This window comes from Shinella sp. 1A1 (assembly GCF_055379515.1).
Genome location: NZ_AP039672.1, coordinates 338999 through 568655, shown reverse-complemented (window position 1 = coordinate 568655; position 229657 = coordinate 338999). Strand labels below are relative to the sequence as shown.

The window sequence follows — 229657 nt, the reverse complement described above, 5'->3', positions numbered from 1 at the left end:
CAACTTCATCGATGGAGCAGCTTTGCTCAATCGATGAAGCAAGAATTGCCACCAATCCCCATTGGTGTCAAGGTGGCCCGCGAAACGGAGATGAAATGTGACTCGGACGAGCCCGCCGAAAAGGACCACGATCTACGATCTCGCGGAACTGGCGGGGACCTCCGCAAGTGCCGTCAGCGCCGTCTTGAACGGTAACTGGAAGAAGCGGCGCATCAGCGCGAAACTCGCCGAGAAGATCACCAAGCTCGCCGAGGAGCAGGGCTATGCGCTCAACATGCAGGCGAGCGTGCTGCGCCGGGAACGCTCCAAGATCATCGGTATGATCGTGCCCAAATACGACAACCGCTATTTCGGCTCCATCGTCGAGCAGTTCGAGGCGCTGGCGCGGGAGAGGGGGCTTTTCCCGATCGTCACCTGCACAAGGCGCGATCCGGCGCTCGAGGTCGAGGCGGCGCGCGCCATGCTCTCCTACCAGGTGGATTGCCTGATCGCGACCGGCGCGACGGATCCCGACCGCATCGTCGACCTCTGCGCCGCCTCCGGTGTGCGCACCGTCAATCTCGACCTGCCGGGCTCGCGCGCGCCTTCCGTCATCTCCGACAATTATGGCGGGGCGCTGGAACTGACGCGCCGCGTGCTTGCGAATTGCGAAAGGGAATATGGCGAGAAGGCGCCGCTTCTCTTCGTCGGCGGGCGCGGCACGGACCATAATACGATCGAGCGCGTCCGCGGTTTCCGCGATGCCCATGCGCAGGCAGGCGTGACGGTCGACGAAAGCCTCATCATGACCTGCGGCTATGCGCCCGACAAGGCGGAGAAGGCGATGCGGCAGATGGCTGAAAACGCCAGCGTGCTGCCGCGTGGCATGTTCGTCAATTCGACGATCTCGCTGGAAGGCGTCATGCGCTGGATCCGCCGGTCCGGCCGCTATGCCGACGGCGTGCCGCATCTCGGCTGCTTCGACTGGGATCCCTTCGTCGCCATGCTCGGCGACCATATCGAGATGGTCCGGCAGGACGTGCCGAAAATGCTCGAAGCCGTCTTCGGCATCATCGACGCCGGCACGACCGATCCCGCCGTCATCCAGATCCCGCCGATCGTCGAGAAGATCGGCTGATCTTCGAGGGGCCAGGGGGCCACAGCGAAGCGTCCGACGTCGAGGGCGAAACCATCCGCCGATCGCATAATCAACATTATGGAACTTGAAGGCGTCAGCCCAGGAGGCCGAAGACCACGGCGCTGACGAAGAGGAAGGCGCCGGCTACGACGATGTTGTTGACGAGAATCTGCCGTTCGGCGCGACGGGACCGCCGAGTGCCGGCAGGACCGAGAGAGCCGGAAGCGGAACGGCCGCCGAGGTTTACATTGCTCATCGCCATCATCCCTTGCTTGGGAGGCCGCGTTGCGGTCTCCTCCGGGTGCGGACATTGTCATCCTGTCCGTTTCCGGGTTCCAATATAGAGTATCCCTATAAGATTGGTAGGGTATTTTTTCTCAATTTTGCCGCAATTGTAAACGGGCGTTTCATCTTTTCTCCGAGAGGCCGCCGGGCGGACAACATGACCGCCTCGCGGGTTGCGGCCGGGGTTTTTCTGGGCCATAAAACGCCTCCCACCTGTCGAGGCCAGCCGTCATTGCGAGCGTTGCGGGCCGTGCGTGATCAACCACGCCACGGTCGTTTCTTCCGCGCTCCGGCAAGCGCCCGGCATCGAACACGACAATGCGGACCGATCAAAAAGGAGAACGCATCATGGGCGCAACGGGACATCTCGGCACGGCTTGGCGCGAACGCGACTATCACCGGCAATGGCTCTGGCGGGAAGCGAACCGCCTGTTCGATTTCTTCCAGAACCGCGCCTTCAATCCGCTCGGCGGCTTCCATGAGCTCGACGTCGAGGGCCGGCCGATCAATGCCGGCAATCCGGTGCGCGGCATCCATTCCACCGCGCGCATGGTGCATTGCTTCGCCATCGGCAGCCTGCTCGGCCGTCCCGGTTCGGACGACATCGTCGACCACGGCATGAAATATCTCTGGGAGAAACATCGCGACCACGAGCGCGGCGGCTATCACTGGTCGCTCGACAATGCCGGGCTGCTCGATGCCACCAAGCAGGGCTATGGCCATGCCTTCGTACTGCTGGCCGCGTCCAGCGCGAAGGTCGCGGGCCATCCCGACGCCGACCGCATGATCGCGGATGTCACCGAGGTGCTGGAAAAGCGCTTCTGGGAGAACAGCCACGGCGCGATCGCGGAGGAATTCGAGGCGGACTGGACGCCCGTTCCCGGCTATCGCGGCCAGAATTCCAACATGCATCTCACCGAAGCCCTGATGGCCGCCTACGAGGCGACCGGCCAGAAGAGCTATCTCGACAAGGCCGAAAGCATCGCCGATCTCGTCATCCGCCGCCGCGCCGGGGAGAACGGTTTCCGCGTGCCCGAGCATTTCGACGAGAACTGGGTGCTGGACAAGGATTACCGCGGCAACGAGATGTTTCGCCCCTCCGGCACCACGCCCGGCCACTGGCTGGAATGGGCCCGCCTCGTGCTCCAGCTCCACGCCCTCGGCGGCCGCAGGCACGCCTGGATGCCGGATGCGGCCAAGGCGCTCTTCGCCCAGTCGGTCGCGCTCGGCTGGGATAAGGAAAAGAGCGGTTTCTTCTATACGCTCGACTGGAACGACGAGCCGGCCAAGCGCAACAAGCTGTGGTGGCCGATGGCCGAGGGCGTCGGCGCGGCCGCCTTCCTCTGCGAACATCTGCCGAGCGACTTCCACGAGACCTGGTATCGCAAGATCTGGGACGGGATCGCCCGCCATTTCCTCGATCAGGATCGCGGCGGCTGGCATGAGGAGCTTACGGAGGATCTCGTGCCGAGCTACACCCTGTTCGCCGGCAAGGGTGACATCTATCATGCGCTCCAGGCCTGCCTCATTCCGCTCTATCCGGCGACGGGCAGCCTGACCAAAGGCATCGTCGAGGCGGGCAGCCGCTAAGGCTTGCCGAAACATCTGTGCAATCCGGCGGGAACGGAATGCTCCTGCCGGATTGCCCAGCCATCGGGTGCGGGCGTGCCATGATCGAGATACCGGACCAGATTTCGACCCTGTGGATCGCCGCTGCGCTGGCGGCATTCCTGGCCAAACACTATCTGGCGGATTTCCTGCTTCAGACGGACTGGATGGCGGCGGGCAAGGAGCGGCCGAACGGCTGGCTGACGCCGCTTGCGGCCCATGCCGGTGTCCATGGCGCGATGACGGCGCTGCTCTTCCTCATGGTCTCCCCGCCCCTCGCCTGGCTCGGAATTGCCGATGCGCTCATTCATGGCGCCATCGACCGGCTGAAGAGCCTCGCCGCGCGGCGCCTGCAGGTGACGCCGCGGCAGGCCGGTTTCTGGTGGCTTTTCGGCGCGGACCAGAGCCTGCATCACCTCACCCATATCGGCCTTGCGATTCTCCTTGCCGCAGCGGGATCGGCCGCCTGAGCGAGAACTAGAGCATTTCCGCTTTTCTCCGAATCGCGAAAACGCTCTATCCTTTTGTTTCTACGCAATTCCGGACGCAAAACCACTGTGCACTTTTGCTGGAATTGCTCTAGGCGAGCGCTTCGCGCAGGAGAAGATCGGTCAGGGCGAAATTGTCGGCGAACCAGCGGTCGGCGGCCTGCCACATCGACGGAGTGAGCCTGATATCGTGACCGCCCCGGGCAGCGGTTGTCAGGAGGCCGGCATTGCGCGCCGCCTCCACGACCCGGCGGACATGCGTTCGCGAGACGCCGGTCTGCGTCGCAAGCCGCTGATACCCCGTCGGAAGCGTGCCATCGGCACTATGCCGCGCGCCGCGCAGCAGAAGCAGGAGGATCATGTAGCCGCAGTCGTGCTCGAAGAAGGGCGCAAGCGGCAGGTGGCGGCGGATGAGACGGCTGAGACCGGACAGATGCGGCAAGGTCGCCCGCCGCATGGCACGATGCAGCTCGCCTGAAAGCGGGCTCTCGCACCCTTCCGTCGGCGACAGGCCGAGCATGCGGAGCCCTTCGACCAGATGGCCGAGAATGGCCGTATCGCGCTCCGTGAGCGCCGTGCCCGGTATGAGCAGGCGAACCCTCCGGTCCGAGGCATGCGGTTGTTGTGTGAGGAAGCCGTATTTGCGCAGGCAGGAAACCTGCGCCTCGACGCGGTTGCGGCTGGCGACGCCCAGCTCCGTCACCTCGCGCTGGAGACGGCCGAGTGTGAGCCAGGTGGACGGCCGTTCCATATCCTGCGCAGCATGAAGGGAAAGGGCGGCGAGATAACAGAGGAACCGCCCTTCCTCCAGGATGAGCCGGTTGAAGAGATGGTTGCCCTCGTAGACGGCCAGCTTGCCGGCGATCAGCCGGTCCCTCGCCGCGGCGAAGGCCGGCGCACGCAGGAATTCGTGGGGCGGCACCCGGAAGGCCACGGCGCCGTCGTCGAAGGAAATCTGGTCCACCTCAATAATCCCGTTCCGGAACGGTGCGCCCATTCTCGTTCTTGTCGCGCCACCGGGGCCTCGAATTGACCCATTATGTTCCATGGGGTTTCAGCGGACACGGACTGTCAATTGTCATACCAGCCGCGCTAAGCATTATGAGACGGGGGGCCAAAAGAATGAGACACCGTGCCAACTCTGCGGACCGGCATGGGATCATCCAGGGAACCTTCCTCCATCGCATTCGCTTGATCAGGCAACGACGTCCATGAATCGTGAGGCGCAATGAGCCCTGCCGACAAACTGCCCTCCTACTCCGTGGTCGCGGAAGCCGGTGCGGACTGCCGCCGCAAGAGCCATCTTTTCGCCGAAACGCTCGCCCCGGTGTTCCGTACGACAGTGGAGACGCCGGAGCGGCTCGCCGATTTCCGGGCGAGCCTTTCGACCTACTTCCTGGGCCCTGCCCTACTGTTCGCCGCAGACTTGCGGGGCACGACCTATACGTTCTCGCGTGATCCCGCCCGCATCGCGCGCAGCGGCCTCGACCTCATCCACGTGCAACTGACGCTCGACGGGGGTGACCTGCGCACGACGAACGGCGAAACCGTGCCGGTCGAGGCCGGCGACATATCCATCCTCGACCTCTCGCGGCCGATGCATTCCGTCACGCGGCATTGCCGCAACCTCACCCTCGCCCTGCCGCGCCACCTGCTGTTCGCAAGGGAAGCGCAGAACGATGCGTTGCACGGCCTTCTGCTGAAGGGCACGACCAGCACGGCACGCCTGATCGCAAGCCATCTGCGCACTCTCTTCGAGAGCCTGCCGGACATCGACGAGGCGGAAGCGCCGGCGTTCGTCACGGCGACGGCGAACCTCGTCGCCAATCTGGTCGGGCCGCAGATCGCGGCGCGCAGCCAGCCGTCGCCCACCGTGCGCGGCGCGGTCATCATGGAAATCCGCCGCTATATCGAGCAGAATATCGCTCTCGCCGACCTCGGCCCCGATCACCTTTGCCGGGCGTTCGCGCTCTCGCGGGCGTCGCTCTACCGGCTGTTCGCGCCGATCGGCGGCGTCACGGACTATATCCGCGCCCGCCGCCTGCGCGCCGCCTTCGACATGCTGGCCAATGACGGCAAGCGCACCGTCGGCGAGGTCGCCTATGCCTGCGGCTTTGCCGATATCTCCGCCTTTTCCCGCGCCTTCCGCAACCAGTTCGGCATGAGCCCGAGCGAGGTGCGGGAGATGGACGGCAAGAGCCCCCTTGCCCGCGGTTCGCTGGACAAGCAGGCGGCCGCCTCGGTGCACGATTGGCTGCGCATCGTCGGTTCGCTGTAACCATCTTGCCGTTTGACACTTGGAATCACATCAACCAATATGTGATCACATTTCAGCAATACCTGCGGGAGAACGGGATGGAGAGGGCGAACCTGGAGGCGCGCGCCCGCGCGCTCATCGAGGCGGAGGAAGAGGTCTTTCGCGCAAGGCGGCCGCGCTCGGCCGCGGCGCATGACGAGGCGGCATCGGGCTTCTTCGACGGCGTGCCGCAGCACTGGATGCTCGACTGGCCGGCCCCCTTCCCCGTTATCGTCGACCGCGCAAGCGGCGCCGAACTCGTGGATATCGACGGCAACCGCATCGTCGACGTCTGCCTCGGCGATACCGGCGCCATGTTCGGCCACGGCCCCGCCCCGGTGCTGGAAGCGCTGAAGAATGCCGGAACGCGGGGTCTGACGACCATGCTGCCCTCCTCGGACGCCGGGATCGTCGGCCGGCTGCTGGTGGAGCGTTTCGGCCTGCCGCGCTGGCAGCTCGGCGCCACCGCCAGCGACGCCAACCGCTTTGCGATCCGTGTCGCGCGCGCCGTGACCGGCCGGGCGAAGCTGCTGGTCTTCGACGGCTGCTATCACGGCGCCGTGGACGAGACGCTGGTCGACCTCGTCGACGGCCGGACCGTTTCGCGCCGCAACCTCCTCGGCCAGGTCCGCGATCTCGGCGAACTCACCGTCTCCATTCCCTTCAACGACGAGGCGGCGCTCGAAAAGGCGCTTGCCGGGCATGACATCGCCTGTGTCCTCGCCGAGCCGGTCATGACGAATTGCGGCATGATCCCCCCTGCCCCCGGTTTTCACGATGCCCTGCGCCGCCTTACGCGCGAGGCCGGAACGCTGCTCCTCATCGACGAGACGCACACCATCTCCACCGGGCTTGGCGGCTATAGCCGCGTGCATGGCCTCGAACCCGACCTGATGGTCATGGGCAAGCCCATCGGCGGCGGCGTTCCCGTCAGCGTCTGGGGCATGACCGAGGCGATCTCCGACAGGCTGCACGTCATCCGCCGCGAGCAGAGCGGCCACGGCCATTCCGGCATCGGCACCACGCTTTCCGGCAGCGCCCTGCAACTCGCCTGCCTGCGCGCCTGCCTCGAACATGTCATGACGGAAGATGCCTACCGCATCATGCAGGCCCGCGCCGACCGCATCGAGGCCGGCTTCAAGGCCGCGATCGCCGATGCCGGCCTCGGCTGGACGGTTTCGCGCGTCGGTGCGCGGCTGGAGGTCGTGTTCTCGCCCGTACCGGTGCGCAACGCTGCCGAGGCCCGCGCCGCCGCTTCCGACACGATCGAGGCCGCGCTGCATCTTTCGATGCTCAATCTCGGTTACCTGCTGACGCCGTTCCACAACATGGTGCTCGTCAGCCCCGCCCTTTCGGAACAGCAGGCGGACGGTCTGGTCGAGGCCTTCGCGATCGTTCTCGGCCGCCTTGCCGAGCGGAGGGCCGCCGCGTGAGCCGCGACCTTGCCGCCCGCCCGCCGGAAGCCGCGGATATCGCCGAAGCCGAGGCCTTCCTTGCCGCGCACCCGGAAATCACCGCCTTCGATCTAGTGCTGATCGACCTCAACGGCATTGCCCGCGGCAAGATCATAAGGCGGCACGAGCTGCTGCCGATCTTCCGTTCCGGCCGGCACCTGCCCGGCTCGATTCTCGGCCTCGACGTCACGGGCGAGGATGTGGAGGAAACCGGCCTCGTCTGGTCGGACGGCGATGCGGACCGGCGTGCCTGGCCAGTCGCGGGCTCGCTCGTGCCCCTGCCCTGGACCTCCCCGCCGCGCGGGGAAGTACGCCTCGCCCTCTTCGAGCTGGACGGCACCCCGATGGCGGCCGACCCGCGCCATGCGCTCGCCCGCCAGGTGAAGCTGCTCGAAGCGGACGGCTTCCATCCGGTCCTCGCCTATGAGCTGGAATTCTACCTGCTCGACCGTGAGCGGACGGCCGGCGGCGATTTTCAGCCGCTCCGCCTGCCGCTTTCCGGGGAGCGGCCGGAGGGCATCCAGGTCTACGGCGTCACCGAGCTCGACCGTCTGGAACCCTTCATCGATGCGGTCTATCGCGGCGCGGAAGCGCAGGGTCTGCCCGTCGAGACCATGATCTCGGAATATGCGCAGGGCCAGTTCGAGCTGACGCTGCGCCATGGCAGCGCGCTGCGCGCCGCCGATGACCTCGCCATGCTGAAGCGTCTCCTGCGCGGCCTTGCCGTGCGCCATGGCATGATGGCCTGTTTCATGGCCAAGCCCTTTTCCGGCCGCGCCGGCTCCGGCATGCACGTCCATGCGAGCCTTGCGGATGCGGGCAGTAACAACCTCTTCGCCGACCGGAACGAGGCGCTTTCACCCCTCCTGAAGCAGGCCGTCGCGGGGCTTCTGGAGACGATGCAGGAATCCATGCTCGTCTTCGCGCCGCATCTCAACTCCTGGCGACGTTTCTCCGCCCAGAGCTATGCGCCGACGACGCCGACCTGGGGCACCAACAACCGCAGCGTCGCCGTCCGCATTCCCGCAGGCGCGCCCGCCGGCCGTCATCTCGAACAGCGCGCCGCGGGCATCGACTCCAATCCCTATCTCGTCGGCGCGACGGTGCTCGCCGGCATGCGCCGTGGCATTCTCGCAAAGGCCGATCCCGGCCCCGAAACCACCGCCTATGCAGAAGCGGGAGGCGACGAGCTGCCGCCCGACTGGCGCAGCGCCATCGAGACAGCCACCCGCTCGGCCTTCCTCAAGGAAGCGCTCGGCGAGCGGCTGCACCACGTCTTCCTCGCCCTCAAGCGCGCCGAATACCGCCGCTTCGCGGCGGAAATCACCGCGCTCGAACGCACGCTCTACGGCGAGGTCGTCTGACCATGAAAACCTTCTACACCGCCGACCATCACCTGCATCACAGCGGCATGGAGGTATCCTTCGGCCGCATCGTGGAAACCTTCGAAAAGCCGGAGCGCGCCGAAATCGTGCTTCGGCGCGTCAGGGAAGTCGGGCTCGGCCCGGTTCTGGAGCCAGCCGCCTACGACCGGGCGGCCATCGAGCGCATCCATACACCGGACTATCTCGATTTCCTGCAGAACGTCTTTGCCGAATGGCGGGCGGCGGGCCGCGACGGCGAGGTCTGGCCCTATAGCTGGCGTCATCGGTCCATGCCGATGACCGACGCTCCACCGTCGGGCCTCGATGCCCGGCTTTCCTACTATTCCTTCGACATGGCCGGCTCGATCACCGAGACGACCTGGCAGGCGGCAAAGCGCGCCGCCGATACGGCGCTCGCCGGGGCCGATGCCGTGCTTGCCGGCGAGCGGACCGCCTTTTCGCTCTGCCGTCCGCCCGGCCATCATGCGGGCCGGGATTTCTTCGGCGGCTACTGCTACCTCAACAACGCCGCCATCGCCGCCCAGCGCTTCCTCGACAACGGCCATGCCCGCGTCGCGATCTTCGATGTCGATTACCATCACGGCAACGGCACGCAGGAAATCTTCTACGACCGCGACGACGTGCTGCTCGCGAGCCTGCACGGCGATCCGGATTTCGAATTCCCCTTCCACCTCGGCTACGCCCGCGAGCGCGGCGCCGGAAAGGGCGAAGGCCATAACCTCAACTATCCCCTGCCCGCCGGTACGGCCTGGCCGGAATGGCTGGCCGCCTTCGAGGACGCGCATGCAAGGATCCGCACCTACGCCCCGATCGCCCTCGTCATCTCGCTCGGCGTCGATACGTTCAAGGATGACCCGATCTCGCAGTTCAGGCTGGAGAGCGAACACTTTTCCACCATCGGCCGCCGCATCGCCGATTTCGGCCTGCCGACGCTTTTCGTGATGGAAGGCGGCTATGCGGTGGAGGCGCTGGGCGTGAACGCGGTGAACGTGCTGCAGGGCTTCGAGGAGGTGTGAGGCTCCTTACACGTCCCTGAGCAGGTTCTCCCGCGAGAGGTTCCTGATATCGCGTTCGCCGCACAGGGCCATCGTGACGTCGAGTTCCTTGTGGATGATCTCCAGCGCCCGACGCACGCCGGCCTTGCCGCCGGCGCCGAGGCCGTAGAGGAAGGGGCGGCCGATATAGGTGCCCCTGGCGCCGTAGCAAACGGCCTTGAGGACATCCTGGCCTGAGCGGATGCCGCCGTCGAGATGGACTTCCATCCTGTCGCCGACGGCATCGACGATGCGCGGCAGCATGCTGATCGAGGAAGCCGCGCCGTCGAGCTGGCGGCCGCCATGGTTGGAGACGATGATCGCATCCGCGCCGCTGCCGAGCGACATGCGGGCGTCCTCCTCGTCAAGGATGCCCTTGAGGATGAGCTTGCCGCCCCAGCGTTCGCGGATCCATTCGATGTCCTTCCACGAGAGCTGCGGATCGAACTGTTCCGTGGTCCAGGAGGAAAGCGAGGAAAGGTCCGTGACGCCCTTGGCGTGACCGAGGATGTTGCCGAAGGTGCGGCGCTTCGTGCCGAGCATGTCGAGGCACCAGAAGGGCCGCGTCGCCATCTGCCAGAGATGCTTCGGCGTGAAACGCGGCGGGGCGGAAAGGCCGTTGCGTACATCCTTGTGGCGCTGGCCGAGAATCTGGAGGTCGAGCGTCAGCACGAGGGCCGAGCAGCCCGCCGCCTTCGCACGGTCGATGAGATTATGGACGAAATCCTTGTCCTGCATCACGTAGAGCTGGAACCAGAAGGGCTTCGTGGTGACGGAGCGCACGTCCTCGATCGAGCAGATGCTCATGGTGGAGAGCGTGAAGGGAACGCCGAATTCCTCGGCAGCCTGGGCGGCGAGCATCTCGCCGTCGGCATGCTGCATGCCGGTAAGGCCGGTCGGCGCGAGGGCGACGGGCATGGAGACCTTCTCGCCGATCATCTCGCTTGCCAGCGAGCGGTCGCTCATGTCGACCAGCACGCGCTGGCGCAGCTTCACCTTGTGGAAGTCGTCCTCGTTGGCGCGGTAGGTACCCTCCGTCCAGGCTCCGGAATCGGCATAGTCGAAGAACATCTTCGGCACGCGGCGGCGCGCCCGTTCCTTGAGGTCTGCGATCGTCAGGGCCTGTTCCACGCTCATATCGTCCTCGCTCGCGCTTGCGGTCCGCAACCTTTTACGGGCAGGCACTGTGGCTCGCAATGGATTCCTGCGGGTTTGCCGTGCAAAGAAAAAACCCTCCCGGCCGCAACCGGGAGGGTGGAAAGACAGGCCGAAGGCGGCTTATTTCGCGGCGTAGAACTTCGCCATGTCAGGAAGGCGCTTGACGCGAATGCTGGAAGCCTTGCCGGCGGTGCGGAAGGCCTCGAAGCGCTCCTTGCAGACGTCCGTCATGCGGGCGGTCGCCGGCTTCAGATAGGTGCGCGGGTCGAAATTGTCGGGCTTTTCCTTGAAGTTCTTGCGGATCGTGCCGGTCATGGCGAGGCGCAGGTCCGTATCGATATTGACCTTGCGCACGCCGAGCGGGATCGCCTTCTGGATTTCGGCGACGGGAACGCCCCAGGTCTGCTTCATCTCGCCGCCATAGGCGGTGAAAAGGTCCTGCAGGTCCTGCGGAACCGAGGACGAGCCGTGCATGACGAGATGCGTGTTCGGCAGCTTCGCATGAATCTTCGCGATCGTCTCGATGGAGAGGATGTCGCCGTCCGGCGCGCGGGTGAACTTGTAGGCGCCGTGGCTGGTGCCGATGGCGACGGCGAGCGCGTCGACGCCGGTCCTGGAAACGAAGTCGAGCGCCTGGTCCGGGTCGGTCAGCAGCTCCTCGCGGGACAGCTTGCCCTCGAAGCCGTGGCCGTCCTCCTTGTCGCCGGCGCCCGTTTCAAGGTTGCCGAGACATCCAAGCTCGCCCTCGACCGAGACGCCGGCCGCATGGGCGATCTTCACCACTTCCGCCGTCACGTCGATATTGTATTCGTAGCTGGCGACGGTCTTGCCGTCGGCGAGCAGCGAGCCGTCCATCATGACGGAGGTGAAGCCGTTGGTGATGGCCGAGATGCAGGTCGACGGCTGGTCGCCGTGGTCGAGATGCAGACATACCGGGATATGCGGATATTCCTCGGCGGCGCCGAGGATGAGGTGACGCAGGAAGGCATCGCCCGCATAGGCGCGCGCACCGCGGCTCGCCTGCAGGATCACCGGGGAGTCCGTAGCATCCGCCGCGCGCATGACCGCCTGGATATATTCCAGGTTGTTGACGTTGAATGCGGGCAGTGCGTAGTCGTTCTCCGCTGCGTGATCGAGCAGTTGCCGCATGGTGATCAATGCCATTCCTGTCCTCCTTGGATGCAGATTTCGTCGGTCGGGCGGCACTATTCACAGATCGTCCGCCATATGCAACAGGCCCCGCGAACCCCGTCATGGGCCAAATCGATTAAATGCGATGGCGGAATAAGATTTCCCGTGGACACGGTAAAAATCCGGCCCGCGTAAGCGGACCGGACCCGGAAAATCCATCCATTTCAAATAAGTAGGACAATTGCCCGGCAGCCGGGCAATCGCCACGTGGCGGAAAGTTATTCGTCGTCGCCGCTTTCCGGCTGCTGGAAGCCGTTGCGCTCGCCGGTGACGATCTCGCGCTTTCCGACATGGTTGGCGGGGCCGACGAGGCCTTCCTTCTCCATGCGCTCGACGAGGGACGCGGCACGGTTGTAGCCGACGGCAAGACGGCGCTGGATGTAGGAGGTCGAGCACTTGCGGTCGCGCATGACGACCTTGACGGCCTTCTCGTAGAGGTCGTCGCCGTCCTCGGCCGCGATGTCGCCCTTGTCGAAGACGGCGCCGCCGGCAGCCGGCTTCTCGTCCTCTTCTTCCTCTTCATCCGCCGTCACCGTCTCCAGATATTCCGGACGGCCCTGGGCCTTCAGGTGCAGCACGACCTTCTCGACCTCCTCGTCGGAGACGAAGGGACCGTGGACGCGGGAAATGCGCCCGCCGCCGGCCATGTGCAGCATGTCGCCCTGGCCGAGGAGCTGTTCGGCCCCCTGCTCGCCGAGGATGGTGCGGCTGTCGATCTTCGAGGTCACCTGGAAGGAAATGCGCGTCGGGAAGTTCGCCTTGATCGTACCGGTAATGACGTCGACCGAGGGGCGCTGCGTCGCCATGATCAGGTGGATGCCGGCGGCGCGCGCCATCTGGGCGAGCCGCTGGATCGCGCCTTCGATCTCCTTGCCGGCGACCATCATCAGGTCGGCCATCTCGTCGACGATGACGACGATATAGGGCATCGGCTCGAGCGAGAGTTCCTGATCCTCGTTGATCGCCTCGCCGGTTCCCTTGTCGAAGCCGGTCTGGACGCTGATCGTGATCGTCTCACCCTTGTCGCGGGCGGCGGCGACGCGGTTGTTGTAGCCGTCGATATTGCGCACGCCGAGGCGCGACATCTTGCGATAACGGTCCTCCATCTCGCGCACCGCCCATTTCAGCGCCATGACGGCCTTCTTGGGATCGGTGACGACGGGGGTCAGGAGGTGCGGGATGCCGTCATAGATCGACAGTTCCAGCATCTTCGGGTCGACCATGATCAGGCGGCATTCTTCCGGGCGGAACCGGTAGAGCAGCGAGAGGATCATCGTGTTGATGGCGACCGACTTGCCCGAGCCGGTGGTGCCGGCGACGAGCAGGTGCGGCATCTTCGCAAGCTCGGCGATGACGGGTTCGCCGCCGATGGTCTTGCCGAGGCAGATCGGCAGCTTGAAGCCGGTCTTGGCGAAGTCCGCGGAATCGATCATTTCGCGGAAATAGACGGTCTCGCGCGTGGCGTTCGGCAATTCGATGCCGATGACGTTGCGGCCGGGCACCACGGCGACACGGGCCGAGAGCGCCGACATGGAACGGGCGATGTCGTCGGCAAGGCCGATGACGCGCGAGGACTTGACGCCCGGGGCCGGCTCGAATTCGTAGAGCGTGACGACCGGGCCGGGGCGGACATGGATGATCTCGCCGCGCACGCCGAAGTCTTCCAACACGCTTTCGAGAAGGCCGGCATTCTGCTCCAGTTGCTCCTGCGTCAGCACGAAGCCGACGGTACGCGGCGGTTCCTGCAGGAGGTCGCGCGGCGGGTATTCATAGGTATCGGCGGTCGGCGTCGCGAGCGTGACCTGGAACGGCCGGGCGCGCGAAAGCACCGACGAGGGCGTTTCGCGAACGGGTTCGACGACCGCGGCGGGCGTAACGGCCACGGGGGCCGGCCTTGCCTCGACGAGGGCCGGAACGGCTTCCACCGTCTCGATGACCGGCGCGGCTTCGGCGACCACCGGCTCGGCCTTGATTTCGGGAACGGCAACGGTCTCGACGGCCATCTGACGCGTCACGGCCGGCCGGCAATCGACGACGCGGTAGAGGGAGGCGACGGAGACCGGCTCCTCACGCGGCGTTTCGACCGGGCGGGCCGGCATCGTGGCGACAGGCGCCGGCGTCGGCAACGTCATGCGCACGACGGACACCGCCGGACGCGCCGGGGCGATGGAAACGCTCTCCTCGGGAACCATGGTTTCCCAGAAGGCATGGTCGGAAAGATGGGCGAAACGGCTGATCGCCTCCTGCACGCTCGCCTTCGCGGCCGGCCGGGCGGACGTGAATGCGGGGGCCTGTGCCGGCACGGCGGGCTTGTAGACGACGGCGGCATCGGCCGGAACGGCATTCTGGCGGGCCGCGATGACGGCCTGGACAAACTGCGGAACGGGATCGGCCGCGGCGGCGGTTGCCGGGGCCTGCTGCTCCTCGAAGCGGCGGCGGCGTTCTTCCAGCGCTTCGCGCAGGCGCAGCAGGAGCTCGGCCTGCGTCAGCTGCGGCTGGGTCTGCGGAGCCGGAGCGGCTTCGGGCTGCGGGTTCTGGGACTGAGAAACCGGGAACTGGGGAACTGGGGACTGCTGCACCTGGGACGTCTCTGCTTGCATTTCTGTGGGAGCCGGCTGGACGGGCTCTTCGATGATCGGCTCGGCTTTGGTGACCTCCTCGGCGGCCGCCTCCTCGATCCGGACGGCGACCTTGTCGGGCGTGCGCGTGAAGCGGACATTCGGCGCCAGATAGAAGTGGCTCTCCCATGTCCCGTCGGCATATTGGCCGGGATCGTAGCTGCGCAGGGCCGGCGAGCGGAAGCGCGGCCGGTAGTGGTCGTCGTTGGCGACCGGCTCGCTTTCGCCATGCCACGCCTCCTCTTCCGGAGGCGTCTCGGTCACGGCGTTGTTTTCATATGGATAATGCGACGACGCATCGTCGTTTTCCCCTTCGGTCTCGAGGACGGGATAGAAGTTTGTTCTGGAAATACGCATGAACCTGAAATCTCGACGATCATTGCCGATGGGGATGCGTAGATGGTTAGGAAATGAAGGTTAACAATGTCTTTGGAGAGCGGCAGAATCTGTTTGCATTCCCGCGCCGAGGCACCTTCCGCCATTGCTCCGGAGGGCCGAAAGCCCCCCCGCGTCCGGTCGCTACGGGCGTTTGCGCCGGCCGGAAAAATTTCTCCGGCCTGCACGACGATATGGGATGCGGCTTGGGTCACTCCCCGGTGGCGGGCTGTCCTTCGGCCGCCTCCGGCTCGCCCGGCGCCTCGGGGGGCACGTCCGGATTGCCTTCCGCCCGGTCGCGGTGGAGCGCCGCACGGGCGAGCAGCATCAGCGTGACCGGCGTCGTGACCGTGACGAAGATGCCGATGAGGATCTCGTGCACGACGGGTCGTGTCGCGAGCACCGTGAAGAAGATCATCGAGGCCATGACGATGCCGCCCGTGCCCCAGCTCGTGCCGAGGGTCGGCGCATGGATGCGCTCGTAGAACGTCTTGAGGCGCAGGAAGCCGATCGTGCCGATCAGCGTCAGCCCCGAGCCGATGACGAGGAAGAGGGAAACGAGGAGCGCCGCCCAGTCCGGCAGGTCGCCCGCATGCTCGATGGCGCTCATTCGATCACCTCCCCACGCATCAGGAACTTGGCGAGCGCGACCGTCGCGACGAAGCCGAGCATGCCGATGACCAGCGAGGCCTCGAAATAGATGACCTTGCCGGTGCGCATGCCGAACACCATCAGGAGCAGCATGGAATTGACATAGAGCGTGTCGAGCGCGAGTACGCGGTCCTGCGCGCGCGGGCCGCGGGACATGCGCAGCGCCGCCAGCGCCATGGCGAGCGCCAGGCAGATCTGCGCGAAGGTGACGGACCAGGCGAGGATCGTTTGGCTCATGCGAAAATCTCCAGCAGCAAGGCCTCGTAGCGGCCCTTGATCAGGGCCTGCCATTCCGCCTCGTCGACGAGGTCGAGCACATGGATCAGCACCGTCCGGTTCAGCGAATTGTATTCGAGCCAGGCCGTGCCCGGCGTGCTCGTCACCACCACGGCGAGCACGGCCAGCGCCGTCGGGTTTTCCAGCTCGAGCGGAACGGTGATGAAGCCGGCCTTGTGATGCGGCTTCCTGCCGCTGACGAGGATCGAGGCGACGGCGATGTTCGAGCGCACGATGTCGTAGAGCACGATGCCGATCAGCTTGGGCAGCAGGTACCATTTCGGCAGGCGCGGCTTGACCGGACGCAGCGCCGCCATGCCCCAGGAGGCGAAGACCGAGACGATGCAGCCGAGGATGAGGTGGCCGAGCGTGAAGCCGTTGAGGGCCAGCCACATAACGACGAGCGAGGCGGAAAGGAGCGGATAGGGCAGCATGTCAGATCCCTCCCCCGCCGTCCGGCCCGCCCGGTTCGGCAATCCCGGCGCGGCGGGCATTGATCACCGCGTCGATATAGGTGGCGGGCTGCTGCAGGTTGCGGACGGTCTCCTCCATGTAGCTCATGGCCGGGCCGGCCTTGACGGTGAGCGCCAATGTGAGCGCGATCAGCAGCATGACCGGCGCCATCTCCATGACGAGCACGCGCGGCACGGTGCCTTCCATCGATGCCCAGAAGGTGCGGATGCCGGCGCGGGTCATGGAGATCAGCGCGGCAAGGCCGGAAAGGATCAGCAGGCCGACGATCCACCACACCGAGGCGGGGATCGGCCCCTCCCCCGCGACATTGGTGCCGATCATACCGGTCAGCATGGCGAACTTCGCCACGAAGCCGGACAGCGGCGGCAGGCCGGACAGGAGGATGCCGCAGGCGGCAAAGCAGATGCCGAGCACCGCGATGGTCCCCGGCATGGTGACGCCGACCTCGACCTCCTGATCCTCCTCGTCCGCATCGCCATAGGCTTCCATGGTGACGGCGAGAACCGAGGCGCCCGCGTCCTGGCCGCGCTCGACGAGCTCGATGAGCAGGAAGAAGGCGCCGATCGTCAGCGTCGAGCTGACCATGTAGAACAGCGCGCCGGCCGTCACCACGCCGTTGTTGAGGCCGAGCACCGCCAGCAGCGTGCCGGAGGAGACGAGCACGGAATAGCTCGCCAGTCGCCCGAGCGCCTGCGAGGCGAGCACGCCGATGGTGCCGAAGGCGATGGTCGCCATGCCGCCATAGAGCAGTACATTGAGGCCGAGCCCGGCGGACGCCCCCTGCCCGAAGACGAGCAGCGACAGGCGCAGGATGACATAGATGCCGACCTTGCTCATGATGGCGAAGATGCCGGCGACCGGGGCCGTGGCGGCGCTGTAGGCTCCCGGCAACCAGAAGTTCAGCGGCCACATGCCGGCCTTGATGAGGAAGACGACGCCGAGGATGGCGGCGCCCGCCTCCAGCAGCATGCGCCGCTCGCCCTCGATCTCGCCGATGCGCACGGCAAGGTCCGCCATGTTGAGCGTTCCCGCCGAGCCGTAGATGGCGCTGACGCCGATGAGGAAGCAGAGCGCGGCGGCGAGATTGACGGCGATATAGTGCATGCCGGCCTTGACGCGCATGGAGCCGGAGCCGTGCATCAGGAGGCCGTAGGACGCGGCGAGCATCACCTCGAAGAAGACGAAGAGGTTGAAGAGGTCGCCCGTCAGGAATGCGCCGTTCAGCCCCATCAGCAGGAACTGGAACAGCGAGTGGAAATGCGCGCCCGCCGTATGCCAGCGCGCAAGCGCATAGACAAGCGTCGGGATCGCCAGAATCGAGGCCAGGACGAGCATCAGGGCGGAAAGCCGGTCGGCGACGAGCACGATGCCGAAGGGCGCCGGCCAGTTGCCGAGGAGATAGACGCCCTCGAAACTGTCCGCGCCGCTGCCATTGCCCGCAAGCCGGAAGAGGCTGAAGGCGACGGCGGCGAGCGCAAGGCACGAGACGACGCTGATCATCGCCTTCACGACACGCTCGCGCTCGTCGAAGAAGAGCAGGAGCGCGCCCGCGACGAGCGGGATGAGGATCGGCGCGATGATGAGGTGTTGCTGCCAGCCGCTCATTTCGGCTGCTCCCTGCCGTCGACATGGTCCGTGCCGGTGAGGCCCCGGGCCGCGAGCAGCACGACGAGGAAGAGCGCGGTGGTGGCGAAGCCGATGACGATGGCGGTCAAAACGAGCGCATGCGGCACGGGGTCCGTCATCGTCGAGATCGGCACGCCCTCCTCCAGCAGCGGCGCCGCATTGGACTTCACGCCGCCGACGCCGAAGATGAAGAGATTGACCGCATAGGACAGCAGCGAGAGGCCGATGATGACCTGATAGGTGCGCGGGCGCAGGATGAGCCAGACGCCCGAGCCCGTCATGATGCCGATACCGAGGGAAAGGATGAGTTCCATCAGGCGTCCTCCGCCTTGGGGGCTTCGAGACTGCGGACCCGATGCGTTCGTATGGACTGGTGGGCGAGCGCGATGAGGATCAGCACCGTCGCGCCGACGACGAGGGAGAAGACGCCGAGATCGAACAGCAGGGCGCTGGCGGCCGGCACCTTGCCGATGAACGGCACCTCCATGTATTGCGAATGGGTGGTCAGGAACGGATAGCCGAAGAGCCAGGAGCCGAGCCCGGTCGCGGCGGCGATCACCAGGCCGAAGCCCATCCAGCGCAGCGGCAGGATGCGCAGCCGGTCCTCCGCCCAGCGCACGCCGCCGGCGAGGTATTGCAGCAGGAAGGCGATGGCCATCGTCACGCCGCCCGCGAAGCCGCCGCCCGGCAGGTCATGCCCGCGCAGGAAGAGGTAGATCGCGAAGGTGATGACGACCGGGAACATCCACTGCATGATCACCGAAGGCACCAGCAGGTAGTCGCGTACCGTGTCGCCGGCCGAGCGCTCGGGGCGTTCGGCGTCGAAGGCAGCCTGGATGCGCTGCTGTTCCGGCTTTTCCACGCTGTCGGGTGCGGGACGGAAGCGGCGCAGTAGCGCGAAGACCGTCAGCGCCACGATGGCCAGCACTGCAATCTCACCCATCGTGTCGAAGCCGCGGAAGTCGACGAGGATGACGTTGACGACATTGCGCCCGCCGCCTTCCGTATAGGCCTTTTCGAGGAAATAGCTGGCGATCGCGTCGGGAACCGGCTGCTTCATGATGGCATAGGAGAAGAGGAACATGCCGAAGCCGCAGGAAATGGCGAGCACGAAATCGCGGAAGCGGCGGCTGCGCGCGGCGAGCGAGACGGCATTGTCGATCTTTTCCCAGCGCTTGGGCAGCCAGCGCAGGCCGAGCAGCAGGAGGACCGTCGTGACGATCTCCACGACAAGTTGGGTGATGGCAAGGTCGGGCGCCGAAAGCCACACGAAGGTGATGCAGGTGGTGATGCCCGCCCCGCCGAGAAGAACGAGCGCCGCGAGGCGATGATGCTTCGCCTGATAGGCCGCGCCGAGCGCGCAGAAGGCGCCGATGCACCAGACCGCCGCGAAGATGGGGTCGGCATCGCCGAAGACCGGGGCCTTGGGCGAAAAGCCCGCCAGGTAGAGCGGAACGACACCGGCGAGCAGCCCGGCGGCTGCGACGAGGCGAAGCTGCGGCTGGAGGTTGCGCGTACCCAGATGACTTTCGAGGTAGCGTGCCCATTTCCACGAGACCGTGACCAGCACGCGCTCGAAGATGCGCTGGCCGCCGAGGTGCCTGAAGAGCGGCGGGCCGTCGTCGCATCTGGCGAGATAATCCTTCAGCACCGCATAGAGCGCCGCGCCGCCGACCAGCGCGATCAGGCTCATGATGAGCGGCGTGTTGATGCCGTGCCAGATGGCGAGGCTGTATTCCGGCGTGCGATCGCCGAGGACGGACACCACCGCGGAATGCAGGAAAGGCCCGATCGACAGGCTCGGGATGATGCCGACGACGAGGCAGGCGAGCACGAGGAACTCGATGGGGAAGCGCATCCAGTGCGGCGGCTCGTGTGGCTTCGGCTTCGGCAGGTCCGTCGGCGCGGGGCCGAAGAAGACCATGTGGATGAAGCGGATCGAATAGGCGACGGAGAAGGCGCCGGCGAGCGTGGCGACATAGGGCAGGATGCGGTCGAGCACGGAATCGGCATGGGTCTCCACCGCCTCGGCGAAGAACATCTCCTTCGAAAGGAAGCCGTTGAGCAGCGGCACGCCCGCCATCGCCGCGCTCGCCACCATGGCGAGCGTCCCGGTGATCGGCAGGTATCTGAAGAGGCCGCTCAATCGCCGCATGTCGCGCGTGCCGGTCTCGTGGTCGATGATGCCCGCGGCCATGAAGAGCGAGGCCTTGAAGGTGGCATGGTTCATCATGTGGAAGATCGCCGCGACGGCCGCGACCGGGCTGCCGAGGCTGAGCAGCGTGGTGATGAGGCCGAGATGGCTGATCGTCGAATAGGCGAGCAGGCCCTTGAGGTCCTGCTGGAACATCGCGAAATAGGCGCCGAGAAGCAGCGTGCTGATGCCGGCGATGCCGACCAGCATGAACCATTCATAGGTGCCGGAAAGCGCGGGCCACAGCCGCACCAGCAGGAAGACGCCCGCCTTCACCATGGTTGCCGAGTGAAGATAGGCCGAGACCGGCGTCGGCGCGGCCATGGCGTTCGGCAGCCAGAAATGGAACGGCACCTGCGCGCTCTTGGTCAGCGCGCCGATCAGGATCAACAGCAGCGCGGTGAGGTAGAGCGGGTGCGCCTTGATCTTGTCGCCCGCCGCCAGCACCGCGTCGAGATCGTAGCTGCCGACGATATGGCCGAGCACCAGCAGCCCGGCGAGCAGGCAGAAGCCGCCGATGCCGGTGATCGTCAGCGCCATGCGCGCGCCGTCGCGGGCTGCGGCGTTGTGGTGCCAGTAGCTGATCAGGAGGAAGGAGAAGATGCTCGTCAGTTCCCAGAACACCGAGAGCAGGATGATATTGCCCGACACGACGATGCCGAGCATCGAGCCCATGAAGGCGAGGAGGAAGGAGAAGAAGCGCGGAACGGGGTCCTCTTCCGACATGTAGTAGCGCGCATAGAGCACGACGAGGCAGCCGATGCCGGTGATGAGCATGGCGAAAAGCCAGGCGAAACCGTCCATGCGCAGGGTGACGTTCAGGCCGAGCTGGGGAAGCCATTCGAGGTCGAGCCGCACCTTTCCGCCGTTGCGCACCGCGGGGTAGAGCATCGCGGTCATGACAAAGCCCGCAAGGGTCACGGCACCCGACATGCGGGCCGCCAGCACGCGGGAATCCGTCCGCAGCAGAATGGTCGCGGCAAGGCTTCCCAGGAAGGGAAGGCAGACCAGCAGGACCAGTATGGTTTCACCTGTCATCGTTTGATCGATCGCTTTCGAACGTCAGAGCTTCTCTCGGCCGCGGACCGGCCGCATCGGAAGACCGCGCGATCGAGGGTCGATCTGGCGGCCGTCAGGCGAATTCCGTCGGAGGGGCACGAGCCCCTCGCGCTTCAAGACCGCCATTGCGCGGCCGGAACGGCGCAAGCACGGCTAGCACGGCGCGAGAGCCTGCAAACCGGTGCGCCGTTTCCGCGGGAATGCAGGCATGGTCGAGGCCGACGCCGTCGAACGACGCGACCTTGCCTGCGACCGCACGCTTGCGGCAGTCTTTCTCGACAGGAACGGATGACTGGCCCACAGTCTTCAGCGTGCCGGTGCGAAACAGTATCGAGGCGGCGCTGGCGGCAGGCGGAATCGAAAGGGCGGACACCAGCAGCAGAAGACAGGTTAGCGCGGTGCAGAGAAGGCGGAAAGCCCGACGAAATGGTCGATGCTGTTGCCCTGTTGCTGCCAAACGCCTTGCCTCTCGATATCGCCGTCCGTCTTGAAGATTCCTTCATGCGGACAATACGTTGGCGGGATTGACGCTGTCCACCCGAAAGCGTGAAAGTTTTCCAAAATTGTGCCGTTTTTCTGCGTCGGTTGGATGATTTTTCTCTCTGCGACACAATGGCCGGCCCGCGGCGCGGCCTTCGGCTTGAAGGCACGCCTCTTTGGGCGCATCCTGTTTTTGCGAATCGCATGAGGCAGACCTGCTCCGCACGAGCTCTTCGCCCGGAGACATGGCGCGCCGAATATCCGGGCCTGCCGTACCATCCCGGCCGCCCGGCGAGTACCGTGCCGGGCTCCTGCCTGCCGGCACGGCGTCAGTTCACTCTTGAAGGGGATCAGCGATGACGGATGCGCGAAGGGAATGGATCAGCAAAAGGGCCTACTCCATCTGGGAAGAGACCGGCCGGTCGCATGGACATGACGGGGAGCACTGGGCGCAAGCCGTGCGTGAACGCGAGGAATTCGAACGCCTGGCACCGGAGGCAAGGCCCCCGACCACGAAGAAACCGCTGATCGAAATCTCGGCGAAGGCAAAGAAAACCGAGACCGCCAAGCCGAAGAAGAAGGCGGATTCCACCGCAGAAAAGCCGGTCCCCGCCAAGCCGGCAAAGGCAAAGGCGCTCAAGACGGCGGCGAACAGCAAGCCGATCTGAACCCGGCTGCGGCACTTGGCCTCTTGGAGGCGGGCGCAAAGCACTCTATCTGAGCGGCAAGACGTTCTTTCACGAGGTGCCCGTGCGCTCGCTCTATATGGCCGCCGGCCTGCTGATGACGGCGCTCGGCATTGTCGGCGCCTTTCTGCCGCTGTTGCCGACGACGCCCTTCCTGCTGGTCGCCGTCTGGTGCTTCTCGCGCTCCTCGCCGCGCCTCGAGCAATGGCTGCTCGACCACCCCACGCTCGGCCCGCCTTTGACGAACTGGCGGCGGGAGGGTGCGATCGCGGGCCGCGCCAAGGCCATTGCCATCTGTCTCATCGTCGCAAGCTACGGCTTCTTCTGGTATCGCACGGACCCCTCGCCCGTGCTCGCGGTCAGTGTCGGGCTCATCCTCTCGGCAAGCGCGCTCTTCATTCTCACCCGTCCCCTTCCGAAGAAGGGCTGAGGGCATGACGGGAAAGGACGACGCGCCCGTCATCGTCTGGTTCCGCAAGGACCTGCGCACCGATGACAATGCCGCCCTCTCGGCCGCAGCCGAAACGGGCCGCCCCGTGATCGCGCTCTATATCCGCGAGCCTGCGGAACTTGGGACGGGGCCGCTCGGTGCGGCACAGGCCTGGTGGCTTCACCATGCGCTGGCCTCCCTTGCCGCGACGCTGGAGGGACTCGGCACGCCGCTTGTCCTCCGCAGCGGCGATGCACATGCGGTGCTCGACCACGTCATCGAAGAGACGGGGGCGGACACCGTCCACTGGAACCGCCGGCACGATCCGGCGGGCATCACCGTGGATACGCCCATCAAGGCGGTCCTGAAGGCGCGCGGCCTTGCCGTCAGGAGCTTTGCGGGCCAGTTGCTGCACGATCCGACGCGCCTCATGACGGGCGAGAAGAAGCCGTACCGCGTCTACACCCCCTTCTGGAAGGCGCTGGAGCGCGAGGGCGAGCCGCACGAGCCCGTCGACGCACCGGAAAGGCTCCACGCTCCGAAGCGGCTCCCGCAATCCGAAGCCCTGGACGACTGGGCGCTACTGCCCGCAAAGCCGGACTGGGCCGCCGCCTTCGGGGAGGTCTGGACGCCCGGCGAGAAGGCGGCGCGCGAGCGGCTCGACACCTTCGTCGACGGCCCGATCGAGGACTACAAGACCGACCGCGACCGTCCCGCCATCGACGCGACATCCCTGCTGTCGCCGCATCTCGCATCGGGCGAGATCTCCCCTGCCCGCATCTGGCACGCGACACGCGGCCTCGGAGCGCCGCGGGAGGATGTGATCCATTTCCGCAAGGAGCTCGCCTGGCGGGAATTCTGCCATCACCTGCATTTCCATTTCCCGGCCCTTGCGGAAAGGAACTGGAACGACCGCTTCGACGATTTTCCGTGGGAGGGGAGCGACAGGGACTTCGATCTCTGGACGAAGGGCATGACGGGCTATCCCATCGTCGACGCCGGCATGCGGCAGCTCTGGCGGCACGGCTGGATGCACAACCGCGTGCGCATGATCACCGCCTCCTTCCTCATCAAGCATCTCATGATCGACTGGCGGCGCGGCGAGAAATGGTTCCGCGACACGCTGGTGGATGCCGATGCCGCATCGAACCCGGCGAACTGGCAATGGGTGGCGGGCTCCGGCGCGGATGCCTCGCCCTTCTTCCGCATCTTCAACCCGATCCTGCAGGGCGAGAAATTCGATCCGGACGGCACCTATGTCCGCACCTTCGTGCCGGAGCTGCGGGAACTGGCCTCCGCCTGGATCCACAAGCCCTTCGACGCGCCGGAAAGCGCGCTCGCCGAGGCGGGCGTGGAACTCGGAAGGACCTATCCGAAGCCCATCGTCGACCATGCAAGCGCGCGCCAGCGGGCGCTCGCCGCCTACAAGACGCTGAAAAGCGATTGACCTAGTCGCGGCCGTCGAGCACCGACGCGATGAAGGAGACGAAGGCCTCCCCCGCTGCCGCCAACGGCCCGCTATTGTCGATCACGACCGTATCGGCCGCCACCACGATCTCCGGCGCGGCCCGTTCCAGCCGCCTGGCGACCGCTTCGGCGCTCTCCCGCCCGCGGGCGGCGAGCCTTGCGGCAAGAACGTCCGGCCGCGCCGTGATCAGCACGACCTTCAGGCGCGGATAGGCATCGGCAAAAGCCGGCAGCGCGGAGCGGCTGCCATTGGCGACCAGCGTCACGCCGCTTGCAAGCCGCGCATGCGTTTCGCCGGGAATGCCGTAGGAGAGGCCATGCGCATCCCACGAGACCGCGAAGCCGCCCTCGGCCTCAAGGCGACGGAAACTGTCGGCGTCGATGGCCTGATGCGCCTCGCCGCCGGCATCCGCCGGGCGGGTGATCGCCCGCCGCACGAAACCGAGGCGGGTCTCACCGGAGAAATGGCGTGCGGCATAGGCCATGACACTGTCCTTGCCGGCCCCGCTCGGACCGACGACGACGACCATGGTGCCGGCTGCAGCCGTCACGCTCATGCCACCCGCCTGCCCTGGCGCCATACCGAGCGGACGACGGGAACGCCGGACGGCCGGCAGACGCGCACGATGTCGGCGCGAAGGCCTTTCGCGATGGCCCCGCGGTCGTCGAGGCCGACGGTGCGGGCCGGCGTCGTCGAGACCATGGCGATCGCCTTCGACAGGTCCATGCCCTCGTCGGCGAGGATGAAGGGCGCGTGCATCAAGCTGAACGGCACGTAATCCGACGAGAGCACGTCGAGCACGCCGAGGCCGGCAAGGTCTCGGGCGGCGATATTGCCGGAATGCGACCTGCCGCGCACGACGTTGGGCGCGCCCATCAGGACGCTCATGCCCGCCCCGTGCGAGGCCTTCGCCGCCGCGATGCTGGTCGGGAATTCGGCAAGGCGGATGCCGTAGCCGATGGCCTCCTCGACATGGTCCAGCGTCGCGTCGTCATGGCTGGCGATGGAGATGCCGCGCGCGGCGCAGGAAGCGGCGATGGCGTCGCGATGCGGCTTGGCATAGCGGGCGGAAAGGCCCTGCTGGCGCTTGCAGAAGGCGTCGAATTCCTCGTCCGTGAGGCCGCGCTTCTTCTTGTGGTAGAGGATGTATTGGTCCAGCGTCTGGAATTGCCGCTGGCCGGGCGCGTGATCCATCAGCGAGACGAGGCGCACGAGCGGGTCGTCCTCGAACTCCTCGTAATGATCGAGCACATTGTCGGTCGAGACCTCGCAGCGCAGGTGGATCAGGTGCTCGGCGCGCAGGCGGTCCTCGTTCTGCGCCCCGGCGATCGCATCGGCCATGGCACGCATCTCACCCTTCTCGAAGCCGCTCTCCCCGTCCGATCCCATGCGCAGACAGTCGAAGACCGTGGTGATGCCGGAGGTGACGACCTGTGCGTCATGCGACTGGATCGCGGCCGTCTTCTCCCAGCGCACGCCGGGACGCGGCGAGTAATGGGCTTCGAGGTGGTCGGTATGGAGCTCGACGAGGCCGGGAAGAAGGTAGTCGCCTTCCATGTCCTCGCCGGCGGTGGTGGGACCTTCGGAAATGTCGGCGACGAGGCCGTCCCGCAGCACCAGCGTGCCGTCGAGGATCCGGTCCTCCAGCACGATGCGGGCATTGGAAAGAACGGTTTCGCGGGTCATGTCATGCGGTCTTTCTGCTGACGGCTCCACCGAGCGGGAAGAGCGAATGGACGGTGAAATCGGCGCCGCGCGCGGCCTCCCGGAAGAGCGCGAGGCCGGTGACCGGCAACGGACGGCCGTGGAATTCGGCGAAATGATCGAGCAGCACGCTTGCGACGGCCTCCCGGCGCTCGGCAGGAACACGCCCCGTCAGCGTCATGTGGAAACGGAACTCGTCGAAGACGTAGGGATAGCCCCACTGGACGAGGTTCTGGCGCTCGGCGGCATTCAGCTCGTCGGGCTTGCGGCGGGCGATGTCGGCGGAGGTGAGCGGCGCACGGAACCGCTCGAAGCGTCGCACCACCTCGCCGGCAAAAGCTTGCAGCTCATCGCAATGATCGCCGGGCACCAGCGCGAAGAAGGAGCCGAGCCGGCCGACGACGACTTCGGGAATATCGAAGGGGTCGGCTTCGGAAACGAAACGGCCGATCTCGGCCACGAGCTCGGCCTCGCTGCGGCCCTCGGCCAGCGTGAAGGGCGCCTTCAGCGTCGCGTGGAAGCCGTAGCGCCGCGGATCGGCGGTCAAGCCCGCTAGAGAAGCCGCATCGAAACCTGCCGCCGCCGGCTGATCGAGCGCCGAGCCGGTAAAGGCATTGCGCCCGAGCCAGCGCTGGGCGGCGAGGGTGAGCGGGTCGCTTGCAGGGGGCGTGAAGTAGAGGGCGTAACGCAAGAGCTCGTTCCTGTAATGATCCTTCGGTGCCGCCCGGAGACGGTTCCGAATCTGAAAGGTCATCCGTGGCAGCATCATGCCGCCACGCATTCAATGCGCCGGCGTGCCGTCAGTCGGTGGCGCAAGACATTCGGAATGCCGCCGAGGAGCCGGGACTCGAAGCACCGTGGAGTAACCGTCTCCCTGTTCGCACTGGCGCGCACCGGTCCAAAGTTTGAGTCCTGCCCCGATGATCGTTGCAGAATGGGCATTCGATTCCCAGCAATAATGTGTCCGGGAGACAACGAAGGACATGATCCGATCGGCACAATAGCGTCGCATGGCGACGGGTGCCGCACTGCTGTGGAAGCAGTATGGCCATCGCCCCCCGGATCGAAAGGCCGTCATTCCGCGCCCATACGACCGCATCCGACTTGCCTTCGAAGGCAGACACATCGCTTTCCGCAACTATCCGCGGCTCGTTTTAAGCGGCCGGAATGACGTGGGTGTGACGGGGAGTCATCGCGGGGACGAAGAGGGATGAACGGCAATAGGCATGGTGCATTGGCGACCTCAACAACACCTCTTCGGTTCATATGGATCAGATCGCCTCGCGCACGCGCCTCGCCCAACCCTATCCGGTTGAAGCAAGGCGAAATCGGGTAGCATTGCCGTCAGTTGGCCGTACCGTCCGGCGTCACGCTCTGGCTGTCGCCGCCGGTACCGGATTGCGGGGTGGGGTCACGGTCCGTCGGCACGGTCTGGCCGTTGCCGGTGCTGTTGTCCGTCGTTCCGCCGGCCGGCGTCTGGTTGCCATCGGTCGTCGAGGAGGTTTGCGACGCGTCGTTCGGCGCGGCGGGATCGGTCTTCTGGCCCCAGAACTCGACCGCGCCCCAGACGAGGAAAACGAGCACGAGGCTGACGCCGAGCACCTTCAGCACGGGCCAGCCGGGGCCGCCCTGCCGGACCTCCCGCGCGGCATATTCCTTGCGCTCGGGGTCGTGGGTGCGGGTCAGCGGATCGCCGCGCTCATCCTGCTGGTGGGTCATGGCTTGCACTCCCTGATCGTTCGGTCGGGGAGGAAACTGGCCGTGGAGCAGAAAAGTTCCCGTTTTCAGGCCTCCGCCGGACCGTCCAGCCCCAGGCCTTCGAGCAGCCGGCGCTGGCGCAGAAGGAGCTGGGCGAGCGCGGCAACGTCACCCTTGGCCGGCTGGTGCGTCATGCCTTCAGCCACCGCTTCCACGATAGCCTCCAGCGTATCGGTGATTTCGCGGGAGACATCGTGCAGTTCGACAAAGCGCGGGTCGCTCGCCGCGGCGGTCAGCGTCGCCGCCGTGACCCGGCCTATGCCCTGCGGCACCTTCGCTCCGGCATCGACATAGCCATCCGGCAGGTCGCCCTTGAGATTGCATATCCGCCGGTAGCGGATGGCATCGATAATCTGGTCGACCGCCTGGCAGGCGCCGGCGACGCGGGAGGGATGGTCGGTATCGGCCGCGGCATGCGGCAGGAGTTCCAGCTTGCCGGGATGACGCTCGGCAAGCTTCAGATAGGGCAGCATCGGCCCGCCGAGCGCGCCGCTCATCGCATTCCGGAAGAGGTCCGCATCTACGGCGGCGTAGCGTATCTGCCCTGCGGCCAGCGCCCGGTCGAGTGCCGCCGTATCCACCACCTCACCGCGGTCGTAGTTGACGAGCACGGCGCCGCGGTTCATCGCCGAGAGCACGGTCTCGCCGATCATGCCGGCATTGGCGTAAAGGCGCGTTTCCTCGTCGAGCCGGCCGAGGCCGACATGGACGGAGAGCACGTCCGCGCCCTTCGCCGCCGCAACGGGCGTCTCGGCATAATCGAAGCCCTCCGCCTCGATCCATTGCCGGTGCCGGGCGCGGGCATGGACGACCACATGCATGCCGAAGGCGCGGGCGAGCTTCGCCACCTCGCGGCCGATATTACCGTAGCCGAGCACCGCCATCCGCTGTCCCTCCAGCTTGGCGGTGGGATAGGACTTGAGGTCGCGGCCGGTATCGAAATCGCCGGCGGCAACGCGCTGGTGCAGCAGCTCCACCGGCAGGTCCGGCGTCACCTTGAGGATCGCCTTCATCACCATCTGCGCCGTGGCGCGGCTGTTGATGCCGGGCGTGTTCATCAGGGCGGCCATGCCGCCCTCGCCGTTGCCGCCGCCCCAGGAGGCAGAGCCCATATTGCCCGTGCCCGCGCCGATGCGCACGCCGCCGAGCGCAAAGACTGCCTGCCGCGGAATGAAGGTCGCCGCCGCGATCAGCGCGTCATAGCGGCCGTCCGCGGTCTGGGCGATGATCTCGGCCTCGCCGCTGAGGTCGGGCTGGTAGAAGAAGTGGATGCCGGGTGGCAATTCCTCACGCTGGTAGGCGGCTTCGTGGAACGCGCCGCCCTTCGCCTCGATATGCGCGCGGACCTCGCCCGGATCGGGCTTGCCTTCCGCATCGAAGCGCAGGCCGATCAGGTCGGCGATCAGGACCTTGTAGGCGCGCCGCGGATCGTCCAGCCGTCCTTCGTCCGCAAAAGCTGCTTGCTGATCCTGCATGGCGCCCCTCCCTGCCCTTTCCGCCTTCGTAGGCGAGATTTCGAAGGGGGGCAAGCCGCCGGGCGGCAGGGCGAAAGCACCGTGGACGGCCAGAACCGCCCTATTGCCCGGCCGTCATACGACCGTCATAAAGACCGGCGGAAAAGGATTTCTCATGACGCCTCGCGCCTTCACCACCATCGAAAACGAATGGATCACGCTCGCCGACGGCACGCGGCTCGCCGCGCGCATCTGGATGCCGGAGGGCGCGCAGGCCAATCCCGTTCCCGCCGTCTTCGAGTTCCTGCCCTATCGCAAGGGCGACGGAACCAGCCCGCGCGACGAATCGACCTATCCCGTCTTCGCCGCGGCCGGCATTGCCGGGGTGCGCGTCGATATCCGCGGCTCGGGCGAATCCGATGGCGTCATCGACGGCGAATATACGCCGCTGGAGCTTGCCAATGCCTGCGAGCTGATCGCCTGGATCGCCGCGCAGCCCTGGTCGAACGGTTCCGTCGGCATGATGGGCATCTCCTGGGGCGGCTTCAACTGCCTGCAGGTCGCGGCCTTGAAGCCGCCGGCATTGAAGGCGGTCATCTCCATCGCCTCCACCGTCGACCGCTACAACGACGACATCCATTACAAGAACGGCACGCATCTTTCTGCCCAGCTTTCCTGGGCCGCGACCATGCTGGCCTACCAGTCGCGCTCGCCCGATCCCGAGATCGTCGGCGCGCGCTGGCGGGACATGTGGATGGAGCGGCTGGAGAACGAGCCCTTCTTCCTGGAGGAATGGCTGCAGCACCAGCGCCGCGACGCCTTCTGGGAGCACGGCTCCATCTGCGAGGACTTCGCCGGCTTTCCCGTTCCCGCCCTCGTCATCGCCGGCTGGGCGGACGGCTACCGCAGCACGCCGCTGAAGGCGGTCGAGGGGATCGGCGGGAAGGCCAAGGCGCTGATCGGCCCGTGGGTCCACAAATATCCGCACTTCGCCTGGCCGAAGCCCCGCATGGATTTCCACGCCGAGGCCATCGCGTGGTGGAATCGCTGGCTGCGCGGCGAGCAGAACGGCGCGGAAGACATCCCGCAGGTGCGCGCCTATATCCAGGACGCTCCCCGCCCGGCGCTGCGCCGCGACTTCGATCCCGGCTTCTGGATCGCCAAGGATCGCTGGGAGGCGCCGGACATGGCTGAATTCCATGTCGGCTCACACGGCGCGCTCATGCCCGGCCAGCCGGTTGCCGACACCCCGGCCGACGACCGCTTCCTGAAATCGCCGCTCGACACCGGCATCATGGCCGGCGAGTGGTTCACGCTGAAGCCCGATGCCGAAATGGCGCTCGACCAGCGCCTCGACGATGCGGGCTCCCTCGTCGTCGAGACAGCGCCGCTTGCCGAGGCACAGGATTTCCTCGGCCAGCCGGTGCTGGAGCTGGAGGTGGCGACGCAGGTCGAGGTCGCCAATCTCTGCGCCCGCCTCGTCGATATCCACCCGGACGGGACGGCGACGCGTGTCACCTTCGGCGTCATCAACCTCGCCCACCGCAACGGCAATGCGGAACCCTATGCCATGCCCAAGGGCAGGAAGGTGCGCATCCGCCTCGTGCTCGACGCGATGGGCTACCGCTTCCGCGCGGGGCACCGCATCCGCCTGTCGCTCTCGACCTCCTACTGGCCGATGGTCTTGCCGCCGCCGGTCGATGCCGGCGTGACGCTCGACCTCGCCTCGCTCGGCCTTGCCCTGCCGAAGCTTGGCGAGCACCGGGCCGTTTCCCTTCCCGAGCCGGAAAATCCTAATCCCCTGCCGGCCTATATCGAACTCTCCCCGCCGGAGACCGCGCGGGGCGTCGAGCGGGACCTGACGAACGGTCTCACGGAATATTCGATCTACGAGGATACCGGCCTCTACGAGCATCCCGGCACGGGACTGGCGACGCGCCAGGTGCGCGACGAGCTTTGGTCGATTGCCGGGAACGATCCGCTCTCGATGACCGGGACCGCGGTCTGGACCTGCGACATGCAGCGTCCCGGCTGGTTCGTGCGCACCGTCTCGACCGCCACCATCGCCTGCACCGCGCGCGACTGGGTGATCTCGGCCCATGTCCGCGCCTTCGAGGGCGAGGCGCAGATTTTCGAGAAGACATTCGGGACGGCGATCCCGCGCGACTTCATGTGATGCTTTAACCGATCAATGGAAGTCGCGGGATTTGACGCGGATCGTTTCCCGCCGATCTGCCTCCTCCACCTTCTGGTCGATGCCGCGGCGGCCAACGGTGGAAAAGTCGGCGGACAGGTCGATGAGCTGCTGCGCGACGATGTGCACCACTTCGCCCTCCCGCTGGACATAGCCCCTGACGCCGATCATCGGCGCGCCCATCACGATGGGCCTGTAGGCGAGGAAAATCTTGCGCCAGACGACGAGGTTGGCGATGCCCGTCTCGTCCTCGATGGTCACGAAGATGACGCCCTTGGCCGAGCCCGGCCGCTGCCGCACCAGCACGATGCCGGCGGTCTCGACCTTCTGGCGGTCCTTGAGATTCACCGCCTGCGCGCAGGTGAGGAAACGGCGGCGCGAGAGGCTTTCGCGCAGGAAGCTCACCGGATGGGCGCGGAGCGTCAGGCCGACATGGCCGTAGTCCTGCACGACTTCTCCCCCCGCCGCCATCGGGCGGAGCGCCACGGCCGGTTCCTCGATCTCGGCAACGAGTGCCGCCTCGCGCTCGGCCGCCGCGGTGAAGAGCGGCAGCGGCTCGTCCCTGAGGCTGCGGATCGCCCAGAGCGCTTCGCGGCGCGAAAGGCCGAGTGACGGCCGGAAGGCATCCGCCTCGGCAAGTCGGACCAGCACATCGGTGGCAAGCCCCGCGCGGCGCCAGAAATCGTCGACCGAGGCGAAGGGCTCGTCCTGCCGGCCGTTGATCAGGTCGCCCGCCTCCTTGTTCTTCAGCCCCTTCACCATCCGCAGCCCGAGACGCACGGCAAAGCGGCCCGCCTCCTCCGTCGGCTCCAGCGTGCAGTCCCACCGGCTTTCATTGATGCAGACCGGCCGTACCTCCACCCCATGGTCGCGCGCATCGCGCACGATCTGCGCGGGCGCGTAGAACCCCATCGGCTGGGAATTGAGCAGCGCCGCGCAGAAGACATCCGGGTGATGGCACTTCACCCAGGCGGAGGCATAGGCGACGATGGCGAAGCTGTAGGCATGGCTTTCCGGGAAGCCATAGGAACCGAAGCCTTCGAGCTGGCGGCACATGCGCTCGGCGAATTCGCGCGTGTAATCGTTCCTGACCATGCCCGAGATCAGTTCCTCGCGGAATTTATCCACGCCGCCCGTCTGCTTGAACGTGGCCATCGCCCGGCGCAACTGGTCGGCACGGCCGGGCTCGAAGCCGGCGCATTCGATGGCGACCTGCATGGCCTGCTCCTGAAAAAGGGGCACGCCGAGCGTTCGCTTCAGGACCTTTTCGAAAGCGGGCTGGGGATATTCGACCTCTTCCAGCCCCTGCCGCCGGCGCAGATAGGGATGCACCATGTCGCCCTGGATCGGCCCCGGCCGCACGATGGCCACCTGAATGACGATGTCGTAGAACTCCTTCGGCCGGAGGCGCGGCAGCATGGACATCTGCGCCCGGCTTTCGATCTGGAAAGTGCCGATCGTGTCGGCCTTCGAGATCATCTCATAGGTCGCCGCATCCTCTTGCGGGATGGTCTTGAGGTCATGGGCCTCGCCCTTGTGCTCCTTCAGGAAGTCGAAGGCGCGGCGCATGCAGGTGAGCATGCCGAGCGCCAGCACGTCGACCTTCATGAAATTCAAATATTCGATATCGTCCTTGTCCCATTCGATCACCTGCCGGTCGTCCATCGCCGCCGGTTCGATGGGCACGAGGTCGTCCAGCCGGTCGCGCGTCAGGACGAAGCCGCCCGGATGCTGCGAGAGATGGCGGGGCCGGTCGATCAGTTGCCGGGCGAGTTCGAACAGCAGCTTCATGCGGCGGTCGTCCACATTGAGGCCGGCCGAACCCGCATGGGTTTGCGGAATGTCGTTGGACCAGCCCCAGACCTGCGAGGACAGCGACTTCAGCACATCCTCGGGCAGGCCCAGCGCCCGCCCCACATCGCGCATGGCCGCCCGCGAGCGGTAGCGGATGACGGTAGCGCAGAGGGCGGAACGGTCCTTTCCATAGGTCTCGTAGATCCACTGGATCACCTCCTCCCGGCGCTCGTGCTCGAAATCCACGTCGATGTCGGGCGGCTCGCCGCGCTGCTCGGAAACGAACCGCTCGAAGAGCAAGCCGTTCACCGTCGGCTCGATGGAGGTGATGCCGAGAACGAAGCAGACGGCGCTGTTGGCAGCCGAGCCGCGCCCCTGGCAGAGGATGCCGATCGAGCGGGCATGCCGGACAATGGCATTCACCGTAAGGAAATAGGGCGCATAGTTCATCTTCTGGATCAAGCCGAGCTCCTTCAGAAGCTTTTTACGAACTATTTCCGGTATCTCATTGTTATAAAAGGAATTCGCACCTTCCAATGTATATTTTTCCAGCGCCTCCTGCGGCGTGAGATCCGCATATTCCTTCTCGTCGGGATATTGGTATTTCAACTCGTCCAGCGAGAAGCGACAGCGTTCCACGATCTCCAGCGAGCGCCGAAGCGCCTCCGGGTAGCGGACGAAGAGGCGGTGCATTTCCTGCGGCGGCTTCAGGTAGCGGTCGGCATGGCGCTCGCGCAGGAAGCCGGCATTGTCGATGACGACGTTGTGGCGGATGCAGGTCATGATGTCCTGCAGCATGCGGCGGCCGGGCTCGTGATAGAGCACGTCGTTGGTGACGACGGTGGGCACGCGGTACCGCGCGGCGAGGTTGGACAATTCGAAGAGGCGGAGCTGGTCGTTCGGTCGGCGGCGCAGCGTCAGGGCGAGATAACATCGGTCGCGGAAGATCTCGGCAAGACGGCGAAGCTGGAAGGCAGCGGTCTCGTCCGCCTCGTCCGGCACCAGCACGGCAAGAAGCCCTTCGTTCCATTCCACGACATCGGCCCAGTCGATATGGCACTTGCCCTTGGCCGCCCGCTTCTTGCCGAGGGTGAGCAGGCGGCAGAGACGGGCATAGGCATCGCGGTCGGTGGGATAGACCAGCAAGGACATGCCGTCGGCAAGGTCCAGCCGGCAGCCGACGACGAGGCGCATGCCCGTTTCCTTCGCCGCCCTGTGTGCCTGCACGACGCCGGCAAGGCTGTTGCGGTCCACCACGGCGAGGGCATCGATGCCGAGGGCGCTTGCCTGCGCGAAGAGTTCGGCCGCGCTGCTCGCCCCGCGCAGGAACGAGAAATGGGAGGTGACCTGAAGCTCGGCATAGCGCGGTTTCATGCGAAGATCCCGTGCAGGAACCAGCAGCCTGCGCCATTCGCAGCCTCGGCCTCGTCGCCCGAGCGGAAGAGCCAGAAGCGCTCGCCGGCCTCATCCTCCACCTGGAAATAATCGCGCACGGCGGCAAGCTCGGCGTCGCGCTTCCACCATTCGCCGAAGATGCGCTCCGGCCCGTCGGCGCGCTTCACGCGCCGGCGCATGCCGCGCCAGGTGAAGAAGGCGGGCGGGTGGTCGGGCAGGAGCGCCACGACCTCGACAGGCTCCGGCCGTGCCAGAAGACGGGCGGGGCGCGGCCAGTCCCCCTGCCATGTGGCCCCGTCATCGGGAGCAAGCGGGGCGATGCGCTGGACGGAGCGTTCCGGCACGTCGCTTTCGACCGGCGCGATGCGGTAGAGGCGGCGCGCGCCGATGCGGTTGGCGATCACGTCGACGAGCCCGGCAAGGTCCGCCCTCTCCTCCTCGACCAGAGAGGAAACGGCCTGTTGCAGGACGAGCGGTTCGGCGAGCGTGGCGGTCAGGTCCATGATCTCGATGCCGAAGCCCGGATCGATCGTCTCGATCCGGTCGCAGAGGAGCCGGACGAGCCGCTTCTCCTCCCGCACCGCCCGGGCCGTGCCGACGCGGATCGCCTGCAGAGAGGCATCGACGCGATGGAGGACGAGATCAAGCCGCCGCGCGCCGAGCCCGCGCTTTTCCAGCGCAAGGCAGAGATCCTGCACGAGGGCGGCCGTATAGCGCGCGATGGTCTCCGGCGCGCCGATCGGCTCGCCGAAGACCTTGCGGACGGTCACGAGTTCCGGGTAGCGCAGCGGATCGACAGGCTCAGAGACGATGCCCTGCAGCTGGTCGAGCCGGCGGCCGAGGAGCACCCCGAAACGCAGGACGAGCGGCGCGCGCGGCACGGCCAGCACATCGCCGATGCCGGCAAAACCGAGGACATGCAGGCCCGTCACCGTTTCCGGCGGAATACGCAGGCCCTGTAGCGGCAGCGGCGACACGGCCTTACTCGCCGCGCCGGGTGGCACGACGCGAACCGGATCGGCCAAAAAGCGCGCCACGGCATAGGCCGCGCCCCAACTGTCGGCCACCGCGGCGCGGGCGGCGATGCCGGAGGCGGCAAGGCGGTTGACGATGCCCGTCAGCATGCGCTCCTCGCCGCCATGCAGGTGGTCGGCGCCGGTCGTGTCGATGACGAGGCCATCCGGCGGGTCCGGCGCGACGATGGGCGCGTAGTGCTGCAAGGCCCAGAGGGAAAGGCGGGCGAGCGCCGCGGCATCGGCCGCGGGATCGGCCGGCATGGTCAGGATGTCGGGCAGCAGGGCATGCGCCTTGGTCAGCGGCATGCCGACGCGCAGGCCCGCCTCTTCCGCCGGGCGGCTCACCGCCGTCACGATGCGGCGCGGGCCATCCCGCCCGACGAGAACGAGCCGCCGGTCAGGCGGAGGCGCCGAGGCGCCAAGCGCCCGTCTCAGGCGATCGATCGGCCAGCCGGGAAGAAAAAGCGATACGACCCTCGGCATCGGATGCCTCCACTTCGAACTTAGCCGCCTCGCCGGCCCGGCAACGGGTCAGCTCCAGCAGCCATCGGGCCCGGCCGATGCCGGGCACGGCAAGCGGCACGGACGGCCGCATGGAAACCCGCCAGCGCGTCACGGCGGCGGAAGGCAGCGCGAAGGCATCGGTGCCCCCTCCCTGCCGGAAGCGGCGCAGGGCGATGCCGAGCGTGCCGCCGGCTTCCGCGGCAAGCTGCAGGCGGCGCGAGGCGGTCATCGACAGGCGCGCGACTTCCGCCACCACCGCGCCGAGCCCGCCATGGCGCAGCCCCTCCTCGAAACAGAGGAGCAGGCTCTTCTCGTCGCCGGCCTCCACATAGAGGACGCGGCCGGGGGCAAGCCCCGCCTGCGCCAGCGCCGGGGCGAAGAGATCCGGCCGCGTCAGGCACCAGAGCACCTGCCCCTTGGTGCGCGCGGCGATACCGGCGGCAAAGAGCATGGCGGCCGCCCCTTCCACGGCGTCGTTGCCGCCGCCACAGACCTCGTGCAGGCTGGCGAGCGCCAATCCGCCGCCGGGCAGCCGGTCGTCGATCTCCGGCACGCCGAACGGCAGAACCACCCGGTCGCGCAAGGCACGGCCGTCGAACTGCCGGATGCGGTCGCGCAGGTCTGCGACAACGGCATGGACGGAGGCGGACATGGCTTTTCGGCTCCTGCTGACGGATAATTGTTCTCTATTTGTTCTCAATTTCCAAAAGAGTCAATCGGTCTTGCCGGTCGGCGAGATCACAGATTGAATCATCGGCGGGAACCAACTGGCACGGCGGAAGTTTCTCCTCCCGCCATTCCCACCAATGCAGGAGACATGCCCATGGCTGACGAAAAGAGCACCGGCAAGCGCACGCTCGGCGTCGTTGAAGGTCGCGACACCATTTCGGAGGAAGCGAAGACCGCCGCCGCGGAGGCCGCGGTCAGCGAGCAGATCGAGGCGCTGAAGGCGGAGATCAGCCGGCTGAAGGAATCCGCGGGCCTGATCGCCGAAGGCACGGGGCAGCTTGCGGTCGCCAAGGCGGAATCGCTGCGCGAGGACCTGCGCCAGACCATTCAGGCCAATCCGATCGCCGCCCTCGCCGGCGCTGCCCTCATCGGCTATCTCTGCGGCCTGCGCCACCGGTAGGCGATCTTTCCCGATGCCATGAAAAAAGCCCGGCAATGCCGGGCTTTCTTATACGTTCAGAACCAGCGCTGGCGGCGCGGCGGTTCGCTTTCGAGAGACCCGAGCAGATAGCCGAGCACGATGCCGGCCAGCCCCGCGCCCAGCACGAGCGTGGAAAGGGCGGCGGGATGCTCCCGCGCGGTCTGCGCGACGGCCGCGCCCTCGTTGCGCACGTATTTCGTCGCGGAGCGGACGGCGGGACGGGCCGCCTCCATGGCGCTGCCGGCGCGCTCGCGCACGGTTTCATAGGCCTCGGCACTCCGCTCGCCGAGATCCTTCTGAAGCTGGGCGATCTCGTCACGCAGGGCGGAAATCTGGGATTGGACGTCGTTGCTTGCCATTGCGGTCTCCTTGTCAGCAATCCAGACCGAACGAATGGCGCGCGGCTTGGTTCCCAGCCGCAAGGAGAATTGCGCTCAGCCCGCCTGACGCCGCCCGTCGCGGCGGATCTGCGACGGCGTGTCGCCGAAGGCGGCGCGGAAGCGCCGGGTGAAGTGCGACAGGCTCTCGAAACCGGTCTCCAGCGCGATCTCGATCAGCGGCTTGTTGGTGCGCACCACCATGGTGAAGGCGGCCGCCATGCGGATCTTCATGTAGATCGCGCTCGGCGAGGCGCCCATGTCGCTCTCGAACAGCCGCTCGAGCTGGCGGCGCGAGACATTCGTCATCGTGGCGATGCTGTCGATGGACAGGAGGTCCTCGGTGTGCTGCTCCATCATCATGATGGCGAGATGCACGCGCCGGTCGCGGGCCTCCAGGCCCAGCGGATTGCGCGGCTGGATGTCCGTGGCGTCGCGCCGGTGGCGGATCTGCAGGATCTCCAGCGCATTGCGCTCGGCCGCCTCGCCGACATGATGGCGCACAAGCGTTGCCGCAAGATCCGCGACGCTGCTGCCGCCGGCGCAGGTCGCCACCTTGCCGTCGAAGCGGAAGATCTGCTCCGACGTCGCATCGATATCGGGATAGCGGGCGCGGAAATCGCGGTGGTGGAGCCAGCTCACACAGGCCGTATGCCCCTTGAGCAGGCCCGCCTCGGCAAGGATGAAGCTGCCCGTACAGAGGCCGATCAGGCCGACGCCGGCATTGACCGCCTTGCGCAGATAGGTCGTCGCATAGCTGTCGATCGGCTCCTCAACGCTGAGGAGGCCGCCGACGACGGCGATGTAGTCAAAACAGGACGGGTCGGCGAAGGGCGCAGTCGGCGCGACCTGGATGCCGCTCGAGGAGGAAATGAAATTGCGCGTGCTGCTGAGCACTTCCCAGTCGCAGTTGACACGGCGGGAGCGGTCCTCGCTGTCGCTGGCAAGCCGCAGCGTATCGACGAACAAGGCAAAGGCAGAGAGCGTGAAGCTCTTAGACAGGATGAAGCCGACGCGCAACGCCTTAGGGGCCGACGCGGCATTCATCTCCTTCGACGTCCGAACCTCAACCGCCATCCAGTCCTCCCAAACCGTTTCGCCGGAGAATATCGTCACCGGCAAGGCCCTCGCAAGAGCCATAGCAGATTTCCCGGGCCCTCTCCATTCCCTGCCTTCGCTTTGTGGAAGGATCAGGGCCGGCGGGCGCCCCGCACGGCCAGCGACACGGCATAGAGCGAGGTAGTCGCGGTGATGAAGAGGCGGTGGCCGCCCCGCCCGCCGAAGCAGATGTTGGACACGGTCTCCGGCACGAGGATCCTGCCGAGGCGCTGGCCGTCCGGCGCGATGCAGTGCACGCCGTCGCCGGCCGAGGACCAGAGATTGCCGTTCTCGTCCACGCGCATGCCATCCGCGCAGCCGGGCGAGATAGTGTGGAAGACATCGCCGCCCGTCAGGCTCCAGTTGCCGGCGACATCGAAGGCGCGGATATGGCGCGGATCGTCCGTGTGAATACGCCCGGTATCGGCGACATAGAGGCGCCTTTCATCCGGGCTGAAGGCAAGGCCGTTCGGGCAGTTGAAATCCGTAAGCATCGCCCGGACATGGCCGGAATGCGGATCGACACGGTAGACGTGGCAGGCAAGCTCCTGCTCGCTGCGCGTGCCCTCGTAATCCGAAACGATGCCGTAATGCGGATCGGTGAACCAGATCGCCCCATCCGAGGTCACGACCACATCGTTCGGCGAATTTAAGGGCTTGCCCTCATAGCTGTCGGCGATCACGGTGATGGCGCCGTCGTGCTCGGTGCGGGTCACGCGGCGGGTGCCGTGCTCGCAGGTCACGAGCCGGCCTTCCCGATCACGCGTGTTGCCGTTGGAGAAATTCGACGGCTCGCGGAACGTCGTGATGCCGAGCGCCGGACTCCAGCGCAGCATGCGGTTGTTGGGAATGTCCGAGAACAGCAGGCAATCGTGATCGCCGAACCAGACGGGACCCTCCGTCCAGTCGAACCCTCCGGCGAGCTTCTTCAGCGGGGCATTGCCCAGCACGAAACTCGAAAACACTGCCTCTTCCGCCTCGAAAAACGACATCCATCCCTCCTCTGCCATGAGGAAGCTTTCTAACGGCTATGGCGGCGCCCGCCTAGCCTGCCGTCAGGAAGCCGTCCCGCCGCCGCCGTCGAGTGCCCGCTCCATCCACGCTTCGAGCGCGCCGCGGATCGCCTCTTCCGCCGGCCGTTCGCGCGTGAAAGCCCACCAGATATGCGCGCCCTGCCAGACGCTCGCCATCTGCCAGCCGAGACGTTTGCCTTCCTCCACCTCGACTGAAAGGCGGCGGCCAAGAGCGGCCGCGATCCGGTGCCCCCAAACCGCGCCGCGGCTGCGAAGCACGGGATTGCGGACATCTTCCCGCAACAGGAGCAGCCCGTCGGTGGCCGCTTCTTCCGCGCTCGCGGCAGGCATCAGGCGCATGAGGAAGGCGACCGCACCCGCGGGCGTCGGCGGCGTCTCCCTGTCCGCCGCTTCGGTTTCCTCGTCCAGCCGGTCCCAGGCGCGCAATAGCGTCGCCTCAAGCAAGGCTTCGCGGTCGCCGTAGCGCTGCACGAGCGTTGCCGGCGAAAGGCCGCACGCCTTCGCCGCACGGGCGAAGGTGAGGCCGGCCGGTCCCGTCTCCCGCAAGGTTTCGAGAATCGTGTCGAGCACCGCTTCGTCGGGGATTGTCTTGTGTCTTGCCATGGCTATATATAAATGTTCGTTCATTTATTAATCAAGAGGATTTCCAATGGCCCGTATTCTCGGATACATCGCCGCAAGCCTCGACGGCATGATCGCCACGGCTGACGACAGTCTCGACTGGCTGTTTGAATATGACGGCATGGACCTCGGCGAACACGACTACCGCACCTTCATCAAGCGCATCCGCACGGTCGTGATGGGGCGCGGTACCTACGATTTCATCGCAAGGGACCCCTCCCCCTGGGCCTATGGAGACCAGCGGACCTTCGTCGTCACATCCACGCCCATCGACAATCCGAAAGGTCCTCTGGAAATCCGCAGCGACATCGACGCACTGATTGCCGAGCTGCGCGCGCTCGACGATGGCGATGTCTGGATGCTCGGCGGCGGGCAGTTGCAGATGGCCTTTCTGGAACGGGGCGCACTGGACGAGATCGAGATCTATGTCATCCCGGAAATGCTCGGCGGCGGGCGGCCGCTCTTTCCGCCGACCGGCTTTCGCGCCAGCCCCGAGCTGATCGGCGTACAGGCGCTGGACCGGGGCTGCGTGCGCCTGCACTACCGCTTTTCTCAGCCGGCATAATACGCGGCGACGGCCGCCGCTGCCGCCGCGATATCCGCCGGAAGACCGAGATTGCGGAGGGCGATCCCATAGGCTGCGACATTGCCGAGCACGGCCTCGAAGCGGGCGCGCTGGCCGGTATGATTGAGCCGCACGAGATTTTCCGCGCCCGGGCCGACGCCCGGCGACATGTCCGTTTCGAGATGTGCCGCGGCGGCGAGGAAAGCGTCCATATTGACGCCATCGGGCAACCTTGCCGTCGTGACAAGATGGGAGGCGCGGCCGGCCGGGGCCGAGGGCGCCGCGCCGAGCGCGACCAGACCGTCGCGTGCCGCCTTCGCCGCCCGGGCATGGCGGGCGAGGACGGCATCGGGGCCTTCCGCCTCGAAACGGTCGAGCGCCGCCTCCAGCGCGAAGAATTCCAGCGAGGCAGAGGTGCCGGGCAGCGCACCGCGTCCGGCATCGAGCCAGGCCTTGCGGTCGAGCAGCGACAGCGACGATTCGCTTGGGGCGCCTTCGGCCATCACCAGCCGCCACGCGACGGGGCTGACCGAAACCGCCGAGACGCCCGCCGGCCCGGCCAGCGATTTCTGCGGACCGATCACCGCGATATCGACGCCGAGCGCATCGACGTCCAGCGCATGGCCGCCGACCGAGGCGACGGCATCCACCACCGTCACGATGCCGCGGACGCGGGCGGCCGCGACGATCTCCTCCAGCGGGTTGAGCACGCCATTGGCCGATTCCGCATGGCAGAAGATGACGACCTTCGTATCCGGATGGGCCTTGAAGGCCGCTGTCACGGTTTCCGCATCGATGGGCCGGGCGGGCTCGGCCATAAGCGTCACGACCTCCGCGCCGCCCCGCCGCAGCCAGCCGCCGAACCATGCACCGAAGGGGCTGGTGACGATATTGATCGCCTTCAGGCCCGGCCGGGCAAGGCTTGCCGTCACCGCCTCCAGCGCCACCACGGCCTCGGTCTGGAAGAGGAGGATATCGTTCCGCGTCTTCAGGATCCGGCCCAGCCGGTCGGCGACGAGGCCGAAGCGTTCGGGCGGGAAGACGGGGGCGTCGTTCAGGGCATTCCAGCGGTCAAACGGCATTTCGGTCTTCCTGCGTAATGAGGCGCGGCACGGCGCCGATGAGTGCGCGGGCGGCGGGCGATTGTGGATTGCCGATCACCTCGGCCGCCGGGCCGCTCTCCACGATCTGGCCGGCATCCATGATGGCGATGCGATGGGAAACGGCGGCGAGCACCGCAAGGTCATGCGAGACGAAGAGATAGGCGATGCCGCGCTCTTCCTGCAGGGCGACGAGGAGTTCGAGCACCTTTTCGCGCAGCGAGACGTCGAGGGCCGAGACCGCCTCGTCGAGCACGATCATGGTCGGCCGCGAGGCGATGGCCCGGGCGATGGCGATGCGCTGGCGCTGGCCGCCAGAGACGTCGCGGATCGAGCGGGCGGCATAGGCGGCCGGCAGGCCGACGCGGTCGAGCAGCGCCGCCACTTCCCGCCCCCGCCCGGCCTTCGGCACGATATCGTGGATGCGCAGCGGGTCCTCGATCACCGAACCCACCGTGGCACGCGGATTGAAGGCGCCGAGCACGTCCTGGAAGACCATCTGCATCCGCGCCCGCCGCCGGCGCAGTTCGCCGCCGGGCAGTGCCAGCCAGTCCTCGCCGCCGAAACGGACCGTGCCGCCATCGGCCGGAACGAGGCGCGTGAGGACGCGCGCCAGCGTCGATTTCCCGCTTCCCGATGCGCCGGCAAGGCCGAGCGTCTCACCGGCCGAAAGGGTCAGCGAGACGCCGTCGAGCGCCGTCACGACCCGGCCGCCGGAAGCGTAGCGCTTGTCGAGGTTCTTCACGTCGAGCAAGGTCATCGGCCCGCCTCGTGGATCAGCGGCGGTGTTGCGAGATCGCGGTGGCTGGCGATCAGGGCGGCGGTGTAGGCGGCTTGCGGCTTCGCGAGAACCGTGCCCGTCGCGCCCGTCTCGACCAGCATGCCGTCGCGGAAGATCGCCACGCGGTCGGCGAAGCCGGAGGCGAGCGCGATATCATGGGTGACGAAGACCAGCGTCATGCCGCCCTGGCGCACGAGTTCGTCGAGCAGCGCGACGATCTCCGCCTGCACGACCATGTCGAGCGCGCTGGTCGGCTCGTCGGCGATCAGGAGGCCCGGCCTTGCCGCAAGCGCCGCGGCGATCGCCACGCGCTGGCGCTGGCCGCCGGAAAGCTGGTGCGGGAAGGCGTGCAGCGCCTTTGCGGGATCGGGGATATGCACCCGCTCCAGCATTTCCAGCGCGCGGGCCTCTCCTTGCCGGCGCGAAAGGCCGAGATGCCGGCGCGCGCCTTCGGCGACCTGTTCGCCGATGGTCAGCACCGGGTTGAGGCTGGCGGACGGGTCCTGGAAGACGAAGCCGATATCGCGGCCGGCGCGCGGCTGGCCCGTCGACCAGCGGAGGCTCCCGGCAACAGCTGCCCCATCCGGCAGCAGGCCGGCCAGCGCCCGCGCGAAGGTGCTCTTGCCCGATCCGCTTTCGCCGATGATCGCCAGCCGCGCACCGCCGAGGATATCGAGGTCGATGCCCTGCAGGGCGGGCGCGGTCTCGCCGCGATAGGTGACGGCGAGTTGCCGTATCTCGCACAGCGCCGTCATGCCACCCCTCCCCGGCTGGAGAGCGCCTTGCCGAGCCCTTCGCTGAGGAGATAGACGCCGACGACCGTCACGACCAGCGCGAGGCCGGGGAAGATGGAGAGGAAGGGCGAGGAGCGCAGGACGTTGCGCCCCTCGGCGATCATCGATCCCCAGGTGACGATGTTCGGGTCGCCGAGGCCGAGGAAGGAGAGCGCGGCTTCCGTCAGGATCGCGGCGGCGACGATGATGGCCGCAAGCGCCAGCACGGGCGGCAGGACGTTCGGCAGGATTTCCCGGAAGGCGATCTCCACCGGATGCATGCCGACGACGCGCGCCGAGGCGACATAGTCGCGCTCGCGCACGGACAGCACCTGCGCCCGCGTCAGCCGCGCCGGATCGGCCCAGGCGCCGAGCGCGATGGCGAGCACCACGACCGGCACGGACGCGCCGATCACGCTGACGAAGGCGAGCGCCAGAAGGAAGCTCGGCACGATCTGGAAGGCGTCGACCACGCGCATCAGCGCCTCGTCGACGATGCCGCCGGCAAAGCCCGCGGCAAGGCCGACGCAAAGACCGATGGCAAGGGCGGCACACGCCGCCGCGAGCCCGACGAGGAGCGAAGTGCGCGCGCCATGCACGATCCCCGCCAGCACGTCGCGCCCCAGCCGGTCCGTGCCGAGCGGAAAGGCGGGATCGGTGAAGGGCGCGGTCAGCGCGCGGCCGGCGATGCGCAGCGGATCGCCGGGGGCAAGCACCGGCGCGAACAGCGCGACGAGGGCGAGCGCGGCGAGAAGGCCGAGCCCGATGGCGCCCTCCGGCGTGCGCAGGAGCTTCCGCAACAACCTCATGCGCTGCGCTCCGAGGCCCCGACGCGCGGGTCGAGCGCGGCATAGACGATGTCGATGACAAGATTGACGAGGATGACCAGCACCGCGCTGGTAACGATGATGCCGGTGAGGAGCGCCGTATCGCGCCCGCTCACCGCCTCCTGCGCGAGCCGCCCGAAGCCGGGAATGGCGAAGATGCTCTCGATGACGACGCTGCCGCCGAGCATCGCGGCCGATTGCAGGCCGAGCATGGTGACGAGCGGCAGCAGTGCATTGCGCGCCACATGCCGGAGCACGATCCGCGCCCGCGACAGGCCCTTCGATTGCGCGAAGAGCACGAAATCCAGCCCCCAGACCTCCGCCATCCCCGCCCGCATGACGCGCAGGAAGAGCGCCATGTAGACCAGCGTGAGCGTCGCGACCGGCAGCGCCAGATGGGCGGCAATGTCGGCGGCGCGGGAAAGGCCCGTGCGCCCGGAGGCAATGGTCTCGATGCCCGATGTCGGCAGCCAGCGCAGTTGCACGGCGAAGACGATGCTGAGCACGAGACCGAGCCAGAAGCTGGGGATGGCGTAAAGGACGAGCGAAAGGGTCGAGAGCACCCGGTCGCGGCCGCTGCCCGGCCTCGCGCCGGCTACGATGCCGAGCGCCGAGCCGATGGCGAAGGACAGCGCCGTGGCGCTGCCCATCAGAAGCAGCGTGTTGGGCAGGCGCTCGAGGATGAGGTCGCGCACCGGCCGGTCGAAGGCGACGGACCAGCCGAGATCGAGCCTTGCGAGCGAGGAGAGGTACAGCCAGAGCCGCGCCGCCATAGACTGGTCGAGGCCGTAGGAGGCCCGGAGCGACTGCGCGATGGCCGCATCCCCGCCGCCGATGGAGAGGAGATAGGCGTCCACGGCATCGCCCGCCGCCGCCTCCAGCAGCAGGAATGTCAGGACGACGACGATCAGCAGCACGGGAATGCTGCCGACCGCGCGGCGTCTCAGCAATCGAAGGGCTCGGTTCACGCTGCGCCAGACCTTGCGATGTTTTCGGCCGACCCTATCACGACTGGAGCGCGGTATCTGCCCAGTTGGAGACCGCCCAGCGCGGATTGCTGGCGACGTTCAGCACCGTGTCGCGCGCGACCGTGATGAAGCCCCATTCGGCAACGTTGATCAGCGGCAGGTCGGAGACGACCAGCTTCTGGAACTGCCGGTAGAGTTCAGTGCGCGCAGCAGTGTCGATGGTCTCCGCCGCCTTGGCGATGACGGCGTCGAGCTCCGCATTGGCATAGCCGCCCTGGTTGGAGAAGCCGACGCCGGCGGGAATGCCGGATTGCACGAGGATGGTGGTCGAGATCGCCGGATCGCCGCGGAAGACCGGAGGGGCGACGGCGAGGTCGAAATCGTGGTCGGTATACACCGCCTGCTGGTGCGCGGCGGCATCGGCATTGACCAGTTCCGCGTCGATGCCGATCTCGGCGAGCGCCTGGCGCAGGTAATCGCCGAACTGGCGCGTCTCATTGAAATAGGGCGCGGGGCGCAGCTTCAGCGAGAAGCGCTTGCCGTCGGCGCCTTTCGCATAGCCGGCCTCGTCGAGCAGCGCATTGGCCCTGGCGACATCGAAATCGTAGGCCGGCACGTCGGCATCGTAGAATTCCGGCGCGTTCTTCGGCACGGGGCCGGTGGAGGCGGCGGCATAGCCGAGGAAGATCGTGTCGACCACGAATTTTTTGTCGATGGCATGGGCGATGGCCTGGCGCACCTTGAGGTCGGCCAGCTCCTTGCGGCGGTGGTTGATCTCCACGACGAGCTGGTAGGTCAGCGCCTCGTAGCCCTTGGTAATGACCTCGATGCCGGGCACCTTGGAGATGCGGTCGAGATCGGTGAGCGGCACGGCGGAGAAGGCCGCGAGCTGGATCTCCTCGGCCTCCAGCGCCGCGCCCGCGCCGGCGCGGTCCGGCAGCACGCGGAAGATGATCTCGTCGAGCTTCGGCTGGCCCTTGTCCCAATAGGCCTCGTTGCGGGTCAGGCGGTAATATTCGCCGGGCTTGTATTCGGCAAAGCGGAACGGGCCGGTGCCGACGAGCTGGATATTCGCCGGGTTGGCGGCGATGTCCGTGCCCTCGTAGAGATGCTTCGGAATGACGCTGCTGACGACGGGTAGCGCGTTGCGGATGAGCTGGAGCGGTGTCGGCCTGGAGAAGCGGAAGATCGCGGTCGCCTCGTCCGGCGTCTCGACGGCCTCCAGATTGGCGAAGACGATACGGCCGAGATTCTGCAAGGCTTTCCAGACGTTGAGCGCCGAGAAGGCGACGTCGGCGGAGGTGAAGGGCTTGCCGTCGTGCCAGGTCACGCCCTCGCGCAGGCGGAACGTGACCGAAAGCCCGTCCTCCGAGCCCTCCCAGGCGGTGGCAAGGCGCGGCGCGAGCCCGTCCTTGCCGTCGAAGGACGCTTCTGCCAGCGGCTCCACCACCTTGCTCGCGACGAAGAACACGCCGTTGGAGGCGACGATGGCGGGATTGAGGTTCTTCGGCTCGGAATCGGCCGCCACGATCAGCCTGCCGCCGGACGGCGCATCCTGAGCGAAAGCAAGCGTCGGCAGGGCCGTGGAGGCCAGCAGCGCCGCCGCGGCTTGCAAGAAGGTACGCCGGGTTGGGGTCGCGGTCAGCATCTCTCTCTCCTGCTTCGACATGTCGTTCGCGATAGTGGTGACGAATCGCCCTCGATGACAGAGAGGAAATTCTCTCGACCCGCCTTGCAAGAACAAATTGTTGCGGGTCGGCCTTCGAGGCTTCCCGCCTCTCCATTGCAGCCTTGCCGCGGGCGGAGTATGCCGCGCTTTACGAGTGCAATACGGTTGGTGTGCCGAGCCGCCGGGCTCGCGCGAAACGCCCTTGGCAGCCGTATCGTCATTCCCGCCACCTGAACGAGGAAAAGACCATGAACGAACAGACCGCCGCCCGCCTCAAGGCCCTGCGCCAGCGCATGGCCGAGACCGGTACCGGCCTCGTCGCCGTCGCGCCCGGCTCCCACATGGACTGGATGCTGGGCTTTCATCCGCATCCCGACGAGCGCCCCTGCCTGCTGCTCATCGGCCCGCAGAAGGAGGCCTTCCTGATGCCGGCGCTGAATGCCGAGGGCACCCGCGAATTCACCGACATCGCCTTCCACAACTGGGCGGATGAGGAAGGCCCGGACTCGGCCCTGCGCGCGGCGTTGTCGGCCATCGGCGCTGAAGCGCCGGGCCTCGTCGCGCTGGACGAGACGATGCGGGCGGACTTCGCCCTGCTGCTCCTCGACGCGCTACCCGCCGACACGCGCCGCGACTTCACGCCGGCAACGCTCGGCGGCCTTCGCATGCGCAAGGAGGGCAGCGAATATGCCAAGCTGAAGATGAATGCCGGCATCGCCGACCGCGCCATGGAAGCGGCCTTCGCGGCGATCAGGCCGGACATGACCGAGAAGGAGCTTGCCGCCGAAATCCGCGCGCACTTTTCCTCGGAAGGCGCTTCGCCGCAATTCTGGATCGTCGGCGCAGGCGGCAACGGCGCCTTCCCGCACCATTCGGCCAGCGACCGGGTCATCCGGGAGGGCGATGCGGTGGTGATCGACATCGGCGGGCGCAAGCAAGGCTTCCCCTCCGATATCACCCGCATGGCCGTCGTCGGCATGCCGCCGGAAGGCTATGGCGAGATCCACACCATCGTCGAGAAGGCCGTGCAGGCCGCGCTCAAGGCCGCCCGTCCGGGCGTCGTGGCGCGCGAGGTGGATGCCGCGGCCCGCAAGGTCATCGCCGATGCGGGCTATGGTGACTATTTCGTGCACCGCACGGGCCACGGCATGGGCATCGACGGCCATGAACCGCCCTACATCACCGCGACCTCCGAAACGGTGCTGGAGGAAGGCATGGTCTTCTCCATCGAGCCCGGCATCTATCTGCCCGGCCGTTTCGGCATCCGCCTGGAGGACATCGTGATCCTGCGCGAGAACGGGCCGGAAGTCCTTTCCTCCCTCCCGCGCACGGTTCACATCGCGCGAATCTGACATCGTCAGGGGCGGCGCTGCCTCGCAACGCCGCCCCTGAAGAAGCCTCTCAGTTCAGCGCGAGTCCTGCGCCGGCGACGGCGCGGGTGAAAAGCCGATTATCTCCGACGGGAGCAAGGGCGGACCGCTCCTTCAGCAGTTCGAGGAAGTCGTGGCCGGCGGCCCAGCGGCCGAAGCCGCTCGCGACATTGATATGGCCGGCCGCGCCGATATCGATCAGGTCGCTGCCCCAGGCCCGGGCGGTCCGACGCAGCCGGTCGAGCGGCATATAGGGGTCGTTGAGGCTGCCGACCACGAGCGTCGGGAACGGCAGGCGGCGGAGCGGCATCGTACCGAAGCGGACGATACAGGGATGGAGCGTCTCGGTGGCGTCGAGGTCGCAGGGCGCGACGAGCAGCGCGCCGCGGATGCGCGCGGCGAGCGGGCTTTCGGCGAAATGCGCCGCCAGCACGCAGCCGAGGCTGTGCCCGACGAGCCAGACGTCCCGGCCAATCATCTCGACCTGCCGGGCCAGTTCCTCCAGCCAGCGCCCGCGATCCGGGCAGGCCCAGTCATACTGCTCGACGACGCGGCTCTCCGGATTGTCGCGCGCCCAGTGGCGCTGCCAGTGCCCCTCCGGCGAGCCGTTGAGGCCGGGAAGGATGAGCGTATCGACGGGATGATCGAGCGACGGCATGGCAGGCCTCCTTTGCGGGACGGGATCTGCCGGAATGATGCGCGCGACCGTCACCGCGCGTAAGGAAGGCGCTGCTCCAGTCTGCAAAATCCATAAAAATTCTTTGCAATTCACCCCGGGCGCGGACGGTTGCCGGCCTAAGCGCTCCTGCCGCGCGCGGCGACCCGCTCGAAATGCCCCCGGCCGAGATGGCCCGCGCCGTCGCGGATATCGGCGGCGATCGCCGCCTTGAGCGCGGCGGCGTCGCGGTTGACGATGGCGGCGAGCGCCTCGGCATGCCGGTCGACCTGATAGGTTTCCGACAGGGTCTCGCCGGCCCGGCGCATGAAGGGGCCGAGACGCAGCCAGAGGGATTCGATGAGCGGCAGCATGACGGTGCCCGGCCGCGCCTCGTAGAGACAGCGGTGAAAGTCGAAATTGGCCTCCACCAGCCGCCCGAAATCGGCGGCGGCCAGCGCCTCGTCGGCAAGCCGGTCCAAAGCCCGCAGGCGCGAAAGCCGCGCCTCGTCGACGAAGGGCATGGCCCGCTCGGCGGCCCGCGTTTCCAGCGCGAGGCGGGCTTCCAGCACCTCCTCGAAGCTCTGGCGGTCGAGATCGGGGACGCGGACGCGGCGATTGTCGAGCAGTTCCAGCGCCCCGTCCGCCACGAGGCGGTGGAGCGCTTCGCGCACCGGCATGGCGCTGACGCCCAGCGCCTCCGCCAGGCCGTTGATCGTCACGGGATCGCCGGGCTCGAACTGGCCCGTCATGATGCCGCGCCGCAGGACGCGATACACCCATTGCTTGGCGGATTCGGACACCTCCCGGCCGCGTGCAACCAGCATGCTGAAACCCTCCCTCCGCACGACGCCGCTCTCCCGGCGGTCATCGTCTCAGGGCTGAATTTCCGGGCTTTTGCACGCAGGGCGGATAAATCTGCAAAGCCCAAAATCGCCCTTTACAGATTTGATCAAATTATGATTTGTTGTGATCATAAGCAAGTCAAGCCTATCACATAAGAGCCGTGATCAGCGGTCGGACAGAAACAGCCGGCGGTTTGGGCAGAGGAAGCTCGGGCGCCGGTCGAAAAACGGGGAACCGATGACTGAGACCCGAACGACCGCCGCCCATGGCGGTGCCATCGGCATGCATGGCATCAAGAAGTGGTTCGGCAGCTTCCAGGCAGTCAATGACGTGACGCTGGATATCCGCCCGAACGAGTTCTTCACCCTTCTGGGGCCTTCGGGCTGCGGCAAGACCACGCTCCTTCGGATGATCGCCGGCTTCGAGCTGCCCACCGAGGGACAGGTCCTGCTCGACGGCACGGACATTTCACGGCTCCTGCCGAACCAGCGCCCGGTCAACACCGTCTTCCAGAACTACGCCCTCTTCCCGCACCTGACCGTCGCCGAGAACATCGGCTTCGGCCTCAAGATGCTCGGCAAGCCGAAGGCGGAGATCAACGGCGTCGTCGCCGACATGCTGAAGCTCGTGCATCTCGAAGGGCGCGGCGACAATCCGGTGACGCAGCTTTCCGGCGGCCAGCAGCAGCGCGTGGCCCTCGCCCGCGCGCTTGCACCAAGGCCCAAGGTGCTGCTCCTCGACGAGCCGCTTTCGGCCCTCGACCTCAAGCTGCGCAAGTCCATGCAGATGGAACTGAAGCGCCTGCAGCTCGAAACGGGAATCACCTTCGTCTTCGTCACGCACGACCAGGAGGAAGCCCTCACCATGTCCGACCGCATCGCCGTCATGTCGACGGGTACGGTGCGGCAGGTCGGCTCGCCCTGGGAGATCTACGACCGTCCGGCCGAGCGCTTCGTGGCCGACTTCATCGGCGAGACGAATTTCCTCGAGGCCGACGTTGTCTTCGTCGCCGACAGCAAGGCGCGCGTGCGCCTCTCCTCCGGCGCGGAAATCTCCGCCACCTTCCCGGCCAGCCTAACGCCGGCGGGCAAGGTCACCATCGTCGTCCGCCCGGAACACGCGCAGGCCGGCGCCCCCTCGCCCGCCGTGCTGCTACGCGGCATCGTCCACGAGATCGTCTATCTCGGCACGGACACGCATCTTCACGTCCACCTCGACGACGGCAAGAGCTTCATGGTGCGCCAGCAGAATGCCCGCAGCGGCCATTGCGGTTTCTCCAAGGGCGACCCGATCGGCATCGGCTTCAGCGACGACGTCGCCCAGATCCTGAGGGACTGACGATGAACGGCGCACAGGAAGCCGCCGTCGCGGCCAGGAAAAAGGACATCCGCTCCCGCTGGCTGCTCAGCGCGCCGGCCCTCATCATCATCTTCGTCGCGGCCGTCGGGCCGCTCTTGGTCATGCTGCTCTATTCCTTCATGGCCAAGGGCGACTATGGCGACGTCCGGTTCGGCGAATTCTCGCTGGACGGCTGGACCTCGGTCTTCTTCGAGCGCGACATCTTCGACGACACGCTCGGGCTTGCCGATGCGCATCTCTCCATCATCTGGCGCTCGCTGCAACTCTCCTTCTTCACGACCATCCTGACGCTGGTCCTCGGCTTCCCGACGGCCTATTTCATCGCGACGCGGCCGCCGCATACCCGCGAGATCTGGGTCTTCCTCGTCACCATTCCGTTCTGGACGAACCTCCTGATCCGCACCTTCGCGATGCAGCAGGTCATCCGCAACGAGGGGCTCCTGAACAACGCCCTCATCTGGCTCGGCATCATCAAGCAGCCATTGCAGATCATGTACACGGACACGGCCAACCTCCTCGGCATGACCTATGTCTACCTGCCACTGATGGTGCTGCCGCTCTATGCGTCGATCGAGAAGCTCGATTTCCGGCTGGTGGAAGCCGGATACGATCTCTATGCCACGCGCTTCCAGGTGCTCCGCCGGATCGTCATTCCGCTGGTCAAGCCCGGCCTCATCGCCGGCTCGATCCTCGTCTTCATCCCCTCGCTCGGCGCATACGTCATTCCGCGCGTGCTGGGCGGCGGCAAGAACATGATGCTGGGCAACCTGATCGAGATGCAGTTCGGCTCGGGCCGCAACTGGCCGCTCGGCGCGGCGATGTCCATCACGCTGATGGCTCTCGTGATGGTGGCGCTCATCGTCTATGTCCGCAACGCCTCGCGCGGAGGAGCCGGTCATGCTTAGATCGCGTTTCGACGTCCGTGCCCAGCCCGGCTTCGGGCTCATCACCCTCTTCACCTTCTTCGCGCTCTACCTGCCGATCGCCGCGCTGGTCATCTACTCCTTCAACGGGGCGGAATCGCTTTCCCGCTGGGACGGGTTTTCGACGCGCTGGTTCGTGGCGGCATGGCGGAACGCCGCCGTGCAGGACGCTGCCATCCGCTCGATGGTCATCGCCGTGTGGGCCGCGCTCCTTGCGACGGTCGCCGCGACCATGGCCGCGCTCGCGACGACGCGAACGCAGCCCTATCGCGGCCTCACCTTCAAATATGCGCTCATCAACCAGCCGCTCATGGTGCCGGAGATCGTCACGGCGGTCGCGCTGCTGATCGTCTTCTCGCGCATCAAGGTGTGGACCGGCTATTCCGGCCTCGGTTACCTGATCGCGGCTCACACCGCCTTCTGCATTCCCTTCGCCTATCTGCCGATCCGCGCCCGCCTCGAAAGCATGGACCTGACGCTGGAGCGGGCGGCGGCCGATCTCTACGCGACGCCGTGGAAGACGTTCCGCTACGTCACCCTGCCGCTGCTGCGGCCGGCGATCATCGCGGGCTTCATGCTGGCCTTCGTCATCTCGCTCGACGACGTCGTCATCACCGAATTCGTCAAGTCCGGTGGCCAGGACACATTGCCGACCTACATGCTTGGCCAGCTCCGGCGCGAGACCTCGCCCGAGATCAACGCGATCGCCACGGTCTTCCTTGCGCTCTCCACGGCGCTGGTCGTGGTCTTCTTCTTCATCAACAGAAAAAAGCAATAAGCATCGGACAAACCACAGAGAGGAACGGAAATGAAAACGAAATGGATGACGACGACGGCGATGGCGGCAGTCGGCCTGCTTGCCCTTGCGAACGCCGCCTCGGCTGCCGGCGAGCTCAACATCTACAACTGGGGTGATTACACCAACCCGGAACTCGTCAAGAAGTTCGAAGCCAAGTACGACGTGAAGGTCACGGTCACCGACTACGATTCCAACGACACGGCGCTCGCCAAGGTCCGCGCCGGCGGCCATGGCTTCGACCTCGTCGTACCCTCGGCCAACTACGTGCAGATCTGGGTGAAGGAAGGCCTCCTGCAGGAAGCCCGCCCGGACCAGATGGAGAACTTCAAGAATGTCGACGAGCGCTGGGTCGACGTTCCGTGGGATCCGGGCCGCCATTACACCGTTCCGTGGCAGTGGGGCCTGACGGGCATCGGCGTCAACACCTCCGTCTACAAGGGCGACATCAACACCTCGGCGATCTTCCTCGATCCGCCGCCGGAACTGGTCGGCAAGCTCAATGTCGCGCCGGAAATGAACGACGTGCTCTTCGCCACGATCAAGTATTTCGGCGGCGACTGGTGCACCATGGACAAGGAGGTCCTGCGCAAGGTCCGCGACAAGCTGGTCGAGGCGAAGGCCAAGTGGCTCGCCATGGACTACAGCGTGACGGAGAAGCTACCGGCCGGCGACTATGCCGGGGTCTATTACTGGAACGGCGCCATCATGCGCTCGCGCCTGAAGAACCCGGACATCAAGTTCGGCTATCCGAAGGAAGGCTTCCCCTATTTCATGGACAGCGTCGCGCTGCTGAAGGACGCGAAGAACACCGAAAACGCCAAACTCTTCATGAACTTCATCATGGAGCCGGAGAACGCGGCGCTGATCTCGGCCTTCGCCAAATATGCCAACGGCATTAAGGGCTCGGAAAAGTTCCTGCCGGCGGAAATGCAATCGGCGCCCGAACTGGTCGTGCCGCCTGAATTCGAGAAGGCCGGCGAATTCCTCGCGACCTGCGAGCCGGAGACGCAGCAGCTTTACACGAAGATCTGGACCGAACTGCAGAAGTAAGCGGCAAAGCCGCGCAATATACGAGGACAGCCCCGGGCGGGAAGGCTTCGGCCTTCCCGCGCTTCGGCTGAATTTTTCATGATCAGGACCTTCAAGGACAGGCACGGCTTTGCCCGCGCCGATGTGACCCTCGCCAACTGGCGCACCGCCCCCTACAGCCGCTGGACCTTCCAGAACGTGCGCGACTTCGTGCCGACCGCGGTGATCGCCGCGGAGAATGCGGCGGCCGAAGTGCCGCTTGCCAGCGGTTTCTTCCTCGATGCGGCGATGGAGACCGGCCTTGCCGGGGCCTCGACGGCGCGCGCCTTCCTCGAATTCGCGCAGACCGACGCCTTCGTCATGATGCGCCGGGGCGAGATCGTCGCGGAATATTACGCGCCGCATGCCGATCCCAACGCGCCGCATCTCGTCTTCTCCATTTCCAAATCGCTGACCGCCGTCCTCTCGGGCATCCTGGAAGCGCAGGGCCTCATCGATCCCGACCGGCCGGTGACGGACTATCTGCCGGAAGCCAAGGGCAGCGTCTACGGCGACTGCACCTATCGCGACGTGCTCGACATGCGCGTCAGCCTCGATTTCGAAGAGGCCTATCTCGATCCCTACGGCGCCTTTGCGCGCTACCGCCGCGCCATGCTGTGGAATCCGCCGATGAAGGACGCCGAGCCGGAAACGCTCGCCTCCTTCCTGCTGACGCTGCAGAAGGCCGAGCGGCCGCATAGCGGCCCCTTCTACTATGCCTCCCCGAACGCCGACCTGCTCGGCGTCGTCATCGAGCGCGCGACGGGCGCCCGCTTCGCCGACCTCACGTCCGACCTCCTGTGGAAGCCGATGGGCGCCAGGGGCAATGCCGATATCACGGTGGACGCCATCGGCACGCCGCGCACGGCCGGCGGCGTTTCCATGACGGCGCGCGACCTCGCGCGTCTCGGCGAGCTCCTGCGCAATCACGGTGTCCGCAACGGCCGGCAGGTCGTTCCGGAAGGATGGATCCGCGACATGCAGGAAAACGGCGACCGGGAGGCCTGGCAGCAGGGCCGCAATGTCGACCTGCCGAACGGGCGCTACCGCAGCCAGTGGTACCAGTCCGGCGAGGCGGACGGGGCCTTCTGCGCCATCGGCATCCATGGCCAGTGGCTCTATGTCGATCCCAGCACGGAAACCGTCATCGTCAAGCTCTCCTCCCAGCCGGAACCGCTCGGCGACGAGGAGAACCAGGACATCTTCACCTTCTTCCGCGCGCTCTGCCGCCGGGCTGTCTGAGGAACGCACATGCAGACCGAAGCAAGCTTCATTATCCGCAATGCGCGGGTGCTGACGATGGACGAGGCGAACCCGCGCGCCGCTGCTGTCGCCGTCTCGGGAAACCGCATCCTGGCCGTTGGGTCCGAGGCCGAGATCGACGCCTATTCCGGCCCCGATACCCATGTGATCGACGCCAAGGGCGCGACCGTTCTGCCGGGCTTCAACGAAGCGCATATGCACATTTTCGGCGGCTCGGCCGAGCTGCGCGAACTGTCGCTGATGGGCGTCAAGGGCTTCGACGCCCTCGACAAGGCGCTGAAGGCCTATGCGGCGGACTATCCGCAGCGCGACCTGCTGATCGCCCAGCATGCCGACTACACGATCCTGTCCAACGACGAGCGCGTGACGCGCCACCATCTCGACCGCATCCTGCCGGACCGGGCCGTGCTGATCTTCGCGCCGGACCATCACACCGCCTGGGCGAACACGCTGGCGCTGAAGATGGGCGGCATCCTCGAAGGGCGCGACGTCGGCATCGGCAACGAGATCGTCATGGGCAAGGACGGGCTTGCCAATGGCGAGCTGCGCGAAAGCAACGCCATCCGCCCGGTCTCCGCGCTCGGCGAAACCGGCGCGCGCGAGATGCTCGGCGTCGGTACCGGCGGCGATCCCGACCATGTAACGGCGGAGGAACGGGCGGCCGACATCGAGATCATCAGGGAAGGTCTCGCCTATGTCGCCTCGCTCGGCATTACCTCGCTGCAGAACATGGACGGCAGCCTCTACCAGCTCGAAATGCTGGACGAGATCGAGAAGACGGCGGGCCTACCCGTGCGGGTGCGCATGCCCTTCCACATGAAGAACTTCATGCCGCTCTCGGACCTCGAAGCCAAGGCGGCCGCGTGGCGCGAGCGCTTCAATACGGACCGCCTGCGCTCGGATTTCGTCAAGCTCTTCATGGACGGCGTGACGGAATCGGGCACCGCCGTCTTCGTCGACGACTACAGCCACCAGCCCGGCTGGAAGGGCGAGCCGCTGTTCTCGCAGGCGCATTTCGACGAGATCGCCATCGCCGCCGACAGGCTCGGCCTGCCGGTCGCCGTCCACGCTATCGGCGACGGCGCGGTGCGCATGGTGCTGAACGGCTACGAGGCCGCCATCGAGGCCAATGGCAGGCGCGACAGCCGCAACCGCATCGAGCATATCGAGGTCGTGCATCCGGACGACGTTCCGCGCTTCAAGGAACTCGGCACCATCGCCTCCATGCAGCCGACGCACCCGCCGGGCAGCGCCGGCCTGCCGCTGGAGCCTTACCTGTCCTATATCGGCGAGGAACGCTGGCCCCATGCTTTCGCCTGGCGCACGCTCACCGATGCCGGCGCGCCCATCGTCTTCGCCACCGACTGGCCGGTCTCGCCACTCGATCCGATGCACTGCATCCAGTGCGCCATGACGCGCACCATCTGGAAGGAGGGCATGCAGGATCAGCGGCTTTCGCTGCACGAGACGCTCGCCGCCTATACGCGGACCAGCGCCTGGGTGGAGTTCATGGAGGATCGCAAGGGCGTACTGAAGCCCGGCTATCTCGCCGACATCGTGGTGCTTTCGGCCGATGTGGAGGCCGCCGATTTCGCGGACCTCGCCGCCATCCGCCCGGTCACCACCATGTGCGACGGGCGCATCACCTACCAGGCCTGACCGAACCGGGCCCGGGCGGGGCGGCTTATCATCCCGTCCGGCCGAGATCGACCAGATAGGTGTTTTCCGCCCGCGACACCGCGTAGTCCTCCGGGCGGATTTCCGCGAAGAGCAGGGTCTCGCCTTCGGCCGGAGCTTCGGCGAGCAGCATGCCGTCCGGGGCGGCGATGCGCGAGAGGCCGGCATAGCTGAAGCGGTCGTCGGCGCCGCAATGGTTGATATAGGCGACGAAGACCTGGTTCTCGAAGGCGCGGACCTGGATCATGTGGCCCGCAATGAAGGTGCCGGCAGCGCCCTTCGGCAGGGCGGTCGGCACGATGACGAGCTCGGCGCCGGCAAGCGCCAGGCGGCGGACGTTCTCGGGGAATTCCACGTCGTAGCAGATCAGCATGCCGAGCCGGACGCCGCCGAGCTCCACCATGACGGAGGCCGGCACGCCGGGGCGGAAGGCATGCCGCTCGTAATCGCCGTAAAGATGGGACTTGCGGTAGACGGCATTGGTGCCGATGCCGTCGGTGAAGAGCGCGCTGTTATAGACATGCGAGCCTTCCCGCTCGGCGAAGCCCGCCACGATGGCAAGCCTGTTCTCCTGCGCGATGGCGCTCAGCTGCGCCGCGACATCGCCCGTCGCCGGCGAAGCGAGCCGCGCGAAGGCCGCATCGCCCGCGCCGTAGCCGGTGACGGCAAGCTCCGGCACGATCAATAGCTTGGCGCCGGCGGAGGCCGCATCGGCGGCCGCGGCCGCGATGCGCTGGATGTTGGCTTCGTCATCGCCGGCGATGGCATGCATCTGGAGGGCGGCAATCCGCATGGGTTTCGTCCTAATCCCGCGACGACATGGCGCCGAGCAGCTTGGGCAGATCGCCGAAGCGCGCGACGAGACCGAAAATGGCGGCGGCGATCGCCACGAAGAGGATCGTGACCGAGGCCATCGTCGGCGTGTAGCCATAGCGCAGCGCGTTGAAGATCTTGATCGGCAGCGTCTCCATCGTGAAGCCGATCGTCATGTAGGCCACGATATACTCGTTGAGCGACAGGACGAAGGCGAAGGCATAGCCGGAGATGAGATAGGGCAGGATCAGCGGCAGGACCACCGTGCGGAAGATCGTGCGGTCGTCCGCCCCCATCGTCGCGGCCGCTTCCACCAGCGAGCGGTCGATGGAGGAGAAGCCGAGCGAGAGCGTCACCAGCGGCAGCGTCACGAAGAAGATGGAATGGCTGATGACGGCGGTCGCCGGCTGGCCGTAGAAGCCCGTCGTCGCCCAGAAGGTGAGGAGGCCGAGCGCGGTGATGACCGGCGGCAGCGTGAAGGGCGCGATGCCGAGAAGCTGGAAGATATTCGCCCAGGGCGCATCGCGCCGCCACAGGAACCAGGCGAGCGGCAGCGCGATCATCAGCGCCACGGCCGCCGAAAGCGCGGCGAGCGTGATGGAGGCGAAAAGGGCGTTGCGCCATTCGACATTGGCGAAGATCTCGCCGTACCAGCCGAGCGAAAAGCCCTGCGGCGGGAAGGCGAGCGTCTGCTTCTCGTTCACCGAGACGCCGGCGACGACGATGATCGGCAACGAAAGGAACAGGCCGATCAGGCCGAAATAGAGCCGTTGCAGCAGCGTGTTCATGCGGCTTCCCCCTTGCGGCCGGCATAGACGGTAAGCGCGACGAGGCCGAGCGTGACGAGCACGAGGAAAACGGCCATGGCGGCGGCGAAGGGCATGTTCGACTGGTAGATCGCCTGGTCGGTGATGAGCACCGAGAGCGTCCAGTGCTGCGGCCGGCCGAGAATCTGCGGCAGCAGGTAAGAGCCGAGCGCGAAGATGAAGACCATGATCAAGGTCGCGACGATGGTGTTGCGCAGCGCCGGCACGACGACGGTGAAGAAAGCCTTGACCGGCGAGGCACCGAGCGTGCGCGCCGCCTCCGTCAGCGTCGGATCAAGCCGCACGAGGGCGGGATAGAGCACCAGCACCGTATAGGGCAGCGCCTGGTAGACCATGGCGGTCAGCACCGCGCCGAAGCTCGGGTTCAGCGCCACCGCCTCCTTCAGGATGCCGAGCGCGACGAGGATGTTGGTGATGCCGGCGGTGCGCGAGAAGAGCGTCGACCAGGCAAAGCCGATAATGACCTCCGACAGCGACAGCACCGAGAGCAGCGCCACCAGCCAGAGCACCTGCGCGCGCCGCCCGGCGCGCGAGAGGAGATAGGTGAAGGGCACCGCGAGCACGACGCAGCAGATGGCGACGGCGATCGCCAGGAACAGCGAGAAGCCGAGCACCTTGCCGAAGAACAGGCTGAGGAAGCGGGCGTAATTGTCGAAGACGAAATCAGCCGAATAGAAGCCGGCCGGATCGCGCTTGAAGAAGGAGACCGCGATCATCGTCGCGAAAGGCACGACGAAGAAGACGATCAGCATGCCCGCCGGAAAGACCAGCGGCGCATAGTCCGAGAGTTTCTGCGGGGGCTCGCGTCTCATGACTTCAGCACCACGCAATCGGCTGGGTCGAGCCCGATGCCGACCTCCTGCCCGATGGCGACCTCAGGCCGGGCATTCGGCATGGAGACGGCGACGATCTGCTTGCCGCCGGCCTCCACGAAAGTCTCGATCGTGCCGCCGAGATCGCGAATGAAGGTGACCTTGCCGGTGATCGCACCGTTGCCGGGAGCAGTCAGGCGCACGTCCTCGGGCCTAACCGAAAGGATGCCGGAAGAAAGGCCGGCCGGGAGGGCAAGGCCGGCGACCGGGCTGCCGAGAACCGAGGCGCCGGAGGCATCCGCGGAAAAATCGATGAGGTTCGTCATGCCGATGAAATCGGCGACGAAGGTATCGGCCGGGCGGCGGTAGATCTCGACCGGCGGGGCGGCCTGGCGGATCTCGCCGCCGTTCATCACCACCACGGTGTCGGCCATGGTCATGGCCTCGCGCTGGTCGTGGGTGACGACGATGGTGGTGATGCCGAGGCGCTGCTGGAGCTGGCGCAGTTCCACCTGCATGGCCTCCCGCAGCTTGGCGTCGAGCGCGGAGAGCGGTTCGTCGAGCAGGAAGAGCTTCGGTGAGATGGCGAGCGCGCGGGCGATGGCGACGCGCTGGCGCTGGCCGCCGGAGAGCTTCGCGACGGGGCGGTCGGCGTAGCCCGTGAGGTGGATCATCGACAGAAGCTCGTCGACACGCTTCTTCTGTTCCTCCTTGCCGACGCCGCGGATGCGCAGCGAATAGGCGATGTTCTCGCCGACCGTCAGGTGCGGGAAGAGCGCCAGCGACTGGAAGACCATGCCGAGGTCGCGCTTGTGCGTCGGGACATGGGTGATCTCCGCGCCGTCGAGCCGGATCTCGCCGCTCGTCGGCAGGTCGAGGCCGGCGACCATGCGCATCAGCGTGGTCTTGCCGCAGCCGGACGGGCCGAGAAGGCAGACGAAGGTGCCGTGCGGCACGGTGAGCTGCACGTTCTTGACGGCCGTAAACGTGCCGAATTGCTTGGTGACGTTCTGAAGGGTCAGCCCGGACATTGGTTCTCCGCTCGGCGCGTTCGTTGTGATGACGCCCGGCCGCCGGCATATCGCATGCGGGCGGCCGGGCGGGCATTCTTCGATCGCAGGCTTTTATCAGCCGGCGATCATCTCCGTCCACTTCTGGTTCAGCCAGTCGGCCTTGGTCGTGTAGAGATCGTAGCGCGGGATGATCGGCTCGATATCGGACGACACGGCGGCGAATTCCTCGGCCGAAAGGTCGAGCAGGTCACGCTTGACGGTCGGCGCGGTACCGACCTTGCGCGACAGGATCGCCTGGATCTGCGGCTGGCACATATAGTTGATGAAGGTGTGGGCTTCCTCGGTCTTCTGCGAGGCGCGCGACAGCGCCCAGCAGCCCGAATCCATGATGCCGCCTTCCTTCGGGAAGGTGGAGCGGACCGGCTGGCCGTCCTTGGCGGCAAGGCCCGTCACGTCATGGTAATACTGGCCCATCGGAATTTCGCCCGATTTCAGCGACTGCTCGAACTGCGCCTCGTCGCGGTACCAGAGACGGACGTTCGGCTTCACCTCGGCGAGCTTCTCGAAGGCCTTGATCTGGCCCTCCTCGGTGTCGAGCGCGTTCGTGCCGCCGAAATGGGTCTTGGCCGTCACTTCCAGCAGGAAGGAGTTGGAGACGAGCGCGAGAAGACCGAGCTTGTCGGCATTCGCCGGATCCCAGAGCGCGGCCCAGGAGGTCGGCGCTTCCGGGTAGACGTTGGTGTTGGTGACGAGCGTGATATACCAGGCGACCGCCCCGATGCCGGCGACGCGGCCGTCCGGATACTTGTTGACGAAATGGTCGATGAGGTTCGATCCGTTCGGGATCTTCGCCATGTCGAGCGGCGACCAGAGCTCGGTCGACTGGCCCTTGAGCATGGCGACCTGCGACATCATCGAGACGTCGGCGGGGGCCTGACCGGCGCGGGCGGCCTGCTCGAGCTGGACGAGCCAGGCCTCGCCGGTCGGCTCGGCGACCGATTCCACGGCGATGCCCGTTTCCTTGGTGAAGTCCGCGAAGATGTTCTTGTCGAAGGAATCCTTGAAGTAGCCGCCGTAGACGCCGACCTTCAGCGACTTGTCCTGCGCGCGAAGGACTGCCGGCATGGCGAGCAGCGAGGCGCCGGCAACGCCCGCACCCAGTACGGCGCGGCGGCTGACATTGGTCTTGAGGATGTCACGCATGGTCGTCTTTCTCCTTATAGGCCGGCCGGTCGATCCGGCCGGGAGTGTTCCCGTTGTCGTCATTCTATGTCAGGCCGTCGGCGCCACGGAAGGGCCGAAAGCCGTCAGGGTCGGATTTTCGTGAAGAAACCTGCATGCGGCCGGCGCGGAGCGTCGCCGCGCATTCCCAATCCGGCCGGAGCCTCCCGATCGTTCCCCAGGGCTTCGCCCTCGTTTTTGCCAGTATCGTAATAAAACGCCTGGAAAAGCAATTGGCATTGTTATAGCGTTTGCCGTGAGAAAAACTCACGAAACAGGTTTCAAGCTTTCATGGCCTCGCGCCTGCCGCCGCTCAATCCCCTGCGCGCCTTCGAGGCCACCGTCCGCCGGGGTTCCGTCTCCGCCGCGGCGCGCGAGCTGAGCGTCACGCATGGCGCGATCAGCCATCAGATCCGCGCGCTGGAGGAAGCGCTCGGAACGGCGCTGTTCGAGCGCGGCGGCAAGCGGCTGAAGCTGACGCCGCAGGGCGCGCTGCTGCTGCCGGCCGTCACCAACGCCTTCGGCGAGATCGCGGCGGCGACCGCACTGATGAAGCAGCCGGAAACGCGCGGCGACATTTCCATCGCCTGCGTGCCCGCCCTCCTCTCGCTCTGGCTGCTCCCGCGCCTTCCCTCCTTCACCGAGCATTATCCCGGCGTACGCCTCAAGCTGGTCGCCTCCAATGATCCCGAGCACCTGCGCTCGCTCGACACGGATGTCTGCGTGCTCTACGGCGACGGCAACTGGACGGACTGCTGGACGCGGCTTTGGTCGAACCTGCAGCTCTTCCCCGTTGCCAGCCCCACGCTGCTCAACAGCCGGCCGCTGCGCTCGGTGCGCGACCTTGCCGACCATACGCTGTTCCACGGCGACGACGGGCGCGAATGGAACACCTGGCTGGCGGCGGCGGACGCTATCGACATGCCGCGCGGCCCGCAGCATTTCATGAGCGATGCGCGCCTTTCCACCGAGGCGGCGCTGCATGGCCAGGGCATCGCGCTCGGCGACACGATCACCGCCAGCAGCCTGATCGCCCGCGGCGATCTCGTCGTGCCCTTTGGCCTCACCGTGCCGGCGAACCATGCCTTCTACGTCGCCTGCCGGCAGGCGGCGCGCCAGACGCCCATCGTCAAGGTCTTCATCGACTGGCTGTTCGCCACGCTCGAGGAGACCCTTCCCGAGCCACAGGCCTCCGCCCGCATGCCGATGCGCGGGCGCGGCGGCCGTGCGGCCGATGCTCATCGCCCCCTTTCGGCCCCGGCCCCGCGCCGGCCCGCTTCCAGCCAACCGCGCAAGACCCGCGCCTGAACGTCAGAGAAGACCATGCCCCGTTTCAATCCGCTCGTCGCAAACCTTTCCGCCCCGCCGATCCCCTCGGTCTTCGCCTGGGCCGCCGCCTATGACGGCCGCAGCGGGCCGATGATCGACCTGTCGCAGGCCGTGCCCGGCTATCCGCCGCATCCCGAGATGCTGCGCCTCCTCGGCGAGAATGCCGCCTCGCGCGCCTATACCGGCTACGGCCCCATCGAGGGCGAGGAGAGCCTGCGCAAGGCCTATGCCGCGCATCTGTCCGAGACCTACGGCACCACTCTTGCCGCCGGCAACGTCCATGTCACCGCCGGCTGCAACCAGGCCTTCATCTGCGCCGCCATGGCGATTGCCGGGGCGGGCGACGCCGTGCTGATGACCGATCCCTATTACTTCAACCAGGAGACCACGCTCGCCATGCTCGGCGTGAGGACGCGTTTTGCGCCGTGCGACCCGGCGAACGGTTTCCTGCCCGACGTCGAGACGCTTGCCGCCGCCATCACGCCGGATGTCAGGGCCATCGCGCTCGTCTCGCCGAACAACCCGACGGGCGCGGTCTATCCGCCGGAACTGATCGCGGCGATCTACGACCTCTGCATGGCGCGCGGCATCTGGCTCATCCTCGACGAGACCTATCGCGATTTCCTACCGGTCGGCGCCGGCCGGCCGCACGATCTCTTCGCCCGCAAGGGCTGGGAGGAGACGCTGATCGGCCTCTACAGCTTCTCGAAATCCTTCTGCATTCCCGGCCACCGCCTCGGCGCCATCACTGCCGGCCCCGCCGTGGTGGAACAGGTGGCGAAGATCATGGACAATCTCCAGATCTGCCCGCCCCGCTCCGCCCAGGCCGCCGTCGCCACCGCCCTGCCGCTGCTGGCCGACTGGCGCGAGGAGAACCGCCGCGAGATCGCCCGGCGCGTCGAGGCGCTACGGACGACCATGGCGGGCGTTCCGGCCTGGCGCGTCGGCGCGGTCGGTGCTTATTTCGCCTTCATCGGCCATCCGTTCGAGGGCACGCCCTCCGCGCGCGTCGCGGAAAGGCTCGCCAAGGAGGCGGGCATTCTCTGCCTTCCGGGCAGCTATTTCGGCGAGAGGCAGGAAGGCTACCTGCGCTTCGCCTTCGCCAATGCGGATGTCGAGACCATTTCGCGACTAAGGGAACGCCTCTCCAATTTCGGTTAAGCGGCGTTGTGAGTACATCGGCCTTGACCTTCCCACGGGGGAAGGGTTCAGCATGGCGCAAACATCAGGAGATTGCCCATGAGCGACGACAAGACCCTCACCTTCACCGTTGAAGACATGACCTGCGGGCACTGCGCGAGGACGATCACCGGCGCGGTGCTTGCCGCCTACCCTGCCGCCAGGGTCGATATCGATTTTGCCGCAAAGCGCGTCTCCGTCGAGAATGCCGGCGACCGCGCCGCCGTCGCTTCCGTCATCGCGGCGGAGGGCTATTCGCCGGTTGACGCCTGATGCGTCAAGTTGGCACTTGACCTTGACACGATGGGAAGGTGCACGATCTATCCGACTTAGGATGAAAGGTGCACCATGCTCACCGCGAACGACCGGCAGACCATCAAGCTTTCAATCTCCGACATGACTTGCGCCTCCTGCGTGCGCCGGGTGGAGAAGGCCATAGAGAAGGTGCCGGGCGTTGCCGGCGCCGCCGTCAATCTCGCGACGGAAAAGGCCGAGGTGACCTTTGCCGGCACGCCCGATATCGCGGCCGTCACCGATGCCGTGCGCAAGGCGGGTTATGGCGTTGCGGAGGAGGTGCTGGAGTTTCCCGTCGAAGGCATGACCTGCGCCTCCTGCATCGGCCGCGTCGAGAAGGCGCTCAAGGCCGTGCCCGGCGTGCTGGAGGCTACCGCGAACCTTGCGCAGGAGCGTGCCCGCGTGCGCTTCCCCAAGGGGGCCACATCCTTCGAAGAGCTGGCCGCTGCCATCGAGCGCAGCGGCTACAAGGCCATTCGCGAAACAGCAGCCGCGCCAGAAGAGGATCGGCGCGCCGCCGAGGCGAAGACACTGCGGCGCGATCTTCTGATCGCCGCCGTGCTCACGGCGCCGCTCTTCGTCATGGAGATGGGCGCGCATGCCTTCCCCTCCTTCGGCCATTACATCCATGAAACGCTCGGCATGCAGACGAGCCGGGTGATCCAGTTCGTGCTGGCGACGCTGGTGCTTCTCGGCCCGGGGCTGCGCTTCTTCCACAAGGGCATTCCGAGTTTGTTGCGCCTTGCGCCGGACATGAATTCTCTCGTCGTCATCGGCACCTTCGCCGCCTGGAGCTTTTCCACCGTCGCGACCTTCGCGCCGGGCCTGCTGCCGGGCGGCGCGGCCAATGTCTATTTCGAGGCGGCCGCGGTCATCGTGACGCTCATCCTTGCCGGACGTTATCTGGAGGCGCGCGCCAAGGGGCGCACCGGCGAGGCGATCCGGCATCTTGCCGGCCTGCGCGCCAAATCCGCCCGCGTGCTGCGCGACGGCAAGGCCGAGGACGTGCCGCTGGAAAGCGTCGTGCCCGGCGATATCGTGCTGGTGCGGCCGGGCGAAAAGGTGCCGGTCGACGGCGAGGTGACGGACGGCAGCTCGTATGTCGACGAATCCATGATCACCGGCGAGCCGATGCCGGTGGCGCGCACGGCGGGCGACATGGTGACGGGCGGCACGGTGAACACGACCGGCTCCCTCACCTTCCGCGCGACCCGCGTCGGCGCCGACACCGTGCTTTCGCAGATCATCCGCATGGTGGAGGATGCGCAGGCGGCGAAGTTGCCGATCCAGGCGCTGGTCGACCGCGTGACGCAATGGTTCGTGCCGGCGGTCATCGCCGTCGCACTTGTCACCTTCGGCCTCTGGCTGGCGCTCGGGCCGAGCCCGGCGCTCGCCCATGCGCTGGTCAATGCCGTCGCCGTGCTCATCATCGCCTGCCCCTGCGCCATGGGTCTTGCAACGCCGACCTCCATCATTACAGGCACGGGACGGGCCGCCGAGCTTGGCGTGCTCTTCCGCCAAGGCACCGCGCTCCAGACGCTTGAAGGCACCGAGATCGTCGCCGTCGACAAGACCGGCACGCTGACGCTCGGCCACCCGACACTGACGGAAATCGTGCCGGCAGAAGGCTTTTCGCGGGCGGACGTCCTCACGCTGGTCGCCGCCGCCGAGGTGCATTCGGAGCATCCGATCGCGATCGCCATCCATGAGGCGGCCGTGGCGGAGGGCATCGACCTTCCGGCGGCATCCGGCTTCGTGACGACCTCGGGACAGGGAATTTCCGCAGACGTCTCCGGCCGCAGGGTGGAGGCCGGCTCGGTCGGCTTCATGCAGGCGCGCGGCCTCGATGTCGCTCCCTTTGCAGGGGATGCCGAGCGACTGGCCGCCGAGGGCGCCTCGCCGCTCTATGCCGCCATCGACGGCAAGCTCGCCGCGCTCTTCGCCGTCACCGACCCGGTAAAGCCCACGACGAAGGCGGCGGTCGCGGCCCTGAAGGCACTCGGCATCGAAGTGGCGATGATCACCGGCGACAACCGCCGTACCGCCGAGGCCGTCGCGGCAAAGCTTGGCATTACCAGGGTGATGGCGGAGGTGCTGCCGGACGGAAAGGTCGCGGCGGTGCGCGAGCTTTCGGCCAATGGCGCAAAGAAGGTCGCCTTCGTCGGCGACGGCATCAACGATGCGCCGGCGCTGGCCGCCGCCGATACGGGCATTGCCATCGGCACCGGTACGGACGTCGCCATCGAGAGCGCCGACGTGGTGCTGATGGCCGGCGACATGCGAGGGGTTGCGACCGGCATCGCCCTGTCGCGGGCGACCATGCGCAACATCCGCCAGAACCTCTTCTGGGCCTTCGGCTACAATGTCGCGCTCATTCCGCTCGCCGCCGGCCTGTTCTACCCGGCCTTCGGCATCCAGCTTTCGCCGGCACTGGCGGCAGGCGCCATGGCGCTCTCCAGCGTCTTCGTGGTTACGAACGCGCTGCGGCTGAAGCGCTTCAAGGGAGGTGCGGCATGAATATCGGCGAAGCAGCGGAGGCGACGGGCGTCACCGCCAAGATGATCCGGCATTACGAGCAGATCGGCCTCATCCGCGCGGCCGGCCGCACGGGTTCCGGCTACCGTGTCTACGGCCCCAAGGACCTCTCCACGCTCTCCTTCATCCGCCGCGCGCGCGACCTCGGCTTCTCCATCGCCCAGATCCGCGATCTCCTCACCCTCTGGCAGGACCGCGCCCGCGCCTCCTCCGACGTCAAGCGCATCGCCAGCGAGCATATCGACGAGATGCGGGCCAAGATGCAGCTGCTGCAGGAGATGGTCCACACGCTGGAACACCTCTCCGCCCACTGCCACGGCGACGACCGGCCGGACTGCCCGATCCTGGAGCAGCTGGCGAGCGGGAACAGCGAAGAGGCGTGCTGCTAGCGCCTAGCCGTCGAGCCAATTCTCGAGGCGGAGGCCGGGATAGGCCGCGAAGTCGCGAAGGTTGTTGGTGACAAGCACGACATCGGCGGCGATGGCGTGGGCGGCGATGAGCTTGTCGAGATGATCGGACTTCCTCTCGCGCGTCGCCATGCGCACCGGCCCGTAGGCGTCTCCCGCCAATCGGTCGAACGGCAGGACGGGAATGAGCTCGACCAGATCGCTCAGATTCCGCCCTTCCCGCGCTGGATCGCTGGAGGCGGCTACGCCGTATTGCAGCTCGGCATAGGTGATGGCGGACATTGCGACATCGCCGACCTGGCATGCCGCGAAGCGGCGCGCCACCTGCTCCGGCTGGTTCTTCATGAGATAGATACACATGTTGGTGTCCAGCATGTAGCGCGGCATCAGAGCGTATCCCGCTCAGCCTGCTCCTGGTCGCCGCGTCCTTCGGCCATGAAATCCGGCGAGAAGCGCGCGAAACGGTCGAGAACACCGGCGAGCGAACGCCGTGCCGGGCGGATACGCAGTTCGTCGCCGACGCGCTCGATCTCCATCTCGACTTCGGTATTCTCATAGGCGAGGTCCGATGGGATGCGGACCGCCTGGGAATTGCCGTTCCTGAAAACGCGGGTTCTGTGCATCGCTTGCTCCTTCGACAGAGGAATAGCACAAAAGCCGCGCGACGTACACACTTGTGTATGTACTCAGGCCGCCGCCGAAAGGTGTTCGTGTACGGCGAGCCAGTGGCCGGTGGGATCGCGGAAAAAGACGATGGTTTCGCGTTCGTTGTTGGTCAGCCTTTCGCCGCCCACCGAAAGCTCGGTTTCGACGGCGTGGGTGAAGATGGCGACGTCGCCAAGGAGTTGGACGCGGCGGTCGGTGGAGCGGCAGGCGTGGATGCGGAAGCCGTCGCGTTCCTCCCAGAGCGCCCATTCGGCCTCGTAAGCGGCACGGCCGTCCAAGGGGCGGTCGAGATTGTAGAAGAGGAAGGTCGCCTGCGGGGCGAAGGCGGCGAAATAGGCGTCGCGGTCGTGGCGGGCGAAGGCGGCGACGAGGGCGTCGGCGGCGGAGAGGACGGCGGCTTGCGTGTCGGTCATGCTTTTTCCGAGGTCAGACGATCTTGACGGTGCTGATGAGGGCGGCGATGGGCGCGTGCTGGGCTTCGACACGCGCCTTCAGCTCTTCGAGCGGCATGGTATCGACCTTGCAGAACTCGATGAACATCATGTTGAGGTTGTTGAAGAAGACCTCGCCCATGGCCTTGGCGTCGACGGCCGCATGGACGACGCCGCGCGCCTGCAGCGTCTCGACGAGCCGCACGACCTGGGCGGAAAGCTGGCCGTCGAGCTCGGTATAGCGGCGGGAAAGCGGGGTTTCGGGTTGCTGGATGGAGATCGCCATCGCCGTGCGCCACATCTCCTTGGAGAGATAGACGAGGGAGTGGTCGTAATATTGCGCGATCAGCGTGCGCAGCGCCTCGGCGACGTTGAGCGGGGGGCTCGCGACGATGCGCGCGCCGCCTTCCAGTACCTCGCTCACTTCCATCGCGACGGTGGCGACGAGGATGTCGCCCTTGTTCTGGTAGTAGTTGTAGAGCGTGCCGACGGAGACCTCGGCCATCTCCGCGATGACCTCGATGCGGGCATTGTCATAGCCCTCGCGGCGAAACAGCGTGGCCGCGGCATCGAGGATGCGGCGCGTCTTGTCCGCCTTCTGTTTTGCCCGCAATCCGGCCATCGGCCCCTCCGCTGAATCTCTTCAAAAATGAGATTGACTTAAAAAATGAACTCGTTCAATCTTTTTCTCAAGGCGCCATGACGAGCGCCATCCGCAAGGCCACGCGCCTTCAGCCAGAGGGAAAGACGATGACGAAAACCGTTTCCGGCGGCCTTGCCCGCCGCATGCTTCTTGCCACCGCCGCCACCATTGCACTTTCGCCCGCCGGCGCGATGGCGCAGGACGAGCTGAACGCCCTCGTCTGGTGCGACCATACGGACCCGGCGCTGGTCGAGCCCTTCGAGAAGGCCAACAACGTCAAGGTGAACCTCAAGGAATACGAGGGCACGGGCGCGGCGATCTCGATCATCGAACAATCCCGCCCGGGCGACTGGGACGTGCTGGTCATCGACGCCGTCGACGTGCCGCGCGCCATCGACATGGACATTCTCGGCGAAATGCCGGCCGACAAGCTGCCGCTCGGCGACCTCTTCCCCGAGGTTCGCATGGACGCGACGACGACCCGCGACGGCAAGGTCTACGCCGTCACGGAGAAGTTCGGTTACAACACGATTTCCTACGACAAGACGAAGGTCGACCCGGCCGATATGGAAGATCTCTCGGTCATGTGGTCGGACAAGTACAAGGGCCGCATCGCGCTCTATGACTACTATCTGCCCATGGTCGGCCTGACGGGCGTCGCCATCGGCAAGAAGACGGCGGACCTCAAGCAGGACGACCTGCCGGCGATCAAGGAAAAGCTCTTCGAGATGAAGAAGGTCTCCCGTCAGGTGAGCGACGTCGTCGCCTCGCAGACGGCGCTGGCGACCGGCGAAGTCGATATCGTCGTCGGTGGCGGCGAATGGCTGACGGCCGGGCTCTCGGCGGAAAAGCCGAACCTCGACTGGACGATCCCCAAGCAGGGTGCGCTGCGCTGGGCGCAGTCGATCGGCGTGTTCAAGAACTCCGAAAAGCAGGATCTGGCGCTGAAATTCGTGCAGTATATCGTGAGCCCCGAAGGGCAGGCACGGCTTGCCACGTCCTCGTGCTACTGGGCGATGCCTTCCAATGCCAAGGCCGGCGAGCACCTGACCGACCAGCAGAAGACGGCGCTGCGCTGGGACAAGCAGCCGGAATACCTGAAGAATTCGCAGCTCTATCCGGTGGCGGATGCCGACATGGATGCGGCGATGCAGGATGTCTGGACGGAAATGCTGCAGCAGTAAGGTTTGTGGCGTGACGCCACGCCCGCGTATTGTTTCATAAGGCCGCCCCTCACCCTAACCCTCTCCCCGCAAGCGGGGAGAGGGGACTTGCCCTGCGAACTGTCAAAGGGTGGGATACAGCACGGCATATGCCTTCTCCCCGCCTGCGGGGAGAAGGTGCCGGCAGGCGGATGAGGGGCGAAGCCGCACGGCACGCCCACGAAGCGGGAACGGAGAACCACCCCATGACCGCCACAGCCCTCGAACGCGCGGAGCGCCGCAAGGCATGGGCCTTTGCCCTGCCGGGGCTGCTCTGGACCGCACTGTTCTTCCTCGTGCCCTTCGCCTACATGGTGGCGATCAGCTTCTGGACGCGGCAGGGGCGCGAGATCGTCGCGACCTGGACGCTCGACAATTACGTCGCCTTCTTCGGGAAGGCGCATTTCTTCAAGGGGCTGGTTGTCTCGCTGGAGATCACCGCGACCGTCACCGTCATCTCGGTGCTGCTCGCCTATCCGCTTGCCTGGATCATCGCCGAGCGGGTGCCGAAGAAATGGCAGCGCTTCGCCCTCGTCATGGCGATCCTGCCCTTCTGGACCTCCTATGTGGTGCGCTCCTATTCCTGGCTGCTGGTGCTCTCCAAGGGCGGTGTCGTCAACCAGGCGCTGCTCTCAATCGGCATCATCGCCGAACCGCTGGAGCTTTCGGCCAACCGCACCGGTACCGTGATCGGCTTCGTGCATTTCTTCGTCATGCTGCTGACGCTGACGATCTACGCCAACCTCATCCAGCTTTCGCCGAACTACCGCCGCGCGGCGGCGGACCTCGGGGCGAACGCCTTCCAGACCTTCTGGCATGTCGTGCTGCCGCTGACGCTGCCGGGCATCATGGTCGGCGCGTTCCTGACCTTCGTGCTGTGCATCGGCGACTACATCACGCCGCAGATCCTCGGCGGCAACAACGAGCTGGTGCTGCCGCAGGTCATCATGCTGCAGCTCGGGCGACGAGCGGACTTCCCGATGGCCGCGGCGCTTTCGCTGGTGCTGATGGTAGTCATCACGCTCGCCTATATCGCCTGCGCGCGCTGGCTGAAGATGGAAAGGACCTGATCCATGCGGCACCTTTCCACTACGCTCGCCGCGCTCTATGCCGGCCTCATCTATCTCTTCATCTTCCTGCCCGTCGTTGTGCTGGTGCTCTTCTCCTTCCAGGACGGCACCTTGCCCGTGCCGCCGCTGAACGGGCTGACGCTGCGCTGGTACGAGGCGGTCTTCTCCGACGGCAAGCTGATGGCCGCGCTCGGCAATTCGCTGCTGGTGGCGGTGATCTCCTCGGCCGTCGCCTGCATCCTCGGCTTCCTCGCCGCCTATGCCTTCGCGCGCTATACGCTGCCGGCATCCGCGCTTCTGCGCGGCCTCATCGTCGCGCCGATGACGGTCAGCACGCTGATCATCGGCCTTGGCCTCCTCTCCATGCTGAACGTGACGGGCATGCGGCTTTCGCTCGTGACGGTCGGCATCGGCCATGTGGTGATCAACCTGCCGCTCTGCTTCGCCATCATCTATGCCTCGATGGGCGGGCATCAGGTGAATATCGAGCGGGCGGCGCGCGACCTCGGGGCGAAGGACTGGCAGGTCATGCTGCTCGTCACCGCGCCCATGCTGCTGCCGTCGATCCTTGCCGCCTTCTTCCTCTCCGTCACCTTCAGCTGGGACGAATTCATCGTCGCCTTCCTGCTGTCGCGCTTCGACGTGACGCTGCCGGTCGAGATCTGGAGCATGCTGCGCTCCGGCCTCGACCCCAAGACCAACGCCATTGGCAGCGTCGTCTTCCTCATCTCCGTCGTGTTCCTCATCCTCATGGAACTGACGGTCTTCAGAAAAACCGGGAAATCCTCATGACCGCCGACGTTTCCATCAAGAACGCCACCAAGGACTTCGGCGCGTTCCGGGCGCTCGACGACGTCTCGCTCGATATCGCGGCCGGCGAGTTCATCGTGCTGCTCGGCCCGTCGGGCTGCGGCAAGACCACGCTGCTCTCCATCCTCGGCGGCTTCATCGAGCCGACGTCCGGCACGATCTCCATCGGCGGGCGCGAGATGACATATGTCTCGCCAGCCAAGCGGCCGACCACCACCATGTTCCAGGACTATGCGCTCTTCCCGCATATGTGCCTGCGCGACAATGTCGGCTTCGGCCTGCGCATGCGCGGCATGGGCAAGGCGGAGCGCTACGAAAAGGCCTTCTCCTATCTCGATCTCGTCGGCCTGAGGGCATCCTCGGCCAAGAAGCCGCATGAGCTTTCGGGCGGCCAGCGCCAGCGCGTGGCGCTCGCCCGCGCTCTGGCGGTCGATCCCGACGTGCTGCTGCTCGACGAGCCGCTCGGCGCGCTGGACCTGAAGCTGCGCCGGCAGATGCAGGACGAATTGAAGGCGATCCAGAAGCGCGTCGGCACGACCTTCGTTCACGTCACCCACGACCAGGAGGAGGCGATGGCGATCGCCGACCGCATCGTCGTGATGAACAAGGGCCGCATCGAGGATGTCGGCACGCCAGCCTCCATCTACATGCGCCCGCGCTCACTGTTTTCCGCCGGCTTCATGGGCGAGGCCAATTTCCTGCCGGCGAAGGTCGTACGCACCGCCGCCGGCGAAGCCGAGTTGGAGACCACGCTTGGCCGTGCCGTGCTGCCGGCCTCCACCTTCGTTTCCGGCTTCCCGACTACCGGAAGCGATGTCACGCTCTGCATTCGCCCGGAGCACTTCCGCTCGGCCAATGCCGATGTGCCCACCCTCTCGCTCGGCCACGGCCGCATCACCGGCAGTGCCTTCTTCGGCACGCATCATCGCTGCCATGTCGCGGCCAATGGCGCGACGCTCACCGCCCATCTGCCGCAGACCGAGACGCCGGAAGTCGGCGCCGAGCTTGACCTACGGCTGAAGGCGGATAGCATCGTCGTGCTTCAGGACGGGGCGGGAGTTTAGGATCGATGCGGCGCATCCGGCCGGAGGATTGGTACAGCGTTCGTCGCCTCGATGACGACGTGACCTATATCTGTGAGCCCTATATCCAGGAATTCTATCGCTGCAATGTCTGGCACATCCGCGGGCGCGACCGCGACATGCTGGTCGATAGCGGCATGGGCGTCGTCTCGCTCAGGGAATGGGTGCCGCTCGTCACGGAGCGCGACCTGATCGCGGTGGCCAGCCATACGCATTTCGACCATATCGGCTGCCACCACGAATTCGAGTGCCGCGCGGTGCACTCGGCAGAGGCCGACCTTCTCGCCAATCCGACGCGGGAGAACACGCTGGCCGACCCTTACGTCACCGACGAGATCTTCGACGCGCTGCCGCCAGAGCCCTATTGCTCGAAATGCTACGCCGTGAAGAAGGCGCCCGCGACGCGCATCCTCGAGGACGGCGACATGATCGATCTCGGCGACCGCCAGTTCGAGGTCATCCACACGCCGGGCCACTCCCCAGGGGGTATTGCACTCTACGAGAAGGCAACCGAAATTCTCTTCTCGGGCGACATCGTCTACGATGGCCCGCTGATCGAGGACACCTACCATTCCGACCTGACGGACTATATCGCCTCGATGGAACGGCTCCTGACCCTGCCGGTGCGGCTGGTGCATGGCGGCCATTTTCCAAGCTTCGGCGGGGAACGCTATCGCCAGCTCATAAGGGGCTGGCTCGACGAAAAACAGAAGTGACGGGAGAAAAGCATGCTCGACAAGCGCAAATTCTACATCGACGGCCAGTGGGTCGATCCGCTGAAGCCCAATGACCTCCAGGTCATCAACCCGGCGACGGAAAAGCCGGTCGCGGTCATCACCATGGGCACCGCCGCCGATATCGACCGCGCCGTCGCCGCTGCCAGGAAGGCTTTTGCGACCTACAGCCAGACCAGCGTGGACGAGCGCCTCGCTCTGCTCGAAAAGCTACTGGAGATCTACAAGCGCCGCTATGACGAGATGGCCCGCACCATCACGCTCGAACTCGGCGCGCCGATCAGCATGAGCACCGAGCAGCAGGCGGATGTCGGCGTCGGCCACCTCCAGGGCTTCATCGATGCGCTGAAGCGCCTCAAGAGCCGCGAAGTGCTGCCGAACGGCGACGTCGTGCGCCGCGAGCCCATCGGCGTCTGCGGTCTCATCACGCCCTGGAACTGGCCGATCAACCAGATCGCGCTGAAGGTGGTTCCGGCGCTGGCGACGGGCTCAACCTGCGTGCTGAAGCCCTCCGAATTCACGCCGCTCAACGCCATGCTCTATGCCGAGATGGTGCATGAGGCGGGCTTCCCCGCGGGCACGTTCAACCTCGTCAACGGCGACGGCATCGAATGCGGCGCGGCGCTTTCCAAGCACAAGGACGTCGACATGATGTCGTTTACCGGCTCCACCCGCGCCGGCATCGCCGTCAGCAAGGATGCGGCAGACACGGTCAAGCGCGTGACGCTGGAACTCGGCGGCAAGTCGCCGAACATCGTCTTCGCCGACGCCGACCTGGAAGACCGCGTCGCTGGCAGCGTGCTGGAATGCTTCAACAATTCCGGCCAGTCCTGCGACGCGCCGACCCGCATGCTCGTCGAGCGCTCGGTCTATGACAAGGTGGTCGAGATCGCCGAGCGCACCGGCAAGGAAGCGACCGTCGGCAACCCGGAAGAGGAAGGCGGCCATATCGGCCCGCTCGTCTCGCACATCCAGTTCGGCCGCGTGCAGGCGCTGATCGAGGCGGGCGTTGCCGAAGGCGCGCGGCTTCTCGTCGGCGGCCCGGGCAAGCCCGATGGCTTCGAGACCGGCTATTTCGTCAAGCCGACGATCTTCGCGGACGTCAACAACAACATGCGCATCGCGCGTGAAGAAGTGTTCGGCCCGGTTCTCGCGATCATTCCCTTCGACACGGAAGAGGAAGCCATCGCGATCGCCAACGACACCGCCTATGGCCTTGCCGCCTATGTGCAGACGGGCAATCCGGACCGCGCCGAGCGCGTCGCCGCCCGCCTTCGCGCCGGCATGGTGCACATCAATGGCGGCCCGCACCGCTACGGCAGCCCGTTCGGCGGCTTCAAGCAGTCCGGCAACGGCCGCGAAGGCGGCATGTTCGGCCTTGAGGACTTCCTCGAAGTGAAGACGGTGCACCGGCCGGACGCGGCCTGACCGGCACTCGATACGAACGGCCCGGAGATATCTCCGGGCCGTTTTCCTTTGCACATCCGGCGGATGAAGCGGCCTGCGGCTTGCAATCGGGGCGTCGATCAACGAGGTTGGCGCGAACCCGCCGGTCCCTCCCAGCCGGCAAGCCCAGTCCCATCGCCAGGAGCCGGCATGGCCGTCAACGATATCGCGACCCGCACCTACGATCACAATTTCCGCCTCGACCCGATCGTCCGCAGCCTGCTCGATACGGACTTTTACAAGCTGCTGATGCTCCAGATGATCCGGCAGCTCCATCCGGACGTGAATGCCACCTTCTCGCTGATCAACCGCACGACGAGCGTGCGGCTTGCCGACATCATCGACGAAGGCGAGCTTCGCGCCCAGCTCGACCATGCCCGCGGCATACGCTTCACCAAGAAGGAGCTGATCTGGCTCGCCGGCAACAGCTTCTACGGCAAGGCGCGCATGTTCGGGCCGGATTTCATCGCCTGGCTCTCGACCTTCCAACTGCCGGAATACGAGCTGCGCAAGGTCGACGGCCAGTACGAGCTGCATTTCGACGGGCCGTGGACGCACACGACCATGTGGGAAATCCCCGCCCTTGCCATCATCAACGAGTTGAAGTCGCGCGCGGCGATGCGCGATCGCGGCCGCTTCGCGCTCGACGTGCTCTATGCCCGCGCCAAGGCGCGGCTATGGGAAAAGGTGGAACGGCTGCGCCAGTTGCCGGACCTCGTCATCTCCGACTTCGGCACTCGCCGCCGGCACGGCTTCCTGTGGCAGCGCTGGTGCGTGGACGCCCTCAAGGAAGGGCTCGGCGACCGCTTCATCGGCACGTCGAACGTACTCCTCGCCATGGATGCCGATCTCGAGGCCATCGGCACCAATGCGCATGAGCTGCCGATGGTCGCCGCCGCGCTCGCCGAAGGCGACGACGCGCTCGCCCACGCGCCATACCGGGTGCTGGAGGAGTGGCAACAGCATTATAACGGCAACCTCCTCATCGCCCTGCCCGACGCCTTCGGCACCACCGCCTTCCTCGCCAATGCGCCGGACTGGGTGGCGGACTGGACGGGCTTCCGCCCGGACAGCGCGCCGCCGATCGAGGGCGGCGAGCAGATCATCGACTGGTGGCGCGCCAAGGGACGCGATCCGCGCGAAAAGCTGCTGATCTTCTCCGACGGCATGGATGTCGACACCATCGAGGAAACCTACCGGCACTTCCACGGCCGCGTGCGCATGAGCTTCGGCTGGGGCACCAATCTCACCAACGACTTCCGCGGTTGCGATCCCGATGGCGGCCACGGGCTCGATCCGATCTCGCTGGTCTGCAAGGTGACGAGCGCCAACGGCCGCCCCGCGGTCAAGCTCTCCGACAATCCGGTCAAGGCGACCGGCGATCCGGCGGAAATCGCCCGCTACCGCCGCGTCTTCGGCGTGACCGAGCAGACGGCACGGCCGGTCGAGGTCTGAGGCGACAAGGTGGAACCGAAAGCTCGCTGCCGCATTTCTGCGCCATGACCTACGAACTCTACTACTGGACCGGCATCCAGGGCCGCGGCGAATATGTCCGCCTGGCGCTGGAAGCGGCCGGGGCGCCCTACCGCGACGTGGCGCGGGAGGAAGGCGACCATGTGATCGCGGAGGTCGGCAGGACGCTTGCGACGCCGTCCTTCGCCCCGCCCTTCCTGAAAGACGGTTCGCTGGTCGTCGGACAGGTGGCGGCGATCCTTCTCTATCTCGGGGACAGGCTGGACCTCGCGCCGAAGGACGAACGCCTTCGGCTCTGGACGCATCAGATCCAGCTCACCATCGCCGATTTCGTGCTCGAGGGGCATGACGTGCACCACCCCATCGGCGCGGGACGATATTACGAGGAACAGAAGCCGGAATCGCTTCGGCGGGCGGAGGAATTCCGCAAGGAGCGCGTTCCCAAATTCCTCGACTGGTTCGAGACGATCCTCGCGCGCAACACCGAAGGGCCGGCGCATCTGGTCGGCAACCATCTCACCTATGCGGATCTTTCGCTTTTCCAGGCGATGAGCGGCCTGACCTATGCCTTTCCGAACCTCATGAAGCGGCTCGGACCGAAATACGGCAAGATCGACGCGGTCTGCAAAAGGGTGGAGAAATTGCCGAGGATCGCGGCCTATCTTGCCAGCGACAGGCGCCTTGCGCCCAACGAAAGCGACCTCTTCCGCCACTATCCCGAACTGGATCCGTAGGGCAGCGGATCAGCCGACCCGCTTTTCCAGTTCCTCTTCTTCAATCATCGCGGCCGCACCCGGCACGGCGACGAACTGTTCGAGCGTCATCGTATCGAGGATGGAAGCGATGGCGTCGCGCACCTCGGTCATGGCGCGGCGGACCTGACAGCCTTCCGGATCGGCGCAGTCCTCGCAGGCCTCATAGGCCGTGCGGCTTGCGCAGCGGATCGGCGCCAGCGGCCCGTCGAGGACGCGGATGGCGTGGCCGATGCGGATTTCCGAGGCAGGATGGGAAAGGGAATAGCCGCCGCCCGGCCCCTTCTTCGAACGCAGCATGCCGGCATTGCGCAGTTCGAGAAGGATGGTGTCGAGAAACTTCTTCGGAATGTTGTTGCGCAGCGCGATCTCGCTGACGAAAGCCGTTTCGCCCGGGGCGAGGCGCGCCAGGTCGACCAGCGCCTTCAACCCGTATTTTCCCTTTTTCGTCAGCATTTCGGCCTGCTTTCCATCGGCATGTGCGGCAGCGTGGACGCACGCTGGCGCCCGGCGATTTCATCCGTCGTCTTCGGGAAGATCGATCGGCTCACCCATGACGGGTGATTCCGGCTCATTCTAGGCACCGAAGTGCGAAAAACATATAAAAACGGTATAATTTATCAGAGCGGCAAATACCAAGGAATTTCAGCCCCCAGACCGCCGTTTTCCGGCCGTTTTGGCCTTGAACGTGCCCAATAGGCATCATTTTCGATGCCTTCCGGCGGCAAATGGCTTTCATCTGCGGCGTAGCGCCGCTTTTCGCATCGATTCGCACCGGGTTTGGCACATAGGCGTCAAAAGGCCCGCCACCTTGCGGCGGCGGACCCTCTGGAGTTGAAAGGTTAGTGCTTGCCGCCCTTGCGGCCGGCTTCCGAGGACCGTTCGCGGTCTTCCGCGAAGTTGCCCTTGCCGCCGCGCTGACCGTCGTTCTGGTCGTGCTTGCCGGAGGCCTCGACCTTGCGATCCTCGTTCTTGTGGCTCTGCTGGCCAGCCTTCACATGCTGTTCATGGGTTCCGCCTTGGTTCGGCATAATGCTTCTCCTGGGTTTCAAATGCAGGCGTTCATTCGCTTGCGCGGAGTCAACCGAAACGGCGAGCGGTCGTTCCCCGCTGAAACATATCGTGATGGAGATCCGGCCGATCTCACCGGCACGCATAGAGCAGCCCGGGGAGTCGTCATTTCGATCCTTCCGCCAGAAGCGCAAAAGCAATTGCCGCGCGCCCGGTAAATTGAGGCGAAAATTTCTCTACTAAATTTATTGATTATATAGCTTTGAGAAACCGGCCCGCAGAGATTTCGGGCGACGGCAACTTGAGGAGAGGACCATGACCATTACCCGCAGAGCCCTGCTCGCCGCGACCGCCGCCCTTGCCATGGCGGCTTCCCTCGGCGCGGCGCATGCCGCGGACGTGACGCTCAACATCGGCTACCAGCCGATCGTCGAGCCGTCCCGCGTTCCGCAGGCCGACGGCACCTATGAGAAGGCGACCGGCGCGAAGATCAACTGGCAGAAATTCGACGGCGGCGCGGACGTGATCGCCGCCATCGCCTCCGGCTCGCTCGATATCGGCTATGTCGGCTCCTCGCCGCTTGCCGCCGCCGCCAGCCGTGAGCTGCCCATCGAGACGATCTTCGTCGTCGGCCTCATCAGCGAGGCGGAAGCGCTCGCGGTGAAATCCATCGACAAGCCGGAGGATCTTGCCGGCAAGAAGATCGCGACGCCCTTCGTCTCGACCGCCCATTACAGCCTGCTGACCGCGCTGAAGCACTGGAACGTCGATCCGAAATCGGTCGAGATTCTCAACCTGCGCCCGCCGGAAATCGCGGCGGCCTGGGAACGCGGCGACATCGACGGCGCCTATGTCTGGGATCCGGTGCTAGCCCAGCTGAAGAAGGGCGGCAAGGTCCTCGCGACCTCTGCCGACGTCGCGGACTGGGGCGGGCCGACCTTCGACGCCTGGATCGTCAGCAAGAAATTCGCCGAGGAACACCCGGACGTCGTGACTGCCTTCGTCAAGGTGACGGGCGATGCGACCGCCGCCTATCGCGCCGATCCCGATGCCTGGAACGCCACCTCGCCGGAAGCCGGGAAGATCGCTCGCCTCACCGGCGCCAAGCAGGACGAGGTGCCGGCGCTGCTCAAGGGTTACATCTTCCCGACGCTCGAGGAACAGGCCGGCGAAAAGCTGCTCGGCGGCGGCACGGTGAAGGCGGTCGCCGACACCTCGGCCTTCCTGCTGGAACAGGGCAAGATCCCCGCGGCCCTTTCCGACTACTCGCCGTACGTCTCCACCCGCTGGGTGACGGACGCGACGAAGCTCGCCTACTGACGCCTGAACCTTTGCGGCGGACGGGCCCGGTGGCGCGAAGGCGCTGCCGGGCCATCGACTGCCACCACGGCATTAATCTTGGAGGGCCCATGAGCATCCTGACATTCCGCAACGTCGCGCTGCGCTACCCGGCAAGGCCGGGCCGGGGCGGCGCGGGCGCAAAGCTGGTCCTCGACGGCATCAACCTGCAGGTCGCTTCGGACGAGCTGGTCGCCATCATCGGGCGCTCCGGCTCGGGCAAGACGAGCCTGCTCAACCTTGCGGCCGGCTTCATCGCGCCGAGCACCGGCACCATCGCGCTCGACGGCGAGCCGGTGCGCGGCCCCGGCGCCGACCGCGCAGTCGTCTTCCAGGACGATGCGCTCTATCCCTGGCTCGACGCGCGCGACAACATTGCCTTCCCGCTCAAGCTGAGGGGCATTCCGCTTGCCGAGCGCCGGGCGCGGGCCGATGCGCTTCTTGCCCGCGTCGGGCTTGCGGAGGCCGGCGAACGGCGCATCTGGGAGCTTTCCGGCGGCATGCGCCAGCGCGTCGGCATCGCGCGGGCGCTGGCGGCGGAGCCGCGCTTCCTCCTGCTCGACGAACCGCTCGGCGCGCTGGACGCGCTGACCCGAACGCGCATGCAGGAATTCCTCCTGCGCATAAAGGCCGAAAGCGGCGCGGGCGCCATCCTCATCACGCACAGCATCGAGGAGGCCCTGCTGCTCGGCACGCGCATCGTCGTGCTCTCGCCCAATCCGGGACGCCTGACGGCCGAGATCGAGGCGGGCTTCAATGCGGAGGTGCTGAACGGCGCCTCGGTATCCGCCGTAAAGGCATCGCCCCTCTTCAAACGCATGCATGCCGGCCTCACTGGTCTCATCCATTCCGGCGCAGACGAGGAGCTTGCCGCATGACCCTCTCCACCGACGTCACGTCCCTGCCCGAGGTTCCGGCGAAGGACCCGCCCTGCGAGCGCGCCGAGCGGCGGCCGCTGCCCGTCGCGGTCATCTCCGCGATCACCGTCGCCGTGCTCGTCGCGCTCTGGGCGCTGGCCGCCGCCTATGCGCTGGTCTCGCCGGTCTTCCTGCCCTCGCCCCGGCAGGTGGTGGTCGCGATCTACAATCTCGTCGTCACCGGTTTCGTCGATGCGACCCTCGCCGAGCATCTCGGCGCCAGCCTCACCCGCATCTTCGGCGCGCTCGCCGCCTCCATCGCGATCGGCATTCCTGCCGGCCTTGCCATCGGCACGAGCCGGATCGGCCGCGGCATCCTCGACCCGGTGGTGGAGTTTTTGCGCCCGCTGCCGCCGCTGGCCTATCTGCCGCTCATCATCATCTGGGTCGGCATCGGCGAGGCCTCGAAGATCACCGTCATCGCGCTTTCCATGCTGCCCTCGATCATCCTGTCGACATCAGCCGGCGTGCGCGGCGTCTCGAAGGACCATGTCAACGCCGCCCGTTCCCTCGGCGCGAGCCGGCGGCAGGTTTTGTCCGACGTGGTGCTGCCGAGCGCGGTCCCGTCGATCCTCACCGGCATCCGCATCGCGCTCGGCGCGGGCTGGACGACGCTGGTGGCGGCCGAACTCGTGGCGGCGACGAGCGGCATCGGCTTCATGATCCAGTCGGCCGCGCAGTTCCTCGTCACCGACGTCGTGATAGCCGGCATCGTCGTCATCGCGCTGGTGGCGATCCTGCTGGAAGCCATCGCGCGCCAGATCGAGCGGCGGCTCGTGCCCTGGGCCTCGCACCGCTGAGATTTTAGAGCATTTCCGCTTTTCTTCGAATCGCAAAAACGCTTCACACTTTTGCTGGAATTGCTCTAATCGCCGAGCGGCTGGCGGTCGTCGCCATCGCGGTGGCTGACGAGGTCTTCCTTGATGGCGCGCAGGGTCTTCAGCGCCTTCGGCCTGTCGGCATAAGCGACGAGGTTCGCCAGCATGTCGACGACGGCGAGATAGGCATAGCGCGTCGAGGTCGGCCGGAAGACGTTGGTCCCTTCCGGCAGGTCGACCGCGATCACCACGTCCGCCGCTTCGGCGACCGGCGAACGGCTCTGGGTGACGACGACGGTAGGAATGCCGCGCTGCCTCGCCAGGTCGAGGCAGTGGACGAGGGCCGTATCGCGCCCCGTGAAGGACGAGGCGAAGACCACCGTGCCCGGCCGGGCGGCGGCGGAAAGCATCGCGTTCATGTTGTGGTCGTTCGAGGCGCAGATGCGGCAGCCGAGCCGGAACAGCCGGTTGTGCAGCTCGTTGACCACCATCGACGAATTGCCGCTCGCCCCGAAGGCGAGGATGAAATCCGCGCCGCGCAACAGGCCCGCCGCCTTTTCGAGCGCGGCAAGGTCGATCTGGCGGTGCAACTGGTAAAGCGCGGCCTGCGCATTCGCCAGCACGTCGTCGGCGACCTCCTGCGGCGTTTCGGTCAGGACTTCCGGCCGGACATAACGCAGGCCGACGGAGGCCAACCGCGCGAGCTGCACCTTGAAATCCGGAAAGCCCTTGCATCCGAGCCGCCGGCAGAACCGCGTCACGGTCGGCGGCGAGACGCCGGCCCGCCCGGCAAGCTCGCCGATGGAGGCATGCATGACGAAATCGACATTCTCCAGCACGAAATCCGCAAGCGTGCGGTCCAGCCCCGAAAGGCCGCCCTCCTCGTCCGTCAATGCATGAAAGAGGTCCATCCGCGCTCCGCCGGCAAGGCCGCCCTCGCCTTCCTGAAAATGAATTTCACGTGCCAAACGGTCATAGCACAGGCAGAAACCGCATCAATACGACGCTATGTGTGAAATTTAATTTCCTATCTCGGCATTTTCGCCATCCATTCTTACAGAAATCTCTTGCAAAGAGTCGCATGAGTGAAAATAAATAACAAGAAGAAGCTGGCGGAGGCCGGCCATTCATCGGGACCTGTCACCATGCGCATCTTCACGGCCTCGCTTGCCACCGAGACCAACACCTTCTCCCCCGTGCCGACGGACATGAATGCCTTCAAGGCCGCCTTCTATGCCGGCCCGGGCGAGCATCCGGATACGCCGACGCTCTGCTCTTCCGTCGTGCCGATCCTGCGCCGGCGCGGGCGGGCGGAGGGTTTCACCGTCATAGAGGGCACGTCCTGCTGGGCCGAGCCCGCCGGTCTCATCCAGCGCCAGACCTACGAGACGCTGCGCGACCGGATCGTCGGCGAGCTCGAAGCCGCGCTGCCGGTCGATGCCGTCGTGCTCGGCCTGCACGGCGCGATGGTGGCGCAGGGTTATGACGATCCGGAAGGAGACTTCCTGTCGCGCATCCGCGCGCTTGTCGGGCCGGACGTGCTGATCGCCGTGGAATTCGACCCGCACAGCCACCTGACCGCAAAGCGTGTCGCCAATCTCGACATCATGGCGGCCTTCCTCGAATTTCCGCACACGGATTTCGAGGAGCGCGGCGAGCATGTCGTGGAACTTGCGCTGCGCACCCTGAAGGGCGAGATCAGGCCCGTCATCTCCACCTTCGACTGCCGCATGATCACCATCTATCCGACGAGCCGCGAGCCGATGCGCTCCTTCGTCGATCGCCTGAAGGCCATGGAGGGCAAGGATGGCGTGTTGTCGATTTCCGTCATCCACGGCTTCATGGCGGGCGACGTGCCGGAAATGGGCACGCGCATCGTCGTCGTCACTGACGATGACAAGGTGAAGGGCGATGCGCTGGCGGAAAGGCTCGGCCATGACCTCTACCGCCTGCGCCGGGAGACGGCCATGCCGATGCTGGACACGGAGGCCGGCCTCGACCGCGCGCTCGCGGTTCGTACCGCCCAGCCGGACCGCCCCGTCGTCATCGCCGATGTCTGGGACAATCCCGGCGGCGGGGTGGCGGGTGACGCGACCTTCATCCTGCGCCGGATGATCGAGCGCGGCTTCGAGAATGTCGCGGTGGCGACGATCTGGGACCCGATCGCCGTTTCCTTCTGCCACGCGGCTGGGCAAGGGGCAGAACTGGCGCTGCGCTTCGGCGGCAAGTCGGGGCCGGAGGGCGGCGAGCCGCTCGACCTTCGCGTCACGGTGGAGGGCGTCTTCGAGGCGGGCTGGCAGAGCTTCCGCAACAGCCGCGCGACGCTCGGCAGCACGGCGGTGGTGCGCCCGGTCGGCACGACCATCGACATCGTGCTGATCACCAGTCGCACCCAGACCTACGAGCCCGACATCTTCTCCAACCAGGGCGTGGATTTCACCAGCAAGGCCTTCCTGCTGGTAAAGTCGACCAACCATTTCCACGCCGGCTTCCAGCCGGTCTCTTCCGAGATCGTCTATATTGCCGCGCCGACCTCCTACCCGACGGACCCGGCGACCACGCCTTACCGCAAGGCCCGGCTCGACATCTGGCCGCGCGCCTCCGATCCGCTGGGCCTGGAGAGCTAGCCTGCGGGTTATCCGGTCGTTCGGCGCCGAAGGTCATTCCGGTCGGTCGGCCATGGTGGGCGCGATGTTCTGGTTCAGCGAGAACAGGTTCGAAGGGTCGTACTTGTCCTTCAGTTCGACGAGCCTCCGGTAGTTGGGCCCATAGGCAGCCTTGACGCGTTCCGGTCCTTCGTCTCCGAGGTTGTTGACGTAAACCGCACCCGTCGAGAATGGACGAACGGCGGTCCATACGTCGCGCACCCAGGCGAGGTTTTCGCCATCCGCAGCCGGGTCGTCCCATATCGCGATGGGGAAGCAGTCGAACTCGGCATCCCGGCCGGCATAGGCGGTCGCGGCAACGGGAACGCGGGAGATTGCGCCTCCTACCTGCTGCAGGACAAGGAGAGCATTGTCGCCCGGCGCCTTCCTGTAGGCATCGAGGAGCGCGTCGATCATGTCCGCGGTAAGCTCGCGCATGAACTGGGCCTTCCACGAATAGCGGCGGCCACGCGGAAACACCGCGTCGCCTGCCGACTGCACGGCGAGATAGGGCGTCGGCTCGACATGCGCGCTGACGGATTTTCCCTGCGCATAGGCGAAAAGCGGTGCGATGTCTCTCGCCGCCTGTGCCGGGACGCCGGAATGGAAGACGGAGATCGAGAACAGCCGTTCGCCCGCCGACGTGAACAGCGCGGCATCGAGGCTGAGTTCGTCCGGCGCATTCCGGGCGAATTCGTCATAGATTTTCAAGGCTTCCCGCGCCCTTGCCTCCGGGAAGACGACACTGCCGGCAAGGACCGTGGTGCCGATGGCATGAAGGCGATAGTCGAAGCGGGTGACGATCCCGAAATTGCCGCCACCGCCCCGCAGCCCCCAGAAGAGATCGGGATTCTCGTCGGCGCTCGCATGGAGCACCCTGCCGTCGGCTGTCACGACCTGCGCCGAAAGGAGATTGTCGCAGGCGAGTCCGAAGCGCCGGCCGAGCTTGCCGAAGCCACCGCCCAATGTGAGGCCCGCAATGCCGGTATCGCCGTTGACACCCATGGTCGTCGCGAGGCCGCAGGCTTGCGTGGCCCTATCGAATTCGGCGAGCGTCAGTCCCGCTTCGGCCGAAGCAAAGAGGCGGCTATCCTCCACCAGCCTGTTCTTCATCCGCGAAAGGTCGATGACGAGCCCACCCTCGCAGACCGACTTTCCCGCAACATTGTGTCCGCCGCTGCGCACGGAAATCGACAGGCCACCCTCCCGTGCCGCGGCAAGCGCCGCGACCACGTCCTCCGTGCAGGCGCAATAGGCAATGGCAGCCGGCCGCTTGTCGACAAGACCGTTCCAGACTTGCCGTGCGCGTTCGTAGACAGGATCTACCCGGAGAACCAGCTCGCCGCGAAGTGCGCGGCGCAGCCGGGTTTCCTCTCGCAGGCTCATTTCCACAGTTGCGGCAGGCTCCAGGGCGTCGGCTTTCATCTCGGCTCTCCCATCCTTGGCTCGATGGACGCTCTCACGGGAGGCGAACATTAGCAAAATCAAAGAAATCAGGTGATGGATGAAATGAATTCATCTATGATCGCGCCATGAGGAAACTGCCGCCCCTCAACGCATTGCGAGCCTTCGAAAGCGCCGCCCGGCACCTGAGCTTCCGGCTGGCGGCGGTCGAACTCGGCGTCACGCCCACCGCCATCAGCCATCAGATCCGTCTGCTGGAGGATATCTGCGCCCAGCCGCTTTTTTTCCGACGGCCGCGTCCCCTTCGCCTGACCGAAGCAGGGAACATGCTGTTTCCCGTGCTACGCGGCGGCTTCGACTCCTTCACCGCGGCGTTTGCGGCGCTCTGCGAGATGCCGCACCAGGTCCTGCGCGTCACCACGCCGAATGCCTTCGCAAGCCGGTGGCTCGTACCGCGTCTTCCCCTGTGGCAGGAGGCCCAGCCCGAGATCGCGCTCGAAATCATCGGTACGGACCGAACCCTGAGCCTCGAAAGCGGCGAGGCGGACGTCGCGATCCGCTATTCGCGGAGCATGCCGGATGGTTGCGCCGGGCAGGAGCTGTTTCGCGACACCTATTTTCCGGTCTGCCGGCCCCATCTGCTTGCCGCTGGAAAACCGCTCGCGACGCCGCGCGACATCTATCGCCTGCCGCGCATCCACTATGACTGGATGAAAATCGATCCCGAGACTCCGACCTGGCGCCACTGGTGGAGCAAGGCGCGCGCGCTGGAACCGGGGCTGCCGCATGACGCGGAGACCTGCCGGCTCAGCTTCCGCGAGGAGGCACACGCCATCGCCGCGGTGCTGGCCGGTCAGGGCGTAGCGATCTGCAGCGATGTCGTCCTCGCGCCGGAGCTCGAGGCGGGCGAGCTGGTGAAGGCGCACGAACTCTCGCTGCCGGGTCTCGGTTACTATCTCCTGCACCGGCCTGACCATCCCCGCAAACGCGTGATCGCGCTGTTTGCCGAGTGGCTGCGCAGCGTCGTCTGAAGCGCTACCGCGGGGCGGGCCTTCAGCCGCGCCGGGCGGCTGCAATCGCGGCGACGTCGATCTTCTTCATCGTCATCATGGCACTGAAGGCGCGCTTCGCCTCGCCGCCCCCCGCCGCCATCGCCTCCATCAGGACACGCGGTGTGATCTGCCAGGAGATACCCCACCTGTCCTTGCACCAGCCGCATTCGCTTTCCTGCCCGCCATTGCCGACGATGGCATTCCAGTAGCGGTCCGTCTCTTCCTGGTCTTCAGTGGAAATCTGGAAGGAAAATGCCTCCGAATGCTTGAAGATCGGCCCGCCGTTGAGCCCGAGGCAGGGGATGCCGGCAACCGTGAATTCGACCATCAGCACATCGCCCTCCTTGCCGGAGGGATAGTCACCCGGCGCACGGTAGACACCGGTGACCGCACTGTCGGGAAAGACCTGCGCATAGAAGCGTGCGGCGTCTTCCGCGTCCTTGTCGTACCAGATGCAAACAGCGTTCTTTGGCATTGTCGGTTCCTTTCGCTCGGTTCGTTGCCAGCGGCCTCCGGCACGGGTTGAAGCCTTCCCCCATTGCCGGATCCACTCGGTCAGAGGACGAACAAGGTCGCCACGTTCCGACAGCCCCAAGAAAAAATCCCGACCCGGATCGTCCCACTCAAAGCGACCACCGGCTCATTCGCCATCCATCAGCCGGATTATGGGCGTCTGCGTTAAGTTAGGGCTGGCCTCGTGGTTGAACAGCCCCGGATCCGCCTCCGCCACCATGCGGAACCGCAGAAATTCGTTGAAAGTCCCCGCACATCCGGCCCTGATTTCGAGCCTCACCACCTCATTTATAGTCTCCATCGATAAGTTCAAACGAAATAAAACGGCTAATCAACCCAATCGCCTGCTGCTACCTAAGATGCATCACAAGCCGCCCGATCCGCATTCATGCAGGAAAAACCGCATCCATGAAGATTCGCATCGCCTTTGCCGGCCGGACGATGACCGCCGCGCTGGAGGACAATTCCTCCGTCCGCGACTTCGCATCCATGCTCCCGCTCCATGATCTCCAGATCGACGATTATGCCCATAACGAGAAGATCGCCTACCTGCCGCGCAAGCTCACCGAAGCGGGCGGCGGCCGCTTTTCCGGCGAGCGCCCCGGCGACGTCTGCTACTATGCCCCCTGGGGCAACCTCGCCCTCTTCTACGGCGAATACCAATGGTCGCGCGGCCTGATCCGGCTCGGCCGTATCGACGGCAGCTTCGAACCCTTGCTGGCGCGGGGAAAATTCCCGCTTCAGATCGACGTCATCCGATAACAGACAGGAGAATGACCATGGATATCTCACGCGCAGGATCGCGCTCATCCGCCAAGGGGCCGGAAGCATGGTTCACCGGCACGGTCCGCATCGACCCGCTCTTCAATCCCTTCGACGCCGAACGGGTGCAGGGCGCGCAGGTGACGTTCGAGCCGGGGGCAAGGACGGCGTGGCACACCCATCCGCTCGGTCAGACCTTGCTCGTCGTTTCCGGCCTCGGCCGGGTGCAGCGCGAAGGCGGCCCGGTGGAGGAGATCCGGCCCGGCGACGTGGTCTGGTTCGCCCCCGGCGAACGGCACTGGCACGGCGCGGCGCCGGATGTCGCCATGACCCATATCGCGCTCCAGGAGGTCAAGGACGGCAAGGTCGTCGACTGGCTGGAACATGTCACGGACACCGAATACGGCGCCTGAGACAGGCGCGACGCGAAAGGAATACCCCATGCTTGGAACAGTGCTTTACAGCCCCGGCGACATCCGCTGCGAAGAGGTGGCGGAGCCGGAAATCCTCCAGCCCACCGACGCCATCCTGAAACTTGCCGCCACCTGCATCTGCGGCTCGGACCTATGGCCCTATCGCGGCCTCCAGCCGCTGAACGGCCCCATGCATATGGGCCATGAATATTGCGGCGTGGTGGTCGAAGTCGGCAGCGCGGTGAAGACCGTCAAGCCCGGCCAGTTCGTCGTCGGCTCTTTCTGCTGCTCGGACAATACCTGCCCGCATTGCCGCTTCGGCTTCCCGTCCTCCTGCGAGAACCGTGAATTCATGACGCGGGCACAGGCGCCGCTGCTGCGCGTGCCGCTTGCCGACGGAACCCTCGTCGCGACGCCCTATATGCCGGACGAAGACCTGATCCCGAGCCTGCTTGCGGTCTCCGACGTGCTCGGCACAGGCTGGTACGCGGCGGATGCCGCGCGCGTGCGGCCGGGCGGCACGGTCGTCGTCGTCGGCGACGGCGCGGTCGGCCTGATGGGCGTTCTGGCCGCAAGGCAAATGGGCGCCGAAAAGATCATCGCGATGAGCCGCCACAAGAGCCGGCAGGACCTCGCCCTCGAGTTCGGCGCGACGCACATCGTATCCGAGCGCGGCGACGAGGGCGTCGCCCGCATCAGGGACCTGACGGACGGTGTCGGCGCGGAATCGGTGCTGGAATGCGTCGGCACGCAGGAATCGATGTCGCAGGCAATCGCCTCCGCCCGCCCCGGCGGCTCGGTCGGCTTCGTCGGTGTGCCGCATGGCGTGGAGATCGACGGCCAGCAACTGTTCTTCGCCCAGAAGAACCTGCTCGGCGGCCCGGCCCCCGTGCGCCGCTTCCTGCCGGACCTGATCGACCTGGTCATGACCCGCAAGATCAATCCCGGCAAGGTTTTCGACCTGGAATTACCTCTGCAGGACGTCGCCGAAGGCTACCGCGCCATGGACGAACGGCGCGCGATCAAGACCCTGCTGCGCCTCTCGTGAACCGCGACCGGGAGCCCTGCTGCTGCAAGGGCTCCCATCCGCGGCGTCCCTCGCAAGACGCCGTCATCCGCAGAGCAGGAGGCGGTGCTCCGACATCGGGCGGGGCCGGCCGTAAAGGAAACCCTGCGCCTCGCGGCATCCTTCCGCCCGCAGGAAATCCGCCTGTTCCTGCCGCTCGACGCCTTCCGCCACCACCGACATGCCGAGACTGTCGGCAAGCAGGATCGTCGCCTTGACGATGGCCGCGGAGACGGCGTTGGTCGTCACGTTCTCGATGAAGGAGCGGTCCATCTTGACCTTGTCGAAGGGGAAAACCTGCAATGTCGACAGCGACGAATAACCGGTTCCGAAGTCGTCCATGGCGATAGTGACGCCGAGCGCCTTCAGCCGTCGAATGACGTGGAGCGTGCGCGCCTGGTCCTCGATAAGGCTCGCTTCGGTGATCTCCAGTTCGAGACGAGCGGCGGAAAGCCCGCAGGACAGCAGGATTTCGTGAATGTCCCCGGCGATATCCGTCTGCGCGAGCTGGGCGGCCGCTATATTGACGGCCACCCGGTGGGTGACGTTCCAGCCAGCCGCGTCCGCACAGGCTGTCCGCAGGACCCATTCGCCAATCGGCACGATCAGCCCCGTCTCCTCGGCGATCGGAATGAATTCGGATGGCGATACCAGGCCCCGTTCGCGGTGCCGCCAGCGCAGCAAGGCCTCATAGCCTGTCACTGCGCCGGTGCGCAGGTCCAGCTGGGGCTGGTAATGAAGCTCCAGTTCTTCCCGCTCGACGGCGTGGCGCAGCTCCATGGCAAGCGCGCTGCGCGCGCGACGGCCCTCGTCCATCGACGGTTCGTAATAGCGGACCGCATTTCCCGCCGCGCGCTTGGCACGATACATCGCGTGATCCGCCCGGCAGATCAGGTCTTCCTCGCTCGCCGCATCGGCCGGGCAGAGGCTGATCCCCACGCTCACCCCGACGGACAGGGCGTCCGCACCGCGTATGACGGGTTGGAGGACGCAATCGACGAGGCGCTGGACGAACGCGTCGATGTCGCTCCGGCCCTGGACGGGATGCTTGACCGCGATGAACTCGTCTCCGCCGACGCGCGCGACGAATTCACCATTGCCCATCCGCAATGCGAAGCGTCGGGCGAGCGTCTGCAACAGGTAATCCCCCGCATGATGGCCGTGGACGTCGTTGATTTCCTTGAAGCGGTCGAGATCGATGACGACGACGGCAGCCTGCCCGCCCTGCTCAGCGATCCGTTTCACGACGAGGGGCAGATGTTCCGACAGGTAGGCGCGGTTCGGCAGGCCCGTCAACGGGTCGTGCCGGGCCGCATGGCGGAAGTTTTCGATGAGGTCGCGCTGATAACGCGTGTCCATGACATAGAAAATCAGCCCCGCGACCATCGCCATCGTCAAAAGGACGAGCACGGCTAGAAGCTCATTGGAAATGGTATGCGACGCGGAGGGGGCAAGCGGATCGGGTACGATCGTCGCCGCACCCATGCCCGTGAAATGCATGGCGCAGATCGCAAGCACCAGCGTGAACACTGCCGTCACGCGGCTCGCACGCGAACGTTTCCGCGCCAGGAGATGGGCCGTCAGGGTTCCGAAGCCGAGGGCAAAGAAAGCCGAGGCCGCGACAAGCCCGCCGTCCCACACGATACGGGCGGAACCTTCCAGCCCCGCCATCCCGGTGAAATGCATGGCAAGGATGCCGATGCCCGCGACGATGCCGCCGGCCTCGGCGGGCAGCCAGCGGGGCGGTTCGACCGTCAGGCAGAAGCCGCCGGCGGTGAAGGCGATGGCGATCAGCAGGGATCCGACCGTCATCAGGGGATCGAATGTATGCGCCATGGGAATCTGGAAGCCCAGCATGGCGATGAAATGCGTCGTCCAGATCGCCGCACCGCCGGCAATGCCGGAAAGAACGATCCACCAGAGCCGCCGCCCGGCGGGCAGGCGGCCGGCGCGGTCGAACAATCGCACGGTCATTACGGAGGCGATGATGCAAATGACGGCTGCCGCGACGACGAAGGTGTAGTCGTGCTCATAGGCCAGGCAGGAAACGACTCTCAACATGGACAGGTCTCAGACTGCATATGCAATCTATGGTAAGGGGAAGAATCGTAATAAATCCTGAAGTTCATCCCTGAAATTCAACCGATGCCCTGATATATCGGGATGCAGCGGCGGCACTCGATGCCGAGCGGACACGGCACCCTCCGCCGGAGGGAACTTCGTGCAGGTTCAATGGTTGTATTGCCTTGAAACCGGTTCGGAGAAAGGCGATGCGTCACGTCAATGCGGGATGTCTCATCTGCTGCGCCGCGGCGCTACTTTTCACGCCGACCCAGGCCAGCGAGGCGCAGTTCCTCGGTGGGCTGGAAGGTCAGTATGTCGGCAAGGGGCAGGTGAGGCTCCGCACCAACCGGCAGCCGATCAATATAAGCTGCACCTTCACCTCCACCACGTCGCCGAGTTCCCTCTCGCTCAAGGGGCGCTGCCGTGGCCTGCTCGTCGTATCGCGCGCGGTAGGTGTCGACCTCAAGGCCTCGGGCGGAACCTATCGCGGCTCCTATATCGGCGCGGGCTCCGGCCCCGCCTCGCTTTCCGGCCGGCGAAAGGGCAACAGCCTCGCCCTCACCATCCAGTGGGCAAAGCCGATAAACGGCGACCGCCGCGCCAGCCTCACCGTCGCGCAGACCGGCGCGCGGGGGTTGAAGCTCACCACCTCCGACCGCGACCCCGCCTCGGGAAAGACCGTCGTCACCAGCCAGATAATGCTTCAACGCCAATGACCGCCGGGAGCAGGCACGCGATACCCGCTCCCGACCAGGCCGCGCTCAAACCTTCACGACGCTCGCGGCGTAGATCTCGTCGATCGTCCCGGCAAGGCTGGCGTTGAATTCCGCATCGCTCATCGTCACCCGCAGGTCTTCCGTCAGGGCCCGGGAGAAGCTGGCGATCATGTTGCGGTTGCGGCTGAGCTTCTCGCAGGCGACCGCGCGGCTGTAGCCGCCGGAAAGCGCGACGACGCGGACGACCGAATTGTGGGCGGCCAGCGGCTCGTAGAGGCCGGCGACACTCGGCAGGGTCAGCTTGAGCATCACCCGTTCGCCCGCAGGCAGGGCATCGAGTTCCCTTGCGATCTCGTCGCGCAGGATGGCCTCGGCCTCCTCCTTGCTCGGGCTCTTGATCGAAACCTCCGGCTCGATGATCGGCACGAGGCCGTGGCGAAGGATCTGCCGGCCGATTTCGAACTGCTGCCGGACGACGGCCGCGATACCGGCCTTGTCGGCATGGCCGATCACCGAGCGCATCTTGGTGCCGAAGATGCCCTTCTTCACCGCGCGGGCGAGCAACGCGTCGAGCTCGGGCATCGGCTTCAGCACCTGGACGCCGTTCTCCTCGGCGGCAAGGCCCTTGTCGACCTTGAGGAAGGGCACGACGCCGCGATCCTGCCAGAGATAGGCGGGAACCGGCTTGCCTCCGGCCTCCCCGTCCATGGTCTTCTCGAAGAGGATGGCGCCGATCACCTTGTCCCCCGAAAAGGCGGGCGCCGTCATGATGCGCACGCGCATCTCGTGCATGAGGCGGAACATCGCCTCCTCGCCGTCATAGTCGGAATCGGCGATGCCGTAGAGCCGCAAGGCGCCGGGCGTCGAGCCGCCGCTCTGGTCGAGGGCCGCGATAAAGCCCTCCTTGCCGGTCATCTGCGCCATCATCCTTGCATCGGTCATGCTCGCCTCCCTGTTGTATGCTAGCGACCCCGGACGCGTTCCACCGCGCCCGACCCGCCTGCCGATCCCCAACCTATCATCGAGACAGGCGGATGTCCCATCTTCCGAACGGCGACAAGCACCGGCGTCGTGTCAGCGGCGGTCGTCCTCTTTCGTATCGACCTCGTCGAGGCGGCGGAAGGCATAGCCCTTCGCCTTGAGCGCCAGGACACCCCTGGCGACACCCGCCCCCGAGGCCCGGCCCGGCTGGTTGATATGCGCGATGATGACATCGCCATCCCGCGCGTTGCCGATGATCCTCTCCGCCTTGGCGGCCGGCACCGTGGCGCCGTAATCGCCGCTCAGCGAGTAGCCGCCGATGCGAAAGCCCATGGATTTGATCAGGTCCAGCGCATCGGAGCTGTAGCGCGCGGTCGCGTCCCGATACCAGCCGGCCTGCACGCCGAAGTCCGCCGTGATGGCGCTGGCGCCGCCCTCGACCTCCGCCCTGACATTCGCGAGGGTTCCCGCGGGCTTGATGCCGAAGACCGGCTTGTCGCCCACCACCGCCGGAACGTGGTTGCTGCCGTGGTTCTCGATTTCGAAGAGGTCCGGATGGGCGGCCAGCAGCTTGACGGTCGGGCCGTTGCGGACGAGCCAGCGCCGCGTCACGAAAAGCGTGGCCGGGATGCGGTGGTCGACAAGCGTTTTCAGGATGCGCTCGTCGACGCCGCCGCTGCAGGCGTCGAATGTCAGGGCGACCTGCGGGTGGCCCGAACCGCCCTTCGCGATCGTCAGCCGCGGCTCGCGCAGATCCTTGGCGACGGCGGGGGATGCCAGCGCCAGCAGAACGAGAATGAACCAGAGCCGCATCGCGCCTTCTCCCGAAATTTTCTCCGCCGGAAACCATCTTCCGGCGGGAACACGCGCCGCACTACGGCCGAGGCGGCGCGAAATTATGTCCATGCGCGCTATAGCCATCCGCGCGGCTTCCGTCATCCGCGCAGGTGTCGCATCTTCGATTGCGCGCCGAATCCTGATAGGCGGCAGGAAGCCATCGAGGGAGGGGACATGGTTTTCGATTATTGCGTCGTGGGCGGCGGGATCGTCGGGCTGGCGACGGCGATGCGGCTTCTGGAGCGGCGGCCGGGCAGCAGCCTCCTGCTTCTGGAAAAGGAGGCGGCGCTCGGCCTGCACCAGACAGGGCACAACAGCGGCGTCATCCATGCGGGCATCTATTATCCGCCGGGCAGCCTGAAGGCCGAGCTCTGCCGCAAGGGCGCGGAGGCGACGAAGGCCTTCTGCGCGGAAAACGGCATCCGCTTCGATGTCTGCGGCAAGCTGCTCGTCGCCACCTCCGATCTCGAGGTGGAGCGCATGGAAGCGCTGCATGCGCGCTCGAAGGAAAACACCATCGAGGTGCATCGTATCAGTGAAGGCGAGCTGAAGGAGCGCGAGCCGAACATCAGCGGTCGCGGCGCGCTGTTCGTGCCCTCCACCGGCATCGTCAGCTATGCCGAGATCTGCTTTGCCATGGGACGGCGCATCGCCGCGCTCGGCGGCGAGGTCAGGCTCTCGACGCGGGTCATCGGCATTTCCGAAGCGGTCGACGCGGTCGAGATCGCCGCGGAGGGCGAAAGCTGGCAGGCGAGGAAGCTCGTCGCCTGCGCCGGCCTCCAGTCGGACCGGCTCGCCGTCCTTGCAGGCCTTTCCATCGAACATCGCATCGTGCCGTTCCGCGGCGAATATTATCGCCTTCCGGCCGAAAAGAACGATATCGTCCGCCACCTCATCTACCCGGTCCCCGATCCCGCCCTGCCCTTCCTCGGCGTCCACCTGACGCGCATGATCGACGGCAGCGTCACGGTCGGCCCCAATGCGGTGATCGGCTTTGCCCGCGAAGGCTATCCGAAGCTCTCGCTCAATCTTGCGGACATGGCCGACTATGCCCTCTTCCCCGGCTTCTGGAAGACCGTCGTCGCCAACCGCGCCTCCGCGATGACCGAGCTGAAGAACTCGCTGTGGAAGCCCGGCTATCTGGAAGAGTGCCGGAAATATTGCCCGGGCCTCACGCTCTCCGACCTTCTGCCGCACGAAGCGGGTATCCGCGCCCAGGCGGTACGTCGCGACGGCGCCCTCATCCACGACTTTCTCTTCGCCGGAACGGACCGGATGCTGCATGTCTGCAACGCCCCTTCCCCGGCCGCCACCTCGGCAATCCCCATCGCCGACATGATCGTCGACCGGCTGGCGGCGACCTGACCGGTATCATCGGAATGGGCTCACATTCAGCCTGCGCGGCCACCTCTGCCGTTCGATTATAAATTTGACTTAATTACTCAAGTTAATATGCTCCGACCTCAACGCAAGGCGGACCCTATTCGCATGACGCTGGAAAACCTGATCCCGCCGGGTGGCATGACGCCGAACGACCTCGTTCGGCTCGGCGCCGAATTTGCGCTCGGAGTGGAGCCTGTCGAAATGGCGCCACAGGTTCTGGACACCCCCATCTATACGGGACGCCTTTTGGCGCATGAAGTACAGCCGGGCCTGATGCTCAGCGCCGGCGACGTGACCTATATCTGCGACCAGGGCTTCGCCGTCGAGATGGCGCCGGCCCTCGTCTGCGGCATCATGCTTTCCGGCCAGCCCGTGCGGACCGAGGTCGAGGGCCACGGCAGCTTCGTCCGCCTCCCGCACCAGGTCAATCTCATGGGTTTCGACCGTCCCATCCGCTACACGACGCCGCTGGAGCGCGGGCGCAACTTCCGCACCGCCGGCTTCGTGCTCCAGCCCGCCTTCTTCGAACGCTTCGCGGAAGACATCGACGACGACGGCGTGAGCGCATTGCGCGAACTCACGACGGGCGGTTTCCGCACGGCGACCATCACCCATTCGCCGCGTATCGGCGAGATCGCGCGGCTCTGCCTCGAACATCCCTATGGCGGCCAGCTCGGCAGGCTGTTCCTCGAAAGCAATGCGCTGGCCTATGTGATCGAGGTTGCGCAGGCGCTGAAGGACGAGCGGCGCCTCGTCGCGCTTCTCGGCAGGCGCGAATACGACCGGGTGGTCCATGCCCGCGAAATCCTCGACGGCGACCTCGTCAACACACCGACCACGCTGGAACTCGCCCGGCGCGTCGGCATCAACGTCACCACCCTGCAGGCCAATTTCAAGGCAGTGTTCGGCCGGACCATCTTCGCCCATGTGCGCGAGCAGCGGCTGATGATGGCGAAGATCCTGCTGCAGGAATACCGGCTTTCGGTGGCCGAGGCCGGACGCCGCGTCGGCTTTTCCCGCCCCTCCGCCTTCAGCGCCGCCTATCGCAGGCATTACGGCCACCCGCCGCGCTCGGAACGCCGCCAGTCCACGGGAATACGGCCCGGCTGACGGCGCCGCGAACTATTGCGTTTCGCGAATGTTTGCCTGCGTCGCGCGAAAGTCGAGTTATATCCTCAAGAATACCTGACCCGCTATTTGTGACGCTCATCATGACCAGGGGGCAAGGCATATGAACACCATCTCGCGCGCACGGCTGATCTCCACCACGGCGCTTGCGGCTCTTGGCATCGCGGTGGCGGCGGGCGAACCGGCCGCCGCCCAGGAGGCTGAGGGAACGACGACGCTCGAAGCGGTCGTCGTCACGGGCACCAAGCGCCCGCAGGACGACGCCTCCCTGCCCGTCGCAACGACGATCCTCGGCCCGGAAAACGTGAAACCCTCTTCGCTCGATCCGGTCGGCGACGTCGCCCGCCAAACGCCGGGCACGAATTTCATGGATTTCGGCCGCTTCGGCGAAAGCTACATGACCATGCGCGGTCTCTCGACGCTCGGCTCGGCGATGAACTCGCTCGACAGCGTGATCGGCCTTTCCGTCGATGGCGTCCCGACGACGCTCTCGGCGATCGGCGCGCCCTTCCTCGATGTCGAGCAGGTCGAGGTGCTGCGCGGCCCGCAGGGCACGACCTTCGGCCGCAACGCCTTCGCCGGCGCGATCAATGTGGTGAGCAAGCCCGCCGACGGGACGAAGGAGACCATCGTCAGCACCGAGATCGGTTCCGATGGCCATGCCTTCATCGAGGGCACGACGGGCGGCTGGCTGATCGACGACCTCGTTGCCGGCCGCGCGACGCTGCGTTTCCAGAAGTTCGATGGCGACATTCCGAACCCGATCACCGGCAAGGACGAGGGCGGCGCGAAGCTCGGCGCGGCGCGCGGCACGCTGCGCATCACGCCGGACGATTCGTTCACCATCGACATCACCGGCGGCTTTTCCAAGGACACCCGGCACAACTCCGCCTTCCTCCTGCTGGAATCGCCCGACTTCCCGATCAGCGGCGCGGACACCACGCCGGTCAACCGCCAGCAGATCGCGCACGGTTCGATCAAGCTCACCAAGGAATTCGAGCCCTTCATCCTGACCGCGACGACGAGCTACCAGGACATCAAGCTGCACAATACCGGCGACTTCACCGACGCCTTCATCTTCTCCAACGCCACCGGCCTGCCGCCGTCCTTCTTCAACGACCCCAACGCGCAGAAGGTGGTCTTCGACGACCACGAGCGCATCTTCAACCAGGAGGTCCGCCTCAACTCGCATGAAGACGCGGCCGTGCAATGGGTCGTCGGCGCGAACTATTTCAAATCGGACTTCACGACCCATCGCGTGCAGGATGTCGGCAGCTACTCGCCGACGCTGAACGGCACCTTCGACAACGCCATCGACAGCGAGACGATCGCGGCCTTCGCCGACGCGGCGGTGCCGCTCGACGAGCGCTTCACCCTTTCGGGCGGCCTGCGCCTTGCCCACGACAGGCAGACGCTCGACGCCAACTATGTCTCCAACGGCTTTCCCGGCACCATCCCGGCCTTCGCGCAGGACAATTCATTCAGCGACACCTACCTGACCGGCCGCATGGCGCTCTCCTACAAATGGAACGACCGCGCCATGAGCTATGCCTCCGTGGCGCGCGGCTATTCTTCCGGCGGCTTCGAGAAGACGACGGCCTATGCCGGCTTCGGCCTGCCCTCGACCCCCTTCCTGCCGGCAACGTCATGGACCTACGAGATCGGCACCAAGGCCGAACTGACCGATGCCATCCGCGTCAGCGGCGCGATCTTCTACAACGATGTGAAGGACGGCCAGCTCACGGGCTTCGATCCGGGAACCTTGCTGCCCTTCATGACGAACCAGGCCTTCCAGAGCTACGGCGTGGAAGCGAACGTGACCACCACGGTCGCCGACGGGCTGGATTTCACGGTGGGCGGCGCGCTCATCAATTCCCGCCTCGTCGACGTCACGCCGCAATCGGCGCTCGCGGGGGCGTTGGAGGGCAACAAGGTGCCGCAGGTGCCCGGCTTCTCCGCCAATCTCGGCGTCACCTACCGCACGGAGGCCGATGCGCTCGGCTTTGCCGGCGAATTCTTCGTCGGCGCCAACTACCAGTATGTCGGCACCCGCTATTCGGACATCCAGAACAGCGCGAAGATGGCGGCCTACCACATCGTCAATGCGGAACTCGGCTGGGAGAAGGACAATCTGAAGGTCTACGCCTTCGGACGAAACCTGCTCGACGAGCGCCCGCTCTCCTACGCCTTCACCTACGCGCCGGGAACGACGGCCGCCTATATCGGCCGCGGCCGCGTCATCGGCCTGGGGGCGACGATCAAGTGGTAGGCAGCGCCGCAGCATTCTCGCGCAGCCCGGTCTTGCCGGCCGGGCCGCATCTTTCCGTTCTCTTGCGGGGCCGCTGATGGGTGCGCGTTTCCAGCGGACGATGATGAAGGCTCTTGGAGCCACCGATCACGTTATGACGGTGGTTTCGGCCACGAACCTCACGCCCGGCTTCCGCCGCATCCGCTTTTCCGCCCCGACCATGATCGACGGGCGCGAGACGCCGACGGCAAGCTATGTCCGCCTCTGGGCGCCCGATCCCGACGATCCGGCCAAGGTGCATCAGCGTGGCTATACGCTGGTCGACCCGGACCCGGCGCGTGGCGAGGTCAGCTTCGATTTCGTGCTGCACGAGCCGATGGGGCCGGCCTCCGCCTGGGCGGCGGCGGCAAGGCCCGGCGACACGATCAACGCGTCCTACTACATGTTCCACAAGTTCGAGCCGCCGGAAGACCCGGAAGGCTACCTGCTGATGGGCGATCCCGCGGCCATTCCCGCCATCAACGGCATTCTCGCCGTGCTGCCGCCGGACGCCGCCGTCGTCGTCATCCTGCAGGCCCATCTGCCGGCCGACAGGGACATTCCCGTCACCTTCCATCCGGGCGCCGAGGTGATCTGGACCGGCGAAGGCACCGGCGCGCTCGCCGCCGCCGTGCCCGCCCGCGACTGGTCGAACTGGTATGCCTGGATTGCCGCGGAAAACGCCGCGATCAAGGAGCTGCGCGCGAACCTCAACCGCGTGCACGGCTTCCCGCTCGCCGACATCAAGCACGCCGCCTACTGGATCCGCGGCAAGGCGATGCGCCTGCGCAAGGAAGCGGGCGAAGAGGCGGCGGCACCCGCTCCGCCACCGCCCGCCGCGCCCCCTCGGAAGGCCGCGCCGCGCTGGCGCTCGCAGCGCGGACAGGAACTGCTCGCCTCGCTGCGCTGGAAGCTGCGCGCCGCCGGTGCCCTGCAGGCCGTCATCTCGCTGATGCAGCTCGCCCCGCTGGTGCTGCTGGCGGAGCTCGGCCGCCGGCTGCTGGCGGGCGATGCCGGCCGGGAAACGCTGACGCCGCTGATCCTGTGGGCGCTCGGCCTTTTCGGCGGTGCCGCCCTGCTCTCGACCGTGCTGATGTTCTGGCTACATGCCGTGGATGCCCGCTTCGGCCATGAGCTGCGCCGCTCGATCGTCGCCAAGCTCGCCCGCCTGCCTCTCGGCTGGTTCACCGACCGCAATGCCGCCAGCGTGCACCAGGCGGTGCAGGAGGATGCCGGGCGGTTGCATTACATGGTCACCCATGCCGTGCCCGACGTCGTTGCCGGCATCGTCACGCCGCTCGCGGTCATCGTCTATCTCTTCACCGTGGATGCGGCGCTCGCCGGCCTGCTCTTCCTGCCGCTCATCGCCTTCGTCGCCCTCTTCGCCCACATGATGCGCGGCGTCGCCGACAAGCTGGTGGAACATGCCGACTGGACCAGGCGCGCCAATGCCGCGGCCAGCGCCTTCATCGAAGCCTTGCCCGTCGTGCGCGTCTTCGGCGGCGACGGCAGGGCGTTGCGCACGGTGCTGAACGGCCAGGCGGCCTTTCTCAACGGCTGGCAGCGCCCGATGGCCGGCCGCAAGGTCGCCTCGCAGCTTGCGATCCAGCCGCCGGCCTTCCTACTGCTCATCACGGCGGCCGGCTGCTGGCGCATCCTCTCCGGCGCCATGGCGCCCGCCGATCTCCTGCCCTTCCTCTTCCTCGGCACCGCCTTCGGCACGCAGATCACCGCCGTCATGTACGGCTTCGTGCCGATGCGCGAGGCGAAGCAGGCGGCAAGCCGCATCGGCACGCTGCTGGAGGAGCCGGAACTCGACAGAAGCCGCTCGCTGCGCGCCCTCTCGCCGGGTCCCCTCGGCCTGCGCTTCAAGAATGTCAGCTTCAGCTACCGGCCGCGCAAGCCGGTGCTCGAAGGCATCGACCTCGTGCTCGCGCCCGGCACGTTGACGGCGCTGGTGGGTCCGAGCGGCGCGGGCAAGTCCACCCTTGCCGGCCTGCCGGGCCGTTTCCACGATGTGACGGGCGGCGCGATCCGGCTGATCGCGGGCGAGACGGAAATCGACATTCGCGACGTCAACCCGCAGGTTCTCCAACGCACCGTCGGCTTCGTCTTCCAGGATGTACGCCTGATCAGGGGAACGCTCCGGGACAACATCGCGCTCGCCCGCCCCGAGGCAAGCCAGGGCGAAATCGAGACGGCCGCCCGCGCCGCCCATATCCACGAGCGCATCGCGGAGGCGCCGAAAGGCTATGACAGCATTCTCAGCGAGGATATCCAGCTCTCTGGCGGCGAGGCGCAGCGCCTTTCCATCGCCCGCGCGCTGATCGCCGATCCGCCGGTCCTCGTGCTCGACGAGGCCACCGCCTTCGCCGATCCGGAATCCGAACATCTGGTGCAGCAGGCGCTGGGCTCGCTCATCGGCAGGCGCACGGTCCTCGTCGTCGCACACCGGCTGCACACCGTGGTGCATGCCGACCGTATCGTCGTCATGGATCGCGGCCGCATCGTGCAGCAGGGCCGCCATGCGGCGCTGATCGCCGAGCCCGGCCTCTACCGCGACCTCTGGCAGGCCGGCGAAAGGAAAGCCTCGTGATCATCTCTGCCCTTCTGCCGCCGCAAACCCGCCCGCGCCTCGCGCCCTTTGCCGTTCTCGTCGTCGTCGCGGCCGCATTGCGCGCGACATCCGCCCTCGCGCTCGTGCCGCTGCTCGGCGCGCTGTTCTCGCCGGTTCCGCAGGATGCGCTTGCCTGGCTCGGCCTGCTTGCCGCAAGCGTCGCGGCCGGCTGGGCGCTCGAGCGCTTTCTGGTGATCCGCACCTTCGATCTCGGCTTTGCCATGATGACGTCGATGAACGCCCGTCTCGTCGATCATCTCCTCGCCGTGCCGATCGGCTGGTTCGGCGCCACGCAGCGATCGCAGGCCAAACGCGCGCTCGCCGGCGCCGTGCCGGAGCTCTTCGCAAGCTCGGTCAACCTGGCGACACAGGCCTCCATCGCCGCCACCCTGCCCTTCGCCATCGCCATCGGCCTTTTCTTCGTCGCCTGGCCGCTCGGCCTTGCGGCGCTTGCCGCGGCACCGCTGCTGCTCGGCGCCCTCCTTCTCGGCGGGCGGCTGATGCGCCGCGCCGAGGCCGATTTCGCCGCCGCCTCCAGCGAGGCCGCCGAGCGCACGGAGGAATTCGCCCGCGCCCAGATCGTGCTGCGCGCCGCCGGCCGCACCGGCATGGAGGGAACGCCACTCGGAGCAGCCATCGACGCGCAGAAATCCAAAGGACTGCGCGTCCTGTGGTTCGCCCTGCCCGGCATGCTCCTCTTCTCGCTCGCCATGCAGGCGACGCTCATCGCGATGGTGGCCGTCCTGGCGTTCCTCTATATGGACGGCGCCGTCGATGCCGCCCGCACGGTGGCGCTGATCGTCGTGGTCCTCCGCTTTCTTGAGCCGCTGAATACCCTCTCGGAGCTTTTTCCCGCGCTCGAATCCACGCATGCCGCCGCCGGGCGAACCCTCGCCGTGCTCCACGTTCCGGCCCAGCCGGTCCCCGCGCAGGACAGCACGCCCGGCACCCCGGACATCGAATTCCGCGACGTGCATTTCAACATCGACGGCACGCCGATCCTCGACGGGGTTACCTTCACGGTCCCGGCCGGCAGGATGACCGCGCTGGTCGGCCCGTCCGGCTCCGGCAAGAGCACGATCCTCACGTTGATCGCCCGCCTGCACGACGTTTCCGCCGGAGAAATCCGCGTCGCAGGCCACGACGTGCGCGCCTATGAGCCCGCGACCCTGATGGACCAGCTCTCCGTCGTCTTCCAGAATGTGCAGCTCTTTGAGGGCGGCATTGCCGAAAACATCCGCCTCGCCCGCCCCGAGGCCGATGAAGCGGCGCTGCGCGCGGCGGCAGCGGCAGCCTGCGTCGACGAGATCGTCGAGCGTCTTGGCGGCTGGGACGCGCCGGTCGGCGAAGGCGGCAATAACCTTTCCGGCGGCGAGCGCCAGCGCGTCAGCATCGCCCGTGCGCTGCTCAAGAACGCGCCGATCCTGCTGCTCGACGAGGCGACGAGCGGCCTCGACACGCTGAACGAAGTCGCCGTCGCCACCGCCCTCACCCGCTTCGGCCACCACACCGCCCTCGTCGTCGCACATCGCATCGAGACCATCGCGAAGGCCGACCACATCCTCTTCGTGGAACACGGCCGCATCGTCGAGGCAGGCAGCCGCGACGACCTGATCGCCGCCGGAGGCCGCTTCGCTACCTACTGGAACAGCCGCCGCCAGGCGAGAGACTGGGCGTTCGCATAGGCCGGGCAATGTCTGCGAACGGCACGGCCGGACCGAACCGGTTTAGACAGGATACCCCGCGAAGGCCCTTAAAGCCGAATGCGCTTGCCTTCGGGATCGTAGGCGCAACGGTCCACCGCCGTTGCCCTGCTGCGGCGACCGAACGCCTCGACCTCGATCTCCCGCAATGCCATATCCTCCCCCTTGAGATAGCCGAAGACGAGCGGGGCGCCGATGGTGTGGCCGAAGTCGCCGCTGGTGGTCATTCCCAGGATACGGCCGTTCGCCAGCATCGCCTCGCCGCCATAGACCGGCAGGGGATCGTCGAGCCTGAAACAGGCGAGCTTTCGCGCGAGACCACGCTCCTTCTGCGCCGCGATGGCATCGCGGCCCTGGAAATCCCCCTTCTTCATCGATAGCGCAAAGCCCAACCCGGCCTCCAGCGGCGTGTCGTCGGGCGTGATGTCGGCGCCCCAGTAAAGGTAGCGTTTCTCCATGCGCAGGCTGGAAATCGCCTTGTACCCCACATTGGCGATACCCAGCGGCGTTCCCGCTTCGCGCAGGACCTCATAGACATAGGCAAGATACTCGCTCGGCACATGCAGTTCCCAGCCAAGCTCGCCGACATAGGTCACGCGGGCAGCGAAGACCGGCGCCCATCCGATCCGGATCTCACGGCATGTCATGTAGGCAAAGGCAGCATCCGATACATCGTGCTCGGTGACGGCGGCTAGGACATCGCGCGCCAGCGGCCCGCAGAGATTGATGACCCCATAGGCGCCCGTCACGTCCTGCATGGTCACGGATCCGTCGCGGGGCATGTGGCGGCGGATCCAGTCTCCGTCACGCGTGCCGAAGGCGGAGCCCGTGACGACATGGAAGCGGCTTTCCCCCCGCCGCATGATGGTCAGGTCGGCTTCGATGCCGCCACGCGTGTTGAGCATCTGCGTATAGACGACGGCGTCCTCGCGACGATCGACATTCGCGGCCGCCAGCCATTGCAGGAAAGCAAGGGCTCCCGGCCCCGAAATCTCGAACTTGGAGAAGGATGACTGATCGATCAGCGCGACGCGCTCGCGGACCGCCCGGTGCTCCCGGCCGATCACCTCGGCGTGGGGCGCCCGCTCGAAAGTCTCCAGCGGCGGCCTGTTCTCGCCGGGCGCCAGGAAATAGTTGGGCCGCTCCCAGCCGAACTTGGCGCCATTGACGGCGCCTTCGGCTGTCAGTGCCTGATAGAGGGGCGAACGCCGCAATGGCCGGCAGGCCGAGCGCTCCTCCTCCGGCCACGCAATCGCATAATATTTGGAATAGGCCTCGATGGCGCTGTCGCGCAGATAGGCGAGCCCGCCATGCGGGTGGCCGAAGCGACGCAGGTCGAAGGCCCACAGATCCATGCCCGGATCGCCCTCCAGAATCCAGTTCGCCATGGCGCGGCCGGCTCCGCCCGAGGCGGCAATCCCGGATGTAAAGCCGCAGGCCACAAAGAAGTTCTCGAAGCCGCCGGCAAGGCCCATGACCGGTTCGCCATCCGCCGAAATGGGGATGGGGCCATTGACCACGGAGCGCACACCAAGCTCGCCGAGCAGCGGGATACGGTTCGAAGCGCCTTCGATCACCTCGGCGATGCGCTCCAGATCGTCCGCAAACAGTTCCTGGCCGAAATCCAGCGGCAGCTTGCCGAGCCCGTAGGCGGCCCGCGTCTGTTTCTCCCAGCCGCCGATCGCCATCGCGCCCGGCTCCGGCTTGACGTAGAAATTGGCGTCCGGGTCCCGCAAGGTCGGCAGGTCATCCGGCACCTTCGGCGACTTCTCGGTCACGAAATATTCATGCTCGACCACGGTGACCGGCAGATCGATGCCCGCCAGTTCGCCGAGCTGCCGCGCCCAGAGCCCGGCGGCGTTGACGACGATCTCGCAGCCGACATCGCCTTCGGCCGTTTTTACCGCCGTGATACGCCGGTCCCGGATCGTGAAGCCGGTGACGGCGACGCCCTCGACGATGCGCAAGCCGCCTGCCCGGGCTCCCTTCGCATAGGCATGGGTCAGCGAATAGGGATCCACATGGCCATCGGAGGCGATCCAGGTCGCGCCGCGCAAGCCTTTCGTATCGACCAGGGGAAAGAGGCGCTTGACCTCGTCCGGACCGACGAGCTCCATGTCGAAACCATAACTTCTTGCGGCCGTATGCGCCCGCTTCAACTCCTCCCAGCGGGCATCGGATGCGGCAAGCCGAAGGCTGCCGACATTCTTCCAGCCGACATCCTGCCCGGTCTCCGCACCGATCCTGGCGCACAGGTCGGCGCTGTATTGCATCAGCCGCGTCAGGTTCACCTTGCTGCGCAACTGCCCCATGAGACCGGCGGCATGCCAGGTGGAGCCCGCCGTCAGCGCACGCTTTTCCAGGAGCAGGACGTCCTTCTCGCCCGCCTTGGCGAGGTGATAGGCGATGCTGGTGCCGATGGCGCCGCCGCCGACGATGACGATACGGGCGTGAGATGGAAGCTTTGACATATCCGTCTTTCCGAAGCCGACCCGCACTGCGCGTGGTCCCGTTGAATTCCCGGCAGCGGGCAAGCCGCCACCTTGTTGTCGATGATCGAGAGCGCGGGCGGGAGCGTCAGGCGCTCATCCGCCCGACATACCAGCGCACATAGCGGTCGACATTCGCCTCCTTGTCCGGCGCATAGGGGCCCGGCTCGAAGCTGGGCGAGGTGACGCCGCGCCACTGGCGGCGGCAGATATCCCAGTCCTCGGACATGACCTGATGATGGAAGGCGGCAATCGCCTCGGGATCGTAATCGCGCCCTTCCACGGCGTTTTCATCCACCAGCCAATATGCCCGCACGATGGTCCGGGTTGGCGATACCGGCGTGATGCGCACGGTATGCGCATAGTCGGAATTGGCATGGCACCAGAAATTGATGTTGGTGTTGGCGCGGGCCGTTCCCATGTCGGGGTCGGTGAAACCGGCCATCAACACCTTGCAGACGAGCTGGCCGTCCGGGCTTTCCGTCACCATGCCCTTGCGGACCGGGGTCCGGTTGGCGCGGAACCATTCCGCCGTGTTGTTGGACGAGGTGTTGACGCGCGCGACGTCGAGGCCGGCCCTTTCCCAGCGCCGGCGACACTCGCCCAGGCGCTCGGCGATCTCCCCCTTCAGAGCGGGATTGTCGTTCTCCGTATCATACTGCACGGAGACATAGCCGTGATGGTTGCCCTCGCAATGGTAACATTCGCGGTTGTTCTCCACGACGATCTTCCAGTTCACATCCAGATCGTAGTCGCGGATCAGGGCGACCTTCGCCCGCGTCATGCCCTGGGATGCGAGAACCGGCGAAAGATGGTCGCGCAGTTCATGAAACGGGGACGGCGTCTCGTACAGGTTGACGAAGATCAGCCCGTCGAATTCCCCCACATGCGCCGGCTTCAGGCCATGCGCTTCCTTGTCGAACCCTTCTCCCATCATCGGCGCGCCGATCAGCCGGCCATCGTGCCCGTAAGTCCAGGCATGATAGGGACAAACCAGGCGGGCAGCTCTGCCCTTTTCCTTCGTGCAGACGAGGGAGCCGCGGTGACGGCAGATATTGTGGTGGGCGTGCAGCCCGCCGTCCTGATCGCGGACGACGACGACCGGCACACCTCCAACGTCCAGCGTCAGGTAATCGCCCCGCCCGGCAACCTCGATGGAGTGACCGGCAAAGAACCAGCTGTTGCGGAAAATGCGGCGCTGCTCCTCGGCGAATATCTCCGGATCGGTATAGAACGAGCCCGGAAGGCCGTGGCCCGGTCGATACGTATTCAGACAGTGAACGTTCATGGCGATTTCTCCAAAGGCCGGATTGAAGCCATTGGAGACATTGTTGCCTGCGCGCGCAAACGCGATTACCTTGGGGAAAGCTTAAGTATTTCTAATGGTGTCATGTCTCCCCTGCGCCCCTCGCTGAACTGGCTTCGCGCGTTCGAGGCCGCCGCCCGTCTCGGCAGTTTCGCCGCCGCCGCCGCGGCATTGAATGTCACGCCCTCGGCCGTCTCGCAGCACATTCGGGCGCTTGAACTGAGGCTCGGCAAGCCCCTCTTCGAGCGCCACGCCAATGGCGTGCGGCTCACCGACCGGGGCCGGCGATATGCCGAGGATCTGGGCCAGGCCTTCGACATGATCGACGAGGCGACCAGCAGGTTCGCCGGACGGAACGCGCGCGACCTGCTGGTCGTGCACGTGCCGACATCCTTCGCCAGCCAGTGGATCGCGCCCCGCCTCGACCTCTTCCGCGCAAGGCATCCCGACATAGACCTCAGGCTGACGGCGCTCGACCAGGGCGAGGACAAGGTCGATGCGACGATTGCCTTCGGCGCGGGCCAATGGCCGAAATGCGAAGCCACCCGGTTGCTTGCGGACGAGGCCTTCCCCGTCTGCAGCCCGGCCTATGCCGAGGCGCTGGCCGTTCCCGAGGACCTCAGGGGCCGTGACCTGCTGCATGTTCCCGGTTATGCCGAGGAATGGGACACCTGGCTTGCGCATGCCGGGGTCAGAGGCGTCGACACCTCGTCGGGTTCGTTCTTCGACCAGTCGATCATGGCGATCCGCGCGGCCGTCGAGGGCAAGGGTGTCCTGCTTGGCCGCGCCGCGCTGGTGGAGCGGGAACTGGCCAGCGGGCTGCTGGTGGAGCCGTTTCGCGCCCGGCTTCCGGCCGCCGGTTCCTATTGGCTGCTCGTTTCGCAGCGCAAGGCGAAGCTGCCGAAAGTAGCGGCCTTTCGCGATTGGCTCATCGACGTCACCACTACAACTGCTTGAAACCAGGACCTATTCCTGTGCCAGTCTCCGGGCCGTCGCGAAGAAGGCCTGGATCGCCTTGCCGTTGCGGCGGTCCTTCAGGCAGATCAGCTTCTCGTGCATCGTCAGCGGCTGGCCTTCGAGCGCGATCTTGACCAGCCTCGGATCGTTGTCGAACTCGGCTTGCGAGACCATGCCGACACCGACGCCGGCGGCGACGATACGCCGGACGGCTTCGCGCCCCTCGGCCTCTATGGCGCAGCGAAGGGCGATGCCTTCCGCTGCGGCGAGCTTTTCCACCATCAGCCGGGTCCGCGACCCCTCTTCCCGCATGACCAGCGGCCACACACTCAACGCCTGCAGCGACAGGCTCGCATGCCCCGCCAGCGGATGGGACCGCGCGACGAACAGCACGACCGGCGAGACATTGAGCGACAGAACCTCGAAGGGCCGCTCGTCGGTAAGTTCCCCGAGGACACCGATGTCCACGTCATAAGCGAGCAGGTCCTCGACGATGCTGCTGGAATTGCCGCCGACGATCCTGATCTGGATGCCGGGAAACCGCTGCCGGTAGACCGTGAGCACATCCAATATGTGATCTACCGAATCGGCGGCGATGCGCAGCACGCCCGCGCGCAGCGAGCGTTCCTCCTGCAACACGTCGAGCGCCTCGCCTTCCGCGTCGAACAGGCGGCGCGTCGCCGCCAGCAGCCGCGTGCCCGCCGGGGTCAGCGTGAGCTGCCGGCGTTTGCGCACGAAAAGCGGAACGTCGTATTCCTCCTCGAGCCAGCGCACCTGGTCGGAAATGGCGGGCTGGGTGAGGGAGAGGTCGCGCGCCGCCTGGGAAAAGCTCCCGGCAAGGGCGACATGGTGGAAAGCCCGAAGCTGGACATAGCGCATGGCGGATGAAGGCCTTTCGTGGAGGCCGCAGTATCGATGAATTCTTCATTGCTGTCGAGAATATCGATTTTATCTGCAAACCGAACGATGCGATAGCTCTCCTGTCGCAGGCAGACGGATCGGAGATAGCGATGAAGACTACGGCATCCACGCTGGTTCACACGGAAGGCGAGGCCAATACATCCGCCGCACGCGGGGCCTGGAATGCGCGCCTCGGGGACGGGCGGACGCAGGACCTCGTCTCGCGCGACGCCGCCGCCTTCCTGCACCAGAGCCTTTCCAGCCCCTGCCTCAGCGCCATCGCAAAGGCGGAAGGCATCTGGATCGAAGACACCGCCGGCCGGCGCTACATGGATTTCCATGGCAACAGCGTGCACCATATCGGCTACGGCCATCCGCGGCTGAGGCAGGCGATCAAGGAGCAGATCGACACACTCAGCTTCGCACCGCGCCGCTTCACCTGCGAGCCGGCGGTCGAGCTGGCGGAAACGCTTGGCCGGCTGGCGCCCGGCGATCTCGGCAAGGTGCTGTTCACGACGGGCGGCTCCGATGCGATCGAGGTCGCGCTGCGGCTCGCCCGCGCCGCGACCGGGCGCTTCAAGACCCTTTCCTTCTGGGACGCCTTCCACGGCGCGGGCTTCGGTGCGTCGAGCGTCGGCGGCGAGGCGACCTTCCGCTCGGGCATCGCCGGGCCGCTCCTGCCGGGGGCCGAGCATGTCGCGCCCTGGGCAAGCCGCCGCTGCGCCTACGGCCAGGACGATCTCGAACGCTCCGCCAAGGCCTGCGCCAGCATGATCTCCTATGTGCTTGGCCGTGAGGGCGATTTCGCCGCGCTGGTCGCCGAGCCGATGCGCGCGACGCCCAATCCGCCGGCGCCGGGCTTCTGGAAGGCGGTGCGCGAGGCCTGCGACCGGCACGGGACCTTGCTGATCTTCGACGAGATTCCGACGGGCCTCGGCAAGACCGGCCGTTTCTTCGCCTGCGAGCATGACGAGGTCGTGCCCGACATCCTCGTGCTCGGCAAGGCGCTCGGCGGCGGCGTGCTGCCGATTGCCGGCATCGTCGCCCGGCGGGACCTCGACGTGGCGGGTGACTATGCCATCGGCCACTACACCCATGAAAAGAACCCGGTGACGACCCGCGCGGCGCTCACGACGATCTCCATCATCCGCGAGGAAGGGCTTGCCGAGCGGGCCGCCGAACTCGGCGCCTATGCGATGGAGCGGCTTCGCACCTTCGCGGAGCGCTGCCCCGCCATCGGCGACGTGCGCGGGCGCGGCCTGCTCTTCGGCGTCGAGCTCGTATCCGACCGCGCGGATTTCACGCCGGACAACGGGCTCGCCGAACGGGCCTATTACCGCTGCCTGGAGGCGGGGCTGAGCCTGAAGATCAGCCAGGGCAACGTCATGACGCTCTCCCCGCCCATGGTGATCGGGCGCGAGGATCTCGACCGGGCGCTCACCATCGTCGAAGCGGCAATCCACGCGGGATGAGGAGGACGGAATGCAACGAAGCACGGGAGAATACCCTATGAAAGCCGTCCGTACGGACCGGGAACTCGAATGCCCCGACATCGACGCCGGCCTGCGGGCACGGGGCGTCGACCTCGTCACCCTGCCGGCCGACATCCCGCAGGAGGAACTGATGCGGGAGGTGGCGGAGGCCGATCTCCTCCTGATGTGCTATACGCCGATCACCGCGCCCGTCATCGCCGCGGCGCGGCGGCTGAAGGGCATCGTCAAATATGGCGTCGGCATCGACGCCATCGACATACCGGCGGCCATGGCGCGGGGCATTCCCGTCGTCAACGTGCCGGATTATGCGCAGGAGACCGTGGCCGAGGCGGCCTTCGCCCTGATGATCGCCCTTGCCAGGCGCCTGCCCGAGATCGGCCGGGCGATGGAGCGCGACGGCTGGCTCTGGCCGGAACCCCGCTGGCTCGGCCGCGATATCGCGGGCGCGACGGTGGGGCTGATCGGCATGGGCAAGATCGGCCGCAGCATGGCGCGCATGGCATCTGCCGGCTTCCGGGCACGGGTCCTCGGCTTCGATCCGCATGTCGAGGCGTCCGTCATGGCCGGCCATGGCGTGGAGAAGGCGGACGACCTGCATGCCATGCTGCGGCAATGCGATTTCGTCTCGCTGCACATGGCGCTCAGCCCGTCGACGCGCCATATGATCGACCGCGCGGCGCTTGCCTGCATGAAGCCGTCGGCAGTGCTGGTCAACGTCTCGCGCGGGGCCCTGGTCGACGAGACGGCACTGGTCGAGGCCATGCTGGCCGGCCGTCTCGGCGGCGTCGGGCTGGACGTCTACGAGGAGGAGCCGCTGGCGAAGACAGGGCATACGCTGAGCCCGCTCTTCGGTCGCCCGGACGCGATCCTCCTTCCGCATCTGGCGTTCTTCACCGCTGAGGCGATGCAGCGCCTCAGCGGTGATACGCTGGCGCGATGTTTCGAGATCCTGGACGGAAGGCCCGTCGAGATCCGCTCACACGATCCGCGCCTGCGGGCGCAGGAAAGCAATGTGCGGTTCGCCTGAAGGAAAGGCGGGGTGGCGCGCACCCCGCCCGAAGCCTATGCCTTGACCCGCAGACCCTTCGGATCGTAGGCGGCCGCCAGATGGGCGGTGACGGCGAAGCGCTCACCGGCAAGCTCGACCTCGAACCGGCCACCCTCCAGGAATGCCCTATCCACGCCATCGGCATGCTCGATGAGGGCAAGCGCGACCGAGCGGCCGAGCGTATGCCCGTAGGCCGCCGAGCGGACCTCCCCGACGGGCCTGCCGTCGCGCAGGATCAGCTCGCCACCCCATAGCATCGGCCCGGCATCGTCCACCGTGAACTGCACGATGCGGCGCGAGGGCGTTCCCCTCGCCTTTGCGGCGGCGACGGCATCGCGGCCGATGAAGCCGCCGGGCTTGTCCAGCGCGACCGCGAAGGCAAGGCCAGCCTGACAGGGGTCGATATCCGGTGTCAACTCGCGGCTCCAGGCGCGGTAGCCTTTCTCCAGGCGCAGCGCCTCCAGCGCATAGTAGCCGCAATCGACGAGTCCGAGGTCCCGGCCGGCTTCCTGCAGCGCCTCGTAGACACCGACCGCGAATTCCGTCGGCACGATCAGCTCCCAGCCGAGCTCGCCGACATAGGTCATGCGGTTGGCATAGGCCGTGGCATAGCCGATATCGATCTCGCGGATGGTGGCGAAGGGGAAACCCTCACCGGAAAGATCGGCGGAGGTGAGCCAGCCGAGGATGTCGCGCGACTTCGGCCCCATCAGCGCCAGCACCGCATAGGCCGAGGTGACGTCGGTGAGCGTGACATGGGCGTCGGCCGGGATGTTCCGGCGGATCCAGTCGGCATCGTGCACGGCCTGCGCCGAGCCGGTGACGATGAGGAAGCGGTCGGCGGCAAGGCGCATCACCGTCAGGTCGCTTTCATAGCCGCCGCGTTCGTTCAACATGCCTGTATAGACGGAGCGGCCGATCTCGACATCGATCTCAGCGGCGCAGATGCGGTTGAGCGCCGTCGCGGCGTCGCGGCCCTGCACGAGCAGCTTGGCGAAGGAAGTCTGGTCGAAGAGGCCGGCGGCCTCACGCGTCGCCTTCATCTCGCGCCGCACCGCCTCATGCCAGTTCTGCCGGCCGAAGGCATAGTCCGTCACCGGCGCTTCGCCCTCGGCGGCGAACCAGTTGGCGCGCTCCCAGCCCATCTTCGAGCCGAAGCAGGCGCCCCTGGCGGCCAGCCGGTCATAGAGCGGCGAGCGGCGGAAGGGACGCGCCGTGTCCAGTTCGCGGTTCGGCCAGGGCATGGCATAGTGCAGGCCGAGCGTTTCCTTGACGCGATCATGCAGCCAGCGCGGATTGTTGTTGAAGTTCGCGAAGCGGCGGATGTCGACCGGCCAGAGGTCCATGGTCGGCGCGCCGTTGACGATCCATTCTGCCAACGCCCGCCCTGCCCCGCCGGCGCTCGCGATGCCCATGGAATTGAAGCCGGCGCCGACATAGAAGTTCTTCAGCTCCGGCGCCTCGCCGAGGATGAAATTGTTGTCCGGCGTGAAGCTTTCCGGGCCGTTGTAGAATTTCTTGACCTCCGAGGTCGCAAGCTGCGGCACGCGCTGCAAGGCGCTCTGCATGAGAATCTCGAACTGGTCCCAGTCGTCCGGCAGGAGCGCGAATTCGAAGTCGTCGGGAATGCCCGCCATGCCCCAGGGCTTGGCTTCCGGCTCGAAGCCGCCCATGACGAGGCCGCCGACCTCCTCCTTGAAATAGATATAGCCGTCGGGATCGCGCATCACCGGAAGGTCCGGATGCACGCCCTCGATGCGGCCGGTGACGATATACATGTGCTCGGCCGAATGGAGCGGCACCGGAACACCGCACATCAGCCCCACCTTGCGCGCCCATTGCCCGGCGCAGTTGACGACGATCTCGGCGGCAATCGCCCCGCGATCCGTCTCGACTCCCGTGACCGCGCCGTTCGCGGTGGAAATGCCGGTGACGCGCACGCGCTCGATGATGCGGGCGCCGCGGCTGCGCGCGCCCTTGGCGAGCGACTGCGTGAGGTCGGTCGGATTGGCCTTGCCGTCGCCGGGCAGCCAGACGGCGCCGGCAAGATCGTCGATCGCCATGACCGGCCAGAGGTCCTGCGCCTCCTTCGGCGAGATCACCTCGATCTCCACGCCCTGCGCGCGGGCGGAGGCGGCGGTGCGCTTCAGCACGGTCATCCGGTCGGCACTGCGGGCGACGGAAAGCGAGCCGCAATTCTTCCAGCCGGTGGCAAGCCCCGTCTCCGCCTCCAGCTCACTGTAGAGCTGCGTGGAATATTTGATGAGGCTCGTCATGTTGGCATGGCTGCGCAACTGGCCGACGAGGCCGGCCGCATGCCAGGTGGTGCCGCCGCTGAGCTGGCCCTGCTCCAGCAGGACGACATCCCGCCAGCCGAGCTTCGTCAGGTGATAGGCCACCGAGCAGCCGATGATGCCGCCGCCGATGATGACGACCTGCGCCTGTGTTGGAAATTCCTGCGCCATGAAACGACCTCCCGAAACCATGGAAGGCCGCACGGTACCAAAACATCGCCAAAGAACAAGACAGAAAGTTACAAAATATTACATTTAGTCACATGGAAACGATCAGGGCCGGCCCCCTCCGCTCCAGCGCCTCGGCGATGGCCTCCGGCGGGCGGCGGTCGACGATCACGCCGGCTGCCGCCTCGAAGCGCGGAATGCGCAACGGCGTCAACCGGCCGAATTTCGAGCTGTCGAGCACGAAATAGGCCCGGTTCGCCGTTTCGGCCATGCGCGAGCGCTGCTCCGCGCCGCTGCGGGTGAAGTCCGTCACCTCGCCGTCCGGTGACAGGCCGCCGCCGCCGAGGAAGGCGACATCGACCCGGAAATGCGCGATCGCCTCCAGCGCGTCGATGCCGACCGAGGCCTCCTCGTCCGGGTCGATCTCACCGCCGAGCATGTGCACCCGCACCTGCGGCTGGCGGCACATCAGAAGCGCGACGGATAGCGAAGTGGTGCAGATCGTGAGGTTTTTCCGCTCGGAAAGGGCTTGCGCCACCGCGAGCGTCGTCGTGCCGGAATCGAGGAAGACGACCATGCCGTCGCGCACCAGGCCGGCGGCGGCGCGGCCTATCGCCGCCTTGGCGTCGGCATTTTCCTCGCGCCGCTCGGTGAAGGCCGCTTCGGTCGCCTCGAACAGCGTCGCCCCGCCATGCACGAGGTCGAGCTGGCCGCGCTCGGCGAGAAGCTTCAGGTCGCGGCGGATCGTCTGCCGCGACACGTCGAAGAAATCGGCAAGCTCGGTGATGCTCACCGTGCCGTCCGCCGCAAGGCGGCGCAGGATTTCGCCATGGCGGCGGGGAGCGAGGGCGCGTGTGTTCTGGGAACCGGACATGACGATATCTGCGATCATTTTTGTCGCTTTGACAAGCCGGGCGTGACATCGACCGCGCAAACCCGGCTCATTCGGGCGATGAATTGTGACAATCGAGGCTATGTTTCGCCAAAAACACATAGCTGAAATGTCTTTTTATGTTGCATTATGTAATAATTCTTTCCATTCTGCCCTAAATCGTTTTTCACGACCGGGAGGAGACAATGCAACAGGCACGCATGGACGGCAGCCGTTTCATCTTCTGCCTCGTCGACGGCTTCGCGCTGCATGCCTTCTCGGGAGCGCTCGACGCCCTGCGCATCGCCAACGAGGTCGCCGGCCGCCCGGTCTACGACTGGCAGGTCGTGACGGTGCATGGCCGGCCGGCAAGCTCTTCCTGCGGCATGCGCGTCGCCGCCGACTTTTCCCTCGCCGAGGCGCGCGAATGGCTCTGCCGGCCGGGCATGGCGCCGCGCTTCGCCGTCGTCTGCGGCGGCAGCGCGATCCCCACGCCCGACCGGCCGCTGGAGGCGTGGCTGCGACTTTGCCGGCGCAGCCGGATTCCGCTGGCCGGCCTTGCCGGCGGGCTCTATCCGCTCGCCCGCGCCGGGCTTCTCGACGAGCGGCGCTGCGCCGTGCACTGGGCGCATTTCCCGGATTTCTCCGAGCGCTTCCCCGCCGCAAAGGCCCGCCAGACGACATTCGAGATCGACGCCGATCTCCATACCTGCGCCGGCGGCAATGCGTCCTTCGACATGTTTCTTGAGATCATCGAGCAGGACCTCGGCAAGGACGTCGCCAACCGCATCTGCGAGGTGGCGCTCTGCGGCCAGTTGCGGGAAGCCGGCGAACGCCAGCGCCTGCCGCTGCAGGCCCGCCTCGGCATCGACAACGCCCTGCTGATCCGCATCATCCAGCAGATGGAGGCCAACCTTTCCGAACCGCTGCGGCTCGCCGACATGCCGCCGGCAAGCGGGCTTTCGCGCCGCCAGATGGAGCGCCTCTTCCGCCGCGAGATGGGCCGCACCCCGGCGCGCTACTACCTCGACCTGCGGCTGGAGCGGGCGCATCTGCTGCTCGCCACCTCGTCGCTGCCCGTCATCGAGATCGCCATGGCCTGCGGCTTCTCCACCGCCTCGCACTTCTCCCGCACCTATCGCGAGCGCTACGGCTGCACGCCGCAGGGAACGCGCCTTGCCGAAGTGGAGCGGCGGTCCCTTCCCGAGAGCCGCCGCGACGAGGAACGGCACGTCGCCTGAAACAGGTCCCCCAAAGGAAAGGCCCCTCATCCGCGATGGAGAGGGGCCTTTTTCATGCGACCTTCGACGCCGGCGTCAGCGCCATGCCTGGGTCCGCGCCAGCAGGCCGCGGGCGACCAGCGCGTGGATGAGCTTGGCGGCGACATTGGTGTAGAAGATCATCATGCCCATGGCGGCTGCCGGGGCGATGTCGCCGGCATCGTCCATGTTGAGCACGGCGACCGAGGCGAGCTTGGTGTTGGTGGAATAGAGGAAGACCACCGCCGAGACCGTCGTCATCGCATTGACGAAGAGATAGATCGCGATGTTGAGGATCGCCGGCAGGCAGACCGGTACCGTGACCCGGAAGAACAGCCGGTGGAAGGGCTGCTTCAGCGAGGCGGCGACGGATTCGAATTCCGGATCCATCTGCTTGAGGGCCGTCAGCGCCGTCAGATGCGCGACGGTGTAGAAATGCGTCACCGTGGAGACGACAAGGATCGCCATCGTGCCGTAGATGGGATGGAGCGGATTGGCCGGATTGTTGAAGAAGAAGATATAGGCAAGGCCGAGCACCATGCCCGGCACCGCCATGGGCATCATCGCCAGGAAATGGAAGAGGCCGCGGCCGAGGCGGAAGCCGTCCGCCTTCTCCACCATATAGGCGCCGGCGAAGACGACGAGCGAGCCGAACAGCGCCGTCAGCAAGGCCAGCTTGATCGAATTGCCATAGGCTTCCCAGCCGCCGCCGTCCATCAGGTCGAAGGCGAAGTTCTTCGTCGTCAGCGTCAGGTCGTAGGGCCAGAATTTCACCAGGGCGGCGATCTGGCACATGGCGATCATGCCGAGGATGAAGAGGCTGACGAGGCAGGCGAAGGCAAAGCAGATCGCGTCCGTGCGGGCATTCGGCTTCGGCGCATAGGGCACGGCGCGGGCCGACAGCAGCGCCACCTGCCGCTTCTGCATGCGCCGGTCGACGGCGAAGGCGAGGATGGCCGGCACGAGCAGGATGACGGAGACGACCGCGCCCATCTCGAAATTCTGCTGGCCGATCACCTGCTTGTAGATGTCGACGGCGAGCATGCCATATTGCCCGCCGATCACCTTGGGCAGGCCGAAATCGGTGATGACCAGCGTGAAGACGACGAAGGCGGCCGAGACGAGACCGAAGCGCGCACCGGGCACCGTGACGGTGGTGAAGGTGCGCCACTTGCTGGCCTTCAGCGAGGCGGCGGCCTCGTAGTGGCGCGCATCGGCGACGGAAAGCGCCGTCAGGATGATCAGGAAGGCATGCGGCAGGGTGAAGAAGACCGAGCCGATGACGATGCCGATCGGACCGTAGATGGAATAGCCCATCAGCCAGTCCTTGAAGACACCCTGGTTGCCGAAGAGATAGACGAGCGCGATGCCCGGCAGCAACGAGGGCACGAGGATCGGGATCGTCAGGACGCCGCGGAAGAGCCCCTTCAGCGGCATGCAGCTCCGCGTCAGTCCATAGGCGAGCGCGAAGGCGATGGCGACGGTGAAGACCGTGCTGATGGCCGCCATCAGCACCGAATTGTAGATCGACTGGGCGAGCGCCGGCGTGGAGAAATAGGCCACGAAGTTATCGAGGCCGAGGCCGCGTGCCGGGCGCAGCACGACGCGGCGGAAGGTGCCGGAATCGTAGTCGCGCCATTCGGTGCCCTTTTCCAGCGTCGAGCCGACGAGGAAGGCCGCATCGGCGGTCGTGCCGCGGATGCGGTAGTGCACGGGGCTGCGGAACTTGAATTCGGGGAAGAACTTCGTCGCCGCCAGCCGCCCGTCGGAATTGCTGGAAAGCTCGCTTTCCGGCACCGCGCCGAGCGTCTCGTTCAACTGCGCGGCGCTGACGACCGGCCCCCAGTTGGCGCCCGTCTCGTCGCTGACCTGGAACTCGAAGGCCGCAAGGTCGAAGCGATAGGTCGACAGCGACTTCGACAGCATGACGAAAAGCGGCGCGCCGAGCGCGACGATCAGGTAGAGGCCGATGACGGCCATGAAGCCGAGCTTGATACGGTCATCGCGGGAGGATTGCTGCCGCAGCCGCTTGCCGGCGAGCGGCAGATGGGGCGTTTCGAGGGCGAGGCTCATCGTCATGCGCTCCTCGGATAGAGCAGCAGGCGCTCGCGCGGGATCTCCACCTGGATGACGCCGCCCGTCTCGATGCTGAGACGCCGCACGGCATTGACCGAGAAGTCGGCGACGAGCGTACGCTCGCCGAGCCGCGGTGCGGTCAGCCGTGTGCGCCAGAACATGCCGAGGAACTCCATTTCCCGGACTTCGGCGTCGATCAGGTTCTGCGGCGTCGAGGGCCGGTCGACGGCGTTGGCCGCATGCGCGTCGGCGCCGTGCGGAATGATGTCGACGGGTCGCACGACGGCGGTCGCGGTCGCGCCGGGGGCAAAATCGCCCGTCGGGCAGCGGAAGGCGGAGTGGCCGATCTCGACCTCGCCATCCGCGGCGACCTTCGCCGGGAACTGGTTGGTCTCGCCGATGAAGTCGGCGACGAAGAGGGTTTCGGGATGGCGGTAGATCTCGGTGGGCGAGCCGACCTGCTCGATGACGCCGTGGTTCATCACCACGATGCGGTCGGCCATGGCGAGCGCTTCCTCCTGGTCGTGCGTCACCATGATGGTGGTAACGCCGAGCTTGCGCTGCAGCGCCTTGATCTCATGGCGAAGATGCACGCGCACCTTGGCGTCGAGCGCCGAAAGCGGCTCGTCGAGCAGGAGGAGACCCGGCGAAATGGCGATGGCGCGGGCAAGCGCGATGCGCTGCTGCTGGCCGCCGGAAAGCTGGGCGGGATACTTCTTGCCATGCGCCGACAGGCCGACTGTCTCCAGAAGCTCGGCGACCCGCGCAGCGACCTCCGCCTTGGGGCGGCCGGTGTTCTCGAGGCCGAAGGCGATATTCTGCTCGATGGTCAGGTTCGGGAAGAGCGCATAGGACTGGAAGACGATGCCGTAGTCACGGCTGGAGGCCGGCAGGGTGGAGATATCGCGACCGTCCTGGAGGATGGTGCCCTTGGTCTGAAGGTCGAGGCCGGCGATGGCCCTGAGCAGGGTCGTCTTGCCGCAGCCGGAGGGACCGAGGAAACAGATGAATTCGCCCTTCGCGATGCTCAGCGAGATATCGCGCAGCGCGACGAAATCGCCATAGGCCTTCCACAGATCCGTTATCTCCAGATAAGGGGCCGGCTGGTCCGCCGCACGTTCGGCAACCCGGGACGGGCTGATGGGCGTCGGTTCGATCGACAGGGCATGTCTCATCGGCAAGCTCCGCTGGCTTCAGGGATTTCAGGAGAACGGGATGGGCGGAGCGCGACGGCGCCCCGCCCGGCCGAGCGGTGTCAGCTCTTCGGCTCCGACTTGGCGTCGTAGCGCTTCTGCCATTCCTTCAGGATCGCGTTGCGATTGTTGGCGGCCCATTCGAAGTCGTTGTCGATCATCTTGGAGGAGATGTCCGCCGGCAGGTGCTCGACCTGCTTTGCGACGCCCGGATAGGCGACCACGGCATAGCCGACATTGTACATCTCGTTGGCTTCCTTGGTGACCGACCAGTCGACCAGCGTCTTGGCGGCTTCGAGATTCGGCGTGCCGGCGATGATGGCCGTCGCCTCGGCCTCCCAGCCCGAGCCCTCGGAGGGGAAGATGATGTCGATGGGCGCGCCGGCGCTCTTGGCCTTGGCGCCGGGGAATTCGAAGGAAACGCCGATCACCGCCTCGCCGGCGCCCGCCATCTTGCAGGGCTTGGAGCCGGAATGGGTGTAGGCGGAGATGTTCTCGTGCAGCTTGTCCATGAAGCCCCACGCCTTCTCCTCGCCCCACATCTGCATCCAGCCGGAGACGTCGAGGAAACCGGTGCCCGAGGAGGCCGGGTTCGGCATCACGATATGGCCCTTGTATTCCGGCTTGGTGAGGTCTTCCCAGCTCGTCGGCGGTGTCAAACCGAGCTTCTCGCCCTCCACCGTGTTGTAGCAGAGCGCGGCGACATAGGCGTCCATGCCGACCCAGCTCGGCGGCGTGTCCTTGTCGACGAATTTCTTGTCGAGCGCCTCGACGTCCTTCGGCTGGTAGGGCTCCAGCATGCCCTCTGTCTTGAGGAGGAGCAGCGAGGTCGCGGCGACGCCCCAGACGACGTCGGCCTGCGGGTTATCCTTCTCGGCGAGCAGCTTGGCCGTCATGACGCCGGTGGAATCGCGCACCCAGTTGATCTTGATGTCGGGATGGGCCTTCTCGAAGGTCTCCTTGTAGCGGTCGAGGTCGACGGCCTCCACGGCGGTATAGACCGTCAGTTCGGTCTCGGCGAATGCAATGGTCGGAAGCACGGCGGACATGGCGCCGGCAAGCATAAAAAGCATGCGTCTGTTCATGATGGAAATCCTCTCTGGAGACCTGGAAAAACCCGGGAAGCGCGGCGGGTGATCTGTCGTCACCCTTGTTTACAATCGGCTTCACGAGGCATTCTGGCAGGGGTTTTCGGTAAGTAAAATTTATTATTCTTATCGTTCGGAAAATAAAAACGATGGAAAGAATCCTGCCGCAAACGCAAAAAAGGGAGCCGCGCGAAACGGCTCCCAGCGAAAGGTGATCCCGCAGGGGCTGGCCCGGATCACCACGGGAGGGAGAAGGTCTTCACGTTCGTGAAGCTCTTCATCGCCTCGATGACGCCTTCCTTGTAGCCGTTGCCCGAATCCTTGATGCCACCGAAGGGGCTCATCTCGATTCGGTAACCCGGCACTTCCCAGATGTTCACCGTCCCGACCTTGAGGCCCGCGATGTATTTCTGCATGCGGCGGAAATCGTTGGTGCAGACGCCGGAGGAAAGGCCGAAGGCGGTGGAATTGGAGAGCGCGATCAGCGCGTCGTCGTCGTCGGGCGCGCGCACGATCGGGATGATCGGCGCGAAGGTCTCTTCCATGACGAGCTCGCTCGCATGGGAAACCCGGTCGACGACGATCGGCGGCAAGAGCGCCCCCCTGCGGCCGGGATCGTAGAGCACCTCGGCCCCCTCCTCCGCCGCCTTGTGCACGCGGCGCTCGAAGACCTCCGCCGCCCTGGCGTGAACGACCGTGCCGAGATCCGTCGTACGATCCATCGGATCACCGAACCGCAGCTTCTTCGCCCGCTCCAGCACCAGCGGCACGAAGCGGTCGGCGACGCGTTCCTGGCAGAGGATGCGCTTGACGGCCGTGCAGCGCTGGCCGGAATTCTTCGTCGCGCCCGCCACCGCCAGGTCCGCCGCCCGGGCGAGGTCGTCGTCCGAAAGGTCGTTGAGGATGATCAGCGGGTCGTTGCCGCCGAGTTCCAGCACCTGGCGCTTGTATTGGGCATGGGCGGCGATCAGCTTTCCGACCGGCACGGAGCCGGTGAAGGTGATGAGGTCGAAGTTCGGATTGGTGATCATCTCCATGCCGATGTCACCGGGCCAGCCGGTGACGACGGAGAGCATTTCCGGCGGCAGGCCGGCCTCGTAGAGGATGTCGGCGAAGACGAGCGCCGTCATCGGCGTCAGCTCGGTCGGCTTGAGGACGACGCAATTGTTGGTCGCGATCGCCGGGGCGACCTTGTGCGCCACCATGTTGAGCGGATGATTGAAGGGCGTGATCGCCGAGATGGCGGTCAGCGGCTCGCGGGTGGTGAAGATCTTGCGCGCCTTGCCGTGCGGGGTGAGGTCGCAGGAGAAGATCTCCCCGTCGTCATGGATGCACATCTGGCCCGAGAGCGTCAGCACGTCGAAGGCGCGGCCCACCTCATAAAGCGAATCCTGCTTGGAAATGCCGAGCTCCAGCGTGATGAGGTCGGAGACCTCCTCCTTGCGGGCGACCAGAAGCTCGGCCGCCTTGAGGAGGATGCGCTGGCGCTCGTAGCGCGTCAGCTTCGGCTGGTAGGCCGCGGCGATCTCGAAGGCCTTTCTCGCATGCTCGGCATGGCCCGCCGGAACCGTGCCGATGACGGCGTCGTTCCAGGGATAGCGCACCTCGATCCGCCCTTCGGTATCGACCGCCTTGCCGGCGATCCGCATGGGCTCATGGCGGATCGCGAACGTCGTTTCCACTTTCGTCATGACTTTCTCCTCGCAGCGCGTCCGCTTCTCCTCTTGCGGCAACGCTCTATGTTCCCTGATGCGGCCGGACGGCTTCGCCCGGCCGCAGGATGCCCTAGTGCGCCGGCTGGGCGGCCGCGACGAGTGCGTAGTAGAAGGCGTCGAAATTGCGCAGCGTGCCCGCTGACGCGAGTTCCGGCAGGACGCGGTTGGCGATGAAGGGCACCGCCTGCTCGGTGAGTCCGCCATGCGAGCGCAGCGGCTCGTTCAGCGCGGCAAGGTCGTGCCGGTGCTCGCTGGTGCCGAGCGTCTTGTTCTGCGAGGAAACGAGGACGATGTCGCCGATGCGGTCGTCCGGCAGCTCGAAGCGGATGCAGGCTTCCGGACGCGAGAGCACGACGTCGATGCCCTCCACCGCCTTCAGCCGCTCGATGATCTCCTCCTTGTCCGCCATCTCGGGCAGGTAGGCCGTGGCGAAGGAGCCGAGCGCGCCGTGATGGACGACATAGGGGTCGGTGATCGGCAGGATGACGCGGGCGGCGTCCTTGCCGAGCCATTCGTCGAGCAGGTCCTGCACATAGATGACGTCCGGCGAACCATCCGCCTTGTGCTTCGGCTTCATGCCATGGTCGGCGGTGACGATGATCGCCGCGCCGAGGGCGTCGAGTTCCGTCAGGTATCTGTCGAACATCTCGTAGAAGGAATTGGCCTCCGGCACGCCCGGCGCATATTTGTGCTGCACGTAGTCCGTCGTCGTCAGGTACATGACGTCGGGGCGGAATTCCTTGAGGAGCTTCACGCCCGCGGCGAAGACGAATTCGGAGAGGTCGGCCGAATAGACTTCCGGAACCGGCCGGCCGAGCCAGGCCGAGGCGTTCTCGATACCGTGCTCCGCCTTGGTCGACTTGTCGGACTTTTCCGAGGAGAAGCAGACCGCGCGACCGTCGTCGAATTTCAGGCCGTGGCCGAGAAGGGCGCGCAGCTTGTCCTTTGCCGTCACGACCGCCACCTTGGCGCCGGCATCGTAGAAGGCCTTGAAGATGGTCGGCGCGCGCAGGAAGCGCGGGTCGTTCATCATCACTTCCTTGCCGGTCGCCGGCTCATAGAGATAGTTGCCGCAGATGCCGTGGATCGCCGGCGGGCGACCGGTGGCGATGGATAGGTTGTTCGGGTTGGTGAAGCTCGGGATGACGCTGAGCGCGGTGCGCTCCGTGCCGGTCTTGCGGATGCGCTCGAGCGTCGGCATCAGGCCGGCCTTGATGGCCTCGTCGAGATAGGCCGGCTCGCAGCCGTCGAGGCAGATGGCGATGGCCGGGACGTTCGGCCAGGGATAGGTGCGGCGATTGGCGGTGACGGTGATCTTGGACATCTGGTTCATCGAGGTTTCCATTCTCTTTCAGGCCGCGAGACGGCTGCGTTCTTCAAGGGCGATAGCCGGCGGGGCGGCGCTGTCGACACCCATTTCGGCCAGCGAGGAGCGGGCGGCCTCCACCACACGGCGCATGACATGCTCGTCCATGCGGCCGATGCAGCCGACGCGGAAGCTGTCCACCACCGTCAGCTTGCCGGGATAGATGATGAAGCCCTTGTCCTTCATGAGATCGTAGAAGCGATCGAAGGCGAAGGCCGGATGGGCCGGGCTGAAGAAGGTGACGATGATCGGCGAGAGCCATCGGTCGGCGAGCAGCGTCTCGAAACCGAGTTCACGCATGCCCGCCACCATGACGTCACGGTTGTGGGCATAGCGCGCGCCGCGGGCCGTTACGCCCCCTTCCGCGCGATGCATGCGCAGCGCCTCCAGGAAGGCGGCGACGACATGGGTCGGCGGCGTGAAGCGCCACTGGCCGGTCTTGTTCATGTGTTCCCACTGGGCATGGACATCGAGGCTGAGCGAATGGCTGCGGCCCTTGGCGGCCTCCAGCTCGCTCTTGCGGGCGATGATGAAACCGAAGCCGGGCACGCCTTCGATGCACTTGTTGGCGGAGGAGACGATCGTCTCATAGCGGAAATCGTTGACGCCGGCCGGTACCGCGCCGAAGGCGCTCATGGAATCGACCAGCAGCTTGCGGCCATGCGCATAGACGGTGTCGGAGATCTCCTTCAGCGGGTTGAGGATGCCCGAGCTGGTCTCGCAATGGACGACGACGACATGGCTGATCGCCGGATCGGCCTCCAGCGCGGCAGCGACCTCGGTGCCGCGCGGCGGCATGTAGTCGCCCTTGTCGATCACCACATGGGCGCGGCCGAGATAGGAAAGCGTCTGGGCGATGCGCTTGCCATAGGCGCCGTTGCTCAGCACCAGCACCTTGCCGTCCTTCGGCACGAAGCTGCCGAGCATGGCCTCCACCGAGAAGGAGCCGCTGCCCTGCATGGGCACGCAGTCGAATTCGCCTGCCGTGTCGCCGGCGATGGCGAGCAGCTCGCGGCGCAGCTCCGCCGTCATGGCGCGGAAGTCGCCGTCCCAGGAACCCCAGTCCCTGAGCATGGCCTCCTTGACCGAATAGGCCGTCGTCAGCGGGCCGGGCGTCAGAAGATAGGGCTCGCCGAGTCGCGGCGTCTCAAGGGGGGCGCTGGCCCTGTCGGAAGCGGTGGTTGGCATGGTCCGTCCTCACGTTTGGCATATCCGGGGACGACAATGGGACGGAAAGATATATATGTAAAATCGTTCTTTTGTATCAATCTATCGATTGGATTTATGATCATAGGGGAAGCCTGGACGGTTCAAATAGACTCCGCCACTTTACATAAGTAAAATCGTTCGTCTTAATGAACGCATAGCTTCAATTTATCGAAAGCCGGTTCTCATGCGCTATGTGCAACTGCGCGCCTTTCACAATGTGGCGATCCATGGCGGCTTTTCGCGGGCCGCCGAGGCGCTGTTCCTCACCCAGCCCGCGGTGTCGGACCAAGTGCGCAAGCTGGAGGAGGAATACGACGTCCTGCTCTTCAACCGCAACAAGAAGCAGGTGACACTGACCCAGGCGGGCCATCATCTTCTCGAGGTCACCCGCCGCATGTTCGACGTCGAGCAGCAGGCGCTCGACCTGCTGTCGGAATCGCGGGCCCTGCGCGCGGGAAAGCTGCGCATCGTCGCCGACGCCGCCCACCACCTCCTGCACATCCTCGCCGCCTTCCGCCGCGCCTATCCTTCCGTGCAGGTCTCGATCGACGCCGGCAATACGGAAACGGTGATCACCAGCCTGCATGCCTACGAGGCCGATATCGGCGTGCTCGGCGAGGTGCCGCAATCCAGCGACTTCGATATCCTGAAGCTGAACTCGACGCCGATCATCGCCTTCACCAGCCGCGACTATCCGCTGGGCGACGCAAGGCGGCTCTCGTTCTCCGAGCTTGCAAAGCATCCCCTCGTCATGCGCGAGCGGGGCTCGAAGACCCGCCAGAAGCTGGAGATGATGGCGGCGCAATGCGGCGTGCCGCTCGTCCCGCTCATCGAGGCGGAAGGGCGCGAGGCCGTGCGGGAGATCGTAGCGGCCGGCGGCGGCGTCGGCTTCGTCTCCTCGGCGGAATTCGGACAGGACAACCGCCTCATCCCGATCGAGATCGATGCACCCGAGATGCGGATGGACGAAGCGCTCATCTGCCTGCGCGAGCGCGCCAACGGCAAGCTGGTGAACGCCTTCTTCGACATCGCCCGCAAGCTGGCGGCGCCGCCGGCGTAGCGTTCGACAGACCGAAGCGGCGTGCGGCAGGAGAATTGCCGGCACGCCGCCCCGGATCGCAGGAAAGCCGACGCCTTGAAGTGCGGACCTCCGCCGGCTTGCCTGCGCGGAGGCCGTTATTCGCTCGAACCGGCTTTCGGCAGGGCCACCCATTCGGCGAGGAAGGCGTCGCGGCTCTTCGCCGCCTCGTCCTCATCGATCTTGAAGACCTTGATCGAGGAAAGCTCCGGCAGCTTGACGTAGTCGGAGACCTTGATGTCGGTGCGGCTCGGGCGGCGGAAGGCGACCTTCAGCAGCTCGATCTGCGCGTCCTTGGACAGCAGCGCGTCGATGGCCTTCCTGGCATCGTCGCCGGCCGGCGCGCCCTTGACGAGAGCGGAATATTCCGGGGTCGTGAAGGTGCCGGACGACGGATAGACGATGCTGATCTCCGTCTGGCCGCCATCCACATAGCTGTAGCTGTTCGTCTCGAAGGTGATGCCGGCGGCATATTCGCCCATCGCGACGCCCTTGGGCACGGCCGAGGACGACGAGGAGACGACGAGGTTTGCGACGAGCGCCTTGTAGGTCTCCGCGTCGAGGAGCTTGGAAAGACCCCAGACGATCGTGTAGCCCGTCGAGCTGTTTGCCGGATCGGGCAGGATGATACGACCCTTCCATGCGGGATCGGCAAGGTCCTTCCAGTCGGCGGGCGCGGGCGAGCCGTCGAGCTGGTCGGTATTGACCATCACGGTCACGACATGGAGGTTCGCGGGCTGGAAATAGTCGTCGGCAACGCGCAGGTCCGCGGGAACGACGGAAAGCTCCGGCGAGGAATAGGGCTCCAGCACGTCCTTGAAGGCGCCCATCGTGTTGGCCGAGGACGACCAGAAGACATCGCCCTGCGGGGCGGCCTTTTCCGCCTCGATGCGGCGCAGCAACACGCCGCTGCCGCCGGTGATGATGCCCGTCGTCAGGCCGGCCTTGTCCTTGATGACGGCCTGCGCGGCTTCGACGGCTGGCACCGGATTGGTGGTGTAGATCACCGGGTCGGCAGCTTCGGCGCCCGCGGCGAGGCCGGCGAGCAGGAGCGTGGTTGCGGCAAGTTTCTTCATGGCAGTTCCTCTCTTTCTTCTGGTTCTGGGCTTCATTTCGAGGCGAACAGGTCGACCTTGAACAGGGTGGTGGCGACGACGACCGGCACGAGGATCACGGCGACGAGCACCAGGCCATAGGCCGAGGCATAGGCCATGAGGCCGGAATCGATGAGCCGGAAGATCTGGATCGGCAGCGTCTCGCGGCCGCCGGAATAGACGAGCAGGGAGGCGGAAAGCTCCGAGACCGTCGTCGTCCATGTCAGGATCGCGGCCGAGGCGACGGCCGGCAGCATCATCGGCAGCACGACGCGCAGGAAGGTGCGAAACGGCGGCGAGCCGAGGCTGATCGATGCCTCCTCGATGGAGTTGGGGATATTGTGCAGGATCGCCTGGCCGTTGCGCATGCCGAAGGGCATGCGGCGGATGACGTAGGCGAGCACGATGATCGTCGACGTGCCCGTCAGCGCCAGGAAGCCGCCGTTGAACGAGGCGAGCAGGCCGACGCCGAGTACCGTGCCCGACAGCGCCAGCGGAATGGCCGAGACATAGTCGATCAGCGGCGTCATCAGGTTCGGCTTCTTGACGACGAGATAGCTGACCAGCGTCGAGAAGGCGACGGAGATGACGGTCGCGATGCCGGCATAGAGGATCGAGTTGACCAGCGGGCCGGGCGCCGTGATGAAGACGCGCGCCATGTTGTCGAGCGTCCATTCGCCCCAGCGCATGACGGGTCCGCGCGAGACCGTGAAGGCGCCGACCGCGATGGTCACGAGCGGCAGCAGCGAGATCGCGACGACGATGCCCGCCGCGCCGCTGACGAGGACGCCCTGCGCCCCCCTCAGCGGCTGCGGCCTGGCCCCTCTCCCCTGGACGATCTCGTAGCGGCCCCTCGCGATGACGCGGCGGTTGAGGAACAGCACGGCCATGACGATCAGCACGGAGGTGCTGGCGAGCGTGCTCTGCATGGTGAGGTTGCTTGCGCCCTCCGCCACGGCCGCCTGGTAGATCGCCACCGACAGCAGCCGCACGTTGTGCCCCAGGATGGTGGAGATGGCGAAATTGCCGATGACCATGGTGAAGACGAGCAGCGCGGAGGCGAGGATCGCCGGCCGGATGACCGGCAGCATGACATGGATGCGCGAGCGGGCCGGCGCGGTGCCGAGGCTCTGGGCGGCCTCCTCCAGTTGCGCGTCGAACTTCCCGATGGCCGCCACCGTGCCGATATAGACATAGGTGTAATAGATGAAGCTCATCGAGGTGATGAGGCCGAACCAGCCGTAGAAGCTCGGGATGAAGATGCCGTAGCCCTTCAGGAACCGGGTGATGACACCGTTGTTGCCGAGGATCATCAGCCAGGTCTGCGCCGTCACCACTTCCGGGATGACGAGCGTGATGAGCGGCAGCAGCGTGATGAACAGCTTGCCGCGGAAGCGATAGCGCGCCGAGACATAGGCGAGCGGCACGCCGATCAGCGTCGAGAACAGCGTGACGACGGTGGCGAGCAGCAGCGTGTTGCCGATGGCCGAAAGGTTCTGCCGGTCCTCCAGAAGCTGCAGCCAGCCCGAGCGGCCCTCGCCGAGGAAGCTCGCGGTGAAGATATAGAGGAGCGGATAGAGCACGAAGACGCCGAGAAGGGCGAGCGCGAGGGCCGAAAGCCAGGGCCAGGGGGTGCGGAAAGCCGAGTGGTTCATGCGCGGATCACCCGTGCGGCTGCGGGATCGAAGCCCAGGTGGATGGACGCACCCGGCTGGAAGGCATCGTGCCCCGCGCCGTGCATCTCGGCATTGAGCACGAGGCCGCCGGCGCATTCGACGCTGTAGCTGGTGCGCGATCCGAGATATTGCCGGCCGCGGACGGTCGCGGGCAGCGACTGCCGGCCGGCAACGGGCGCCGCGGAAATCGCGAGGTCTTCCGGCCGCAGGACGAGCAGGCCCTTGTCCGCCGGCCCTTCCAGCGCGTCGGTCGCCACGAGGCGGGTACCGGCGACTTCGACCTCGACAAGGCCGGAGGCAGTGGGACGGACCGGGACTTCGGTGCGGTTGGCCGCGCCGACGAAATCGGCGACATAGCCGGTGCGCGGCGTCGCATAGATCTGCTGCGGGGAGCCGAGCTGCTCGACCTTGCCCTTGTTCATCACGCCGATGAGATCGGACATGGACAGGGCTTCCTCCTGGTCGTGCGTCACGAAGACGGTGGTGATGTTGGCCTCGCGCTGCAGCTCGATGATCGTCTCGCGGATCTGCACGCGCAGCTTGGCATCGAGGTTGGAGAGCGGCTCGTCCATCAGCAGCACGGCCGGCTTGATGACGAGGGCGCGGGCCAGCGCCACGCGCTGGCGCTGGCCGCCGGAAAGGGCGGCCGGATGGCGCGACAGCACATGGCCGAGGCCGACGCGCTCCAGCGCGGCCTTCACCTTCTGCTCGACGCCGGGGCCCTTTTCGCCGCGGGCGCGAAGACCGTAGGCGACATTGTCGGCGACCGTCTTGTCGGGGAAGAGGGCGTAATCCTGGAACACCATGCCGATGGCGCGCTTGTGCGGCGGCAGCTCGGTGACGTCGCGGCCACCGAAGCGGATCTGGCCGCCGCTTGCCGGCGCGAAACCGGCAATGGTGCGCAGCAGCGTGGTCTTGCCACAGCCGGACGGGCCCAGCAGCGTAAAGAAGCAGCCCTCGGGAATATCGAGGGAAAGGCCGGAAATGACGGTCTCGGCGCCGTATTTCACCGAGAGATTTGAAATCGCTATGCCCATGGTTTCCCCTCTTTGGTCTTTGAGACTATGCGCCGGAAAGGGCGGCCGGAGCCGCCTTCAGGTCCGTGATGAGTTCGAGCGCCTGGCGGTGCACCCCGGCGTCCCCTGCCCCAAGCAGCTGGCCGGAGCTTTCGAGCGTCAGCGGAGCGCCCGCCCAGTCGGTGACGATGCCGCCCGCGCCCTCCACGATCGGCCGGAAGGGCGCGAAGTCGAAGACCTTCTGGCCGCCATCGATGGCAAGGTCCGTGCGACCGTCGGCCAGAAGGCCGTAATTGAGGCTTGCCCCGCCATAGGCGCGCGCGCCGGTCACCGCGCGCAGCCGGTCGAGCGCGGGGCGCTCGGCGGGGGCGAAATAATCCTGGTTGCTGTTGGTCATGATCGCCTGGCCGATCTCCGGGCAGGACCGCACGCGGATGGGACTGCCGTTGCGCGTCGTCTGCCGGCCCTCGGCACCGACCCAGCGGGAATCGATGGCCGGAATGTCGATGATGCCGAGCCGCGGCACGCCCCCGACGGCAAGCGCGATCAGCGTGCCGTAATAGGGAAGGCCCGCGATGAAGGCGGTCGTGCCGTCGATGGGATCGAGCACCCACACGTAATCGCTGCCGGGACGCACCCAGTCGCGCTCCTCGCCGATGATGCCGTGGGCGGGGTAGCGGGCGGAGATCATCTCGCGAAGGCGATCCTCGATGAGGATGTCCATGGCGGTGACGAGGCTGCGGTCCGCCTTCACCGAGACGTCGACGCGCGCCATGCCGTTTTCCCTCAGAACAGTGCGGGCGACGTCGGCCAGCTCCACGGCGAAGGCCACATGCTGTTCTTCGATGAGGGCGGCGCTGGTCATTCTCTTTCGACACTTTCCCGTTTGTCGGACAGCCGCCATCGTTCCCGCCTGGGACGCGGGTCGACGTGCCGGGCCAAGGGGTTCCGACCGATTGATGGATATGGGGCGGGCCATTCCGGCCTCTGCGATCTTCCTACATTCAAATCGCCAATGTGGCAATATGTGTTTTAGTTGGCAAAGTGAGTTTTTATGCGGCAAGCGATATGGCGCTTGTGGCAAAGATGGGCATCGCCTATCAATATGTGCAGCAAGGGAGGGCTCCGGCATGTGGCAGGAAGAGCGTCAACAGAAAATCCGTTCGCTGCTCGCCGCCTACGGCCAGGTGTCGATCGACCGCATCGTCGAGGATTTCGGCGTCTCGCGCGAAACGATCCGCCGCGACCTCATGGACATGGAGATCGCGGGCGAACTGAAGCGCGTGCGCGGCGGGGCGGTTCCCATGGTGGCGCGCGAGGACACGACCTTCGGCGTGCGCATCACCCTGCGCCGGCAGGAGAAGCGCGCGATCTGCGCCACGGCGCTCGGCTATCTCGAAAGCGGCCAGACGATCTTCATGGATGCGGGCGCCACCACTTCCACCATGGCCGAGGCGCTGGCCGGCCCCACGGGGCTCACCAATCTCACCATCCTCACCAACTCGGTCGACGTCGCCAGCCAGCTCACGGAGCGGCCCGGCGACCTTTCGCGCGGCACCCGAGTCATATTGCTTGCCGGCAACGTGAAGCAGGACCCGATGGAGACCTATGGCGAGGCGACGATCAACGACATCCAGCGTTACCGCGCCGATGTCGCCCTGCTCGCCCCCTGGGGTGTCGACGCCACGATGGGCGCGATGAACTACTTCCTGCACGGCGCCGAGATCGCCCGCGCCATGGTGCGCAATTCCGGCCGGACGATCATCCTTGCCGACCATTCCAAGGTGGGCGTCGTCAGCCGCTCGGTGTTCTGCGAGACGGGCGAGATGGCCCATCTCATCACGGATGCGAAGGCCCGCCAGAAGCCCGGCTTCGAGGCCCTCGCCGCCGCCGTGCCGGGGCTCGTCGTCGCCGGTGAATGACAAGCTGTGAATCTCCGGGCCGGGTTACAGGATGAAAAAGGAATGTAGCTTATCTACATTTCTTTTGACAAATGTAGATTTCTTCACTATACCCAGGATCACGCACGGCGAGTGAGACCTGAAAGCCCCCATGGCTTTTGCAGGGGCCGTGGCGCACATCTGGAGGAAATCGAAAATGAAACGCCGTTTCGCGCTGGCTTCAGCGCTCGCAGTCCTGTGCTCGCATGTCTTCACGGCCGGTGGCGCCGCGGCAGCGGGAATGACCGTCTATTGCCCGATGTCGGAAGACGATTGCGGCGCCGTCCTGAAGGCCTTCAAGGACGATACCGGCATCGAGGCGCAGTTCGTGCGCATCGGCGCCGGCGAGATCCTCGCCCGCATCCGGGCGGAGAAGGCCAATCCGCAGGCGGGCCTCTGGCTCGCGGGCGCTGCCGACAACTTCATCCAGGCCGCGTCCGAAGACCTGCTCGCCCCGCACAAGGCCGCCGGCATCGACAAGGTCGATCCTCGCTACACCGACAAGGAAGGCCGCTGGACGCCGATCTCGCTGTCGCCCATCGTCTTCGCCTACAGCCAGCAGGTTCTCGACGAGATCGGCGCCAAGCCGCCGACGAGCTGGAAGTCCTTCGCCGATCCGGTCTTCAAGGACAGCGTCGCCCTCGCCCACCCGGCATCCTCAGGCACGGCCTATGTCGCGCTCGCCTCCATGGTCCAGCTCGACGGCGAGGAGCCGGCTTTCGATCTGATGAAGGAGATCGACAAGAACGTGGTGCAATATACCCGTTCGGGCGTCGCCCCCTCGCGCATGGTCGCCAACAACGAGATCGCGCTCGCCATGGCCTATACGCAGGACATCGAAGCAGCGCTCGCGCAGGGCTATCCGGTCGGCTACTCCTTCCCCGAGGAAGGCACCGGCTTCGAGGTGAACGCCGCCGCCGCCATCGCCAATGCGCCGGAAGAACAGGCCAAAGGCGCTGCCGCCTTCCTCGACTGGATCCTGACCGAAAAGGGCCAGGCCGCCATGGGCGCCACTTTCCGCGGCCCGATCGTGCCGGGCTACAAGAACCCCGAAGCGAAGATCGACCTCTCCAACGTGAAGATGATCGACTACGACTTCACCTGGGCCGGCGAGAACCGCGCACGCCTGCTGGAGCGCTACGAGAACGACGTGCGCCACAAGGCCGACGCCAAGTAAGGCGGCAGGTCCCAACAGCAGGCAGGAGCATTCCCGGCTTTCTCCGGCTCGGGAATGCTCCGCCCCTTTGTCTCATGCGATTCCGAGCGGAAGGCCGTTGCTGGAATTGCCCAAGGAGCCCCCAATGACCCTCGTTTCGCAAGCGGCCCCGTCCGCAAGGGCCGGGACGTCGCCGGCATTCCTGCGCAAGATCGTCGTCGATCCGTGGCTGTTCGGCATCTTCGCCCTCGTCACGCTCTCCGTGCTGGTCTTCGCCGCCCTGCCGATCTTCGTCGTCATGAAGCAGGCCGTCGTCACCGACCGCGGGTTCGATCTCGGCGTGCTCGTCGACACGCTGTCCCAGTCCTTCGTCTGGACCTCCTTCGCCAACACGCTGATGCTCGGCGCCACCTCGGCGATCATCGCCACCGCTGCCGGCTTCCTGCTCGCCTTCACGGCGACCCGTACCACCATGCCGGGGAAAACCTTCGTGCATGGCGTGGCGCTGCTGCCGATCATCTCGCCGCCCTTCGTCATGGCGCTGGCCGTGGTCATCCTGTTCGGCCGCTCCGGCCTCATCACCCGCGAGCTGCTCGGCATCCGCAACGCCAATGTCTACGGCTTCCATAGCCTGGTGCTGATCCAGTCGCTGGCCTTCACGCCCATCGCCTATCTCAATATCCGCGGCATGCTGCAATCCATCGACACGGCGCTGGAGGATGCTTCCGCCTCGCTCGGCGCTTCGCGCTGGACGACCTTTTCGCGCGTCACGCTACCGCTCGTCACCCCGGCGATCCTTTCCTCGACGCTGCTCGTCTTCGTCAAGTCGGTCGAGGATTTCGGCAATCCGATGCTGATCGGCGGCAACTACAACACGCTCGCCGTCGAGGCCTATTCGCAGATGGTCGGCTATTTCAACCTGCAGGCCGGCGCGCTGCTCGCAAGCCTCATGCTGGTACCGTCCATGACCGCCTTCCTCATCCATCGCTACTGGGTGAGCAAGCGCAGCTATGTGACCGTCACCGGCAAGCCCTCCGCCCAGACGATCCGCATCTCCGGCGGCGTGGTCGTGCCGCTGGCGCTCGGCTGCTATGCCATCGTCTTCGCCATCCTGCTCTTCTACCTGACGGTGGTCTACGTCTCCTTCACCAAGCTGCCCGGCGTCAACAACACGCTGACGCTGGACCACTACGCCACCGTCTTCACCGCCGGCTTCCAGACGCTCACCAACTCGCTGCTGCTCGCCGGCATCGCAACCCCGGTCACCGCCGTCGCCGGCATGCTGATCGCCTATCTCCTGATCCGCAAGGCGTTTCCGGGCAGCTTCCTCTTGCGCTGGGCGACACTGTTCTCCTTCGCCGCGCCCGGCACCATCCTCGGCATCGGCTATGTCAGCACGTTCAACGCCGCGCCGCTGCTTCTGACCGGCACCGCCTTCATCGTCGTCGCGGCGATGGTGGTGAAGAACCTGCAGGTCGGCATCGAGGCGGGTTCCAACCAGCTGCGCCAGATCGACAAGTCGATCGAGGAGGCCTCGACCATCCTCGGCGCCTCGAACACGCGCACCTTCTTCCAGGTCACGCTGCCGCTGCTGAAACCCGCGCTGTTCACCTCGCTCTCCTACGCCCTCACCCGTTCGCTGACGACGCTGTCGGCGGTGATCTTCCTCGTCTCGGCCAACTGGACGCTGATCACCGTCACCATCCTCTCGCAGGTGGAGACGCTGAAGCTCGGCGTCGCGGCGGCCTATTGCAGCATCCTCGTCTTCGTCGTGCTCGCCATCCTGGCGGTCATGCAGCTCGTTCTCAATTCGGCATCGAAGAGGTAAGCCCCATGTCGAAAGTCGTCTTCTCCAACATCACCAAGCGCTTTCCCGGTGCCGCCGGCGCCACCGCCGTCGACAAGCTGAACCTCACCATCGAGGAAGGCACGCTCGTCACCCTGCTCGGCCCCTCCGGCTGCGGCAAGACGACGACGCTGCGCATGCTCGCCGGATTCGAGACGCCGTCCGACGGCACGATCACCATCGGCGGCCGCGACGTCACCAACGTGCCCGTCAATGCCCGCAATGTCGGCATGGTCTTCCAGAGCTACGCCCTCTTCCCGCACATGACGGTGCGCGAGAACGTCGAATACGGCGTGCGCCTGCTCAGCCTGCCGAAGGCCGAGATGAAGGAGCGCGTCGACAGCATGCTCGATACCATGGCGCTCGCCCAATATGCCGACCGCTCGCCCTCGCGGCTTTCCGGCGGCCAGCAGCAGCGCGTGGCGCTCGCCCGCGCCGTCGTCACCCAGCCGAAGGTGCTGCTCTTCGACGAGCCGCTCTCCAACCTCGATGCCCAGCTTCGCGAGCGCATGCGCGACGAGCTGCGCGCGATCCAGCTCCGCCTCGGCATCACCAGCCTCTACGTCACCCACGACCAGAGCGAGGCCATGGCGATCTCCGACCGCGTGGTCGTCATGCGCAACGGCGTGATCGAACAGGACGACTCGCCGCTCAACGTCTATTCGCGCCCCGGCACCGGCTTCGTCGCCGAGTTCATGGGCAAGGCGAACATTCTTCACGGCAAGGTCGAGGCGGTCGATGAAGCGACGGTGCGCGTGCGCATCGCCTCGACGGTCGCCTTCACGCTCGCCCGCGGCAACCGCGCCTTCAAGGTTGGCGAGGCGGTGCGCTGCGTGGTGCGGCCGGAGCATATCCGCGTCGATGCCGAAGGCACGATGGAGGCGAAGGTGCGCCGCGTCGTCTTCCAGGGCGCCTATGTCGAATATCTCACCGATCTCGAAGGCCAGGAATGCGTCTTCCTCGACACGGACTATTACAAGTCCGGTGTCGCCGAGGTCGGCCAGACCCTGAAACTCTCCATCGACAGCCGGCCGGTCTGGATCCTGCCGGAAAATGAAGCAGCCGCATTGGGAAAAGCAGCATGACCCTCTCCAACCCCGTGACCAACGACATCAAGGACCTCATCGCGACCGTCGCCTGCGAGGCCGCGCGCGCCGCCGGCGCGGTGGCGCACCGGGGCTTCGTCGATGCCAGCCCGGAAAGCCTCGCGACCCAGCAGAAGGCCGGTTTCTTCGATATCGTGACGGCCTCCGACAAGGCCGCCGAGCGCGCCGCCTGCGACGCGATCTGGTCGCGCATCCCCGCCTCCCGCATCCTCGGCGAGGAAGGCGGCTGGCAGGGCGAAGGCGACACGACCTGGATCATCGACCCGATCGACGGCACCAGCAATTTCGCCTCGGGCCTGCCCTTCTTCTGTGTCTCGATCGCCGCCTATCACAGGGGCGAGCCGGTCTGCGGCGTCGTCTACGATCCGGTGCGCGACGAAATGTTCCTGGCGGATCGGGGCCGGCTGACCCTCAACGGGGCCGCCGTCCCGCATTTCCTGCGCGGGCGCAGCGACCGAGAGGTCGAGGTGCTGACCAACGCGCCCTACGAGGGCGAGCGCCCCTCCCGCGCGGCGCAGGAGGCCCATGCCGACCTCGTCAATTCGTTCCGGGCCGTGCGCCGCCTCGGCTCCTGCGCCCTGCACCTTGCCTATGTCGCCGTCGGCCGCGTCGCCATCGCCTACGAATCCAAGTTCAGCGCCTGGGACATCGCGGCCGGCATCCAGCTCGTCCAGGCGGCAGGCGGCGAGGTCCATGCCCGCGACGCGGAAGGCCGCATCGTCGAGCCGCGGGAAGACACGCTCGGTTCCGTCAAAAGGCTCGTTGTGGCGCAGTCCGGTTTTGACTATCAATCGTCCTGCCTGTCGAGGCTGATTGCCGACGGCACGTTGTAACCTTGGCGCGAGAGAAGCCGATGCCGGAACGAAGGGGTCCATGCTCGATCTGATCAGGCAATCCCTGTCGCAATTCACGCCCGCCGAACGCAGGATCGCCGAGGCGATCCTCGATACGCCGAGCACGGCCATCACATGGTCGATCACCGATGCGGCGCGGATCGCCAAGGTCAGCGAGCCTTCGGTCATCCGCTTCTGCCGGCGGCTCGATTGCGACGGCTTTCCGGATTTCCGCCTGAAGCTCGCCCAGCAGCTGGCCGTGCGCCAGGCGCCGGCGAGCCCGGCGGAAAACGGCGACGACCCGTTCACCGGTCTCGTCGACGACATCTTCAACCGCGCGGTCGAATCCCTGCGGGAAGCCCGGCTCGACCTCGATCTCGACGGCTTGCGCCGCGCGGTCGACATGCTCGCCGCCGCGCGGCGCATCGATGTCTACGGCTATGGCGGGTCCGGCTTTCTCGCCAGCGAGGCGCAGCACCGGCTCGCCTCGCTCGGCATGGCGAGCGTCGCCTATGCCGACCCGACGCTCCAGATGGTATCCGCCCCGCGCCTTACATCGCAGGACGTGCTCTTCGTGCTCTCCTTCTCGGGCCGCACGAGTTATCTCATCGCCAATATGGAGATCGCCAAGAAGGCCGGCGCGCGGATCCTTTCCATAGCGCCCGGCGGCTCCGTCGTCGCCTCGCTCGCCGACGAGAACATCAACCTCAACGCCTACCGCGCCGCCAGCCACCCCCTCATCGTGCCGACCGGCCGCGCCTCGATGTACGTCCTCCTCGACGTGCTGTTCACGCTGCTGGCCCGGACCTAGGCGGACTGCCAACCATCGAAAAATCATCGGCGGCACGAAGGACGCCCGTCGCCCTTCGTGCGTGCTCGATCGATTAAAAACCGACGCGGCGGCTCTCCTGGATCGTTTTGTTGCGCATCATCGCAGCACGTGATGCGATTCTGCGCATTCCGGGCGGCGTTCCGGCGCGTTTTCATGCCTTCCTTCCGAATAGGGCTTGCTTCCGCCTGCGATTGTGGCGGGATTGCGCATGTCTTCTGGTGCAGATCCCCATGAAGGGGATCGCCATTCGGATCGGAATGGGGAATGAAAGTACACGTACCGGGCACCGCCAATCTCGACGCCCTGCTGGTCGACTGGATCGACCATGACGGCCGCATCTGCGCCGTCAACGCGATGGAGGCACGCGAGCTCGCCATCGCGATACAGCAGGGGGAAAGCGTGCCGCTGGAGCGCATCTACAGCAGCACCTCGGCGCAGATGCTGCGCGGCGTCGCCCGCGACGGCCAGCCGTTCGTGTCCGGGCTCGCCGTCTGGGTGAATTCGCCGCAATATAGCGAAATCCCCATGATCGCCACCGTGGTCTCCGATCCGGGCCGCGGGCTTGCCGTCATCAAGCAGCCCTTGCCGGAAAGCGTGCTCGGCATCGGGCCGGAGCTCGCCGAGCGGGTGGAAATCCTCTCGCAGATGATCGGCGCAGCGACGGAAGCGTGCTGGTGCATCGAATTCCTCGAGCCGGTCGACACGGCGCTCGCCGAGGACGAGATCGTCGAGCGCATCTTCTCCAACCAGAGCCGCTGGCGCGCCTGCAACGAGGCGATGGCCCGGCTCTACCGGGTGCCCGAAGGGCTCGATTTCAATATCCAGCCGGTCTCGCGCTATTTCCCGGCGACCGAGATCAACCGCCGCATGGTGCGCGACCTCGTGCGCTCCGGCTACCGCCTCGACCGCGCCGCCGCCGTCGACCGCCGGCACGACGACAGCGAGATGCTGGTCGAGAACGATTTCCGCGCCGCGATCAAGGACGGTTTCCTCGTGCGGCTCTGGGGCACGACCCGCGATATCGGGGCGCACCGCCAGCGCGAGCAGCAGCTCGCCGACCGGGCGGACACGATGCAGGACATCCTGAGCGCCGCGCCGGACCCGATCCTCGTCATCTCCGAGGACGGTCTTCTGCTGGCGACCAACCCGGCGGCGGAGAGCGTCTGGGGACGCACCGCCGAGCAGGTGCTCGGCCGGCCGTTGCAGCAATTCGTCGAAACGCGCAATGCGCTCGACAAGCTCCGTCAGGCGGCCCTTGCCGGCGAGGAAAGCGACGGCGAATGCGACCTTGCCGTCATCGCCGCCGATGCCAGCCGTGACGTCTGGCGCTTCCGCGCCGCGCGCATCGAGGGCGAGATGCGCCGCTACGTGCTGACCGCCCGGCGCAAGAGCCGCCGCAGGGCGCGCGGCCTTCTGCAGGAGGCCGCATCGTGAAATTCTACGCCAACGACCTCACCACATCCGGCCAGCGGCGCCTGCGTCCCTCCTTCATCGACGAGCCGCAGTTCGGCGCCTTCCTCGAAGCCTTCCCCGACGGCGTGGCGCTGCTGGAGACCGACGGCACCATCAAGCTGGTCAACGGCAAGCTCGAACTGCTGCTGAACCTCGCGCGCGGCGACCTCGTCGGCTCGGATCTGGCGAAACATGCCAAGACGGCCGGCCCCCTCGTCCAGAAGCTCGCGAGCGCCCTGCGGCAGCTCAAGCGCACCGAGGTTTCCGGCACGCTCAATTCGCAGCGCAACGTCACCGCCTCCATCGGCATCCTGCGCACGCCCGACGGCGGCGCCTATGGCGCGCTGCTGACGATGCGCGAGACCGGGCGGCACAGCCGCGGCTACGAGCGCAGCGATCATTTCCGCTTCGAGGCCGAGCCACTGCCGGCCGCCGGCGGCGGTGGCCCCGTGCTCACGCCGCGCCTCGGCACCATTGCGCGCCGGGCCGCGACCGCCATCGAGCGCGGCAGCGCCGTGCTCCTGACCGGCGAGACCGGCACGGGCAAGACAGAGCTTGCCCGCTTCATCGGCAAGGCCGGCGCCTCCGATGCGCCGCCCTTCGTCCACGTCAATTGCGGCATGCTGAGCGACGCGCAGTTCGACGCGGAGATGTTCGGCATCGAGCCGGGCTCGGCGCTCGACACCTCGACGCGCGGCAAGCTCGGCTTCGTGGAGGCAGCCGACGGCGGCACGCTCTTCCTCGACCAGGTGACGGACCTTTCGCCCGTCTCGCAGATGAAGCTCGTCGCCTTCCTCGAAAGCCAGACTTTCAGCCGCCTCGGCTCGATGCAGCGGCGCAAGGCGCGCATCAGCCTCGTCACCGCCACCAATGCCGACCTGCCGGACCTGATCGGGAGCGGCGCCTTCCGCCGCGACCTCTATTACCGCATCGCCGTCGTGACGCTGGAGCTGCCGGCGCTGCGGGACCAGCCGGAACTGGTCGCCGCGCTGACCGAGAACGTCCTGCGGCGGCTCAATGCCGGCCGCACGCCGACGCTGCAGCTTTCCGCGGCCTTCACCAAGCGGCTTTCCGCCTATGCCTTTCCCGGCAACGTGCGGGAGCTGACGAACATCCTCGAGCGCGCGGCGGCGAGCGCCGAGGACATGGCGCTCGCCGAGCACTTCATCGTCGCCGAGGGGGCTGCGTCACGGTCTGCCCCTGCCCGCCCGGTCGGCGATGGGGAGACATCGCCGCAGAGCTTCCGGGACCTGATGCAGGCCTTCGAAAGCTGGGTCCTGGAAAAATCCATCGCAGAGCATGGAAGCAAGAGAGGCGCCGCCAAGGCGCTCGGAATCGATATCGCCACCCTCGTCCGAAAGACAAAGCGGGCGAAATGACCAACCAAAGACATGAAGGGGAACAAACATGTCTCTACTGCGCAGATCCGCAATTCTCGCCCTTGCCGCCGCAAGCCTCATCCCCCAGACGCTGGCCGCGAAGGCCGGCGAACTCAACTACCTGACCTGGGAGGGTTACGCGGTTGACGGCTTCATCTCCAAGTTCGAAGCCGCTTCGGACTGCAAGGTGACGGCCTCCTATGTCGGCTCGAACGACGACTTCGCCGCCAAGCTCGCCGCCGGCGGCGGCGTCTACGACATCATCAGCCCCTCGCTCGATACCGTGCCGATGATGCGGCAGGCCGGCTTCGTCGCACCGATCGATACGGCCAAGGTGGAAGGCTTCGACGGCATCTATCCGGAATTCTCCAAGCAGAGCGACGTGGTGGCCGATGGCGAGACCTGGGCCGTACCGCTGATCTGGGGTTCCGTCTCGCTGATCTACCGTCCCGACAAGCTGGCCACCAAGCCGGATTCCATCTCCGTCCTGTTCGATCCCGCGCTCAAGGGCAAGGTCTCGCTCTGGGACGACAAGTCGGCGCTCTACTGGACGGCGCGCTATCTCGGCTACGACAACATCTTCGACCTCACCGACGAGCAGCTGGAAGCCGTGAAGGCCAAGCTCATCGAGCAGAAGGCGCTGATCCGCAAATACTGGGCCTCGGCGGGCGAACTGACCGAACTGATGGCCAACCAGGAGGTCTATGTCTCCAACGCCTGGACGGGCCTGACCAGCAAGGACGTCAACAACCTCAAGAAGGGCTTCGAGGTCGTCGAGTTCACGCCGAAGGAAAAGGCCGAGGGCTGGATGGATTCCATGATGCTGGTGAAGGACTCCCCGAACGAGGAATGCGCCTACAAGTTCATGAGCTTCATGCAGTCGCCCGAGGGCCAGTGCGGCGTCGCCCAGTCCACCGGCTATTTCCCGGTCAATCCGAAGGCCGTGCAGGGCTGCATGGATGACCAGATGAAGAAGGAGCGCCAGGTCGACAATGTCGAGTTCGTCAAGAGCCTCGTCATGTGGCAGCAGCCCGTCCGCCTCGACAAGTATCTGGAAACCTGGAACGCCGTGAAGGCCGCGCCGTAAGGCTGCCGGCGGGAAGCGCCCCGCAAGGCGGCGCTTCCCCACACCCACGCGAGACATTTCAACAGACACGAGGATCCGATGACCTCCAACCCGATTGTAACGCTCGACGGCGTTGCGAAACGATATGGCGCATTCCTTGCCCTCCAGGAGACCGACCTTGCGATTGCCGAGGGCGAGTTCGTGACCCTGCTCGGCCCTTCGGGCTGCGGCAAGACGACGACGCTCAGGCTGATCGGCGGCTTCGAGCAGGCGAGCGCGGGCCGCATCGCCATTGCCGGACAAGACGTGACGGACAGCCCGCCCTATCGCCGGCCGGTCAACACGGTCTTCCAGGACTATGCGCTGTTTCCGCATATGAGCGTGGCGGAGAATATCGGCTACGGCCTTTCGGTGAAATCCGGCCGCGTGGCGAAGGCCGAGCGGGACAGGCGCGTCGCCGACGCCCTCGCCATGGTCGGGCTGGAGGGCAAGGCCGGCATGCGGCCCGGCGCCCTCTCGGGCGGCCAGCGCCAGCGCGTGGCGATGGCGCGCGCCATCGTGCGCCGCCCGCGCGTGCTGCTGCTCGACGAGCCGCTTTCGGCGCTCGACGTGAAGCTGCGCGAGGGCATGCAGGTGGAGCTGAAGCGCCTGCACCGCGAGCTCGGCATCACCTTCCTCATGGTCACGCACGACCAGAACGAGGCGCTGGCGCTCTCCGACCGCATCGTCGTCATGAGAGAGGGCCGCATCGCGCAGGTCGGCTCGCCGACGGACCTCTACGACCGTCCCGCCAGCCCCTATGTCGCGGATTTCATCGGCGGGGCGAACCTGGCGGATGCCGAGACCCTTGGCGGCGGCGCTTTCCGGCTTGCGGGCGGCCAGGTGCTGCACAGCCGGCGCGGCGAGGCCGCCAGCCTTGCCGCCGGCCGCCATGCCAGCCTCGGCCTTCGCGCCGAGCACCTGCATGTCACGGCGGTCGGGGCGGAAAATACGCTCGCCTGCACCGTCATGGAACGCCTGTTCCACGGCGACCGGCTGCGGGTCGAGCTCATGCCCGAAGGGGCCGCAAGGCCGATCTTCGCGGAGCTTCCGCGCACGGCCGTCCCGGCGGAGCTTGCGCCCGGCGACCGCGTGACGATCGGTATCGACCCCGCCGACGTGCTGGTCTTCGAAGCGGAGGGCGGGCAATGAACCTCACCCGCCGCACCTTCCCCGGCTTTGCCGCCCTGTTCTCGCTGCCGCTCTTCTGGGTGCTGCTGCTGATGGTCGTGCCCTATGCGATCATGATCTCGGTGGGCTTCTGGTCGCGGCAGTTCCCGCTGTTCTATCCGGATTTCCAGTTCGGCAACTACGCGCAGATCGCCGCCGACCCGCAATATACGACCGTCATCCTGCGCACGCTGAAGATTGCCGCTTCCGTCACGCTCTGCTCGCTGCTGCTCGGCTATCCGCTCGCCTATTTCCTCGTCTTCACCGTCCGCTCGCGCGCGCTGCGCAACCTTCTCTACATGTCGGTGATCGTGCCGCTCTGGGTGTCCTACCTGCTGCGCGCCTATACGTGGAAGATCATCCTCGGCACGGACGGCGCACTGAATTCACTGCTGGTCTCCACCGGCATCGTCTCGGCGCCGCTCGACATCTTCCTCTACAACCAGACCGCCATGGTGGTGACGCTGGTCTATATCTTCGTGCCCTTCATGGTCATGCCGCTCTTCGCGGTGCTCGACAACATTCCGCGCCGCCTGATCGAGGCCTCGGAAGACCTCGGCGTCGGCCCGTTCATGACCTTCTGGAAGGTGATCTTCCCGCTGTCGCTCGGCGGGGTCGTCGCCGGCGCGACCATGACCTTCTGCCTGTCCTTCGGCGATTTCGTCGCGCCCGTGCTCGTCGGCGGGCCGGACGGGACGATGGTGGCGAACCTCCTTCAGACGCAGTTCGGCGCCGCACTCAACTGGCCGCTCGGATCGGCGCTCGCGACGCTCGTGCTCGCGCTGGTGCTGATCCTCCTGCAACTCTCCAGCCGCCTCGACCGGGCCGGCCGGGTCGATCTTTCCTAGGAGGCCGCCATGCTGCGCTTGAGATGGTGGCAGAAGGGCATGGTGGGCGTCAGCCTCGGCGTGCTCGCCTTCCTCTACCTGCCGATCGTCATCCTCGTGATGTTCTCCTTCAACGACAGCAAGGTGACGTCCTTCCCCCTCGCCGGCTTCACGCTGCACTGGTACGAGGCCTTCCTCGCCAACGGCCAGATGCTGCGGGCGCTCGCCAACAGCCTGTGGGTGGCGCTCTTCGCGACGGCGCTTTCCGTCGTCATCGGCGTGACTGCGGCGCTCGCGCTCGACCGCTACGACTTTCCCGGCAAGCGGCTGTTCCAGAACGTCATCCTCCTGCCCCTCAGCCTGCCCGGCATCGTCACCGGTATCGCCATGCTGAACTTCTACAAGCAGATCGGCATACCGCAGAGCCTGACGGCGGTGGTGATCGGCCATGCGACGGCGCTGCTCGGCGTCGTCGTTTCGCAGGTCATGGCGCGGCTCGCCAAGATCAACCGCCGCCAGTTCGAAGCCTCCGCCGATCTCGGCGCGACACCCTTCGAGACCTTCCGCAATGTCACGCTGCCGGGCATCCGCAGCGCCATCCTCGGCTCGGCGCTGCTCTGCTTCACGCTGTCCTTCGACGAAATCCCCGTCACCTATTTCCTGACCGGCCGCGAGGTGACGCTGCCGATCTACATCTATTCGACGCTTAGGCGCGGCATCACGCCGGAAATCAACGCCATCGGCACGGTGATCGTCGCCGTGTCCTTCGTCCTCATCGTCCTCTCGGTCACGCTCCTGCGCGACCGCGACCAATCCTGATCCATGGAAGGGAGAACAAGCATGGATGCCTCGACCTACACGCTCGATTTCTGGCGCAGCAAGGCAAGCGGCCTGAAATTCCGCACGCAGCACTTCATCGACGGGGCCTATGTCGCCTCCGCCGATGGCCGGACCTATCCGACGATCAATCCCGCGACCGGGGCGACCATCGCCGAGGTGGCGCGCGGCGGGGCGGCAGAGATCGACCGCGCCGTCGCCGCCGCCCGCAAGACCTACCGCTCCGGCGCCTGGTCGCGCATGGACCCGCGCGCCCGCATGGCCGTGCTGGAGAAATTCTCCGCCCTCATCGAGGCGCATGCGGAGGAATTCGCCGTGCTCGACAGCCTCGACATGGGCAAGCCGGTCATGGACATGATGAACATCGACATTCCCGGCGCTGCCACGTCGCTGAAATTCTTCGCCGAGACGATCGACAAGATCGAGGGCGCGGTGACGGCGACGGCCGCCAATGCCCTGCACTACATCCTGCGCCAGCCGCTCGGCGTCGTCGGCCTCATCGTGCCGTGGAACTATCCCCTGATGATGGCCGCCTGGAAACTGGGCCCGGCGCTGGCGACGGGCAATTCCGTCGTCTTGAAGCCGGCCGAGCAATCGCCGCTCTCGGCCAACCTGCTCGCCGAACTCTTCATCGAAGCGGGCGGCCCGGCGGGCGTCTTCAACGTGGTGCACGGTCTCGGAGAGGAGGCCGGCAAGGCACTGGCGCTGCACAACGACGTCGACAAGATCGGCTTCACCGGCTCCACCGAAGTGGGCAAGCTGCTGATGATCTATGCCGGCCAGTCGAACATGAAGCGCGTCTCGACGGAATGCGGCGGGAAGACCCCGCAGATCGTCCTCGGCGACTACGACGATCTCGATACCGCCGTCACCTATGCCGTCAACGGCATCTACGGCAACCAGGGCGAGGTCTGCAATGCGGGCTCGCGCATCCTCGTTGAAAAGCGCATCCACGACGACTTCGTCGAGCGCTTCACCGCCCGCACGCGGGAAAACTTCGTGCTCGGCGATCCGCTCGATCCCTCGACGACCATCGGCCCGCTCGTCACCGCCTCGCACCAGCAGCGCGTGTTGAGCTACATCGACATCGGCCGCAAGGAAGGGGCGGCGCTGCGCTTCGGCGGCGGCACGCTCACCTCATCCCCGAAAGGCGCCTTCGTCGAGCCGACCCTGTTTACAGGCGTCGACAACGGCATGCGCATCGCCCGCGAGGAGATCTTCGGCCCGGTCGCCGCGATCATCCCGGTGGAGGGCATCGACGACGCCATCGAGATCGCCAACGATTCCATCTATGGCCTCGCCGCGTCCGTCTGGACCCGCGACATTTCCAAGGCGCACCGCTTCGCCCGCGACATCGAGGCCGGCGTCGTCTGGGTCAACTGCTTCGACCACGGCGACATGACTTCGATCTGGGGCGGCTACAAGCAGACCGGCAACGGCCGCGACAAATGCCTGGAAGCCCTGACGCAGTACACGCAGACGAAATCGGTCTGGGTGAATCTCGACTGAGGCCCGCATAATGGGTCCCGGGTTGGAGCAGCACGCACCATCCCGGGATCCATGGCTTCACCGGGCCTGTTCCGCCAGCCAGCCCGCGGGAACGGAAACCCGCACGGCGAAGCCGTTCGCACGCTGGTCGAAAGCAAGATCGCCGCCGAGCTTCTGGATTGCCATTTCAACGATCGAAAGGCCGAGACCGGTTCCCTCGCCTCCACGACTGCCCCTGTTGAAACGCCCGACGAGATGCCTCGATTGAGCCGGCGTCATACCCGCCCCCTGGTCGATGACCTCGATCCGCAGCTTCGTCCCGTCGCGCTCGACGATGAGATCGACGTGCGAGCCCGCCGGGGCATGCTGGATTGCATTTTCAAGGATGTTTCTCACCGCGAGATGCAGGAGCATGCGGTTGAGACTGGCCCGGCCAACCGTCACGCCGGCGTGGATGTCGACCGATACGTTCCGCGCGATACCGAGGTTTTCCAGATCGGCAGAAACCTCACGCATGGCCGCCGCGATATCGATGGCTTCCCGCGCGCGATCGGCCTCTGCAGAATCGACAGCCGCCATGTCGATGAGCTGGCGGACGAGGCGCCCGGTGCGATCCACGCTCGTCGAAATATGCCCGAGCGCGGTTTCACGGACGGCAGCATCATCGCTCCTGAGCGCGACCTGGGCCTGGGTCTTGAGACCGGCGAGCGGTGTCTTCAATTCATGCGCGGCATAGGCGATGAAAGTCCTTTCGCGCTCCCGCGCTTGCGTGACCCTGCCGAAAAGCGAGTTGAGCGATCTCAGCAGCGGGCGGATCTCGCGCGGCGCGCCGTCCTCCCCGACCGGATGAAGCTCGTCGGCGGAACGGCCGGAGAGCGCGCTCGCGATCCTGTTGAGAGGCGCGAGCCCCCGGTCGACGCTGAGCCACAGCAAGGCTGCAAGGACCGGCAGGATGGCGAGTGCCGGAACCAGTTGCCCCTTGACGACATCTCCCACCAGCCGATCGCGCATTTCGAGGCTGTCGCCGACGAGGACGCGCACGCCGAGCGTCGGATTGATCACCGCATAGACCCGCCAGCGTTCGCCCTTTATGGTCGTCTCCCGAAAACCCTTGTCGTGGTCCGCCAGCGAGGTCGCCGGCGCGCTGGCGGAACGGCTGACAAGCTGCCCCTGCAGCGACCAGATCTGGCAGGAAAGCTGCCTGTTGTAATCCCCCTCCGCAACCGTGAATTCCGGCGGCACATCGCCAGCGGTGGCGGCCTCCACGGCGGCAGCGACATCGATATGGTGATCGGTGATCAGCGAACTGACCATCCGCGCCGCCTCGGTGAGCCTGGCGTCGAGCACGCGTTCCACCTGATGCTGCGTGCTGAGATAGGTCCAGAACACCGCACAACACCAGACGGCGCCGGTCGTGGCGAGAAGGATGACGATGAGGCGGAGGCGGATGGAACTCATTCGGGCTTGCCCATGCGATAGCCGACACCGCGGATGGTCTCGATGGAGGCGGCGCCGAGCTTGGCGCGCAGCTTGTGCACATGTACCTCGACCGTATTGCTCTCCACATCCTCCTGCCAGCCGTAGAGGCGTTGCTCCAGCGCCTGCTTCGAATGGATCATGCCCGGACTCTCCATCAGTGCGCGCAGGATGGAGAATTCGCGCCGCGACAGCGGGACGGGCTCACCTGCCTTTCGGGCCGCCATCCCTGCCGGATCGAGAACGATAGTGCCGCAACGCAATTCGGGCCGTGCGCGACCTTCCGACCGGCGCGTGATGGCGCGCAGCCGGGCGGCAACCTCGTCGAGGTCGAACGGCTTGCCGAGATAGTCGTCGGCGCCGGCATCCAGACCGTCGATGCGATCGGCCGTTTCGTCCTTCGCCGTCAGGAGCAGGACGGGCGTCCGGTCACCCCTTTCCCGCAGGCACGCCAGCACTTCAAGGCCGGAACCGTCGGGCAGCATGCGATCGAGCAAGACGGCATCGAAGCGGTCCGCCGCAAGGGCCTCCGTCGCATCGGCAAGCGTTGCCACAGTGTCGACGGTGAAGCCGGAAAGGCCGAGGCCGACCTTCAGGCCATCGAGCAGGACCGCATCGTCTTCGACCACCAGGATACGCATCAAGCCTCCGTGCGTTGCTGCCTTCCTCCGCCTGAACCGGGAACCTTAAGCCTGCCTTAAGCTGGCGACCGGATCGCTCCGCCCGGGACAAATGACGAGGACGCGAGAACGATGCGGAAAGCAAGCCTCCTGGCAGCGGTTTGGGTCTTGATTGCGGCAATTCTGCCGGCATGGGCTTTTGAAGCGCCATTGCCGATGGAAGACGCCTTCGTACCCTCGATTGCAAGGGAAGAGGCAGGCCCTCTCACGATCACCTGGAAAATCGCCGACGGCTACTATCTGTACCGGGAGTACCTTTCCGCGAAAGACGATGACAACCGGCCGCTGACGCTCCGCACCGAACCCGGCAAGGTCAAGGACGATCCGGATTTCGGCGCGACCGAAGTCTATTATCGAACGGCTTCTGCATCGATCCTCGACGCCCCTTCGACCGTTCGCGTCACCTATCAGGGCTGCCAGGACGGCGGACTGTGCTATCCGCCGACGACACGCATGATCGATGTCGCGGCGATGACGATCGGGATGCCGGCCGACGGCGGTTTTTCGCTTGCACCGGCCGAGGACGCGAACCCGGCGCAGAAGGCGAACACCGGATTTTCCATCATCGACAATGGCGGAGAGACGGCGGTCGACCGGCTTCTGACCGGCGGCGGACCTTTCCTGCTGCTTGCCGGCTTTCTCGGCTTCGGCCTGCTGCTGGCATTCACACCCTGCGTCTTTCCGATGTATCCGATTGTCGCCGCCATGCTATCGCGCGAGAGGGAGGAACTGACCGCAGGGCGCGGCTTCGTGCTGGCGTCATCCTATGTGCTGGCGCTCGCTACCGCCTTCGGACTTGTCGGCGTCGCCGCCGCGTGGTCGGGCCGGAACCTGCAGATGGTGCTGCAATCGCCGGCCGCAGTCGGCACGGTCGCCGCCCTCTTCATCCTGCTGGCGCTCTCCAGCTTCGGCCTGTTTCATATCCGGCTTCCGGCAGGAATCGGCAATCGATTGAGCGGCGGCAAATGGAAGGGCGGCTCTGCCGCCGGCGCCGCTATGCTCGGCTTTTCCTCCGCGTTTCTCATCGGCCCCTGCGTAACCGCACCGCTTGCGGGCGCCCTTCTCTATATCGCCCGGACCGGAGACGTCGTCATCGGCGCTCTCGCGCTCTTCGCGCTTGGCCTCGGCAAGGGCCTCCCGCTCATCGCCATGGCGACGCTCGGCGGCAAGGTGCTGCCACGCGTCGGCGCCTGGATGGAAAACGTACGGTACGCCTTCGGCTTTCTGTTCCTCGCAACGGCGATATGGCTTGCGACCCCGCTCGTTCCCGAGCGTTTCATCCTCCTGCCCTGGGCCGTGCTGGCGCTGACTTTCGGCGTCCAGGCGGGTGCATTCGCAGGGTTGCAGACTTCGGGCGGACATGGCGTTCTCCTGCGTTCGGCCAGCCTTGTCTTCCTCCTGTGGGGCAGTCTTCTCATGGCAGGGTTCGGCCTCGGCGCGACCGATCCGCTGACCCCGCTCGGCCCGCTCAAGGGTGCGGCCGGCGGCGCGCGGACGGCCGCTATCGAAAAGACGGACTTCACGAAGATCGGCTCCATCGACGCGCTGTCCGGCCTGCTTGGCGCCGCCGCCTCCGAACACCGGCCGGCCCTTCTCTATGTCACGGCGGACTGGTGCGTGACCTGCCGCGCGATCGAACGCTCGGTGCTGCCCGAACCGGATGTAGCGACAGCCCTCGACGGGATTCGTCTCGCAAGGCTCGACGTCAGTACCCTTGACGCCGACACCGGCGCGCTCATGCGCTCGCTTGCGGTCGTCGGCCCGCCAACGATGATCCTCTTCGACCGCGAAAGGCAGGAGATACCCGGTACCCGGCTTGTCGGAGAGATTACAGCGGCCTCGCTCGCGGATGCCGCCAGGACTGCGAAAGGCACCGTGCGATGAACGCCCTCGCAATAGGTCCCTTCGCGTTCTCCGCCGATCGCTTCTCGGCGATCGGCGGAATGGTCGTCTTCATGCTTGCCGGCTCGCTTCTCGCCGCCCGCATAGACAACAGGCTCGGCACCTGGACGACAGCGGCGGCGCTCCTTGGAATTCTGGGCGCGCGGGTAATGCATGTCCTCGGCCACGCGGCGAGTTTCTGGCAGGAGCCGTGGCGCGTCCTCGCCATCTGGCAGGGTGGCTTTTCCTGGCATGGCGGCCTCATCGGTGTTCTTCTCGCCACCGTGCTGCTGTGGCGAAGGGCGCCGCGTATAACTTCCTGGGCGATCCTGCCGCTTGTCGCCGGTCTCTTCGTCTGGATCGCTCTTGGCAGCCTGATCAACGGAAACGCTTCGCCCCGCGCACCGGCAGCCTCCTATGTGGTGCTCGATGGAGGCGGAACCTTATCCGTCGCCGAGCGCCGGGGTCGTCCCGCCGTCCTCAATCTCTGGGCGAGCTGGTGTCCGCCCTGCCGGCGGGAAATGCCGATGATGGCCGACATGGCCGGGAGCAATCCACATGTCGATTTCCTGTTCGCCAACCAGGGTGAAGGCAGGGATGCTATCGCTGCCTATCTGCGTCAGGCCGGCATCGACCTTCAAACGGTCGTTCTCGATCCCTTTGCCAATCTCTCGCGCCACTATGGCGCGGTGGGCCTGCCTGCCACCCTGTTCATCAATCCGGACGGCACACTTGCCGCATCCCACCTCGGAGAGATTTCCCGCGAGGCGCTCTCCGAAAGACTTGCCGCTCTTTCATCCTCCGCCACGGCATCGACAGAATGAAAGCCCCGTTCCCCCTCTTCCGGTGCCCTCGATTAGAACAAGGAGATACCCGATGCTGACCCGCAGAACCATTTTGACGACGACGCTTGCCACCGCGGCAGCGGCCGCAACCGGATTGAAGCCCTCCTTTGCCCAGCAACTGACGAAGGACGAGGTCTTTTTCGACAAGGACGCCCCCGTCCTCGGCAATCCCAGGGGAAACGTCACCATCGTCGAATTCTTCGATTACCAGTGCCCCTACTGCAAGAAGGCGCATCCGATGGTGGAGAAGGTCGTGAAAGCCGACGGCAATGTGCGGCTCGTCCTGAAGGACTGGCCGATCTTCGGCGATGTCTCCATCTTCGCTGCTCAGGCAGTGCTTGGAGCCGCGCAGATCGGCAAGTACGAAGTCGCGATGGAAGCCTTGATGAAAACCAAAGGGAAGCTGACCCACGAGGAAGTCGAAAAGCGCCTGACGGGCGCCGGCCTGTCGATGAAGGAGGTCGCCGCATCCGTGAACAAGCACGATGCCAAGATCTCCGGGCTGCTCAATCGCAACTACAGTCAGGCGCTCGCCTTCAACTTCGCCGGCACGCCCGCCTTCGTCATCGGCTCAGCGCTCTTTCCGGGCGTCCTCGATGAAAAAGGGCTGAAGGACGCCATCGCCAAGGCAAGAGGATAGCCCGCGGACGACCGCGCCCCACGGCCGGCTTGCAGGCCTTCGGGCGCGGGTCGCCCGAGCGGCCTCCTCTTAAGCTGTGCTTAAGGTAGCTCCCGCGTTCTGCGGATACAGAATGAGCAGCACGAGGACATAGATTTGAATTCGCAGAGCCGACCGTCCGGCCTGATCGCACGACGCACGTTTCTCGCCGGAGCCGGCATGTTCGCCCTGGCCGGTTGCACGTCCGCGAGACAGGTGCCTGAAATCGCACAGGTGGAAACGCCACGTCTGGCGACACCTCCCATGTATTTTGCCATGCCGGATGAGAAGTTTCCGATTCCGGCAGTCGATGTTTCAAAGGTCGACCGGAAATGGTGGCGAACCGAAGTGGAATACCCGACCGATGAAAGCATCGGGACCGTGATCGTCGATACGCCCAATCGGTACCTTTATCATGTCCTGCCCAACGGGCGAGCGACACGATACGGGGTTGGCGTGGGCAGGGACGGCTTTTCCTGGGCCGGTCGTGGCCGCCATATCGCCTACAAGCGGGAATGGCCGCGCTGGAATCCTCCCGATGAGATGGTGGCCCGCCAGCCGGAGCTTGAGCCGATCAGCATCGCGAATGGCGGCATGGCCCCGGGATTGAGAAACCCTCTCGGAGCGCGCGCGCTTTACATTCACGAGGGCAACCGGGACACGATCTATCGCATCCACGGAAATCCGGAATTCCAGACCATCGGCCGCGCCGTATCATCCGGCTGCATCCGTATGATCAATCAGGACGTCATCCACCTCGCAGAGAACGTGCGTGACGGAAGCCCGATCGTTGTGGTTGCAGATCCCGCCATGGCTCATCTCAGGAAGGGCTGACCATCGGCGGCGGCCGACTGCCGGGCCCGCCTCTGAACGAACTGTTGCAAATCGGCACGTCCCGCGACCGTTCGACGGGGATGGCTGCAAAGTTCGCGTGGCGGCGATTCCCCTTTTGCGCGTGCTGCGCTATGGCGAAATCGAGGATCCGGTTCCGAATCGCCGGAAAGCGGCCGCAAGACGTCCAAGGAAATGGCACATATGAACTCCCGCGTTGCAATTCTGGCAGGCGTTGCGCTTGCCCTCACCGCATGCACCACCGTCAGTGTCCCGACCAATCCGCTGCAGGCGCGCTGGAACGGCAAGACCGCCGGCAGCTTCTTCGCGGCCTATGGCCCGCCGATCTCGGACACGGCCGGCACCGGCGGCACGACCCTCTACAAGTGGCGCGGCGGCTTTGCCAAGGGCAAGTCCTGCACGGTGGAACTCACCGTCAACGAGGCCTACCGGATCACCAGCATCCGCGCCGTCGGCGACCGCGTCGATCCGAAGGGCGGCCCGACCCACTGCGAAAAGGTCCTCGACGCCGCCGGCGACGGGAAGTAACCGCCGGCTGAGCCGACTATTCAGGAGCCGCGCGGAAACGCGCGGCTTTTTGTTTGGAGGAAGCATGGACGACGATCGCCTCTACCACGACCCTGCCCTTGCCGATTTCTACGATCTCGAAAACGGCTGGGAACGCTCGCCGGACCTTGCCTTCTGCACGGCGCTCGCGCGGGACGCCGGCAGCGTGCTCGATCTGGGCTGCGGCACGGGTGAGCTGGCCGTCGCGCTCTGCGAGGGACGGACGGTCGTCGGCGTGGATCCCGCCCCGGCCATGCTCGATATCGCACGGGCGAAGCCGGGCGCCGGCGGCGTCGATTTCGTGGAGGGCGACGCACGGTCCGTGCGGCTCGGCCGCCGCTTCGAACTCGTCATGCTCACGGGGCATGCCTTTCAGGTCTTCCTGACGCGGGAGGATCGCCGGGCGGTGCTTGCCACCATCGCGGCGCATCTTGCGCCCGGCGGGCACTTCGTCTTCGACAGCCGCAATCCCGCCTGCCGGGAATGGGAGGAATGGGGGCCGGACGAGTCGATGCGCTCCCTCGTCCATCCCCGCTTCGGCGAGGTCGCCGCCTGGAACGACGTCGCCTTCGACGCCGCCACCGGCGTCGTCACCTACGGGACCCATTACGAAATCCGCGCCACCGGCCGGCGCCTCTCGGCAGCCTCCCGCATCGCCTTTCCGGACAAGGCCGAACTGGAGGCGCTTCTGGCCGAAACCGGCCTGCGCGCCGAACGATGGCTCGGCGACTGGGAAGGCCATCCCTGGGAAAACGGCGCGAAGGAAATCATTCCCCTCGGCACCCTCGCCTGATCGGGGCGCACGGAAGCCCTTCGTCTCCATTGGAAGACTTCGGCAGCGCCCATGCGCCTGGCGCTACGCCTCCTGCGGAGCCGGCCCGTGGAGCTGCGTTGACGGCACCGCCAGGCACGCAGGTATGATCAGGACGGCGATCAGCAGCATGGCGATGAACGTCGCATGCAGCGCGTGCTGGAGGGCGTGCCGGACCTCTTCGACGCCGCTGATTGCCGCGCCGGTGCCATTCAGCAGCGCCCGAATCTGTTCCGGCGTGATCGCCTGGCCATTGGCGACATGCGCGAGACCGTAGGTCAACACCGCGCCGAGCACCGCGGCGCCAAGCGTGCTGCCGAGATTGCGCGAGAACACGTTCGATGCGGTGGCGCTGCCGCGCTCGTTCGCGCCCACGCTTTCCTGCGTGAGGATCAGGGCGCTGATATTGAGCAGCCCCATCCCGAACCCCATGATCAGCGAACCGGCGCCGGCGAGTACAGCCGAACTCGTGGGCCGAAGCAGGATGAAAAGGAATGTGCCGAGCGGGATCAGCAGGCTGCCCGCGACCATGAGGGGCCGCAGACCGAAGCGTGTGAACTGGCGCGAGGCGATCGTCGCGCCGCAAGGCCAGCCGAGAAGCAGCATGGTCAGTGCGAAGCCCGCAACGAGAGGCGAGCGGTTGAGCACCGTCTGGACATACATCGGCAGGAAGGTCGTCAGTCCCATGATCGCCATGCTTGCGAAGAAGACGGTGAGATTGGCGAATGCGATCGGACGCTTCAGCCAGAGATCCGGCGCGATCATCGGCGCTTCCGCGCGCCGCTCCTGCCAGATGAAGGCGCCGAGAGCGGCCGCGAATATGGCGAGCGCCCCGATGGCCTGCCCCGAGATCGCACTTTCCATCTCGGTCAGGGCAATCATCAGCGCCGAGATGGAAACGGCAAAGAGGCTCGCGCCCAGCACGTCGATCGATACAACACGGGTTCGCTTCTCCTCCCGCAGGAACAGGAAGAATGTCGACGCAGCGAAAAGTCCCACGGGCACGTTGATCCAGAACACCCACGCCCAGGGAAGGTTATGAATGATGAGGCTGCCGAGAAGGGGACCGACAACGGCCGACAGCGCCCATACGCTGGCGAGGTAACCTTGAACCTTGCCACGCTGGTTGCCCGGAAACAGATCGGCGACCACAGTCATGGCGACGGGCTGAATGGCGCCGGCGCCGGCGCCCTGCAGCAGCCGGAAGGCGATCATCGACGGCATCGACCAGGCAAAGCCCGCAAGCACCGAGGCCAGCAGGAATATCGCGATACCGATGAGGATCATGGGCTTGCGGCCATAGATGTCCGCGAGCTTTCCGAACACCACGGTCGTCGCCGTCTGCGTCAGGAGAAATGCCGAGAAGACCCAGGAATAGAGATTGATCTGGCCGAGTTGCGCGGCGATCTGCGGCATTGCCGTCGAAACGATCGTCGCCTCGATGGCGATCATCGCCATGCTGGCCATGATCGCAACGACGACGAGGCCGCGATGAGATGTTCTTTCCGTCATGGGGAACTTTCGGATGGAATGGCCGCTTGGGCGATGGCGGGATGTTATCCTATGCCAGCCTTACTAATCCGATGGATCGTTCCGTCAAGCCGGTTCGGCACCGTCTCGCAAAAGCGTGAAGACACGGCACGACGGGCTCGCGGCCACTAAAAAAGCCCGCCGCGGGCACGGCTTCGTCTCCGGCGTCGTCCGGGACGAGCAATCATGGAAGTTTCCGATAGCTGTAATGGGTCCCGGATATCTACCGCGAATGCCGAATCATGAATAACTTCATGCATGTAGGGGGAACCTCCCCTGGCCGGAACGGAGTCCGATCTGCCTTTCCCGCGAGGCCCGGCAAGATCGGGCTCCTTCTGCGCCCCTGGCGAGGCCGCGCCTCTCGTCCCTCCGCGGAATTACGCCGGCAGCGCGGGTGTCTCGCCTTCCCGACGATGAAAGGCGATGAAATCCTCTGCGGACAGCGGCTTGGAAAAAAGCCATCCCTGCCCGTAATCGACGCCATGGGCGGCGAGATAGCCGCATTGCGCCTGCGTCTCGACGCCTTCTGCAATACAGGCAAGCCCAAGCTTGCGCGTCATTTCGATGATGACCGCGGTGATGGAACTGCGCGCGGTTTCGCAGCCGATCGTGTCGACAAAGGATTTGTCGATCTTCAAGGCATCCAGCGGGAGGTCCTGCAGGCTCCGCAAGCTGGAATATCCCGTGCCGAAATCATCGATGGCGACGCGATGGCCCAATTGGTGCGCCCGCTGAAGGGTCACTCTGGCCGCGTCGATCTCGACGAACCCGCTTTCCGTCATTTCCAGCCATATCTGCCTGCTCTGGATGCCGGTCGGAGCCAGCTTTTCCTGGATCACATCCAGAGCGCGCCCGGTTCTGACATCCTCCGCCGCGAGATTGATCGTGATGTGGCAGAGCGGATCGGTCTCGAGAAGCGGGCGAAGGTCACGAATGACGCAATCGATCACCTGATCCGTTATCGGCATCACGAGGCCGCTCTGCTCGGCCAGCGGAATGAAATCTCCGGGCGGCGTCAGCTTGCCGTCTTCGCGCGGCCAGCGCACGAGAGCCTCCCCGCCGACACACCTGCCCGTCCGCAAGTCGACGATCGGCTGATAGTGGGCGATGAAGTCCCGTCTTCTCACGGCGGCCCTCAACTCGCCAAGGGGGGACAATCGGCGAATTGTGGCCCAGACGATCCCGCCAACGAGCAGCGAAGCGACCGCAAGGAAGATGGGCAGGAGGAAGAGCATGTATTTTTTAAACGGCGCATAAAGATATGCGCGTGATCTCATGGCAACCGCGAGAAGGCCTTCTTCGCGCACCGCGGCATAGACATACCGGCTGTCCACTCCGTCACGGGGATCGTCGATCAACGATCGCAGCAGTTGCGGATCAGGATCGTTATGAGTTGCCAGAACCGAACCGCTCTCGGTCGCCACCGCGATACGATTGCCCGGCTCCGTGAGGCTGTCGAGGAGCACCTCGGGATTGACCAGCACGAAATAGTCGCCGCGGGTCAGATTTATTCTGGAAGCACTTCCCGACATCTGAGGATGAAGATTGAGCGTGACGCTGACGCCATCCTCGGTGACGAAGTCAGGCGGGACCTTGGGGATCCGGATGTCGGGCCGTCCCCAGGCCGAACATTGCAGGAAATTGCCATCGAAAACGCCCATCCCGGCAACGTAGAGGCTATCTGCCTGAGCCTTTCGCATCGCCTGGATATGGGCATCGGAACACCTTGCAACATCACTGGTTTCGAGCTTTTTCAAAGTGTCGACAGCACTGTCGTAGGCACGAGTGCTGCGCGCGATGATACGTTGACCAAGCAATTCGAGGCGATCCACCTCGTCATTTCTTGCCAATGCCCAACTGGCCCACAGAAAACCGGAACTCGTTGCTGCGATGGCAAGCACCGACAAGATACAGGCCAGGAAAACGATCTTGCTACGGTTCAAACACATCCCCTCAAGTGCTGTGTGGAACTCATCCTATATCAGCGATCCAGCATGATCGAATATAAAATGGGCTTGTCGCACCCTGCCACTGCGCACCGCCGCAACCCCATTCCGGGGCCCCGCGTCCGCATCAGAACTTCCCGACGACATTCATGAAAACACCCCTGTCGTTGAGCGTCAGATCACGCAGATCGTCCGAGAACGAGCCGAAATTGTAGCCGACGCCGATCTTGAAATTATCACCGACATGCCGGTAGACGGCCGCTAACGCACCATATTCCGTCGTCTTCGCCTGCGGCATGTAGAGCGCGCGGCCTTCGAGCAGGGCGTCCCATCCGTGGACGACGTGCAGGTCCGCACGAACGATGCCGAGATGCGCGCTCGACGTCTGCCAATCGCCATATCGCTGGCGATCAGCCTCAAGGCGCTGGCGAACCTCGCCATGGCGAAAGCCGTATTTGGCCCCAACCGAAAGCCAGGGCGTCAGGTCGTAGGTGAAATCCGCCGACAGGATGTGGCTCTTCTGCGCCGGCCCGAATTCGTCGCCGGTCACCGCGCTCACCTGGTTTGCGCCCGGCTCATCATAAAGGAAGACGTATTTGAACAGCGCATTCAGCCGGTCGTTGTCGACCGGGCGGTATGCAAATCCGACGGATCCTTCCAGATAGCTGCCGTTGCGGAACGCGCTTTCCGCGCCGCCATCGGAGAAGACGGAATCGAAGCCGAGCAGGACGCGCCAGTCCGGATCGGACTTGTAGGAGAGCCCGCCCTTCACGAGATAGGTATCGAGATCGCGGGTGTCGTCGTCGGAACGCTCGAAGCGGGCCTCTGCCTTGACATTGGCAGCAAAGATATCCGCCTCCTTGTAGCCGACCCCGAAGGAGACGGCGTTGCGCTCGAAATCCGAGCGCTGCAACCCTGTCGACGGATCGATCGTGTCGTCGCGAATCTCGCCCGCCTCGAAGCCGGTATCGAAGGTCCACAGATCGTCCGGCGTGTAGACCACGCCATAGGTCTTCGTCAGCGATGTCCGCTTGCCAAACAGGTCCCAGTTGTTTTCGGCATAAGCCGTCCAATAGGGATCGTAGCGCTTCTGTGCACTGAGAACGAATGTCCCGCTGTCCGTGCCAACGAGGGTGTCGCTGCGATCGACGTCATAGGCCCGGTCGGGATCGAGCCGGTAACCGAAGGTATAGGTCGTATCCTTGTCCGGCTCGTAGGCGACGCCGGCCAGGGCGCCGATGCCAAGCGTGCCGTAGGAGACCTCGCCCTCGAGGCTCCATTGGTCGTCAAGCCGATAAACCGTTCCCACGCCCCCACGATCGGCACGATGGATATCGCCGGACACGTCGAGCGTCGCCTGACCGAAAACGTAATATTTGTGGTCGTCGTCGGGCTCATAGGTCAGGCGCAGGCCAGCGTCGAGCCGCGCGCCGTCATATCCCGACTTGCCCGAAGCGACCGCCATGGGGTTGCGGGTATCAAGATAGGAAACGCCCAGGCCGAGCGTCCAGCCGTCGGCGAGTTCATCGGTGAGCTCGGCCGTGCCTTTCCGCTTGGTCCGCCCGCCGACCAGCGGGCCGGCGAGACTGCTTTCGGAAGCGCCTTCGGAGAAGTCGTCATAGACCAGATTGAGGCCGATGGTTCCGGTCAGGTCGATATCGAGCTTCGTTCCCCAGATACGCTGATCGGCGAAGACTTGCTCGGCAAGCGTCGAGAACCCCGCCTGCTTTTCCTGATAGTAGAATCCCGCTGTGCCGGTAACGCCATTCGATGTGAGTTCGGCCAGATCGGCCTGACCGTTCAGGCGCCAGGCCAGCGCGTTCCTGTCATATTCGCCGCTTGAGGGAAGATCGCCTATCGTAATGCCGCCGTCATAGGACTGCGACGTGCCGAAACCCGGCCCCGTCGAATAGGCGATCTCGCCGGAGAGATAGGTCCTGTCCGATTTCCGGAGCTGAAAGTCGGCGCCCAGCGCCTGCTGGTCGGCGACGCCGGTCGTTTCATTCATGCCGGTCACGCCCACATGAATGTTCTCGTTCAGCCACTGCTGGGCGCGGCCGCCATAGACATAGCCGTCGACCGAGCCGATAGCCGGCGTATATTCATACTGAGCAATCACGAACGCCTTGTTGCCGCCGAGCGCGCCCTCGCGAACCGCGCCGGTCTCGATCGACGACGCAGAAACCGGACGCTTCAGAATAAGCACGCCCTGAAGGTAATCGAAGGTATAGTCCTCACCGTAGCGCAATGCGCGCCGCTCCAGCACCGCGCCCGTGGTCGCATCCCGGATCTCGACCTGGATCGTCTCCGAGCCGACGGTAATATCCTGTCGCCGCATGAAATAGGCCGAGCCGCCCGTGCCGAGGAATTCATCGCGCTGCGGCAGCGTGTCGGGCTGGGCCGCATAGAGGGAAATGTCGGTCTTGCGCTCGCCAAAACTGGTCGTGTCTTCGGAGCGGTAGACGGCATTCGCTCCATAGAGCGCCCGCTCGGAATGCATGAATTCCGTGCCGCGGATAACTGTCTTGTAATTGCCCCACATGACATGGCTGTCGCCGCGCTCGAGCCGAACATAGAACTTGCCGTTGGTCGGCGCATCGTCCACCGCCGTCGAATCGTCGCCATAGACCGGGTAGAACTGATCGGGATCGATCCGGCGCAGCAACTGGCGCGGATCCTTGGCATCCATACCCCTGAACATGTTCCCGATCGGGCCCTCGCCGGTGTCGCCGGCAGCCGTCAGCAGATATTCGCCGCGAACCTTGCCCTTGAGATAGAAGGCCAGGCGTCCGTTGGTATAGATCTTGTCGTATTCTCCCGGCCGCACCGTCTCGATGCCGGCGTCGCCGCTGCGTCGGCCCACCGTCAAATCGGCAAGCGCGACATAGAACCAGTCGTTTTGCGGAATGTTGATCCGCCGGGTAAATTCGAGCGCGCTCTTTCGGCCTGTGCCAAGAACGGCGACATCCACATCCTGTTGGCCCGGGGGCAGGATGCGCTGCGCCACGAATGCCCGTTCGTTGTCGACCGGGATCGTGTCATGGAGTGCCCGCACCTGGTATCCGGCCGGAACATTGCGGCCATAGACCGTCACCGCGCCGCCCTGGACGGGGATGTTGCGGAAAGCCGTATTGTCTTCCCCCATGCCCGGCGCCACCGCATCGGGCGCCGGCGACGGTTCGTGGCCGGTACGCGCAAGGGCGCGTGGCGCCGTCTCATCGTAGCGATTCCGGCTATCGTAGACACGGAGCAAATAGACGAACCGGGAGCTCGCCTCACGATCTGCCGGCATCCGCCAGGTCGCCCTGCCATTGATCGGGACAGGGATGATCGCGACAGGGTCGGGCGAGGGATGGTCCGCCATCTCATACACGCGGATTTCGGATCGCACGATGAAGGCCGGGTAATTCGAGGTCGCCAGAAACTCGACCGGGTCGCCAGGCCGATAGGTATGACGCACCGGATCGGTCATCAGATTGAGCGTGGGCCGTACTTCCAGACCATCGTACTTCACCTGAATGTCGACGGCGCCGAGGCCGATATCGGTCTGGCGCTGTTCATCCAGCCCGCTATCGGCGGGATCCGGCCGGGCACCGGTGACGGACAGGCCGTCAACGCTGATCGAGAAGGGCAGATTGCCCCCTGTCGTGCCCGTTTCCTGCCTGGCGCTCGGGACGACCCGCGCGCCCTTGACGCTGCCGCCTCCGTGATCGGCCGGCCCGGCATTCGCCGGCAGGGTGGCGACCGCGAGCAAAAGGCCGGCGTAACCGGCCTGCAGCAGGCCACGACGACCGCGAGCGGTCCCGCGGATCGTGTCCCGCAAGATCTGGGCGTGCCTCCTCATCGGCGGGTCTCCATGCGCATTTCGATGCTAAGTCGGTATCCGGCACCGGACGTCTTCCACCTCCCGTCGATGACATCGCGGACGGCCTCCAGGCGCTTTGCTCCAAGCGCGGGATCGTCGGTCAGGTAATGGATGTGCAGGGTGGATCGCTGTTCGCGCAGCACGCCGAGCAACCGGTCGATGCCGCCGTCCCATTCCGGCTTCAGCCGGGCCTGGCCGGGAAGGAAAGCCTCGTCGGCCAGATCGAGCCTTACGACGCGGCCAAGCGCGGCGCCGAAATTGAGCGTCGTCATCTTGCCGGCCGTCAGCCGCACCACGCGCGGATTCTCCGTCGTGACGCGATAGCCGGTCGGAAGGGTCCGCTCATCGAGCTTCATGATGAAGTTCGAGCCGATCCGCGCATCGGGCAGCATCGCGCATGCGACATGGAAGCGGCCATGCTGGTCGGTCGTTACGAGCAAACCGTTGACGGTCGCCACCCGGACACCGGGCAGTCCCGGTTCCCCCTTGTCCTGATAGCCGTTGCCGTTCCTGTCGTCGAAGACCTTGCCGACGATGTCGCCGCAGTCGAAGACAGGTTCGGCCACGATCTCCACAGCCGCCGTCGCTTCCGGCGCAAGCCGGTTGCCGGCAAGGTCGGTGACACCGGCCCGGTTGATGTGCCGTCCCGGCCCGGCCGTGCCGAGCGCCAGCATGCGCAGGCGGATGATCATCTCGCCATGCGCAGGCAGCGTCAGGTTGGCGAAAACCACTTTGGCCCCGTTCACCTGCGGCGTGGCCGCCGCGCCGTCTACGGTGGCCGAACCCTTCACGAAGCGGAAGCCCGGCGGCAGGCGGTCTACCACATCGAAGCCGGCCACGGCCCGGCCGGCCTTGTTGATGACCTTGATCGTGAACGGCGCCTCTTCGCCGCGCCGGATCTGGCGCAATCCCGCCTGCTTGGTGATCTCGATATCGGACGGCGCCGCCGCCGGCAGATCGAGCGTCGCCGAGGACGGGTCCGTTTCCACCTGCGCACGGGTCGGCGTCCCGTCGTTGTAGTAGCCCCGGGCCGTCGCCGTGTTGCTCACCCCTCCCGCAAGCCCGGCGGCATTATCGATATCCGCCTGGCTCAACGTATAGGTGGAGGTGAAGACCTGCGTCCGGCCCGGCGCGATCGTCGCCCGCCCCGGATTGAAGGCTCCGAGCCGGTTCGTGCCGCGTACACCATTGAAGCTCGGTCCCTGGTCGACCGGCTGGACGTCGAAAACCGCTACATTGCCGGTGTTGCTCACCGCAAAGCTGTAGACGATGGTGTCGCCCGCCTCGATGACCCCGTTGCCGTCGACATCGGCGATCTGTCCGCCCTTGGCGAGCTCGATCCGCGGACTCTGCTTGATCGGCGTGGTGACGGTGCTGTCGTCGCTTTCGACCGGACCGCCCCCGCTTGCCGGCGTGCCCGTCACCCTGGCCGCATTGACCACTTCGCCGGCATCGATATCGGCCTGTGAGATCGTGTAGCGCGCCGAGAAGGTGGTGCTGTCGCTCTGGTTCGGCTTCAGCAAAGCGATGGGGCCACCCGTTACGGCAACGCCGTCCAGCCTGTCGGCCAGAGTGATGTTCTCGATATCGACATCGCCGGTATTGGTGACGGTGAAACTGTAGTCGATAGTCGAGCCGACAACATTGCCGGATGGCTGGCCGGCGGTCTTGATCACGTTCAGTGCCGCGCGCGGCGAAAGCGGCGTGGTGACCGTACTGTCCCCGCTCTCCACGCGATCGCCACCTGTCACCGGCATGCCCGCCGACCTCGCCGTATTGACGATCTCGCCACGGTTGAGGTCTTCCTGGGTGAGCGTGTAGGTCGCGGTTGCCGTGCCCTTTTCTCCCGGCCCGAGATCGGCAGGCGCTACCGCCAGCGGAGTGCTGCCGAGCATCGGGTCGCTGACGGTAACCCCGGTGAGCGACACCGATCCCGTATTGGTCACCTCGAAGCTGTAGACAATGATCGAGCCGACCGTCTGGCCGGAGGGCGTGCCGGCCGTCTTGACGACCGTGAGAGCAGGCGTTCCCGCAACCGGGGTGATCACCGTGTCGTCGGCGGTCACCCTGCCGCCGGGATACTCCCCGGCAGCGGTTGCCGTATTTTCCACCTTGCCGGCATCGATGTCGGCCTGCGTCAGCGTATAGGTCGCCGTGGCCGTGCCGGTCCGGCCGGGGCGCAGGTTCGGCGGATCAACCTGAAGCGCTCTCGCGCCGATTTTCGGATCGGCGATCGTCACATTGGTGAGCGTGACCGTGCCGATGTTCTCAACCGAGAAGGTGTAGGTGATCGTATCGCCCGCATCGACACGGCCGGTGCCGTTCGCATCCGAGACGGCTCCAGCCGTCTTCGTCAGCGCCAGGCCACTCGCACGGTCTATCGCGACGATCGCCGATGCGTTTTTAGTGACTTCGACGCCTTGCGGATCGTAACCCCGGGCCGTCGCCGTATTGACGACCTGACCGGCATCGATATCGGCCTGGGTCAGACGGTAGTCCGCCGTTGCCGTCCCCATCTCGCCGGGAGCAAGGTTGGCAGGCGACACGGTCATGCCCATGATCACCAGCTTGGGATCATCGACGGCGATATCGGCCAGGGACACCGTTCCGGTGTTTTCGACGGTGAATGTGTAGGTGATGGTATCGCCGACATCGGTGAGGCCGTTCCCATTGGTATCCCGAACGGCGCCGGCCGATTTCGTGAGCGCTATGGCCGGTTCGCCCGCAAGAGGAGTGGAGACAGTATCGCGGTCCGTGATCACGAACTGGCCCGGCACGGTGGCGCTGGCCGTTGCTGTATTGTCCACCTTGCCGGCATCCATGTCGGCCTGCTTCAGCGTGTAAGTCGCGGAGGCCGTGCCGGTCTCGCCCGGCGCCAGCGTTGCCGGCGTCACGGCAAGACCGGTCAGGCCAAGCTTGGTATCCGTGACCTTCACGCTGCTCAGCGTCACCGTCCCGGTGTTCTCGACCGAGAAAGTGTAGGTGATCGTATCGCCGGCATCCGTGCGGCCATTGCCGTTGGCATCGACGATCGAGCCTGCCGTTTTCGTCAGCGTCATGCCGTTCGCGACGGCCACATCCGTAACGGCCGTGTCCTTTCGCGGCGTCGTGACCTGATCGGTCTTGACCTGTGCGGTGTTGACCAGGGGCCGGCCGGCATCGATGTCGGATTGCGATACCGTGTAGTCGGTCGTCCAGCTCCAGGTCTCGCCGACATCGAGCAGGCCATTCCCGTCGTCGCCGGCAGGCCCGGTCAGAACCGCGGCGCTTCCATCGGGCAGCACATCGGCAAGGTCGATGCCGGTTTGCGTTACATTACCGGTGTTGCGGACGGTGATCGTGTAGCCGAGACTTTCGCCCTCGCGCGATGCCGGCTCTGGGCCCGATGTCTGCGTCTTCGAAATGACCAGATCGGGATCCCTCGCGACAAGGGTCGACGCCGTATCGGTCGCGGGCCCGGCCTGATCGCTCGTCACGGCGGCCGTGTTGACGAGGGTGGCACCGGCATCGATATCGGCCTGCGTAACCGTATAGGTGGCCGTCCAGGTCCAGACCTTGCCGACGCCGAGAACGCCAGTGGCAGCGCCATCGCCATCTGGTCCCGTCAAGCCGGCAGGACCGCCATCCGGCGGCGTGTCGGTCAGAACGATACCCGTAAGCGCCACATTGCCGGTGTTTTCGACCCTGATCGTGTAATTGAGCACGTCCCCCGCACGACGAGCCGTCGCCTTGTCCACCGTCTTGTCGATGGAAAGCGAAGGCTGCTGCTCCATCGTCGTCCGAACGGTATCTTGCGCCTGCGCCGGGGTCCCGTCCGGCCCTTCCGCCGAGACCGTCGCCGTGTTGACGAGCGGGACGCCGGCATCGACGTCGGCCTGCGTCACGTCGTAGGTCACGTCCCAGGTCCATGTGGCCCCGACCTCCATGGCAACGGTCGTGCCGTCGCCACCGGTTTCCACCGGCGTACCGACCGCAGGCGTGCCGCCATTCGACAGCACGTCGTTCAGCGTGACGTTCTCGAGGGTTACATTACCGGTATTGGTGGCCCGCACGGTATAGGCCAGCGTGCCGGGCGCCGACACGCGGCTCTTGTCGACCGTCTTGGTGACGTCGATCCGCGCCATCCGGTTGACGGTGGTGACAGCGCTGTCGGAATCCGTGCGATTGCCCGAAGGATCGCTGGCCGTGACGATCACGGAATTGACCAGATCGCTGCCCCTGTCGATATTGTCCTGCACGACCGCATAGGTGATGGCGTAGGTCCAGACCTCACCCGGATCGAGCGCACCGTTCCCGTCGTCGCCGTCCGGGCCGACGAGGCTGCCCGCGCTGCCATCCGGCAAGGTGTCGGTGAGCGCCACATTGTCGAGCGTGACGTTGCCGGTATTGGTGACGGTGATCGTATAGTTGAGCGGACCCGGGCGGCTGATCGAATCCCGGTCCACATCCTTCTCGATGTGGATTCCGGGCCGGGTCGAAATTCCCGTCGTCGCATCGTCGGCGACCGGGACGCCGATGCCATCGGCAGAAGCGGAGACCTTGTTGACGAGATCGTTGCCCGCGTCGATATCGGCCTGCGTGACCCGGTAGCTCGTCGTCCAGATCCATGTCTCGTCGACGTCGAGCAGGCCGTTGCCATTGGTATCGCCCGATGGGCCGGCAAGGCCTGCGGCGGTCGTACCATCCGGCAGGGTATCCGTGATCGACACATGGGCCAGCGCCACGTTCCCCGTGTTGCGCGCCGTGATCGTATAGTTGAGCACGTCCCCTTCGGTGTCTGTCGTACGCTTGTCGACCACCTTGTCGATCGACAGCGAGCGGTTCTGCGAAACCTCCGTCGTAGCATCCGCCTCGACGGCAGTACCGACCTGACCACTGCTGACCATGACCCTGTTGGCGAGGTCGGAACCGCTCTCCATATCAGCCTGCCGGACCGTGTAGCTGGCCGTATAGGTCCAGACCTCGCCGACATCGAGCATACCGTTCCCGTCGTCGCCGCTCGGGCCGGTGAGCGCCCCTGCGCCGCCATCCGGCATGATATCGCTCAAGGCCACATCGCTCTGGCTGACATTACCCGTATTCGTCACGGTGATTGTGTAGGAAAGGACCTCGCCGGCCTCGTGGACCAGGGTCTTGTCAACGGTCTTGCTCACCGAAAGCGAGGGACTGCGCTCGACAAGCGTCCGGGCATCGCCACTGGCCGACACGGACGCGTGGCTCGGCGCCTGCGCGCTGACGACAACCGTGTTGACCAGCGCCTGTCCGGCATCGATATCGGCCTGCGTGGCCTGATAGACGACTTCCCAGGTCCAGGCGGCGCCCACTTCCATGACGATGGTCGTGCCGTCGCCGCCGGCTTCGACCGGCGCGCCGATATCGACCGCGCCATTGTTGGAGAGCGTGTCCCGGAGTTCAACATTGGAGAGCGGTACGCTGCCGGTATTGGTGGCGACCACCGTGTAGGTCAGCGCGCCGGGCGCCGAAATCCGCGTCGAATCCACCCGTTTTCTTACGGTGATGCCCGGCGTTCCCTCGACCGGCGTCGTTATGGTGTCGTCACCGTTTACGGTCACGCCCGATGGTGTCCGGCCATTCGCCGATGCGCTGTTTTCGACCTGTCCGGCGTCGAGATCGCCTTGAACGAGCGTGTAGGTGGCCGTTGCCTTGCCTTTCTGGCCGGGCGCGAGCGTCGGGGGACGTACCGCCAAGCCCGTGACCCCGAGCTTGGGATCGCTCACCGTCACGTCTGTCAATGTGACTCCGCCCGTATTCTCGACCTCGAAAGAATAGGTGATGGTGTCGCCGGCATCGGTCATGCCGTTGCCATTGGCATCCTCGATCGCGCCGGCCACCTTGGCGAGGCTGAGGGCCGCCGGCGATGCCACGGGCGTTACCACCCCGTCGCGATCGCTTGCCTGGATGCCCCGCGGAGACAGGCCGATTGCCTCGGCGGTGTTCTCTACGGTACCGGCGTCGATATCGGCCTGGACGAGTTCGTAGGTGGCTTCAGCGCTACCGGTGTCGCCGGGCGCCAGACTGGATGGCGTCACGGGCAGATTGAAAAGCCCCAGCCTGTCATCATTGACGATGACGTTGCGCAGGCTCACGGATCCCGTGTTCTCGACCGAGAAGCGGTAGGTGATGGTATCGCCGGCATCGGTCATGCCGTTGGCATTGGCATCCTCGATCGTTCCGGCCGTCTTGGTGAGGGATAGGCTTGCCGGCGCATCGATGCGGGTCGAAACGGTATCGGAGCCGGAAATGTCAGCGCCCGCCGCGTCCTCGCCCCGCGCGACCGCCGTGTTGTTGACGAGGCCGGCGTCGATGTCGGCCTGGGTCAGCGTATAGACGCCGGATGCCGTTCCCGTTTCGCCCGGTGCGAGGGCCGAAGGCGTGACCGGAGCGCCGCGAAGGCCGAGCCTCGCATCGTCGACGAGGAGATTGCGGACGCTTACCGTCCCGCTGTTCGTCACGGTGAAGGTATAGGTTATGGTATCGCCCGCATCGACCCGGCCGCTGTCGTTCGCATCGACGATGTCGCCGGCTCTCTTCGACAGCTGAAGTTCGGGATGCCCTGCGACCGGTGTACTGGCGCTGCTCTCGCGCGGAGCAGTGATCTGATCGGTGGAGACGCGCGCCCTGTTGAGGAGCTGCCTGCCGGTATCGATGTCGGCCTGCGACGCCGAATAGGACGCCGTCCAGCTCCACGTCTCGCCGACGTCGAGGATGCTATTGCCGTTGACGTCGCCATCCGGACCGTTCAGGACCGCCGCAGTTCCGTCCGGAAGAATATCGCTCAGGCGAACGCCCGTCAGGCTGACATTGCCGGTATTGCGGACGGTGATCGTATATCCGAGCACCTGCCCCTGGCGCGACGCTGGATTGGGCCCCGAGGTCTGCATTTTCGAGATCGCAAGGTCGGCGTCCTGCACCACCGATGTCGAAGCGGTATCCGTTTTCGGCGCGGCCCGGTCGCTCGTCACCGCCGCCGAGTTGACGAGCGGCGCTCCTTCATCGAGGGCGGTTTGCGTGACGGTGTAGGTCGTCGTCCAGGTCCAGACCTTGCCGGCGTCGAGGACGCCCGTAGCGGCGCCGTCACCCGCCGGGCCCGTCAGTTCGGCGGCACGGCCATCCGGCAATGTATCGCTGACGGCGATGTCCCGCAGGGCGACATTGCCGTTGTTCTCGACGCGGATCGTGTAGGTCAGGACATCCCCTGCCCGGCGCGTCGTCGCCTTGTCGACCGACTTTTCGATGGTCAAGGAAGGTTGCTGTTCGATGGCCGTCCCGGCGTCGTCGCTCGCCTGCACTCTCGGCTCTGCCGGATCGGCGCCAGGGAGGCGGCCCGAAACGGTGGCGACATTGGTCAGTATCGCGCCATTTTCGATGTCGGCTTGCGTCGCCTCATAAGTCACGCGCCAAGTCCAGGTGGCGCCGGCCTCCATGACGACGGCGCTCCCGTCACCACCGGTTTCGACCGGCGCTCCGATCACAACGGCGCCGCCATTCGACAGCACGTCGTCCAGCGACACATCTTCGAGCGCCACGTTGCCGGTATTGGTCGCGCGGACGGTATAGGTGAGCGTACCGGGTGCGGTGATGCGTGTCTTGTCGACATCCTTGGCCACGTTGAGACGCGGCATCCGGTTGATCGCGGTGCGTGCCACATCCGTATCGCCGACGATCTGTCCCGACGGATCCGTTGCCGTTACGGCTGCCGTGTTGTCGATGGACGTACCGGCATCGATATGGGATTGCGTCACCGCAAAGGTGGTCCTGTAGACCCAGATCTCCCCGACATCGAGCTGGCCGTTATTGTTGTCGTCGCCGGAGGGGGCGGTCAGGCCAGCAGAGGTTCCATCCGGGAACGTGTCGGTCACCACGACATCGTCGAGGGATACGTTGCCGGTATTGGTGACGGTGATCGTGTAGTCGAGCGATCCGGGCCGGCTTATCGAATCCCGATCGACGTCCTTTTCTATCTGGATGCCGGGTTTCGTCGAGACGCCGGTCGTCGCGTCGTCGGCGACAGGCGCGGGAATGCCGGTGGCCGTCGCCCCGGCGGTGTTGACGAGATCGTTCCCCGCATCGATGTCGCTCTGGGTGACGGTATAGGTGGTCGTCCAGACCCATTGTTCATCGACATCGAGAAGATCGTTGCCGTTGTCGTCACCGGCAGGGCCGGTCAGGTCGGCGGCGGCTCCCCCCGGCAGCGTATCGGTGACCTGCACATCGGCGAGAGCGACATTGCCGGTATTGCGCGCTGTGATCGTGTATGTCAGCACCTCGCCGGCCGCCCCGGTCGTGCGCTTGTCCACCACCTTGCTCAGCGTCAGCGAGCGGTCCTGATGGATTTCCGTCGTCGCATGGGCCTCGATCGGCTCCCCGATCTGATCGCTGCTCACCTTGACGGTGTTGATCAGATCCGAGCCTGCCTCCAGGTCCGCCCGGTTTACGGTATAGGTGGCCGTATAGAGCCAGACTTCATCGATATCGAGCTTGCCGTTTTCGTTCTCGTCCCCGCCCGCAAAGGTCAGCGAGCCGGAGGTGCCGTCGGGCATGACATCCGCGAGCACGAGATTGGTCTGGCTGACATTGCCGGTATTCTCCACCCTGATCGAGTAGGAAAGAACGTCATCGACAGCGCTCGTCTCGGCCTTGTCCACCCTCTTGGTGACGGAAATGGCAGATGAGCGCGCTATATCGGTTTTCGCCTCTGCAGTGAGCGGGCCGGCGATTTCGCTCGATTTCACCTCCACCCGGTTGACGAGGGCGTTACCCGCGTCGATATCGTCCTGACTCGCGGCGTAGGAGGCCTCGTAGCTCCAGATTTCGCCGACATCGAGCAAGCCGTTGCCGTTGGCATCGCCCGTCGGGCCGGATACCGCGCCCTCGCTCCCATCCGGCATTATGTCCGCGAGGATGACGTTGCTCGCAGGCCCTTCTCCGGTATTGCGCAGGGTGATGGTGTAGGAAAGCGTTGCCGGAGCGGAAATCCTCTCCTGATCGACCGTCTTGCGAACCTCGATCTGCGGCAGCTTGCGGATATTGGTGAAGATGCACTTGATTGCCGCGCCGGCGGCGGTTGCGGCTTCGTCGAACCGGACCGATCGCCCCGCCACCGTATAGCGCCCGCCTTGGCCCAGCCCATCGCAATAGACATCGGACAGAGCGAAATCACCGGGGTCGACCTCGGTGAGAGTAGTGACTGCGCCGGGTTCCGAAAGAAGCTGCACCGGACCATCGGCCTCAACGCCCTCGGCTGCGGTCGTAACCGCATGCGCAGCGATGCCATTGTCGCCGGTGAAATTGAACGTGCCGGTGCCGCCTTCGGATATCTTCCCGACCTGAACCGACGGCTGCCTGGTGTTGGTGAACGTGCAGACCAGCTTTTGGTTCGCCCCGTAATCCGATGCGGCGATGGTCAGCGTGCCGTCGTTCTGCGCCGATGGAACAATGTTGCCGTATTGATCGACGCAGCGGGTTTCCAGCCGCGTACCGGGCGGCAGGGTCTCGGTAATCGTGATAGGTTGCGAATTGTCCTGCAGCGGATATTGCGCCGAATTTGCCGGATTGTTCTGGCTCGTATCGAGATTGAAGGCCCCGATGCCCTGATCGGCAGCGAAGGCATAGGTCCCGGTCGCGCCGATGCTCTCCTTGCGGATCTCGATATCGGAGCCGGCGAAGCTCCATCGCATCTGGACGAAGTCGCGCGCATCGTTCTGATAGGTCTTGCCTTCGAAGGTAACCCGGAATGTCAGGCTGGTAATGCCGCGGCCGACGAACTGGATCGATCCGCAGGCCGATCCCAGGCCATCGGTGCGGCAATATTCCGTCTGGGCGACGTTCCTGACCCCGGGCGCCCTGCCAAAGGCATTGGCGGCCGAATTGACGGTGAGGGCCGGGTTGCCCGAGAGCCGGACCAGCTCCACCGAGCCCCCTTGCGTGTTCGCACCGACGAGCTGCCACACGGAGGAATTGCTGGTTGGCGGGTCGGGATTGGTGAAAGCGTAGCCGCCCAGCTCGTCCACATGCAGGATCGGATTGTCGACCGGCTTGCTGAAGGTCACCGTGACGGAACGGACGGCATTCGGATCCTGGCTGGTGACCATGCCGAGCGAGGGCCCGCCGGATACCGCGCCGAAACGCGTATCCCAGTGGTTTCCAGTAGCGAAGGTGGAGTTTCGATAGGCATTTCCGTCCAGAACACCGGATTGCTGCACCCTCACCCCGAGAACGGCGGTCGTTCCCGAGGATCCGTTGATGGTCCAGGTTCGGGTGACCTCGGCATTCGCTGCCGAACAACATGCCAGTATCTGCACGACGGCAAGAAAGACGGCACCGTAGCCATTGAGGAGCTTGCGAAAAAGCGGGCGAATAGCGGGGCGCCGGCCTGTTTCGGTTTGCCTTTTCGTCAATTTGCACTTCCCTGATTTGCCGATTCCCTGCCCGCGCCCCACCCGGGCAGCCCCCCTCCGAGCGAACAGAAAAAGCCTCTACAAACAGAAATTTCATCGATCTAATCGAACAATAGGTTCGCTGATCCCGCGGTTGTCGCCGCGCCAATCGCCCCATGAAATGGAAGCTGCATCGCTTCCGATCCCGTCGACCCCAGGAAAGAGGCGAGATTCCTTGCCTCACCCCTAGTTTTATAGGGGTCGAGAGATCGGGGGTAGTGCTCCTTGACAGATCATAATTATTGAATAATTCGATATATAAACGGCGCGACCGGTATAAGTGGCCCGACGAAAAACGGCCTCCCGATCTCATCAAGGATCAGGAGGCCGGGTTCCAGACTGCCGGAAGGACTAAGGGAGGCCGGCGTCTCAGAACATCGTATTCTCGTTGGCCGCCTTTTCGGGAACGGCCTGAATGACGTCCCAATGCTCGACGATCCTGCCGTCCTTCACGCGGAAGATATCGACGACAGCCGAGCCGCGCTCCTCGGGGCTGCGCTGCGCATGGATGTGGAGATAGACGAGGTCGCCATCGGTGGCGCTGCGGACAATCTTCACGCGGTAGCCCGGGTTCTCCTTGAAGAACCCGGTAAAGTAGCCGACGAAGACTTGCTTGCCGTCGGGCACGTTCGGATTGTGCTGCTTGTAGTCGTCGGCGACGACGGCAGCGGCAGCTTCGGTCTCATGTGCATTGAAGAACCGGTCATAGAATTCCACGACGAGCGCGCGATTGGCTTCCTCGGCCTTCAGATCGCGTTCGGCCGCAAAAGCGGAGGGAATGCCGGCCAGAAGAGCAACGGCAAAAACGGCATGTCGCATATGTCTTTTCATGATTTCGAGCCTTTCTTCGATTATCGGCTGGAGGGTTGTCCTGGGAGGACGGGGATTGGGAGTTCAGTCGTAGAAATCCGGAGCATGTCTGAAGCGCGGCCAGGCCTGCGGATCGTGGCCGGTGACGACGACGGCATCGGTTCGGTCCGCGATGACATGCAGCTTGCGGACAGACCGCACCGTATCCACCGTCGACGCCAGAAAGCCGGGAAGCGCCTTTTCATCCCAATGGTCCATCGTATAGGCGGCATCGCCGGCAAGCAGGACATGTCCGGTATTGGGCAGGCGGATCAAAACGGATTGATGCCCAACGCTATGGCCCGGCGTGAAAAACGTCTGCAACGTCCCGTCGCCGAGCAGGTCGAAGCCATCGGAGGCCTCTCCATCAAGGAAATGCCAATGCAGATCGGGGCGGTCGAAGTCGCGGCGCACATAGGCTGCGGCGGCGAACCAGTCCGGCGCGAAGGCGTAATTGTATTCGGCGCGCTGGACGATATGCGTGGCGTTGGGAAAACGCCCCACGGCGCCGGTATGGTCCGAATGCATATGGGAAAGGATGACATAGTCGATGTCCCCGGCACCGTATCCCAAGGCAGAAAGCTGGGCGAGACAGCCCTCCTGCGGGGACATTACGATGCGGAACGTGTCGATGGACGCTCCCCAATAGGCACGGGGATCGGCAAGGCCCTCGGCAGCCAGTCCCCCGTCGATCACGACGTTGCCGGCCGGATGGGTCAAAAGAAACCACGGAACCGGGATCTCATACAGCTCGCCGTTTCCCTGGTTCATCTTGATGTCATGAAGACGACAGACCTGCGTCCCGGACTGCAGCATGTATAGTCGAATAGGCGACATATATTCCCTGGCGCATCAAGAGTGGAACCGCGCAATATCGGTGATCTTTACAATCCCTCGCGCTTTCCAAACCTCTTAACTCACACCGGTTTGCCCGCGGTAGGCGGGAAGATCTAAAGATAGAAATCAGCTTTTCCGATATCAGGGATCCCGCATCATGACGCCTATTGTCCATATGCCCGCTGAAAGCACCGGAAAACAGGCAGGTCGACTGACTGCGCACGCCCCGCACCAATCCGGCGCTTGCAGCGTCCGATCACCATCAATTGATCGCGCTGCGTCATTCGCAATCCCGCCGCCACGTCTATTGCCGCGTAAAAGAAAAGATCGGTTACGCGTCTTTGCGCACTGATTGGATGAATGGGCCATCGGAAAAACTGATGGAATTTCAGAGAATCTCGCCGATTGAAGCGGCATTGCAGCTTCCTCCTCCGATAGCCGGCTTGTTTGCATCGGCATATTCGATAAAAATGGCGCTCGACCGGCCAGACGTCGAATACCCGTCGCGGAGGGTGGCTTGCCGGTGAAAGTCCGCGTGGAAAGGTGGAAGCATGGACCTTCTGGCGGGAATGCGCGTGCTCGTGAGAGTGATGGAGAGAGGCAGCCTCTCGAAAGCCGCCATGGACCTCGGCATGGGCCAGCCCGCCGTGAGCGAGAGGATCAGCCGCCTGGAAGAACATCTCGGCGAGCGCCTTCTCCACCGCAGCACACGATCACTGCGACCGACCGATGTCGGCCTGATGTTCTACGAACGCGCAAAGAAGACGCTCGAAGCGGCGGACTTCGCGGAAAGCGTCACATCCAGGAACAAGGCCGCGCTGCAGGGCACGATCCGCATCGCCGCACCGCACGGGCTCGGAGAGATGGTTCTTCCCGCCATCCTGATGCGCTTCCGGAAACTTCACCCGCATCTCAACATCGACCTCACGCTCAATGACCGGCTCGTCAGCCCGGTATCCGAGGGCGTCGATATCTCGTTGCGGCTCGGCGACCAGAAGGAGACGAACTGCGTTGACGAGGAGATCGGCTTCGTCCGGCGCGCGCTCGTCGCCTCTCCCGACTACATCGCCCAATGCGGCCTGCCGGCCGCGCCAAACGAAATTTCCGCTCACCCGTTCCTGCGCGTCTCTGGCATCTTCGGTGACAATCTGCTGCCGCTGCGACGCGCCGGCGAGATATTTCAAGCGGAAATCAACACCGTCTGGACGGTAAGCAACTGGCGACCGCTACACGCCCTGCTGCTTTCGGGAGCGGGGATCGGGGTCCTGCAGGTCCCCGCCTGCGCGGAGGCCCTGGCCGCCGGCCAGTTAAAACGGCTGCTCCCGCAGTTCGAAGTCCCGGGCTACCGCCTTCGCCTGCTCTATGCAAAATCAGACGTGATTTCAGAAAGAACGCGCCAGCTCGTTGCTTTCCTGCGGGAAGAATTGAAGTTCTTCCGTGAAGACGACGGTGTAGATCTGACATAGCAGGCAATGCCGTCCAGCGCGGCCCGACACCTCCGTCCGCCATCTCCCGGATATCCCATGTTGACGCTAGCCCCCTTCTCGCACGAGCATTTCACGCTTCTCCTCGACTGGTTTCCCACCCGCGCTGCCCTTGCGCAGTGGGGCGGCCCGTTCCTGGATTTTCCCTTGTCGCCCGATCAGCTGGAGCGCATGCTGGCGGAAGGCAGTTCCATCCCGCCAACCCGGCTCTGCTGGATGGCGGAAAGCGAAGGAACGCCCGTCGGCCACGTCCAGCTCGCCTTCGATTGGCGCAATGGAAATGCGCTGCTCAGCCGCGTCGCCATCGCGCCCGAAATGAGAGGACGGCGCTTCTCCTTGCCGCTGATCGCGCTGGCGATCAAAAGGGCGTTCCGGTTCGACGCAATCGAACGGCTCGAACTGAACGTTTACACCTGGAATGCGCCGGCGATACGAACCTACGAGCAATCGGGCTTTATTCTGGAAGGGGTACGCAGAGCGTCCGCGCTCGTCGATGGCCAACGCTGGGACACCGCCATGATGAGTCTGCTGCGAGCAGATTGGACTGCACCCTGAACAGGGTGCGCTCGTCGCCAGAAGAAGCGAGCAAGGCTTGCGAGCCGCGCTAGGGGAAATCGCAAACGACCGGAGGCAAGTCGGAACCGGTTCATCGGAGCTCCTGCCTACCCCTCTTCCGGCGCCAGCACAGAAACCCGGCTGCCTCTTGCATGCTGGCATGAGATGGCGCGAGACGAAACAGACTTGCCTTGCTCTTCAAGCGGCTCGTACGCATTCGAGCTGTTGGGTCAAAACCGTGAAATGCCTCGACTTCCGCTATCGACGGGATCGCGGCGGCGGCTTGCTGCAAGGCGCACCTTACATCCATTTGCCGATCGATGCCGCTCTTGAAGAAGCCAAGAAACGCCCCCCCCCCGCGCCTGTGGTATCCACGGCCTTCACCCTGAAGCTCGAGACGCTTTCGACCGATGCACCGCTGCGATCAATCGATGATTGATATCGATTACTCCGATGAATTGTATAGTGTAATTAACGAGAAATGCTTTAATTCAGCAAATTTCCGCGATTTTTGCATCTAACCATGGGTAATTTATAAATTTTATCAATGAATCCTCGGATTAAATGCCTCTGTGACTAACGCGAAGAGCAGCGCATGAATATCGAAGGAGCCCTCCCGGTGCTTTTGACCGACCATAATCCCGTTCTGACGATCCTGGCGGCCATCGTCTGCATCACCGGCAGCTGGATCGCCATGAACCTGCTTCAACAGGCGCAGATCAAACAGGGCACCTTACGGCTTCGCTGGACATTCGTGACGGCCGTCGGAGCAGGCACGGTGATCTGGTGCACGCACTACACCGCCATGATGGGCTTCCATCCCGGCGCGCCGGTCAGCCTGCATGCGGGCCTCACGATGCTGTCGCTCGCAATCGCGATCACGGGAGCCAGCGCATCCGTGTGGATCGGGTTGAGCCGCCTTTCCACGGCGCCCGAGATCGGAGGGTTCCTCGCCGGCTGGACCATTTCTGCGATGCATTACACCGGCATGCTGGCATACCACATCGACGGGGCCGTATCGTGGAACCCGACCCTGGTAGCGCTCTCGATCGGATTTTCCCTCCTCTTTTCGATCTCGGCCTTCAGTCTCGTCCTGCGCAAGCCCCGTCGAGCTTCTTCGAGTATCGGCAAGCTTCTGTTCGCCACCGCCATCGTCAGCCTGCACTTCACCGGCATGGAAGCCCTATCGGTTGCTCCTGGCCACGCGGCATCCCATCTCGCCCAGGAGACATTCGCGACGATGGGATTCGTCATCGCCGCGGTCGCCATGCTGACAGTCAGCACGGGACTGGCGATGCAGCTCATCGAGGCGCGGGTCTCGCGCGAGACCATCAGCCGCTTCCAGCGAATGGCGATGACCGACGCCCTGACGGGCCTGCCGAATCGCGTCAGCTTTGCAGAGAGCCTTGACCGGGAAATCGCAACCGCCGAAACGCTGGGACGAAATATAGCGATCCTCGCGATAGATCTCGACCGATTCAAGGAAATCAACGACCTGCGCGGGCATCACGCCGGCGACCTCGCGCTTCAGACCATCGGCCAGCGCCTTGCCAGCCTTGTAGACGACAACGCTTTCGTCGCGCGATTAGGGGGCGATGAATTCGCCGCCGTCGTCAACTATGACGACGAAAAGCATCTCCTCGATTTCGTCTCGCGGCTGGAAACGCTCATGTTCCTGCCGATCCGGATCGAGAATTTCGAGACGGTGACCGGCGCAAGCGTCGGCGTGTCCATCTATCCGCAGGATGGCACGACCCGCGAGAGACTGATGAGCAATGCCGATCTGGCGATGTATCGGGCAAAAGGAAATATCGGCCAGAACGTTTGCTTTTTCGAGAAGCGGATGGACGAACTCGTACATGACCGGCATGTCCTCGCGCAGGATCTTCGCCATGCGATCGACAGGGATCAGCTTCGGGTGCACTATCAGGTGCAAACCTCGGTGGCGACAGGCGCCATCCGCGGCTATGAGGCGCTGTTGCGCTGGCATCATCCGCAGCGGGGCTTGGTGCCGCCCGCCGAATTCATCCCGATCGCGGAAGAGAACGGCCTCATCATTCCGATCGGGGAATGGGTTCTGCGAACCGCCTGCCGGGAGGCGGCGACCTGGAATAATTCCCACAGGATCTCGGTCAATATCTCCCCGGTTCAATTCACGCATGTCGACCTTGCCCCGCTTCTCCTCGATGTCCTGATGGAGACCGGTCTCGCCCCGACGCGCCTTGAACTGGAAATCACTGAATCCACGATCATCGCGGACAAGCCGAGGGCGCTTCACATGCTCCGCCAGATCCGCACCCTGGGCATAACCATCGCCATAGACGATTTCGGGGTCGGCTATTCCTCCTTCGACACACTTCGTTCCTTTCCTTTCGACAAGATCAAGCTGGATCGCTCCTTCATGGAAGAGGTGGAAGAGGACGCACAGGCCAAAGCCATCGTGCGCGCGGTTCTCGCCCTCGGCAAAAGCCTGAATATCCCGGTTCTTGCCGAAGGCGTCGAAACGTCGACCCAGCTATCGATCCTCAAGGCAGAGGGCTGCGACGAGGCCCAGGGTTTCCTGCTCGGAAAACCAAGGCCCCTTTCGTTCACCGTCGCCGCCGAACGACCGACCCTGCCGACGAAACAGTTTCATCACGAGGAAGATCAATCCCGACATCTGGTATGACATTGGCGAGGAAGGCCAGCGGTTTCGCGCCGCCACCGTGATTTCGAACGGCCGGCCGCTCGTTATTCCTACGGTATACGGACAACGATTTTGCCAAAGGCTCCCCGCTCCAGATGGTCAAGGGCAGCGTTCAGGTCCTCAAAATCGTAGACCTTTTCAACGACCGGCTCGATCTTCAACCAGTCGACGGCCCGCACCAGATCGGCGAGGGCCCGGCGGTGGCCAACGCCTATGCCCTGTACGTTGGCCGCACCATGCAGCAACGGATAGACGGAGCTGCGCAGTTCGTCGCCGGCCAGATTGCCGATCACCGAAACGCGGCCGCCCTTGGTCAGCGCGGCGAGCGAATGACCGAAATTATCGCCGCCAGCCAGTTCGAGGACATGATCGGCACCCCGTCCGTCTGTAAGGTCTCGCAGCACCCCTGCCCATTGCGGGTGCCGCAGGCGGTTGATGCCGGCGGCGGCGCCGAGCGCCTTCGTTCGCTCCAGTTTCTCATCGCTGCCGGAAACGACGACCACGCGTGCGCCCTGCGCCGCGGCGATCTGGGTGGCGAAGAGGGCAACGCCGCCTGTACCGATGACCACGACGACATCTCCCGCGCGGGTCCTGCCCGCCTCATTCAAGGCGAACCAGGCCGTCAGGCCCGAGCAGGTCAGCGTGCTTGCCTTGACGGCATCGAGGCTGCGCGGCGCGATGACGAGGGAATCGACCGGAAGCACGACATATTCCGACAGCATGCCGGGGCCGGGAGCCCCGTGCGGAATGCTGTCCGCGGGCTGCACACCATCCTGCCAGCGGCTGAAGAACGTGCTGACCACGGCATCTCCCGCCTTGAAGCCGCTAACGCCGGCGCCGACCATGGCAATCGTGCCCCGCATGTCCGAGCCGGGTACCAGCGGCAACGGCGGGTTCATGCCCATGCCGTCCCACAGCACGAGCAATTCACGGTAATTCAGCGCAACGGCTTCGACACGCACCAGCACTTCGCCATGGCCGGGCGCGGGCACGGCCGTTTCGACAAACTGCAAATTCTGGCGACCGAATGCCGATGCCTGCCAGCGCTTCATGGATTTCGACATGTTCTTCTCCATACGAGTTGACGAAGCATCGACATAATGGTTCTAGGAAAAAACGCAGCGCTCCTAATTTTCCTCGGAATGGTGAAAAAATGGAACCAATCAGCCATGACCGCTTGGCCGGGATCAGCGCTTATGTCGCCGCCGTCGATGCCGGCAGTTTCGCGCAGGCCGCCATCCGGCTGGGCCTGACGCGCTCGGCGGTCAGCAAGGCCGTGGCGCGGCTTGAGGCACGGCTGGGCGCACGCCTCTTCGTGCGCAGTACCCGGAGCCTGCGGCTGACCGATGAAGGACAAATGTTCTACGAGCGCTGCGCCGGAGCCTTGCAGGCGCTCGAAACGGCGCAGCACCTGGTGGAAGCCGGGGTCCGCGAACCCATGGGGCGTCTGCGCATCAGCGCGCCGGTCGTCTTCGGGCGCCATTACATAGCACCGCTTTTGATCGACCTGGCCGAGCGTCACCCGCTGCTGCAGGTCGAAGGCAACTTCACCGACCGCACGGTCGATTTCATCGAAGACGGCATCGACCTTGCCATTCGCAGCGGGGAGTTGCCGGATACCGATACCCTTGCCGCGCGCCTTCTGGGAATGCAGGCAATGATCGTCTGCGCCGCCCCGGCCTATCTTGCTACGCACGGAACGCCGCGCACGGTGGCGGATCTTTCCAGCCACCGACACATCCTCTATCGCCGCGGCAACAGCATGGCCGCTTGGCCGCTTGCCGAAGAAGGCAAGATTTCCCGGGAGCGGCCGAAATATGCCGTTGCCTTCGATGATGTCGATGCCATCGCGATGGCTGCCAGGCGGGGCGCGGGCATCGCCTATCTGCCGCTCTGGTGCGTCCGGAACGCTCTGGCGGACGGCACGCTCGTCAGCGTGCTGGAGAAGGCCTCGACCGAGCGGACGCCCCTGCATGCGGTCTGGCCGCGCACGCGTTACATGCCGTACAGCCTGCGCGTCACCATCGATACCCTTCTGGCGGCGCTCCCGCCCTTGCTTGCGCCGCACGCCGGGTGAAAGGATACGGAGCGATATCGGCCAGATGGCGAGCGCGGCCCGCGACTGGCCGCCCCGTCATGCTCTCCGGCCATTTACCCCGTGCCTACTGTTCGATCTCCGGCACGACGAGTTTCGCAAGCTTGTCCAGCGAATCCTGCCAGCCGAGATAGCAGGCTTCGGCGGGGATGATATCCGGCACACCCTGCTGCTCGATGTTCACTTCCGTGCCGACCGATACGGCCTTCAGGCTCACCGTCACCTTCATCTCGCCCGGAAGGTTGGGATCGTCGAAGCCGTCGGTATAGACGAGACGCTCCCCGGGGACGAGTTCCAGATAGGTGCCGCCGAAGGCGTGGCTTTCGCCCGTCGTGAAATTCCGGAACGACATCCTGTGACGGCCGCCGACTTTCGCATCCAGCTCGTGGACGGTGCAGAGAAACCCGTATGGCGGAAGCCAGCTTGCAACCGCGTCCGGCTCGAGGAACGCGCGATAGAGCTTCCCGGGCTTGGTGGCGATGACGCGGTGCAGACGGATCGTGCTGGGCATGGTGTTCTCCTGTGGTTCGGTTTCATCGGTTCGTTCTGTCGTGGCGGCGTGCTTGCCGCTGCCCGATGCAGTTAAGACGAGCGAGGCAGGGAGAATCCGACATGACAGCGGATTAAGTTTCGCATCGGCTGTTTTCTTCACCGCGCGCGGTTTGCCGCAGATACCCTACGATCAAAGCTCCAGGCGGCATAGTTCGTTGCCAGCCGCAAGATTCCTTCCTCCTCAACGGCGCCTGTTACGGGCAGCAAACGCCTACATGACGACAACCGCCGCTCCGCCGGCCAACCCGGCACCCGCGGCCGTCAAAAGCAGCGCCTCTCCCTCCGAGAACGCCTTTTGACGGTGTGCGATGGAGAGCGAGAGCGGGATGGTGGCGGCAGAGGAATTGCCGAAGTCGCCGATGGTCCGCACGGTCTTTTCCGGTGCGATGCCGAGATTGGCCGCCACCGCATCGAACATCCGCGCATTGGCCTGATGCGGAACGAAGCGGCTCACAGCCGCCGCGTCTATCCCCGCCCGCGCCAATGCGCGCCGCGAGGTGCCGGTCATCAGCGCGACGGCGCGGGTAAACACTTCCCGGCCGTCGTGCATCGTCATCAGGAACGCCTCGGCCGGGATATCCGGCGCGAAGGGACGATTGCCGCCGCCGGCGGGGATGTGGATGAGGTCGTATCCGCTTCCATCCGATACAAGTTCAGCCGAAACGACGCCGCGTTTCGGATCGTCGCACGGTGCGAGCACCACCGCGCCGGCGGCGTCGGCGAAGAGGACCGCGCTTGCCCGCTCGCACGTGTTGATGCGCCGGCTCAGAATATTGGCCGCGACCACGAGCACCTTGCGCCCCTGCGCGCGCACGAACCCGTCGGCCAGCGCCAGCGCATAGAGGAAGCCCGAACAGGCGCCCGCAAGATCGATGGCGCCGGCGCCGCGAAGACCCAGCCGGTGTGCGATGAGCGGTGCGGACGGCGGCAGCAGGTGATCGGGCGTGGACGTCGCAAGCAGGACCAGCGCGATATCCTCCGGCGCGCCCCCCGCGTCGTCCAGTGCCATCCGCGCGGCCGCCTCCGCGAGCCCGCTCAGCGTCTCGCCGTCCCCCGCCCAATGGCGCGTGCGAATGCCCGTCCGGCGCTCTATCCAGCCCGCTTCGAGGTCGAGCCGGCTTTCGATCTCCGCATTGCCGACACAGCGGGCCGGCACCGCATGCCCGAACCCGATCATGCGCGAAGATAGGCCGGGCCTCATCGCGGCTTTCCGAGAACGACGGAGGCCACCTCGTCGATGGCGTCGTAGGCGCGGTCGAGCTCGCCTTCGGTCACGCAATAGGGCGGCATGAGATAGATCACGTTGCCGAGCGGGCGGACAAGCAGCCCGCGCTCGCGAAACAGCCTGCGCATCCTCGGCCCGGCATCGGCGAGATAACCGCCTTCCGGCACGGCAAGGTCGAGGGCCGCGATCGTCCCGATCTGCCGGACGCCGGTAAAACGCCCGTCCGCTTCGAACCGCGCGAGGCGTCGCCGGTGCAGTCCCGCCAGTCGGGAGATCCGCTCTTGCACGGCCTCACTGCGCCAGATCTCCAGATTGGCAACCGCAGCCGCACAGGCGATGGGATTTGCGGTGTAGGAGCTGGAGTGGAAAAACGTCTTGCGCCGGTCGGCCGAAAAATGCGCCTCGAAGACCGCTTCGTTGCAAATCGTCGCCGCGAGCGGCAGCGCCCCGCCCGTCAAGCCCTTGGACGTGCAGAGGATATCCGGGCGGATGCCGGCCTGCTCACAGGCGAACAGCGTTCCCGTCCGCCCCCAGCCCGTCATCACCTCATCGGCGATGAACAGGCACCCGTAGCGCCGGGCGATCTCCGCCAGCCCGGCAAGCACCTCGGCGGCGTAGATTTTCATGCCGCCCGCCCCGAGCACCAGCGGCTCGATCAGCAAGGCCGCCACGCGGCCGGTGCGGCAGACCGCCTCGAACATGTCGAGCGTCCGCTGCTGCCGGCCCGCTTCGGGAAAAGGCAGCCGGTCGACCTCGAAAAGCAGCGGCGCATAGGCGGCGTTGAAGACGCCACGCTCACCGGCCGCCATGGTGCCGATCGTATCGCCGTGATAGCCATGCTCCATCACGACGATGCGGTCGCGCGCCTGCCCGGTATTGTGGAAAGAGCCGAGCGCCATCTTCAGCGCCACCTCGACCGAGGTCGAGCCGCTGTCGGAATAGAACACATGCCGCAGGCCGGGAGGCGCAATCTCGATCAGTTCCGCCGCCAGCCGCTCGGCAGGCATGTGCGAGAACTCGGCGAAGATGATCTGGTCGAGGGATTGCGCCGCCTCGCGGATCGCCTCGACGATCCGGGGATGCCGATGGCCGTGGGTAACGACCCACCAGGACGAGATGAGATCGAGGATCCGGTTGCCGTCTTCATCGATCAGATAGGCGCCTTCGGTCGAGACGACGCGCGTCATCGGCGGCTCGAGCGCATGCTGGGTGAAGGGATGCCAGACGGGCGAGCGGTTCATGCGGGTTCTCCCTGGAAATCCATCGGATCGAAATTGTCCAGAAAGGCCCGGCGGAGCGCTTCGGCCGTGACGCGCACGAGCACCGGAAGCCGGCCGAGCGACCGGACGCCGCCGAACTCGACGATGATGCGCTGCGTCTCGGGATTTTCCTCGCCGATGAAGGCCACGCCGAAGACCGGGATGCCGCGGCTCCGCATCGCTTCGAGCGAAAGGAGCGTATGATTGATCGTGCCGAGGGACGTGCGGGCGCACAGGATGACGGGAAGCTGCCATTGCGCGAAAATATCGGCGAAGAGCAGATGTCCGGAAAGCGGCACCAGCAGGCCGCCCGCGCCTTCGATCACCAGCGGACCGTCCGTTTGCGGCGGCACGAGCCGCGACGGCGCGATCGACACGCCGTCCAGCCGGGCCGAGAGGTGCGGCGAGGCAGGCGCCGAAAGACGGTAGGCCTCCGGCAGGATCCGGTCGCGCGGCACGCCGAGCCGGGCAATCGTCTCGCTGTCCGTCTCGCCGTCGAGGCCGGATTGCACCGGCTTCCAGTAGCACCCGTTCAGGGCGACGGCCAGCGCCGCGCAAAAGACGGTCTTGCCGATGCCGGTATCGGTGCCGGATATGACGAAGCGCGCGACCATCACATTTCCCTCGCCATGACTTCGGCGAGCCGTTCGAACATGTCCGATATCTGTCCCTCATCGGCATTCAGCGTGATGGAGATCCGAAGCCGCGCCGTACCCTCCGGCACCGTCGGCGGCCGGATCGCCCGAATGTCGAAGCCGTCCTCGCGCATGCGTTCAGCGATCCTCAGCGCGCGGGCATTGTCGCCGATCCTGACGGGGAGGATCTGCGAGCCGCTGGCATCCATGCCGAGCCGGGAGCGCAGGCACTCGCCGGCAAGCTCCGTCAGGCTCGCCAGCCGGGCGCAACGCTCCGGCTCGTCGGCCAGCATCCGCAACGCCTCGCGCACGCCGGCGGCGACGAGGGGAGAGGGCGCGGTCGAATAGATGAAGTTGCGCGCCCGGTTGACCAGATAGTCGGCAAGCACGGCCGGCAATCCGAGCAACGCACCGGAGAGGCCCAGCGCCTTGCCGCAGGTATGCAGCGTCAGGACATTGGCGCGGCCGGCGGCAAGGCCGCGACCGCCGGGACCGAGGACGCCCGTCGCATGCGCCTCATCGACGACGAGGAACCCCTCGTGCCGCTCGGCGACTTCCGCAAGCGCGCCTAGCGCCGCCCGGTCCCCGTCCATGGAATAGAGACTTTCGACAGCGATCCACGGCTGCCCCCTTCCGCCGGCCCTTCGCCAGTCCGAAATCGCCCGGTCGAAAGCCTCGACATCGTTGTGCCGCACGGCGACCGCCCCGGCCCTGCCTGCCGCGATGCCCTCATGCACGCTCGCATGGATCAGCGCGTCATGGACGATCAGGTCTCCGCGCTGCGGCAGAGTTGAGAAAAGCGCGGTGTTCGCGGCATAGCCGCTGCCGAAATAGAGCGCCTTGCCGGCTCCGAAAAAGGACGCGGCCTCCCTTTCTAGCGCCTCGTGCTCGGGATGATTGCCGCGCAGCAGCCGCGAGCCGCCCGCCCCCACCGGTACGCCCCTTTCCATCGCGGCCGATATCGCCGCCTTCAGGCGCGGCGCATCGGCAAGGCCGAGATAGTCGTTGGAGGCGAAGTCCACGCCTTGCCGGGGCAGCAGCGCGCGCAGGCGGCCCTTGCGCCGCAGGCCGGCGAGCGTGGCTTCGTGGCGGGCGAAGGCCGGCGCGCTCAAGGGGCAAGCTCCCGCTCCATCGGCTTCAGGCCGAGCCGGCGGAAGAGCGCCGCGTCATGATCCTCGCCGGGATTTTCCGCCGTCAGCAGCGTCTCGCCCACGAAGATGGAATTGGCCCCCGCCAGGAAACAGAGGGCCTGCGTCTCGTCACTCATGTCGGTGCGGCCGGCGGACAGGCGCACATGGGAAGCCGGCATCAGGATCCGCGCCAGCGCGACGGTGCGCACGAATTCGATGGGATCGACGGGAGCGGTATTCGCCAGCTTCGTTCCGGGAATCGGGATCAGCATGTTGATCGGTACGCTCTCCGGCGGCGCCGGCAGATTGGCCAGCGTCACCAGCATGGCGATACGGTCACTTGCCGTCTCGCCCATGCCAAGGATGCCGCCCACGCAGACCTTGATTCCGGCCTCGCGGACATTCGCCAGTGTCTCCAGCCTGTCCGCGAAGCTGCGGGTGGTGATGATCTCGGAATAGTAGCGTTCGGACGTATCGATATTGTGGTTGTAATAGTCGAGGCCGGCTTCGGCGAGCCTTGCCGATTGCGTGGGCGTCAGCATGCCGAGCGTCATGCAGGTTTCCATGCCGAGCGCCCTCACCCCCTCGACCATGCGCACGATCGTCTCCATGTCGCGGTCCTTCGGGCTGCGCCAGGCCGCCCCCATGCAATAGCGGGTCGCGCCGCCATCACGGGCCTTTTGCGCCTCGGCCAGCACGCGTTCGACCTCCATCAGTTTCGAAGCCCTGAGCCCGGTCGCAGAATGGGCCGACTGGCTGCAATAGCCGCAATCCTCGGCGCAGCCACCGGTCTTGATGGACAGAAGGCGGCTCATCTGGATCGCATTGGGATCGAAGTGCTCGCGGTGAACCTGCTGGGCACGAAAGAGAAGATCGCTGAAGGGAAGATTATAGATAAATTCCGCTTCCTCGACGGCGCAGCACGCATCGGGAGACTGATGCGCTCCTGCAAATTCCTTCGGATGTTCGAATTTCCGCATCATCAAGAGCTTTCCTCGCATCTAAATAGATAGAATCATGATTTTATCTATAATCAGAAACGGGCAAGCGATGGCAACCCCTTTTTAGACAAGGATCGAAAACCCGGAAAAGCGAGGAGAACGGCATGCTTCATCGTCCCGCCGGGCGTCAGCCCGCGGCAGTCTCAGCCGGCACCAGGCCGGAAAGCGGCGATTGAATCAGCCTTCGAGCGCGAATGCGGCGCCCGTCTTGCCGGAGGCATAACGAACCGGTTTTTCGCCGATTCTTTTCACATGCCGTTCGAGCGCGATGACGGCCTGGTCGATCTTGCCCTGCCGGAGGTGATCGAGGATGGCGCGGTGGTCCGTATCGACCCGCGGCGTCCAGCCGGCGCGGCTCGTTGCGAACAGGAAACGCGAGCCCGCCGCATGCAGGTTGTCGATCTCGGCCAGCAGCCGCGGCATGTTGCAGGGGGAAAGCAGCAGCTTGTGGAAGGCGCGGTTGGCCTCGTCCCATTCCTCGATGCCCGTGGCGGCATCGCAGGCCTGCGCGACCGCTTCCGCCCGATCCAGCAGGAACGGCGTGAGATGCGGCGCCGCCATGCGCAGGGCCAGCCCTTCCAGCACGGAGCGCATCAGGGCGACCTCCTGCACCTCGGCAAGCGAGAACGACGCCACCCGAACGCCCCGGCGCGCCTCGCTCACGGCCAGTCCCTGCGCCTCGAGCCGCCGGAACGCCTCCCGCACCGGCACATGGCTGGTGCCGAATTCCTCGGCGATATGGTCCTGCCTGAGCTTGCTTCCCGGCTCCAGTGCGCCGGTGATGATACGTTCTGCGAGAACGCGGCTGATACGGTTGGCGATGGTGTCTTCGGCGCTTACGGTCATTTTTTATAGATAATTTACGATTCCGGCGCTGTCGAGCACAGGCCGGGCGCCGCCCACCAAGGTTCGACAAGAGGTTGCGCCTTGTCTACTACCCGGACCGCCCTTCAAGGGGAAGCGCCGATGCTGTCAACGGCGTTGAGACCGGCGAGCAACGGACGGAACGAGCCTAGCTCAATCCCTCACGAACTTGCGCGGCGGCATTCTCGATAACCTGCCCAGGAAGGAAATCCGCGCCGCAGTCGATCTTCTTGGATCGCATGCCCGTCCGATTTTCAACCGCGCTCCGTTACACATGTCCGAGCGATGCCGCGCGCCCCCGCGCAACCCAGGCCGCTCCTTCCCGCGCGTGCAGGAAGCCATTCGAAAAGGGAATGCCGGGATAGACCTGCTGCAGGTGAGCAATCGCTTCCTCGCCCGCCATCTCGCCATCAAGCATGGCGCGGAACACTTCCGCCACCCGCACCATGTCGCAATCCTGCGGCGAGAGCCTGATGCGCGACAGGCCGGCCTCCACCAGCGGCGCCAGATCGTCGCCCAGCATCGCGCAACTGTTCGAAAGGGTCTGCACACCGTTCAGCACCAGGAAGGACTGCCGGTCGAGGGTGCGCAGCGGAAGGCCATCCGGCTCCTCGCCGCAGATGAACTGGCAATTGTCCTTCGTCAGCCCCTTGGAGCGGGCATGGGCGCAGCGCGCGGAAATCGCAAGCGGCATGCGGCCGAAGGCGAATATCTCGAAGGAGAAGCCCGGCATGTCCTCCAAAATCCGCAGGATGGAGCTTGCCGGCAGTTCCGGCGGCAGGCAGATGTTCTCGGCCCCGCGCGCGGCGAGCACCCGCGCTGTCGCCGCGTTGTAGACGTTGACCAGCGGCCCGATCGAATGTGGCCGTCCCTTGAGGAGGCCGATCGCCGAAAGGTCGTTCGCCTCCACCGGATGGACGCTGTCGCGGATCAGATCGCGCACGTGCCGGCTCTCCCGCTCCAGCGTCACCATGGCGAGCGTCGAGAGCGTCACCCTTTTTCCGGCAGCCTCCAGCCGCTCGACCACCTCGGCGACATGCGGCTCGCTGAAATGCTGACGCTTGGAACAGACCGTCTCGCCCAGCGTCACATGCTCCACCGGCGCCTCGTCGGCGATGCGGAAATAGAAATCCCGCCACTTCGGCCCGTCCCAGAGGAAATAGACCGGCCCGAGGCTCAGCGCCGGCTTGGCTGTCGTCGTCATGTGCCTTCTCCTATCGCCAGCGCTTGTCATAGGCGCCCGTGGTCGTCCGCTGCCCCTCGCTCATCATTCGCAGCCGGGCGACGAGCGCGGCCCGCTCTGCCGGCTCGGCCTGGAGCGCACGCTTCATGGAGGAGACGACCTCCGCCACATAGGCCTTGCCACGCTGGCGGCCCTCGATCTTGAGCGCGGTAACGCCCGCCCTCCGCAGCGCGTCGATTTCATCGATCACGTCGAGCGAGACCGGGTCCTCGAAGGCGTAGCCCTCGACGTCGCCGATCTCGAAACGGCCCTTGCAGAGCGTCGGATAGCCGGAGGCTTCGCCGGGGCCGAAACGATTGATCGTATAGTCGCCGAGTTCCGAGACGAGGTCCGCGCCGTCCTGCCGGTAGCGCACGTGGCTTGCCGGCGAGCAGACCCCGTTCATGTTCGGCGATTTGCCGGTGGCATAGGAGGAAAGCGAACAGCGCCCTTCCGCCATCACGCAAAGCCCACCGAAGGCGAAGACCTCCACCTCGCAGTCAATTCCGCGTGTCAGCCGGGCGATATCCTGCACGGTGAGCACGCGCGGCAGCACCACGCGCTTCGCGCCGAAAGCCTCGACGAGGAAGCGGATGGCATCCGAATTGGAGGCGGAGGCTTGCACGGAGACGTGCAGCCGCTGCTCGGGATATTTCTCCGCCACATAGGCCATCAGGCCGAAATCGGCGAGGATCAGCGCATCCGCACCCGCTACCACTGCGTCGTCTGCCGCGCGATACCACAGCGCCTCATCGCCGGCGCGCATGAAGGTATTGAGCGCCACGAAGGTCGAGACACGCCTCGAACGCGCGAGCGCGATCGACTGGCGCATCTCCTCACGGCTGAAATTGAGACCGGGGAAATTGCGGGCATTGGTCTCGTCGCGGAAGCCGCAATAGACGGCATCGGCCCCCGCCTCCACCGCCTCGCGAAAGGCGGCGGGCGTGCCGGCCGGGCAGATCAGTTCCATGTCGCATCCTTTCCTTCGAGCGCCCGGCTGCGGATAAAGCGCGCCGCGCCGATGACCAGCGGCGAGAGCGGCCCCGCCAGTGCGCCGAGTTCGTCGGGCAGATCGATGGCGCTGTCATCGAGCGCGTTGCGCAGCGCCAGCATCGCCTCCATGTCGCCGGTGACGGCAAGATCGCGCGAGAAAAACAGGGCGTCGGCATCGCAGCGCCCTTCGAGCAGGCCGAGCAGCAGCACCAGCGGCCCTTCGATACGCGCATCGGCGAGGGGCGGCGCACCGCGCGAAACCGCCAGCGTGCGCGTCGCCGGCACGACGATGAAATGCAACGGCAGGTCGGTCGGGGAAAAGCCATAGCGGGTCCCGCAATAGTCGCCGAGCCGCTCGAAGAGTTCGGGATGCGCCTTCAGCACGCTCGAAAAGAGCCCGCGCGCCACCCGCTCCACCAGCCAGACCGGCATAAGATCGACCTGTCTTGCGAGAAGCGGCGGTAGCGACGTCATGAAAGCGGCCCTTGCGAAAAAACGAACGGCCGGAACCTAGGAAGCCTTGCCCGGCGCGAATTTGCGCCAGCACAAAGACCGGACCGTTTTTTCCCGGCAATCGCATCCCATGAAAGCCGATGCCCCCATTCCTCGCCGTTTCGACGGCCTTCAGGATTTCGTCGCCCTGCTCGAGCGGCGCGCGCAGCTGGTACGCATCCGCGAGCCGGTCTCGCTGGTCCACGAGATCACGGAGATCCACCGCCGCATATTGGCCGAGGAAGGACCCGCGCTCCTCTTCGAACAGCCGGTCGATGCCGCGGGAAATATCCAGCCCATCCCCCTCCTTGCCAATCTCTTCGGTACGCGCGAGCGCATCGAATGGGGCTTCGGGCTGGAGACGGGCGGCCTGCCGCGCCTTGCGGCCTTCCTCGCGGATCTGCGCGATCCGAGGCCACCCCGCTCGCTGCGCGATGCCTGGGAAAAGCTGCCGCACCTGAAGGCGGCCCTTTCGATGAACCCGCGCGAGACGCGGCATCCGCCCTGCCAGGAGATCGTCTGGCGGAACGGCGATGTCGATCTCGGACGGCTGCCGATCCAGACCTGCTGGCCGGGCGAGCCCGCGCCTCTCATCACCTGGCCGCTCGTCATCACCTGCGCGCCGGACGATCCGGCGGACGTGAATGTCGGCATCTATCGCATGCAGAAACTCGGACGGAACCGGCTGATCATGCGCTGGCTGGCGCATCGCGGCGGGGCGCGGCATCACCGGCTCTGGAAGGAGTGCGACCGCGACATGCCGGTAGCGGTGGCGATCGGCGCGGACCCGGCCACCATTCTCTCGGCCGTCATGCCTCTGCCGGACGGCATGAGCGAACTCTCCTTCGCCGGCGTGCTCGGCGGCCGCAGGCAGGAGACGGCGGGCGGCGTGACCGTTCCGTTGCCCGTGCCGGCCAGTGCGGAGATCGTGCTCGAAGGCACCGTCTCGGCCACCGAGGCGGCCGACGAAGGCCCCTATGGCGACCATACGGGCTACTACAATGCCGTCGAGCCCTTTCCGGTGATGACGCTCTCGGCGATCACGATGCGCCGCAACCCGCTCTATCTTTCCACCTATACCGGCCGGCCGCCGGACGAACCTTCCCGGCTCGGCGAGGCGATGAACGCGCTCTTCGTGCCACTGGTAAAGCGTCAGTTCCCGGAAATCCGCGACCTGTGGCTGCCGCCCGAAGCCTGCTCGTATCGCGCCATGGTGGTTTCCATCGACAAGCGCTACCCCGGCCAGGCGCGGCGGGTGATGATGGGCCTCTGGTCCATGCTGCCGCAATTCAGCTACACCAAGCTGATCGTCGTCGTGGACGACGATATCGACGTGAGATCCTGGCCGGACGTGATCTGGGCGCTGTCCACCCGCTTCGACGCCGGCCGCGACCTGATGGTCGTGGAGAACACACCCATCGACTATCTCGACTTCGCCTCGCCGCAAAGCGGCCTCGGCAGCAAGCTCGGACTGGACGCCACGACAAAGATCGGCGCGGAGACCGACCGCGAATGGGGCCGGGTGCTCGCCATGGCCCCGGACGTCACCGCGCGGATCGACGGCCTCTGGGCCTCCCTCGGTCTCGATGGAGCGAGCGCATGAGAAACGAGCGCGTCGTGGTCGGCATTTCCGGCGCTTCGGGCGCAGCGCTCGGCGTGCGGATCGTCGAGCGGCTTTCGGCCCTGCAGAATGTCGAGATCCATCTCGTCGTCTCCGACGCGGCGCGGCGCACGCTCGATCTGGAATGCGGGCCGGATGCGATGGAAAGCCTCCTGCCCCTCGTCCACTGCCATCACCCGAATGGCGATATCGGCGCATCGATCGCCAGCGGTTCCTTTCCGGTCGGCGGCATGGTGATCGCGCCCTGCTCCATGCAGACGCTTTCGGCCGTCGCCACCGGCCGCACCGACACCCTGCTCACGCGCGCGGCCGACGTGCAGTTGAAGGAACGTCGCCGCCTGATCCTGCTCGCGCGCGAGACGCCGCTTCATCTCGGCCACCTGCGCAACATGTGCGCCGTCACCGAGATGGGCGCGATCGTCATGCCGCCCGTTCCCGCCTTCTACCACCTGCCGCAATCCCTCGCGGAGGTCGTCGACCATCTCGCGGCGCGCGCCATCGATCTCCTCGCGCTCGCCGCCGGACCGCTCGCAAAGAGCTGGGAGGGAACATCGCCGCCGGTTTTCAGGAGCGGACAGGCGAAAGACACAATGCCACCACACGGGGAATGACGCCGCTCCAGGGGCCGCCGGAGAAACCGTCGATGCGGGCGAGCATTTGATCGGACGCAGCCGCACAGGTGGTCGGCGGGGACATCCGCGGCCCGGAGCGTCGAAAGGCTAATTCTTCGGTTCCGGCAGGGATGCTTCCAGCAACGCCCGTGTCTGCCCGGCCCGCAACTGCTTCAGGCCGCCGAGAAACACTTTTGTATTGTCATTTCCGTAAGCCCGGTGGCTCACGGCGAACAGCAGGACGCCGGACTTTGTCGGCACATAGCGGTACAGGTTCCATTCGACAATATACTCGCCCTTCGGATCCCTGGTGCTGACCAGGAAGTCGAGCGCCACTTCGCCGAGAGCATTTTTTTGCAGAATTTCGAAATTGGCGAGAGGGTCGGTATTCTTCCGCTCTCGCAGCATCTCGATCTGGCTTTTGACGACATCGATGACCTTGACGTCACCTGTCACATGTTCAACCAGAAGCATCTGGTGGTATTGTTCGACGGATTGGCCCGCCGGGACATATTCCTGTTTGCTGTAATTTTCCGATGGCCGGGAACTCCATGCCAGCTCGTATGACGTCCTGTCGAGATCGATCGGCCCCGGTATGCCGAGGAAGTCGACGACCTGGGCCCCGGCAGGGGCCGCCATAAGGATCAGAGCGAGGAAGACCGACACGAACCTTGCTGCTGTCATTGCCTCGTCCTCTGTTTCCATTACCCGGCGAGCCGCCGCTCGGATCGAGGGTAACAGCAGTATGTCATTCCGGAAACACCAGCCCGCCATTCGAAATAGACGCCGACGTCCCGCGACATTGCTGGCGCCTGCAACTCCGGACACCGGCGCCATATGAGTTCATCTGCAAGCAAGAGGCATTGCAGCCGCATCTTCCTGCAGCCGCGCGAGGAAATCGCGCGCAAATACGGTTTCGTCTACGACCATCACGGGCTGACACCGAGCGGCTCAGACGGCCACCGTTACGGAATCAGGCGGGCCTATTTCGGTGATTGACTGGTACGGTCTCAAAGGTAGCCTGATATCGATTCCCCATGACGGGCAGGTCCCGTCGTGCGGGTTTTTCTTGATCTCGGGGAGGAAGCCTGAATGAGCGAGACGTTCCATCAACCAGTAGATGCCGCAAAGGTACCCCGGTTTGCCGGTCACGCGACATTCATGCGGCTGCCTGCAGTTCCCTCTGCGAAGGGCCTCGACATTGCTCTGGCCGGCATTCCCTGGGATGGTGGAACGACCAACCGGGCCGGCGCGCGCCATGGCCCTCGGGAGGTCCGCAACCAATCCAGCCTGATGCGCAGCACCCACCACGTCTTCAAGACGGAACCATTTCGCGTCGCCAACATCGCCGATATCGGTGACCTTGCGGTCAACCCGATCGATCTGCTGGACGCCCTCCGGCTGATCGAGGAAGGCGTTGCCGAAATCGTCGGCGCCGGGGCGCTTCCCCTGTGCGTCGGCGGCGATCATTTGACCACCCTGCCCATCCTGCGCGCAGTCGCAAGGCAGAAGCAGGTCGGGCTGATCCAGTTCGACGCTCATTCCGATACGAACGACACCTATTTCGGAAACAATCCCTACACGCATGGCACCCCTTTCCGACGTGCGATCGAGGAGGGACTTCTCGATCCGCGCCGCATCGTCCAGATCGGAATTCGCGGATCGGTTTATGCCCCGGACGAGCATGACTGGGCCATCGCCCAGGGAATTCGCATTATCTATATGGAAGAATTCGTCGGCCGCGGGGTCGAGGACGTCATGGCCGAAGCGCGCGAGATAGTCGGCCAGAACCCGACCTATGTGACATTCGACATCGACGCGATCGATCCGTCGATGGCTCCCGGGACCGGCACACCGGAAATCGGTGGCTTCACGACGCGGGAAGCGCAGCAGATGGTCCGGCGGCTCGATGGCCTCAACCTCGTCGGCGCCGATGTCGTGGAGGTTTCACCGCCGTTCGACCTTGCCGGCATGACCTCCATCGCCGGCGCGACCATCATGTTCGAATTGATGTGTATTCTGGCAAGGCAGATTGAAAAGGCACGGAAAGCAACTTCCGAGCCTTGATCGACCGGCATCCTTGCAGCAGCGAGCGGCGCACAGCCTAGGCGCCCTCGACCGTTCCGCGGCGCCAGTAGGAGACGACGAGGTGCTCGTCACCGGTGAGCGTCTTTTCCTGGCGGGCGAAGGCGCGGATCGCGCGGAAAGCCTCGAATTCGCAGCCGGCCCAGAGATAGACCCTTTCGCCTTCGGCCGGAAAGGCAGTGGCTCGGACCGCGTCGATGAGCAGGGTCGTGGTGCCGGCTGCCTTGCCATCGCGCATCAGCCACGTGACCGCGATGCCGGACGGGGCGGCAAGCGGCTGGACCTCGGCCGCGTCGGCGACCTCCAGGAATGCATGGCCGCGTGCTTCCGCCGGCAGGGCTTCCAGCATGCGGGCGATGGCCGGCAGGGCCGTCTCGTCCCCGGCGAAGAGATACCAGTCCGCCGCAGCGAGGCCGCCGCCGCCGGGGCCGACCACGCCGACCCGGTCGCCGACCGCCGCCCGCGCGGCGAAATCCGAGCCCGGCCCGGCATCCTCGTGCAGCACGAAATCGATATCGAGCGTGCCGGCGGCAAGGTCGAGCGAGCGGACCGTGTATTTGCGCATCAGCGGGCGCAGGTCCGGCTCCTCCCATTCGATCATCCCGTTGGCGCCGACCTGCGGCCATTGCGGCCTTGCCGCCTCCAGGCGCTGGATCATGAGGTTGAGATGCAGCGCGTCGAGGCCGGCGAAACGCGCGACGTTCTCGCCGGCCAGCGTCAGCCGGCGCATATGCGGGGTGAGCGTGCGACAGCCTGTGACCTTAAGGATCTGGAAGTTCGGCGGGCGAGCGATCTCGCCGCCGTCGCCCGTCCAGGCGATGACCGGCGGATCGTCGCCGGCAAATTCCAGGATATGCGAGGCGACGGACATGCGCGCGAGATAGAGCCCTTCGAGATCGGGCGCGGCGACATCGACCAGCGTTGCATCGCCGTCGCGCGAGAAGCGGGCGCGAATGGCGCCGAGCCTCAGTTCCGGGCCCTCCGGGCCCTCGCTCACCACCGCATTGTGCTCGACCATGTGCTCGCAGAAGTCCGCGATGACGGGGCCGGGATTGCTGAGCGCGATCCGGGCCTGTGCGGTATATTGCCTGGCTTGCATGTTCTCGTCCTTACTGCGGCTTGTGGTCGATCCAGAACGTGCCTTCGAGCGGCACCGCCAGGAAACGGGCATTGATCTCGGCGAGCGTCCCGGCGGGATCGACATCCGCGAAGCGGTCGGGATGCATCCATTTGGCGAAGCACTCGAAGATGAGGATGTTGAGCACCGAGATGGAAAGCTGGTGCGAGACGGCATGGGCCCTGCCCTCATGCACGGCCGTCAGCGCCTCGCGCATGCCCTTGCCGAGGATATCGGCGAAGGACGCCTGTGCGGCCGCCTCGGAAATACCGCCGCCGAGGACGAGACCGCCTTGGGCGGCAAGATGCGGGCCGCCGGTCGCGATATAGACCGTCGGGTCCGTGCCGATGACATATTCGGGGCTGAGCTGCCCGTCATAGCCCGGCACGTCGGCGCCGATGCTCCTTCCGCCGGCGAGCCGCAGATATTCCGTCATGCGGTTACCCTTGCCCGGCGTCGAGCAGCAGGTCGCGCCGGCATGGGCGTCGACGAGCACCGAGACCGGCTCCAGCGCCGCCGTGCGATCCGTGATGCGCTTGTAGCGGGCGCGCAGGAAATCGCCGAAGGCCTCGCCCTTCGCCTCCTGCCCCACGGCCTTCGCCAGCAGCGCGACGGAAAAGGCCGTCGTTTCCGCCGGGCCCTTGCCGTCGTTCACCGGCCCGTCGAGGAAGATGACGGGTACGCCCGCCGCCTCCAGCGTGGCCACGATCTCCGTCCAGCCGGTTTCCCAGATCGAGACGACGAAGAGGTCCGGCTTGACGGAGAGGATCGCCTCCGTCGAGGTCTTGCCCGGCAGCACGCTTCCGACCGCCGGAATGGCGTCGATGGCCGGGAAGCGGCGGCGATAGGCGTCGTACATGCCGCGGTCGATGCGCTGGGGTGCCGCCCAGCCGGCAAGGCGCGATACGGGATCGGCATCGACGAGGGCGAGCGAGATGAGGATGAGGCTTTCGTTCGTGACGATGCGGCGCGCGGGCGCGGCAAGGCGCACCTCACGGCCGGCAGCATCCGACAGCACGATTTCCGCACGCCCCTCGGCCGGAAACGCGAGGGCCATGAGGACGGCCGCCGCCGCCAGCATCCAGTACAGGAGACGGAAGGCCGGCGGCGTGCCGCCAGCCTTTCCCGCCGCGTTCGGTCGCGCTGTCGCCAATCGCGTCACCATTCGAATTTCAGGCTCGCCGTGATGGTCCGGCCCGGCCCGTAGTTGCAGCTTCCGCCCGTGGCATTGGTGCACTGGACGATATGGGTTCTGTTGAACAGGTTGGAGACGTTGACGCGGAAGGTCGTTCCGGCAAAATCCTTGTTCAGGGCGCCGAGATCGTATTGTGCGCCGATATCCACCAGCGCAAGGCCGGGGATTTCGAGCGAGTCGAGATAGGTCGTGTCGGTATGGTAGGACGACATGGCGCGCACGCCCGCATTCAGCGCAAGGCCCTCGGCCCATTCCGGCCGGTACTGCACCCAGAGAGCGCCCTGATGCGTCGGCACGCGGAGCATGTCCTTGCCCACCTGAGTCGCGATATTCGTCGCGAGCACCCTGGAGTCGGAATAGGCGTAGGAGGCGATCAGGTCCAGTTCCGGCGTCAGCTCGTACTTGCCTTCGATCTCGACGCCGCGGATGCGCTGCTCGCCGGTCTGGATATTGCCGAGCGTCGCGCCCGTGCCGCTGTAGACGGGCGTCAGCGCATTGTCGAGCTTCAGGTCGTAGAGCGAGACGCCGATCATGCCCCGCCCGCCTTCCGGCTCGTACTTGACGCCCACCTCGAACTGCCGCGACTGCTGCGCCTCGTAGGGATCGCCGTTCACGTCCGCGCCGATGGTCGGCAGGAACGCCGTGGAGAAGCTCGCATAGGGCGTCAGGCCGTTGTCGAAGAGATAGGCAAGGCCCGCGCGGCCCGAAAGCGCGCCGTCCTTGTTCTCGTAGGTCACGTTCTTCAGGCGGTCGGTCGTCGTGATTTCCGAGTGGTCGTAGCGAAGGCCGAGCGTCGCCAGCCAGTTGTCGTAGCGGATCTGGTCCTGGGCATAGACACCGACCTGGTTCTGCGTTGAGAGCCTGGAGGTCGTCCATGCCGGGTAGGGATAGGTGCCGCCATAGACCGGATGGAGGTAATCCTGCCCGGCGATGGCCGCCGAGCCGAAATGCCGGTCGGACCGGATGTGGAAATATTCGAGGCCGAACAGCATCGTATGGTCGAGCGCGCCGGTCTCGAAGCGCGCCTCGAGCTTGTTGTCGATGTCGATGGACGACAGCGTGTCGTCGGATGCCGAGACGACACGTCCGAGCGTGGTGCCCGAGGGCGGGTTCGACGGCCATGTGAAGGCCGGGTTGACGACCGCAAGGAACATGTTCTGATCGGCATAGCTGTATCTCAGGTTCTGCCGGAACGTCAGGCTCTCGTTGAAATTATGCGAGAATTCGTAGCCGGCCGTATAGAGATTAGCGTCGAACTCGTTCGCATTGGAGAGATAGTCGCCCATATGGGTGTCGGTCGGTATCTGCCCGGCGGGATTGGGGATCAGCGTGCCGAATGCCGGATAGAAGCGCCCGCTGAAATTCTTCGGGTTCACCTTCTGGTAGAGGCCGTAGAGGGTGAGCGAGGTATCCTCGTCGGGCGACCAGGTGAGGCTCGGCGACAGCATGAGCTGCCGGTTGCGCTCCTTGTCGATCTGGCTGCCGAGATCCCGCCCCTGCCCGACGAGACGGTACGACCAGTCGCCGTCGCTGCCGAGCGGTCCCGTGAAATCGGCCGAGGTCTGGATGCCGCCGAGCGAGGATGTCGTCACCTCGACCTCGTTATGGGCGGTGGTCTGCGGCCGCTTGCTGACCTGGTTGACCAGCCCGCCGGGCACGGTCTGCCCGTAGAGCACCGAGGCCGGCCCCTTGATCACCTCGACGCGCTCCAGCGCGTAGGAATTGATCGGCCAGGAGGCGTAGCCGTCGGGATCGCCCGCCTGGGCGAGGCCGTCGAGCCAGAGCCTGGAATAGGCGTTGTAGCCGCGGATCCACATCCAGCCGCCGCGAACGTCGTCGCCATTGGCCTCCGCGAGAACGCCCGGCGTGTAACGAAGCGCCTCGCGCACGGAATTGGCGCCGCGTGCGTCGATTTCATCGCGCGTCACCACGCTCACGGCCTGCGGCGTCTCGCGCAGCGAGGTCGTGGTCTTCGAGGCGCTGCGGCTGGTCTTGGCGACGATGCCCTTGTCCGGGCCGCGGCCGGTCTCCTTGCCGCCGTCGACGGTGACGGTCTCCAGCGTGGTCGCGCCGGCATCCTGCGCCAGCGCATGGCCGCCCGCCGCGGTCACGGCAAGCAGCACGGTCGAGGCGAGCCAGAAGCGCTTTCGCCCGGCCGCCCGCCATGCCATTCCCGCCGCATCCATTTCCGTTCCGTATGCCGAATTCATCATCGCCGCCCTGACAGCTATACCTTGCCTTAAACTTGACCACTTAAATCAAGTTAAGGTATTCCTTAGGGCAACAATCGCACGGCCGACAATGTCGGTTCCTTTGCGCGACACGCAAAAGCCTTTGCGCACCGGTAAATCGTCATGGGGCGTGACGGTTCGCTAAGGCCTGCGGGTCACTCTGCGAAGCGCGGGACGGCGGATATCGAAGGATCGGACATGGCAGCCGAAGGCGGAGCCGGACTGAAGACGAATGACGGACGCCTGCGCGTGCGCGATTTCATGCGCCATGCCGGCATCGCCTTCGACAGCCCGGACGACCGGCTGACGCCGGACGACACCTTGATGAAGGGTGCGTTCCTGCATCGCGAGCTGCGGCGGGGCCTCGTGCTGCATGCCAGCGACGCCATCGAGGAGCGGCCCTTCACGGCCACATCGCAGCTTCCCGAGGAGCTTTCCTGCATCTTCTTCCTCGAAGGCAGCGTCGATCTTTCCATCGGTGACCGCCATTTCGCCTTCCAGGCGAACCGGGGTGCGGCACGCGGGGTCGCGATCATGAATGCCTGCCCGGAGAGCTTCGCGCGCGCCTCGCGCGGACGCCAGCACCTGCGCCATCTCGTGGTGTCGGCCACCCCGGAATGGCTGCATCGCGACGTGCTCGAAGCCGTCGCCGATACCAAGGGCGGCACGCGGCTCTTGCGCGACCATCTTGCGGAATACCGCTGGACGCTGACGCCGCGCATGGTGGAGCTGGTGCGGCAGATCTTCAGCCCCTGCCCGCTCATTCCCGAGCTGCGCGACCTCTATCTCGAAGGCCGCGCCGTCGAGCTGGTGGCCGAGACCATGGCGGCGGCGCTGCGGGCGGACCGGCGCGAGGCGGGCGGCGGCCTGCTGACCCGGCACGACATGACCTGCCTCCAGCGCGCCAAGGATTTCATCGCCGCGCGCGCCGCCGAACCGCTCAGCGTGGAGACCATCGCGCGCGAGGCCGGCATCAGCGCCAGCGGCCTGCAGCGCCTGTTTCGCGCCGCCGAGGGCCGCAGCGTCTTCGACCATGTGCGCAACGTCCGGCTGGAGCGTGCCTATGCCGCGCTCGCCACCGGCGAGGCCAGCGTGCAGGAGGCGAGCGGCATCGCCGGCTATACCAGCGCCGCCAACTTCGCCACCGCCTTCCGCCGCCGCTTCGGCATCGTGCCGACGGCGGTGAAGCGTAGCCCCGCCTAGGCGCCCTATTCGATCAGCGGCAGCGCGGTAAACTGGTGGAAGGGCGGCGGCGAGGAGAGCGTCCATTCGAGCGTCGTCGCCCCTTCGCCCCAGGGATTGTCGCCGGCGACGCGCTTTCTCGCAAAGGCTTCCGCCACGGCGATGAAGAAGACGACAAGGCCGGCGGCGGAGATGTAGGAGCCGACCGAGGAGACGAAGTTCCAGCCGGCGAAGGCGTCGGGATAGTCGGCATAGCGGCGCGGCATGCCGGCAAGCCCGAGGAAATGCTGTGGGAAGAAGACGAGGTTGACGCCCACGAAGGTCAGCCAGAAATGCAGCCTTCCCAGCGTTTCGCTCATCCGGTAGCCGCTCATCTTCGGGAACCAGTAGTACCAGGCGGCGAAGATGGCGAAGGCCGCGCCGAGCGACAGCACGTAATGGAAATGCGCGATGACGTAATAGGTATCGTGCAAGGCCCGATCGACACCGGGATTGGCGAGCACCACGCCGGTGACGCCGCCGATGGTGAAGAGCAGGACGAAGCCCATGGCCCAGAGCATGGGCGTGGCGAAGCGGATCGACCCGCCCCACATGGTCGCCAGCCACGAGAAGACCTTGATACCCGTCGGCACGGCGATGACCATCGAGGCGAAGGCGAAGTAGCGCTGCGAAACCAGCGACAGCCCGACCGTGAACATGTGATGCGCCCAGACGACGAAGCCGATGGCGCTGATCGCCACCATGGCATAGGCCATGCCGAGATAACCGAAGATGGGCTTTCTGGAGAAGGTCGAGATCACATGGCTGACGATGCCGAAGGCCGGCAGGATCATGATGTAGACCTCGGGATGGCCGAAGAACCAGAACAGGTGCTGGTAGAGGATCGGATCGCCGCCGCTCGCCGGCTGGAAGAAGGTCGTGCCGAAATTGCGGTCGGTGAGCAGCATGGTGACGGCGCCGGCCAGCACCGGCAGCGAGAAGAGCAGCATGAAGGCGGTGACGAGCATCGCCCAGGCGAAGAGCGGCATCTTGTGCAAAGTCATGCCCGGCGCGCGCATGTTGAGGATCGTGGTGATGAAGTTGATCGCCCCGAGGATCGACGAGGCGCCGGACAGATGAATCGACAGGATGACGAAATCGACCGCCGGCCCCGGCTGGCCCTCGGTCGAATAGGGCGGATAGAGCGTCCAGCCGCCGCCATGGCCGTTCACCCCGGTCGCTCCCGGCACGAACAGCGACAGCACGAACAGGACGAGCGAGGCGACGAGCAGCCAGAGCGAGACGTTGTTCATGCGCGGAAAGGCCATGTCCGGCGCGCCGATCATGATCGGGATGAACCAGTTGCCGAAGCCGCCGATCAGCGCCGGCATGATGACGAAGAAGATCATCACCAGCCCGTGCGCGCTGACGACGACGTTGAAGACGCCGGGATCGGAGAAGAACTGCAGACCCGGCTCCTGCAACTCCATGCGCAGCGCCACGGAAAGGCCGGTGCCGAGAATGCCCGACAGCATGGAAAGGACGAGGTAGAGCGTGCCGATGTCCTTGTGATTGGTGGAGAACAGCCAGCGGGCCGCAAGGCCCGGCCGGTGCTCGACTTCGTTCGTGATCGTCTCGGACATCGCCTCCACCTTTCCTCCGGCGGATCGTCTCACCTCCGCCATGCGTTGCTTTCGGGGAGTCTGGACAGCGGGAAACAGGAAGGCAAACGGAATTAAATGCGCTATAAAGACAAAAAAAATGCACTGAACAGGCGATCGCCCGGCCGCGCACCTTTCCCGGCGTCGCCTTGCCGAATTCCCGAAGGGATGGCTACGACTGCTCGTGAACCGAATACGGCAAGGCTATCGCCGTTCCGGTGGTCAACCGGAACGGCACCGTCTGGTCCGAAAGGCAAGATTTTCTCTGCGGGTGGCGCCCTATGGCGCCACCGCTAGGCTTTTCGCCGGCCCGCGATGACCACGAAGAGCAGCGGCACGAAGAAGATGCCGAGCACGGTCGCGGCGATCATGCCGCCCATCACGCCGATGCCGATGGCGTTCTGCGCCGCCGAGCTTGCTCCCGTCGCGAAGGCGAGCGGCAGGACGCCGAGGATGAAGGCGAGCGACGTCATGACGATCGGCCGGAGGCGCATGCGCGCGGCCTCCAGCACGGCGTCGACGGCGCTTCGGCCCTCATCGCGCAGGTCCTTGGCGAATTCGACGATGAGGATGGCGTTCTTGGCCGTGAGGCCGATGGTCGTCAGCAGGCCCACCTTGAAATAGACGTCGTTCGACTGGCCGAAGGCCCAGGCCGCCACCAGCGCGCCGAGCACGCCGACCGGCACGGCGAGCAGGACGGAGAGCGGGATGGACCAGCTTTCGTAGAGCGCGGCGAGGCAGAGGAACACGACGAGCAGCGAGACGGCATAGAGCATCGCCTCCTGCGATCCGGCGAGCCGCTCCTGGTAGGAAAGGCCGGACCAGGCCGCGCTGTAGCCGCCGTCGAGGCCGGAGACGAGCGCCTCCATGCGGTCCATCGCATCGCCGGAGCTGGCGCCGGCCTGCGCCGCGCCGTTCATGGAAATGGCGGGCGTCCCGTTGAAGCGGGAGAGCGAGGGCGAACCCTGGATCCACTTGGTCGTGGCGAAGGCCGAGAACGGCACCATCTCGCCGTCGCCGTTGCGGGCATACCAGCGCTCGACATCCTCCGGCTGCATGCGGAAAGGCGCGTCGGCCTGCACATAGACCGGCTTGATCTCGCCGTTATAGACGAAGTCGTTGACATTGCTGCCGGCAAAGGCCGTGGAGATCAGCCCGTTGATGCCGCTGAGGTCGATGCCCAGCGCGCCGGCCTTCTCCTGGTCGACCTCGATCTTGAGCTGGCTTTCCAGCGTGCGGGTATTGCCGCGCACATTACCGACCGTGTCGTCCGCCTGCGCAAGGTCGGCAAGCCGGTTGCTGGCCGCCGTCAGCGCGTCGCGTCCCCGGTTGCCGGTATCCTCCAGATACATGGAGAAGCCGTTGCTCTGCCCCAGCCCCTGAATGGCCGGCGGGGCGAGCACGAAGACCTCCGCATCGCGGATCTTGCGGAAATGCGCCGAGGCGCGCTGCGATATGGCGGAGGCGGAGAGCGAGGCATCCTTGCGCGCATCGAAATCCTTGAGGCGCACGAAGGCCATCGCCGCGTTCTCGCCGCTGCCGCCGAAGCCGAAGCCGAGCGTCATGAAGACACTCTGCACCGCGTCCTTCTCGTCATTGAGGAAATAGTCCTCGACCATGTCGATGACGGCCTGCGTGCGGGCGGCATTGGCGCCGGCCGGCAGGGTGATCTGCGTCATCAGCACGCCCTGATCCTCCTCCGGCAGGAAGGAGGAGGGAAGCTGCGTATAGACCCAGCCGGCGCCGGCCAGCAGCGCGGCGAACACCACGAGCATGCGCAGCGGCCTTGCGACGATGCCGCCCACTGCCCGCACATAGCCGCGCGTCGTCTTTTCGACGCCCCGGTTGAAGCCGCCGAAGATGCGCGCCGCCAGGCCGCCATGGGTGGGTTTCAGCAGCATGGCGCAGAGCGCCGGCGTCAGGACGATCGCGACGAGGACGGAGAGCAGCATGGCGCTGGCGATGGTGATGGAGAACTGCCGGTAGATGACGCCGACCGAGCCCGAGAAGAAAGCCATGGGAATGAAGACGGCGGTGAGCACCAGCGCGACGCCGATCAGCGCGCCGGTGATCTCGCCCATCGACTTTTCCGTCGCCTCGCGGGCGGAAAGCCCCTCCTCCGACATGACGCGCTCGACATTCTCCACCACGACGATCGCATCGTCGACGAGAAGGCCGATGGCGAGCACCATGGCGAACATGGTCAGCATGTTGATGGAATAGCCGAAGGCCGCGAGCACCCCGAAGGTGCCGAGCAGCACGACGGGCACCGCGATCATCGGAATGAGCGTCGCGCGGAGGTTCTGAAGGAAGAGCAGAAGCACGAGGAAGACGAGCACGATGGCCTCGATCAGCGTCTCGACCACCTTCTCGATGGAGAGTTCCACGAAGGGCGTCGTCTCGTAGGAATAGGCGATCTCGACGCCCTCGGGCAGCGAGCCCGCGAGACCGTCGAGTTCCGTATGCACGGCCGCGGCCGTGGTGATGGCATTCGCGCCGCTGGCGAGCTGCACGCCGAAGCCGGCGGCCGGCATGCCGTTGAAGGTCGAGCTCTGGCCGTAGCTTTCCAGCCCGATCTCGACGCGCGCCACGTCGCCGAGGCGCACGACGGAGCCGTCCTTCGCCGTCTTGAGGATGATCTTGCGGAACTCCTCGGCGGAGGTCATCTGCGTCTGCGCGACGATGCTCGCCTTCAGCTGCTGGCCGCGCACCACGGGCGTCGCGCCGATGGAGCCGGCGGCAACCTGCGCGTTCTGCGCCTTGATGGCCGTGGTGACGTCCGAGGGGACGAGTTGGTATTTCTGCATCTGGTCCGGGTCGAGCCAGACGCGCATGGCATAGCCGCTGCCGAAGGACTGCACCGAGCCGACGCCGTCGAGCCGCTCGATGCGCTCCTCGATGCTGCTCGACATGATGTCGGAGAGCTCAGAGGAGGTGTAGCGGCCGTCCCGCGAGATGATGTTGCCGATCATCAGGATGCCGGAAGGCGAGCGGGACACGCTGACGCCGGCATCCTGCACGGCCTCGGGAAGCTGGGATTCGACGCGGGCCAGCTTGTTTTGCACCTCGACCTGCGCCAGCTCCGCATCCGTGCCGCTGGCGAAGGTGAGCGAAATGGAGGCCGAGCCGGTGTTCGAGGAGGATTCCATGTAGAGCAGGCCGTCGAGGCCGGTCATCGCGCTTTCGATCTTCGTGGTGACCGAGTTTTCCACCGCTTCAGCGGTGGCGCCGGAATAGGACGCGCCGATGCGCACGGTGACGGGCGCGACATCGGGATATTGCGAGATCGAGAGCGAATAGATGCCCATCACACCCGACAGAAGCGTGGCGATGGCGAGCACGATGGCGAAGACGGGGCGAGCGATGAAGAAGCTCGCCAGGGCATTGCGCCGCAGACCTTCCGTCATTTCGAAGCTCCCGACGCATCGCCCGTCGTGGCCGGGCCGGCGAGCGACTGCTTCACCACGCCGTCCTCGTCGATGACCGCCTCCACCGGCGTCACGGCAGCGCCCGCGGAGATCTTCTGGAAGCCGTCGACGATCAGCCGCTCGCCGTCCTTCAGCCCTTCCGTCACGATCCAGTCGTTGCCGGACGTGCCAAGGGTGGTCAGCGTGCGCTGCTCCGCCTTGCCGTCGGCGGAGACGACATAGGCGACGGGCTCGCCCGTACCGCTGCGCTGCACGGCGCGCTGGGGCACCAGGAAGGCGTTCGGCATGCTGCCGAGATCGACGGAGGCGCGCACGAACATGCCCGGCAGCAGCACGCGCCGGGGATTGGGGAAGCTGGCGCGCAGGGTGAAGGTGCCGGTGCTTTCGCTGACATTCACCGTCGCCAGCGAGATCGTGCCGGTCTCATCGTAGTCCGCGCCGTTCTCCAGCGTCAGCCGCACGCTCGGCGCGCCCTCGCCGTCGCGGCCGAGGCGTCCGGCCTCGACATCCTGGCGGATTTTCAGGAGATTGGCGCTGGTGTCGACGAGGTCGACATTGACGGGATCGATCTGGCGGATCGTCGCCAGCGCATCCGTCTGGTTCTGGGTGACGAGCGAGCCGACGCTGACGCCCGCCATGCCGATGATGCCGGCGATCGGCGCCTTGATCGTCGTGTTGTCGAGGTCGATGCGCGCGGTCTCCAGGCTGGCCTTCGCCGCCTCCACGTCGGCCTTCGCCTGAAGCAGCGCCGCGGTCGCCTCGTCGAGCGCCTGCTGGCTCACCGCGCTCTGCGACTGCAGCCGCGCATTCCGGTCGAAGGCGGCCTGCGCGGATTGCTGGCTCGCCTCGGCGCGCGACAGGGACGCGGCCGCCGCCGCATAGGCGGCGCTGAATTTCGCGTCGCGCACCTTGAAGAGCACGTCGCCGGCATCGACCTTGCGGCCCTCGCGGAAATCGATGCTCTGGATGATGCCGTCGATCTGCGGGCGGATTTCCGCCGTGGCATGCGCGACGACGCGGCCGGAGAGCTGGGCATGGCGCGGCACGGACTGCGCCTTCAGCACCACGAAGCCTACCTCCGCGGCGGGCACGGCGCCGCCGCCGGGCGGGGCGTTCCCGCTGCTCTGGTCCGAGCAGGCGGCCAGAAGGAGGAGGCCGGCGGCCACAAGGCCGATCCGCAGGATTCTCTCGCGCATCATGCACCCTTTTCCGGTAGCGGCAGATCATCCTGCCCGCTTGCCATATTTACAAAACTCATTGGTACCATTAATATCCCGATATCGACATTGTCAATGCTCCACGGAAACCCCATGCCCGAAACGCCGGCCCCGTCCCTTCCCGCCAAGCGCAGGACGCGCGGCCGCCCGCGGCTCGCGACGCCCGCCGAGCAGCGCGCGCGTATCATCGAGGCGACGCGCCGGCTCTTTCTGGCGCAGGGCTACGGCAAGACGACGATGAGCGAGGTCGCCACCCATTGCCGCGTCTCCAAGCGCACGCTCTACGAACTCTTCCCCTCCAAGACCGACCTCCTGGGCGCGATCATCGAGCAGCACCGCACCAGCATGCTGGCGCTTCCCGGCGACTACCGGCACCTCGGCCTTTCCGACGCGCTCGAACGGATCTTCCAGGTCGATATCGGCGAGGAGGAGGATAGGGCGCGGGAAGCATTACTCAACCTCACCGTCGTGGAAGCGGCACGCTATCCGGAAGTCGGCGAGATGATGATGCGGCTCGGCGGCCGGCGGGCGCATGCGCTGCTGGCCGAGTGGATGGAGGGCGAGAAGCAGGCCGGGCGGCTTTTCACGGACGACACGGTGAGCGCCGCGACCATCCTCATGGACATGATCTTCGGCGCCGTCGTGACGAAAACCGGCACGGGCGCCGAATGGCCGGGCCTTAACGCGCGCAAGGACTACATGCGCCGCTGCATCCGCATCTTCGTCCACGGCACCGGCACGCCGCCGGCGCCGGGGGCGTGATCCGGCATACCGCGCCAACGGTGGCTCGGACAGCACGAGACCTGTGATCGGCAGCGGCGCGCCGATCAAGCCCGGCCTCCCCGGCGCGGCTGTTTCCCGTTGACAAATATTCGTTTCCCGGCTTCTTATCCCACGACCGACAGTCGGGCGCGTGCTCTACGATCAGCGGGCCACTGCTTCTTCCCACAAGAGCCTTTCATGCAAATCACATCGGCGGGCGACCGCTTTGCCGCCTTCCGGCATCGTTCCTACGCCCAGTTCTTCTTCGCCCGTTTTCTCGCCGCCTTTGCGATCCAGATCATCTCGGTCGCCGTAGGCTGGCAGATGTATGAAGTCACCAGAAGCGCCTTCCTGCTCGGCATGATCGGGCTGGTGCAGTTCCTGCCTTCGCTGCTGCTCATCCTTGTCACCGGTTCCGTGACCGATCGCTACAGCAGGCGCTCCATCGTCTCGATCTGCCTTGCCATCAGCGCCTTCTGCGCCGCCGCGCTGCTGCTGCTCACCGTTACCGGCACTTTCGCGCCCGTCCCGGTCTTCGTCATTCTCGTGATCTTCGGCATTGAGCGCGCCTTCATGGGACCGGCAGTGCAGTCGCTTTCGCCCAATCTCGTGCCGGAAAAGGACCTCGCCAACTCCTTCGCGTGGAATGCCTCATCCTGGCAGACGGCCTCGATCGTCGGCCCCATGACGGGCGGCCTGCTCTATGGGCTCGATCCCACGGTCGCCTATTCGGTCGCCCTCGCCTTCATGGCCGCGGCCACCGTGCTGGTCTTCCTCATTCCCAAGCCCGCCCAGCGCAAGGTGGGCGAGCCGACAAGCTGGACCTATATCCTTGCCGGCTTCAAGTTCATTCGCTTCGAGAAGGTCGTGCTCGGCGCGATCTCGCTCGATCTCTTCGCGGTGCTGCTCGGCGGCGCCGTCGCGCTGATGCCGATCTTCGCATCCGACATCCTGGTTCTCGGGCCGCTGGGCCTCGGCCTCCTGCGCGCCGCTCCCGGCGTCGGCGCAATCGCCATGGCGATCTTCCTGGCGACGTTTCCGATCCGGCACGGTTCCGGGATCAAGATGTTCGTCGGCGTCGCCGTGTTCGGCCTTGCCACGATGGTTTTCGGCCTGTCGCAAACGCCCTGGCTCTCGATCGTGGCGCTCGCCTTCATGGGCGCCGGCGACATGATCTCGGTCTATGTGCGCGAGACCCTGATGGCGCTCTGGACGCCCGACGAGGTGCGCGGTCGCGTCAACGCCGTCAACTCCGTCTTCATCGGGGCATCGAACGAACTCGGCGAATTCCGCGCAGGCGTCATGACGCATTTCATCGGCGTCGTACCGGCCGTCGTCATCGGCGGCGTCGGCACCCTGGCCGTCTCGATGCTATGGGCATGGATGTTCCCGCAGTTGCGCAAGATCGATGCGCTCGACGCGCCGGACAGAAGTGAACGTCCTGACATTCGATAGGTCCGGACCGAAACCAACGGACAATGGCCGGATCCGGCATTGGGCGTGAAGGCTCCACTCCGGCGCATCCCTGCGCCGCCGAAATACCCCTTCCCGGAACCTCGGGAGCCGCGCGCGCATTTACCTCGAAAAGAGGAGATGCATCCATGGTTGATCCGAAGAACACGGCATCGCAAGCATCCGCCACCGAGGTCGAGGACCCTCACCCGGGCAGCGTTCCCAACGGAACACCCATTGCGGCATCCGACCGGAAACCGCCGCGGCCGCACAAATTCTCGGCCGAAAGCCGTCCCAAACCGGAGGTTTTGCCGCTAACGGAAAACAGGACCCGCATCAACACCGAGGCGCCGCGGCACCCGACAAAATCGGCTTCGGCATCGTGATGCCGCTGATCGCATGGGTCCTATGTTCCGTTCCCAGCGCCAATTCATCGCCAGGGCGCTGGCCCTGACGATGACAGAGGTAGAGGATCGGCGGCTACTTGCTCAATCAAGCAATTCAGCCGGCACCTTTCCTCCATTGTCGGCCAGCGCCTTCATGAGCGCCTTGTGAAGCCAGACATTCATGGTCGCCGAATCGTTCTTGTCTCCCGTGTAGCCCAATTCGTCTGCAAGTTCCTTGCGTGCCGACAGGCTTGAATCCAGATCGAGCGCCTTCATCATATCGACGATCGAGCGACGCCAGTCGAGTTTCTGTCCGTTCTTCTTCACCGCCGCATCCATGACGGCTGCGACGTCAACCGACCCGGCCTGCTTCGAGACGCCGGATTCGGAATGCGCACCCGAGAGCGTTGCAGTGACTTCGTCGCCAAGCTTCGAATTGGCGCCTGCCGTCCCAGCCATATCGGCGCTTGCAGGGCTGCCGGCGCCCGCCGTCACGGTCCGCTCCGGCTGCTCCGCCGAACCACCGAAAAGTTTTTCCTTAATGCGGCTGAAAATGCCCATGAACAGCTCCTTTAGCGTTTGACACGTCTGAAGATTAGGGCGGGACCGCAGGGTTTCAATGATCGCGCAAGGCTGAAGCTGCCATGTTCAACCGGAACAATGTCGGGAAAGGCGGGTTTTGCGACATGAACCGGAGGCCGCCATGCTCATCGATCCCAAAGACCCGAAGAAGCCGGTGGAGGTTCCACCGGAAGAAACGCCGGATTCCTTGCCCGATATTCCCGAGCGTCCGATCGAAGAACCGGGCCCGGATGTCGTCCCTGAAGAAGCGCCTGACATCACTCCCGTACCCGACGAGGAGGTCCCGGCTAAAATGCGCCGCTGAGAGGGCAGACGCATATTCAGAGGAGGACTCTCGTCTCCGCAGGCCGCAGGGGCCGCCCGAGCATCGTCAGTGCATTTTCGATCGCGGCTCCGGAAGCGGTATTGTCGAAGACGCACCAGCCATCGGGCGCCGCAAGGGTCCGGAACGACCTTATCTCTTCCTCCGTATAGCTCGAATAATAAACCTTCGGCTTGCCGTGGAGGCGAACATATCGCGGCGGGTCGGCGAAACCCTCTGCCGGCCACACCAGCGCCGGATCGGCGAGAACCCGCTCGATCGCGTATCTCTCAAGCAGATCCAATGCCTCGTCGCACGCCCAGCTCCCGTGGCGCACCTCGATGACGATCGGCCCCGTATCGGCATCTCGCATTGCCCTGAATGCTATCTCGAACTTGTCGGCATCGAACGTCAGCGAGGGCGGAAGCTGGCACAGCAGGGGACCGCGTTTTTCACCGAGCGGGGCGATATCTTCGAGGAAAGCATCGAATGGCCCGACGATCTCCCTCATCGCGCGGCTATGGCTGATCTCTCTGGGAATCTTCAACGAGAACCGGAAGCGGTCCGGCACGGATTCGGCCCACCGCGCGAAGGTCGATGTCTTGTGCCGATGGTAGAAAGTCGAGTTGATCTCCACACCGTCGAACATGGATGCATATCTGGTGAGACCGCTTCCCTCCCGGGCAAACAGGTGAGCCAGTTTCTTCGGGATCGACCATGCGGCGGTCGCAACGATCGGCAAATCAGCCTTCTCCTGTGCTTCTTCAGAACGAGTGCCTGAAAGAGTAATGAGAAAACCGGCGATGGAGTTCGCTGAAATGTCGGCCTGCCGCTGATTTTTCATCCGGCACGGCGTCGGAGGGCGTGCCGGATGAACGGCACCAGGCGTATCTTGCTATATTCCCGCTGCGCGCCATGCTCCGGTGAAGTGATGGCGGCAATGACCGCCTCGCGGCATCGACTATGCGATTTTCTTTTACAATCCGAAGCGGGAATCTGCCGCGCAAGGACGAGAACGTCCTGCCGTCGGCGTCAAATCTCAATCCTCAAGGGGATCGTGGAAACCGGCCGGAAGGGCAAAGCCCGAGACAGGTGCTGGAGGTTCGGCATTGGCGTCCGGGCGTGCCTTCGGAAGCATCGCATGCGCCGCGACCACGGAACGGATCGCGACGGGACGATAGTTGCGAACGAGGTCCGGCCGGAGCCTTTCCTCGCAAGTCTTGTCGACCATGGCCTCTCCTCCCGACGGATGTCACTGCGCGTCGAACTTCACCATCGTTCCCCCGCCGGTCGCCTGATCGGTCGGAAACACCTCGACGCGCGCCACATCCACATAGACGGGCAGTGCGATGACATCGTTGACGATGCGGGCGATATGCTCCGGCTGGATCGGCCGGTAGCCGTCATAAAGCACGGCCTGCGCCTGGTTGTCGGCGATGGACGTGCGATAGAGGTCCGTCTGCACGCGACCGGGCACGATCTCGCTGACCCGCACGGACGTCCCAAGCAAATCGCAGCGCAGGTTGTCGCAGAAGAGGCTGAGCCCAGCCTTCGAAGCACCGTAAGCACCCATGTTCGGATAGGGCGCCTGCCCGCCGCTGGAGCCGATATAGATGAGGTGACCGCGCTTGCGCGCCACCATGCCCGGAAGCACGGTGCGCGTCAGGTGCAACGGCGCCTTGAGATTGACGTCGATCATCGCGTCGATCTCGGCCGGATCGATGTCCTGGAAGGCGGCGCGCGTCGAAAGGATACCGGCATTATTGACGAGCACATCGACCTCGACGCCCTCGAGGGCCGCCGCGATCCGCGCGGTATCGCGGACATCGGCTTGCAACGGAAGCGCGCCGGTCGCATCGGCAAGTTCGGCGAGCTGCGCCTCGTTGCGGCCGACGGCATAGACCGTGAGGCCGCGAGCGCGCAGCATCGGCACGATCGCCTTGCCGATACCGCTGGTGGCGCCGGTGACGACGGCAGTGCGGTAGGCGTCAGACATAGATGTAGCCCCCGCTGATGACAACGTTTTCGCCGGTCGCGTAAGTGTTCCGGCTCGACGCCATCATGACGATCCATTCGGCCATCTCGACCGGCTCGGCTGCACGGCCGAGCGCGCTGGCCTTGGCGAGTTCCGGCAGGAATCCGAGTTCCTTTGCGCGGTCGGTGGCAAAGCCGGCTGGCGCGACCGAGTTCACAAGGATCTGGTCGCTGGCGCATTCCTGCGCGAAGGACTTCGTCAGGCTTACCACGGCAGCTTTCGTTGCGGCATAGTGGGCATTCTGCGGATGCGCCTTGAAGGCATCGACCGACGTGACGTTGACGATGCGGCCGGTCACCTCGGGCGCATTGACGAACTGGCGCATATGACGCACCGCGGCAACCATCATGTGATAGGTGCCCTTGACGTTGATGGCGTTTTCAAGATCCCAGTCCTCGTCGGTGATTTCGAGGATAGGCTTGCGCGGATAGATGGCCGCGCTGTTGACCAGCGCATGAACGCGGCCGAGCCTGGCCGCGACCGACTCGAAGCCGCCATGGGCCGTCTCGGCACGGGAGATGTCGGCAACAGCCGTGGCCACTTCAGCGCCGAGCGCCTCCAGCGCCGCGGCGGACGAAGCAAGCAGCGCTTCGTTGCGATCGATCAGGCCAATCTTCGCAGCGCCCTGCGCGACCATCAGCTTGGCGGTAGTGAGCCCAAGGCCCGAGGCGCCGCCGACGATGACAACGGACTGGTTCTTCATGCTTACGACCTCGTGATTTCGGGTTGCGCCGCTACATTGGTGTGCTATCACTTATATGATAAGTTTTAGGAAGCGCAAGCTCGTTTTTTGGACTCCCCATGATTCCCCGTCTGACCTCCGCACAGCGCGCGCCCTCCCTCAGCGAGGGCTTCGTGCAGCACCTCGCCGGCTCGGGCTTCAAGGGCGATATCGGACAGGGGGCGGCGGACAGGACCGTTTTCGCCACCGACAATTCCATCTACCAGGTCGAACCAGCCGCGATCCTCTTTCCGAAGGACGTCGACGACCTGAAGCGCATTGCCAGGGCGCTTGCCCGCCCGGAATTTTCGAGCGTTGCGATCACCCCGCGCGGCGGCGGTACCGGCACCAACGGCCAGTCGCTGACAACGGGCATCGTCGTCGATTGCTCGCGCCACATGAACCGCATCCTCGAGATCGATCCGGTGCGCCGGGTCGCGCGGGTGGAGGCCGGCGTCGTCAAGGACCAGCTCAACAAGGCGCTCGCACCGCATGGACTGTTCTTTGCTCCCGAACTCTCCACCTCGAACCGGGCGACGATCGGCGGCATGGTTTCGACGGATGCGTGCGGCCAGGGCTCTTGCCTCTACGGCAAGACAAGCAATCATGTTCTGGGGCTGCGTGTCATCCTGACGGACGGCACCGATTTTTCCTCCCGGCCGGTATGCCGGGAGGAATTGCGGGCACTGCAGATGCGGCGCGACCGCATCGGCGACATTCATCGGACGCTTGCCCGCATCGCCGCCGACGACCGCGACGATATCGAGCGCATCTTTCCGAAACTCAACCGCTTCATGACAGGCTACGACCTCGCCCATCTGGTCCGGAAAGACGGCGGATTCGATCTCAACGCGGTGTTGTGCGGCTCCGAAGGCACGCTGGCGATGATTGCCGAGGCTGAACTCAATCTGCTGCCGCTTCCGGCGCACGCGGCGCTTGTCAACATCCGCTATGACAATTTCAATGCGGCGCTCGAGGATGCACGCAATCTCGTCACGCTCAACGTCGCCTCGGTTGAAACGATCGACGAGACGGTGCTGCGGCTGGCCAAGGGCGACATCATCTGGCCCCGCATTGCGACCTTCTTCCCCGACGATACGGATGGCGCCGCAAACGGCATCAATATCGCCGAGATTCTCGCGGATACCCCACAGGAGCTGGCTGAGAAACTCTCGGCCGTGACCGCGGCGCTGAAAGCCAATCCCTTTCCCGGGCGCAAGGGTTTTACGACGACCCATGGCAAGGCCGAGATCGAGGCCGTCTGGGCGATGCGCAAGCGGGCAGTCGGCCTGCTCGGCAATGTCGAAGGTCCGGTACGGCCGGTTCCTTTCGTGGAAGATACCGCGGTCCCGCCGGAAAACCTTGCCGCCTATATCCGGGAATTCCGGGCGCTACTCGACGGAGAGAACCTCACCTACGGCATGTTCGGCCATGTCGATGCCGGGGTACTCCACGTGCGCCCGGCGCTCGACCTCATCCGCCCCGAGTACGCTGCGCTCATTCGTCGGATCAGCGATGCCGTCGTGGCCTTGACACGCAAATATGGCGGCGTCCTCTGGGGCGAACATGGCAAAGGTGTGCGCTCGGAGTATGTGCCCGAGTTTTTCGGGCCGCTCTATCCGCGCCTGCAGGAGATCAAGGCGGCCTTCGACCCGCTCGGCCAGCTCAACCCCGGCAAGATCGTCGCGGCGGCAGGCAGGGCGCTGCCGAAAATCGACGAGATTCCGCTGCGGGGCACGATAGACCGCGGCATAGGCGACGAGATTCGCGCCGCCTTCGGTAACGCCGCCTATTGCAACGGCAACGGCGCCTGCTTCGATTTCGATGCGGACACGCTGATGTGTCCTTCCTACAAGGCGACGCGCGACCGGCGCTTCTCGCCGAAGGGCCGCGCCTCGCTGATGCGCGAGTGGCTGCGGCAGCTTGCGGAAAAAGGCGTCGATCCGCGCCGCGAAGCCACGCGGCGACACCCGTTCGGCTTCGCCGGCCGCCTCTGGAACAGCCTCAATCCCGCCAATCGCAACGATTTCTCCCATGAGGTGCGCGCGGCAATGGATACGTGCCTTGCCTGCAAGGCCTGTGCCGGGCAATGTCCCGTCAAGGTCAGCGTGCCGGCATTTCGCGCCAAATTCCTCGCGCTCTACTACCAGCGCTATCTTCGTCCTTTGAAAGATCCGCTCGTCGCGGCCATCGAAACCACCTTGCCGGTGATGGCGCGAATGCGGCCGCTCTATAATGCCGTCATCAACTCGTCGCCTGGGCAGGCCGCCATGCGTCGCGCGGGCCTTACGGCGCTGCCCGTTCTCCCACCGCTATCGGCGCGGCGGGCGCTTGCCCGGCAGAACATGCCCGTCGCCACACCGGCAGAACTGGCCCGTCTCGACGCAGCGGCTCTGGCGAACACCATCGTTTTCGTGCCGGACGCCTTTACCGAGCACTTCGATCCGCAGGTGCTTCTCGACGCCATCGAAGTGGCGCGGCTGCTCGGCTTTTCCCCGTTCATCGCGCCGCCGCTGGTCAACGGCAAGGCGTTGCACGTCCATGGTTATCTGGATGCCTTCGAAAGGGCTGCACGCCGCACCGCCGCCGCGTTGGACCGGCTTGCGCAAGCCGGCGCAACCCTCGTCGGCATCGATCCGTCCATGACACTTGCCTTTCGAAGCGAATATGCCGGCACCGGCCTGCGGGCGCGCATTCTCTTGCCGCAGGAATGGCTGGCCACCGTGCTCGACCGGCTCCCCTCCTCCACCCTTCATGAGCAAGGCAGCTACCGGCTCATGGCCCATTGCACGGAGCGCACCAACGCGCCGGCCGCCATCGGGCAGTGGCAGGCCGTATTTAAAAAACTGGGCGTGGACCTGCTGGTCGGCGAAACAGGCTGTTGCGGCATGGCGGGCACATTCGGCCATGAGGTGCGCAACCGTGGAATATCGGAGACGCTCTATGGCATGAGCTGGCAACCCGCGCTTGCCGCCACCGGGGCTGCGGATATGGTGATGGCGACGGGCTATTCCTGCCGGTCGCAGGCCAAGGCGATAGACGGCCGCAGGCTTCCCCACCCGCTTCAAGCCATCCGCGCCATTCTGCAACGGAATCCTGGCCTTCCTTCCCGCAGAGATACCACGTATGATGTATGATAAATGCCAGGAATAACCCAGAGGCTGTATCGATATGTCGGTCATCACGCAGCGCGGCAATCTCGCTGAAATCGTCGTCGCCAAACTTGTCGAACGCATCGATTCCGGCCTCTATGCGCCAGGCGAAAAAATCCCGTCCAGCGCCCAGCTCTGCGAGGAATTCGGCGTTTCCCGCACCGTCATCCGCGAAGCCCTGACCTCGCTGAAGGTCGCGGGCCGTGTCACCGCCCGTCAGGGCGCCGGCGTCTATGTGACGGAAAAGGACGCGAGAACGCTGAATTTCGAAATCAGCCGGATCGACGATATCCGTTCGGCCATGCAGATCCTGGAATTGCGGCTTGGCGTCGAGATGCAGTCGGTGGCGCTTGCCGCCCAGCGGCGCACGCCCGAAGCGCTCGCCGAGATCGCCCGCGCCTTCGACCATATCGAGAACCTCGACACCGACAATGCCGAGATCGAGGCACGCGCCGATTTCGAATTCCATCTCGCCATCGCCAGGGCGACGCGCAACCCGCATTTTCCGCGCTTCCTGGAAGCCGTCATGGGCGAGATCAATTTCGATCTCGTGCTGAAGCACAGCCAGTCCGGCCGCTCCTACAATGCCTATTTGAAGAAGATCAACAAGGATCACGCCGCCATTCTCGCGGCGATCACGCAAGGCGATGCCAGGGCTGCGAAACAGGCCCTTGCCGCGCATCTGGAGGAAAGCCTCAATCGCTACCGCGCCTTGCTGGCGGAGCCGGCGGACATGAAAACGAAGGGCTAAACCTCTTCTGGTTCAGCCGGGGAACGCTCGCGCAACGGGCGTCACTCAGCGACGATCAGGCCGGGCACCGCACCGGCAAACGCACCGAAGGCCGGAATTGTCCGCGCCTTCGGATCGACCACCAGATAGTCGATGTCTTCGATCGCGCAAAAGGCCACCCTTGCGGCAACACCCACCTTGGAGTGATCAGCCAGGATGATCCGGGTGGCGGCGTTGTCCGTCATGGCCCGGGCCACCTCGGCGCTGTGCGCATAGTGGTCCATGGCCCCGCCCCGCAAATCAATCCCCCAGGGCGATATGATCGAGACGTCTGCACGGAAGCGCTGTATCTCGTTGATGGTCGCAGGCCCGTATGTCTCGATCGGATTGTGTTTCACGTCCCCGCCCAAAAGGACGACCCTGAACCCCCGGGACGGCTCACCCGGCTTTTCGGCGAGCGTCATGGCGATCTCGAGCGAGTTGGTGATGATCGTCAGGTCTCTCAGCCCCGATCGCCCGGCAATCTCCTCGGCCATGATGGAGAGTGTCGAACCGCCATCCATGAAGATCGTCTGCCCGTCGTGCAGGAGGGAGAGTGCCCGAACGCAGATCGCTCTTTTTTCCTTGAGCCGCTGCGTGATGCGCACGTCGAAAGCAGGATCCTCGGGTGTAACCGGCACGGCGCCGCCACGCAGCCGCTTCAACTCGCCCGCCGCCTCCATCTCCACGAAATCACGCCGGATGGTCTCACGCGACACACCGCATTCCTCGGCGACGCGATCGGCGGAAACCTGACCATAGGCGGCCAGAAGTGTCCGAATTTTCTGCTGCCGTTCTTCCTGCCACATGCTCAGAAACTCCGCTTCTCAGCACCAATACAGAAACCCACATTTTGCCTCAAGTCCAAAAAAATCCATAAAACCACAATTTCACACACGCCCACATATTGCCACATCTGCGAAATCGCGATACGACATCACTCCAACGGCCGATCCGCTGCGGAACCGGCTGCACGACAAACAGAGCTCTCCGAAGACATTTCAACCTTCCTGGAGGCGTGCGCTGCCGCTCACGCCCCTTGCCGGTCCGTGGAGATTAAATGGGACGGGATAATCATGTTTTGGACGGCCATCTGGAACTGGCCGTGGAACTGGCGGATGTCGCCCATGGCATCCTCGTCAAGGCAATCGATTCCACGCTGGCGGTAGAGGTAAAGCCCGACCGCAGCCTCGTGACCCAGATCGATCTTGAGATCGAACGGCGGATGCGCACCCTCATCGCCGATCGCTTTCCGGCTCACGGCATCATCGGCGAGGAGGATGGGACCGAGAATGGGGGCGCAAGCCACATCTGGGTGCTCGACCCGGTGGACGGCACCGCCCAGCTTATCGCCGGCATGCCGGTCTACGGGACGCTCATTGCCCTCGCCATCGACGGGGTGCCGTCCCTTGGCGTCATCGACATTCCCGCCATCGGCGCGCGATGGATCGGAGCGGTTGGTCGCCAGACGGTGAAGAATGGACGACCGGTGAAAGTACGCTCCTGCAGCGCCCTCTCCTCGGCCATCCTGACGAACAGCAATCAGGATTATCTGCCACCGAACGGACGGCCGGTGCTTGACGCCCTGCGCGAGGCGACCGGCGCCCGCGTCTACGGCGGATCCTGCCTCAACTACGGGATCCTTGCCGAAGGGCGCACCGACCTCGCACTCGACGGTGGCCAGAAGGTCCACGATTTCGCTCCCTTCCGCCCCATTGTCGAAGGCGCCGGCGGCATAGTCACGGACTGGCAGGGCCTGCCGCTGACATTGGAAAGCGCCGGAAACCTTCTCGGCGCCGGCGATCCGGACCGCCACCGCGAAGCGCTCGCCATCATCGCCGAATGCCATGCGGCGGAATGCGCGGCGTGAACGCAACCCTCCCGACGCGCCGAGAACACATGATCCATCACAAGAAGGGGAATGACATGACATACTGGAAGCGTACAAAGACAATCGCCGCTACCGCACTCTTCGCAGGTGCGGCCTTCCTCCAGCAGGCCACGGCCGGCGAGATCACGGTCTACTCGGCACTCGAGGAAGAGGAGATCAACCTTTTCGTCGAGAAAGCGAAGGAGGAGCTCCCGGATGTCAAGATCAACGTGCTGCGCCTGTCGACGGGTAATCTGACAGCCCGTCTCATTGCCGAAGCGGGCAATCCTCAAGCCGACGTCGTGCTCAGTCTGCCCGTCACCAACATCATGAACCCGACCATCGAGGCCATGTTCGAACCCTATGCGGCCAAGGATGTCGACAAGGTGCCGGCCCAGTTCCGCGATCCGGAAAACCGCTGGTTCTCGCTGGCAGGCTATGTCGAGGTATTCTGCGCCAATACCGATCGGCTGGCGACCCTCGGCCTGCCCGTTCCCAAATCCTGGGAAGAACTTGCCGACCCGAAGTACAAGGGCGAGGTGGTGATGCCGGACCCGGTCTCCTCAGGCGTCGGTTTCGTCAACATCACGGCGCTCATCTACGGTCTCGGCGAGGAAAAGGGTTGGGATCTGATTGGCCGCCTGACGAAGAACATCGCACAGTTCACCAGTTCCGGTTCGCGCCCCTGCCGCATGGCGCAAGCCGGCGAGTTCGCCATCGGCGTCAGTTATGAAGTGCCGGCGATCCAGGCGGTCAATGAAGGCTATCCTGTCGAAACCGTGCTTCCGAGCGATTGGGTCGGCTTCGAGATTTCCGGCATCGGCCTCCTCAAGGGCGCGAAGAACTCCGAAGACGGCAAGAAATTCCTAGACTGGATGCTGACGCCGAGCCCGCTCGGCATCTACGCCTCCCTGAAGCCCGTCACCACCATTCCCGGCACGGCACAGTCGGAAGCGGCGAAAGAAGCCGGCTTTCCCGCAGACATTTCCAGCAGGCTCTCGAAGATGGATTTCGCCGCGATGGCGCGCGATCGCGAGCAGATTCTGGCTCGCTGGTCGGAAACAACCGGCCGTTAGTCGTCCTCGCCCGGTGCCCGCTCAGGCGGGCGCCTCCCTTCCGCGGAGATACCTCATGCTGGATATCAGCCACCTGCACAAGAAATATGGTTCCTTTCTTGCGCTCGACGACATCAATGTGCATGCGGGCAGCGACGAGTTCGTCTGTCTGCTCGGCCCGAGCGGTTGCGGCAAGACGACCCTCCTGCGCATCGTCGCAGGGCTTGAAAGCTATGCCGACGGAGAGATCCGCTTCGATGGCCGCGACCTCAACACGATCGACGTGCGCAACCGCAATTTCGGGATCGTCTTCCAGTCCTATTCGCTGTTCCCCAACATGACGGTCGGCGAGAACATTGGCTACGGCCTGAAGATCCGCGGCGTGCCGAAGGCCGAGATAGAAAGGCAGGTACGCGCCCTGCTCGACCTTATCCGCTTTCCCGACCTGATCGGCCGCTATCCGCACGAACTTTCCGGCGGCCAGCAGCAGCGCGTCGCGATCGCCCGAGCGCTGGCCGTCGCGCCATCGCTTCTGCTGCTGGACGAACCGCTATCGGCGCTCGACGCCCGCGTGCGCCTCGATATCCGCGGCGAAATCCGCGATCTGCAGCGGCGGTTGAAAATTCCGACGATCATGGTCACGCACGATCAGGAAGAAGCGCTCAGCATGGCCGACAAGGTGGTGTGCATGAACCACGGCCGCATCGAGCAGGTCGGCACGCCGCACGATCTCTATTTCCGCCCGCGCACGAAATTCGTTGCGAGCTTCATCGGCACCAGCAATTTCTTCAATACCGAGGAAGCCGGCACACTGTTCAGTGAAAGGCTCTCCGCCGTGCAACAGGACGGCGTCACCGGCGGGTCGCTTCTCGTGGTGCGCCCCGAGGAACTTGTGCTGACCGCCGACCCCGCGGGTGAGGCCATCGTCGAGGATGTGACCTTCCTCGGGAATGTGAGCCACGTGCGGCTCGACTGGCGGGGCCGGGCGATCACCAGCGACCTGCGCCTCGGCCAGCGGTTCGTGCCGGGCGAACGGGTCTCCCTTTCCCTTCACGACGGCCGCGGCCACTGGGTGGCACCATGACGGCTCTCCCCTTCCTGCCCAGGGCGCGGTCCAGACGGCACGCCAATCCGGACCGCCTGTTCTTCCTTGCTTGCCTGGTGGTGCCGCTCGCCGCACTCGCTCTCTTCTTTCTCTATCCGCTGTCGCAGATCGTCGGGCGCAGCCTCACCGAAGGCGACGGCTCGCTCGGGTTGGGCAATTATGCTGGCGTCTTCCAGCTCGCCCATATCCCCCGCGTGATCGGCAACAGCCTGCTGATCGGCGGCGTCACCACGCTCGTCTGCGTGGTGCTCGGCTTCGCCATCGCCTTCATGCTCCAGCGCACGAAGATCCCCGGCAAGCGGCTGATCCGCATCATCCTGATCCTGCCGCTGCTCGCTCCCTCGCTGGTGCAGGCGCTCGGCCTGATCTTCCTCTTCGGCCGCAACGGGCTCATCAACAAGTATCTGCATCTCGACATTCAGATCTACGGCTTCTGGGGTCTGCTGATCGCCAACTGCATGTATGCCCTGCCGCAGGCAGTGATGATCCTCGAGACCTCGCTGCGCCGGTCCGACGCCCGTCCCTATGACGCGGCCCTCCTGCTTGGCGCGTCACGCTGGCGGCGCTTCGTCGACATCACCTTCCCTTCGGCCAAGTTCGGCCTGATCAGCGCCGCCTTCGTCGTCTTCACGGTCTCCGTCACGGACTTCGGCAATGCCGCCGTCATCGGCGGCTCGTTCCAGGTGCTGGCCATGGAAATCTACACCCAGGTCGTCGGCCAGATGAACTTCAACATGGGCGCCGTCGTCGGCATCATGCTGCTGCTGCCGACGCTGCTTGCCATCTACATCCAGCGGGTCGCCAATCAGCGCCAGTTCGGCGGCTCGTCGGAAAGCGCGGTGCCTGTTGCACAGGATTACGTGCCGTTGCGCGACTTGCCGCTCGGCCTCGTCGTCCATGCGATCGGCCTCGTGGTCCTTGCGGTGGTCGCCACCGTCGTCTACGCCAGCTTCGTGAAGCTCTGGCCCTATCGGCTCGACTTCACACTGGCGAACTACGACATCTCCATGGCGGGCGGCTACGATTCTCTCTGGTCGACGCTGCTCATCTCCCTTGAGACCGCAGCCATCGGGACACTTTCGCTCTTCCTGCTGGCGCTCGCCCAGCGCCGGCTGGGGCCGGTCGCGGCGCGCGTGGTCTACTTCCTGGCGATCGTACCGGTCGGCGTACCCGGACTGGTATTGGGCCTGTCCTATGTCCTGTCCTTCAACGTATCGGGCTCGGTGCTCGGCGCGCTCTACGGCTCGGCCTTCCTCATCGCGATCTGCAATTTCTACCACTACCACTCCCAGGGCTTCCTCACGATGGTGACGGGCATCCGCTCCGTACCGAAGAGCATCGAGGAAACCGTCACCTGCATGGGCGGCAGCAATCTCCATGCACTGCGCGATGCCGTCATGCCGGTGATGACGCCGACGCTCGTTTCGGTGTTCTTCTTCCTGTTCATGCGGGCGATGGTCACGCTCTCGGCCGTCATTTTCCTCGTCACGCCGTCCATGACGGTCGCGGCGGTGACGGTGATGCGGCTCGACCAGGGCGGCAAGAGCACGCAGGCGGCGGCCTTCTCCGTCTGCATCATGGCGACGGTGCTCGCCGCGACGCTCGTCATGCACGCCATCCTCGCCCTCGTCGGCCGGCCGAAAGCCCGCTGACGCCCGCCCCTTCAACATCCAAAACCTCATTTGCGAGACATGACATGAGAATTCTGCTTACCAACGACGACAGTATCCACGCCGACGGTTTCCGCGTGCTCGAGGAGATCGCCCACACGCTGTCCGACGACGTCTGGTCCGTGGCGCCGGAAACGGACCGCAGCGGCCTTGCCCATTCGCTGACCCAGCTCGAGCCGCTACGCGTGCGCAAATACGGCGACAAACGCTATTCCGTCACCGGAACGCCCGCCGACTGCGTGATCGTCGGCGTGCGCGACCTTCTGCCCGAACCGCCGGATCTCATTCTCTCCGGCGTCAATTCCGGCGCCAACATCGCCGACGACATCATCTATTCCGGCACGATCGGCGGCACGATCGAAGGCACGCTGTTCGGCGTGCCCTCCATCGCGCTCTCGCAGCATTACGACTTCGTCGATGGCGAGCGCATCTTCAACTGGGACATCAGCCGCAAGAACGCCCCGGCCATCATCCGCAAGCTGCTCTCCCTGCCGCGCAAGGAAGGCGTCTTCTACAACATCAACTTCCCGAACTGCCGCGACGAGGAGCTCCAGGCGGTACGCGTCGTCTCGCAGGGCAAGCGCGCCCACGGCTACCAGGTCGAACAGCGGCTGGATGGCCGGAAGTTCCCCTATTACTGGATCCATTCCGTGCATGACATGGCGGAATACGAGGTCGGCAGCGATGCCGAAGCGCTGGCGCTGAAGGCGCCCTCGGTCTCGGCTCTGCGCATCGACATGACGGACTACGAGACCAACCACAGCCTCGTATCGCTCTTCGGCTCATGAAGACGCCATCGACGCATCAAGGATAGCTTGTCGATCGACGGAATTTCTTACGCACTCCGGCGCGTGGGCAGCCCCTATACTCTTTTCAGTGGCCAAAAAACTGCAAGGACGAGCGCAGAAGAAAACGCCTGCGCTCGCCCCTGTGACAACAACAGATGCGGAGCGAACCGTATCCCACTGAAGAGTTTAACGGCTTAACCAGAGGGAAGCCCATGATCCAGATTTCGAAAATCCTGGCGGCGACTGCCATCGCCTCCACCCTGTTTCTCGCCCCGGCCTTCGCCGACACGGTCAAGATCGGCGTCGCCGGTCCCTATACCGGCGCGAACGCCACGTTCGGCGAGCAGGTCTTCGCAGGCGTCTCCGCCTATGTGAACGAAGTGAACGCCGCCGGCGGCATCGACGGCAAGCAGATCGAGCTGGTCAAGGGCGACGACGCCTGCGAGCCGAAGCAGGCCGTTGCCGTCGCCAACCGCTTCGTCGACCAGGACAAGGTGCAGGCCGTGATCGGCCACTTCTGCTCCTCGAGCACGATCCCCGCCTCCGAGATCTACAACGACGCCGGCATCCTCGAAATGGCGCCGGCATCCACCAATCCGACGGTGACCGAGCGCGGCCTCGAAACCGTGTTCCGCGGCTGCGGCCGTGACGACCAGCAGGCGGTCGTCGCCGGCGACTTCATCCTCGACACGCTGAAGCGCGACAAGATCGCCCTGATCCATGACAAGGACACCTATGGCCAGGGCCTCGTGGACGCCGTCAAGAAGACCATTCAGGCGCGCGGCATCGAGCCGGTTCTCTATGAGGGGCTGACGCGCGGCGAACGAGACTTCAACGCGCTCGTCACCAAGATCAAGAGCACGGGCGCGAACGCCGTCTATTTCGGTGGCCTCATTCCCGAAGGCGGCCCGCTGATCCGCCAGATCCGCGAACAGGGCCTCGACGTCGTCTTCATCAGCGGCGACTCCTTCGCGCAGAAGGAACTGATCGCGGCTGCCGGCGGCCCGGCCAACCTGAAGGACGTCTATTATTCGGCAACGCCCGATCCGCTCGCCGACCCGTCCACCAAGGGCGTTCAGGATGCGCTGAAGGCAGCCGGCGTCGCCCCGGCCAACTACACGCTCTACGGCTATGCGAATGCGCAGGCCGTCGTCGGCGCGCTCAAGGCCGGCGCGGACATCAAGGCCCAGACGGACTGGCTGCGCAGCAACACGGTCGATTCCGCCATCGGCAAGATCACCTGGGACGAGAAGGGCGACATCAAGGACTTCCAGTTCGTCTTCTACGATTTCGACGACCAGGGAAATCCGGTCCTCGTCAAGTAAGGCGGCATCGCCGGCCGGAACATCATCCGGCCGGCCTCACCGTGCCCGAAATTCAGGGGGTTCACGTATGGATGTCTATATCCTCATCCAGCAACTGTTCAACGGCGTCACGCTCGGCACGATCTACGGGCTGATCGCCGTCGGATACACCATGGTCTATGGCGTCATCCGCATGATCAACTTCGCCCATGGCGACGTCTACATGGTCTCGGCCTATATCGCCGCGATCACCCTTGCCGTGCTCACCTTCTTCGGCATCCAGTCCGTACCCTTCGCGCTGATCTCGGTGCTGGTGATCACCTGCGCCATCACCGCCGTCTACGGCTGGGCCATCGAGCGCGTCGCCTACCGTCCCCTGCGCGGCTCCACCAAGCTCGCTCCCCTGATTTCCGCCATCGGCATCTCGCTGATGCTGCAGAGCTACGTGCAGATCTCGCAAGGCGCGCGCGATCAGGGCGTGCCGACGCTCATCAGCGGCGCCTTCCGCTTCGGCGACGACACCCATTTCGCGCAGATCACCTACATGCAGACGGTGATCCTGCTCGCCGCGCTGATCGCCATGGGCATCCTCACCTATGTGATCACCTATACGCGCATCGGCCGCGAATGCCGCGCCACGCAGCAGAACATCCGCATCTCCGCCGTGCTCGGCGTCAACACCGACCGCATCATCTCGACCGTCTTCGTCATCGGCGCCGCGACGGCCGCCGTGGGCGGCACGCTCGTCACCTTCAACTACGGCTCCTTCAACTTCTTCATCGGCTTCGTCATGGGCATCAAGGCCTTCACCGCGGCCGTCCTCGGCGGCATCGGCTCGCTGCCAGGCGCCGTGCTCGGCGGCGTGCTGCTCGGCCTGACGGAGGCGCTGTTCGCCGGCTATGTCAGCACCGACTACAAGGACGTCTTCGCCTTCGCACTGCTCATCGTTCTCCTGTTCTTCCGCCCCTACGGCCTGCTCGGCCGGCCGGAAATCCAGAAAGTGTGAGGGGCAGGACCATGGAACAGAACCGCTTCCTCACCCTCGCCAAACAGGCGCTCCTCACCTTCACCGTCTCGCTCATCCTCTTCGGCCCGATCTCCGGCTTGGTGCTGGAAGGCTTTTCCTTCCGCAACGAGCTGACACGCGCCGTGCTGCTGGCCGCCATCGTCACCGCGGGCCGCATCGCGCTGTCGCTGGTCGGCATGACGGCCCTGGGCCGGAAGCTCGCCGGCAGGGCCGCCAGCAGCGGCAGCGGCGTCACGGTCATGACGGGCAAGGAGAAGTCGCCCGTCCTCATCCTCGGGCTGATCTTCCTTGCCGGGCTCGCCCTTCCCTTCTTTGCCGACAAGTATTTCCTCGGCATCGCGATCCTCGCGTTGATCTACTGCCTGCTCGGCCTCGGGCTCAACATCGTCGTCGGCCTTGCCGGCCTGCTCGATCTCGGCTTCGTCGCCTTCTATGCGGTCGGGGCCTATCTTCTGGCGCTCGGCGCGCAATATCTCGGCCTCGGCTTCTGGAGCGCGCTCGTCATCGCGCCGTTCCTCGCCGGGTTCTGCGGCATGGTGCTCGCCTTCCCGGTCCTGAAGATGCATGGCGACTATCTCGCCATCGTCACCCTCGGCTTCGGCGAGATCATCCGTCTCGTACTCAACAACTGGCTGGACTTCACCGGCGGCCCGAACGGCGCGCCCGTACCGCCGCCGACGCTCCTCGGCCTCGAATTCACCCGCACGGCCAAGCAGGGCGGCGTGCCGCTGCACGATTATTTCGGCATCACCTACAGCGCCGACTACAAGTTCTGGTTCATCTACTTCGTGCTGTTCCTCGTCGTCTGCCTCGTCGTCTATGCCGTCGAACGCCTGCGCGTCATGCCGCTCGGCCGCATGTGGGAAGCACTGCGCGAAGACGAGATCGCCTGCCGCTCGCTCGGCGTGAACCATGTCTTCACCAAGCTCACGGCCTTCATGCTCGGCGCTTCGACCGGTGGTCTCGCCGGCGTGTTCTTCGCCGTCCACCAGGGCTTCGTGAACCCGACCTCCTTCACCTTCTTCGAATCCGCGCTCATCCTTGCCATCGTCGTGCTCGGCGGGCTCGGCTCCACGGTCGGCGTCATCGCCGCCGCCCTTGTGCTGACGATCCTGCCCGAACTGCTGCGCGACTTTGCCGAATACCGCGTGCTGATCTTCGGCGTCCTGATGGTGGTCATGATGATCTGGAAGCCGCGCGGTCTCGTGCACATCAAGCGCCCGGCCTTCTTCCCCAGCACGGCCGCGGAGCGGGACATTCCTCTTGCGGCAAAGCCGGAGGCTGCCCGATGAACACGCCTCTCCTCGACGTTCGCAACGTTACCATGCGCTTCGGCGGCATCGTCGCCAACCGCAATGTCAGCTTCGCCGTGGAGCGCGGCGCGGTGACGGCCCTCATCGGCCCAAACGGCGCCGGCAAGACGACGATGTTCAACTGCATCACCGGCTTCTACCGCGCCAGCGAAGGCGAGATCGTGCTGAACGGCCGTGACGGCGCCGAGGATATCGGCGCGCTGATGACGCGGCCCATCACCGGCGGCTCGCATCTCGTCACCCGCGCCGGCATCGCCCGCACCTTCCAGAACATCCGCCTCTTCAAGGAAATGTCCGTCGTCGAGAACCTGCTGGTCGCCCAGCATCTGGTCACGGCCAACAACCTTCTCTCCGGCATCTTCCGCACGCCGGCCTTCCGCCGGGCCGAGCGCGAGGCCGTGGACCGGGCCTATCACTGGCTCGGCGAGATGAACCTCACCGACGACGCCAACCGTCTTGCCGGCGAGTTGCCCTACGGCCGCCAGCGCCGCCTCGAGATCGCCCGCGCCATGTGCACGGGTCCGCAACTCATCTGCCTCGACGAACCGGCCGCCGGCCTCAACCCGTCCGAAACGCGCGAGCTCTCCGAGGTCATCCAGCGGCTGTGCCGCGAACACGGCCAGACGGTGCTCGTCATCGAGCACGACATGGGCCTCGTGATGCGCATTTCCCAGCACATCGTCGTGCTCGACCACGGCGAGGTGATTTCCGACGGCACGCCCGAGCATGTGGCGAACGACCCCGCCGTCATCGCCGCCTATCTCGGCGTCAGCGAAGAGGACGTAGAAGCATGAGCGAGGCACCCCTGCTCGAATTTTCCGGCGTGCGCGCGCATTACGGCCCGGTCGAGGCGCTGAAGGATGTGAACGTCCACATCTTCAAGGGCGAGATCGTCAGCCTGATCGGCGCCAACGGCGCCGGCAAGACGACGCTTCTCTCCTCGATCTTCGGTGCGCCACGCGCGTCCTCGGGGCATATCCTGCACAAGGGCGAGGACATTTCCCGCGTGCCGACCAACCGGATTTCCCGCCGCGGCATCGCGCTGGTGCCGGAAGGCCGGCAAATTTACCAGGATATGAGCGTCGAGGAGAACATGATGATGGGCACGACGCCCATCGGCATGGCGCATTTCGACGAGGACCGGGCGACGATGTTCGATCTCTTCCCGCGCCTCAAGGAGCGCCGCAACCAGACGGCCGGCACCATGTCCGGCGGCGAACAGCAGATGCTCGCCATCGCCCGCGCCATGATGGCCCGTCCGGAACTGATCCTCTTCGATGAACCCTCGCTCGGCCTCGCCCCGCTCGTCGTCAAGCGTGTCTTCGAGGTGCTGAGCGAGATCGCCGCCATGGGCAAGACGATCTTCCTCGTGGAGCAGAACGCCAACCACGCGCTGAAACTTTCCCAGCGCGCCTACGTCATGGTGAACGGCCGCATCCACCTTTCCGGCGAAAGCGCCGCCCTTCTCGACAACGAAGATGTCCGCAAGGCCTATCTCGGCCTGCACTGAACGGAAAAGACAATGCTGCACAAGAACCTGATTGCCGGCGAATGGGTCTCCGGCGACGCTTCGGCGAACATCAATCCTTCCGACACAAACGACGTCGTCGGCAACTATGCCCGCGCCAGCGCCGAGGACACGAAGGCCGCCATCGCCGCCGCCAGGGCCGCGCTGCCTGCCTGGTCCCGCTCCGGCATCCTGGAACGCCATGCAATCCTGAAGAAGGCCAGCGACGAAATCCTCGCCCGCAAGGAAGAGCTCGGCCGCCTGCTTGCCCGCGAAGAGGGCAAGACGCTGCCGGAAGCCATCGGCGAAGTCACCCGCGCCGGCCAGATCTTCGATTTCTTCGCCGGCGAAACCCTGCGCCTTTCCGGTGAGGTGCTGCCCTCGGTGCGTCCGAATATCGGCGTCGAGATCACCCGCGAGGCCGTCGGCGTCGTCGGCATCATCACGCCCTGGAATTTTCCGATCGCCATTCCCGCCTGGAAGATCGCGCCCGCGCTCGCCTACGGCAACACGGTCGTCCTGAAGCCCGCCGATCTCGTGCCGGGCTCCGCCTGGGCGCTCGTCGATATCCTGCACCGTGCCGGCACACCGGCCGGCGTCGTCAATCTCGTCATGGGCCGCGGCAGCGTCGTCGGCCAGACGCTGCTCGACAGTCCCGACGTCAACGCGCTGACCTTCACCGGTTCCGTCGGCACGGGCAAGCGGGTCGCGCTCGCCTCGGTCGAGCACAATCGCAAGTTCCAACTCGAAATGGGCGGCAAGAACCCCTTCGTCGTGCTCGACGATGCCGATCTTGCCGTCGCCGTCGAGGCGGCCGCCAATTCGTCCTTCTTCTCGACCGGCCAGCGCTGCACCGCGTCCTCGCGCCTGATCGTCACCGAGGGCATTCACGACCGTTTCGTCGCCGCATTGACGGACCGCCTGAGGGGCCTTGTCATCGATGACGCCCTCAGGGCCGGCACCCATATCGGCCCCGTCGTCGACGAAAGCCAGTTGAAGCAGGATGCCGATTATATCGACATCGGCCGCTCGGAAGGCGCAAGGCTGGCATTCGGCGGCGAAAGGCTGGAGCGGGAAACGCCCGGCTTCTATCTTTCGCCCGCCCTCTTCACTGAGACAACCAACGATATGCGCATCGCGCGCGAGGAAATCTTCGGCCCGGTCGCTGCCGTCATCCGCGTGAAGGATTACGACGAGGCGCTGGCCGTCGCCAACGATACCAGCTTCGGACTTTCGTCCGGCATCGCCACGACAAGCCTCAAGCATGCGACCCATTTCAAGCGCAACTCGGAAGCCGGCATGGTCATGGTCAACTTGCCGACGGCCGGCGTCGATTTCCACGTGCCCTTCGGCGGCCGCAAGGGCTCGTCCTACGGCCCGCGCGAGCAGGGCCGCTATGCCGCCGAGTTCTACACCACCGTCAAGACCGCCTATACGCTCGCCTGAGGATCCCGCCCATGAAACTTCTCGTGCCCATCAAGCGTGTTGTTGACTACAACGTAAAGATCCGTGTGAAGTCGGATGGCTCGGGTGTCGAGCTTGCCAATGTGAAGATGTCGATGAACCCGTTCGACGAGATCTCGGTCGAGGAGGCCCTGCGGCTGAAGGAAGCCGGCAAGGCCGAGGAAGTGGTCGTCGTGTCGATCGGTCCCGCGAAGGCCGAAGAGACGCTGCGCACCGCGCTCGCCATGGGCGCCGACCGCGCCGTGCTGGTCGAGACGGAAGACGCCGTCGAGCCGCTGGCGGTTGCCAAGATCCTCAAGGGTGTGGCCGAGGCCGAACAGCCGGGCCTCATTATCGTCGGCAAGCAGGCGATCGACGACGACTCGAACCAGACCGGCCAGATGCTCTCGGCCCTCCTCGGCTGGGCGCAGGCCACCTTCGCCTCCAAGGTGGAGATCGGTTCCGGCTCGGCGCAGGTCACCCGCGAAGTCGACGGCGGTCTGCAGACCATCGAGGTCAAGCTTCCGGCGGTCGTCACGACCGACCTTCGCCTCAACGAGCCGCGTTATGCCTCGCTGCCGAACATCATGAAGGCGAAGAAGAAGCCGCTCGACAAGAAGGCACCGGCCGATTTCGGCGTCGATACGAGCCCGCGCCTGAAGGTGCTGAAGACCGAGGAGCCGTCCGGCCGCAAGGCGGGCGTCAAGGTCAAGTCGGTCGCCGAGCTGGTCGAAAAGCTCAAGACCGAAGCCGGCGTGCTTTGATCGGCGAGATTTGAGGAGATTACGATAATGGCCATTCTTCTTCTGGCAGACCACGACAACGCTCACCTTTCCGACCAGACCGCCAAGGCGCTGACGGCAGCGAGCAAGATCGGCTCGGACGTGCATGTGCTCGTCGCCGGCA

The 229657-nt window shown here is 65.4% G+C and carries 194 protein-coding genes and 2 pseudogenes (1 of these 196 only partly in view); 100 read left to right on the top strand and 96 right to left on the bottom strand.

Going from position 1 to position 229657, the window contains the following annotated elements:
• Window positions 1–97: 97 nt before the first annotated feature.
• Window positions 98–1117: a LacI family DNA-binding transcriptional regulator gene (locus ACZ48C_RS19350; RefSeq protein ID WP_463619736.1), complete on the top strand. Its 1020-nt coding sequence runs from the start codon at window positions 98–100 to the stop codon at window positions 1115–1117.
• 94 nt (window positions 1118–1211) lie between these two features.
• Here the strand turns inward: ACZ48C_RS19350 and ACZ48C_RS19345 are convergent, their stop codons facing one another.
• Window positions 1212–1373, bottom strand: coding sequence for a hypothetical protein (locus ACZ48C_RS19345; RefSeq protein WP_313195425.1), 162 nt, complete (start codon window positions 1371–1373; stop codon window positions 1212–1214).
• A 377-nt stretch (window positions 1374–1750) separates the two neighbouring features.
• On the opposite strand from ACZ48C_RS19345, the gene ACZ48C_RS19340 reads away from it, so the two are divergent.
• Window positions 1751–2992: an AGE family epimerase/isomerase gene (locus ACZ48C_RS19340; RefSeq protein WP_464783714.1), complete on the top strand. Its 1242-nt coding sequence runs from the start codon at window positions 1751–1753 to the stop codon at window positions 2990–2992.
• A gap of 80 nt (window positions 2993–3072) precedes the next feature.
• On the top strand, window positions 3073–3480 hold the full coding sequence (locus ACZ48C_RS19335) for a DUF3307 domain-containing protein (protein ID WP_464783713.1): 408 nt from the start codon (window positions 3073–3075) through the stop codon (window positions 3478–3480).
• Between the two features lie 109 nt (window positions 3481–3589).
• Here the strand turns inward: ACZ48C_RS19335 and ACZ48C_RS19330 are convergent, their stop codons facing one another.
• A complete protein-coding gene (locus ACZ48C_RS19330; RefSeq protein ID WP_464783712.1) occupies window positions 3590–4462 on the bottom strand; it encodes a hypothetical protein in 873 nt (290 codons plus the stop codon).
• A 264-nt stretch (window positions 4463–4726) separates the two neighbouring features.
• Between ACZ48C_RS19330 and ACZ48C_RS19325 the strand changes: the two genes are divergently transcribed.
• From ACZ48C_RS19325 to ACZ48C_RS19310, 4 genes are all read left to right on the top strand, one after another.
• A complete protein-coding gene (locus ACZ48C_RS19325) occupies window positions 4727–5776 on the top strand; it encodes a helix-turn-helix domain-containing protein (RefSeq protein WP_464783711.1) in 1050 nt (349 codons plus the stop codon).
• A 77-nt stretch (window positions 5777–5853) separates the two neighbouring features.
• The gene (locus ACZ48C_RS19320) at window positions 5854–7227 is read left to right on the top strand and encodes a transaminase (RefSeq protein ID WP_464783710.1); all 1374 of its coding nucleotides are present in this window, start codon (window positions 5854–5856) and stop codon (window positions 7225–7227) included.
• The gene (locus ACZ48C_RS19315) at window positions 7224–8612 is read left to right on the top strand and encodes a glutamine synthetase family protein (protein WP_464783709.1); all 1389 of its coding nucleotides are present in this window, start codon (window positions 7224–7226) and stop codon (window positions 8610–8612) included. Before ACZ48C_RS19320 ends, ACZ48C_RS19315 begins: the two co-directional genes overlap by 4 nt.
• Window positions 8613–8614: 2 nt before the next feature.
• Window positions 8615–9649: a histone deacetylase family protein gene (locus ACZ48C_RS19310; RefSeq protein WP_464783708.1), complete on the top strand. Its 1035-nt coding sequence runs from the start codon at window positions 8615–8617 to the stop codon at window positions 9647–9649.
• Window positions 9650–9655: 6 nt separating this feature from the next.
• Here ACZ48C_RS19310 and ACZ48C_RS19305 read toward each other — a convergent pair whose 3' ends face one another.
• The 10 genes from ACZ48C_RS19305 to ACZ48C_RS19260 form a co-directional block, all read right to left on the bottom strand.
• Window positions 9656–10798, bottom strand: a complete 1143-nt coding sequence (locus ACZ48C_RS19305) for an alpha-hydroxy acid oxidase (RefSeq protein ID WP_464783958.1) — start codon at window positions 10796–10798, stop codon at window positions 9656–9658.
• Between the two features lie 147 nt (window positions 10799–10945).
• Window positions 10946–11989, bottom strand: coding sequence for a class II fructose-bisphosphate aldolase (gene fba / locus ACZ48C_RS19300; RefSeq protein WP_464783707.1), 1044 nt, complete (start codon window positions 11987–11989; stop codon window positions 10946–10948).
• Window positions 11990–12234: 245 nt separating this feature from the next.
• Window positions 12235–14991: a DNA translocase FtsK gene (locus ACZ48C_RS19295; RefSeq protein ID WP_464783706.1), complete on the bottom strand. Its 2757-nt coding sequence runs from the start codon at window positions 14989–14991 to the stop codon at window positions 12235–12237.
• Between the two features lie 229 nt (window positions 14992–15220).
• Window positions 15221–15619, bottom strand: coding sequence for a monovalent cation/H(+) antiporter subunit G (mnhG, locus tag ACZ48C_RS19290; protein WP_464783705.1), 399 nt, complete (start codon window positions 15617–15619; stop codon window positions 15221–15223).
• Window positions 15616–15897, bottom strand: coding sequence for a K+/H+ antiporter subunit F (locus ACZ48C_RS19285; protein ID WP_119255769.1), 282 nt, complete (start codon window positions 15895–15897; stop codon window positions 15616–15618). The genes mnhG and ACZ48C_RS19285 overlap by 4 nt, the downstream gene beginning before the upstream one ends.
• Window positions 15894–16370, bottom strand: a complete 477-nt coding sequence (locus ACZ48C_RS19280; RefSeq protein WP_119255770.1) for a Na+/H+ antiporter subunit E — start codon at window positions 16368–16370, stop codon at window positions 15894–15896. Before ACZ48C_RS19280 ends, ACZ48C_RS19285 begins: the two co-directional genes overlap by 4 nt.
• Before the next feature lies 1 nt (window position 16371).
• Window positions 16372–18015: a monovalent cation/H+ antiporter subunit D gene (locus ACZ48C_RS19275; protein WP_424548279.1), complete on the bottom strand. Its 1644-nt coding sequence runs from the start codon at window positions 18013–18015 to the stop codon at window positions 16372–16374.
• A complete protein-coding gene (locus ACZ48C_RS19270; protein ID WP_119255772.1) occupies window positions 18012–18350 on the bottom strand; it encodes a Na+/H+ antiporter subunit C in 339 nt (112 codons plus the stop codon). The genes ACZ48C_RS19275 and ACZ48C_RS19270 overlap by 4 nt, the downstream gene beginning before the upstream one ends.
• The gene (locus ACZ48C_RS19265; RefSeq protein ID WP_464783704.1) at window positions 18350–21268 is read right to left on the bottom strand and encodes a monovalent cation/H+ antiporter subunit A; all 2919 of its coding nucleotides are present in this window, start codon (window positions 21266–21268) and stop codon (window positions 18350–18352) included. The genes ACZ48C_RS19270 and ACZ48C_RS19265 overlap by 1 nt, the downstream gene beginning before the upstream one ends.
• A gap of 94 nt (window positions 21269–21362) precedes the next feature.
• The gene (locus ACZ48C_RS19260) at window positions 21363–21746 is read right to left on the bottom strand and encodes a hypothetical protein (protein WP_464783703.1); all 384 of its coding nucleotides are present in this window, start codon (window positions 21744–21746) and stop codon (window positions 21363–21365) included.
• A gap of 379 nt (window positions 21747–22125) precedes the next feature.
• Here ACZ48C_RS19260 and ACZ48C_RS19255 point away from each other — a divergent pair, with 379 nt between their 5' ends.
• The 3 genes from ACZ48C_RS19255 (at window position 22126) to ACZ48C_RS19245 (ending at window position 24332) form a co-directional block, all read left to right on the top strand.
• Window positions 22126–22437 (top strand): DUF2934 domain-containing protein, encoded by a 312-nt coding sequence (locus ACZ48C_RS19255; RefSeq protein ID WP_464783702.1) that lies wholly within the window; start codon window positions 22126–22128, stop codon window positions 22435–22437.
• An 82-nt stretch (window positions 22438–22519) separates the two neighbouring features.
• Window positions 22520–22885: a YbaN family protein gene (locus ACZ48C_RS19250; RefSeq protein WP_464783701.1), complete on the top strand. Its 366-nt coding sequence runs from the start codon at window positions 22520–22522 to the stop codon at window positions 22883–22885.
• Between the two features lie 4 nt (window positions 22886–22889).
• Window positions 22890–24332: a cryptochrome/photolyase family protein gene (locus ACZ48C_RS19245; RefSeq protein ID WP_464783700.1), complete on the top strand. Its 1443-nt coding sequence runs from the start codon at window positions 22890–22892 to the stop codon at window positions 24330–24332.
• 1 nt (window position 24333) lies between these two features.
• Here ACZ48C_RS19245 and phnN read toward each other — a convergent pair whose 3' ends face one another.
• From phnN to ACZ48C_RS19220, 5 genes and pseudogenes are all read right to left on the bottom strand, one after another.
• Window positions 24334–24909, bottom strand: a complete 576-nt coding sequence (gene phnN, locus ACZ48C_RS19240; protein ID WP_464783699.1) for a phosphonate metabolism protein/1,5-bisphosphokinase (PRPP-forming) PhnN — start codon at window positions 24907–24909, stop codon at window positions 24334–24336.
• A complete protein-coding gene (locus ACZ48C_RS19235; protein ID WP_464783698.1) occupies window positions 24906–26039 on the bottom strand; it encodes an alpha-D-ribose 1-methylphosphonate 5-triphosphate diphosphatase in 1134 nt (377 codons plus the stop codon). Before ACZ48C_RS19235 ends, phnN begins: the two co-directional genes overlap by 4 nt.
• 1 nt (window position 26040) lies before the next feature.
• Window positions 26041–26748, bottom strand: a complete 708-nt coding sequence (locus ACZ48C_RS19230) for a DUF1045 domain-containing protein (RefSeq protein WP_464783697.1) — start codon at window positions 26746–26748, stop codon at window positions 26041–26043.
• 653 nt (window positions 26749–27401) lie between these two features.
• Window positions 27402–27776, bottom strand: coding sequence for a hypothetical protein (locus ACZ48C_RS19225; protein ID WP_464783696.1), 375 nt, complete (start codon window positions 27774–27776; stop codon window positions 27402–27404).
• 65 nt (window positions 27777–27841) lie between these two features.
• Window positions 27842–29254: pseudogene (locus ACZ48C_RS19220) on the bottom strand (NAD(P)-dependent oxidoreductase); the annotation flags it as partial.
• A 190-nt stretch (window positions 29255–29444) separates the two neighbouring features.
• Here ACZ48C_RS19220 and ACZ48C_RS19215 point away from each other — a divergent pair.
• Window positions 29445–31445 (top strand): CocE/NonD family hydrolase, encoded by a 2001-nt coding sequence (locus ACZ48C_RS19215; protein WP_464783695.1) that lies wholly within the window; start codon window positions 29445–29447, stop codon window positions 31443–31445.
• A 12-nt stretch (window positions 31446–31457) separates the two neighbouring features.
• Here ACZ48C_RS19215 and ACZ48C_RS19210 read toward each other — a convergent pair whose 3' ends face one another.
• Genes ACZ48C_RS19210 through ACZ48C_RS19200 form a run of 3 tightly spaced genes read right to left on the bottom strand, consistent with a single transcriptional unit; the run spans window position 31458 to window position 36824 of the window.
• Entirely contained in the window at window positions 31458–34631 is a 3174-nt protein-coding gene (locus ACZ48C_RS19210) for an error-prone DNA polymerase (RefSeq protein WP_464783694.1), read from the bottom strand.
• The gene (locus ACZ48C_RS19205; RefSeq protein ID WP_464783693.1) at window positions 34628–36151 is read right to left on the bottom strand and encodes a DUF6504 family protein; all 1524 of its coding nucleotides are present in this window, start codon (window positions 36149–36151) and stop codon (window positions 34628–34630) included. The genes ACZ48C_RS19210 and ACZ48C_RS19205 overlap by 4 nt, the downstream gene beginning before the upstream one ends.
• On the bottom strand, window positions 36066–36824 hold the full coding sequence (locus ACZ48C_RS19200) for an ImuA family protein (RefSeq protein WP_464783692.1): 759 nt from the start codon (window positions 36822–36824) through the stop codon (window positions 36066–36068). The genes ACZ48C_RS19205 and ACZ48C_RS19200 overlap by 86 nt, the downstream gene beginning before the upstream one ends.
• Window positions 36825–36995: 171 nt before the next feature.
• Here ACZ48C_RS19200 and ACZ48C_RS19195 point away from each other — a divergent pair, with 171 nt between their 5' ends.
• Complete coding sequence (locus ACZ48C_RS19195; RefSeq protein ID WP_119255786.1) at window positions 36996–37301, top strand: hypothetical protein; 306 nt, start codon at window positions 36996–36998, stop codon at window positions 37299–37301.
• 56 nt (window positions 37302–37357) lie between these two features.
• Here ACZ48C_RS19195 and ACZ48C_RS19190 read toward each other — a convergent pair whose 3' ends face one another.
• From ACZ48C_RS19190 to ACZ48C_RS19175, 4 genes are all read right to left on the bottom strand, one after another.
• The gene (locus ACZ48C_RS19190) at window positions 37358–37681 is read right to left on the bottom strand and encodes a hypothetical protein (RefSeq protein WP_119255787.1); all 324 of its coding nucleotides are present in this window, start codon (window positions 37679–37681) and stop codon (window positions 37358–37360) included.
• Between the two features lie 75 nt (window positions 37682–37756).
• Window positions 37757–38776, bottom strand: coding sequence for a GlxA family transcriptional regulator (locus tag ACZ48C_RS19185; RefSeq protein ID WP_119255946.1), 1020 nt, complete (start codon window positions 38774–38776; stop codon window positions 37757–37759).
• A gap of 113 nt (window positions 38777–38889) precedes the next feature.
• On the bottom strand, window positions 38890–39789 hold the full coding sequence (locus ACZ48C_RS19180) for an SMP-30/gluconolactonase/LRE family protein (RefSeq protein ID WP_464783691.1): 900 nt from the start codon (window positions 39787–39789) through the stop codon (window positions 38890–38892).
• A 63-nt stretch (window positions 39790–39852) separates the two neighbouring features.
• A complete protein-coding gene (locus ACZ48C_RS19175) occupies window positions 39853–40434 on the bottom strand; it encodes a TetR family transcriptional regulator (protein WP_464783690.1) in 582 nt (193 codons plus the stop codon).
• Window positions 40435–40480: 46 nt separating this feature from the next.
• Here ACZ48C_RS19175 and ACZ48C_RS19170 point away from each other — a divergent pair, with 46 nt between their 5' ends.
• Window positions 40481–41017 (top strand): dihydrofolate reductase family protein, encoded by a 537-nt coding sequence (locus ACZ48C_RS19170; RefSeq protein ID WP_464783689.1) that lies wholly within the window; start codon window positions 40481–40483, stop codon window positions 41015–41017.
• Here the strand turns inward: ACZ48C_RS19170 and ACZ48C_RS19165 are convergent.
• Genes ACZ48C_RS19165 through ACZ48C_RS19140 form a run of 6 tightly spaced genes read right to left on the bottom strand, consistent with a single transcriptional unit; the run spans window position 41005 to window position 47114 of the window.
• Window positions 41005–42099 carry a pyridoxal-phosphate-dependent aminotransferase family protein gene (locus ACZ48C_RS19165; protein WP_464783688.1) on the bottom strand — a complete coding sequence of 365 codons (1095 nt, stop codon included), beginning with the start codon at window positions 42097–42099 and terminating at the stop codon, window positions 41005–41007. The two genes, ACZ48C_RS19170 and ACZ48C_RS19165, sit on opposite strands and share 13 nt — an antisense overlap.
• Window positions 42089–42877 carry an ABC transporter ATP-binding protein gene (locus tag ACZ48C_RS19160; protein WP_464783687.1) on the bottom strand — a complete coding sequence of 263 codons (789 nt, stop codon included), beginning with the start codon at window positions 42875–42877 and terminating at the stop codon, window positions 42089–42091. Before ACZ48C_RS19160 ends, ACZ48C_RS19165 begins: the two co-directional genes overlap by 11 nt.
• Entirely contained in the window at window positions 42874–43653 is a 780-nt protein-coding gene (locus tag ACZ48C_RS19155; RefSeq protein WP_464783686.1) for an ABC transporter ATP-binding protein, read from the bottom strand. The genes ACZ48C_RS19160 and ACZ48C_RS19155 overlap by 4 nt, the downstream gene beginning before the upstream one ends.
• Window positions 43650–44480 (bottom strand): ABC transporter permease, encoded by an 831-nt coding sequence (locus ACZ48C_RS19150; RefSeq protein WP_464783685.1) that lies wholly within the window; start codon window positions 44478–44480, stop codon window positions 43650–43652. The genes ACZ48C_RS19155 and ACZ48C_RS19150 overlap by 4 nt, the downstream gene beginning before the upstream one ends.
• Window positions 44477–45466: an ABC transporter permease gene (locus ACZ48C_RS19145; RefSeq protein ID WP_464783684.1), complete on the bottom strand. Its 990-nt coding sequence runs from the start codon at window positions 45464–45466 to the stop codon at window positions 44477–44479. The genes ACZ48C_RS19150 and ACZ48C_RS19145 overlap by 4 nt, the downstream gene beginning before the upstream one ends.
• 37 nt (window positions 45467–45503) lie before the next feature.
• Window positions 45504–47114 carry an ABC transporter substrate-binding protein gene (locus tag ACZ48C_RS19140; protein WP_464783683.1) on the bottom strand — a complete coding sequence of 537 codons (1611 nt, stop codon included), beginning with the start codon at window positions 47112–47114 and terminating at the stop codon, window positions 45504–45506.
• 269 nt (window positions 47115–47383) lie between these two features.
• On the opposite strand from ACZ48C_RS19140, the gene ACZ48C_RS19135 reads away from it, so the two are divergent.
• The gene (locus ACZ48C_RS19135; RefSeq protein WP_464783682.1) at window positions 47384–48487 is read left to right on the top strand and encodes a M24 family metallopeptidase; all 1104 of its coding nucleotides are present in this window, start codon (window positions 47384–47386) and stop codon (window positions 48485–48487) included.
• A 49-nt stretch (window positions 48488–48536) separates the two neighbouring features.
• Here ACZ48C_RS19135 and ACZ48C_RS19130 read toward each other — a convergent pair whose 3' ends face one another.
• Both ACZ48C_RS19130 and ACZ48C_RS19125 read right to left on the bottom strand, forming a co-directional pair.
• On the bottom strand, window positions 48537–49163 hold the full coding sequence (locus tag ACZ48C_RS19130; protein ID WP_464783681.1) for an RBBP9/YdeN family alpha/beta hydrolase: 627 nt from the start codon (window positions 49161–49163) through the stop codon (window positions 48537–48539).
• 137 nt (window positions 49164–49300) lie between these two features.
• On the bottom strand, window positions 49301–49987 hold the full coding sequence (locus ACZ48C_RS19125) for a GntR family transcriptional regulator (RefSeq protein ID WP_318912486.1): 687 nt from the start codon (window positions 49985–49987) through the stop codon (window positions 49301–49303).
• A gap of 256 nt (window positions 49988–50243) precedes the next feature.
• Here ACZ48C_RS19125 and ACZ48C_RS19120 point away from each other — a divergent pair, with 256 nt between their 5' ends.
• From ACZ48C_RS19120 to ACZ48C_RS19095, 6 genes are all read left to right on the top strand, one after another.
• Window positions 50244–51344 carry an ABC transporter ATP-binding protein gene (locus tag ACZ48C_RS19120; protein ID WP_464783680.1) on the top strand — a complete coding sequence of 367 codons (1101 nt, stop codon included), beginning with the start codon at window positions 50244–50246 and terminating at the stop codon, window positions 51342–51344.
• A gap of 2 nt (window positions 51345–51346) precedes the next feature.
• The gene (locus ACZ48C_RS19115; RefSeq protein WP_318912484.1) at window positions 51347–52270 is read left to right on the top strand and encodes an ABC transporter permease; all 924 of its coding nucleotides are present in this window, start codon (window positions 51347–51349) and stop codon (window positions 52268–52270) included.
• Complete coding sequence (locus ACZ48C_RS19110; RefSeq protein WP_464783679.1) at window positions 52263–53066, top strand: ABC transporter permease; 804 nt, start codon at window positions 52263–52265, stop codon at window positions 53064–53066. The genes ACZ48C_RS19115 and ACZ48C_RS19110 overlap by 8 nt, the downstream gene beginning before the upstream one ends.
• 30 nt (window positions 53067–53096) lie before the next feature.
• A complete protein-coding gene (locus ACZ48C_RS19105; RefSeq protein ID WP_119255803.1) occupies window positions 53097–54137 on the top strand; it encodes an extracellular solute-binding protein in 1041 nt (346 codons plus the stop codon).
• Between the two features lie 78 nt (window positions 54138–54215).
• Window positions 54216–55397, top strand: a complete 1182-nt coding sequence (locus ACZ48C_RS19100) for a serine hydrolase domain-containing protein (RefSeq protein ID WP_464783678.1) — start codon at window positions 54216–54218, stop codon at window positions 55395–55397.
• A 9-nt stretch (window positions 55398–55406) separates the two neighbouring features.
• Window positions 55407–57077 (top strand): amidohydrolase, encoded by a 1671-nt coding sequence (locus tag ACZ48C_RS19095; protein WP_464783677.1) that lies wholly within the window; start codon window positions 55407–55409, stop codon window positions 57075–57077.
• A 28-nt stretch (window positions 57078–57105) separates the two neighbouring features.
• Here ACZ48C_RS19095 and ACZ48C_RS19090 read toward each other — a convergent pair whose 3' ends face one another.
• The 5 genes from ACZ48C_RS19090 to ACZ48C_RS19070 form a co-directional block, all read right to left on the bottom strand.
• A complete protein-coding gene (locus ACZ48C_RS19090) occupies window positions 57106–57888 on the bottom strand; it encodes a carbon-nitrogen hydrolase family protein (RefSeq protein WP_464783676.1) in 783 nt (260 codons plus the stop codon).
• Between the two features lie 10 nt (window positions 57889–57898).
• On the bottom strand, window positions 57899–58696 hold the full coding sequence (locus ACZ48C_RS19085) for an ABC transporter permease (RefSeq protein ID WP_464783675.1): 798 nt from the start codon (window positions 58694–58696) through the stop codon (window positions 57899–57901).
• Window positions 58693–59547 (bottom strand): ABC transporter permease, encoded by an 855-nt coding sequence (locus tag ACZ48C_RS19080; protein WP_119255808.1) that lies wholly within the window; start codon window positions 59545–59547, stop codon window positions 58693–58695. The genes ACZ48C_RS19085 and ACZ48C_RS19080 overlap by 4 nt, the downstream gene beginning before the upstream one ends.
• Window positions 59544–60578 (bottom strand): ABC transporter ATP-binding protein, encoded by a 1035-nt coding sequence (locus ACZ48C_RS19075; RefSeq protein WP_464783674.1) that lies wholly within the window; start codon window positions 60576–60578, stop codon window positions 59544–59546. The genes ACZ48C_RS19080 and ACZ48C_RS19075 overlap by 4 nt, the downstream gene beginning before the upstream one ends.
• Before the next feature lie 96 nt (window positions 60579–60674).
• The gene (locus tag ACZ48C_RS19070; protein WP_464783673.1) at window positions 60675–61763 is read right to left on the bottom strand and encodes an ABC transporter substrate-binding protein; all 1089 of its coding nucleotides are present in this window, start codon (window positions 61761–61763) and stop codon (window positions 60675–60677) included.
• A 309-nt stretch (window positions 61764–62072) separates the two neighbouring features.
• On the opposite strand from ACZ48C_RS19070, the gene ACZ48C_RS19065 reads away from it, so the two are divergent.
• The 5 genes from ACZ48C_RS19065 (at window position 62073) to cueR (ending at window position 67507) form a co-directional block, all read left to right on the top strand.
• Complete coding sequence (locus ACZ48C_RS19065) at window positions 62073–63089, top strand: LysR substrate-binding domain-containing protein (RefSeq protein ID WP_464783672.1); 1017 nt, start codon at window positions 62073–62075, stop codon at window positions 63087–63089.
• A gap of 15 nt (window positions 63090–63104) precedes the next feature.
• Window positions 63105–64271, top strand: a complete 1167-nt coding sequence (locus ACZ48C_RS19060; RefSeq protein ID WP_464783671.1) for an aminotransferase — start codon at window positions 63105–63107, stop codon at window positions 64269–64271.
• A 78-nt stretch (window positions 64272–64349) separates the two neighbouring features.
• Entirely contained in the window at window positions 64350–64562 is a 213-nt protein-coding gene (locus ACZ48C_RS19055) for a heavy-metal-associated domain-containing protein (protein WP_464783670.1), read from the top strand.
• A gap of 75 nt (window positions 64563–64637) precedes the next feature.
• The gene (locus ACZ48C_RS19050) at window positions 64638–67100 is read left to right on the top strand and encodes a heavy metal translocating P-type ATPase (protein ID WP_464783669.1); all 2463 of its coding nucleotides are present in this window, start codon (window positions 64638–64640) and stop codon (window positions 67098–67100) included.
• Window positions 67097–67507 carry a Cu(I)-responsive transcriptional regulator gene (gene cueR / locus ACZ48C_RS19045; protein ID WP_464783668.1) on the top strand — a complete coding sequence of 137 codons (411 nt, stop codon included), beginning with the start codon at window positions 67097–67099 and terminating at the stop codon, window positions 67505–67507. Before ACZ48C_RS19050 ends, cueR begins: the two co-directional genes overlap by 4 nt.
• A 3-nt stretch (window positions 67508–67510) precedes the next feature.
• On the opposite strand, the gene ACZ48C_RS19040 is transcribed toward cueR, so the two are convergent.
• From ACZ48C_RS19040 to ACZ48C_RS19025, 4 genes are all read right to left on the bottom strand, one after another.
• Window positions 67511–67912 (bottom strand): PIN domain-containing protein, encoded by a 402-nt coding sequence (locus ACZ48C_RS19040; RefSeq protein WP_464783667.1) that lies wholly within the window; start codon window positions 67910–67912, stop codon window positions 67511–67513.
• The gene (locus ACZ48C_RS19035) at window positions 67912–68148 is read right to left on the bottom strand and encodes an antitoxin (protein ID WP_119255816.1); all 237 of its coding nucleotides are present in this window, start codon (window positions 68146–68148) and stop codon (window positions 67912–67914) included. Before ACZ48C_RS19035 ends, ACZ48C_RS19040 begins: the two co-directional genes overlap by 1 nt.
• A 63-nt stretch (window positions 68149–68211) precedes the next feature.
• Window positions 68212–68604, bottom strand: a complete 393-nt coding sequence (locus tag ACZ48C_RS19030; protein WP_464783666.1) for a YybH family protein — start codon at window positions 68602–68604, stop codon at window positions 68212–68214.
• A 13-nt stretch (window positions 68605–68617) separates the two neighbouring features.
• Entirely contained in the window at window positions 68618–69244 is a 627-nt protein-coding gene (locus ACZ48C_RS19025) for a TetR/AcrR family transcriptional regulator (protein WP_318914310.1), read from the bottom strand.
• Between the two features lie 128 nt (window positions 69245–69372).
• On the opposite strand from ACZ48C_RS19025, the gene ACZ48C_RS19020 reads away from it, so the two are divergent.
• The 8 genes from ACZ48C_RS19020 to ACZ48C_RS18985 all read left to right on the top strand — a co-directional run bounded on the left by ACZ48C_RS19020 (window position 69373) and on the right by ACZ48C_RS18985 (window position 77816).
• Window positions 69373–70449 carry an ABC transporter substrate-binding protein gene (locus ACZ48C_RS19020; RefSeq protein WP_424548319.1) on the top strand — a complete coding sequence of 359 codons (1077 nt, stop codon included), beginning with the start codon at window positions 69373–69375 and terminating at the stop codon, window positions 70447–70449.
• A gap of 224 nt (window positions 70450–70673) precedes the next feature.
• Window positions 70674–71537, top strand: coding sequence for an ABC transporter permease (locus ACZ48C_RS19015; protein WP_464783665.1), 864 nt, complete (start codon window positions 70674–70676; stop codon window positions 71535–71537).
• A 3-nt stretch (window positions 71538–71540) separates the two neighbouring features.
• The gene (locus ACZ48C_RS19010) at window positions 71541–72329 is read left to right on the top strand and encodes an ABC transporter permease (RefSeq protein WP_464783664.1); all 789 of its coding nucleotides are present in this window, start codon (window positions 71541–71543) and stop codon (window positions 72327–72329) included.
• A complete protein-coding gene (locus ACZ48C_RS19005; protein ID WP_464783663.1) occupies window positions 72326–73411 on the top strand; it encodes an ABC transporter ATP-binding protein in 1086 nt (361 codons plus the stop codon). Before ACZ48C_RS19010 ends, ACZ48C_RS19005 begins: the two co-directional genes overlap by 4 nt.
• A 5-nt stretch (window positions 73412–73416) precedes the next feature.
• Window positions 73417–74145, top strand: a complete 729-nt coding sequence (locus ACZ48C_RS19000; RefSeq protein WP_424548323.1) for an MBL fold metallo-hydrolase — start codon at window positions 73417–73419, stop codon at window positions 74143–74145.
• A gap of 12 nt (window positions 74146–74157) precedes the next feature.
• On the top strand, window positions 74158–75591 hold the full coding sequence (locus tag ACZ48C_RS18995; RefSeq protein WP_119255823.1) for an aldehyde dehydrogenase family protein: 1434 nt from the start codon (window positions 74158–74160) through the stop codon (window positions 75589–75591).
• 168 nt (window positions 75592–75759) lie between these two features.
• Window positions 75760–77064 carry a nicotinate phosphoribosyltransferase gene (pncB, locus tag ACZ48C_RS18990; protein ID WP_464783662.1) on the top strand — a complete coding sequence of 435 codons (1305 nt, stop codon included), beginning with the start codon at window positions 75760–75762 and terminating at the stop codon, window positions 77062–77064.
• A 44-nt stretch (window positions 77065–77108) separates the two neighbouring features.
• A complete protein-coding gene (locus ACZ48C_RS18985) occupies window positions 77109–77816 on the top strand; it encodes a glutathione S-transferase (protein ID WP_464783661.1) in 708 nt (235 codons plus the stop codon).
• Between the two features lie 9 nt (window positions 77817–77825).
• Here the strand turns inward: ACZ48C_RS18985 and ACZ48C_RS18980 are convergent, their stop codons facing one another.
• The gene (locus tag ACZ48C_RS18980; protein ID WP_119255826.1) at window positions 77826–78290 is read right to left on the bottom strand and encodes an RrF2 family transcriptional regulator; all 465 of its coding nucleotides are present in this window, start codon (window positions 78288–78290) and stop codon (window positions 77826–77828) included.
• 386 nt (window positions 78291–78676) lie between these two features.
• Complete coding sequence (locus tag ACZ48C_RS18975) at window positions 78677–78865, bottom strand: KGG domain-containing protein (protein WP_464783660.1); 189 nt, start codon at window positions 78863–78865, stop codon at window positions 78677–78679.
• A 295-nt stretch (window positions 78866–79160) separates the two neighbouring features.
• Here ACZ48C_RS18975 and tauA point away from each other — a divergent pair, with 295 nt between their 5' ends.
• From tauA to ACZ48C_RS18960, 3 genes are all read left to right on the top strand, one after another.
• Window positions 79161–80165, top strand: a complete 1005-nt coding sequence (gene tauA / locus ACZ48C_RS18970; protein ID WP_464783659.1) for a taurine ABC transporter substrate-binding protein — start codon at window positions 79161–79163, stop codon at window positions 80163–80165.
• Between the two features lie 89 nt (window positions 80166–80254).
• Window positions 80255–81061 carry a taurine ABC transporter ATP-binding protein gene (locus ACZ48C_RS18965; RefSeq protein ID WP_464783658.1) on the top strand — a complete coding sequence of 269 codons (807 nt, stop codon included), beginning with the start codon at window positions 80255–80257 and terminating at the stop codon, window positions 81059–81061.
• Window positions 81058–81900, top strand: coding sequence for an ABC transporter permease subunit (locus ACZ48C_RS18960; RefSeq protein WP_464783657.1), 843 nt, complete (start codon window positions 81058–81060; stop codon window positions 81898–81900). Before ACZ48C_RS18965 ends, ACZ48C_RS18960 begins: the two co-directional genes overlap by 4 nt.
• Window positions 81901–81965: 65 nt before the next feature.
• On the opposite strand, the gene ACZ48C_RS18955 is transcribed toward ACZ48C_RS18960, so the two are convergent.
• On the bottom strand, window positions 81966–82829 hold the full coding sequence (locus ACZ48C_RS18955) for a MurR/RpiR family transcriptional regulator (RefSeq protein ID WP_464783656.1): 864 nt from the start codon (window positions 82827–82829) through the stop codon (window positions 81966–81968).
• Between the two features lie 234 nt (window positions 82830–83063).
• Here ACZ48C_RS18955 and ACZ48C_RS18950 point away from each other — a divergent pair, with 234 nt between their 5' ends.
• Window positions 83064–84545, top strand: coding sequence for a M81 family metallopeptidase (locus ACZ48C_RS18950; protein ID WP_464783957.1), 1482 nt, complete (start codon window positions 83064–83066; stop codon window positions 84543–84545).
• 33 nt (window positions 84546–84578) lie between these two features.
• On the opposite strand, the gene ACZ48C_RS18945 is transcribed toward ACZ48C_RS18950, so the two are convergent.
• A complete protein-coding gene (locus ACZ48C_RS18945) occupies window positions 84579–85988 on the bottom strand; it encodes an FAD-binding oxidoreductase (RefSeq protein ID WP_464783655.1) in 1410 nt (469 codons plus the stop codon).
• A gap of 107 nt (window positions 85989–86095) precedes the next feature.
• On the opposite strand from ACZ48C_RS18945, the gene ACZ48C_RS18940 reads away from it, so the two are divergent.
• Complete coding sequence (locus tag ACZ48C_RS18940; RefSeq protein ID WP_464783654.1) at window positions 86096–86998, top strand: LysR substrate-binding domain-containing protein; 903 nt, start codon at window positions 86096–86098, stop codon at window positions 86996–86998.
• A gap of 22 nt (window positions 86999–87020) precedes the next feature.
• On the opposite strand, the gene ACZ48C_RS18935 is transcribed toward ACZ48C_RS18940, so the two are convergent.
• Entirely contained in the window at window positions 87021–87494 is a 474-nt protein-coding gene (locus tag ACZ48C_RS18935) for a VOC family protein (RefSeq protein ID WP_424548335.1), read from the bottom strand.
• Window positions 87495–87940: 446 nt separating this feature from the next.
• Here ACZ48C_RS18935 and ACZ48C_RS18930 point away from each other — a divergent pair, with 446 nt between their 5' ends.
• From ACZ48C_RS18930 to ACZ48C_RS18920, 3 genes are read left to right on the top strand one after another with little or no spacing between them, the layout of a single operon-like run.
• Entirely contained in the window at window positions 87941–88294 is a 354-nt protein-coding gene (locus tag ACZ48C_RS18930; RefSeq protein WP_464783653.1) for a cyclophilin-like fold protein, read from the top strand.
• Between the two features lie 17 nt (window positions 88295–88311).
• Window positions 88312–88707: a (R)-mandelonitrile lyase gene (locus ACZ48C_RS18925; protein ID WP_464783652.1), complete on the top strand. Its 396-nt coding sequence runs from the start codon at window positions 88312–88314 to the stop codon at window positions 88705–88707.
• A 28-nt stretch (window positions 88708–88735) separates the two neighbouring features.
• The gene (locus ACZ48C_RS18920) at window positions 88736–89755 is read left to right on the top strand and encodes a zinc-dependent alcohol dehydrogenase family protein (protein WP_464783651.1); all 1020 of its coding nucleotides are present in this window, start codon (window positions 88736–88738) and stop codon (window positions 89753–89755) included.
• Between the two features lie 63 nt (window positions 89756–89818).
• Here ACZ48C_RS18920 and ACZ48C_RS18915 read toward each other — a convergent pair whose 3' ends face one another.
• Entirely contained in the window at window positions 89819–91834 is a 2016-nt protein-coding gene (locus tag ACZ48C_RS18915; protein WP_464783650.1) for a putative bifunctional diguanylate cyclase/phosphodiesterase, read from the bottom strand.
• 209 nt (window positions 91835–92043) lie between these two features.
• Here ACZ48C_RS18915 and ACZ48C_RS18910 point away from each other — a divergent pair, with 209 nt between their 5' ends.
• Window positions 92044–92553 (top strand): hypothetical protein, encoded by a 510-nt coding sequence (locus ACZ48C_RS18910; protein ID WP_464783649.1) that lies wholly within the window; start codon window positions 92044–92046, stop codon window positions 92551–92553.
• Window positions 92554–92598: 45 nt separating this feature from the next.
• On the opposite strand, the gene ACZ48C_RS18905 is transcribed toward ACZ48C_RS18910, so the two are convergent.
• Both ACZ48C_RS18905 and ACZ48C_RS18900 read right to left on the bottom strand, forming a co-directional pair.
• Window positions 92599–93495 (bottom strand): fructose bisphosphate aldolase, encoded by an 897-nt coding sequence (locus ACZ48C_RS18905; protein WP_464783648.1) that lies wholly within the window; start codon window positions 93493–93495, stop codon window positions 92599–92601.
• A gap of 132 nt (window positions 93496–93627) precedes the next feature.
• Window positions 93628–94347, bottom strand: a complete 720-nt coding sequence (locus ACZ48C_RS18900) for a polysaccharide deacetylase family protein (RefSeq protein WP_464783647.1) — start codon at window positions 94345–94347, stop codon at window positions 93628–93630.
• Window positions 94348–94545: 198 nt separating this feature from the next.
• Between ACZ48C_RS18900 and lhgO the strand changes: the two genes are divergently transcribed.
• The 5 genes from lhgO to ACZ48C_RS18875 all read left to right on the top strand — a co-directional run bounded on the left by lhgO (window position 94546) and on the right by ACZ48C_RS18875 (window position 103471).
• Window positions 94546–95736, top strand: coding sequence for an L-2-hydroxyglutarate oxidase (gene lhgO, locus ACZ48C_RS18895; RefSeq protein ID WP_464783646.1), 1191 nt, complete (start codon window positions 94546–94548; stop codon window positions 95734–95736).
• Between the two features lie 123 nt (window positions 95737–95859).
• Window positions 95860–96864 carry a helix-turn-helix domain-containing protein gene (locus tag ACZ48C_RS18890; RefSeq protein WP_464783645.1) on the top strand — a complete coding sequence of 335 codons (1005 nt, stop codon included), beginning with the start codon at window positions 95860–95862 and terminating at the stop codon, window positions 96862–96864.
• Between the two features lie 121 nt (window positions 96865–96985).
• Complete coding sequence (locus tag ACZ48C_RS18885; protein ID WP_464783644.1) at window positions 96986–99151, top strand: TonB-dependent receptor; 2166 nt, start codon at window positions 96986–96988, stop codon at window positions 99149–99151.
• A 76-nt stretch (window positions 99152–99227) separates the two neighbouring features.
• Window positions 99228–101765, top strand: a complete 2538-nt coding sequence (locus ACZ48C_RS18880; protein WP_464783643.1) for an ABC transporter ATP-binding protein/permease — start codon at window positions 99228–99230, stop codon at window positions 101763–101765.
• A complete protein-coding gene (locus tag ACZ48C_RS18875; protein ID WP_464783642.1) occupies window positions 101762–103471 on the top strand; it encodes an ABC transporter ATP-binding protein in 1710 nt (569 codons plus the stop codon). Before ACZ48C_RS18880 ends, ACZ48C_RS18875 begins: the two co-directional genes overlap by 4 nt.
• 68 nt (window positions 103472–103539) lie before the next feature.
• Here ACZ48C_RS18875 and ACZ48C_RS18870 read toward each other — a convergent pair whose 3' ends face one another.
• Together ACZ48C_RS18870 and ACZ48C_RS18865 are read right to left on the bottom strand one after the other, a co-directional pair.
• The gene (locus tag ACZ48C_RS18870; protein WP_464783641.1) at window positions 103540–105960 is read right to left on the bottom strand and encodes a GcvT family protein; all 2421 of its coding nucleotides are present in this window, start codon (window positions 105958–105960) and stop codon (window positions 103540–103542) included.
• A 106-nt stretch (window positions 105961–106066) separates the two neighbouring features.
• Window positions 106067–107266 (bottom strand): aromatic ring-hydroxylating oxygenase subunit alpha, encoded by a 1200-nt coding sequence (locus ACZ48C_RS18865; protein WP_464783640.1) that lies wholly within the window; start codon window positions 107264–107266, stop codon window positions 106067–106069.
• A 102-nt stretch (window positions 107267–107368) separates the two neighbouring features.
• On the opposite strand from ACZ48C_RS18865, the gene gcvA reads away from it, so the two are divergent.
• Window positions 107369–108241 (top strand): transcriptional regulator GcvA, encoded by an 873-nt coding sequence (gene gcvA / locus ACZ48C_RS18860; protein ID WP_464783639.1) that lies wholly within the window; start codon window positions 107369–107371, stop codon window positions 108239–108241.
• 9 nt (window positions 108242–108250) lie between these two features.
• Here gcvA and ACZ48C_RS18855 read toward each other — a convergent pair whose 3' ends face one another.
• Complete coding sequence (locus tag ACZ48C_RS18855; protein WP_464783638.1) at window positions 108251–109120, bottom strand: LysR substrate-binding domain-containing protein; 870 nt, start codon at window positions 109118–109120, stop codon at window positions 108251–108253.
• A 131-nt stretch (window positions 109121–109251) separates the two neighbouring features.
• Here ACZ48C_RS18855 and pbfA point away from each other — a divergent pair, with 131 nt between their 5' ends.
• Window positions 109252–110613 carry a (R)-1-hydroxy-2-aminoethylphosphonate ammonia-lyase gene (gene pbfA / locus ACZ48C_RS18850; protein ID WP_464783637.1) on the top strand — a complete coding sequence of 454 codons (1362 nt, stop codon included), beginning with the start codon at window positions 109252–109254 and terminating at the stop codon, window positions 110611–110613.
• Window positions 110614–110650: 37 nt separating this feature from the next.
• Window positions 110651–111661, top strand: coding sequence for a 2-hydroxyacid dehydrogenase (locus ACZ48C_RS18845; protein ID WP_464783636.1), 1011 nt, complete (start codon window positions 110651–110653; stop codon window positions 111659–111661).
• A gap of 35 nt (window positions 111662–111696) precedes the next feature.
• Here ACZ48C_RS18845 and ACZ48C_RS18840 read toward each other — a convergent pair whose 3' ends face one another.
• Both ACZ48C_RS18840 and ACZ48C_RS18835 read right to left on the bottom strand, forming a co-directional pair.
• Complete coding sequence (locus ACZ48C_RS18840; protein ID WP_464783635.1) at window positions 111697–114147, bottom strand: GcvT family protein; 2451 nt, start codon at window positions 114145–114147, stop codon at window positions 111697–111699.
• 88 nt (window positions 114148–114235) lie between these two features.
• Window positions 114236–115018 carry a DeoR/GlpR family DNA-binding transcription regulator gene (locus tag ACZ48C_RS18835; protein WP_313192634.1) on the bottom strand — a complete coding sequence of 261 codons (783 nt, stop codon included), beginning with the start codon at window positions 115016–115018 and terminating at the stop codon, window positions 114236–114238.
• Between the two features lie 203 nt (window positions 115019–115221).
• Here ACZ48C_RS18835 and ACZ48C_RS18830 point away from each other — a divergent pair, with 203 nt between their 5' ends.
• On the top strand, window positions 115222–116256 hold the full coding sequence (locus ACZ48C_RS18830) for a GlxA family transcriptional regulator (protein WP_464783634.1): 1035 nt from the start codon (window positions 115222–115224) through the stop codon (window positions 116254–116256).
• Window positions 116257–116331: 75 nt separating this feature from the next.
• Here the strand turns inward: ACZ48C_RS18830 and ACZ48C_RS18825 are convergent, their stop codons facing one another.
• The 6 genes from ACZ48C_RS18825 to ACZ48C_RS18800 form a co-directional block, all read right to left on the bottom strand.
• Window positions 116332–118347, bottom strand: coding sequence for a putative 2-aminoethylphosphonate ABC transporter permease subunit (locus ACZ48C_RS18825; RefSeq protein ID WP_464783956.1), 2016 nt, complete (start codon window positions 118345–118347; stop codon window positions 116332–116334).
• A 2-nt stretch (window positions 118348–118349) separates the two neighbouring features.
• Window positions 118350–119525 carry a putative 2-aminoethylphosphonate ABC transporter ATP-binding protein gene (locus ACZ48C_RS18820; protein ID WP_464783633.1) on the bottom strand — a complete coding sequence of 392 codons (1176 nt, stop codon included), beginning with the start codon at window positions 119523–119525 and terminating at the stop codon, window positions 118350–118352.
• 80 nt (window positions 119526–119605) lie between these two features.
• Window positions 119606–120628, bottom strand: coding sequence for a putative 2-aminoethylphosphonate ABC transporter substrate-binding protein (locus ACZ48C_RS18815; RefSeq protein WP_119255857.1), 1023 nt, complete (start codon window positions 120626–120628; stop codon window positions 119606–119608).
• Window positions 120629–120867: 239 nt separating this feature from the next.
• A complete protein-coding gene (gene phnY, locus ACZ48C_RS18810) occupies window positions 120868–122322 on the bottom strand; it encodes a phosphonoacetaldehyde dehydrogenase (RefSeq protein WP_318914273.1) in 1455 nt (484 codons plus the stop codon).
• A 94-nt stretch (window positions 122323–122416) separates the two neighbouring features.
• Window positions 122417–123679, bottom strand: a complete 1263-nt coding sequence (phnA, locus tag ACZ48C_RS18805) for a phosphonoacetate hydrolase (protein WP_424547169.1) — start codon at window positions 123677–123679, stop codon at window positions 122417–122419.
• Window positions 123680–123697: 18 nt separating this feature from the next.
• Entirely contained in the window at window positions 123698–124900 is a 1203-nt protein-coding gene (locus ACZ48C_RS18800) for a 2-aminoethylphosphonate--pyruvate transaminase (protein WP_464783632.1), read from the bottom strand.
• Between the two features lie 205 nt (window positions 124901–125105).
• On the opposite strand from ACZ48C_RS18800, the gene ACZ48C_RS18795 reads away from it, so the two are divergent.
• On the top strand, window positions 125106–125981 hold the full coding sequence (locus ACZ48C_RS18795; RefSeq protein WP_119255860.1) for a LysR substrate-binding domain-containing protein: 876 nt from the start codon (window positions 125106–125108) through the stop codon (window positions 125979–125981).
• 116 nt (window positions 125982–126097) lie between these two features.
• Here the strand turns inward: ACZ48C_RS18795 and ACZ48C_RS18790 are convergent, their stop codons facing one another.
• The 4 genes from ACZ48C_RS18790 to ACZ48C_RS18775 are packed head-to-tail and all read right to left on the bottom strand — an operon-like array spanning window position 126098 to window position 130650.
• Window positions 126098–127075: an extracellular solute-binding protein gene (locus ACZ48C_RS18790; protein ID WP_464783631.1), complete on the bottom strand. Its 978-nt coding sequence runs from the start codon at window positions 127073–127075 to the stop codon at window positions 126098–126100.
• Window positions 127076–127107: 32 nt separating this feature from the next.
• Window positions 127108–128748, bottom strand: coding sequence for an ABC transporter permease (locus tag ACZ48C_RS18785; protein ID WP_464783630.1), 1641 nt, complete (start codon window positions 128746–128748; stop codon window positions 127108–127110).
• Window positions 128745–129806: an ABC transporter ATP-binding protein gene (locus ACZ48C_RS18780; protein WP_464783629.1), complete on the bottom strand. Its 1062-nt coding sequence runs from the start codon at window positions 129804–129806 to the stop codon at window positions 128745–128747. Before ACZ48C_RS18780 ends, ACZ48C_RS18785 begins: the two co-directional genes overlap by 4 nt.
• Before the next feature lie 25 nt (window positions 129807–129831).
• A complete protein-coding gene (locus ACZ48C_RS18775; protein ID WP_464783628.1) occupies window positions 129832–130650 on the bottom strand; it encodes an inositol monophosphatase family protein in 819 nt (272 codons plus the stop codon).
• A gap of 265 nt (window positions 130651–130915) precedes the next feature.
• Here ACZ48C_RS18775 and ACZ48C_RS18770 point away from each other — a divergent pair, with 265 nt between their 5' ends.
• The 13 genes from ACZ48C_RS18770 to ACZ48C_RS18710 all read left to right on the top strand — a co-directional run bounded on the left by ACZ48C_RS18770 (window position 130916) and on the right by ACZ48C_RS18710 (window position 145777).
• On the top strand, window positions 130916–131707 hold the full coding sequence (locus tag ACZ48C_RS18770; protein ID WP_318914266.1) for a DeoR/GlpR family DNA-binding transcription regulator: 792 nt from the start codon (window positions 130916–130918) through the stop codon (window positions 131705–131707).
• A gap of 175 nt (window positions 131708–131882) precedes the next feature.
• Window positions 131883–132902, top strand: a complete 1020-nt coding sequence (locus ACZ48C_RS18765; RefSeq protein WP_464783627.1) for an ABC transporter substrate-binding protein — start codon at window positions 131883–131885, stop codon at window positions 132900–132902.
• Window positions 132903–133026: 124 nt separating this feature from the next.
• A complete protein-coding gene (locus tag ACZ48C_RS18760; RefSeq protein ID WP_464783626.1) occupies window positions 133027–134709 on the top strand; it encodes an ABC transporter permease in 1683 nt (560 codons plus the stop codon).
• Window positions 134710–134714: 5 nt separating this feature from the next.
• Window positions 134715–135812 carry an ABC transporter ATP-binding protein gene (locus ACZ48C_RS18755; protein WP_464783625.1) on the top strand — a complete coding sequence of 366 codons (1098 nt, stop codon included), beginning with the start codon at window positions 134715–134717 and terminating at the stop codon, window positions 135810–135812.
• Window positions 135809–136666 carry an inositol monophosphatase family protein gene (locus ACZ48C_RS18750; protein WP_464783624.1) on the top strand — a complete coding sequence of 286 codons (858 nt, stop codon included), beginning with the start codon at window positions 135809–135811 and terminating at the stop codon, window positions 136664–136666. The genes ACZ48C_RS18755 and ACZ48C_RS18750 overlap by 4 nt, the downstream gene beginning before the upstream one ends.
• A gap of 40 nt (window positions 136667–136706) precedes the next feature.
• On the top strand, window positions 136707–137477 hold the full coding sequence (locus ACZ48C_RS18745) for a MurR/RpiR family transcriptional regulator (RefSeq protein WP_463619909.1): 771 nt from the start codon (window positions 136707–136709) through the stop codon (window positions 137475–137477).
• Window positions 137478–137762: 285 nt separating this feature from the next.
• Window positions 137763–138932, top strand: coding sequence for a PAS domain-containing protein (locus ACZ48C_RS18740; protein WP_464783623.1), 1170 nt, complete (start codon window positions 137763–137765; stop codon window positions 138930–138932).
• Window positions 138929–140329, top strand: coding sequence for a sigma 54-interacting transcriptional regulator (locus ACZ48C_RS18735; protein WP_464783622.1), 1401 nt, complete (start codon window positions 138929–138931; stop codon window positions 140327–140329). Before ACZ48C_RS18740 ends, ACZ48C_RS18735 begins: the two co-directional genes overlap by 4 nt.
• Before the next feature lie 28 nt (window positions 140330–140357).
• On the top strand, window positions 140358–141416 hold the full coding sequence (locus ACZ48C_RS18730; protein WP_464783621.1) for an ABC transporter substrate-binding protein: 1059 nt from the start codon (window positions 140358–140360) through the stop codon (window positions 141414–141416).
• A 78-nt stretch (window positions 141417–141494) separates the two neighbouring features.
• Complete coding sequence (locus tag ACZ48C_RS18725) at window positions 141495–142586, top strand: ABC transporter ATP-binding protein (protein ID WP_464783620.1); 1092 nt, start codon at window positions 141495–141497, stop codon at window positions 142584–142586.
• Complete coding sequence (locus ACZ48C_RS18720) at window positions 142583–143452, top strand: ABC transporter permease (protein WP_234187221.1); 870 nt, start codon at window positions 142583–142585, stop codon at window positions 143450–143452. The genes ACZ48C_RS18725 and ACZ48C_RS18720 overlap by 4 nt, the downstream gene beginning before the upstream one ends.
• 9 nt (window positions 143453–143461) lie before the next feature.
• Window positions 143462–144250 (top strand): ABC transporter permease, encoded by a 789-nt coding sequence (locus tag ACZ48C_RS18715; RefSeq protein ID WP_424547683.1) that lies wholly within the window; start codon window positions 143462–143464, stop codon window positions 144248–144250.
• 21 nt (window positions 144251–144271) lie between these two features.
• Window positions 144272–145777, top strand: coding sequence for an aldehyde dehydrogenase (locus tag ACZ48C_RS18710; RefSeq protein WP_464783619.1), 1506 nt, complete (start codon window positions 144272–144274; stop codon window positions 145775–145777).
• Between the two features lie 57 nt (window positions 145778–145834).
• On the opposite strand, the gene ACZ48C_RS18705 is transcribed toward ACZ48C_RS18710, so the two are convergent.
• Window positions 145835–147214: an ATP-binding protein gene (locus ACZ48C_RS18705; protein ID WP_464783618.1), complete on the bottom strand. Its 1380-nt coding sequence runs from the start codon at window positions 147212–147214 to the stop codon at window positions 145835–145837.
• Window positions 147211–147873 (bottom strand): response regulator transcription factor, encoded by a 663-nt coding sequence (locus ACZ48C_RS18700; protein WP_464783617.1) that lies wholly within the window; start codon window positions 147871–147873, stop codon window positions 147211–147213. The genes ACZ48C_RS18705 and ACZ48C_RS18700 overlap by 4 nt, the downstream gene beginning before the upstream one ends.
• A gap of 195 nt (window positions 147874–148068) precedes the next feature.
• Between ACZ48C_RS18700 and dsbD the strand changes: the two genes are divergently transcribed.
• From dsbD to ACZ48C_RS18670, 6 genes are all read left to right on the top strand, one after another.
• Window positions 148069–149796, top strand: a complete 1728-nt coding sequence (gene dsbD, locus ACZ48C_RS18695) for a protein-disulfide reductase DsbD (RefSeq protein WP_464783616.1) — start codon at window positions 148069–148071, stop codon at window positions 149794–149796.
• A complete protein-coding gene (locus ACZ48C_RS18690) occupies window positions 149793–150617 on the top strand; it encodes a prolipoprotein diacylglyceryl transferase family protein (protein WP_464783615.1) in 825 nt (274 codons plus the stop codon). Before dsbD ends, ACZ48C_RS18690 begins: the two co-directional genes overlap by 4 nt.
• 52 nt (window positions 150618–150669) lie before the next feature.
• Complete coding sequence (locus ACZ48C_RS18685) at window positions 150670–151278, top strand: DsbA family protein (protein ID WP_464783614.1); 609 nt, start codon at window positions 150670–150672, stop codon at window positions 151276–151278.
• 198 nt (window positions 151279–151476) lie between these two features.
• A complete protein-coding gene (locus ACZ48C_RS18680; RefSeq protein ID WP_464783613.1) occupies window positions 151477–152130 on the top strand; it encodes a L,D-transpeptidase in 654 nt (217 codons plus the stop codon).
• A gap of 201 nt (window positions 152131–152331) precedes the next feature.
• Entirely contained in the window at window positions 152332–152676 is a 345-nt protein-coding gene (locus ACZ48C_RS18675; protein ID WP_119255884.1) for a hypothetical protein, read from the top strand.
• Between the two features lie 64 nt (window positions 152677–152740).
• Window positions 152741–153487: a class I SAM-dependent methyltransferase gene (locus ACZ48C_RS18670; protein WP_318914241.1), complete on the top strand. Its 747-nt coding sequence runs from the start codon at window positions 152741–152743 to the stop codon at window positions 153485–153487.
• A 63-nt stretch (window positions 153488–153550) separates the two neighbouring features.
• On the opposite strand, the gene ACZ48C_RS18665 is transcribed toward ACZ48C_RS18670, so the two are convergent.
• The 6 genes from ACZ48C_RS18665 to attM all read right to left on the bottom strand — a co-directional run bounded on the left by ACZ48C_RS18665 (window position 153551) and on the right by attM (window position 172989).
• Window positions 153551–155017, bottom strand: a complete 1467-nt coding sequence (locus tag ACZ48C_RS18665) for an MDR family MFS transporter (protein WP_119255886.1) — start codon at window positions 155015–155017, stop codon at window positions 153551–153553.
• A 395-nt stretch (window positions 155018–155412) separates the two neighbouring features.
• A complete protein-coding gene (locus tag ACZ48C_RS18660) occupies window positions 155413–156978 on the bottom strand; it encodes an EAL domain-containing protein (RefSeq protein ID WP_464783612.1) in 1566 nt (521 codons plus the stop codon).
• Between the two features lie 130 nt (window positions 156979–157108).
• Window positions 157109–160825, bottom strand: a complete 3717-nt coding sequence (locus tag ACZ48C_RS18655) for a TonB-dependent receptor (RefSeq protein WP_464783611.1) — start codon at window positions 160823–160825, stop codon at window positions 157109–157111.
• Complete coding sequence (locus ACZ48C_RS18650; protein WP_464783610.1) at window positions 160822–171264, bottom strand: DUF7507 domain-containing protein; 10443 nt, start codon at window positions 171262–171264, stop codon at window positions 160822–160824. The genes ACZ48C_RS18655 and ACZ48C_RS18650 overlap by 4 nt, the downstream gene beginning before the upstream one ends.
• A 408-nt stretch (window positions 171265–171672) precedes the next feature.
• Window positions 171673–172122 carry a nuclear transport factor 2 family protein gene (locus ACZ48C_RS18645; RefSeq protein WP_464783609.1) on the bottom strand — a complete coding sequence of 150 codons (450 nt, stop codon included), beginning with the start codon at window positions 172120–172122 and terminating at the stop codon, window positions 171673–171675.
• A gap of 75 nt (window positions 172123–172197) precedes the next feature.
• Window positions 172198–172989: an AttM family quorum-quenching N-acyl homoserine lactonase gene (attM, locus tag ACZ48C_RS18640; RefSeq protein WP_464783608.1), complete on the bottom strand. Its 792-nt coding sequence runs from the start codon at window positions 172987–172989 to the stop codon at window positions 172198–172200.
• A 551-nt stretch (window positions 172990–173540) separates the two neighbouring features.
• On the opposite strand from attM, the gene ACZ48C_RS18635 reads away from it, so the two are divergent.
• From ACZ48C_RS18635 to ACZ48C_RS18620, 4 genes are all read left to right on the top strand, one after another.
• A complete protein-coding gene (locus tag ACZ48C_RS18635; RefSeq protein ID WP_464783607.1) occupies window positions 173541–174455 on the top strand; it encodes a LysR family transcriptional regulator in 915 nt (304 codons plus the stop codon).
• 57 nt (window positions 174456–174512) lie between these two features.
• Window positions 174513–175028, top strand: a complete 516-nt coding sequence (locus ACZ48C_RS18630; protein WP_464783606.1) for a GNAT family N-acetyltransferase — start codon at window positions 174513–174515, stop codon at window positions 175026–175028.
• Window positions 175029–175266: 238 nt separating this feature from the next.
• Complete coding sequence (locus tag ACZ48C_RS18625; RefSeq protein ID WP_464783605.1) at window positions 175267–175467, top strand: hypothetical protein; 201 nt, start codon at window positions 175267–175269, stop codon at window positions 175465–175467.
• Window positions 175468–175623: 156 nt separating this feature from the next.
• Window positions 175624–177696, top strand: coding sequence for a putative bifunctional diguanylate cyclase/phosphodiesterase (locus tag ACZ48C_RS18620; protein ID WP_464783604.1), 2073 nt, complete (start codon window positions 175624–175626; stop codon window positions 177694–177696).
• Between the two features lie 68 nt (window positions 177697–177764).
• Here the strand turns inward: ACZ48C_RS18620 and ACZ48C_RS18615 are convergent, their stop codons facing one another.
• Complete coding sequence (locus tag ACZ48C_RS18615; protein WP_464783603.1) at window positions 177765–178778, bottom strand: zinc-dependent alcohol dehydrogenase family protein; 1014 nt, start codon at window positions 178776–178778, stop codon at window positions 177765–177767.
• Between the two features lie 89 nt (window positions 178779–178867).
• Here ACZ48C_RS18615 and ACZ48C_RS18610 point away from each other — a divergent pair, with 89 nt between their 5' ends.
• Window positions 178868–179791 carry a LysR substrate-binding domain-containing protein gene (locus ACZ48C_RS18610; protein ID WP_424547663.1) on the top strand — a complete coding sequence of 308 codons (924 nt, stop codon included), beginning with the start codon at window positions 178868–178870 and terminating at the stop codon, window positions 179789–179791.
• An 85-nt stretch (window positions 179792–179876) separates the two neighbouring features.
• Here the strand turns inward: ACZ48C_RS18610 and ACZ48C_RS18605 are convergent, their stop codons facing one another.
• The 10 genes from ACZ48C_RS18605 to ubiT all read right to left on the bottom strand — a co-directional run bounded on the left by ACZ48C_RS18605 (window position 179877) and on the right by ubiT (window position 189164).
• Window positions 179877–180320 carry an SRPBCC family protein gene (locus tag ACZ48C_RS18605; protein WP_318914237.1) on the bottom strand — a complete coding sequence of 148 codons (444 nt, stop codon included), beginning with the start codon at window positions 180318–180320 and terminating at the stop codon, window positions 179877–179879.
• Between the two features lie 252 nt (window positions 180321–180572).
• Window positions 180573–181562: a beta-ketoacyl-ACP synthase III gene (locus ACZ48C_RS18600; RefSeq protein WP_464783602.1), complete on the bottom strand. Its 990-nt coding sequence runs from the start codon at window positions 181560–181562 to the stop codon at window positions 180573–180575.
• Window positions 181559–182827 (bottom strand): adenosylmethionine--8-amino-7-oxononanoate transaminase, encoded by a 1269-nt coding sequence (locus ACZ48C_RS18595; protein WP_464783601.1) that lies wholly within the window; start codon window positions 182825–182827, stop codon window positions 181559–181561. The genes ACZ48C_RS18600 and ACZ48C_RS18595 overlap by 4 nt, the downstream gene beginning before the upstream one ends.
• A complete protein-coding gene (gene bioD, locus ACZ48C_RS18590) occupies window positions 182824–183459 on the bottom strand; it encodes a dethiobiotin synthase (protein WP_464783600.1) in 636 nt (211 codons plus the stop codon). Before bioD ends, ACZ48C_RS18595 begins: the two co-directional genes overlap by 4 nt.
• Window positions 183459–184592 carry an 8-amino-7-oxononanoate synthase gene (locus ACZ48C_RS18585; RefSeq protein ID WP_464783599.1) on the bottom strand — a complete coding sequence of 378 codons (1134 nt, stop codon included), beginning with the start codon at window positions 184590–184592 and terminating at the stop codon, window positions 183459–183461. The genes bioD and ACZ48C_RS18585 overlap by 1 nt, the downstream gene beginning before the upstream one ends.
• Complete coding sequence (bioB, locus tag ACZ48C_RS18580) at window positions 184589–185590, bottom strand: biotin synthase BioB (protein WP_464783955.1); 1002 nt, start codon at window positions 185588–185590, stop codon at window positions 184589–184591. Before bioB ends, ACZ48C_RS18585 begins: the two co-directional genes overlap by 4 nt.
• 198 nt (window positions 185591–185788) lie before the next feature.
• Window positions 185789–186457 carry a GntR family transcriptional regulator gene (locus tag ACZ48C_RS18575; RefSeq protein ID WP_464783598.1) on the bottom strand — a complete coding sequence of 223 codons (669 nt, stop codon included), beginning with the start codon at window positions 186455–186457 and terminating at the stop codon, window positions 185789–185791.
• Window positions 186458–186743: 286 nt separating this feature from the next.
• The gene (gene ubiV / locus ACZ48C_RS18570; protein ID WP_464783597.1) at window positions 186744–187679 is read right to left on the bottom strand and encodes a ubiquinone anaerobic biosynthesis protein UbiV; all 936 of its coding nucleotides are present in this window, start codon (window positions 187677–187679) and stop codon (window positions 186744–186746) included.
• Window positions 187680–187689: 10 nt separating this feature from the next.
• Entirely contained in the window at window positions 187690–188667 is a 978-nt protein-coding gene (gene ubiU, locus ACZ48C_RS18565; protein WP_464783596.1) for a ubiquinone anaerobic biosynthesis protein UbiU, read from the bottom strand.
• Complete coding sequence (gene ubiT / locus ACZ48C_RS18560; RefSeq protein WP_464783595.1) at window positions 188658–189164, bottom strand: ubiquinone anaerobic biosynthesis accessory factor UbiT; 507 nt, start codon at window positions 189162–189164, stop codon at window positions 188658–188660. The genes ubiU and ubiT overlap by 10 nt, the downstream gene beginning before the upstream one ends.
• A 109-nt stretch (window positions 189165–189273) precedes the next feature.
• Here ubiT and ACZ48C_RS18555 point away from each other — a divergent pair, with 109 nt between their 5' ends.
• Together ACZ48C_RS18555 and ACZ48C_RS18550 are read left to right on the top strand one after the other, a co-directional pair.
• On the top strand, window positions 189274–190785 hold the full coding sequence (locus ACZ48C_RS18555; protein WP_464783594.1) for a UbiD family decarboxylase: 1512 nt from the start codon (window positions 189274–189276) through the stop codon (window positions 190783–190785).
• On the top strand, window positions 190782–191414 hold the full coding sequence (locus ACZ48C_RS18550) for a UbiX family flavin prenyltransferase (RefSeq protein ID WP_464783593.1): 633 nt from the start codon (window positions 190782–190784) through the stop codon (window positions 191412–191414). Before ACZ48C_RS18555 ends, ACZ48C_RS18550 begins: the two co-directional genes overlap by 4 nt.
• Before the next feature lie 108 nt (window positions 191415–191522).
• Here ACZ48C_RS18550 and ACZ48C_RS18545 read toward each other — a convergent pair whose 3' ends face one another.
• The gene (locus ACZ48C_RS18545; protein ID WP_464783592.1) at window positions 191523–192098 is read right to left on the bottom strand and encodes a hypothetical protein; all 576 of its coding nucleotides are present in this window, start codon (window positions 192096–192098) and stop codon (window positions 191523–191525) included.
• 408 nt (window positions 192099–192506) lie between these two features.
• On the opposite strand from ACZ48C_RS18545, the gene speB reads away from it, so the two are divergent.
• Window positions 192507–193481, top strand: coding sequence for an agmatinase (gene speB, locus ACZ48C_RS18540; RefSeq protein ID WP_464783591.1), 975 nt, complete (start codon window positions 192507–192509; stop codon window positions 193479–193481).
• Between the two features lie 37 nt (window positions 193482–193518).
• Here the strand turns inward: speB and ACZ48C_RS18535 are convergent, their stop codons facing one another.
• From ACZ48C_RS18535 to ACZ48C_RS18525, 3 genes are read right to left on the bottom strand one after another with little or no spacing between them, the layout of a single operon-like run.
• Window positions 193519–194598 carry a DUF2218 domain-containing protein gene (locus ACZ48C_RS18535; protein WP_464783590.1) on the bottom strand — a complete coding sequence of 360 codons (1080 nt, stop codon included), beginning with the start codon at window positions 194596–194598 and terminating at the stop codon, window positions 193519–193521.
• Between the two features lie 10 nt (window positions 194599–194608).
• Window positions 194609–195769, bottom strand: coding sequence for an ABC transporter substrate-binding protein (locus ACZ48C_RS18530; RefSeq protein ID WP_464783589.1), 1161 nt, complete (start codon window positions 195767–195769; stop codon window positions 194609–194611).
• Window positions 195770–195774: 5 nt separating this feature from the next.
• On the bottom strand, window positions 195775–197982 hold the full coding sequence (locus tag ACZ48C_RS18525; RefSeq protein ID WP_464783588.1) for a TonB-dependent siderophore receptor: 2208 nt from the start codon (window positions 197980–197982) through the stop codon (window positions 195775–195777).
• 258 nt (window positions 197983–198240) lie between these two features.
• Between ACZ48C_RS18525 and ACZ48C_RS18520 the strand changes: the two genes are divergently transcribed.
• On the top strand, window positions 198241–199245 hold the full coding sequence (locus ACZ48C_RS18520; RefSeq protein WP_464783587.1) for a helix-turn-helix transcriptional regulator: 1005 nt from the start codon (window positions 198241–198243) through the stop codon (window positions 199243–199245).
• A 5-nt stretch (window positions 199246–199250) separates the two neighbouring features.
• Here ACZ48C_RS18520 and ctaD read toward each other — a convergent pair whose 3' ends face one another.
• From ctaD to ACZ48C_RS18505, 3 genes are all read right to left on the bottom strand, one after another.
• Complete coding sequence (ctaD, locus tag ACZ48C_RS18515; protein WP_464783586.1) at window positions 199251–200846, bottom strand: cytochrome c oxidase subunit I; 1596 nt, start codon at window positions 200844–200846, stop codon at window positions 199251–199253.
• Between the two features lie 311 nt (window positions 200847–201157).
• The gene (locus ACZ48C_RS18510; RefSeq protein WP_464783954.1) at window positions 201158–204244 is read right to left on the bottom strand and encodes an efflux RND transporter permease subunit; all 3087 of its coding nucleotides are present in this window, start codon (window positions 204242–204244) and stop codon (window positions 201158–201160) included.
• Window positions 204245–204267: 23 nt separating this feature from the next.
• On the bottom strand, window positions 204268–205491 hold the full coding sequence (locus ACZ48C_RS18505) for an efflux RND transporter periplasmic adaptor subunit (protein ID WP_464783585.1): 1224 nt from the start codon (window positions 205489–205491) through the stop codon (window positions 204268–204270).
• Between the two features lie 111 nt (window positions 205492–205602).
• Between ACZ48C_RS18505 and ACZ48C_RS18500 the strand changes: the two genes are divergently transcribed.
• From ACZ48C_RS18500 to ACZ48C_RS18490, 3 genes are all read left to right on the top strand, one after another.
• Window positions 205603–206271 carry a TetR/AcrR family transcriptional regulator gene (locus tag ACZ48C_RS18500; RefSeq protein WP_464783584.1) on the top strand — a complete coding sequence of 223 codons (669 nt, stop codon included), beginning with the start codon at window positions 205603–205605 and terminating at the stop codon, window positions 206269–206271.
• Window positions 206272–206469: 198 nt separating this feature from the next.
• Window positions 206470–207726: an MFS transporter gene (locus ACZ48C_RS18495; protein ID WP_119255906.1), complete on the top strand. Its 1257-nt coding sequence runs from the start codon at window positions 206470–206472 to the stop codon at window positions 207724–207726.
• 146 nt (window positions 207727–207872) lie between these two features.
• Window positions 207873–208109, top strand: coding sequence for a hypothetical protein (locus ACZ48C_RS18490; protein ID WP_464783583.1), 237 nt, complete (start codon window positions 207873–207875; stop codon window positions 208107–208109).
• 102 nt (window positions 208110–208211) lie between these two features.
• Here ACZ48C_RS18490 and ACZ48C_RS18485 read toward each other — a convergent pair whose 3' ends face one another.
• On the bottom strand, window positions 208212–208670 hold the full coding sequence (locus tag ACZ48C_RS18485) for a DUF3597 domain-containing protein (RefSeq protein ID WP_454631041.1): 459 nt from the start codon (window positions 208668–208670) through the stop codon (window positions 208212–208214).
• 142 nt (window positions 208671–208812) lie between these two features.
• Between ACZ48C_RS18485 and ACZ48C_RS18480 the strand changes: the two genes are divergently transcribed.
• Window positions 208813–208995 carry a hypothetical protein gene (locus ACZ48C_RS18480; protein WP_424547641.1) on the top strand — a complete coding sequence of 61 codons (183 nt, stop codon included), beginning with the start codon at window positions 208813–208815 and terminating at the stop codon, window positions 208993–208995.
• 16 nt (window positions 208996–209011) lie between these two features.
• Here the strand turns inward: ACZ48C_RS18480 and ACZ48C_RS18475 are convergent, their stop codons facing one another.
• Complete coding sequence (locus ACZ48C_RS18475) at window positions 209012–209734, bottom strand: DUF72 domain-containing protein (RefSeq protein ID WP_464783953.1); 723 nt, start codon at window positions 209732–209734, stop codon at window positions 209012–209014.
• 129 nt (window positions 209735–209863) lie between these two features.
• Here ACZ48C_RS18475 and ACZ48C_RS18470 point away from each other — a divergent pair.
• Window positions 209864–209978, top strand: a pseudogene (locus tag ACZ48C_RS18470) (epoxyqueuosine reductase QueH); the annotation flags it as partial.
• 53 nt (window positions 209979–210031) lie between these two features.
• Here the strand turns inward: ACZ48C_RS18470 and ACZ48C_RS18465 are convergent.
• From ACZ48C_RS18465 to ACZ48C_RS18455, 3 genes are read right to left on the bottom strand one after another with little or no spacing between them, the layout of a single operon-like run.
• Complete coding sequence (locus ACZ48C_RS18465) at window positions 210032–210223, bottom strand: hypothetical protein (RefSeq protein WP_464783981.1); 192 nt, start codon at window positions 210221–210223, stop codon at window positions 210032–210034.
• A gap of 21 nt (window positions 210224–210244) precedes the next feature.
• On the bottom strand, window positions 210245–210988 hold the full coding sequence (locus ACZ48C_RS18460; protein ID WP_464783582.1) for an SDR family oxidoreductase: 744 nt from the start codon (window positions 210986–210988) through the stop codon (window positions 210245–210247).
• Window positions 210981–211730: an SDR family NAD(P)-dependent oxidoreductase gene (locus ACZ48C_RS18455; RefSeq protein ID WP_119255911.1), complete on the bottom strand. Its 750-nt coding sequence runs from the start codon at window positions 211728–211730 to the stop codon at window positions 210981–210983. Before ACZ48C_RS18455 ends, ACZ48C_RS18460 begins: the two co-directional genes overlap by 8 nt.
• A gap of 98 nt (window positions 211731–211828) precedes the next feature.
• Between ACZ48C_RS18455 and ydiJ the strand changes: the two genes are divergently transcribed.
• Together ydiJ and ACZ48C_RS18445 are read left to right on the top strand one after the other, a co-directional pair.
• Window positions 211829–214885 carry a D-2-hydroxyglutarate dehydrogenase YdiJ gene (gene ydiJ, locus ACZ48C_RS18450; RefSeq protein WP_464783581.1) on the top strand — a complete coding sequence of 1019 codons (3057 nt, stop codon included), beginning with the start codon at window positions 211829–211831 and terminating at the stop codon, window positions 214883–214885.
• Between the two features lie 34 nt (window positions 214886–214919).
• A complete protein-coding gene (locus ACZ48C_RS18445) occupies window positions 214920–215651 on the top strand; it encodes a FadR/GntR family transcriptional regulator (protein WP_464783580.1) in 732 nt (243 codons plus the stop codon).
• Window positions 215652–215692: 41 nt separating this feature from the next.
• Here ACZ48C_RS18445 and ACZ48C_RS18440 read toward each other — a convergent pair whose 3' ends face one another.
• Complete coding sequence (locus ACZ48C_RS18440) at window positions 215693–216478, bottom strand: DeoR/GlpR family DNA-binding transcription regulator (protein WP_464783579.1); 786 nt, start codon at window positions 216476–216478, stop codon at window positions 215693–215695.
• Window positions 216479–216729: 251 nt separating this feature from the next.
• Between ACZ48C_RS18440 and ACZ48C_RS18435 the strand changes: the two genes are divergently transcribed.
• The 13 genes from ACZ48C_RS18435 to ACZ48C_RS18375 all read left to right on the top strand — a co-directional run.
• Window positions 216730–217539, top strand: coding sequence for an inositol monophosphatase family protein (locus tag ACZ48C_RS18435; RefSeq protein WP_464783578.1), 810 nt, complete (start codon window positions 216730–216732; stop codon window positions 217537–217539).
• A 56-nt stretch (window positions 217540–217595) separates the two neighbouring features.
• A complete protein-coding gene (locus tag ACZ48C_RS18430) occupies window positions 217596–218615 on the top strand; it encodes an ABC transporter substrate-binding protein (RefSeq protein ID WP_464783577.1) in 1020 nt (339 codons plus the stop codon).
• A gap of 55 nt (window positions 218616–218670) precedes the next feature.
• The gene (locus tag ACZ48C_RS18425) at window positions 218671–219678 is read left to right on the top strand and encodes an ABC transporter ATP-binding protein (RefSeq protein ID WP_464783576.1); all 1008 of its coding nucleotides are present in this window, start codon (window positions 218671–218673) and stop codon (window positions 219676–219678) included.
• Window positions 219675–221351, top strand: coding sequence for an ABC transporter permease subunit (locus ACZ48C_RS18420; RefSeq protein ID WP_464783575.1), 1677 nt, complete (start codon window positions 219675–219677; stop codon window positions 221349–221351). The genes ACZ48C_RS18425 and ACZ48C_RS18420 overlap by 4 nt, the downstream gene beginning before the upstream one ends.
• Before the next feature lie 44 nt (window positions 221352–221395).
• Window positions 221396–222157 (top strand): 5'/3'-nucleotidase SurE, encoded by a 762-nt coding sequence (gene surE, locus ACZ48C_RS18415; RefSeq protein ID WP_464783574.1) that lies wholly within the window; start codon window positions 221396–221398, stop codon window positions 222155–222157.
• 212 nt (window positions 222158–222369) lie between these two features.
• Window positions 222370–223482, top strand: a complete 1113-nt coding sequence (locus ACZ48C_RS18410; RefSeq protein ID WP_464783573.1) for a branched-chain amino acid ABC transporter substrate-binding protein — start codon at window positions 222370–222372, stop codon at window positions 223480–223482.
• Between the two features lie 67 nt (window positions 223483–223549).
• Window positions 223550–224467: an ABC transporter permease subunit gene (locus tag ACZ48C_RS18405; protein ID WP_318914177.1), complete on the top strand. Its 918-nt coding sequence runs from the start codon at window positions 223550–223552 to the stop codon at window positions 224465–224467.
• Window positions 224468–224478: 11 nt separating this feature from the next.
• Entirely contained in the window at window positions 224479–225780 is a 1302-nt protein-coding gene (gene livM / locus ACZ48C_RS18400) for a high-affinity branched-chain amino acid ABC transporter permease LivM (RefSeq protein ID WP_464783572.1), read from the top strand.
• Window positions 225777–226595: an ABC transporter ATP-binding protein gene (locus tag ACZ48C_RS18395; RefSeq protein WP_318914174.1), complete on the top strand. Its 819-nt coding sequence runs from the start codon at window positions 225777–225779 to the stop codon at window positions 226593–226595. The genes livM and ACZ48C_RS18395 overlap by 4 nt, the downstream gene beginning before the upstream one ends.
• On the top strand, window positions 226592–227311 hold the full coding sequence (locus ACZ48C_RS18390) for an ABC transporter ATP-binding protein (RefSeq protein ID WP_464783571.1): 720 nt from the start codon (window positions 226592–226594) through the stop codon (window positions 227309–227311). The genes ACZ48C_RS18395 and ACZ48C_RS18390 overlap by 4 nt, the downstream gene beginning before the upstream one ends.
• A 12-nt stretch (window positions 227312–227323) precedes the next feature.
• Entirely contained in the window at window positions 227324–228754 is a 1431-nt protein-coding gene (locus tag ACZ48C_RS18385) for an aldehyde dehydrogenase family protein (protein WP_464783570.1), read from the top strand.
• A gap of 11 nt (window positions 228755–228765) precedes the next feature.
• On the top strand, window positions 228766–229515 hold the full coding sequence (locus tag ACZ48C_RS18380) for an electron transfer flavoprotein subunit beta/FixA family protein (RefSeq protein ID WP_464783569.1): 750 nt from the start codon (window positions 228766–228768) through the stop codon (window positions 229513–229515).
• Window positions 229516–229542: 27 nt separating this feature from the next.
• Window positions 229543–229657, top strand: partial view of an electron transfer flavoprotein subunit alpha/FixB family protein gene (locus ACZ48C_RS18375; RefSeq protein ID WP_464783568.1) — the start only. It continues 815 nt past the right edge of the window; only the first 115 of its 930 coding nucleotides appear in the window; it begins with the start codon at window positions 229543–229545; its stop codon lies off the right edge, out of view.

Excerpts from the sequence above, each read along its gene's own strand:
- ACZ48C_RS19345 (WP_313195425.1), bottom strand. The coding sequence starts at position 1,373 with ATGAGCAATGTAAACCTCGGCGGCCGTTCCGCTTCCGGCTCTCTCGGT.
- ACZ48C_RS19340 (WP_464783714.1), top strand. The coding sequence starts at position 1,751 with ATGGGCGCAACGGGACATCTCGGCACGGCTTGGCGCGAACGCGACTAT.
- ACZ48C_RS19335 (WP_464783713.1), top strand. The coding sequence starts at position 3,073 with ATGATCGAGATACCGGACCAGATTTCGACCCTGTGGATCGCCGCTGCG.
- ACZ48C_RS19325 (WP_464783711.1), top strand. The coding sequence starts at position 4,727 with ATGAGCCCTGCCGACAAACTGCCCTCCTACTCCGTGGTCGCGGAAGCC.
- ACZ48C_RS19320 (WP_464783710.1), top strand. The coding sequence starts at position 5,854 with ATGGAGAGGGCGAACCTGGAGGCGCGCGCCCGCGCGCTCATCGAGGCG.
- ACZ48C_RS19310 (WP_464783708.1), top strand. The coding sequence starts at position 8,615 with ATGAAAACCTTCTACACCGCCGACCATCACCTGCATCACAGCGGCATG.
- fba (WP_464783707.1), bottom strand. The coding sequence starts at position 11,989 with ATGGCATTGATCACCATGCGGCAACTGCTCGATCACGCAGCGGAGAAC.
- ACZ48C_RS19295 (WP_464783706.1), bottom strand. The coding sequence starts at position 14,991 with ATGCGTATTTCCAGAACAAACTTCTATCCCGTCCTCGAGACCGAAGGG.
- mnhG (WP_464783705.1), bottom strand. The coding sequence starts at position 15,619 with ATGAGCGCCATCGAGCATGCGGGCGACCTGCCGGACTGGGCGGCGCTC.
- ACZ48C_RS19285 (WP_119255769.1), bottom strand. The coding sequence starts at position 15,897 with ATGAGCCAAACGATCCTCGCCTGGTCCGTCACCTTCGCGCAGATCTGC.
- ACZ48C_RS19280 (WP_119255770.1), bottom strand. The coding sequence starts at position 16,370 with ATGCTGCCCTATCCGCTCCTTTCCGCCTCGCTCGTCGTTATGTGGCTG.
- ACZ48C_RS19275 (WP_424548279.1), bottom strand. The coding sequence starts at position 18,015 with ATGAGCGGCTGGCAGCAACACCTCATCATCGCGCCGATCCTCATCCCG.
- ACZ48C_RS19270 (WP_119255772.1), bottom strand. The coding sequence starts at position 18,350 with ATGGAACTCATCCTTTCCCTCGGTATCGGCATCATGACGGGCTCGGGC.
- ACZ48C_RS19265 (WP_464783704.1), bottom strand. The coding sequence starts at position 21,268 with ATGACAGGTGAAACCATACTGGTCCTGCTGGTCTGCCTTCCCTTCCTG.
- ACZ48C_RS19255 (WP_464783702.1), top strand. The coding sequence starts at position 22,126 with ATGACGGATGCGCGAAGGGAATGGATCAGCAAAAGGGCCTACTCCATC.
- ACZ48C_RS19245 (WP_464783700.1), top strand. The coding sequence starts at position 22,890 with ATGACGGGAAAGGACGACGCGCCCGTCATCGTCTGGTTCCGCAAGGAC.
- phnN (WP_464783699.1), bottom strand. The coding sequence starts at position 24,909 with ATGAGCGTGACGGCTGCAGCCGGCACCATGGTCGTCGTCGTCGGTCCG.
- ACZ48C_RS19235 (WP_464783698.1), bottom strand. The coding sequence starts at position 26,039 with ATGACCCGCGAAACCGTTCTTTCCAATGCCCGCATCGTGCTGGAGGAC.
- ACZ48C_RS19225 (WP_464783696.1), bottom strand. The coding sequence starts at position 27,776 with ATGACCCACCAGCAGGATGAGCGCGGCGATCCGCTGACCCGCACCCAC.
- ACZ48C_RS19215 (WP_464783695.1), top strand. The coding sequence starts at position 29,445 with ATGACGCCTCGCGCCTTCACCACCATCGAAAACGAATGGATCACGCTC.
- ACZ48C_RS19210 (WP_464783694.1), bottom strand. The coding sequence starts at position 34,631 with ATGAAACCGCGCTATGCCGAGCTTCAGGTCACCTCCCATTTCTCGTTC.
- ACZ48C_RS19205 (WP_464783693.1), bottom strand. The coding sequence starts at position 36,151 with ATGCCGAGGGTCGTATCGCTTTTTCTTCCCGGCTGGCCGATCGATCGC.
- ACZ48C_RS19200 (WP_464783692.1), bottom strand. The coding sequence starts at position 36,824 with ATGTCCGCCTCCGTCCATGCCGTTGTCGCAGACCTGCGCGACCGCATC.
- ACZ48C_RS19195 (WP_119255786.1), top strand. The coding sequence starts at position 36,996 with ATGGCTGACGAAAAGAGCACCGGCAAGCGCACGCTCGGCGTCGTTGAA.
- ACZ48C_RS19190 (WP_119255787.1), bottom strand. The coding sequence starts at position 37,681 with ATGGCAAGCAACGACGTCCAATCCCAGATTTCCGCCCTGCGTGACGAG.
- ACZ48C_RS19185 (WP_119255946.1), bottom strand. The coding sequence starts at position 38,776 with ATGGCGGTTGAGGTTCGGACGTCGAAGGAGATGAATGCCGCGTCGGCC.
- ACZ48C_RS19180 (WP_464783691.1), bottom strand. The coding sequence starts at position 39,789 with ATGTCGTTTTTCGAGGCGGAAGAGGCAGTGTTTTCGAGTTTCGTGCTG.
- ACZ48C_RS19175 (WP_464783690.1), bottom strand. The coding sequence starts at position 40,434 with ATGGCAAGACACAAGACAATCCCCGACGAAGCGGTGCTCGACACGATT.
- ACZ48C_RS19170 (WP_464783689.1), top strand. The coding sequence starts at position 40,481 with ATGGCCCGTATTCTCGGATACATCGCCGCAAGCCTCGACGGCATGATC.
- ACZ48C_RS19165 (WP_464783688.1), bottom strand. The coding sequence starts at position 42,099 with ATGCCGTTTGACCGCTGGAATGCCCTGAACGACGCCCCCGTCTTCCCG.
- ACZ48C_RS19160 (WP_464783687.1), bottom strand. The coding sequence starts at position 42,877 with ATGACCTTGCTCGACGTGAAGAACCTCGACAAGCGCTACGCTTCCGGC.
- ACZ48C_RS19155 (WP_464783686.1), bottom strand. The coding sequence starts at position 43,653 with ATGACGGCGCTGTGCGAGATACGGCAACTCGCCGTCACCTATCGCGGC.
- ACZ48C_RS19150 (WP_464783685.1), bottom strand. The coding sequence starts at position 44,480 with ATGAGGTTGTTGCGGAAGCTCCTGCGCACGCCGGAGGGCGCCATCGGG.
- ACZ48C_RS19140 (WP_464783683.1), bottom strand. The coding sequence starts at position 47,114 with ATGCTGACCGCGACCCCAACCCGGCGTACCTTCTTGCAAGCCGCGGCG.
- ACZ48C_RS19135 (WP_464783682.1), top strand. The coding sequence starts at position 47,384 with ATGAACGAACAGACCGCCGCCCGCCTCAAGGCCCTGCGCCAGCGCATG.
- ACZ48C_RS19130 (WP_464783681.1), bottom strand. The coding sequence starts at position 49,163 with ATGCCGTCGCTCGATCATCCCGTCGATACGCTCATCCTTCCCGGCCTC.
- ACZ48C_RS19125 (WP_318912486.1), bottom strand. The coding sequence starts at position 49,987 with ATGCTGGTTGCACGCGGCCGGGAGGTGTCCGAATCCGCCAAGCAATGG.
- ACZ48C_RS19120 (WP_464783680.1), top strand. The coding sequence starts at position 50,244 with ATGACTGAGACCCGAACGACCGCCGCCCATGGCGGTGCCATCGGCATG.
- ACZ48C_RS19115 (WP_318912484.1), top strand. The coding sequence starts at position 51,347 with ATGAACGGCGCACAGGAAGCCGCCGTCGCGGCCAGGAAAAAGGACATC.
- ACZ48C_RS19110 (WP_464783679.1), top strand. The coding sequence starts at position 52,263 with ATGCTTAGATCGCGTTTCGACGTCCGTGCCCAGCCCGGCTTCGGGCTC.
- ACZ48C_RS19105 (WP_119255803.1), top strand. The coding sequence starts at position 53,097 with ATGAAAACGAAATGGATGACGACGACGGCGATGGCGGCAGTCGGCCTG.
- ACZ48C_RS19100 (WP_464783678.1), top strand. The coding sequence starts at position 54,216 with ATGATCAGGACCTTCAAGGACAGGCACGGCTTTGCCCGCGCCGATGTG.
- ACZ48C_RS19095 (WP_464783677.1), top strand. The coding sequence starts at position 55,407 with ATGCAGACCGAAGCAAGCTTCATTATCCGCAATGCGCGGGTGCTGACG.
- ACZ48C_RS19090 (WP_464783676.1), bottom strand. The coding sequence starts at position 57,888 with ATGCGGATTGCCGCCCTCCAGATGCATGCCATCGCCGGCGATGACGAA.
- ACZ48C_RS19085 (WP_464783675.1), bottom strand. The coding sequence starts at position 58,696 with ATGAACACGCTGCTGCAACGGCTCTATTTCGGCCTGATCGGCCTGTTC.
- ACZ48C_RS19080 (WP_119255808.1), bottom strand. The coding sequence starts at position 59,547 with ATGAGACGCGAGCCCCCGCAGAAACTCTCGGACTATGCGCCGCTGGTC.
- ACZ48C_RS19075 (WP_464783674.1), bottom strand. The coding sequence starts at position 60,578 with ATGTCCGGGCTGACCCTTCAGAACGTCACCAAGCAATTCGGCACGTTT.
- ACZ48C_RS19070 (WP_464783673.1), bottom strand. The coding sequence starts at position 61,763 with ATGCGTGACATCCTCAAGACCAATGTCAGCCGCCGCGCCGTACTGGGT.
- ACZ48C_RS19065 (WP_464783672.1), top strand. The coding sequence starts at position 62,073 with ATGGCCTCGCGCCTGCCGCCGCTCAATCCCCTGCGCGCCTTCGAGGCC.
- ACZ48C_RS19060 (WP_464783671.1), top strand. The coding sequence starts at position 63,105 with ATGCCCCGTTTCAATCCGCTCGTCGCAAACCTTTCCGCCCCGCCGATC.
- ACZ48C_RS19055 (WP_464783670.1), top strand. The coding sequence starts at position 64,350 with ATGAGCGACGACAAGACCCTCACCTTCACCGTTGAAGACATGACCTGC.
- ACZ48C_RS19050 (WP_464783669.1), top strand. The coding sequence starts at position 64,638 with ATGCTCACCGCGAACGACCGGCAGACCATCAAGCTTTCAATCTCCGAC.
- cueR (WP_464783668.1), top strand. The coding sequence starts at position 67,097 with ATGAATATCGGCGAAGCAGCGGAGGCGACGGGCGTCACCGCCAAGATG.
- ACZ48C_RS19040 (WP_464783667.1), bottom strand. The coding sequence starts at position 67,912 with ATGCCGCGCTACATGCTGGACACCAACATGTGTATCTATCTCATGAAG.
- ACZ48C_RS19035 (WP_119255816.1), bottom strand. The coding sequence starts at position 68,148 with ATGCACAGAACCCGCGTTTTCAGGAACGGCAATTCCCAGGCGGTCCGC.
- ACZ48C_RS19030 (WP_464783666.1), bottom strand. The coding sequence starts at position 68,604 with ATGACCGACACGCAAGCCGCCGTCCTCTCCGCCGCCGACGCCCTCGTC.
- ACZ48C_RS19025 (WP_318914310.1), bottom strand. The coding sequence starts at position 69,244 with ATGGCCGGATTGCGGGCAAAACAGAAGGCGGACAAGACGCGCCGCATC.
- ACZ48C_RS19020 (WP_424548319.1), top strand. The coding sequence starts at position 69,373 with ATGACGAAAACCGTTTCCGGCGGCCTTGCCCGCCGCATGCTTCTTGCC.
- ACZ48C_RS19015 (WP_464783665.1), top strand. The coding sequence starts at position 70,674 with ATGACCGCCACAGCCCTCGAACGCGCGGAGCGCCGCAAGGCATGGGCC.
- ACZ48C_RS19010 (WP_464783664.1), top strand. The coding sequence starts at position 71,541 with ATGCGGCACCTTTCCACTACGCTCGCCGCGCTCTATGCCGGCCTCATC.
- ACZ48C_RS19005 (WP_464783663.1), top strand. The coding sequence starts at position 72,326 with ATGACCGCCGACGTTTCCATCAAGAACGCCACCAAGGACTTCGGCGCG.
- ACZ48C_RS19000 (WP_424548323.1), top strand. The coding sequence starts at position 73,417 with ATGCGGCGCATCCGGCCGGAGGATTGGTACAGCGTTCGTCGCCTCGAT.
- ACZ48C_RS18995 (WP_119255823.1), top strand. The coding sequence starts at position 74,158 with ATGCTCGACAAGCGCAAATTCTACATCGACGGCCAGTGGGTCGATCCG.
- pncB (WP_464783662.1), top strand. The coding sequence starts at position 75,760 with ATGGCCGTCAACGATATCGCGACCCGCACCTACGATCACAATTTCCGC.
- ACZ48C_RS18985 (WP_464783661.1), top strand. The coding sequence starts at position 77,109 with ATGACCTACGAACTCTACTACTGGACCGGCATCCAGGGCCGCGGCGAA.
- ACZ48C_RS18980 (WP_119255826.1), bottom strand. The coding sequence starts at position 78,290 with ATGCTGACGAAAAAGGGAAAATACGGGTTGAAGGCGCTGGTCGACCTG.
- ACZ48C_RS18975 (WP_464783660.1), bottom strand. The coding sequence starts at position 78,865 with ATGCCGAACCAAGGCGGAACCCATGAACAGCATGTGAAGGCTGGCCAG.
- tauA (WP_464783659.1), top strand. The coding sequence starts at position 79,161 with ATGACCATTACCCGCAGAGCCCTGCTCGCCGCGACCGCCGCCCTTGCC.
- ACZ48C_RS18965 (WP_464783658.1), top strand. The coding sequence starts at position 80,255 with ATGAGCATCCTGACATTCCGCAACGTCGCGCTGCGCTACCCGGCAAGG.
- ACZ48C_RS18960 (WP_464783657.1), top strand. The coding sequence starts at position 81,058 with ATGACCCTCTCCACCGACGTCACGTCCCTGCCCGAGGTTCCGGCGAAG.
- ACZ48C_RS18955 (WP_464783656.1), bottom strand. The coding sequence starts at position 82,829 with ATGGACCTCTTTCATGCATTGACGGACGAGGAGGGCGGCCTTTCGGGG.
- ACZ48C_RS18950 (WP_464783957.1), top strand. The coding sequence starts at position 83,064 with ATGCGCATCTTCACGGCCTCGCTTGCCACCGAGACCAACACCTTCTCC.
- ACZ48C_RS18945 (WP_464783655.1), bottom strand. The coding sequence starts at position 85,988 with ATGAAAGCCGACGCCCTGGAGCCTGCCGCAACTGTGGAAATGAGCCTG.
- ACZ48C_RS18940 (WP_464783654.1), top strand. The coding sequence starts at position 86,096 with ATGAGGAAACTGCCGCCCCTCAACGCATTGCGAGCCTTCGAAAGCGCC.
- ACZ48C_RS18935 (WP_424548335.1), bottom strand. The coding sequence starts at position 87,494 with ATGCCAAAGAACGCTGTTTGCATCTGGTACGACAAGGACGCGGAAGAC.
- ACZ48C_RS18930 (WP_464783653.1), top strand. The coding sequence starts at position 87,941 with ATGAAGATTCGCATCGCCTTTGCCGGCCGGACGATGACCGCCGCGCTG.
- ACZ48C_RS18925 (WP_464783652.1), top strand. The coding sequence starts at position 88,312 with ATGGATATCTCACGCGCAGGATCGCGCTCATCCGCCAAGGGGCCGGAA.
- ACZ48C_RS18920 (WP_464783651.1), top strand. The coding sequence starts at position 88,736 with ATGCTTGGAACAGTGCTTTACAGCCCCGGCGACATCCGCTGCGAAGAG.
- ACZ48C_RS18915 (WP_464783650.1), bottom strand. The coding sequence starts at position 91,834 with ATGTTGAGAGTCGTTTCCTGCCTGGCCTATGAGCACGACTACACCTTC.
- ACZ48C_RS18910 (WP_464783649.1), top strand. The coding sequence starts at position 92,044 with ATGCGTCACGTCAATGCGGGATGTCTCATCTGCTGCGCCGCGGCGCTA.
- ACZ48C_RS18905 (WP_464783648.1), bottom strand. The coding sequence starts at position 93,495 with ATGACCGATGCAAGGATGATGGCGCAGATGACCGGCAAGGAGGGCTTT.
- ACZ48C_RS18900 (WP_464783647.1), bottom strand. The coding sequence starts at position 94,347 with ATGCGGCTCTGGTTCATTCTCGTTCTGCTGGCGCTGGCATCCCCCGCC.
- lhgO (WP_464783646.1), top strand. The coding sequence starts at position 94,546 with ATGGTTTTCGATTATTGCGTCGTGGGCGGCGGGATCGTCGGGCTGGCG.
- ACZ48C_RS18890 (WP_464783645.1), top strand. The coding sequence starts at position 95,860 with ATGACGCTGGAAAACCTGATCCCGCCGGGTGGCATGACGCCGAACGAC.
- ACZ48C_RS18885 (WP_464783644.1), top strand. The coding sequence starts at position 96,986 with ATGAACACCATCTCGCGCGCACGGCTGATCTCCACCACGGCGCTTGCG.
- ACZ48C_RS18880 (WP_464783643.1), top strand. The coding sequence starts at position 99,228 with ATGGGTGCGCGTTTCCAGCGGACGATGATGAAGGCTCTTGGAGCCACC.
- ACZ48C_RS18870 (WP_464783641.1), bottom strand. The coding sequence starts at position 105,960 with ATGTCAAAGCTTCCATCTCACGCCCGTATCGTCATCGTCGGCGGCGGC.
- ACZ48C_RS18865 (WP_464783640.1), bottom strand. The coding sequence starts at position 107,266 with ATGAACGTTCACTGTCTGAATACGTATCGACCGGGCCACGGCCTTCCG.
- gcvA (WP_464783639.1), top strand. The coding sequence starts at position 107,369 with ATGTCTCCCCTGCGCCCCTCGCTGAACTGGCTTCGCGCGTTCGAGGCC.
- ACZ48C_RS18855 (WP_464783638.1), bottom strand. The coding sequence starts at position 109,120 with ATGCGCTATGTCCAGCTTCGGGCTTTCCACCATGTCGCCCTTGCCGGG.
- pbfA (WP_464783637.1), top strand. The coding sequence starts at position 109,252 with ATGAAGACTACGGCATCCACGCTGGTTCACACGGAAGGCGAGGCCAAT.
- ACZ48C_RS18845 (WP_464783636.1), top strand. The coding sequence starts at position 110,651 with ATGAAAGCCGTCCGTACGGACCGGGAACTCGAATGCCCCGACATCGAC.
- ACZ48C_RS18840 (WP_464783635.1), bottom strand. The coding sequence starts at position 114,147 with ATGGCGCAGGAATTTCCAACACAGGCGCAGGTCGTCATCATCGGCGGC.
- ACZ48C_RS18835 (WP_313192634.1), bottom strand. The coding sequence starts at position 115,018 with ATGTCCGGTTCCCAGAACACACGCGCCCTCGCTCCCCGCCGCCATGGC.
- ACZ48C_RS18830 (WP_464783634.1), top strand. The coding sequence starts at position 115,222 with ATGCAACAGGCACGCATGGACGGCAGCCGTTTCATCTTCTGCCTCGTC.
- ACZ48C_RS18825 (WP_464783956.1), bottom strand. The coding sequence starts at position 118,347 with ATGAGCCTCGCCCTCGAAACGCCCCATCTGCCGCTCGCCGGCAAGCGG.
- ACZ48C_RS18820 (WP_464783633.1), bottom strand. The coding sequence starts at position 119,525 with ATGAGACATGCCCTGTCGATCGAACCGACGCCCATCAGCCCGTCCCGG.
- ACZ48C_RS18815 (WP_119255857.1), bottom strand. The coding sequence starts at position 120,628 with ATGAACAGACGCATGCTTTTTATGCTTGCCGGCGCCATGTCCGCCGTG.
- phnY (WP_318914273.1), bottom strand. The coding sequence starts at position 122,322 with ATGACGAAAGTGGAAACGACGTTCGCGATCCGCCATGAGCCCATGCGG.
- phnA (WP_424547169.1), bottom strand. The coding sequence starts at position 123,679 with ATGAACCAGATGTCCAAGATCACCGTCACCGCCAATCGCCGCACCTAT.
- ACZ48C_RS18800 (WP_464783632.1), bottom strand. The coding sequence starts at position 124,900 with ATGCCAACCACCGCTTCCGACAGGGCCAGCGCCCCCCTTGAGACGCCG.
- ACZ48C_RS18795 (WP_119255860.1), top strand. The coding sequence starts at position 125,106 with ATGCGCTATGTGCAACTGCGCGCCTTTCACAATGTGGCGATCCATGGC.
- ACZ48C_RS18790 (WP_464783631.1), bottom strand. The coding sequence starts at position 127,075 with ATGAAGAAACTTGCCGCAACCACGCTCCTGCTCGCCGGCCTCGCCGCG.
- ACZ48C_RS18785 (WP_464783630.1), bottom strand. The coding sequence starts at position 128,748 with ATGAACCACTCGGCTTTCCGCACCCCCTGGCCCTGGCTTTCGGCCCTC.
- ACZ48C_RS18780 (WP_464783629.1), bottom strand. The coding sequence starts at position 129,806 with ATGGGCATAGCGATTTCAAATCTCTCGGTGAAATACGGCGCCGAGACC.
- ACZ48C_RS18775 (WP_464783628.1), bottom strand. The coding sequence starts at position 130,650 with ATGACCAGCGCCGCCCTCATCGAAGAACAGCATGTGGCCTTCGCCGTG.
- ACZ48C_RS18770 (WP_318914266.1), top strand. The coding sequence starts at position 130,916 with ATGTGGCAGGAAGAGCGTCAACAGAAAATCCGTTCGCTGCTCGCCGCC.
- ACZ48C_RS18765 (WP_464783627.1), top strand. The coding sequence starts at position 131,883 with ATGAAACGCCGTTTCGCGCTGGCTTCAGCGCTCGCAGTCCTGTGCTCG.
- ACZ48C_RS18760 (WP_464783626.1), top strand. The coding sequence starts at position 133,027 with ATGACCCTCGTTTCGCAAGCGGCCCCGTCCGCAAGGGCCGGGACGTCG.
- ACZ48C_RS18755 (WP_464783625.1), top strand. The coding sequence starts at position 134,715 with ATGTCGAAAGTCGTCTTCTCCAACATCACCAAGCGCTTTCCCGGTGCC.
- ACZ48C_RS18750 (WP_464783624.1), top strand. The coding sequence starts at position 135,809 with ATGACCCTCTCCAACCCCGTGACCAACGACATCAAGGACCTCATCGCG.
- ACZ48C_RS18745 (WP_463619909.1), top strand. The coding sequence starts at position 136,707 with ATGCTCGATCTGATCAGGCAATCCCTGTCGCAATTCACGCCCGCCGAA.
- ACZ48C_RS18740 (WP_464783623.1), top strand. The coding sequence starts at position 137,763 with ATGAAAGTACACGTACCGGGCACCGCCAATCTCGACGCCCTGCTGGTC.
- ACZ48C_RS18730 (WP_464783621.1), top strand. The coding sequence starts at position 140,358 with ATGTCTCTACTGCGCAGATCCGCAATTCTCGCCCTTGCCGCCGCAAGC.
- ACZ48C_RS18725 (WP_464783620.1), top strand. The coding sequence starts at position 141,495 with ATGACCTCCAACCCGATTGTAACGCTCGACGGCGTTGCGAAACGATAT.
- ACZ48C_RS18720 (WP_234187221.1), top strand. The coding sequence starts at position 142,583 with ATGAACCTCACCCGCCGCACCTTCCCCGGCTTTGCCGCCCTGTTCTCG.
- ACZ48C_RS18715 (WP_424547683.1), top strand. The coding sequence starts at position 143,462 with ATGCTGCGCTTGAGATGGTGGCAGAAGGGCATGGTGGGCGTCAGCCTC.
- ACZ48C_RS18710 (WP_464783619.1), top strand. The coding sequence starts at position 144,272 with ATGGATGCCTCGACCTACACGCTCGATTTCTGGCGCAGCAAGGCAAGC.
- ACZ48C_RS18705 (WP_464783618.1), bottom strand. The coding sequence starts at position 147,214 with ATGAGTTCCATCCGCCTCCGCCTCATCGTCATCCTTCTCGCCACGACC.
- ACZ48C_RS18700 (WP_464783617.1), bottom strand. The coding sequence starts at position 147,873 with ATGCGTATCCTGGTGGTCGAAGACGATGCGGTCCTGCTCGATGGCCTG.
- dsbD (WP_464783616.1), top strand. The coding sequence starts at position 148,069 with ATGGAAGACGCCTTCGTACCCTCGATTGCAAGGGAAGAGGCAGGCCCT.
- ACZ48C_RS18690 (WP_464783615.1), top strand. The coding sequence starts at position 149,793 with ATGAACGCCCTCGCAATAGGTCCCTTCGCGTTCTCCGCCGATCGCTTC.
- ACZ48C_RS18685 (WP_464783614.1), top strand. The coding sequence starts at position 150,670 with ATGCTGACCCGCAGAACCATTTTGACGACGACGCTTGCCACCGCGGCA.
- ACZ48C_RS18680 (WP_464783613.1), top strand. The coding sequence starts at position 151,477 with ATGTTCGCCCTGGCCGGTTGCACGTCCGCGAGACAGGTGCCTGAAATC.
- ACZ48C_RS18675 (WP_119255884.1), top strand. The coding sequence starts at position 152,332 with ATGAACTCCCGCGTTGCAATTCTGGCAGGCGTTGCGCTTGCCCTCACC.
- ACZ48C_RS18670 (WP_318914241.1), top strand. The coding sequence starts at position 152,741 with ATGGACGACGATCGCCTCTACCACGACCCTGCCCTTGCCGATTTCTAC.
- ACZ48C_RS18665 (WP_119255886.1), bottom strand. The coding sequence starts at position 155,017 with ATGACGGAAAGAACATCTCATCGCGGCCTCGTCGTCGTTGCGATCATG.
- ACZ48C_RS18655 (WP_464783611.1), bottom strand. The coding sequence starts at position 160,825 with ATGAGGAGGCACGCCCAGATCTTGCGGGACACGATCCGCGGGACCGCT.
- ACZ48C_RS18645 (WP_464783609.1), bottom strand. The coding sequence starts at position 172,122 with ATGCGACATGCCGTTTTTGCCGTTGCTCTTCTGGCCGGCATTCCCTCC.
- attM (WP_464783608.1), bottom strand. The coding sequence starts at position 172,989 with ATGTCGCCTATTCGACTATACATGCTGCAGTCCGGGACGCAGGTCTGT.
- ACZ48C_RS18635 (WP_464783607.1), top strand. The coding sequence starts at position 173,541 with ATGGACCTTCTGGCGGGAATGCGCGTGCTCGTGAGAGTGATGGAGAGA.
- ACZ48C_RS18630 (WP_464783606.1), top strand. The coding sequence starts at position 174,513 with ATGTTGACGCTAGCCCCCTTCTCGCACGAGCATTTCACGCTTCTCCTC.
- ACZ48C_RS18620 (WP_464783604.1), top strand. The coding sequence starts at position 175,624 with ATGAATATCGAAGGAGCCCTCCCGGTGCTTTTGACCGACCATAATCCC.
- ACZ48C_RS18615 (WP_464783603.1), bottom strand. The coding sequence starts at position 178,778 with ATGTCGAAATCCATGAAGCGCTGGCAGGCATCGGCATTCGGTCGCCAG.
- ACZ48C_RS18610 (WP_424547663.1), top strand. The coding sequence starts at position 178,868 with ATGGAACCAATCAGCCATGACCGCTTGGCCGGGATCAGCGCTTATGTC.
- ACZ48C_RS18605 (WP_318914237.1), bottom strand. The coding sequence starts at position 180,320 with ATGCCCAGCACGATCCGTCTGCACCGCGTCATCGCCACCAAGCCCGGG.
- ACZ48C_RS18600 (WP_464783602.1), bottom strand. The coding sequence starts at position 181,562 with ATGAGGCCCGGCCTATCTTCGCGCATGATCGGGTTCGGGCATGCGGTG.
- ACZ48C_RS18595 (WP_464783601.1), bottom strand. The coding sequence starts at position 182,827 with ATGAACCGCTCGCCCGTCTGGCATCCCTTCACCCAGCATGCGCTCGAG.
- bioD (WP_464783600.1), bottom strand. The coding sequence starts at position 183,459 with ATGGTCGCGCGCTTCGTCATATCCGGCACCGATACCGGCATCGGCAAG.
- bioB (WP_464783955.1), bottom strand. The coding sequence starts at position 185,590 with ATGCGGAAATTCGAACATCCGAAGGAATTTGCAGGAGCGCATCAGTCT.
- ACZ48C_RS18575 (WP_464783598.1), bottom strand. The coding sequence starts at position 186,457 with ATGACCGTAAGCGCCGAAGACACCATCGCCAACCGTATCAGCCGCGTT.
- ubiV (WP_464783597.1), bottom strand. The coding sequence starts at position 187,679 with ATGACGACGACAGCCAAGCCGGCGCTGAGCCTCGGGCCGGTCTATTTC.
- ubiU (WP_464783596.1), bottom strand. The coding sequence starts at position 188,667 with ATGGAACTGATCTGCCCGGCCGGCACGCCCGCCGCCTTTCGCGAGGCG.
- ubiT (WP_464783595.1), bottom strand. The coding sequence starts at position 189,164 with ATGACGTCGCTACCGCCGCTTCTCGCAAGACAGGTCGATCTTATGCCG.
- ACZ48C_RS18555 (WP_464783594.1), top strand. The coding sequence starts at position 189,274 with ATGAAAGCCGATGCCCCCATTCCTCGCCGTTTCGACGGCCTTCAGGAT.
- ACZ48C_RS18550 (WP_464783593.1), top strand. The coding sequence starts at position 190,782 with ATGAGAAACGAGCGCGTCGTGGTCGGCATTTCCGGCGCTTCGGGCGCA.
- ACZ48C_RS18545 (WP_464783592.1), bottom strand. The coding sequence starts at position 192,098 with ATGACAGCAGCAAGGTTCGTGTCGGTCTTCCTCGCTCTGATCCTTATG.
- speB (WP_464783591.1), top strand. The coding sequence starts at position 192,507 with ATGAGCGAGACGTTCCATCAACCAGTAGATGCCGCAAAGGTACCCCGG.
- ACZ48C_RS18535 (WP_464783590.1), bottom strand. The coding sequence starts at position 194,598 with ATGCAAGCCAGGCAATATACCGCACAGGCCCGGATCGCGCTCAGCAAT.
- ACZ48C_RS18525 (WP_464783588.1), bottom strand. The coding sequence starts at position 197,982 with ATGGCATGGCGGGCGGCCGGGCGAAAGCGCTTCTGGCTCGCCTCGACC.
- ACZ48C_RS18520 (WP_464783587.1), top strand. The coding sequence starts at position 198,241 with ATGGCAGCCGAAGGCGGAGCCGGACTGAAGACGAATGACGGACGCCTG.
- ctaD (WP_464783586.1), bottom strand. The coding sequence starts at position 200,846 with ATGTCCGAGACGATCACGAACGAAGTCGAGCACCGGCCGGGCCTTGCG.
- ACZ48C_RS18505 (WP_464783585.1), bottom strand. The coding sequence starts at position 205,491 with ATGATGCGCGAGAGAATCCTGCGGATCGGCCTTGTGGCCGCCGGCCTC.
- ACZ48C_RS18500 (WP_464783584.1), top strand. The coding sequence starts at position 205,603 with ATGCCCGAAACGCCGGCCCCGTCCCTTCCCGCCAAGCGCAGGACGCGC.
- ACZ48C_RS18495 (WP_119255906.1), top strand. The coding sequence starts at position 206,470 with ATGCAAATCACATCGGCGGGCGACCGCTTTGCCGCCTTCCGGCATCGT.
- ACZ48C_RS18490 (WP_464783583.1), top strand. The coding sequence starts at position 207,873 with ATGGTTGATCCGAAGAACACGGCATCGCAAGCATCCGCCACCGAGGTC.
- ACZ48C_RS18485 (WP_454631041.1), bottom strand. The coding sequence starts at position 208,670 with ATGGGCATTTTCAGCCGCATTAAGGAAAAACTTTTCGGTGGTTCGGCG.
- ACZ48C_RS18480 (WP_424547641.1), top strand. The coding sequence starts at position 208,813 with ATGCTCATCGATCCCAAAGACCCGAAGAAGCCGGTGGAGGTTCCACCG.
- ACZ48C_RS18465 (WP_464783981.1), bottom strand. The coding sequence starts at position 210,223 with ATGGTCGACAAGACTTGCGAGGAAAGGCTCCGGCCGGACCTCGTTCGC.
- ACZ48C_RS18460 (WP_464783582.1), bottom strand. The coding sequence starts at position 210,988 with ATGTCTGACGCCTACCGCACTGCCGTCGTCACCGGCGCCACCAGCGGT.
- ACZ48C_RS18455 (WP_119255911.1), bottom strand. The coding sequence starts at position 211,730 with ATGAAGAACCAGTCCGTTGTCATCGTCGGCGGCGCCTCGGGCCTTGGG.
- ydiJ (WP_464783581.1), top strand. The coding sequence starts at position 211,829 with ATGATTCCCCGTCTGACCTCCGCACAGCGCGCGCCCTCCCTCAGCGAG.
- ACZ48C_RS18445 (WP_464783580.1), top strand. The coding sequence starts at position 214,920 with ATGTCGGTCATCACGCAGCGCGGCAATCTCGCTGAAATCGTCGTCGCC.
- ACZ48C_RS18440 (WP_464783579.1), bottom strand. The coding sequence starts at position 216,478 with ATGTGGCAGGAAGAACGGCAGCAGAAAATTCGGACACTTCTGGCCGCC.
- ACZ48C_RS18435 (WP_464783578.1), top strand. The coding sequence starts at position 216,730 with ATGGGACGGGATAATCATGTTTTGGACGGCCATCTGGAACTGGCCGTG.
- ACZ48C_RS18430 (WP_464783577.1), top strand. The coding sequence starts at position 217,596 with ATGACATACTGGAAGCGTACAAAGACAATCGCCGCTACCGCACTCTTC.
- ACZ48C_RS18425 (WP_464783576.1), top strand. The coding sequence starts at position 218,671 with ATGCTGGATATCAGCCACCTGCACAAGAAATATGGTTCCTTTCTTGCG.
- ACZ48C_RS18420 (WP_464783575.1), top strand. The coding sequence starts at position 219,675 with ATGACGGCTCTCCCCTTCCTGCCCAGGGCGCGGTCCAGACGGCACGCC.
- surE (WP_464783574.1), top strand. The coding sequence starts at position 221,396 with ATGAGAATTCTGCTTACCAACGACGACAGTATCCACGCCGACGGTTTC.
- ACZ48C_RS18410 (WP_464783573.1), top strand. The coding sequence starts at position 222,370 with ATGATCCAGATTTCGAAAATCCTGGCGGCGACTGCCATCGCCTCCACC.
- ACZ48C_RS18405 (WP_318914177.1), top strand. The coding sequence starts at position 223,550 with ATGGATGTCTATATCCTCATCCAGCAACTGTTCAACGGCGTCACGCTC.
- livM (WP_464783572.1), top strand. The coding sequence starts at position 224,479 with ATGGAACAGAACCGCTTCCTCACCCTCGCCAAACAGGCGCTCCTCACC.
- ACZ48C_RS18395 (WP_318914174.1), top strand. The coding sequence starts at position 225,777 with ATGAACACGCCTCTCCTCGACGTTCGCAACGTTACCATGCGCTTCGGC.
- ACZ48C_RS18390 (WP_464783571.1), top strand. The coding sequence starts at position 226,592 with ATGAGCGAGGCACCCCTGCTCGAATTTTCCGGCGTGCGCGCGCATTAC.
- ACZ48C_RS18385 (WP_464783570.1), top strand. The coding sequence starts at position 227,324 with ATGCTGCACAAGAACCTGATTGCCGGCGAATGGGTCTCCGGCGACGCT.
- ACZ48C_RS18380 (WP_464783569.1), top strand. The coding sequence starts at position 228,766 with ATGAAACTTCTCGTGCCCATCAAGCGTGTTGTTGACTACAACGTAAAG.